This window comes from Lactococcus sp. LG1267 (genome assembly GCF_017309545.1).
Classification (GTDB): Bacteria; Bacillota; Bacilli; order Lactobacillales; family Streptococcaceae; genus Lactococcus; species Lactococcus petauri.
This window is the reverse complement of record NZ_CP071295.1, coordinates 922,744-1,153,429: the sequence shown is the minus strand read 5'-3', so window position 1 is coordinate 1,153,429 and position 230,686 is coordinate 922,744. Positions and strand designations below refer to the sequence as shown.

The 230,686-nt window shown below is 37.8% G+C and carries 221 protein-coding genes, 2 tRNA genes, 1 other RNA gene, 1 pseudogene and 2 riboswitches (2 of these 227 running past the window's edge); of the genes and pseudogenes, 35 read left to right on the top strand and 190 right to left on the bottom strand.

Translation table 11 applies throughout. The features are described from left to right. Nucleotides 1-762: the 3' portion of a YgcG family protein gene (locus J0J33_RS05710; RefSeq protein ID WP_206888497.1), read on the top strand. Its footprint begins 36 nt before the window's first position; only the last 762 of its 798 coding nucleotides appear in the window; its start codon lies beyond the left edge, outside the window; its stop codon occupies nt 760-762. 28 nt (nt 763-790) lie between these two features. Here J0J33_RS05710 and J0J33_RS05705 read toward each other — a convergent pair whose 3' ends face one another. Together J0J33_RS05705 and carB are read right to left on the bottom strand one after the other, a co-directional pair. After that, nucleotides 791-1,324 carry an rRNA large subunit pseudouridine synthase E gene (locus J0J33_RS05705; protein WP_019291653.1) on the bottom strand — a complete coding sequence of 178 codons (534 nt, stop codon included), beginning with the start codon at nt 1,322-1,324 and terminating at the stop codon, nt 791-793. Between the two features lie 90 nt (nt 1,325-1,414). Continuing rightward, on the bottom strand, nt 1,415-4,600 hold the full coding sequence (gene carB / locus J0J33_RS05700) for a carbamoyl-phosphate synthase large subunit (RefSeq protein ID WP_019335315.1): 3,186 nt from the start codon (nt 4,598-4,600) through the stop codon (nt 1,415-1,417). Nucleotides 4,601-5,184: 584 nt separating this feature from the next. Between carB and J0J33_RS05695 the strand changes: the two genes are divergently transcribed. Beyond that, on the top strand, nt 5,185-5,619 hold the full coding sequence (locus J0J33_RS05695; protein WP_019291655.1) for a Spx/MgsR family RNA polymerase-binding regulatory protein: 435 nt from the start codon (nt 5,185-5,187) through the stop codon (nt 5,617-5,619). A gap of 42 nt (nt 5,620-5,661) precedes the next feature. On the opposite strand, the gene J0J33_RS05690 is transcribed toward J0J33_RS05695, so the two are convergent. The 12 genes from J0J33_RS05690 to liaF all read right to left on the bottom strand — a co-directional run bounded on the left by J0J33_RS05690 (nt 5,662) and on the right by liaF (nt 16,161). Continuing rightward, a complete protein-coding gene (locus J0J33_RS05690) occupies nt 5,662-6,930 on the bottom strand; it encodes an ABC transporter permease (protein ID WP_019293731.1) in 1,269 nt (422 codons plus the stop codon). Continuing rightward, a complete protein-coding gene (locus J0J33_RS05685; RefSeq protein WP_019293732.1) occupies nt 6,923-7,822 on the bottom strand; it encodes an ABC transporter ATP-binding protein in 900 nt (299 codons plus the stop codon). The genes J0J33_RS05690 and J0J33_RS05685 overlap by 8 nt, the downstream gene beginning before the upstream one ends. A 150-nt stretch (nt 7,823-7,972) precedes the next feature. Continuing rightward, on the bottom strand, nt 7,973-9,151 hold the full coding sequence (locus tag J0J33_RS05680) for a CHAP domain-containing protein (protein ID WP_206921608.1): 1,179 nt from the start codon (nt 9,149-9,151) through the stop codon (nt 7,973-7,975). Between the two features lie 213 nt (nt 9,152-9,364). Next, nucleotides 9,365-9,796 (bottom strand): flavodoxin family protein, encoded by a 432-nt coding sequence (locus J0J33_RS05675; protein ID WP_004258465.1) that lies wholly within the window; start codon nt 9,794-9,796, stop codon nt 9,365-9,367. Nucleotides 9,797-9,939: 143 nt separating this feature from the next. Then, the gene (locus J0J33_RS05670) at nt 9,940-11,253 is read right to left on the bottom strand and encodes an FtsW/RodA/SpoVE family cell cycle protein (RefSeq protein WP_206888493.1); all 1,314 of its coding nucleotides are present in this window, start codon (nt 11,251-11,253) and stop codon (nt 9,940-9,942) included. 104 nt (nt 11,254-11,357) lie between these two features. After that, on the bottom strand, nt 11,358-11,963 hold the full coding sequence (locus J0J33_RS05665; RefSeq protein ID WP_019291660.1) for a TVP38/TMEM64 family protein: 606 nt from the start codon (nt 11,961-11,963) through the stop codon (nt 11,358-11,360). Nucleotides 11,964-11,980: 17 nt separating this feature from the next. Then, nucleotides 11,981-12,376, bottom strand: coding sequence for a CvfD/Ygs/GSP13 family RNA-binding post-transcriptional regulator (locus J0J33_RS05660; RefSeq protein WP_019291661.1), 396 nt, complete (start codon nt 12,374-12,376; stop codon nt 11,981-11,983). Nucleotide 12,377: 1 nt separating this feature from the next. Beyond that, nucleotides 12,378-12,968 carry a peptidylprolyl isomerase gene (locus tag J0J33_RS05655; RefSeq protein WP_206888491.1) on the bottom strand — a complete coding sequence of 197 codons (591 nt, stop codon included), beginning with the start codon at nt 12,966-12,968 and terminating at the stop codon, nt 12,378-12,380. Nucleotides 12,969-13,029: 61 nt separating this feature from the next. Next, a complete protein-coding gene (locus J0J33_RS05650) occupies nt 13,030-13,833 on the bottom strand; it encodes a Cof-type HAD-IIB family hydrolase (RefSeq protein WP_019291663.1) in 804 nt (267 codons plus the stop codon). 80 nt (nt 13,834-13,913) lie between these two features. Then, the gene (locus J0J33_RS05645) at nt 13,914-14,549 is read right to left on the bottom strand and encodes a response regulator transcription factor (RefSeq protein ID WP_004258491.1); all 636 of its coding nucleotides are present in this window, start codon (nt 14,547-14,549) and stop codon (nt 13,914-13,916) included. A 17-nt stretch (nt 14,550-14,566) separates the two neighbouring features. Further along, nucleotides 14,567-15,547: a sensor histidine kinase gene (locus J0J33_RS05640; protein ID WP_165714407.1), complete on the bottom strand. Its 981-nt coding sequence runs from the start codon at nt 15,545-15,547 to the stop codon at nt 14,567-14,569. Then, nucleotides 15,544-16,161 (bottom strand): cell wall-active antibiotics response protein LiaF, encoded by a 618-nt coding sequence (liaF, locus tag J0J33_RS05635; RefSeq protein ID WP_019291665.1) that lies wholly within the window; start codon nt 16,159-16,161, stop codon nt 15,544-15,546. The genes J0J33_RS05640 and liaF overlap by 4 nt, the downstream gene beginning before the upstream one ends. Nucleotides 16,162-16,317: 156 nt before the next feature. Between liaF and J0J33_RS05630 the strand changes: the two genes are divergently transcribed. Further along, complete coding sequence (locus tag J0J33_RS05630) at nt 16,318-16,551, top strand: hypothetical protein (RefSeq protein ID WP_240265502.1); 234 nt, start codon at nt 16,318-16,320, stop codon at nt 16,549-16,551. Nucleotides 16,552-17,278: 727 nt separating this feature from the next. Here J0J33_RS05630 and J0J33_RS05625 read toward each other — a convergent pair. Then, nucleotides 17,279-18,142: a 3'-5' exonuclease gene (locus J0J33_RS05625; RefSeq protein ID WP_206888488.1), complete on the bottom strand. Its 864-nt coding sequence runs from the start codon at nt 18,140-18,142 to the stop codon at nt 17,279-17,281. Between the two features lie 133 nt (nt 18,143-18,275). Here J0J33_RS05625 and J0J33_RS05620 point away from each other — a divergent pair. Next, nucleotides 18,276-19,420 (top strand): IS3 family transposase gene (locus tag J0J33_RS05620; RefSeq protein ID WP_206889150.1). Its coding sequence is split into 2 segments (ribosomal slippage): nt 18,276-18,507 and nt 18,507-19,420, totalling 1,146 coding nucleotides; the frame shifts between segments, so codons are not numbered across the junction. Here the strand turns inward: J0J33_RS05620 and J0J33_RS05615 are convergent. From J0J33_RS05615 to J0J33_RS05580, 7 genes and pseudogenes are all read right to left on the bottom strand, one after another. Then, nucleotides 19,417-19,632, bottom strand: coding sequence for a hypothetical protein (locus J0J33_RS05615; RefSeq protein ID WP_206888486.1), 216 nt, complete (start codon nt 19,630-19,632; stop codon nt 19,417-19,419). The genes J0J33_RS05620 and J0J33_RS05615 overlap by 4 nt on opposite strands. A gap of 17 nt (nt 19,633-19,649) precedes the next feature. Next, nucleotides 19,650-19,841, bottom strand: coding sequence for a hypothetical protein (locus J0J33_RS05610; RefSeq protein WP_206888483.1), 192 nt, complete (start codon nt 19,839-19,841; stop codon nt 19,650-19,652). A gap of 42 nt (nt 19,842-19,883) precedes the next feature. Continuing rightward, nucleotides 19,884-20,138, bottom strand: coding sequence for a hypothetical protein (locus tag J0J33_RS05605; protein WP_206888481.1), 255 nt, complete (start codon nt 20,136-20,138; stop codon nt 19,884-19,886). Nucleotides 20,139-21,034: 896 nt separating this feature from the next. After that, on the bottom strand, nt 21,035-21,802 hold the full coding sequence (locus tag J0J33_RS05600; RefSeq protein WP_206888477.1) for a hypothetical protein: 768 nt from the start codon (nt 21,800-21,802) through the stop codon (nt 21,035-21,037). 202 nt (nt 21,803-22,004) lie between these two features. Beyond that, the gene (locus J0J33_RS05595; RefSeq protein WP_370629145.1) at nt 22,005-22,250 is read right to left on the bottom strand and encodes a hypothetical protein; all 246 of its coding nucleotides are present in this window, start codon (nt 22,248-22,250) and stop codon (nt 22,005-22,007) included. 100 nt (nt 22,251-22,350) lie between these two features. Beyond that, nucleotides 22,351-23,325: pseudogene (locus tag J0J33_RS10940) on the bottom strand (tyrosine-type recombinase/integrase). A 134-nt stretch (nt 23,326-23,459) separates the two neighbouring features. Next, entirely contained in the window at nt 23,460-23,798 is a 339-nt protein-coding gene (locus J0J33_RS05580; RefSeq protein WP_017369035.1) for a metal-sulfur cluster assembly factor, read from the bottom strand. Nucleotides 23,799-23,986: 188 nt separating this feature from the next. Between J0J33_RS05580 and J0J33_RS05575 the strand changes: the two genes are divergently transcribed. Beyond that, on the top strand, nt 23,987-24,517 hold the full coding sequence (locus tag J0J33_RS05575) for a TetR-like C-terminal domain-containing protein (RefSeq protein WP_019292025.1): 531 nt from the start codon (nt 23,987-23,989) through the stop codon (nt 24,515-24,517). 44 nt (nt 24,518-24,561) lie between these two features. Here the strand turns inward: J0J33_RS05575 and J0J33_RS05570 are convergent, their stop codons facing one another. The 33 genes from J0J33_RS05570 to J0J33_RS05415 all read right to left on the bottom strand — a co-directional run bounded on the left by J0J33_RS05570 (nt 24,562) and on the right by J0J33_RS05415 (nt 56,700). Beyond that, entirely contained in the window at nt 24,562-25,731 is a 1,170-nt protein-coding gene (locus tag J0J33_RS05570) for a MalY/PatB family protein (protein ID WP_019292024.1), read from the bottom strand. Nucleotides 25,732-25,780: 49 nt separating this feature from the next. Continuing rightward, nucleotides 25,781-27,832: a maltose/glucose-specific PTS transporter subunit IIBC gene (gene malX, locus J0J33_RS05565; RefSeq protein ID WP_206921605.1), complete on the bottom strand. Its 2,052-nt coding sequence runs from the start codon at nt 27,830-27,832 to the stop codon at nt 25,781-25,783. A 105-nt stretch (nt 27,833-27,937) separates the two neighbouring features. After that, nucleotides 27,938-28,666, bottom strand: coding sequence for a MurR/RpiR family transcriptional regulator (locus tag J0J33_RS05560; protein WP_019293737.1), 729 nt, complete (start codon nt 28,664-28,666; stop codon nt 27,938-27,940). A gap of 154 nt (nt 28,667-28,820) precedes the next feature. Beyond that, entirely contained in the window at nt 28,821-29,774 is a 954-nt protein-coding gene (locus J0J33_RS05555; protein ID WP_206888471.1) for an alpha/beta hydrolase, read from the bottom strand. A gap of 264 nt (nt 29,775-30,038) precedes the next feature. Then, complete coding sequence (locus tag J0J33_RS05550) at nt 30,039-30,611, bottom strand: hypothetical protein (RefSeq protein WP_064305296.1); 573 nt, start codon at nt 30,609-30,611, stop codon at nt 30,039-30,041. A 214-nt stretch (nt 30,612-30,825) separates the two neighbouring features. Next, nucleotides 30,826-31,062: a hypothetical protein gene (locus tag J0J33_RS05545; RefSeq protein ID WP_019292019.1), complete on the bottom strand. Its 237-nt coding sequence runs from the start codon at nt 31,060-31,062 to the stop codon at nt 30,826-30,828. A gap of 144 nt (nt 31,063-31,206) precedes the next feature. Further along, on the bottom strand, nt 31,207-31,332 hold the full coding sequence (locus J0J33_RS10875) for a hypothetical protein (protein ID WP_016170978.1): 126 nt from the start codon (nt 31,330-31,332) through the stop codon (nt 31,207-31,209). A 192-nt stretch (nt 31,333-31,524) separates the two neighbouring features. Further along, on the bottom strand, nt 31,525-31,875 hold the full coding sequence (gene rplS / locus J0J33_RS05540) for a 50S ribosomal protein L19 (RefSeq protein ID WP_004258564.1): 351 nt from the start codon (nt 31,873-31,875) through the stop codon (nt 31,525-31,527). Nucleotides 31,876-31,968: 93 nt separating this feature from the next. Beyond that, nucleotides 31,969-33,354, bottom strand: coding sequence for a cell wall metabolism sensor histidine kinase WalK (locus J0J33_RS05535; RefSeq protein WP_206889156.1), 1,386 nt, complete (start codon nt 33,352-33,354; stop codon nt 31,969-31,971). Nucleotides 33,355-33,363: 9 nt separating this feature from the next. Next, nucleotides 33,364-33,759 carry a response regulator transcription factor gene (locus J0J33_RS05530; protein ID WP_019292017.1) on the bottom strand — a complete coding sequence of 132 codons (396 nt, stop codon included), beginning with the start codon at nt 33,757-33,759 and terminating at the stop codon, nt 33,364-33,366. Next, the gene (locus J0J33_RS05525) at nt 33,759-34,412 is read right to left on the bottom strand and encodes a GTP pyrophosphokinase family protein (protein WP_017369023.1); all 654 of its coding nucleotides are present in this window, start codon (nt 34,410-34,412) and stop codon (nt 33,759-33,761) included. The genes J0J33_RS05530 and J0J33_RS05525 overlap by 1 nt, the downstream gene beginning before the upstream one ends. Nucleotides 34,413-34,635: 223 nt before the next feature. Further along, the gene (mraY, locus tag J0J33_RS05520) at nt 34,636-35,628 is read right to left on the bottom strand and encodes a phospho-N-acetylmuramoyl-pentapeptide-transferase (protein WP_206888469.1); all 993 of its coding nucleotides are present in this window, start codon (nt 35,626-35,628) and stop codon (nt 34,636-34,638) included. Between the two features lie 87 nt (nt 35,629-35,715). After that, the gene (locus tag J0J33_RS05515; protein WP_206888467.1) at nt 35,716-38,010 is read right to left on the bottom strand and encodes a penicillin-binding transpeptidase domain-containing protein; all 2,295 of its coding nucleotides are present in this window, start codon (nt 38,008-38,010) and stop codon (nt 35,716-35,718) included. Continuing rightward, entirely contained in the window at nt 38,007-38,387 is a 381-nt protein-coding gene (locus J0J33_RS05510; RefSeq protein ID WP_019292013.1) for a cell division protein FtsL, read from the bottom strand. Before J0J33_RS05510 ends, J0J33_RS05515 begins: the two co-directional genes overlap by 4 nt. A gap of 32 nt (nt 38,388-38,419) precedes the next feature. Then, entirely contained in the window at nt 38,420-39,361 is a 942-nt protein-coding gene (gene rsmH / locus J0J33_RS05505; RefSeq protein ID WP_004258590.1) for a 16S rRNA (cytosine(1402)-N(4))-methyltransferase RsmH, read from the bottom strand. Between the two features lie 119 nt (nt 39,362-39,480). Then, the gene (locus tag J0J33_RS05500) at nt 39,481-40,650 is read right to left on the bottom strand and encodes a peptidoglycan bridge formation glycyltransferase FemA/FemB family protein (protein WP_206888464.1); all 1,170 of its coding nucleotides are present in this window, start codon (nt 40,648-40,650) and stop codon (nt 39,481-39,483) included. 60 nt (nt 40,651-40,710) lie between these two features. Further along, a tRNA-Gln gene (locus tag J0J33_RS05495) sits at nt 40,711-40,782 on the bottom strand. A gap of 89 nt (nt 40,783-40,871) precedes the next feature. Beyond that, the gene (locus J0J33_RS05490; RefSeq protein WP_004258597.1) at nt 40,872-41,075 is read right to left on the bottom strand and encodes a DUF2969 domain-containing protein; all 204 of its coding nucleotides are present in this window, start codon (nt 41,073-41,075) and stop codon (nt 40,872-40,874) included. 195 nt (nt 41,076-41,270) lie between these two features. Further along, nucleotides 41,271-41,585 carry a thioredoxin gene (gene trxA, locus J0J33_RS05485; RefSeq protein ID WP_019292011.1) on the bottom strand — a complete coding sequence of 105 codons (315 nt, stop codon included), beginning with the start codon at nt 41,583-41,585 and terminating at the stop codon, nt 41,271-41,273. Nucleotides 41,586-41,671: 86 nt separating this feature from the next. Further along, entirely contained in the window at nt 41,672-44,008 is a 2,337-nt protein-coding gene (locus tag J0J33_RS05480; protein WP_206888461.1) for an endonuclease MutS2, read from the bottom strand. Nucleotides 44,009-44,013: 5 nt separating this feature from the next. After that, nucleotides 44,014-44,568, bottom strand: a complete 555-nt coding sequence (locus J0J33_RS05475) for a CvpA family protein (RefSeq protein ID WP_019293745.1) — start codon at nt 44,566-44,568, stop codon at nt 44,014-44,016. Between the two features lie 60 nt (nt 44,569-44,628). Then, the gene (locus J0J33_RS05470) at nt 44,629-45,609 is read right to left on the bottom strand and encodes an NAD(P)/FAD-dependent oxidoreductase (RefSeq protein WP_019292008.1); all 981 of its coding nucleotides are present in this window, start codon (nt 45,607-45,609) and stop codon (nt 44,629-44,631) included. A gap of 99 nt (nt 45,610-45,708) precedes the next feature. Next, nucleotides 45,709-46,755: a peptidoglycan bridge formation glycyltransferase FemA/FemB family protein gene (locus tag J0J33_RS05465; RefSeq protein WP_206888455.1), complete on the bottom strand. Its 1,047-nt coding sequence runs from the start codon at nt 46,753-46,755 to the stop codon at nt 45,709-45,711. Beyond that, nucleotides 46,755-47,972, bottom strand: coding sequence for an aminoacyltransferase (locus tag J0J33_RS05460; RefSeq protein WP_206888453.1), 1,218 nt, complete (start codon nt 47,970-47,972; stop codon nt 46,755-46,757). The genes J0J33_RS05465 and J0J33_RS05460 overlap by 1 nt, the downstream gene beginning before the upstream one ends. A 57-nt stretch (nt 47,973-48,029) precedes the next feature. After that, complete coding sequence (locus J0J33_RS05455) at nt 48,030-48,989, bottom strand: DUF805 domain-containing protein (protein WP_206888450.1); 960 nt, start codon at nt 48,987-48,989, stop codon at nt 48,030-48,032. Between the two features lie 7 nt (nt 48,990-48,996). Then, a complete protein-coding gene (gene recN / locus J0J33_RS05450; RefSeq protein ID WP_061413393.1) occupies nt 48,997-50,661 on the bottom strand; it encodes a DNA repair protein RecN in 1,665 nt (554 codons plus the stop codon). A gap of 11 nt (nt 50,662-50,672) precedes the next feature. Further along, nucleotides 50,673-51,119: an arginine repressor gene (locus tag J0J33_RS05445; protein WP_019293749.1), complete on the bottom strand. Its 447-nt coding sequence runs from the start codon at nt 51,117-51,119 to the stop codon at nt 50,673-50,675. Continuing rightward, nucleotides 51,116-51,925, bottom strand: a complete 810-nt coding sequence (locus J0J33_RS05440; RefSeq protein WP_019292002.1) for a TlyA family RNA methyltransferase — start codon at nt 51,923-51,925, stop codon at nt 51,116-51,118. The genes J0J33_RS05445 and J0J33_RS05440 overlap by 4 nt, the downstream gene beginning before the upstream one ends. After that, nucleotides 51,922-52,773, bottom strand: coding sequence for a polyprenyl synthetase family protein (locus tag J0J33_RS05435; RefSeq protein WP_206888446.1), 852 nt, complete (start codon nt 52,771-52,773; stop codon nt 51,922-51,924). Before J0J33_RS05435 ends, J0J33_RS05440 begins: the two co-directional genes overlap by 4 nt. Nucleotides 52,774-52,898: 125 nt before the next feature. Then, the gene (locus J0J33_RS05430; protein ID WP_019293751.1) at nt 52,899-53,075 is read right to left on the bottom strand and encodes a hypothetical protein; all 177 of its coding nucleotides are present in this window, start codon (nt 53,073-53,075) and stop codon (nt 52,899-52,901) included. Nucleotides 53,076-53,187: 112 nt separating this feature from the next. Further along, nucleotides 53,188-54,243 carry a glycerate kinase gene (locus tag J0J33_RS05425; RefSeq protein WP_206921604.1) on the bottom strand — a complete coding sequence of 352 codons (1,056 nt, stop codon included), beginning with the start codon at nt 54,241-54,243 and terminating at the stop codon, nt 53,188-53,190. Then, a complete protein-coding gene (locus J0J33_RS05420; RefSeq protein WP_206888441.1) occupies nt 54,191-55,042 on the bottom strand; it encodes a Cof-type HAD-IIB family hydrolase in 852 nt (283 codons plus the stop codon). Before J0J33_RS05420 ends, J0J33_RS05425 begins: the two co-directional genes overlap by 53 nt. Nucleotides 55,043-55,050: 8 nt before the next feature. Beyond that, entirely contained in the window at nt 55,051-56,700 is a 1,650-nt protein-coding gene (locus J0J33_RS05415; protein WP_206888440.1) for a sugar phosphorylase, read from the bottom strand. A 15-nt stretch (nt 56,701-56,715) separates the two neighbouring features. Between J0J33_RS05415 and J0J33_RS05410 the strand changes: the two genes are divergently transcribed. Beyond that, nucleotides 56,716-57,456, top strand: coding sequence for a MurR/RpiR family transcriptional regulator (locus tag J0J33_RS05410; RefSeq protein WP_206888437.1), 741 nt, complete (start codon nt 56,716-56,718; stop codon nt 57,454-57,456). A 10-nt stretch (nt 57,457-57,466) separates the two neighbouring features. Here the strand turns inward: J0J33_RS05410 and J0J33_RS05405 are convergent, their stop codons facing one another. From J0J33_RS05405 to J0J33_RS05395, 3 genes are all read right to left on the bottom strand, one after another. Beyond that, the gene (locus J0J33_RS05405) at nt 57,467-59,572 is read right to left on the bottom strand and encodes a glucose PTS transporter subunit IIA (protein ID WP_206921603.1); all 2,106 of its coding nucleotides are present in this window, start codon (nt 59,570-59,572) and stop codon (nt 57,467-57,469) included. A 241-nt stretch (nt 59,573-59,813) separates the two neighbouring features. Further along, complete coding sequence (locus tag J0J33_RS05400) at nt 59,814-62,363, bottom strand: glycoside hydrolase family 38 C-terminal domain-containing protein (protein ID WP_206921602.1); 2,550 nt, start codon at nt 62,361-62,363, stop codon at nt 59,814-59,816. 45 nt (nt 62,364-62,408) lie between these two features. Next, nucleotides 62,409-64,415 carry a fructose-specific PTS transporter subunit EIIC gene (locus J0J33_RS05395; protein ID WP_206921601.1) on the bottom strand — a complete coding sequence of 669 codons (2,007 nt, stop codon included), beginning with the start codon at nt 64,413-64,415 and terminating at the stop codon, nt 62,409-62,411. A gap of 109 nt (nt 64,416-64,524) precedes the next feature. Here J0J33_RS05395 and J0J33_RS05390 point away from each other — a divergent pair, with 109 nt between their 5' ends. After that, entirely contained in the window at nt 64,525-65,277 is a 753-nt protein-coding gene (locus tag J0J33_RS05390; protein WP_206888429.1) for a MurR/RpiR family transcriptional regulator, read from the top strand. 365 nt (nt 65,278-65,642) lie between these two features. Next, nucleotides 65,643-65,840, top strand: a complete 198-nt coding sequence (locus tag J0J33_RS05385) for a hypothetical protein (protein WP_206888427.1) — start codon at nt 65,643-65,645, stop codon at nt 65,838-65,840. Between the two features lie 472 nt (nt 65,841-66,312). On the opposite strand, the gene J0J33_RS10770 is transcribed toward J0J33_RS05385, so the two are convergent. From J0J33_RS10770 to J0J33_RS05365, 3 genes are read right to left on the bottom strand one after another with little or no spacing between them, the layout of a single operon-like run. Further along, nucleotides 66,313-67,533 carry a restriction endonuclease subunit S gene (locus tag J0J33_RS10770; RefSeq protein WP_240265704.1) on the bottom strand — a complete coding sequence of 407 codons (1,221 nt, stop codon included), beginning with the start codon at nt 67,531-67,533 and terminating at the stop codon, nt 66,313-66,315. 2 nt (nt 67,534-67,535) lie between these two features. After that, on the bottom strand, nt 67,536-69,077 hold the full coding sequence (locus tag J0J33_RS05370; RefSeq protein WP_206888424.1) for a type I restriction-modification system subunit M: 1,542 nt from the start codon (nt 69,075-69,077) through the stop codon (nt 67,536-67,538). 42 nt (nt 69,078-69,119) lie between these two features. Further along, nucleotides 69,120-72,107, bottom strand: a complete 2,988-nt coding sequence (locus J0J33_RS05365) for a DEAD/DEAH box helicase family protein (protein WP_206888421.1) — start codon at nt 72,105-72,107, stop codon at nt 69,120-69,122. A gap of 209 nt (nt 72,108-72,316) precedes the next feature. Here J0J33_RS05365 and J0J33_RS05360 point away from each other — a divergent pair. Beyond that, a protein-coding gene (locus J0J33_RS05360; protein WP_206889150.1) for an IS3 family transposase occupies nt 72,317-73,461 on the top strand; the annotation gives its coding sequence in 2 pieces (ribosomal slippage) (nt 72,317-72,548 and nt 72,548-73,461; 1,146 coding nt in all). Nucleotides 73,462-73,656: 195 nt separating this feature from the next. Here J0J33_RS05360 and J0J33_RS05355 read toward each other — a convergent pair. Continuing rightward, a complete protein-coding gene (locus J0J33_RS05355) occupies nt 73,657-73,857 on the bottom strand; it encodes a hypothetical protein (RefSeq protein WP_165706519.1) in 201 nt (66 codons plus the stop codon). Then, nucleotides 73,829-74,842: a hypothetical protein gene (locus J0J33_RS05350; protein ID WP_242526909.1), complete on the bottom strand. Its 1,014-nt coding sequence runs from the start codon at nt 74,840-74,842 to the stop codon at nt 73,829-73,831. Before J0J33_RS05350 ends, J0J33_RS05355 begins: the two co-directional genes overlap by 29 nt. 604 nt (nt 74,843-75,446) lie before the next feature. Between J0J33_RS05350 and J0J33_RS05345 the strand changes: the two genes are divergently transcribed. Then, complete coding sequence (locus J0J33_RS05345) at nt 75,447-77,099, top strand: SulP family inorganic anion transporter (protein WP_206888418.1); 1,653 nt, start codon at nt 75,447-75,449, stop codon at nt 77,097-77,099. A gap of 505 nt (nt 77,100-77,604) precedes the next feature. On the opposite strand, the gene J0J33_RS05340 is transcribed toward J0J33_RS05345, so the two are convergent. The 4 genes from J0J33_RS05340 to J0J33_RS05325 all read right to left on the bottom strand — a co-directional run bounded on the left by J0J33_RS05340 (nt 77,605) and on the right by J0J33_RS05325 (nt 80,834). Then, entirely contained in the window at nt 77,605-77,829 is a 225-nt protein-coding gene (locus tag J0J33_RS05340) for an exodeoxyribonuclease VII small subunit (RefSeq protein ID WP_014024456.1), read from the bottom strand. Nucleotides 77,830-77,838: 9 nt separating this feature from the next. Beyond that, nucleotides 77,839-79,092: an exodeoxyribonuclease VII large subunit gene (gene xseA, locus J0J33_RS05335; RefSeq protein ID WP_165719470.1), complete on the bottom strand. Its 1,254-nt coding sequence runs from the start codon at nt 79,090-79,092 to the stop codon at nt 77,839-77,841. Between the two features lie 75 nt (nt 79,093-79,167). Continuing rightward, nucleotides 79,168-80,013: a bifunctional methylenetetrahydrofolate dehydrogenase/methenyltetrahydrofolate cyclohydrolase gene (locus J0J33_RS05330; RefSeq protein ID WP_061413403.1), complete on the bottom strand. Its 846-nt coding sequence runs from the start codon at nt 80,011-80,013 to the stop codon at nt 79,168-79,170. Nucleotides 80,014-80,120: 107 nt separating this feature from the next. Continuing rightward, nucleotides 80,121-80,834: a hypothetical protein gene (locus J0J33_RS05325; RefSeq protein WP_206888415.1), complete on the bottom strand. Its 714-nt coding sequence runs from the start codon at nt 80,832-80,834 to the stop codon at nt 80,121-80,123. 489 nt (nt 80,835-81,323) lie between these two features. Here J0J33_RS05325 and J0J33_RS05320 point away from each other — a divergent pair, with 489 nt between their 5' ends. After that, nucleotides 81,324-81,644 (top strand): multidrug efflux SMR transporter, encoded by a 321-nt coding sequence (locus J0J33_RS05320; protein ID WP_019291995.1) that lies wholly within the window; start codon nt 81,324-81,326, stop codon nt 81,642-81,644. Nucleotides 81,645-81,688: 44 nt separating this feature from the next. Here J0J33_RS05320 and pnuC read toward each other — a convergent pair whose 3' ends face one another. The 19 genes from pnuC to ccpA form a co-directional block, all read right to left on the bottom strand. Further along, complete coding sequence (pnuC, locus tag J0J33_RS05315) at nt 81,689-82,396, bottom strand: nicotinamide riboside transporter PnuC (protein ID WP_017369001.1); 708 nt, start codon at nt 82,394-82,396, stop codon at nt 81,689-81,691. A 112-nt stretch (nt 82,397-82,508) separates the two neighbouring features. Next, a complete protein-coding gene (locus J0J33_RS05310) occupies nt 82,509-82,940 on the bottom strand; it encodes a Spx/MgsR family RNA polymerase-binding regulatory protein (RefSeq protein WP_019291994.1) in 432 nt (143 codons plus the stop codon). Between the two features lie 142 nt (nt 82,941-83,082). Continuing rightward, entirely contained in the window at nt 83,083-84,195 is a 1,113-nt protein-coding gene (alr, locus tag J0J33_RS05305) for an alanine racemase (protein WP_019293757.1), read from the bottom strand. A 22-nt stretch (nt 84,196-84,217) separates the two neighbouring features. Then, complete coding sequence (gene acpS / locus J0J33_RS05300) at nt 84,218-84,580, bottom strand: holo-ACP synthase (protein WP_019291992.1); 363 nt, start codon at nt 84,578-84,580, stop codon at nt 84,218-84,220. 103 nt (nt 84,581-84,683) lie between these two features. After that, the gene (locus tag J0J33_RS05295; RefSeq protein WP_206888412.1) at nt 84,684-86,609 is read right to left on the bottom strand and encodes a glucose PTS transporter subunit IIA; all 1,926 of its coding nucleotides are present in this window, start codon (nt 86,607-86,609) and stop codon (nt 84,684-84,686) included. A gap of 23 nt (nt 86,610-86,632) precedes the next feature. Then, complete coding sequence (gene murQ, locus J0J33_RS05290; RefSeq protein ID WP_019291990.1) at nt 86,633-87,523, bottom strand: N-acetylmuramic acid 6-phosphate etherase; 891 nt, start codon at nt 87,521-87,523, stop codon at nt 86,633-86,635. Continuing rightward, entirely contained in the window at nt 87,520-88,581 is a 1,062-nt protein-coding gene (locus tag J0J33_RS05285; RefSeq protein ID WP_019335657.1) for a MupG family TIM beta-alpha barrel fold protein, read from the bottom strand. Before J0J33_RS05285 ends, murQ begins: the two co-directional genes overlap by 4 nt. Before the next feature lie 243 nt (nt 88,582-88,824). Beyond that, nucleotides 88,825-90,231 (bottom strand): dipeptidase PepV, encoded by a 1,407-nt coding sequence (pepV, locus tag J0J33_RS05280; RefSeq protein ID WP_017368994.1) that lies wholly within the window; start codon nt 90,229-90,231, stop codon nt 88,825-88,827. 110 nt (nt 90,232-90,341) lie between these two features. Beyond that, nucleotides 90,342-91,415, bottom strand: coding sequence for an A/G-specific adenine glycosylase (mutY, locus tag J0J33_RS05275; protein ID WP_019293760.1), 1,074 nt, complete (start codon nt 91,413-91,415; stop codon nt 90,342-90,344). 102 nt (nt 91,416-91,517) lie between these two features. Continuing rightward, a complete protein-coding gene (locus tag J0J33_RS05270) occupies nt 91,518-91,865 on the bottom strand; it encodes a YxeA family protein (protein WP_206888409.1) in 348 nt (115 codons plus the stop codon). A 113-nt stretch (nt 91,866-91,978) separates the two neighbouring features. Then, complete coding sequence (uvrC, locus tag J0J33_RS05265; protein WP_019291986.1) at nt 91,979-93,757, bottom strand: excinuclease ABC subunit UvrC; 1,779 nt, start codon at nt 93,755-93,757, stop codon at nt 91,979-91,981. Nucleotides 93,758-93,893: 136 nt separating this feature from the next. Beyond that, on the bottom strand, nt 93,894-94,700 hold the full coding sequence (locus tag J0J33_RS05260) for a DUF817 domain-containing protein (RefSeq protein ID WP_019291985.1): 807 nt from the start codon (nt 94,698-94,700) through the stop codon (nt 93,894-93,896). Nucleotides 94,701-94,769: 69 nt separating this feature from the next. Continuing rightward, on the bottom strand, nt 94,770-96,803 hold the full coding sequence (locus J0J33_RS05255) for a heavy metal translocating P-type ATPase (protein ID WP_206888403.1): 2,034 nt from the start codon (nt 96,801-96,803) through the stop codon (nt 94,770-94,772). Nucleotides 96,804-96,815: 12 nt separating this feature from the next. Then, nucleotides 96,816-97,139 (bottom strand): metalloregulator ArsR/SmtB family transcription factor, encoded by a 324-nt coding sequence (locus tag J0J33_RS05250; protein WP_019291983.1) that lies wholly within the window; start codon nt 97,137-97,139, stop codon nt 96,816-96,818. Between the two features lie 141 nt (nt 97,140-97,280). Then, nucleotides 97,281-98,576 carry an adenylosuccinate lyase gene (purB, locus tag J0J33_RS05245; protein ID WP_206888401.1) on the bottom strand — a complete coding sequence of 432 codons (1,296 nt, stop codon included), beginning with the start codon at nt 98,574-98,576 and terminating at the stop codon, nt 97,281-97,283. Nucleotides 98,577-98,687: 111 nt separating this feature from the next. Then, nucleotides 98,688-99,377, bottom strand: coding sequence for a type I 3-dehydroquinate dehydratase (gene aroD / locus J0J33_RS05240; protein WP_206888398.1), 690 nt, complete (start codon nt 99,375-99,377; stop codon nt 98,688-98,690). 117 nt (nt 99,378-99,494) lie between these two features. Then, nucleotides 99,495-99,568 (bottom strand) — tRNA-Met (locus J0J33_RS05235). Between the two features lie 171 nt (nt 99,569-99,739). Then, the gene (locus J0J33_RS05230; RefSeq protein ID WP_003135419.1) at nt 99,740-99,940 is read right to left on the bottom strand and encodes a cold-shock protein; all 201 of its coding nucleotides are present in this window, start codon (nt 99,938-99,940) and stop codon (nt 99,740-99,742) included. A gap of 204 nt (nt 99,941-100,144) precedes the next feature. Beyond that, on the bottom strand, nt 100,145-101,140 hold the full coding sequence (gene ccpA, locus J0J33_RS05225; protein ID WP_019293765.1) for a catabolite control protein A: 996 nt from the start codon (nt 101,138-101,140) through the stop codon (nt 100,145-100,147). A gap of 202 nt (nt 101,141-101,342) precedes the next feature. On the opposite strand from ccpA, the gene J0J33_RS05220 reads away from it, so the two are divergent. Further along, the gene (locus J0J33_RS05220) at nt 101,343-102,428 is read left to right on the top strand and encodes a Xaa-Pro peptidase family protein (protein WP_017368973.1); all 1,086 of its coding nucleotides are present in this window, start codon (nt 101,343-101,345) and stop codon (nt 102,426-102,428) included. A gap of 42 nt (nt 102,429-102,470) precedes the next feature. On the opposite strand, the gene J0J33_RS05215 is transcribed toward J0J33_RS05220, so the two are convergent. The 5 genes from J0J33_RS05215 to gnd form a co-directional block, all read right to left on the bottom strand. Then, on the bottom strand, nt 102,471-102,863 hold the full coding sequence (locus J0J33_RS05215; RefSeq protein WP_117517086.1) for an arsenate reductase ArsC: 393 nt from the start codon (nt 102,861-102,863) through the stop codon (nt 102,471-102,473). 72 nt (nt 102,864-102,935) lie between these two features. Continuing rightward, nucleotides 102,936-104,435, bottom strand: a complete 1,500-nt coding sequence (gntK, locus tag J0J33_RS05210; protein WP_206921600.1) for a gluconokinase — start codon at nt 104,433-104,435, stop codon at nt 102,936-102,938. Between the two features lie 44 nt (nt 104,436-104,479). Further along, on the bottom strand, nt 104,480-105,916 hold the full coding sequence (ascB, locus tag J0J33_RS05205) for a 6-phospho-beta-glucosidase (protein WP_206888392.1): 1,437 nt from the start codon (nt 105,914-105,916) through the stop codon (nt 104,480-104,482). After that, nucleotides 105,906-107,792 (bottom strand): PTS cellobiose/arbutin/salicin transporter subunit IIBC, encoded by a 1,887-nt coding sequence (gene ascF / locus J0J33_RS05200; protein ID WP_206888389.1) that lies wholly within the window; start codon nt 107,790-107,792, stop codon nt 105,906-105,908. The genes ascB and ascF overlap by 11 nt, the downstream gene beginning before the upstream one ends. A gap of 6 nt (nt 107,793-107,798) precedes the next feature. Further along, nucleotides 107,799-108,713, bottom strand: a complete 915-nt coding sequence (gene gnd / locus J0J33_RS05195; RefSeq protein WP_206921816.1) for a phosphogluconate dehydrogenase (NAD(+)-dependent, decarboxylating) — start codon at nt 108,711-108,713, stop codon at nt 107,799-107,801. A 139-nt stretch (nt 108,714-108,852) separates the two neighbouring features. Here gnd and J0J33_RS05190 point away from each other — a divergent pair, with 139 nt between their 5' ends. Beyond that, nucleotides 108,853-109,596: a MurR/RpiR family transcriptional regulator gene (locus J0J33_RS05190; protein WP_206921815.1), complete on the top strand. Its 744-nt coding sequence runs from the start codon at nt 108,853-108,855 to the stop codon at nt 109,594-109,596. 54 nt (nt 109,597-109,650) lie between these two features. Here the strand turns inward: J0J33_RS05190 and J0J33_RS05185 are convergent, their stop codons facing one another. The 8 genes from J0J33_RS05185 to J0J33_RS05150 all read right to left on the bottom strand — a co-directional run bounded on the left by J0J33_RS05185 (nt 109,651) and on the right by J0J33_RS05150 (nt 118,448). Continuing rightward, nucleotides 109,651-111,495: a cell division site-positioning protein MapZ family protein gene (locus J0J33_RS05185; RefSeq protein WP_206921814.1), complete on the bottom strand. Its 1,845-nt coding sequence runs from the start codon at nt 111,493-111,495 to the stop codon at nt 109,651-109,653. 21 nt (nt 111,496-111,516) lie between these two features. Then, nucleotides 111,517-112,674: a class I SAM-dependent RNA methyltransferase gene (locus J0J33_RS05180; RefSeq protein WP_019293774.1), complete on the bottom strand. Its 1,158-nt coding sequence runs from the start codon at nt 112,672-112,674 to the stop codon at nt 111,517-111,519. 57 nt (nt 112,675-112,731) lie between these two features. Then, an RNA gene (rnpB, locus tag J0J33_RS05175) (RNase P RNA component class B) lies at nt 112,732-113,095 on the bottom strand. Between the two features lie 35 nt (nt 113,096-113,130). After that, complete coding sequence (locus J0J33_RS05170; RefSeq protein WP_206888379.1) at nt 113,131-113,520, bottom strand: DivIVA domain-containing protein; 390 nt, start codon at nt 113,518-113,520, stop codon at nt 113,131-113,133. 112 nt (nt 113,521-113,632) lie between these two features. Next, nucleotides 113,633-114,634, bottom strand: a complete 1,002-nt coding sequence (gene holA, locus J0J33_RS05165) for a DNA polymerase III subunit delta (protein WP_206888376.1) — start codon at nt 114,632-114,634, stop codon at nt 113,633-113,635. Then, nucleotides 114,631-116,994, bottom strand: a complete 2,364-nt coding sequence (locus tag J0J33_RS05160) for a DNA translocase FtsK (protein WP_206888373.1) — start codon at nt 116,992-116,994, stop codon at nt 114,631-114,633. Before J0J33_RS05160 ends, holA begins: the two co-directional genes overlap by 4 nt. A 127-nt stretch (nt 116,995-117,121) precedes the next feature. Further along, nucleotides 117,122-117,547, bottom strand: a complete 426-nt coding sequence (locus J0J33_RS05155) for a universal stress protein (protein ID WP_019293778.1) — start codon at nt 117,545-117,547, stop codon at nt 117,122-117,124. Nucleotides 117,548-117,665: 118 nt separating this feature from the next. Next, nucleotides 117,666-118,448 carry an ankyrin repeat domain-containing protein gene (locus J0J33_RS05150; RefSeq protein ID WP_206888370.1) on the bottom strand — a complete coding sequence of 261 codons (783 nt, stop codon included), beginning with the start codon at nt 118,446-118,448 and terminating at the stop codon, nt 117,666-117,668. Nucleotides 118,449-118,599: 151 nt separating this feature from the next. Between J0J33_RS05150 and J0J33_RS05145 the strand changes: the two genes are divergently transcribed. Beyond that, nucleotides 118,600-119,385, top strand: a complete 786-nt coding sequence (locus tag J0J33_RS05145; RefSeq protein ID WP_019293780.1) for a Cof-type HAD-IIB family hydrolase — start codon at nt 118,600-118,602, stop codon at nt 119,383-119,385. A 54-nt stretch (nt 119,386-119,439) separates the two neighbouring features. Here J0J33_RS05145 and J0J33_RS05140 read toward each other — a convergent pair whose 3' ends face one another. The 3 genes from J0J33_RS05140 to J0J33_RS05130 form a co-directional block, all read right to left on the bottom strand. After that, nucleotides 119,440-119,949 carry a QueT transporter family protein gene (locus J0J33_RS05140; RefSeq protein WP_019293781.1) on the bottom strand — a complete coding sequence of 170 codons (510 nt, stop codon included), beginning with the start codon at nt 119,947-119,949 and terminating at the stop codon, nt 119,440-119,442. Beyond that, a riboswitch (PreQ1 riboswitch) is annotated at nt 119,948-120,051 on the bottom strand. Its footprint overlaps the gene before it by 2 nt. A 63-nt stretch (nt 120,052-120,114) precedes the next feature. Next, complete coding sequence (locus J0J33_RS05135; protein ID WP_019293782.1) at nt 120,115-120,834, bottom strand: 3-oxoacyl-ACP reductase; 720 nt, start codon at nt 120,832-120,834, stop codon at nt 120,115-120,117. Then, nucleotides 120,827-121,066 (bottom strand): DUF2829 domain-containing protein, encoded by a 240-nt coding sequence (locus J0J33_RS05130; protein WP_004258747.1) that lies wholly within the window; start codon nt 121,064-121,066, stop codon nt 120,827-120,829. The genes J0J33_RS05135 and J0J33_RS05130 overlap by 8 nt, the downstream gene beginning before the upstream one ends. 142 nt (nt 121,067-121,208) lie before the next feature. Here J0J33_RS05130 and J0J33_RS05125 point away from each other — a divergent pair, with 142 nt between their 5' ends. Further along, nucleotides 121,209-122,054: an SDR family NAD(P)-dependent oxidoreductase gene (locus J0J33_RS05125; RefSeq protein ID WP_206888367.1), complete on the top strand. Its 846-nt coding sequence runs from the start codon at nt 121,209-121,211 to the stop codon at nt 122,052-122,054. A gap of 32 nt (nt 122,055-122,086) precedes the next feature. On the opposite strand, the gene metG is transcribed toward J0J33_RS05125, so the two are convergent. Beyond that, nucleotides 122,087-124,075 carry a methionine--tRNA ligase gene (gene metG, locus J0J33_RS05120; RefSeq protein ID WP_206888364.1) on the bottom strand — a complete coding sequence of 663 codons (1,989 nt, stop codon included), beginning with the start codon at nt 124,073-124,075 and terminating at the stop codon, nt 122,087-122,089. A gap of 229 nt (nt 124,076-124,304) precedes the next feature. Here metG and J0J33_RS05115 point away from each other — a divergent pair, with 229 nt between their 5' ends. Further along, nucleotides 124,305-125,165 carry an exodeoxyribonuclease III gene (locus tag J0J33_RS05115; protein WP_019335673.1) on the top strand — a complete coding sequence of 287 codons (861 nt, stop codon included), beginning with the start codon at nt 124,305-124,307 and terminating at the stop codon, nt 125,163-125,165. Between the two features lie 30 nt (nt 125,166-125,195). Here J0J33_RS05115 and J0J33_RS05110 read toward each other — a convergent pair whose 3' ends face one another. Continuing rightward, nucleotides 125,196-125,546: an arsenate reductase family protein gene (locus J0J33_RS05110; protein WP_019335674.1), complete on the bottom strand. Its 351-nt coding sequence runs from the start codon at nt 125,544-125,546 to the stop codon at nt 125,196-125,198. A 143-nt stretch (nt 125,547-125,689) separates the two neighbouring features. Here J0J33_RS05110 and J0J33_RS05105 point away from each other — a divergent pair, with 143 nt between their 5' ends. After that, nucleotides 125,690-125,932, top strand: coding sequence for a GlsB/YeaQ/YmgE family stress response membrane protein (locus J0J33_RS05105; RefSeq protein ID WP_017368954.1), 243 nt, complete (start codon nt 125,690-125,692; stop codon nt 125,930-125,932). Nucleotides 125,933-125,996: 64 nt separating this feature from the next. Here J0J33_RS05105 and accA read toward each other — a convergent pair whose 3' ends face one another. Beyond that, a complete protein-coding gene (gene accA / locus J0J33_RS05100) occupies nt 125,997-126,752 on the bottom strand; it encodes an acetyl-CoA carboxylase carboxyl transferase subunit alpha (RefSeq protein WP_019293787.1) in 756 nt (251 codons plus the stop codon). After that, entirely contained in the window at nt 126,745-127,611 is an 867-nt protein-coding gene (gene accD / locus J0J33_RS05095) for an acetyl-CoA carboxylase, carboxyltransferase subunit beta (RefSeq protein ID WP_040086536.1), read from the bottom strand. The genes accA and accD overlap by 8 nt, the downstream gene beginning before the upstream one ends. Nucleotides 127,612-127,924: 313 nt before the next feature. Here accD and J0J33_RS05090 point away from each other — a divergent pair, with 313 nt between their 5' ends. Further along, complete coding sequence (locus tag J0J33_RS05090) at nt 127,925-128,860, top strand: glycosyltransferase family 2 protein (RefSeq protein WP_206888361.1); 936 nt, start codon at nt 127,925-127,927, stop codon at nt 128,858-128,860. Between the two features lie 578 nt (nt 128,861-129,438). Here J0J33_RS05090 and J0J33_RS05085 read toward each other — a convergent pair. The 22 genes from J0J33_RS05085 to J0J33_RS04980 form a co-directional block, all read right to left on the bottom strand. Further along, complete coding sequence (locus J0J33_RS05085) at nt 129,439-130,803, bottom strand: acetyl-CoA carboxylase biotin carboxylase subunit (RefSeq protein WP_019293790.1); 1,365 nt, start codon at nt 130,801-130,803, stop codon at nt 129,439-129,441. A gap of 195 nt (nt 130,804-130,998) precedes the next feature. Then, nucleotides 130,999-131,433, bottom strand: coding sequence for a 3-hydroxyacyl-ACP dehydratase FabZ (gene fabZ, locus J0J33_RS05080; protein WP_004258779.1), 435 nt, complete (start codon nt 131,431-131,433; stop codon nt 130,999-131,001). 13 nt (nt 131,434-131,446) lie between these two features. Beyond that, nucleotides 131,447-131,920: an acetyl-CoA carboxylase biotin carboxyl carrier protein gene (accB, locus tag J0J33_RS05075; protein ID WP_019293791.1), complete on the bottom strand. Its 474-nt coding sequence runs from the start codon at nt 131,918-131,920 to the stop codon at nt 131,447-131,449. 92 nt (nt 131,921-132,012) lie between these two features. Then, nucleotides 132,013-133,230: a beta-ketoacyl-ACP synthase II gene (gene fabF / locus J0J33_RS05070; RefSeq protein ID WP_019293792.1), complete on the bottom strand. Its 1,218-nt coding sequence runs from the start codon at nt 133,228-133,230 to the stop codon at nt 132,013-132,015. Nucleotides 133,231-133,287: 57 nt separating this feature from the next. Continuing rightward, on the bottom strand, nt 133,288-134,019 hold the full coding sequence (gene fabG, locus J0J33_RS05065) for a 3-oxoacyl-[acyl-carrier-protein] reductase (RefSeq protein ID WP_019335678.1): 732 nt from the start codon (nt 134,017-134,019) through the stop codon (nt 133,288-133,290). Nucleotides 134,020-134,097: 78 nt separating this feature from the next. Beyond that, nucleotides 134,098-135,021: an ACP S-malonyltransferase gene (fabD, locus tag J0J33_RS05060; protein WP_019335679.1), complete on the bottom strand. Its 924-nt coding sequence runs from the start codon at nt 135,019-135,021 to the stop codon at nt 134,098-134,100. Between the two features lie 98 nt (nt 135,022-135,119). Beyond that, nucleotides 135,120-135,341, bottom strand: coding sequence for an acyl carrier protein (locus J0J33_RS05055; RefSeq protein WP_003135454.1), 222 nt, complete (start codon nt 135,339-135,341; stop codon nt 135,120-135,122). 87 nt (nt 135,342-135,428) lie between these two features. Continuing rightward, entirely contained in the window at nt 135,429-136,406 is a 978-nt protein-coding gene (locus tag J0J33_RS05050; RefSeq protein WP_019293795.1) for a beta-ketoacyl-ACP synthase III, read from the bottom strand. Next, nucleotides 136,406-136,846 carry a MarR family winged helix-turn-helix transcriptional regulator gene (locus J0J33_RS05045; protein ID WP_004258807.1) on the bottom strand — a complete coding sequence of 147 codons (441 nt, stop codon included), beginning with the start codon at nt 136,844-136,846 and terminating at the stop codon, nt 136,406-136,408. The genes J0J33_RS05050 and J0J33_RS05045 overlap by 1 nt, the downstream gene beginning before the upstream one ends. A 435-nt stretch (nt 136,847-137,281) precedes the next feature. Beyond that, entirely contained in the window at nt 137,282-138,223 is a 942-nt protein-coding gene (locus J0J33_RS05040; RefSeq protein WP_019293797.1) for an iron-hydroxamate ABC transporter substrate-binding protein, read from the bottom strand. 11 nt (nt 138,224-138,234) lie between these two features. Then, nucleotides 138,235-139,173 carry an iron ABC transporter permease gene (locus J0J33_RS05035; protein ID WP_206888358.1) on the bottom strand — a complete coding sequence of 313 codons (939 nt, stop codon included), beginning with the start codon at nt 139,171-139,173 and terminating at the stop codon, nt 138,235-138,237. Beyond that, on the bottom strand, nt 139,170-140,120 hold the full coding sequence (locus tag J0J33_RS05030) for an iron ABC transporter permease (protein ID WP_019293799.1): 951 nt from the start codon (nt 140,118-140,120) through the stop codon (nt 139,170-139,172). The genes J0J33_RS05035 and J0J33_RS05030 overlap by 4 nt, the downstream gene beginning before the upstream one ends. Then, complete coding sequence (locus J0J33_RS05025; protein ID WP_165719660.1) at nt 140,110-140,892, bottom strand: ABC transporter ATP-binding protein; 783 nt, start codon at nt 140,890-140,892, stop codon at nt 140,110-140,112. Before J0J33_RS05025 ends, J0J33_RS05030 begins: the two co-directional genes overlap by 11 nt. Nucleotides 140,893-141,183: 291 nt before the next feature. Beyond that, complete coding sequence (gene yidD / locus J0J33_RS05020; protein WP_195916761.1) at nt 141,184-141,450, bottom strand: membrane protein insertion efficiency factor YidD; 267 nt, start codon at nt 141,448-141,450, stop codon at nt 141,184-141,186. A 9-nt stretch (nt 141,451-141,459) separates the two neighbouring features. Further along, a complete protein-coding gene (locus tag J0J33_RS05015) occupies nt 141,460-143,202 on the bottom strand; it encodes a 1-deoxy-D-xylulose-5-phosphate synthase (protein ID WP_206888356.1) in 1,743 nt (580 codons plus the stop codon). A gap of 63 nt (nt 143,203-143,265) precedes the next feature. Next, the gene (locus J0J33_RS05010) at nt 143,266-144,678 is read right to left on the bottom strand and encodes a cell wall metabolism sensor histidine kinase WalK (RefSeq protein ID WP_019293803.1); all 1,413 of its coding nucleotides are present in this window, start codon (nt 144,676-144,678) and stop codon (nt 143,266-143,268) included. Nucleotides 144,679-144,683: 5 nt separating this feature from the next. After that, complete coding sequence (locus J0J33_RS05005; protein WP_213438991.1) at nt 144,684-145,352, bottom strand: response regulator transcription factor; 669 nt, start codon at nt 145,350-145,352, stop codon at nt 144,684-144,686. Between the two features lie 178 nt (nt 145,353-145,530). Continuing rightward, the gene (locus J0J33_RS05000; RefSeq protein ID WP_206888353.1) at nt 145,531-146,511 is read right to left on the bottom strand and encodes a LacI family DNA-binding transcriptional regulator; all 981 of its coding nucleotides are present in this window, start codon (nt 146,509-146,511) and stop codon (nt 145,531-145,533) included. 26 nt (nt 146,512-146,537) lie between these two features. Then, complete coding sequence (gene pgmB / locus J0J33_RS04995; RefSeq protein WP_086582229.1) at nt 146,538-147,203, bottom strand: beta-phosphoglucomutase; 666 nt, start codon at nt 147,201-147,203, stop codon at nt 146,538-146,540. After that, on the bottom strand, nt 147,196-149,460 hold the full coding sequence (locus J0J33_RS04990; protein WP_206888351.1) for a glycoside hydrolase family 65 protein: 2,265 nt from the start codon (nt 149,458-149,460) through the stop codon (nt 147,196-147,198). Before J0J33_RS04990 ends, pgmB begins: the two co-directional genes overlap by 8 nt. Before the next feature lie 24 nt (nt 149,461-149,484). Next, nucleotides 149,485-151,092: an alpha-glucosidase gene (locus J0J33_RS04985; protein ID WP_206921821.1), complete on the bottom strand. Its 1,608-nt coding sequence runs from the start codon at nt 151,090-151,092 to the stop codon at nt 149,485-149,487. Nucleotides 151,093-151,344: 252 nt separating this feature from the next. Then, on the bottom strand, nt 151,345-153,099 hold the full coding sequence (locus J0J33_RS04980; RefSeq protein WP_206888348.1) for a glycoside hydrolase family 13 protein: 1,755 nt from the start codon (nt 153,097-153,099) through the stop codon (nt 151,345-151,347). A 253-nt stretch (nt 153,100-153,352) separates the two neighbouring features. Between J0J33_RS04980 and J0J33_RS04975 the strand changes: the two genes are divergently transcribed. The 3 genes from J0J33_RS04975 to J0J33_RS04965 all read left to right on the top strand — a co-directional run bounded on the left by J0J33_RS04975 (nt 153,353) and on the right by J0J33_RS04965 (nt 156,865). After that, nucleotides 153,353-154,588, top strand: a complete 1,236-nt coding sequence (locus J0J33_RS04975) for an extracellular solute-binding protein (RefSeq protein ID WP_019293810.1) — start codon at nt 153,353-153,355, stop codon at nt 154,586-154,588. 71 nt (nt 154,589-154,659) lie between these two features. Then, entirely contained in the window at nt 154,660-156,009 is a 1,350-nt protein-coding gene (locus J0J33_RS04970; RefSeq protein ID WP_195916756.1) for a carbohydrate ABC transporter permease, read from the top strand. A 1-nt stretch (nt 156,010) separates the two neighbouring features. Further along, nucleotides 156,011-156,865 carry a sugar ABC transporter permease gene (locus J0J33_RS04965; protein ID WP_004258862.1) on the top strand — a complete coding sequence of 285 codons (855 nt, stop codon included), beginning with the start codon at nt 156,011-156,013 and terminating at the stop codon, nt 156,863-156,865. Between the two features lie 40 nt (nt 156,866-156,905). Here the strand turns inward: J0J33_RS04965 and J0J33_RS04960 are convergent, their stop codons facing one another. Continuing rightward, nucleotides 156,906-158,276 carry an LCP family protein gene (locus J0J33_RS04960; RefSeq protein WP_086582237.1) on the bottom strand — a complete coding sequence of 457 codons (1,371 nt, stop codon included), beginning with the start codon at nt 158,274-158,276 and terminating at the stop codon, nt 156,906-156,908. A gap of 77 nt (nt 158,277-158,353) precedes the next feature. Next, a complete protein-coding gene (msrA, locus tag J0J33_RS04955) occupies nt 158,354-158,884 on the bottom strand; it encodes a peptide-methionine (S)-S-oxide reductase MsrA (RefSeq protein WP_206888346.1) in 531 nt (176 codons plus the stop codon). 59 nt (nt 158,885-158,943) lie between these two features. Between msrA and J0J33_RS04950 the strand changes: the two genes are divergently transcribed. Next, nucleotides 158,944-159,213, top strand: a complete 270-nt coding sequence (locus tag J0J33_RS04950; protein ID WP_019293073.1) for a bacteriocin immunity protein — start codon at nt 158,944-158,946, stop codon at nt 159,211-159,213. A gap of 52 nt (nt 159,214-159,265) precedes the next feature. On the opposite strand, the gene J0J33_RS04945 is transcribed toward J0J33_RS04950, so the two are convergent. The 4 genes from J0J33_RS04945 to J0J33_RS04930 form a co-directional block, all read right to left on the bottom strand. After that, complete coding sequence (locus J0J33_RS04945; protein WP_206888345.1) at nt 159,266-160,312, bottom strand: VanZ family protein; 1,047 nt, start codon at nt 160,310-160,312, stop codon at nt 159,266-159,268. Nucleotides 160,313-160,437: 125 nt separating this feature from the next. Further along, nucleotides 160,438-160,962, bottom strand: a complete 525-nt coding sequence (locus J0J33_RS04940) for a GNAT family N-acetyltransferase (RefSeq protein WP_040086551.1) — start codon at nt 160,960-160,962, stop codon at nt 160,438-160,440. Between the two features lie 73 nt (nt 160,963-161,035). Continuing rightward, entirely contained in the window at nt 161,036-161,698 is a 663-nt protein-coding gene (gene cmk / locus J0J33_RS04935; protein ID WP_019293076.1) for a (d)CMP kinase, read from the bottom strand. Nucleotides 161,699-161,727: 29 nt separating this feature from the next. Then, nucleotides 161,728-162,237: an SAG1386/EF1546 family surface-associated protein gene (locus J0J33_RS04930; protein ID WP_004258888.1), complete on the bottom strand. Its 510-nt coding sequence runs from the start codon at nt 162,235-162,237 to the stop codon at nt 161,728-161,730. Between the two features lie 45 nt (nt 162,238-162,282). Here J0J33_RS04930 and J0J33_RS04925 point away from each other — a divergent pair, with 45 nt between their 5' ends. From J0J33_RS04925 to J0J33_RS04905, 5 genes are all read left to right on the top strand, one after another. Continuing rightward, on the top strand, nt 162,283-162,486 hold the full coding sequence (locus tag J0J33_RS04925; RefSeq protein WP_019293077.1) for a ferredoxin: 204 nt from the start codon (nt 162,283-162,285) through the stop codon (nt 162,484-162,486). Between the two features lie 252 nt (nt 162,487-162,738). Continuing rightward, entirely contained in the window at nt 162,739-163,728 is a 990-nt protein-coding gene (locus J0J33_RS04920) for a mannose/fructose/sorbose PTS transporter subunit IIB (protein ID WP_017368923.1), read from the top strand. 30 nt (nt 163,729-163,758) lie between these two features. After that, on the top strand, nt 163,759-164,562 hold the full coding sequence (locus J0J33_RS04915) for a mannose/fructose/sorbose family PTS transporter subunit IIC (protein WP_003134975.1): 804 nt from the start codon (nt 163,759-163,761) through the stop codon (nt 164,560-164,562). 22 nt (nt 164,563-164,584) lie between these two features. Beyond that, the gene (locus tag J0J33_RS04910; protein ID WP_017368922.1) at nt 164,585-165,682 is read left to right on the top strand and encodes a PTS system mannose/fructose/sorbose family transporter subunit IID; all 1,098 of its coding nucleotides are present in this window, start codon (nt 164,585-164,587) and stop codon (nt 165,680-165,682) included. A gap of 105 nt (nt 165,683-165,787) precedes the next feature. Continuing rightward, on the top strand, nt 165,788-166,168 hold the full coding sequence (locus J0J33_RS04905; protein ID WP_004258908.1) for a DUF956 family protein: 381 nt from the start codon (nt 165,788-165,790) through the stop codon (nt 166,166-166,168). Nucleotides 166,169-166,238: 70 nt separating this feature from the next. Here J0J33_RS04905 and J0J33_RS04900 read toward each other — a convergent pair whose 3' ends face one another. Beyond that, nucleotides 166,239-166,916 carry a YitT family protein gene (locus tag J0J33_RS04900; RefSeq protein WP_206888342.1) on the bottom strand — a complete coding sequence of 226 codons (678 nt, stop codon included), beginning with the start codon at nt 166,914-166,916 and terminating at the stop codon, nt 166,239-166,241. Between the two features lie 341 nt (nt 166,917-167,257). Between J0J33_RS04900 and serS the strand changes: the two genes are divergently transcribed. Next, nucleotides 167,258-168,529: a serine--tRNA ligase gene (gene serS / locus J0J33_RS04895; protein WP_206888339.1), complete on the top strand. Its 1,272-nt coding sequence runs from the start codon at nt 167,258-167,260 to the stop codon at nt 168,527-168,529. Nucleotides 168,530-168,562: 33 nt separating this feature from the next. Here serS and phoU read toward each other — a convergent pair whose 3' ends face one another. The 9 genes from phoU to J0J33_RS04850 form a co-directional block, all read right to left on the bottom strand. Then, a complete protein-coding gene (gene phoU, locus J0J33_RS04890; RefSeq protein ID WP_003134981.1) occupies nt 168,563-169,216 on the bottom strand; it encodes a phosphate signaling complex protein PhoU in 654 nt (217 codons plus the stop codon). Between the two features lie 55 nt (nt 169,217-169,271). After that, complete coding sequence (gene pstB, locus J0J33_RS04885) at nt 169,272-170,033, bottom strand: phosphate ABC transporter ATP-binding protein PstB (protein WP_004258923.1); 762 nt, start codon at nt 170,031-170,033, stop codon at nt 169,272-169,274. A gap of 13 nt (nt 170,034-170,046) precedes the next feature. Beyond that, nucleotides 170,047-170,850 (bottom strand): phosphate ABC transporter ATP-binding protein PstB, encoded by an 804-nt coding sequence (pstB, locus tag J0J33_RS04880; protein WP_014024392.1) that lies wholly within the window; start codon nt 170,848-170,850, stop codon nt 170,047-170,049. A gap of 18 nt (nt 170,851-170,868) precedes the next feature. Next, nucleotides 170,869-171,756, bottom strand: a complete 888-nt coding sequence (gene pstA, locus J0J33_RS04875) for a phosphate ABC transporter permease PstA (RefSeq protein ID WP_014024391.1) — start codon at nt 171,754-171,756, stop codon at nt 170,869-170,871. After that, on the bottom strand, nt 171,756-172,679 hold the full coding sequence (gene pstC / locus J0J33_RS04870; RefSeq protein ID WP_004258934.1) for a phosphate ABC transporter permease subunit PstC: 924 nt from the start codon (nt 172,677-172,679) through the stop codon (nt 171,756-171,758). The genes pstA and pstC overlap by 1 nt, the downstream gene beginning before the upstream one ends. Before the next feature lie 14 nt (nt 172,680-172,693). After that, entirely contained in the window at nt 172,694-173,545 is an 852-nt protein-coding gene (locus J0J33_RS04865; RefSeq protein WP_019293080.1) for a phosphate ABC transporter substrate-binding protein, read from the bottom strand. 229 nt (nt 173,546-173,774) lie between these two features. Then, entirely contained in the window at nt 173,775-174,668 is an 894-nt protein-coding gene (locus J0J33_RS04860; RefSeq protein ID WP_206888336.1) for a PstS family phosphate ABC transporter substrate-binding protein, read from the bottom strand. Between the two features lie 179 nt (nt 174,669-174,847). After that, complete coding sequence (smpB, locus tag J0J33_RS04855) at nt 174,848-175,315, bottom strand: SsrA-binding protein SmpB (RefSeq protein ID WP_019292037.1); 468 nt, start codon at nt 175,313-175,315, stop codon at nt 174,848-174,850. 67 nt (nt 175,316-175,382) lie between these two features. Next, the gene (locus J0J33_RS04850) at nt 175,383-176,816 is read right to left on the bottom strand and encodes a 6-phospho-beta-glucosidase (protein ID WP_206888334.1); all 1,434 of its coding nucleotides are present in this window, start codon (nt 176,814-176,816) and stop codon (nt 175,383-175,385) included. 303 nt (nt 176,817-177,119) lie between these two features. Between J0J33_RS04850 and J0J33_RS04845 the strand changes: the two genes are divergently transcribed. Together J0J33_RS04845 and J0J33_RS04840 are read left to right on the top strand one after the other, a co-directional pair. Next, entirely contained in the window at nt 177,120-177,677 is a 558-nt protein-coding gene (locus tag J0J33_RS04845) for a histidine phosphatase family protein (RefSeq protein ID WP_061413523.1), read from the top strand. A 108-nt stretch (nt 177,678-177,785) separates the two neighbouring features. Beyond that, complete coding sequence (locus tag J0J33_RS04840) at nt 177,786-178,043, top strand: aquaporin (RefSeq protein ID WP_240265610.1); 258 nt, start codon at nt 177,786-177,788, stop codon at nt 178,041-178,043. A gap of 17 nt (nt 178,044-178,060) precedes the next feature. On the opposite strand, the gene J0J33_RS04835 is transcribed toward J0J33_RS04840, so the two are convergent. The 8 genes from J0J33_RS04835 to J0J33_RS04800 form a co-directional block, all read right to left on the bottom strand. Further along, the gene (locus tag J0J33_RS04835; RefSeq protein ID WP_019293083.1) at nt 178,061-178,852 is read right to left on the bottom strand and encodes a MurR/RpiR family transcriptional regulator; all 792 of its coding nucleotides are present in this window, start codon (nt 178,850-178,852) and stop codon (nt 178,061-178,063) included. A 339-nt stretch (nt 178,853-179,191) separates the two neighbouring features. Continuing rightward, the gene (gene alaS, locus J0J33_RS04830) at nt 179,192-181,810 is read right to left on the bottom strand and encodes an alanine--tRNA ligase (RefSeq protein ID WP_206921813.1); all 2,619 of its coding nucleotides are present in this window, start codon (nt 181,808-181,810) and stop codon (nt 179,192-179,194) included. Nucleotides 181,811-182,059: 249 nt separating this feature from the next. Next, on the bottom strand, nt 182,060-182,968 hold the full coding sequence (locus tag J0J33_RS04825; RefSeq protein ID WP_019293085.1) for a peptidyl-prolyl cis-trans isomerase: 909 nt from the start codon (nt 182,966-182,968) through the stop codon (nt 182,060-182,062). A 97-nt stretch (nt 182,969-183,065) separates the two neighbouring features. Continuing rightward, nucleotides 183,066-183,749: an O-methyltransferase gene (locus J0J33_RS04820; RefSeq protein WP_019292044.1), complete on the bottom strand. Its 684-nt coding sequence runs from the start codon at nt 183,747-183,749 to the stop codon at nt 183,066-183,068. After that, nucleotides 183,749-185,554, bottom strand: coding sequence for an oligoendopeptidase F (gene pepF / locus J0J33_RS04815; protein WP_165719444.1), 1,806 nt, complete (start codon nt 185,552-185,554; stop codon nt 183,749-183,751). Before pepF ends, J0J33_RS04820 begins: the two co-directional genes overlap by 1 nt. Beyond that, nucleotides 185,538-186,542: a competence protein CoiA gene (locus J0J33_RS04810; RefSeq protein ID WP_206888327.1), complete on the bottom strand. Its 1,005-nt coding sequence runs from the start codon at nt 186,540-186,542 to the stop codon at nt 185,538-185,540. The genes pepF and J0J33_RS04810 overlap by 17 nt, the downstream gene beginning before the upstream one ends. Before the next feature lie 75 nt (nt 186,543-186,617). Further along, a complete protein-coding gene (locus J0J33_RS04805; protein ID WP_019293088.1) occupies nt 186,618-187,718 on the bottom strand; it encodes a YdcF family protein in 1,101 nt (366 codons plus the stop codon). A 77-nt stretch (nt 187,719-187,795) separates the two neighbouring features. Further along, nucleotides 187,796-189,217: an NCS2 family permease gene (locus J0J33_RS04800; protein ID WP_019292048.1), complete on the bottom strand. Its 1,422-nt coding sequence runs from the start codon at nt 189,215-189,217 to the stop codon at nt 187,796-187,798. Nucleotides 189,218-189,580: 363 nt separating this feature from the next. Between J0J33_RS04800 and J0J33_RS04795 the strand changes: the two genes are divergently transcribed. Continuing rightward, nucleotides 189,581-190,405, top strand: coding sequence for a Cof-type HAD-IIB family hydrolase (locus J0J33_RS04795; RefSeq protein WP_019293090.1), 825 nt, complete (start codon nt 189,581-189,583; stop codon nt 190,403-190,405). 57 nt (nt 190,406-190,462) lie between these two features. Here the strand turns inward: J0J33_RS04795 and J0J33_RS04790 are convergent, their stop codons facing one another. The 4 genes from J0J33_RS04790 to rpsT form a co-directional block, all read right to left on the bottom strand. Then, nucleotides 190,463-191,167 (bottom strand): Bax inhibitor-1/YccA family protein, encoded by a 705-nt coding sequence (locus J0J33_RS04790; protein WP_206921812.1) that lies wholly within the window; start codon nt 191,165-191,167, stop codon nt 190,463-190,465. A gap of 103 nt (nt 191,168-191,270) precedes the next feature. Further along, nucleotides 191,271-191,930 (bottom strand): uracil-DNA glycosylase, encoded by a 660-nt coding sequence (locus J0J33_RS04785; RefSeq protein ID WP_206888321.1) that lies wholly within the window; start codon nt 191,928-191,930, stop codon nt 191,271-191,273. Further along, nucleotides 191,927-192,586 carry a GyrI-like domain-containing protein gene (locus J0J33_RS04780; protein WP_206888319.1) on the bottom strand — a complete coding sequence of 220 codons (660 nt, stop codon included), beginning with the start codon at nt 192,584-192,586 and terminating at the stop codon, nt 191,927-191,929. The genes J0J33_RS04785 and J0J33_RS04780 overlap by 4 nt, the downstream gene beginning before the upstream one ends. Nucleotides 192,587-192,821: 235 nt before the next feature. Then, complete coding sequence (gene rpsT, locus J0J33_RS04775; protein ID WP_206921811.1) at nt 192,822-193,055, bottom strand: 30S ribosomal protein S20; 234 nt, start codon at nt 193,053-193,055, stop codon at nt 192,822-192,824. A gap of 150 nt (nt 193,056-193,205) precedes the next feature. On the opposite strand from rpsT, the gene J0J33_RS04770 reads away from it, so the two are divergent. Both J0J33_RS04770 and J0J33_RS04765 read left to right on the top strand, forming a co-directional pair. Next, a complete protein-coding gene (locus J0J33_RS04770) occupies nt 193,206-193,715 on the top strand; it encodes an HD domain-containing protein (RefSeq protein ID WP_206888316.1) in 510 nt (169 codons plus the stop codon). Nucleotides 193,716-194,143: 428 nt separating this feature from the next. Next, nucleotides 194,144-194,353 carry a hypothetical protein gene (locus tag J0J33_RS04765; RefSeq protein ID WP_019292052.1) on the top strand — a complete coding sequence of 70 codons (210 nt, stop codon included), beginning with the start codon at nt 194,144-194,146 and terminating at the stop codon, nt 194,351-194,353. A 46-nt stretch (nt 194,354-194,399) separates the two neighbouring features. On the opposite strand, the gene J0J33_RS04760 is transcribed toward J0J33_RS04765, so the two are convergent. The 18 genes from J0J33_RS04760 to J0J33_RS04675 form a co-directional block, all read right to left on the bottom strand. Continuing rightward, on the bottom strand, nt 194,400-196,841 hold the full coding sequence (locus J0J33_RS04760) for an ATP-dependent RecD-like DNA helicase (RefSeq protein WP_019292053.1): 2,442 nt from the start codon (nt 196,839-196,841) through the stop codon (nt 194,400-194,402). Next, complete coding sequence (locus J0J33_RS04755; protein ID WP_117517171.1) at nt 196,838-197,434, bottom strand: histidine phosphatase family protein; 597 nt, start codon at nt 197,432-197,434, stop codon at nt 196,838-196,840. Before J0J33_RS04755 ends, J0J33_RS04760 begins: the two co-directional genes overlap by 4 nt. Continuing rightward, nucleotides 197,431-197,916 carry a shikimate kinase gene (locus tag J0J33_RS04750; protein WP_019293096.1) on the bottom strand — a complete coding sequence of 162 codons (486 nt, stop codon included), beginning with the start codon at nt 197,914-197,916 and terminating at the stop codon, nt 197,431-197,433. The genes J0J33_RS04755 and J0J33_RS04750 overlap by 4 nt, the downstream gene beginning before the upstream one ends. Further along, the gene (aroA, locus tag J0J33_RS04745; RefSeq protein WP_165719439.1) at nt 197,907-199,217 is read right to left on the bottom strand and encodes a 3-phosphoshikimate 1-carboxyvinyltransferase; all 1,311 of its coding nucleotides are present in this window, start codon (nt 199,215-199,217) and stop codon (nt 197,907-197,909) included. The genes J0J33_RS04750 and aroA overlap by 10 nt, the downstream gene beginning before the upstream one ends. A gap of 118 nt (nt 199,218-199,335) precedes the next feature. Further along, nucleotides 199,336-199,893: a GNAT family N-acetyltransferase gene (locus J0J33_RS04740; RefSeq protein ID WP_019292057.1), complete on the bottom strand. Its 558-nt coding sequence runs from the start codon at nt 199,891-199,893 to the stop codon at nt 199,336-199,338. Continuing rightward, nucleotides 199,883-200,773, bottom strand: a complete 891-nt coding sequence (locus J0J33_RS04735; protein WP_206888313.1) for a HAMP domain-containing sensor histidine kinase — start codon at nt 200,771-200,773, stop codon at nt 199,883-199,885. Before J0J33_RS04735 ends, J0J33_RS04740 begins: the two co-directional genes overlap by 11 nt. After that, nucleotides 200,760-201,416 (bottom strand): response regulator transcription factor, encoded by a 657-nt coding sequence (locus tag J0J33_RS04730; protein ID WP_029343491.1) that lies wholly within the window; start codon nt 201,414-201,416, stop codon nt 200,760-200,762. Before J0J33_RS04730 ends, J0J33_RS04735 begins: the two co-directional genes overlap by 14 nt. A 109-nt stretch (nt 201,417-201,525) precedes the next feature. Next, a complete protein-coding gene (locus tag J0J33_RS04725; RefSeq protein ID WP_019292060.1) occupies nt 201,526-201,744 on the bottom strand; it encodes a hypothetical protein in 219 nt (72 codons plus the stop codon). Then, complete coding sequence (locus J0J33_RS04720) at nt 201,745-203,718, bottom strand: FtsX-like permease family protein (protein WP_206888310.1); 1,974 nt, start codon at nt 203,716-203,718, stop codon at nt 201,745-201,747. It abuts the gene before it with no gap. Beyond that, nucleotides 203,711-204,499: an ABC transporter ATP-binding protein gene (locus tag J0J33_RS04715; RefSeq protein WP_019292062.1), complete on the bottom strand. Its 789-nt coding sequence runs from the start codon at nt 204,497-204,499 to the stop codon at nt 203,711-203,713. The genes J0J33_RS04720 and J0J33_RS04715 overlap by 8 nt, the downstream gene beginning before the upstream one ends. Before the next feature lie 27 nt (nt 204,500-204,526). Beyond that, on the bottom strand, nt 204,527-204,877 hold the full coding sequence (locus J0J33_RS04710) for a YxeA family protein (RefSeq protein ID WP_206888307.1): 351 nt from the start codon (nt 204,875-204,877) through the stop codon (nt 204,527-204,529). Nucleotides 204,878-205,010: 133 nt separating this feature from the next. Further along, complete coding sequence (gene aroC, locus J0J33_RS04705) at nt 205,011-206,180, bottom strand: chorismate synthase (RefSeq protein WP_206888304.1); 1,170 nt, start codon at nt 206,178-206,180, stop codon at nt 205,011-205,013. A 1-nt stretch (nt 206,181) separates the two neighbouring features. After that, the gene (locus J0J33_RS04700) at nt 206,182-206,772 is read right to left on the bottom strand and encodes a DUF1054 domain-containing protein (RefSeq protein ID WP_061413556.1); all 591 of its coding nucleotides are present in this window, start codon (nt 206,770-206,772) and stop codon (nt 206,182-206,184) included. 6 nt (nt 206,773-206,778) lie between these two features. After that, on the bottom strand, nt 206,779-207,705 hold the full coding sequence (locus J0J33_RS04695; RefSeq protein WP_019292066.1) for a DMT family transporter: 927 nt from the start codon (nt 207,703-207,705) through the stop codon (nt 206,779-206,781). A 318-nt stretch (nt 207,706-208,023) separates the two neighbouring features. Continuing rightward, nucleotides 208,024-208,104 (bottom strand): hypothetical protein, encoded by an 81-nt coding sequence (locus tag J0J33_RS10765; protein WP_305067150.1) that lies wholly within the window; start codon nt 208,102-208,104, stop codon nt 208,024-208,026. A 28-nt stretch (nt 208,105-208,132) separates the two neighbouring features. After that, nucleotides 208,133-209,194 carry a 3-dehydroquinate synthase gene (aroB, locus tag J0J33_RS04685; protein ID WP_206888301.1) on the bottom strand — a complete coding sequence of 354 codons (1,062 nt, stop codon included), beginning with the start codon at nt 209,192-209,194 and terminating at the stop codon, nt 208,133-208,135. Then, complete coding sequence (locus tag J0J33_RS04680) at nt 209,178-210,044, bottom strand: shikimate dehydrogenase (protein WP_206888298.1); 867 nt, start codon at nt 210,042-210,044, stop codon at nt 209,178-209,180. The genes aroB and J0J33_RS04680 overlap by 17 nt, the downstream gene beginning before the upstream one ends. A gap of 72 nt (nt 210,045-210,116) precedes the next feature. After that, the gene (locus J0J33_RS04675) at nt 210,117-210,773 is read right to left on the bottom strand and encodes a VTT domain-containing protein (RefSeq protein ID WP_014024359.1); all 657 of its coding nucleotides are present in this window, start codon (nt 210,771-210,773) and stop codon (nt 210,117-210,119) included. A 238-nt stretch (nt 210,774-211,011) separates the two neighbouring features. Between J0J33_RS04675 and J0J33_RS04670 the strand changes: the two genes are divergently transcribed. Both J0J33_RS04670 and J0J33_RS04665 read left to right on the top strand, forming a co-directional pair. Next, nucleotides 211,012-213,156, top strand: coding sequence for an amino acid ABC transporter substrate-binding protein/permease (locus tag J0J33_RS04670; protein ID WP_061413561.1), 2,145 nt, complete (start codon nt 211,012-211,014; stop codon nt 213,154-213,156). A 13-nt stretch (nt 213,157-213,169) separates the two neighbouring features. After that, entirely contained in the window at nt 213,170-213,907 is a 738-nt protein-coding gene (locus tag J0J33_RS04665; protein ID WP_014024357.1) for an amino acid ABC transporter ATP-binding protein, read from the top strand. 95 nt (nt 213,908-214,002) lie between these two features. Here the strand turns inward: J0J33_RS04665 and J0J33_RS04660 are convergent, their stop codons facing one another. The 16 genes from J0J33_RS04660 to hrcA form a co-directional block, all read right to left on the bottom strand. Further along, nucleotides 214,003-215,040, bottom strand: a complete 1,038-nt coding sequence (locus J0J33_RS04660) for a cell division protein FtsQ/DivIB (protein ID WP_019293242.1) — start codon at nt 215,038-215,040, stop codon at nt 214,003-214,005. Further along, nucleotides 215,040-216,134, bottom strand: coding sequence for an undecaprenyldiphospho-muramoylpentapeptide beta-N-acetylglucosaminyltransferase (gene murG / locus J0J33_RS04655; protein ID WP_019293243.1), 1,095 nt, complete (start codon nt 216,132-216,134; stop codon nt 215,040-215,042). Before murG ends, J0J33_RS04660 begins: the two co-directional genes overlap by 1 nt. A 1-nt stretch (nt 216,135) precedes the next feature. Next, nucleotides 216,136-217,497, bottom strand: a complete 1,362-nt coding sequence (murD, locus tag J0J33_RS04650; RefSeq protein WP_165719432.1) for a UDP-N-acetylmuramoyl-L-alanine--D-glutamate ligase — start codon at nt 217,495-217,497, stop codon at nt 216,136-216,138. 139 nt (nt 217,498-217,636) lie between these two features. Next, the gene (locus tag J0J33_RS04645; protein WP_019292074.1) at nt 217,637-218,374 is read right to left on the bottom strand and encodes an amino acid ABC transporter ATP-binding protein; all 738 of its coding nucleotides are present in this window, start codon (nt 218,372-218,374) and stop codon (nt 217,637-217,639) included. After that, nucleotides 218,375-219,946 (bottom strand): ABC transporter permease subunit, encoded by a 1,572-nt coding sequence (locus J0J33_RS04640; RefSeq protein WP_019293245.1) that lies wholly within the window; start codon nt 219,944-219,946, stop codon nt 218,375-218,377. Between the two features lie 88 nt (nt 219,947-220,034). Then, nucleotides 220,035-220,202: riboswitch (Lysine riboswitch) on the bottom strand. Between the two features lie 139 nt (nt 220,203-220,341). Further along, complete coding sequence (locus tag J0J33_RS04635; RefSeq protein ID WP_019293246.1) at nt 220,342-221,832, bottom strand: HAMP domain-containing histidine kinase; 1,491 nt, start codon at nt 221,830-221,832, stop codon at nt 220,342-220,344. Between the two features lie 87 nt (nt 221,833-221,919). Beyond that, nucleotides 221,920-222,615: a response regulator transcription factor gene (locus J0J33_RS04630; RefSeq protein WP_206921810.1), complete on the bottom strand. Its 696-nt coding sequence runs from the start codon at nt 222,613-222,615 to the stop codon at nt 221,920-221,922. Between the two features lie 101 nt (nt 222,616-222,716). After that, entirely contained in the window at nt 222,717-223,268 is a 552-nt protein-coding gene (locus J0J33_RS04625; RefSeq protein ID WP_206888295.1) for a DUF177 domain-containing protein, read from the bottom strand. Between the two features lie 216 nt (nt 223,269-223,484). Next, a complete protein-coding gene (locus J0J33_RS04620; protein WP_003135050.1) occupies nt 223,485-223,727 on the bottom strand; it encodes a type B 50S ribosomal protein L31 in 243 nt (80 codons plus the stop codon). A gap of 111 nt (nt 223,728-223,838) precedes the next feature. Beyond that, complete coding sequence (locus tag J0J33_RS04615) at nt 223,839-225,743, bottom strand: fructose-specific PTS transporter subunit EIIC (RefSeq protein WP_019293248.1); 1,905 nt, start codon at nt 225,741-225,743, stop codon at nt 223,839-223,841. A 14-nt stretch (nt 225,744-225,757) separates the two neighbouring features. Next, nucleotides 225,758-226,684: a 1-phosphofructokinase gene (gene pfkB, locus J0J33_RS04610; protein WP_165719430.1), complete on the bottom strand. Its 927-nt coding sequence runs from the start codon at nt 226,682-226,684 to the stop codon at nt 225,758-225,760. After that, on the bottom strand, nt 226,681-227,382 hold the full coding sequence (locus tag J0J33_RS04605; RefSeq protein ID WP_019292081.1) for a DeoR/GlpR family DNA-binding transcription regulator: 702 nt from the start codon (nt 227,380-227,382) through the stop codon (nt 226,681-226,683). The genes pfkB and J0J33_RS04605 overlap by 4 nt, the downstream gene beginning before the upstream one ends. A 174-nt stretch (nt 227,383-227,556) precedes the next feature. Further along, nucleotides 227,557-227,955, bottom strand: coding sequence for a Spx/MgsR family RNA polymerase-binding regulatory protein (locus J0J33_RS04600; protein WP_019292082.1), 399 nt, complete (start codon nt 227,953-227,955; stop codon nt 227,557-227,559). Nucleotides 227,956-228,103: 148 nt separating this feature from the next. Then, entirely contained in the window at nt 228,104-229,930 is a 1,827-nt protein-coding gene (dnaK, locus tag J0J33_RS04595) for a molecular chaperone DnaK (RefSeq protein WP_206921809.1), read from the bottom strand. Between the two features lie 77 nt (nt 229,931-230,007). Further along, complete coding sequence (grpE, locus tag J0J33_RS04590) at nt 230,008-230,550, bottom strand: nucleotide exchange factor GrpE (protein WP_019292084.1); 543 nt, start codon at nt 230,548-230,550, stop codon at nt 230,008-230,010. Nucleotides 230,551-230,583: 33 nt separating this feature from the next. After that, on the bottom strand, nt 230,584-230,686 hold the 3' end of the coding sequence (hrcA, locus tag J0J33_RS04585; protein ID WP_017368864.1) for a heat-inducible transcriptional repressor HrcA. It continues 935 nt past the right edge of the window; the window shows 103 of its 1,038 coding nt (coding positions 936-1,038); its start codon lies off the right edge, out of view; the stop codon is at nt 230,584-230,586.

Sequence of the window (230,686 nt, the reverse complement as noted above, 5' to 3'; positions counted from 1 at the left end):
ACAGTAATTACACTCTGTACATTGTTTGCTTTTGCTAAAGATACTTCTGCACAGCAGGTAGGTATTGACGATCAGGCTGCTCTTTTGAGTGGCACAACACAATCCCTTGAGCAAGAAGCTCAACTGCTTGCAAACCAGACCAAAGCTGGAGTTTTTGTAGTTACAACCATGGACGATACTGAATCGCCCAAAGAGTTAGCAGTCAATTATTTAGCACAAAAAGTCGGGCAAGGGAACAACGGTATTGTCTTGGTAATTAATATGTCACAGCGGAAACTTTATATCTGGGCAACAGGAAACTTGAAGTATTACATTACCTCTTCTCGGATTGAGTCGATTTTAGATGTTGTGCAACCTCAATTGTCCGATGGGAATTATCCACAAGCCATAGAGAATTTTTATGCACAAGTGACGCATTATTATGAACAGGGGATACCTGGCGGACGAAAATATACGGTTGACCCGCAAACGGGAGCCGTTACTTTTCATCGTTCCTTCCGTCCTGCTTATATTCTAATTGCAGTTATTCTTGCACTCATCTCCGCTGGTGCCTTTGTTACTGTTCTGGTCTCTCGCTATCAATTAAAGATGGGCGCACACTGGAATTATGGTTATCAAGAGAATGGAAAATTAAACTTATCCAAACAAAGCGATACGTTGGTCAACTCCTTCATTACTACTCGCCGTATTCCTAGAAATAATAACTCTAGTGGAGGCGGCTTCTCTGGTGGCGGAGGTTCTGGCGGTGGACGGAGTTTTTAATAAAACAAAAAGAGCAAATGCTCTTTTTTTATTTTATTATCTTATACTTTCCTGAAGGAAGATTCCCCAATTCATAATTTCCAATCTTTGTACGGATTAAACGTAATGTTGGAAAACCAACATTGGCTGTCATTCGACGCACTTGACGATTTTTTCCTTCTTTGATAGAGATTTCGACCCAGCTTGTGGGTATTGATTTTCGCTCACGAATCGGTGGCGTTCTCTCCCAAAGCCACTCTGGTTCTGAAACTCGTCTAACTTTCGCCGGAAGTGTTTTACCATCTTTAAGCAAAACACCTGCACGGAGTTTTTGAGCTGCTGACTCAGTGAATTCTCCCTCGACCTGTACAAGATAAGTCTTATAAGACTTGGACTTTGGGTCAGTAAGCTTATGATTTAACTTTCCATCATCTGTCAGTAAAAGTAAGCCTTCACTGTCTTTATCTAAGCGTCCTGCAGCATATACATTAGGAACATCAATATAATCTTTCAATGTTTTACGATTTTCAGTATCCGTAAATTTTGTGAGTACGTCAAAGGGTTTATTAAATAGTAATATCATCTCCTCTATTGTACCAAAAGTGGTCCAGCTTCGCACCTGCCATAAAGAAAATGTCACATAAAAAAAGCAGTACCAGTCTGCTTTTTTTGTTTAAATAACATTCATGGTAAATGAGCGGCTCTCCATCACACGGAGGATAGCTTCTGCTGTGTCTAAAGCTGTAAAGAGTGGAATACCACGACTAATTGCTTCCTGACGTATGAGAAAACCATCCGTTTCTTGTGTTGATACGCGTTTGCTGCCCATTGTATTGACAATAGCTTGAACACGCCCCATACGAATGTCATCAATAACTGTATCCTCAGTAGATTCCGTCACTTTACCGACCTCTCGAACATAAAGCCCTGCAGTTTTTAGGTATTGTGCAGTTCCTGAAGTCGCTACTAGTGAATAACCAATATCAGCAAAACGTTTTGCCATCTCTAAGGTTTCTGCTTTATCTTCATCGGCCACTGTAAAGAGAATTGACCCATGGTCAGCCATGTGCAGTTTTGCAGCTTCAAAAGATTTATAAAGCGCCTTTTCTAAGGTTGTATCTGATCCCATCACTTCCCCCGTTGATTTCATCTCTGGACCAAGGAGGCTATCAACTTTTGCCAATTTGCTAAAGCTGAAGACTGGAGCTTTGATGTGGACCAGTTCAGATTCTGGGGCAAGACCTGATGTGTAACCAAGTTCTGCTAGTGTTTTCCCTAAAATCATCTGTGTGGCAAGTTGTGCCATCGGAATTCCTGTAACTTTTGATAGGAAAGGAACCGTACGCGAAGCTCGTGGGTTAACTTCAATAACATAGACTTTTTGCTCGTGGATAACGAACTGAATATTCATCATACCGATGCAGTTTAAGCCTTCTGCCAATCGTTTAGTATAATCCACGATTGTCTCAATAATTTCAGGACTGAAGGTTTGTGGTGGATAAACAGCCATTGAGTCTCCCGAGTGAACCCCCGCACGTTCAATATGCTCCATAATTCCTGGCAACAAAACATCTTTTCCATCACAAATAGCATCTACTTCACACTCTTGTCCAGTCAAATAGCTGTCTACTAATACTGGGTGTTCTGGCGAAGCCTTGACTGCACGGTTCATATAATTACGCAAATCTGCTTCATTATCAATAATTTCCATAGCACGTCCACCTAAGACAAAGGATGGGCGTAGCAGGACAGGATAACCAATTTTTTCAGCATTGGCAACTGCTTCTTCTTCATTTGTGGCTGTTGCTCCCGGTGGTTGTGGAATATCCAAGTCGGACAAAGCCTTTTCAAAGGAATCTCGGTCTTCTGCACGTTCAAGGTCTGCTACTTGTGTTCCTAAGATACTTACGCCAGCTTTTTCCAAAGGTTCCGCTAGATTAATCGCTGTCTGCCCACCAAACTGAACGATTACACCTTTGGGTTCCTCTAAATCGATAATGTTCATGACATCTTCGAAAGTCAAAGGTTCAAAGTAGAGTTTATCCGAAATTGAAAAATCAGTAGAAACCGTCTCAGGATTGCTGTTGACGATAATTGCTTCATAGCCTAAAGCTTGGATTGCTTTAACTGAATGAACAGTCGCATAGTCAAACTCCACGCCTTGACCGATACGGATTGGACCTGAACCTAGAACAAGGATTTTTTCCTTTTCAGATTTGACAGACTCGTTCTCCCATGCGTAAGACGAGTAGAAATATGGCGTACTACTTTCAAACTCAGCAGCACAAGTATCTACCATTTTGTAGACTGGCAGAATTTCACCATCTTTGCGACGCCGACGTACTTCGGACTCTGTCACATTCCAAAGACGAGCAATCTCTTTATCCGAAAAACCATTTTTCTTGGCTGTTTTCAAAATTTCTGGATCAAAAACATTAAGTTCTAACTCTTTTTCAATCTCAACGATATGGAGTAATTTATCTAGGAAGAAAATGTCAATCTTACTTAAAGCCGCAATTTCCTCAATCGGAATACCACGGCGAATCGCTTCTGAAATATAGAAGAGACGGTCATCCTGTGCTTTAATAATTTTTTCGTACAGGAACTCTTCTGTGACTTCTTCAGCACCTTCTAAACGGTTGTGGCTCACACCTATCTCCAATGAACGTACTGCCTTGAGTAAGCTTTCTTCGATGTTGCGTCCGATAGCCATTACCTCTCCAGTCGCTTTCATTTGTGTCCCGAGATTACGATCACCATTTTCAAATTTATCAAAGGGGAAGCGGGCAATTTTAGAGACAACGTAGTCAAGTGCTGGCTCAAACATAGCATAAGTCGTGTTTGTTACCGGATTGATAATTTCATCTAATGTCATTCCGACTGCAATTTTGGCCGACATCTTAGCAATCGGATAACCTGTCGCTTTAGAAGCTAAGGCAGAGGAGCGTGAGACACGGGGATTTACTTCAATCACATAATATTTATAAGAATGTGGATCCAAAGCAAGCTGAACATTACATCCTCCTTCGATTTTCAAAGCACGAATGATTTTTAATGAAGCATCACGAAGCATTTGGTATTCAACATCTGACAAGGTTTGACTAGGCGCGAACACAATCGAATCTCCTGTATGTATACCTACGGGATCAAAGTTTTCCATGTTGCAGACCACAATCGCATTATCTGCCGAGTCACGCATCACTTCGTACTCTATTTCTTTATATCCGGCTATTGATTTTTCAATCAAACATTGTGTCACTGGAGAAAGTTTTAATCCATTGGCAACTACCTCACGAAGTTCTGTTTCGTTGTTGCAAATTCCGCCGCCTGTTCCCCCCATCGTAAAGGCTGGACGGACAATGATTGGGTAGCCAATCTCTTTTGCTTGATTAACTGCCTCCTCAACCGTTGTGGCAATTTCAGATTCGCACAAAGGCTCTCCAATACTTTCACAGAGTTCTTTAAATAATTCACGGTCTTCTGCTCGGTCAATGGCAGTTAATTTTGTACCTAAAAGTTCAACCGAAAGTTCTTTCAAAATACCGCTTTCCGCCAATTCCATCGCCATATTTAGCCCTGTTTGACCACCTAAGGTTGGCAAGAGGGCATCTGGTCTTTCTTTGCGAAGGATTTTGCTGACAAACTCAAGCGTAATCGGCTCAATATAAACTTTATCAGCAATTTCACGGTCAGTCATAATCGTTGCTGGATTTGAATTGACCAAAATAACTTGATAACCTTCTTCTTTGAGCGCTAAGCAGGCTTGAGTACCAGCATAGTCAAATTCAGCAGCCTGACCAATAACAATCGGTCCTGAACCGATAATCATAATCTTCTTAATATCCGTACGTTTTGGCATAGTATCCCCATTTCTAAAATTCCAAAGCAGCTGTGAGATAAACTTTGTACTACTCTCTGACAGACATTTTTCTCATTTCCTAGGAATTTTAAGAAAAAAGCACCTGCCAGAAAAAGCAAGTGCAAAGAAGATAGAGTATTCCCTTTTTATTCAAAAAGATTTAATATTCATGTTCACAACCTTGCTAGCCTCTCTGGACCAGTTTAAAAGTTTTATCTTTAGTAGAATATCATTTTCTAAAGATGCAGTCAAATGAAAACTTTGAGAGATCTCTTACTTGAGAGATTTCAGTGAAAAAAACTTGTATCAAAAAACAGTAATAAGATTTACATTAAATAGAAAGCGCCTTCTATTTAATAAATAAAAAAAGAAAAAAGTTCTTTTCTTTTTGAAAGAGTATTCTATCACCCCTCTATAAACACAGCATAAACCCTTTATTTTAAACAAAACATGCTATTTTTAAAATTAATTATAAATTTACAATTAAATTTTTATAATAATACTCTTGACACTTTCCGTAAAAATGTTATAATTAATTCATAAGTAAATTAGAAATAAATAAGATTTTCGACAAGGGGGATAATATGATAAAAATTTATACAGTTGCTGGTTGCAGCTCAAGCCAAAAAGCAAAAAAATGGCTCGTTGATAACGGTGTAGATTTTCAAGAAATAAATCTTCTTACAGATGATATTAAGAAAGAAGACTTTCTTGAAATTCTTGCTTTGACTGAAAATGGTACGGAGGAAATTATTTCCAAAAGAAGCCGTGCATATCAGAGTTTATCATTAGACCTTGAGCGATTTTCTTTAAATACTCTGGTTACAATCATGAAAGAGAACCGTTCCATTTTACGTCGTCCGCTTATTTTGGATGACAAGCGCCTTCAGATTGGTTACAATGACGATGATATCCGAAAATTTCTCCCACGTCCTGTTCGTGAGGTAAGATTGAGCGATATTAGTCGTAAAGTACGTGATATTGTATTAGAACGTGACTTCCATATTCATGCGAGTTAATAAAAAACCAAGACCTCTGAATTCAGAGACTTGGTTTTTTTATTAAGCTTTATTTTTTAACTTGTCTTCATTTTTGATATTATTAAGTGATTGTTTCAAAACTTTAAGTAAGCCATCGCTGCTATAGATTAAAACATTTGATTTATAAAGTCGAGCAGAGAACAGGAGTATAAACAACATCGTTATAAACATAATTCCCATGGAAATCCAGACTTGTAAATTACTTGCTACACCTGTTGCAATTTGCATCGGTAAGACAAAACTCGAAATAAAAGGGATATAACTTGTCACGGTCATCACGATATTATCAGGTTGAGAAGCAAAAATTACAGAAAGCATGTAACCAAGTAACCCAATCATTGTCATTGGTGTTTGTGCTTTAGGTACATCTTCAACACGAGAAATCAATGAACCGGAAAGAGCTGCTAAAAATGTAAACAGGAGAATTCCTAAGATGACAATCGGAATTACAAGCCAAAATTGTCCAGTAAACACTTCTTGAAGATTTAAACCGTTAAGGAAGCTACGCATCATGTCATTATCTCTGAAGATTAGATAACCTACTCCAATCTGAACAGCATAAGCAAGAACATTGACTGAACAGACTAAGATAATCCCCACTAATTTTCCATAAAAATGAGTTTCGGCTTTAACGCTTGAAAGAATCACTTCCATAATACGCGTTCCTTTTTCGCTGGCAATTTCTTGCGCCACAATACTACCATAAGTTGCAACAAAAATCCAAATCATTACAATCAGGACTGTTGCTATAACCTGCCTCAAACCAGAATAATCTGTACCTTGAATTCTATTGCCATCCGCGTCAAACTCAACATGCACAGGCTCTAATTTCGCGGGAGAAAGAAGGTTCGTTTTTTCTTCTGGTGACAAGCCTAATTGAGTGGCAAAGACACTTTGCTGGATTGCTGTAAGCGTCTGGGAGACAGTCATTTGAGTTGCCGTATCAAGAGAACGTGTGGTTTCTAAGGTTGAGCTTATTTTCCCTTGTTCCATCTCTAAAGCTAAAATCGCGCCTACATCTTCATCTTTAAGTTTACGATTTGCTGCTGTTCTGTCCATTACTTCATACTTAATATTGCCTTTAACTTCAGTCAGCGCACTTCCAATTTCCTTGCTTTTTGTCACTACCGCAATCCGATCAACGTCGCCTGCTCCATCATCTGCTACTCTTGCAATAACATAAATAACTAATCCAATGAGAAGCGGGAGAAAGACCATAACTAAAAAGGCAACTGATTTAACATTTTTACGAAAGACTTCTTTCACGATTGTCCAAAACTTACTATTCATGTGCATCACCTGCCTTCATTTTGAATATTTCTTCCAAGCTTGGCGGTTGTTGTGAAAACATCTGGATATAGCCTGATTGTGTAACATAGTCAAAGACAGCTTTGCCTGCTTCTTCATTTTCTAAAGTTAACTCATAAGTACCATTACGCTCCACCTGTACTTCTTTTACACCTTCCAGCTGTGCGAGATCTTCTTGTGCTACCGGTGCTTCAATAAATACTTTAGTCCGTCCAAAACTTTGACGTACAGCATCAACGGTTCCATCCAGTATTTTCTTACCTTCTTTTACCATTATCATCTTATCCACCATTTTTTCGACATTCAGCATATTATGGTCTGAAAAGACAACACAGACTTTTTGCTCACGTAATTCAGCTACAGCTGTTTTGAGCAACTCTGCATTCACAGGATCTAAACCAGAGAACGGTTCATCTAAAATAACAAGCTTCGGTTCATGAATCAGCGTAGCTATAAGCTGAACCTTCTGCTGATTCCCTTTTGATAATGTTTTAACCTTATCTGTGCGCTTGCCTTTAACCTCAAATTTTTCCATCCAATAATCGATTTTCTCATCGATTTCTTTTCGCGTTTTGCCTCTTAGTTGACCAAAGAAACGCAACTGAGTTTCTATACTATCTTTAGGATAAAGCCCTCTTTCCTCTGGTAAATAACCAATGATGTTATATTCATCACTAGAGAGCGGCTTACCATTCCAGAGCACGCTTCCTGAATCTTGCATCAAAAAATCCAATATTAATCTAAATGTTGTTGTTTTTCCCGATCCATTTTGTCCAATAAAACCTAAAATTTCACCATCTTCAATAGTAAAACTCAGATCATCAACAGCAACAAGTTCTCCGAATGTCTTTCGGAGATTTTTCACTTCGAGCATCCCTTCCTCCTTAAAATTAAATGATAATCTTTTAACTTAGTATACCTTATTAAGTAGATATATTGAAGTAAAAACCTTATCCTTTCCTAGTTAGAGGTGAAAAATTAAAAAAGAAGCAAGTTCTTCTTGCTTCTTGTGTTTACTCTTTTACTAAGGACGGATAAAGCTCACGCCGGCTGTTGAACATTCACGTTCAGTCCCCCAACCACCGTTAAAGTTGCCTTCTTTGACTCTCATCGTAGAGCCAGAAACAGAGATGACTACTGCAACGTGTCCAACACCACCGGCACCCTGGTTTCCTGGTGGAAAGACAGCAATAGTTCCCGCTGCTGGTCCACTGTTTGCGTAACGTACCCAGTCTGCCGCATTACCTACATATGTTGGAATTGCACCACCAAAGTAATCCCAAACATAAGCCGTACATTGTCCAGCTGGATATGGATTCGTCGTTGAAACTGGTGGTTTAGGATCTGTAATTGGCGGCTTAGGTTTCTCAATTTCAGGTTCTACAGTTTGATTGCCTTCATCAACAACTGGTGGTGCCACTGGATCTGGTTTACTTTCCACTACAGTTTCTTTGACCTTTTCCTGTTGGGCTACCACTGACTCTTGTGTAGCTATTTTTTGAGCTTGAACAGCTTCTTGTGCTGCTTGCTCAGCTTCAGCTTTTTGAGTTAACAATTCTTGTTTTTTGCCTTCTTCAGATGTGATTGTGGCTTGGTAATTAAGTTGCGCAACTTTAAGTTGTGCTTCTTGTGTTGCCAATTCATCGGCTTGAGTGCTCAACTCTTGTTGCAAGCGCGTGACTTCCGCGTATTTTTCCATATTATCTTTGAGTTTCGCTTGAACATTCTTTTGATCTTGTTCTTGCTGTTCAATCATTGCCTTATTGGCACCTGCAACAGTCGACATAGCTGTGATTTTTTGAATGGCATTGGTTAGAGATTTAGAATCCAAAATTGCTGAAATATAATTCGTTGCTGAACCATCAGTTTGAGCACTTCGTGCTTGTGCTTCTAATGCGTGACTACGTTCCTCAATATTCTTGTCCAATTCACGAATCTGTGTAGACTGCGCTTTTTGCTGTTCTAATAGCTTTTCTATCTGTTCTTGCATTGAAGTTTGCTTAGCTTTTAGGGCCCCTACTTGGGTCCCAACTGCTTCAACTTTCGCTTGAGCTAGACTGGCCTCATTCTTCAAGTTTGCAATCTTTGAGTCCTGTGCTGCCAACTTATTTTCCGTTGAATCTGCCTTTACAGCAGCTAAGGGAGCACCTGTATTCAGGACAACCGTTGAAAGCATCAGCGTCATAATTAATTTCTTTTTCATAAACTTTAAATTTACTTCCTCATGTTTTCTTGTTTGAACATTACTATTTTATCACAAAACCTTTTGTTTTTGTTACAAAAACTGCTTGTTGCGTTACATTTAAATTACCTATCATTGCACCAACGTAACCTGTTTTTAATACTCTATATAATTTAAAGAAACAAAAAAAGCTCCAAAATAAGGAGCTTTTAAATAAAAGGGCGTTAATTAATATTATAGTTTTGCAAGAACTTTATCAACAAAGGCATCAACTTCATTGATTTGTTCTTTTGTTAAATCACCCCCAGCAGGTGCGAAAAATGTCATACCTTGCATGTTTAAATGCAAATCAAAAGATTCTTCATTAACTTTAATGCCTTTGTCTTTTGCTGCTGCAGTAATTTTTTTAATTGCAGATTCCAAGTGACCCGAAGTAGAAAAGGCAACAATTTGTTTGATTTTACCACTGTCTAAAGCTGCCAAGTATTCCTTCATGTCTTTTGTTACAGAAGCAAACCAAACACCTGCTCCAAGAAACAAGACATCTACTTCCTCTTCTAGGGGTTCAGAGATTCGTTCTGCTTTCACATCAATTTTTTTCGCAATTTCATCAGCAACTGCACGTGTATTTCCACCACGTGAAGCATATCTTACTGCATATTTCATCTTAATAATTCCTCCTTTGTTCCTTCACTTATAGACTATCATATTTTGTGAAGTATGTGAAATTTCTAGCTTATAAATTTCGTGGACTTCTTAATATTGTTGCGGTCATTCCACATAAAAAAGCTTTTCCTTGAAAAGCTTTTTTATTTACTTATTCTACGTCTCCCTTTTGGCTTCACTCTTTTATAGGATGAACGAGACAGACGCGCTCTTTTATGTTCTAATTTCTTTCTACCTGCTTCGCGAACTAATACGAACTCAGGCAATTGATTATATTTCATGGAAAGTACGAGCCCTAAACCAATAATATTACTGATCAATGCCGAACCACCTTGTGAAATGAACGGTAAAGGAATACCCGTCAATGGGACCAAGCCAATCGCCGCTCCAATATTTTCAAAGACATGGAACAGAATCATCATAATAATCCCCGTGGATATAAAGATATAGAACTGATTATTGGATTGAAAAGTCACCCGAATCATACGATAAATCAAGATGAAATAAAGTAAAATGACAAAAGTTGCACCGACAAAACCAAAATCTTCTCCGATAACGGTAAAAATCATATCTGATTCACGGACTGGTACGTTGACATTTGCCACTCCAAATCCATGTCCAAAGAGACCGCCGACACCGATAGCAATCAAAGCACGAGATTGTTGAAGTGAGAATGTCTGTGTGTACTCAAAGGGATGAAGCCAAGCTAAGAAACGATTAACCTGATATTGGCTGAAAACAGTTCCTAAGAGCTCTTGTCCCTTAGGATTCATCACCATAGCTACAACACCCACGGCGACTAGGATAGCTATGAGGAGGACAGGCAAGATAATTTTCCAAGATACCCCTGAAACAAGAATGATTCCCGCTACAATCACAAGGAAAACCATAAAGGTACCAAAGTCTTTTTGTAAAGCTGCGAGAATAGCAATGGGCACAGTAGCCAAGCCAATTTGTCCAATTAAGATAAAATCATCTTTAAGATAACGTTTTTTCAGTTTGTTTTGAAAGGAAACGACAATCCTTGCTAAAAACAATATATAGGCTATTTTCATGAGCTCCGAGGGCTGGAAAAGATTGGTGTTATGAAAGGCAACCCAGTTCTTTGCACCTGTCAGCTCATACATCGAAGGGCTGTAAAAGAATATGGGCAGCACCATCAAAATAAGACCAAAACCATACAGAACCGGCGTAAGGTTCCAAAGCAGCCTCGAGTCCATATGCATGACAATTAAGGCTAAAATAACACCGACAATAATCCAAGTCCCTTGTTGTCCAACCATCTTAACCGCTTGTGTCGGATAATCATGACTTACAGCAACCCAAATGGCATAAAGACCGATAACTGTTAAAAGAAAAGCTGGTAGAATAAGCGCATAGTCAATACGACTGTCAAAAGTTAGCTTATTTTTAGGCTGCTTTTTCTTTTTATTTATTGTATTTGTTTTATTATTCAAAATGAAGCTCCATCACTAGAAAGTCTATAGGCTCTATTATACATTATTTATATAAAAATGGTTGCTTTCGCAAAACCATTATTGTTTGTTATTTAAAGTTCTTCTTAGAACAAATTTCCAAGTAAGTTTCCACCGAAGATTAAAGCATACGAATAGAATAAAATCGGTAGTGGCTTACATAAAATCATCACCCAGTTAAAGAATTTCCAACTCATACGAGTCTGACTCGCAATGAGAACCAAAGCATCATCAGGCGCGATTGGTGAGAGAATTAAAAGTAGAAAAGCGATATTAAATCTCTTTTGCCCTTTTTCGAGCCAAGCCATATACTTGTTGTAGGTTTTCTCTTTGACAAAGACCTGAACTAAGGACTGTCCATACTTTCGACCAAGATGGAAAAGTATCACTGAACCAACAACTATCCCGACATAATTGTAAACAAAACCCCAGAAAGGTCCAAATATTAAGACCCCTGCTGCAATTGTTAATCCTCCCGGAATAATCGGAATAATTACTTGAATAATTTGCATACAGAAGAAAATTATCGGACCAAGCAAAGCATGCGCTGTTACTAGACGTTTCAAAATTTCTTGATCTTGAAAAGCCCCGAGATGCCAGAGGTAAACACTACCAACAATAGTAGCAATAAAACCCAAAATTGTAATCACGTTAAAAACTCGTTTGGTATATTTTAAGACATTGTTGTTCATCTTCACCTCGTGTGGATTTAGTTTGCTCTTTCTTTCAGATATTTTTCGCCTTCTTCAATCCAAAGTTCTCTTTTCTCAGCTAAACTTTTAAAGCCAATCTTATTACGAGAATCTGTGAATCGTTTTTTACGATAAAAGTAATGATTTTGTGGATTTTCTTCGAGACTGCGAATGGAGAGACTGACTTTACCATTGTACTCATCAATATCTATTATCTGAGCTTTTACATGTTGCCCTACTTTGATAACTTCTCGAATATTTTTGACGAAACCTGACTGAACTTCAGAAATATGAATCAAGCCTTTATGTTCAGTATTTTGACGGTCCGCAAACTTTACAAAAGCACCATAATCTTGGAGCCCGATTATCTCAGCAGTGACTTTATCACCAATTTTTACGGATTTATCAATCATTTTATTTCTCGATAATTTCAATATTTTCGATGACTACATCGTCAACTGGACGATCTTGCATTCCGACACGTACAGCGGCAATTTTATCTAAAACTTCAAATGATTTTTCATCTACAAGTTGGCCAAATACTGTGTGACGCCCGTCCAGATGCGGTGTTCCACCTTGAGTGTAGACTTCAGCAACTTCTTCAGGCCATCCACCATCAATCAAGGCTGATTTTGGATAAGGGAGGTTTTGGTTTTGAACAATGAAGAACTGGCTTCCATTTGTATTTGGTCCAGCATTGGCCATTGACAAGGCACCACGAATATTGAACGCATCTTGTGAAAATTCATCTTCAAATTTTTCACCATAGATTGATTCACCACCCATACCTGTTCCTGTTGGGTCGCCACCTTGAATCATAAAGTCTTTGATAATACGGTGGAAAATAATACCATCGTAGTATCCTTTTTTGCTGAGTTCAACAAAGTTTTTAACAGTTTTTGGAGCAAGCTCGTCAAAGAGTTTCACAGTCATATTCCCATGATTAGTATGGATGATTGCTGTTGTTCCATCATATGCTTCAAGATTAAGTTGTGGGTAAGTCATTTGTTTCTCTTTTCTAAATTTTATCAAAAATCTCGTAGATGAGACTTTCATTTTTGTAAGTTTAATCGATGAGTTGAAGTGTACGCAAAGCTTTTAAAATACCATCTTTCTGTACTGTATCCGTGACATAGTCTGCTTTTTCCAAAATGAGAGGATGTGAGATTTTCATAGCCACCGAAAGTCCAGCCAAATCAAAAAGCTCCTTATCATTAAGCTCATCGCCAAAATTCATCATATTTTCTGGTGCAAGACCGAGATATTCTAATACTTTCATACAACCATTGGCTTTGCTCCCTAAAACCGGAACAATATCGGAAGAATTCGGGTGCCATCGTACCATTCTTACTTTTTGAGCCAAACGTTGAGGCAGTCGAAGTCTTTGATCATGCTCAGAGATTGTAAGGAGTTGAAAAACATCATGCTCTTTGTAGTAATCTGGTTTAACTTCGAGTACGCCATAATCAGCTGGAATAACGCTCTCAGTTAATCCTTCCCATTTTGAAGCTTTTAAGTTCTCATTTCCTACAAAAAGATATTCAGCACCTTCACTCTTTAGCCAAGACACTATTTCATCAACAGTTTTTTTATCCAAGGGATTTTTGTAAATAATCTCCTGCGCCTGGTTTTGCACCAAAGCACCATTAATCGTTACAAAAAAATCAGGATTTAAATTGCGGATTTCAGGGAGAACATTATAGTAATTTCGTCCTGTCGCAATACCTGTTTTTATTCCTTTTTGGCGTAAAGTTTCAAAGATAAAGGGTAAGCTTTCGGGTATATAGCCTGTTTTTAGGTCACGTAAAGTATCATCAATATCGAAAAAAATAATTTTGATTTTTGAAGCTTTTTCGATTAAATCTTTCATGACTCTATTATACCAGATATAGGTTATTTTCGCTATTGTACATACAATTAGGGATGATGATTTCTACTTTTTAAAATTTTTTACTGATCGACCAGTTTGTGTTGGATAGCATAAATTGTTGCTTGCGTCCGATCATTCACTTCTAATTTATTAAAGATGTTAGAAACATGTGTTTTAACTGTTTTAAGACTTATAAATAGTTGATCCGCAATCTCCTGATTAGAAAGTCCCTGAGCTAATATTTTCAAAACTTCCATTTCTCTTTTTGAGAGATTGTCATACAATTCAGGTTTTCGATGCTTTTGTTGATTGATTTTTTCTTTAACCGCTCCCGACAAAACATCTTGCCCGCTCGCAACTTTACGGATAGCACTGGCAATTTCGGCAGCCTGAGAAGTTTTGAGAATATAGCCTTTTGCCCCAGCAGCCAAAGCTGGAAAGACTTTTTCATCATCTAAAAAGCTCGTCAAAATCAAAATCTTCTGTTCTGGCATTTCCGCTAATATTTTTTGCGTCGCACCAATGCCATCTAGACGGTCCATAACCAAATCCATCAAAATGACATCTGGTTTTAAATTTTTTGCTTTAAGATAGCCTGATTCGCCATCCGCTGCCTCTCCTACGACTTCAATATCGGGCTGAATATTCATAAAGCTAGAGAGCCCTAAGCGGACCATTTGATGATCATCAACAATTAATAATTTTATTTTATCCATTTTTTCCTTTTAACTTCTTATTGGTTCACTTGTGGAATGCGTATCTCGACACTTGTACCTTGATTTGGCGCACTAATAATTTTAACATCCCCACCGAGCAAAAGCGCGCGCTCTTTTATATTGACCAGACCATAGCTGGCTGATTTACTGTCTCGTGTATCAAAGCCGACACCATCATCTGCTATTCTAAGAATAATATTGTCATACTGCTCTTTCAGAACAACTTCAATATTATCAGCTTGTGAGTGCCGTAGTGCATTGCTCAGAATTTCCTGTGCCATGCGGAAGAGGTTATCTTCAATGTTAGAGGAAGCTTTAATATCACTGAGTTTTACATTGATATTGGCGGATATCTTTGCTTGTAATTCATCCGTTAAGGAATTTAAACCTGCCGAAAGGGACTTGCCGTCCAATTCAATAGGTCTTAAATGCAACAACAAGGCTCGCATCTCATTTTGTGCTTCATGCAAGATTTTTAAAACTAAACGTGTTTGTGTCAAAATTTGATCTTGTGTGAGATTAGAGTTTTCAGCTTCGCTACCCGTTACAGAAGAGAGAATCATCGTTGCGGCAAAAAGTTCTTGACTGACCGAGTCATGAAGCTCTCGTGAAATACGTTTTCTTTCTGTTTCTACAATTTCGGCTTTATTTGCCGATTTTTGACTTGAGAGTTCTTGCAGCTCTATAGACATCTCTTTTAAGCGCAAATGAAGAGCCTTCAATTCTGGATGCTCTGGTTCTTGGTTTTGACTCACACGCTGGATATCTTCATAAAAGTCTCTCTTAATTTTGCTGTTTTCCAAAAAATTGAAAAAAGTAAAAACCAAAGCCAATAATCCCGCTACCGAGAGAAAGATCCATATCCCATAAAAATTATTCGCAATCTCGCCCATAATACTGGCTGTTGAAACACCGCTCGTGATTGAAAACAATAGCACATCAACCAAAACAATAATGATAAAAAGGACGGTAAAGGTTTTAATGATTGATTTCTTCATCCTTTCACCACCTCAACATTTCCTGTTTCAACCTGGAGTTTAATACGCATCCGTTTTTGCGTATCTTCTGTCATATCTGAGAAATAACGAAAATTTACAGGGTTAATTTCGGTCTCTTCATCAAAAATCTTGACAATGCCATTGTGTACCGTAATTTCTAAAGCTACGGCAACATCTTCCGGCACGATAATTTTAGTATTTCCTGCTGATTTTTTGATGCTCAAGCTGTTTCCTTCAGGCCTAAAATTGACATCGTAGAGATCAATTACATCATTTCCATTTGCCCGTGTGATGTCTTCCTGACTCTCCGCATAAGCTTGGCTATAAGAAGAATTTGGCATCGTGTAGGCTTGCCTTTTCCAAAAACTAATCCCAACCAAAAGAGGAAAGAGAAGAGCAAGCCAAAACCATCCAGCTGTCAAGAGCATTACTGCAAAGAAAATCCAGAGCACAGCTGTGACAGGACGGAGAAAGGTTATTTTACGTGACAATATACTGAAAGATATAGCTAAAGCAAGCAATACAAGAAAGTACGGTGATTTTATAATATGCAAAAGCAAAGCAACTATGATACAAAGCTCTATAACAATAAATGTTTTTATCCGTCTATTCATACCTCTATTCTACCAAAAAAAGACCGCTCCATGCTCGGTCTTTGGTCTTATTTTGAAATTTCTACTTAGCGAATACCTAAAGCGATCTTTTGAATAAGCTTGTCTTTGACTCCTCTTTATGAAAGCGTTACAATTATTATATAGAAAGGAAATTTTATGGTTCCACAATTAATCAAAGCAGAATTACTAGCAAATTTTAGAATAAAGTTAACTTTTGACAATAACGAAATTCGTTTTCTTGGAACAAAGAAGTCTAATAATTTTATTGAAGAAAACAATATCTTAAAAAATATGTCTGCCGCTTGGGGAGCTAGTCTGTCACCACTTGCAGGGCCCAGCCAGAAACTAGAAATAAATAAGGATGGAAGTTTATCGGATAAGTGTATCTAACCTGTCTGAACTTACACTTTAATTTGATTACTTTAGATACTTTTCCTCACTCAACTTCTGTCCAATATAGATAGAAGTTTTTTTAGTCATCTTGTTTGTACAATGCTAACAATGAATGATTTAAAAATAAAAATACTTTCCCTTTTTACAAAATAAAAGAGAATCCTAATGAATTCTCCTGTAATGCTTTTTTGAGTAGATTAGCGAATACCTAAAGCAATACGCGCATAGCGGCTCATTTTATCTACTGTCCACGCTGGAATATTTTTGAAATTCTATTTTCAATTGTTGTTATATCATTGATTATAGACCACTATACTTTCAAAGTCAAATGATAAATGGCTTGGACTGTGTACTAAATGTACTATAAAACCTTATAAAATGAATATAAATTTATATTTGAAAACTACTACTCTTTCCGTTAGTCATTAACAACTTCCCTTTAATATTTTGATGTCATTTTTATTTTATATTTCACATATATCTTAAATCTAAATTGAGTATTGCATACTTTTATTAAAAACTTATGCGTATCGCCGTGTATTTTTCCGCTTCCTAATAATAAATTAATTTTTCCCTATAATTGTTACTTCTAAAAAAAGGGATATGCTACTTATAATTTTTTTTAGTTCACTTTTTTATTTATATTCTTGATATAGTATAAAGTAAACTGATATATTGTTCTGCCCAAAGAAATTTCACTATTAAAATATGACAACAACTAAAACTAACTCCATCTTTCATAACTTCTTAATAAAGCGAGATTGTTCATTGATAAGAACACAGACTCTAAGGCATCAATATGATCTTTTTGCCTATTACGAAAACGAGAAGTACCAACTGGAATATAAACAGCTTTTTTAGCCCTTGTTAGCCCCACATAATGTAATCGTTTATCATCTTCAAAAGAATTATATTTTATACCGTGCTCTCTGGGAATTATGTATTTGTAGCAATCTAGCAAAAATACTAGATCAAATTCTAATCCCTTAGATTTATGATAAGTCATGACTTGGACTTCATTATTCTCTACATCCTTAAATGTATTTAATAAGTTCATATTTCGTAGAATATCATATAGCTCCTCTTTATCTTCTGTTGAAACATCTATACTATATAGCACAGAATATAAATAGATTATACTATTCATATGGTTCTTAATCTGAGTACTATCAACTAAAAATACTTCATTAATTTTTGTTTTAATTTGACGCTTTATGTTTTTATCAGTATTTACCTGTATTAACTCCTCAATGCATTCTGTTATCGTTATATCTTGTTTTTTATAACGAAAAAAATTAATTAGTAGTTTAGAACAGAATCTATTAAATTCATTGGTGTATTTAAATGCTTTAAGACTATAGTTTTTATTAGGAATTGATAAGATATCACAAATCCTATTAACTCCAGAGTTATCTCGACAGAAAAATGCAATATCTGAATAGTTTTCAATAGCATATTTCTCCATTAAATAGCTGAGTTTTCTCTCAATTGAATTAACTATATCCTCTTCATTACCATTTATATTAACTTTTACAACTCTATATTCTTCTGGTAGTATTGCTTTATAATCACTATCCTTAAATCTCATAGCATAATTTGTTATAGACTTGTGCGACCTATGATTAATAGTTAACTCAAAAGATGGATGTATACTATAAAAGTAGACAGAACTTTATGTGTTATAATCTGTTTTAAAAGACATGAAAACGAAAGGACATCCTATGTCAAAATCTAAACGCTACGATGAAGAATTCAAACAATCCCTTGTCAATCTTTATCAAACTGGAAAAACTCAGTCTGAACTCTGTAAAGACTATGGTGTATCTCAAACAGCACTTTCTAAATGGATCAAACAGTATTCTCAAGTTAAACTCGAAGATAATTCTGTACTTACTGCCAAACAAATACAAGACCTACAAAAACGTAATGCACAGCTTGAAGAGGAGAACCTCATCTTAAAAAAAGCAAGTGCCATATTCATGCAAAACTTAAAGTAAGACTCCTCGCTGTCTATCGGTTACGCTTTGAACACGCCACAACAACCTTGTGTCGTGTTTTACATGTCAATCGTTCTACTTACTATAAATTTTTAAAACATAAGCCCTCAAAAAGAGAACTGGATAATCAAATTTATAGAAAACAAATACTTCAAATTTATACCAAAGCAAACAAAAGACTTGGTGTGAAGTCTATCAAGGTCATTCTTCAAAGAGACTATGATACAAAAATCTCTGAAGGAAGAATTTACCGTCTCATGAAGAATATGGCGCTCCCTAAAATGGCAACCGTTAAGCCAAAACGCTCACTTAAAGAAGTTCAAAAAACGTACCCTCAGAACTTACTCAAGCAAGAATTTAATCCTGACCAACCAAATCAAGTATGGACAACAGACTTCACCTATATTTCTATCGGATATAAGAAACATGTCTATCTCTGCGCTATACTTGATCTCTACTCTAGAAAATGTATTGCTTGGAAACTCAGTCATCGTATCGATGCAAAGTTAGCATGTGACACTCTAGAATTAGCACTTAATAAAAGAAAGATTGAAGGAACACTTCTCTTCCATTCTGACCAAGGTTCACAATTTAAGGCCATTGAATTTAGAAAAATAATTGATGACAATAATATCATGCATTCTTTTTCTAAGCCTGGATATCCTTATGATAATGCCGTTACTGAAGCATTTTTCAAGTATTTGAAGCATAGACAAATCAACCGAAAAAATTATCAAAATATGAAACAGGTTCAATTAGATTGCTTTGAATATATTGAGAATTTTTATAACAATTACAACCCACATTCGGCTAATCTTGGACTCACTCCTAATCAGAAAGAAGAAAATTACTTTAATTCAATCAATTAACACTTTTTTCTGTCTACAAATTTGACATTAGTCCAAGCCCAGCCAAGTAACATAACAAGTGTAGGAACTGTTGTCATTGTTGTTCTGTTGTCTTTATCAAGATACCCAACCATTTGAGATTGTAATAACTTAACGTATACTAATTTTTCATCATTGTTTGTGTCCGCAAACATCTTGTTTGGGATTTGTACGAAATTTTCAACTGCCATCATGCTTAACCTAATTCTTTCTATTTTATATAACCTGCAAGAGCCTTATCTAATTCTTCTGTTTTAAAGTAAACCCAAAACTCTCTCTTTGTTTTTGGATGTAATGCACTAAACTCTGAATCAATTTCACATTCAAAGTAGAGATATTGTTTAACTCGTTTGTTGTAACAAAAGAACATTTTGTCTCGTAAAGTTGTTGTATTGTTTTCCATTTTGTTTATCTCCTATTAATTTCAACTATTTATTTCTTAAACTTATTTACCAGTGAGTTCTTTATACTCATCTGCTGTAATCTTTTCAAATGTAAATCCTTTATGTGTCTTATGACGACCAGTCAAACACTGACGAATTGCAGTGGATGAGAACCCACTATCTCGTTCAGCTTGAATTGAGTTTCTATAAACACCAATTACCTCACCACGATAATCAATCACTTTGAATGGATTTAAATTTTGTTTGCTACACTGTTCTTTTTGCTCATCTGTCCATGTACGACCTTGTTTTTTCACACGTTTTTATAAACCCAGTCATACCAAGGCTTCTCAGCCTTTCCTGCTTTAAAGTGCTTACATTTCTTTATTTGTGACGCGATTGTAACGTAAAATCAATATGAAAGAAATAAAAAAACATAAAATAAATGAAAATAATACGATATTTTTGAGACTCAGCAACCAAAGTATAGAACTCAGCCACGAATCTCTTATAAAGTATTTAATTTTGTTTATTTTATGTTTTTTATTATGTTTAAGTTTATTATTTTAAAATTGACAATTAGAAGTCAAATTATTTACTATATAACCATTATAACATATTAATATAATTTACGCAAACGAAATTATACTTTGGTAACATATCAATTGTACATTTAACACACATGTGTCTAATAACAATGTAATTAGTGGTTGCCCACGGCTTGATTAATTCCGTATGAAAAAAATGTAAAAAAAATTGACAGATATTTCATGCAGGTTATGAAAAAAGTGTCAAAAAAAAATACAAATATTTCAAACGGACTATGAAAAAAGCGTCATTTTTTTTACAAATATTTCAAAGTATAAAGAGAAGAAAAAGAAAGAAAAGAAAATAGAAAGAGAAGAAAACTATGCGCCTACGGCTTTCTCACCTGCGGTGCTGTTTCGCTAACGCTCGGAAAACCCTCTAAGGGCTAAAGCCCTCTTTCGCTATCGCTCAATTCACCCTCCTATCAACATATAAATTTTGATTGTTTTAATTCATGATAATAAAAAAAGCTCTTACAATTAAGTAAGAACTGTTTGTTTTGTTTATTCAGTGCATAGTGACTATTAATGTTGGAATTGTTATCTTATCTTAAAATTGATAAATCTACTGCTATCCAATTCATTACATTTAACAATAAGTTTTTTAACTTTATAACAGGGAACTCTTAGAATTTCATTCCAACAGCTTGAGAACTAGATAAAGCCTTAGTATCTAACTCACTTAATTTAGATGCACGAGTTGAATATGAACCAGATGGATTTATAGCTTCATCATTGAAATTAAAAACATTCTGAGCAAAATCTTCTAAATCATCCGCTCTATTTGATTTTTCTGGAAAATATTTTCTTATTAATTCCGAAAGGTCATGTGCAGAGTCAATATTATCCTGAAAGAAACTATTCAATTCACTAAACTCATTACTATACTGTGTTTGAAAAGCATTGACAGCATCTTTAAAATCAGTATAGTGTTTTCCATTTACAGTGGCATAATTTTCATAAATAGCATCTCTCCAGACTTTAGTGATTCTATTACCGTAAGACTCTGACTGGGATGCTTTAAGCATTGCTTGTATATATATATTGCTCCATTTGTTATTTACTTCATCTGTTATTGTTTTTTCATTTTTTTTAGCCTCGGACTCATCCTTAGAGAATTTTTTATCATATTCCCTAGTCATTTTTATCATTTGAAATAAGTTAGACTTGTTATTTGCATTTTTAGACAATACAATCCATTGACCATAATCGTTAACATGATTTTCTGGTGCAAATTTGTTTTCAGACAATTTTTCAACATTATCAATCTGTACAGCAATTTTAGAAGAATACCTGTTTACTGATTGACGGTATACTCCTAACAATATAGCGCCTAAGACAACTACTATTGCAATAATTATGGCTATTTTTTTATTTTTAATTATCGTTTTCATTTTTTCCTTTCAACCAATAATTATATTAAATTTCTTACATCTCAGCTATGTATTTGTTCTGATGACAAGCACTCAGTGATATCCCACATAAAGCAACCATTCCAATAATTGCAATCTTCTTCATAAATCTCTCCTTGTTAATAAAATTAAAATGAATACACAACTCCATTCATTCGCTTCAAGTATAGCAAATAATGAATTTTTATTCAAGATTTTTCAGTGGGCTAAATTTTAATGCCTTAGTTATTAATTGTTCATTGGTTAGAGACTGTATGTATGTTTGAGTTATTGATAAATTGCTGTGTCCTAATAACTTACTTATAGTAAATACATCTTGTCCTAGTTGAATATTTTTGACTATATAATAGTGTCTAAATATCTGAGTTAAACACCTCACAGAACCTCTCACATTCGCTTTTAAGCCTGTTTGAGTAATCATTAACTCAATGTTAGCTACTGACTTTATACGGTGTCCTGTCTTGCTTAAAAACAGGTTATCATCTAATTTCTTGCATTACCATTTCTATTTCTTAGTATATCTGTCCTATTTAATCTAAATTTTGCAAAGGACTATATTTAATCATCTTATTAATCTCATTTTCAATATTTAAGCTCCTAAGATAAAGCTCCGTTGTTTTAATGCTAGCGTGACCTAGTAGTTTTTGTATCATGTATATATCAACATTTTCTCTAACTAACTTCTGAGTAAAGTAGTGACGGAAAGTATGAGGTGAGATACGGATACTGTCACGAATGTTCACAGCTTTTCCTATTTTATAAATTTCTTTTTCTGCTAATCTATAATCATATTTTTTACCAAACTTAGTGACAAATACATTTTCGGTGGGAATTATTCCATTACTGGACAAATAATTATCTTTTGCTCTAGTGTATTTAAGATATTGTTTATATACAAGTGGTGAACAATGCACAATTCTATCTTTTTTACCTTTACCATTCTTAATAATAATTTGAGAATCGTTAATGTGTTCTAATTTTAAATTCAAAGCTTCATTTATCCTCAAACCATTATCCGTGAGTACAAGTATTAGCAAGTAATTCCTCTCATTCACAAATTTTGTACAAAATCCAGTTCTTCCTTTTCCCGTTTTCTTGATTTTATTGAAAGTTCTTTTTCTTGTATATCGGAGCATCATTTTAACTTCTTCATCTGTAAATGTATTAACAACAGTTCGTCTCTCTTTAATTCATTTAACACGGTGTATAGGCGCTTCCTCATACCTCATGTATTCTTCATTAACACAGTATGCAAACAATGCCCTGATAGCTCTCAAATGTGCATTAACGGACGTTTCCGAGTAGCCACATTCTAGTCTGTCAACTAAATATTGTTTTATATGAAGTGGTTTGATTTCGTTAATATTTAAAATCTCATTTTGGTACAAAAAAACAGAGAAAACCTTTAGTGTTTTTTCTCTGAATATAATTGTATTTTTCGACAATCCTCTTGCTTTATTATCAAAAAGCATTTCTTGAATTGCTGATTGAATTGAAATTTCCATGTTGTTTTCCTCTGTTTTTATTAGATTTAACAACAATAAATGTTTTTTCAAAAATGGCTTAGATACCGTACTAAATGTACTTTTAAAGGGTTAATATTTTTATCAAGAGCCTCTTAAATCCAGTTATACCAATATTAACGAATCCCTAAAGCGATACGCGCATAGCGGCTCATTTTATCTACTGTCCATGCTGGATACCAGACGAGGTTGACTTTGATTTCAGTTACTTCTTCAACTTCTTTGAGCGCATCATGAATTTGATCAGTCAAAACGTCTGCTAGCGGACAACCCATTGTTGTCAGTGTCATTTTAACTTCAGTAAACCCATTGTCTTCAAAGGAAATTTCATAGACCAAGCCCAAGTTAATGATATCAATACCTAGCTCAGGGTCAATAACAGTCTCCAAGGCTGCTAAAATCTTTGTTTTAATTTCTTCTATTTGTGTATCAGAATATTTGCTTTCTTCACTCATAAATTTCTCCACATTTTCATTGTAAAATCTATTTGACATTGTTATTCTACCATATTTTTAAAAATTTGACGAGAAGAGTAAAAGATAATTTATAAATCATTTTATAGACACAACGTCTAAAAATTGTTATAATTATAGTGATATAAAGTTTTAAGACAGCACTTGCTGTGTAGGGAAAAGGATACACTGTGGAGAATAGAAAAGAACGTACAAAAGCGCGACTTCGCGATGCAATGACTCAACTTTTACATGAAAAGCCATTTGATCAAATTACAACCACTGAGCTTGTCAAAGTTGCAAAGATTAGTCGGAGTGGATTTTATACGCATTATCAAGACAAGTATGAAATGATTGATCAATATCAAAAAACATTGATCAACACAATTCAATATGTCTTTGAAAAAAATGATGGAGACTTGCAAAAAACAATGCTTGAAACCTATGAATTTTTAGATAATAACGAAATCTACGCAGCCCTGCTTTCTGAGAACGGCAGCAAGGAAATCCATCAATTCATGCAAGCGAAGTTAAAAAGTATGATTGAAAACTCAATTATTCCAAGAGATTCAAGAAGAAATAACCTCGGTCGCTTAGGTAAAATTTATGCTGCAACTTATTATGCTAATGCTATGTTTGGTCTTACACAGGCCTGGATTCGTCGTAAGCGTAAAGAAACACCTGAAGAAATTACAAAAATACTCAGTAAGCTTATCAACTAATTAATTATCCCCAAAATATCCAAACCCTATGTTTGGATATTTTTTTATAAAGCTTGAATACTTTTAAGTAGTCTTTCGAGTCCATCTTTTACCTTGGCTCGTGAACAGCCAATGTTTAGTCGGAGAAAGTTCCTTCCTTCCTGACCGTATACTTCTCCATCCATAATAGCTACTTTTCCTATGTTGATTAATGCTTGTTGTAACTTATCCATAGGAACACCCTGTTCTGAAACATCAAGCCACAAAAGGTAAGTTGCTTCTGATTCGATAAGCTTTATTTTTGGCAAATACTCTTTTAAAAAAGTTCGCGTGAAGTCTACCGTATCGTCCAAATAGTTTTTCAATTCTTCCAGCCATATATCAGATGTCTGGTAAGCTGAAATCGTCGCTTCCATTCCTAAAATGCTGCAAGAAGAGAGTCCATCTTTTTCCTTTAAATGTTGACAAAATTCTTCACGAAGATTCTCATTTGGAATTAATAAATAGGAAAAAATCAATCCTGGAAAATTAAAGGTTTTGCTGGCAGATGTTAAAAGAGCAATATTTTCTGTACCGTATTGCAAAATCGGGTGGTGTTGCTTATCCTTGCGTAAAACATCCATGTGAATTTCATCTGAAATTAAGAAGACATCGTACTTTTGACAAAGCAATACCACTTGTTGTAGTTCTTCACTTGTCCACACACGTCCTGTAGGGTTATGGGGCGAACAAAAGAGAAGGATTTTGTTGTTCGGATGTGCGAGTTTTTCTTCTAAATCTATAAAATCAATCGTATACTTTCCTTCGTTAAAAATCAATGGATTTTCTACACACAAACGATTGTTGGCTGTAATGGTTTTAAAGAAAGCATCATAAGCTGGGGTCTGGACAACAACACCTTCTTGTGGCTGAGACTTGATTTCAATCAACTGAGAAAGTGAGTAAATCACACTTGGACTATACAAAATCCAGTCCTCCTCAATCGCAAAATCAAACTGTTTTTGATACCAAGCAGAGACAGCTGATTTGAAATGTTTGTGATTCCAACGTGTATAGCCATAAATCGGATGTTGAATCCTCTTTTGCAAGGCCTGATTAACCGTCTCTGGGATAGCAAAATCAGTATCTGAAATGGTAAAAGGCAATAAATCTTTTTGACCAAAACGATCTTCTACAAAATCCCACTGTGTACAAAACGTTCCTTTTCGCTCAATTATTTTATCAAATTCTGTCATATCAATAAATGGTAAAACAAGACGTTTGTCTTGTTTTACTGTTCTCCTTCTAAATCAAATTATCCAATGCGTTGCGGACAGTCGTTACTTTCGTTCCAATAATAACTTGAACACTTGTATCATCTAAATGTACGACTCCTAAAGCACCTAAATCTTTAAGCTTTTCATCTTCAACAAGGTCACCATCATTTAAAATCAAACGGAGACGTGTAATACAGTTGTCGAGTGTGACAATATTCTCTTTTCCACCCAATGCAGCTAAGATTGCTTCGGCATTATATCCAGATGTATTGCCACCATGTGCTATTTCTTGCTCTGAATATTCCGGTTCGAGTACAGCTTCACGTCCTGGTGTTTTCAAGTTTTTCCATAGGATAACCTTTTTAAATGTGAAGTAGTAAGCCGCAAACCAAAAGGCACCCACGAGAGGAATCAAGAACCATTGTGTATATGAGCCTTGCATTACCCCAAAGATAAGGAAGTCGAGCACGCCACCATCTGTATTACCAATTTTTACGCCTAATAGGCTGACAATCATTGCCCCTAGACCAGTCATAATCACGTGGAAAATCCAAAGGAAAGGACTGATAAACAAGAAGAGAAACTCAATTGGTTCTGTTATCCCTGTTACAAAAGTAGCAATCACACCCGAAATCAGGAGCCCTTTGACTTTTGCTCGATTTTCAGGTTTTGCTGTACGATACATGGCAAGAGCTGCTGCTGGGAGCCCAAACATAAACGTTGGCATTTTTCCTTGAGACAAGAAAGCTGTCGCAGAGCCGGAAATTGGTAAACGATTTGCTAATTCGGCATAGAAAATGTTTAAAGCACCGTAAACTTCATGTCCATCAATGAGTGCTGTTCCACCAGCCTGAGTAAAGCGAATGGTTGCAACAAGAATGTGATGCAAACCAAAGGGTAAAAGCAGACGTTCGCCAGAGAAAAAGAGAAATGGCCCAAAAATACCTGCACGTTGAATCAAGTTGCCGACTTGCTGGATAAGAAGGGCAAACAGTGGCCAAATGACAGGAATCGCGAGACCTACCAAAGCCATAACTAAGGCAGTAATAATTGGTACAAACCTTGATCCGCCAAAGAAAGCAAAACTATCTGAAAGTTGAATGTTGTAAAATTTCTTGTGGAGATTGTAAACAATAATACCAGTAATGATACCTCCAAGAACACCCATTTCGATAGTTTGGACACCCAAAGCCATACCTTGCCCAGCCTTTTGCATGAGTTCAGGATCAGCAAGCTGTCCACGTTCAGTCAAAAAGAAGTTGATAGAAAGATTCATAACCATATAGCCAACGAATCCTGAGAAAGCTGCTACACCTTTTTCTTTCTTAGCTAAACCGAGAGGAATAGCCATAGCAAACATCACGGGTAAATTACTGAATGCAAAACCACCAATGGCTGAAAAGAAACGAAAGACTACTTGCAGTACTTCGTTTCCTAAGAGAGGAAAAGCATCAATAGTAGATTGACTCGAAAACGAACTTCCTAGCCCTAAAAGAAGACCCATAAAAGCCATTAAGGCTACAGGGAGCATAAAAGTTTTACCTAATTCTTGGAAGAAACCACCTAGGGCAAATTTTTTCTTTTTCTTGGCTTGTGGCACTTTAGTTTTTATTTCGGTACCTTTAGCCAAAGCTTTTCCTATTGGTGAACCTCCTTTTACCTTTCCTGAGGCACTGATCGTCATACTCTTTAATTTTTCTGCTGTATTTGTAATAACAACAATGGCTGTTTTTTCAAGTCCCGCATCTTCGACTGCTTTCCAATTCACGCGCCCAATTACTTGGCCCGCTTTAACAGCTTCTTCTTCTTTGATGGTAAACTCAAATACTGCCTTATCCAGACTGACCGTATCAATACCAATATGAAGTAATACTTGCAAATCATCTGCAGTACTAAATCCAGCAGCATGTCCTTGAACCATTCTTACTGTACCAGAAACTGGTGCATAGATTGTTTCACCTGTTGGTTCTACAGCATACCCATCTCCCATTGTTTTTTCAGAGAAAATAGGGTCTTTAACATCCTGCAATGGGATAATTTCTCCCTCAAAAGGAGAATAGAGGTTTTTTTGGTTACTCATCTTTTAACCTACCTTTATATTTTTGTTGTAAGTTAATATTAACACAATGTAAAACGCTTTCACGAAAATTACTAAAAAAACACCTTCTCATTTGAAAGTATTTTTTTAAATGTGTAAAATTCCACGATAAGTGTAGTAAAGTGATTGCAAAACCAAAAGTAAAGGTGTCTTATCGGTCGTGTCATATCCATTTACTTCTTCCTTTTGTGTTAAGCAATAAAGAGGGATATCAGCTATTTGTACCAAACTATTTTCAGTTAAATTGGTAAGGCTAATCAATTTATGATTTCTGGATTTGGCCAGTTCTGCTAATTCCAAAACAGAAGGTGTTTCCCCAGATAAAGAAACAAAAAAGAATACTTCATGAGAAGAGCTTAAAATCTTCTTTTTCATTTCCTGCTGATATTCATAAAATTGAAATTTGTCATCGAGAGCAAAGAGACTTTTTACATACATCTTCGTCAGAAGGCCTGTTTGATCTAGCGCATAAAAATTTACACTCTTGGCTCTTTGCATTAGCTGCACAACCTTCATTTCTCTTTCTTTATCGATTAGATCAAAGTTTTTTAAAAGAATATGCTTATGTGCATTCATACTTTCAGGAGTTGTAAGCTCCTGTTTGAGGTTAATCTTAAATTCAGAGAAATTTTCATAGCCTAATTTTTTACAGAAACGAGTTATTGTATTGGGCACAGTGTAAAATTTCTGTGATAAAATAACAATCTTGGTCTGACTCACCGCTTCTTTATTTTTCAAGATGTAGTCTACCAAGTCTTCTTCCAACTCTGTTAACTTATTCTCTTTATTTTTTACGCGTTCCTGAAAACTCAGCATATTTATCCTCTTCTTTGACTTTTTAAGCCTTTCACTTATCTTTTATTCTACCATAGTTTCTTTTTAAAATAAAAACGCTTAAATATGTCAAATCATGCAGCATAATTTTCCACAAAAAAGAGCCTATCTTATAGACTCCTTTTATCTCATTATCTTATTTACTGTTTTTTTCGTTGATCCACTCAGTGGAGAGTGTCATCGCGGCACGTGTCGCATTAGTATCATTCATTGAATTCACCATAACAAAGTCATGGATAATGGCTTGGAAACGCACTTGAGTTACTTCCACTTCAGCTTCTCGCAATTTACGTGCATAAGCTTCACCTTCATCTCGCAAAACATCAGCTTCACCAGTAATAATCAAAGCAGCAGGTAAATCTGTCAAATCTTCTTTCGTCGAACGAAGCGGTGAAGCTGTGATTTGATTACGTTCTTCTTCGTTTGTCGTATATTGATTCCAGAACCAAATCATTCCTTCTTTAGTCAAAAAGTAGTTTTCCGCAAATTCATTGTAAGAATCCGTATCAAAATTGGCATCTGTTACGGGATAATACAAAACTTGTTGTCCAATCTTTTGACCGCCTCTTTTTTTAGTCAAAAGTGTCATCACAGTGGCCATATTCCCGCCAACAGAATCTCCAGCTACAGTGAGATGATTTACATCAAATTTCATATCGTTAGAAAAATCTTTTAGCTGTTGTAGGACAGCGTAGTTTTGCTCAATAGCTGTTGGGTATTTGGCTTCGGGTGACAGGGAGTATTCAGGAAAAACCACAACGGAGTTGGTCCGTACGGCAAGCTCACGAATTAGTTTATCATGTGTATGTGCATTGCCAAAAACCCAGCCTGCTCCGTGGATATAAAAGATTACAGGTAATTTCTTTTCTTGATTAAGGGGGCGAATAAATCTGACATTTATTTCCCCCCAGTCTCCTATATCAACAGCGATATCTTCAATATCGACGTCTTCCTTTGCGACTGGAGAATCCTGAACTTCATTTAATAAGCTTCTTCCCTCTTCTACTGGAAGTTCATAAATACGAGGATGGGGCGCATTTGCTTCACTAAATTCTAGCGCAGCTGTTTCTAAGGAAATTCTTTCTACCATTTTATACCTCCAAAAATACTTTTTATTATCTTTTCTTAAAAGATAATTTTTTATTGCAAGGACAAAATCCAGTAAAATCAAAAACTTCTTCATAATATTGAAGTAATTCTTCATAGTTCTTGAACTACGTTAATTTTCTGAATATTATTTTAATAACATTTTATAATTTAAAGTTAGAGAAAACAAGAAATTGATATCGGAAAATACTTTCGTTCTTATTCAGACGATTTGCTCGTAAGGTAAATAAAAAGGGGAACCCCCTTTTTATTTAACAGTCGTTTCCCCAGTTACTTTAACTTGTTCTTCGCTAGGAAGTTTGTTATAAGTATCCAACAATTCTTGATTTTTAAAGATAAGATTTCCATCAATCATTGCTTCTCCATCAACACCTTTCCCAGTTTGACCATGGAAGCCTTCAGCATTTACTTCAACATCTCCCTTAACTGTACCATTTGAAATATAGAACTGTGGAGAATTTACTTCAAGTTTTTTTACAGTAAGTGTATAGCGATCTGTAACCTTACGGTCTGCATCTTGCGTATAAAGGGCTAATTTACGTGCTTCTTCGCCCTCTTTATTTTTAAATTCGCCTTCAACATTCAAAGTTTTGTCTGATGCATCTAAGTCTTTATTAATGGCCGCAATCCAAGCGCCATCCTTCGAAAGTCCTTTAGAAAGGGTATCAAAATTATCTGTGCCTGCAGTTGCCCCAGCAAACACTTCAGCTGATTGTTCAGTTTTTGTTTCTTCTGATTTTTTTTCACCAGATCCACAAGCTGTCAAAACTCCCAATGACAAAGTTGATACAGCTAACAATGAGAGAAGTTTCTTATTCATAATATACCTCGCTTTTCTTTTTCTTCATTGTAGTATACACAATTGTTCCATTCAAGAAAACGCTTCCTTTATTTATGAGATTGTTTTGTTCAATTCATTTTTCTAAATAATTTAACTCCTCTTTTTTCCATAAAAATAAGGGCTATTAAGCCCTTAGAAATATATTTGCATGCCTTTATTATTACCAACATCTGCTCCATACTAAAGATGTATATTAAACTGAACGAGGCAAGACAAGTGCTAGGATTAATCCTAGAAACCAGAAACCAAATATCGTAGCCAAAAAAACTCCGAATATTTGTCCCCCAGATAAGCCCCGAGAACTGGCAATTTTGACGGGCAAAAAGAAAATGAGAATTGCGATGACTAACACAAAGAGAGCCAACCAAAAATTTGCTGGTGCACTGTTCCAAATCTCTTGTAGACTTGAGTTAATATTTTCAAAATTCATTTTTTCTCCACAGTTTGTTAACGCTTTTATTTCATTTTTTATACGATTAAGAATACATAAAATTTATGAATCCTTGTAGGCGTATTATAACAGCCGTTTCTATTATTTTCAAGCTTGTTTTACCGTTATTTAGAAAATTAAAAATTAGTGTAAAACTGTATAAACTGCTGTTAAGGCTTGCACAGCAAGTATGACCACTATTGGCGACATAATAACCAGAACAACAAGTCCTGGACCTGATAACCATTCTTTATCTTTATTTTTTCGCATATTCGTCTCCTTTATCATTCTATAAATCATTTGATACTGGATATCGTTAAATAACTTCAAACTTCATAGACATTAAATCCATATACCACTAGAGGCAATGAATATTATAGCATAAAATTTATCGTTTCTACTTTTGCAATAAAATAAAACAAAAAGAAAAACCGCTCAACAGAGCGGTTAGACAAGTCAAAATTATTTACGACGTTCTGGGATACGAGCCGCTTTACCTTGCAATGCACGCAAGTAGTAAAGTTTAGCACGACGCACACGACCGTGACGGATAACTTCGATTTTTTCAACACGTGGAGTGTGAAGTGGGAAGATACGTTCTACACCAACACCGTTTGAGATTTTACGAACAGTGTAAGTTTCTGAGATACCAGAACCTTTACGTGCAATAACAACACCTTCGAACATTTGGATACGTTCGCGAGTTCCTTCGACAACTTTAGCGTGAACACGTACAGTGTCTCCAGCGCGGAATTCAGGGATATCTGAACGAAGTTGACCTGCATTGATAGAATCGATCAATGAAATAGACATTTTTTTCTCCTTTTGCTCATCAATAAAGCCATTGGCCCAGCGGATAAACAGTTTTATTTATGCCAAATTGGCACTTATAACATTCTACCAAATTTATGCTTTCTTTTCAAGAGCTTTCTTTGGGTTTTTAGTAAAAGTCATTGTAAAAGTCGTTTGGTGTTCATCACTTTCAACAGATACCTCCCCTTGGTGTTGTTCGACTATCGTTTGGACAATCGCTAAACCAATTCCATGAACGCCACCAGCACCTTTATAAAAACGCTCGAAGATATGTGGCAAAGTCTCTGGATCAATTCCACTCCCATCATTAGCAACCGAAATCACCACTGCACCATCTTTTTTTGTACAGGTAAGTACAATTTCTGTTTTGACATACCGCATAGCATTGGAAACTAGATTACTTATTGCTCGTCGTAAAGCTTTATAATCACAAGTAAGCATCACCGCTTTTTTATCAAAAACTGTTGTAATTTTAATGCCTTTTTGCTCAGCAAATATCTCTTGCTCTTTCGCAATATCTTTCATGATTAGACGAACATCTTGGTAAACAAGCTCTTGATGCACACTTAGGCTGTCTAAGCGTGAGAGAGTTAGAAGATCTTCTACTAGCTCACTCATACGATCGGTCTCATAAAGTATTGTCTCACTTGCCTTTTTGGGATCCATCACCTCATAGGAAATCCCCTCAGCATAACTTTTTATTGCCATTAAAGGGGTCCGAAGTTCATGCGAGGCATTTTGAAAGAAGAGTTTTTGGTTTTTATCGTTATGATCCAATTGCCGAGCAGCAACATTCATATTATGTGCTAAAGTAGCCAACTCACGGTCCTGAAATGTTCCTTGATATTCAGTAAAATCTCCTTGGCCAATACGTGTCGCAAATTTCGCTAAAATTGATAAAGGCTTAATCAAGCGCTGCGTTACAAAAGTAACGGCTAGACTAAGGATGACAATGACAGCTAGGGCAACAGAGACCAAGAACAGGTTAACTGAGTTTGTAAAATTAATAATCCCGGTGATATCCACATATAGGACTTGATACTCTCCAGAACTTTGACGAATGGTTTCAATATAAAAGGTACTTCCTGACGTATCCAGACGATAATTTTTTACCTTACTCAGTGGAACTTTTTGATTTTTTAAAGCTTGTGCGATATTATTTGCTGTCTCTCTCTCAAAGTTACCAACTTTTTCCAAATCCTGTACTTCATAATTATCATTGATATTAAAAGCAACGGGGTGAGTATTAAAGCTTCCACGAGGTGCATCTTCTAAGTCCGCAGAGGTACTTCCTGAGGGTGGAGTAACTTGTGCTTGATAAATCCTGACTTGAGATAACTGCCGTGAGGCCGAATTGCTAATATAGCTGTTTATCAAGATATTAAAAATGAGGATAATCCACAGAAAAGCAAAGAAGACAAAACCAATATTTGTCAGAAGCAAGCGCGTCTTGATGCTGAGAGGTTTTCTCCTAATCATCATCGCTCCTTACTCTGCTTCTTCATTTTTTTGTTTTTCAAACTCGATTCGACGGAAAATAGCTTTAACACGCATCACCAACTCCATCGGACTGAAAGGCTTAGTGAAGTAATCATCACTGCCCAAATCCAATCCTGTCGCATAGTCTAAGTCACTGTCTCGAGCTGTCAACATAATAATGGGTACGATACTTTGTGCACGTAAAGCTTTCAAGATTGTAAATCCGTTAGAGCCAGGCATCATCACATCTAAAATAACAAAATCACTTGGCTCTTCATTAAAACGCTCTAAGAGATGATCACCAGTTGAGAAGTCCTCTACTTTAAAATCTTCTTTTTCCAAAAAAGCTTTGATTGCTAAGCGAATATTATCATCGTCATCCGCAATATATATTGTTTTACTCATTATATTTCCTCCTCATTAATCATGTCTACCAGTTCATGAATCAAATACATTCGATTATCTAATGCGTGAATCTGCTCAGCACATACTTGCAATTCATTACTTAAGTGATCTGGCATTTCACCGCCATATTTGTAGCGAACCTTATGTTCCAATGTCGCCCAAAAGTCCATTGCCGATGTGCGCAGTTGTATCTCGACACGACGAGCTTCATTATTAAAAAGCGGGCCAAGATTAACTTCTAGTATCATATGATAAGAACGATAACCACTCGGCTTTGGATGATTAAGATAATCTTTTTCACTGATCACATTGAAAGCTTCTTGATTTTTAATGATTTCTACGATTTCATAAATATTTTTGGCATAAGCACATATAATTCTTACACCGGCTATATCTGAAAGATTTTTTTCAGCTGCTTCTGCCGTTACAGGTAAGGCTTTTTTCTTCAACTTGCCTGCAATACTTTCTGGTGATTTAATTCTTTGCTTGATATGTTCTATCGGGTTAACAGGTTCATAAGCATTGTAATAAGCATTAAGATTAGAAAGCTCTGTCATGATGACTGCCAAAGCACATTCATATTTCACCAAATTTCGCTTGAGTTTCTCAAACTCTTCAACTTCAAAGCGGGTCGTTTTTATTTCTTTATTCATATTCATTTCCATTCTTGAAAGAGTTTTCACATATGTCTATTATACCAGAGGCTGCGAAATTTATCAGCTTTAGAAACTACTCTGTTCCCTTCCCACTTACGGTTGCAAATAAAATGAAAGGAGCCCATGCTCCTTTGAAGATAATTAAAATTATACAATTATAATCTTAAAATGCACTCAACTTAAATAGAGGACAAAAAAAGAGGAAATACCTCCCTCTTTTTTATATATTAAAATAAATGACTAAAGCTAAAATAGATAAAAGTGCTGTCACACACCAAAAGACAATATCAATCTTCCATTCACTCCAACCTTTTCCTTTACCAGAGAAGCCACCAAGTTCAAAATGATGGTGAATCGGCGTCATACGGAAAATACGTTTACCATGTGTTACTTTAAAGTACGAAACCTGCATCATAACAGAAACGGTTTCTAAGATATAGATAAAGCCAATCAAAAGGAGCGTCCATTCGACATGTAAAAGAATCGAAACGATGGCAATAAAACCTCCTAAACCAAGGCTTCCCACATCTCCCATAAAGATCTTTGCTGGTTTGTGGTTGAAGAAAAAGAAAGCAATCAAACCACCAATGACAGAAAGAATGATAAGTAGGACATCATATCGTCCTTGAGCAGCTGCAATTACAGCATATGCGCTGAGAGAGATAGCCACTGTGATACTGGCTAAGCCATCAATACCATCTGTAAGATTCACGGCATTTGACCAACCTACAAGCCAGAAGATAATGAAAACTGCAAAGAACCATCCTAAATCAATTTTCCACCCCAAGATATTAAGTACATTTGTACTATCCACCTGCATCAAGATAAGATAAGAAACAATACCTGTGGCTATTTGGGCTAAGAGTTTATGACTGGCTTTAAGCCCGCCATGATTTTTTTGGCTAAAGATTTTCATGAAGTCATCTAAGAAACCAATCAGAGAGTACATCGCTAATACCCACCATGCTGTGATGAACATAGGAGTAAATTGTGCAAAAATCAGAGCAAATACTGCTGAAACTAGGAGGGCTGCAACTACAAATACAAGGCCTCCCATGGTCGGTGTGCCTGACTTACTTGCATGTTGTTTTACTTCTTCAAGAGTGGGTTGTCCCCCAAGTTTTTTCTTATGAAAAAACATAATAAAGCGTGGTATTCCAATTGCGGTCAAAACCAACGCGACTAGAGCTGCTAAAATTGCAGTGATTAACATAGTGCCTCCGACTGTTACTTAGAAACTTTGTTTCCTTTATTTATAGAGCTTACTCAGCTCAAAATTGAAAGAGGCGAAAATTTTCGCCTAATTCATTGTGACTGTGATTGTTTGATTGTCTTTAAGTTTGGTTCCCATTCCCACACTTTGTGTGTTCACATGGTCGCCAGAACCTTGATATTCAATTTTCAGATTGTACCATTTTGCGAGTTGCTCAACTTGTTCTTTAGACCATTTAAACATATCTGGCATGATATGATCGCCATCAGTAAGAAGCATGACAGGTGTATTTGCCCCAACTTCTTGCCCTTTAGCTACAGATTGTTTGGTTACTTTTGTACCTTGACCAATCACAATCGGTGCTAAAAGATTACGACGTAGACTATCTGAAACGTTACCTGGAGATTTCCCTGTGTAATCTTCGAGAGTAACTTTTCCAGCCTTCAGACCTGAAGTATCTTGTGGAGCTGCTTCTTGGTTTTTAATTTGCTCTGCGCGCGTAATCAAAGAATTAGCAACATCTGAGATATAAGTCAATGACCAAGTGCTTGATGGAATTTTGATATTCATATAGAAAATGAAATCTGGATTCTCTGGTGGATACATGGCAACTGCAGAATAAATATTATCTTGCATTCCCTTCATATAGCCACCTGTATCCGATGCAATCTGTGCTGTACCTGTTTTGACAGCCATTGTATTGCCATTAACCATGAAGAGCGGGCCAGGTTCATGCCCTTGCGATTCTACTGTCAGATAAGAAGTTCCCCATGTTGGGTCAGTATTAACACCTACCATCAAATCTTTTGTTTTATTTATCGCATCTTCGGACACCGGACGTCCAACAACTTCTGCCTTACTTTCCAAATAGGTATTTTTATCTTTGTCTACAATTTTATTCACAACATGAGGTTCAAGCATTTCTCCTTTGTTTGCAAAGCTTGTCCACCCACGTAGAAGTTGAATTTGTGTTGTACTGATACCTTGCCCAAATGAAGATTGGATTTGAGATACTGGGTTATCGTCAGGAAGAGCACCAAACTGTTCTCCACCCATCCCAATACGGGTTGGAACACCGAATTTAAAGCGGCGCAAGTAGCTGTCCCAGAGGTCGCTACCCATATTTTGAACAATCCGTGTCATTCCAGCATTACTAGACATCTTGAATCCTTCAGCAAAAGTAACTGTTGATGGAAGTTTAAAAGTTCCATCTTCGCTTTCATTGGCATCCCAGTCATTAATAACGACATCATAGAGATTGACACGACGGTAGTAAGAGGCATTCAGATCCACTTTATTACTATCCAAAGCTGAAGCCATCAAGAAAGTTTTCATAACAGAACCAGGTTCAAATTGTGACTGGTAAAGCATGCTGTTCTCTGTGAAATGTGGCTGTTCCCGCGCTGCTTTATCATTAAAGTTATTGGCGGTAATTGTTGGACGCTGTGTTGTAGCCAAGATGTCACCTGTATGTGCATCCATCAGTGTGGCAGAAAGTTGCTGACCACCTGACTTTTCTACAGCTGTATCCATCAGTGATTCAAGATTACCTTGCAAACGGGCATCTAAGGTTGTATAAAGATCTTGACCATTTTTTACCTGCTTGCTTACTGTTGTTGTTCCTGGTAATGGGCGACCATAACGGTCTTTCTCATAAGTTTCTTCACCATTTGTACCGCTGAGAACATCATTAAACGAGGCTTCTAAGCCGTTGATTCCAACCAAACCAGAGGCAGAATCCCCAGGTGTTTTCAAAGAAGCTATACCTACAAATTGTGAAGCGTAATTTGGTTCTGGATAAGAACGTGTCAAGTTAGGTGTGAAACCAATACCTACTAATCCAGCATTCTCTGCATCTTTTTTTATCTTTTCCATTTTAGCGAGAGGAATCTTTGTTCCTGCCGAACCAAATTGGACTTGAGCTTTTCCAGAATTGAGTTGTTGCTCAATCAAATCCTTGTCAATTCCCAATTCTTTATTAAGAAATTCTGTAACTTTCGGAAAGTCAGCCTCATCAACATAAAGCTTATTATTGTTATTGTCGACTTGTGTCTTATCAAGCACAGCATAAATCGTGTAATCACTCGCATCAACTGCAAGTGGCACACCATTTCGGTCAAAAATTGTGCCTCGCTTAGCATAAACAGTCGTTGTGTTTAAATAGTTCGTCTTAGCCATTTCGGAGATGTTTACACCACCGATTTGATTCACTGTAATAATCCAGACAAAGCGAAATATAAAAATCGCAAACAGAGCAATAGCTACTACAAATAGACTTTTACCTACATGTTTACGATTTTGTTCAGGTCTTTGATGACTTTTTTTCGCTTTTTTCGAAATACGTCTGAAAGGGAGAGTAATTATTCGAAAAATATTTTTCATTTTGTCGCTTTCAATACATTATCAGAATTGTAGGAGATACCATACTTATCCGTAACTTTTTGTAATTTGTCTTGGGATGTTAACTCCTGAATTTTCTGGTCATACTCAGAATTTTTTTGCTCTTTAACAGTAATTTGACTGTTATAGTGCAAGGTACTACTTTCAATTTCTTGTGTTTTTGTTTGAATGAAGAGTTGAGTAACCGCAAGCATCAAGGCTACGACTACCATAGAAAGATAAAATACTTTTTCAACCCCAGAAAATCTTTTGAACTTTTTGGCCAAAACTTCTGGTGCTAATGAGTCTTTTGAAATCGCATAGCTGTCCTTTTTGGCCGCTGTTTCAATGTCAAAATATTCTTTAGGTTGCGCTGCCATATTTTTCTCTCCTCTCTCCTTTTTCATCAGTTTTAATCTTTTTGTTTTTCAGCCACACGAAGCTTAGCACTGTGCGCTCTATTGTTAAAAGCAAGTTCTTCTTCACTCGCAAGAACGGGCTTACGATTGACTAACTTGAGTTTTGCTTCCATATCTTTCGGAATCATAGGAAGTCCTTTCGGCACGTCAACTGTGCTGTATTCTTTAAAAATTGTTTTCGTTAAACGATCCTCTAAAGAATGGAAAGTAATCACACTTATTCGTCCAGAAACGTTAAGCAGATCAATCGCTTCTTCTATTGATTCTTCAGCTGCTCCTAGTTCGTCATTTACTTCGATTCGGATTGCTTGAAAAATACGCTTGGCAGGATGTCCTTTTTTCTTGAGCTCTTTTTGAGGAAGTGCTGACTTGATGATATCCGCCAGCTCTGTTGTCATTTCAATAGGTTGAAGCTTACGTGCTTGTTCAATCTTTCGAGCAATTTGCTTTGAAAACTTCTCTTCGCCATAGCGGTAAAAAATGCGTACCAAATCCTCATAAGGATAATCATTTACAACTTCATATGCAGAAAGTGCTTGAGATTGATCCATTCTCATATCTAATCGTGCTTCCTTCTTATAAGAAAAACCACGTTGGCTGTCATCAAACTGTGGGCTTGAGACACCTAAATCATAAAGAATACCATCAATTTTTGTAACTCCTAAGTCTGCAAGACTTGAACGTAAGTAGCGGAAGTTACTCTTTATCAATGTCACCTTGTTTTCTGCCAAAGCAGCTTTAAGACGAACCTTTGCATTTTCGTGGGCAGTATCATCTTGGTCAAATGCGTAGAGATGACCTGTTGTCAACTTACTCAAAAGATACTCACTGTGACCTGCACCACCAAGAGTTGCATCCACATAGATGCCATCAGGTTTCACCTCAAGCATATCAACAGTTTCGTGTAGCATTACAGTATCATGCTTGAATTCCATGTTTACAAGTTTACAGGCGAAAAACGCCATCCTTCCCTAATAGCTAATATTCATTATAACATTTTTCTCCAAAATGTATAGTGGTTTACAATATATTGTAAACTTTTTTTCTCTTGTTCTTAATGTTTGGTCTTTCGACGCATATACATGGCGTTTGCCATTTTATAAAGAAGTTTACTTACAGGGAGGTCAAACTCGCCTACATATTCCTCAATACGTGGATTGAAGTGCTTTTTAAACTTCAATAATCCATCTTTTTCGGAAAGGGAATTTTCAAGGCCACCCATATTCAAAGTATTTGCTCCATTTTCAAATGCATGTTGAATTGTTTCAAACCATACTAGATAAGAAGGATAATATTTTTGGAATGCTGTATCTGTCCCAGCATAAAGGGTTTCAGCAGCGCCAAAAGCATTGATAGATAAAGTTCCTGCTACCGGAATAATCTCTCCTTTTTCTGCGATAAACTGCGTAATGTCCGCAACGTTTTTCTCAGCAATAGCAAGTTCTTCAGTTAAAGTTTTTAAGCGTTTTTCATTTTTGGCTTTTGCTTGATTATCTTTAATCTTTTCAACATTTGCTTCCATATCTTTTTTTACCTTAGCCATATTAAATTTTACTAAAGTAATAAAAGCATGCGAGCCATAGGTGTCTAAAAGTTTTGTATAATAATCAGCATTACGAAGACTTACGTTTTTACGTGCTTCTGTCTTCTTCATCAATTCAGCAAAAACAGGAACTAACTCCTTTCCACCAAAAGTAACTTCTGGATAAGAATTGCGTGCTTTACGAATAAATTGACGTGTTTTTTTATCTAAATTTTCTTCTGAAAAATCTTCTTTATAAATGACAGCATTGTAGCGAGGCTGAATCGTATCATGCATTTCTGTAGTACGTCCAGTATACTCAACACCTGCACTTGTTAAATTCGTCAGAAGATCATATGCATCGTCAAATTTGTAAGCCGGATCAAACTTGATAAAAAGTGCTTTTTGACTTTTACCAAATTTTTTCAATTCTAACAGAACAAACTTTAATAAAGCTTTATCAGTATAATCCATCAAAATTCCGCGTGGGATATAAAGCATTGTGAATCCCAATGGAAGAGGGCGAATCAAGACCAAGCTACTTGCAACCAGCTTATCATCTTGATAAAATCCAATGATTTCCGATTTCCAACTGCTTTTGATGGTCGCCCATTTTGAGGTTTGTAAAAGGTTTGGCATACCAGAGGCAGCAACAAACTTGTCATGTAGTTGAGGATCGAGTCCAATTTTTACTGTGTACATATCTCTATTCTATCAAAAATTATTAAAAAAAACAGGCTCAGTTTGAACCTGTTTGACCAACTGGGGTAGCTGGATTCGAACCAACGCATGAGGGAGTCAAAGTCCCTTGCCTTACCGCTTGGCTATACCCCACTGTCTATCTTTCGACAACAGTAAATATTTTATCAAAATCATGAGAGGATTTCAAGGATTAACTCTAACCTCTGAGATATAAAATAAAATTAGGCGCCTAAATTATAGGCTTTGATTGCTTCTTCCATGGCATCTGCAAAATTTCGGGTAACCGCCAGTTCTTTACCAGAAGCCACAACAACAAAACTACCATTTTCTTCATTAATATCAGCGATGATTTTTTTACCTGATTTGACTTGAACACCTGTTTTTGTGTCAATAACTTCAATTTCTGTATCTTTTTTCTTCGACATCATCAGTCTCCTTTATCCTTCATATCTAGAGATTTCCATCTCAACTTTTCAATGATACCATTTTGCCGAGTTTTTGTCACGCTGTTTTTGTTCGTGTGAGTCTTCCATTTTAATTGCACTGTACCTTATTGTCAAACATATCCAATAATTTGAAATAAAAAAAGGAATACCCCAAGAGGCATTCTTTTTATTTTCTTATGAAAGTTCTGCTACAACTGCCTTCAATTGAGCTTTTGTTTGAACACCGACAACTTGTTTCACCATTTGACCGTCTTTAAAGAAGATCAAAGTTGGAATGCTCATAACACCAAAAGCTTGAGGTGTTTCAGGATTTTCATCAACGTCTAACTTACAAATTTTAAGTTCAGACTCGTCAAGTTCTTCTCCTAATTGTTCAAGAATTGGAGCTTGCATACGACATGGGCCACACCAAGTTGCCCAAAAATCTACTAGTACAAGTCCTTCTTTAATTTCTTCTTTAAATGTAGCATCAGTAATGTTATATTCCATTTTTCGTTCCTCGTTCTTTATTATGAGTACATTCTAGCGAATTTTTATCTACTTTACAAATATTATGATTGTTTTTATATTTTGAGTCATTTCAAGGTTGCAATTGTTGCGCCACTTCCGCCAGCGTTCACAGGAGCATACTCATAACTCTTAATATGCCGGTGTTTTTGCAGCTTCTTTTGTACCATTTCACGAATCACACCAGTTCCGATACCATGAACAATGGTAATTTGTAATAAGTTAGCAAGCAAGGCCTGATCAATATAATTATCCAATTCTAGCTCTGCTTCCTCATATCTCATACCACGTAAATCAAGCTGTGCTTTCACTTTGTTACTAACTTTACGGGTTATGGCTTTCGTTTTTGCTGGTTGGTTCTTAGCAAGCTCTTCCTCTGTTAACTCAAATTCATCTTCTTGCAGTTTGGTCATTATTGATCCCATTTGCACCTGCCAACGTCCATCTTTTTCAAGACGAATAAGTTTTCCACGTTGCCCATATGCTGTAACCACCACTTCAGCTCCTTGCTTCAACCCACGTTGTGCCTTAGCTTTCTTCAAAACTTTGTTTTTACTGTAATCAACAGATGGAACTAGGTTTTCAAGCTCGCTACGGGCTGCAATGATTTCGTGAGGTTTGAGCTGCGCTTTATCATTCAATGTTTTGAGAATTTCTTGAGCTTCTTGACTGGCCTTTTTCACAACTTCTTGGGCTTCTTGTTTTGCCTTCTCTAGCTCATGCTCACGCTCTCGATTAATCTGATCATAAACCTTGGTTAAATCTTTATGAAGATTTATATTTTCTCGTTCTAACTTCTTAATATTGGCTGCTGCTTCTGTTACTTCACGCGTTTTTTCCTCTAAGCTTGCGATCATATGATTGACATCGTGTTCCTCATCAGAAACCAAGTTACTAGCCTCCTGAATGATTTGGTCTGACAAACCTAAACGTCGTGAAATTTCTAAAGCATTTGAGCGACCTGGTACACCCAGCTGCAGACGAAAAACAGGGCGCATTTTATCGATATCAAACTCCATGCTCGCATTAAGAACTTCAGGTGTTTCAACACCATATGCTTTAAGTTCTGGATAGTGCGTACTCGCCATTGTCTTCACATGTTTACCACGTAAATATTCTAAAATTGCAATGGCCAAAGCGGCACCTTCTTTGGGATCCGTCCCTGCACCAAGTTCGTCAAAGAGCACCAATGCGTTATGATCTGCCTTGTCTAGAATAGCGACAATATTAGTCATGTGACTAGAGAAAGTCGAGAGACTTTGCTCAATTGACTGTTCATCCCCGATATCCGCAAAAATATCCTGGAAGACATGTGCACGACTGCCTGTACTGGTAAGAATAGGCAAACCAGATTGCGCCATAATAGTAAGCAGACCTACAGTTTTTAGGGTAATTGTTTTACCCCCAGTATTTGGTCCCGTAATTACAATTGTGTTTAAACTACTGTCAAATTTGATGTCATTGGCCACAACTACATTTGGATCAATCAAAGGATGACGTGCCTCATAAAAACAGATGTCTTTGTTTTGGGTTAATTCAGGAATACTAGCCTTATGCTTCAATAAGTAGTTGTACTTGGCTTTAATCAAGTCGAGATGACCTTGTAACCATGCATTTTGCCGAATATCCAAGCTGTAGGGTTTAAGTTCTTCACTGACTGCTCGAAAAATTCGAAGCATTTCATTTTTTTCTTCGATTTTCTTTTGGTTTAAATTATTGTTAAGCGAAACGGCAGCATTGGGTTCAATATAGAGTGTTTGTCCTGAGGCAGACATATCATGCACTACACCTGCTATTTTATTTTTACTGTCTGCCCGTACAGGCAACACTTGGCGATCATTACGAACCGTGATTAAATTTTCAGTGAGAGAACCTGCATTTTTAGACAAAAGTTCCTGCATCACTTTTTTAATGTCTGACTGATAGCGCTTAATGGCTGAACGAATGTGCATCAGTTCAGCAGATGCATTGTCGTAAAGTGCCCCAGAGTTATCAAAAATTTCAAGTGTTTTATGCACAGGAGAAAGATCAGAAAATTTTTGGATAAGTTCCTCAAGTGTTGGTATTTCAACATTCTCTGCTTCGTCAAAATAACGCAAAATATTAAGGCCTTGTTGGACAACTTTTTTTATTTCGACAAATTCTCGCCCACTCAATTGAGCATCTAATTCTAAGCGGCGCAAAATTTCACTGATATCGGCCGTTTTTGAAAGATGAAGCTGCCCATTTTCTTGAGCTAACTTTTCAAATTCTGCCAATTCATCAAATAAGTTTTGGATTTTAGTGGCATCAGAGAGGGGTTCTAATTCTTCCAACTCTTTTTTGCCTTGAGCGGTTGTTAAAAAGGCCAAGAATTGCTCTTTGACCTTGTCAAATTCTAAAATTTGGATAATTTTTTTATTCATAAATTCTAAATATTACCTATTATATTTTCAATAAATATATTTTTCAGCATCCCCGAAGAAATCGGAGTGTGGCTAACCATCAAGCGAACCAAAGCGGAAGCATTCAAATGGTTTTGAACAGTGGGCATGGGTACAAGCGCAAGTAAAGTAACAGCCATTTGTAGGCCGAAATAAGTTGCTCCGAGCGCAAGAACACCTGCGATAATTTTTCCAGTTTTTCCGAAGGGTTGCAAACGTGTAATGTGGACAAAAAGTCCGAGTAGACGTATCACCGCATAAGAAATAACGAAAATAATCATAAAAGCAAGACCAGCATAGAAGGCATCATCGATTTGGAAAAGCAAGTTATTATCAAAAAACAGTAATCGTGAATCTGCTGTTGCACTGGAGAAAGGTACCCACATCGTTAATTTTGAAGCAAGTTCCTTATAATTTAAGAAGGCAATAATTGCAGATATAATGATCCCCAAGCTATATAAAGCCTGTAAGACTAGACCTCTTGAATAGCCAACCAGAAAGGCCCATATAAGTAATATTAAGATAAGTAAGTTAATAAGCATAATGTTTTCCTAAATTTCTGTAAATCATTCGTTTACTACCCATTATACCTTATTTTCTCCTCATTTACCAAACAGGCTTGAAGAATGTCCTTTTTGTAAGCTATGGCTAAATTCAAGCTTTTGAGTCATATCATTGATTGCCAGTACAGCTTCTCCAAAACCAACTGACATTAAGGGAGCTTTCCCATCGTAATCACTGGCATCTCCCGCTACATAAAGACCTGCGAGATTTGTCTCTTGTTGGCGGTTAGCCGTTATTCTTCCTCTACGGCTTAGTTCGAGTTCTTCATTTAAATCAACATGGTTTGTCATCATTCCATAGTTTACGAGTATTTTATCTACTGCTAAATGATTGAGCTCATCGGATTTTACACGTTGCAACTTAAGACCTTCAGGTGATAGTTCCTGCGGAAGATAAGGGGTATGTATTTCAACGGTTGATTGTTCCAGCTCTGCCACTGTTAAAGCATGGGCTCGGAAAGAAGGTCGACGATGAATAAGGTGAACTTTGCTGGCAACTTTTTCCAACATCAGTGCCCAATCCAGTGCACTGTCGCCCCCACCAAGAACCGCAACTTCTTTTTCACGATATTCTTCTAAGTTTTGAATAAAGTAATTCAATTTCCCTAATGCATGAAGTTCTTCTTCTTGCTCGAGATTAAGCTTACGCGGACTGAGCAAGCCAGATCCTGTTGTTAACAATACTGCTTTCGAATGATGTGTACTTTTACTTGTTTGCAGTACAAAATGCTTATTTTCCTCTTCTTGGCTAATATTTTCAACTTTTTCATCTAAATATAGTTCATGTGGCACGCGAGCAAGTTGTGCCAAAAGGTTGGCCGTTAGATCTGCTCCTGAAATCTCAGGCAAACCTGCTATATCATATATCATTTTATCTGGATAAAGTGTTTGAGGTTGACCGCCAGCTTCTTCTAGAGCTTCGATTATCTTGACCGTCATCCCCCGCATCCCAGCATAAAACCCGGCATAAAGTCCAACAGGACCAGCACCGATAATTGTTAAATCGTATAAAGTTTCCATGCCTTCATTATAGCAAATTTGTCAAAAGTTTTTTACATTTTAAATTCCATCCATCTTTAACACAAAAAACCGACGAAACGATTTCGTCAGCTTTTTAAGTTAAACACGCCCTAATATTTTTTTCATTCCTTGAATAAGTTTATATTTTACAGGGTTTGGATAGTAGGAGAATTCTCCTACTTTTTGTGTGATATAGCCCCCAAAATTTTGCTTAAATTTCAAAACACCATCACTGCCATCAAAGTTTCCTGAGATACCATAAAAATTATAGGTTTTCATCTGACGCTCAATTGCATGAAGCATGGCTGTATGCTGCATAAGGAAAGGGCCACCTAACTTGCCATAAGCGCCGTCAGATCCACCATAAAGGTAAAGAAATTCTTGATTGACTTCAATAAAGACACCAGCTGCAATTGCGACTCCATCTTTATAAGTAATCAAAAATTCGATTTTATTGCCAAAAGCCTTATAAAGTTCTTGATAATAGGCCAAATCTTTGGTTGCAAAATGACGCTTTTCACCTGTGTTACCAATCAAACGTTCCACTTCAAAGAGTTCTTCATAAGTAGCTATTTTAACTGTTACTTCATTTTTTATCGCTTTTTTAACGTTACGTTTTGCGTTAGTGTTGTAACTCTTGAGAAGTTCTTCTTCACTGTGTATTTCAGAAAGATCTTTGATGTATTGCCATTCGGCAACGGCATCCTGCTCTTCATAACCCACATGTCGCCCATTGTAAGTTAAGCCAAGCTTTTTCATTTCTGAAATGAAAGACTCATTAGCTTCTTGAAGTTCTTGACCTTTGCTGTCATAAACCATATAGTCGACAGCTGGACGTATCTTCACTTCTAGAGCTTGCTGATTTTTCGCATATTTTTTTAATTCTTGAATAAAACAGTTATAGACCATCTGATCAAAATTGCCAATAGGGCCAAAGTTAATTTCCAACTTTGCACCGCCTGAAACAGAAACAGAAGTCATAAGTGCTGCCATTTTAATCTGATCATTGACTTTTACAGCAAGGAAAATCGGTTTATAACCACGTTTTTCTAACATTTCTGCCATTTGTGGGGTTTGTAAAAATGACTCCGTTTTTTCAGCTGCAAAAGCTGTAAATTGTTCTTGTGAGATTTCTAAGAATTCCATTATTTTCTACCTAAAAGTATCTTAACCATACTTAAAACTTTGTGTTTAACTGGTTTTGGATAATAATTGAAATAACCAACTTTACGTACAACATACCCTGCAAAGTTCTGTTTGAAGTGCAGAACGCCATCTGTACCGTCAAAAGTTCCAGCTACTCCAAAGAAATTATAACTTTTCACGCCTTTATCAAGGGTTTTCTTCATTACGTAATGCTGAATAGCAAACGGCGCATATAGCTTTTTAAAAGCTTCATATGATCCACTAAACAGATAGATAGTTTCACTTGCACCATAGATAAAGAGTGATCCCGCTAAGATAATATCCTCGCGCCCATGTTGAACAATAAATTCACGCGCTTCTGCTAAACGAACTTTTTGAGTTTCTAGCTGGCTTTCTAACTCTTTGCGTTTACCTTCTTTTTTCGTTTTTTCAATCTGTCCAGTAAGTTTATCCATTTGAGCTAAAATTGCCGCTTCATAGTCTGCGAAATTAATCTCAGCCACTAAAAACTCTGCCTTATCGCCAAAAGTTTTATAAAGACTTTGGTAGTAAGGCAAATCATGATCATCATAACCACGGCGTTCCGACGTTTCTGAAGTAATCTTTTTGAACTTATCAAGTTCTTCATAAGCTAAAGGACGCACTCGAATCCCAAACTGTTGGGTTTTCTTAACAGAGTATTGTCCATCTTTCGTATAAGATTTTAAAAGTTTTTTATCATCTGCGATATCAGAAAGATCTTTCACATAGTGCCATGTAGACTCGCCACGTTTGTTGTAACCAACTTCTAAGCCCGTATGTTCGTAATTTAACTCCTGCATTGATTGAATAAACTGCTTGTTTTCGGCAGTCAACGCATTACCTGTACTATCAAACTCTTGATAATTTGTATTAGGAATAACTAAAAGTTCCATGCCACCATGGTCTTTAACAAACTGACGTAATTCTTTGTAGAAAAACTTTTCTACGTCTTCTTGGTACTCTTGGTAAATTGGGCCATACTGGATTTCGTAGTGTTTTCCTCCAGTCATATTTTTTGCGCCCAAAAGAGCAGCCATTTCAATTTTATCTGATTGGACAGCCAACAAAGTTACTTCCCAGCCGTTTGCCATCATCAGCTCTGCCATTTCAGGAGTCTGTAAAAAACTCCCTTGGCTTACATTTTCATTGAATTGAGCGAATTCTTCAGCTGAAATTTCTCTTAATTTATAATTCAAAACATATCCTTATTTCTTTAGTGATTTTATTTATTATAGCAAAAAAGACTGAATATTTCAGCCTTTCCTTCTAAATAGAAGTGTTTTTTCCTTTTGTAAAAGTTGATCTTTGTCTTGAAGTAAAACAAAGAGGAGAGTAATAATGAAGACAAAGTCAGCAAGGAAGAGAAGATAATTGAGCAATGAAAAATCATGAATTCCAAAGCTAACAGCATCTACAGCGTGGCTTATATTGCTCAATAAGAACAAAGACAAAGCTACAAAAAAGATTAATCCAATCCCATAATTGGATAAGCCAGCATCGCGTAAGCGACGTGTAAATAATGCAAGTGTGGGTAACAAGAAGCCGACTGCGATAAGAAAGAGTAAGGCAAGCATCATCCAGGTCGCAATAAATGCACCTCCGAAGAGGATGTTTTCAAAGAAATGAATCCCCACAAACATTACTCCTAGCACTGCAAATACCAGAGCAAATATCAGTTGAACAAACCAAAAACTTAGGCGACTTGTTCTTCCTCTGAAGGAAACATAACCGAGAAAATAGTTTTTGATCGCTTGCAAAAAGTTCTCTTTACCATTTTCTTCTATCCGTGCTGGCCCATAAGTTGGTGCTGAAAATTCTGGTAAGTCCGCTGCAGCTTGAGCACCAGGCAGAGCATTCAAAATAAGAATACCGAAGAAACCACCAAAAGGAGCTAGAATTACAAAAATCAATTCCCAAGGAAGACTAACATCGCGTAAGCGACGTACGGCTATAGCCAAGAAAGGGCAGAAAGCCACTAGACCATAACATATCCATAAAGCAATGAAAAAATATGAAAATACAGACCACAAATCTGGTAAAACATCACTTGATAAAAGATGGAACAAAGTGGCAAAGGCAAGTAGGACAACTGTCACTAAAATATGGCCTAACATTGCGAGCCAATAGTCTTTTCGACTGGTTCTTTCTTTAAAAGAAATATAGCCTAACCAAAATTTTTGATAGGATTGTTTGAACTCTTTCAAATTAAACATAATCTCCTCATTTCATTAATAATCGTTTTGCTTGCGCGAGAGCTTCTACTGTTATGTCATCTCCAGCTAACATTTTTGCTACTTCTTCAACTCGCTCTTCCAGTTTCAATTTTCTTACTGTTGAAGTAGTGACATCATCTGTCGACGCCTTTTCAATATAAAATTGTGTATCCGCAATAGCCACCACCTGTGGTAAATGTGAGATAGCTAAAACTTGACCTGCTTGAGCGATTTTATAAATTTTTTGAGCAATAGCTTGGGCTACTCGTCCAGATACACCTGTATCAACCTCATCGAACACAATCGATGTTTTATTTTCACGTCTTGAAAAACTTGATTTAATAGCAAGCATCAAGCGTGAAAGTTCGCCTCCTGAAGCCGTTTTGGCCAAGGGTTTGAACCCCTCACCTGGATTAGTTTGAATATAAAACTCTACTTGTTCATTACCCTTGCTTGAGAATTTCCCACTCTCAAACTGTACAGAAAAATCAGCTTTTTCCATATACAAATCAGCAAGTTCCTTTTTAATATCTGTCTCTAATTCTTTCGCGATTGCATGACGTGCTGTGTTAAGATGTTCACTTGCAATTAGTAATTCTGCTTGCGCTTCTTTCAGTGCTTCTTCAAGGCTCTCACTATTTTCAGTTCCACCCATCAAATCTGAGAGTTCAAGTTGGATTTTTTCCAAGGTTTTCAATACGTCAGAAAGTTCTGGACCATATTTTTTACGTAAGGTATTCAAGGTGAGAATTCTCTCTTCGATTTGTAAAAGTTCTGTGGGATTAAACTCTATACCTTCAATTGCTGTTGATAACTTGGTTGAAACTTCCTCAAGCAAGTAATAAGCATCCATCGTTTTATCAGACAAATCTTGGTAATCTTGATCAAATTCTGCAACATTTTCGAGTTCTGCCATGGCTGTACGTATTCCGCTCAGACTTGAAAAATCACCCTCTTCATCGTCTAAAGCCAAATAGGCTGTATTTAAAGCATCTGCTATATTTTTAGCGTTGTTCAGCTTATCACGGCGAATCTGCAATTGCTCATCTTCTTTTAGATCAATCTCGGCTGCTTCAATTTCTTCAACTTGAAACTGCAAGATTTCGATACGTTGGGCAAATTCTTGTTCGTTCTTTTGACGTGTTTCAAGTGCTTGACGAATTTTTTTATAATGCTCAAACTTAACTTGGTATTCTGCCTTAATTTGTTCAAAATTTTCATCACCAAACTCATCAAGAAGTCGAAGATGATGTTTAGCATTCATCAATTCTTGATTGTCATGTTGCCCGTGAATATCAACTAAAAGCTCGCCGATTTCACGTAAGGTAGTCAGATTTACCATTTGCCCATTCACCCGACAAACAGAGCGCCCATTAGCAAAAATGTCACGTCGTAAAATGAGTTCAGTACTTCTTTCAAGGCCCAAGTTTTCTAACTTTTGATCCAGCTCTGCATTTTTCCCTGCAAAAAATAGACCTTCAATTTCGGCCTTATCCTTACCTGTACGGACAAAATCACTGGAACTCCGTCCACCGAGTAAAAGTCCCATAGCATCAATAATGATTGACTTACCAGCCCCTGTCTCCCCAGTCAAAATGGTCATCCCACTTTCAAAAGAAAGATGAATCTCTTCGATAATCGCAAAGTTCTTGATAGAAATTTCTTGTAGCATACTTTTTCCTTTTATAAACTTAATTCGTCATAAACGGTATTTGCTTGCCGTCTTGTTTCACAAATAATCAAAATACTATCATCGTCCGTCATAATAGAAAAAATCTTCTTATTGTAACGATTGATGAGGCTTTTTTTAATCACACTGGTCGTCCCTGGTTTAGCAGTGATTGAAATCATATTATCGTGCATCTTCAATTCTAAGATGGCCTCATTGGCTAACTCATTATGCAGCAGGTCCTTTTGTTCTTCATCATGTTGTTGGGGCAATGCGTAACGATAACCCCCACGACTTCCAGGAATTTTAATTAGGGCAAGTGACTTAATATCACGAGAGACTGTGGCTTGTGTCACATCAATATCATTAGCCAAAAGCTCTTGGACAAGCTCATCTTGTGTTTGTACTTCTTTAGTTGTGATGAGTCTTGAAATAAAATCAAGGCGTTCTTCTCTTCTCATACTAATGTTTCCTTTTCTGTTTGGAGTACAGCTTCAATATCAACAAGAGGCGCCACTGTAGCTGTCTCTTCTTTTTTTAAGTGTACTAGAAATTCAACATTTCCTGCGCCACCTTTAATTGGTGAAAAGGTGAGATTTTTGACTGAAAATCCAGTACTCAAAGCTTTTTGAATCACTTTGTCAATCGTTTGCTTATGAACCTTTGGATCTTTAATGATACCATTTTTCCCCACTTGCTCACGACCAGCTTCAAACTGTGGCTTGATCAAGGCAGCCACATCACCATCTTGAGCTAAAATATCAAACAAAGGCGGTAAAATCAAGTCAAGTGAGATAAAGCTCACATCAATCGAAGTAAACTCAGGTTGTCCTTGCGTAAAATCATCTAAGACAGCCTTGCGGAAGTTAAACTGTTCCATAACAACCACACGCTCGTCTTTACGAAGTTTCCATGCCAGTTGGTTTGTCCCGACATCGAGGGCATAGACACGTTTGGCGCCGTTTTGTAGCATAACATCTGTAAAACCACCAGTTGAAGCTCCAATATCCAAGCAAGTTTTATTTTCCACAGAAAGTCCAAACTCTAAAAGAGCTTTTTCTAATTTCAAGCCACCGCGACTCACATATTTAAGTTTTTCACCTTTGAGTCTTAGTTCTGTTGCTTCTTCTATCTTTTGTCCTGGTTTGTCAAAGCGTTCCCCTGACTTGGCATCTACTACTAAACCAGCCATAACTCCCCGTTTTGCTTGTTCTCGCGTTTCGAACAAGCCTTGATTTGCTGCTAAAACATCTACTCTTTCTTTCATTTTATTTCTAAACTTTCTATAATTTCGACAATTTCAGCACTTGAAGTTATTTGTGCCAAATCACTTTTCACAGCCGTTAATAATTCTTCTAAAGCTTCTTGAGCTCCTTTTAATCCGAGTAAGGCCACATAGGTTGACTTTTCTTCTGCTTGGTCCTTTCCAGGCGTTTTTCCTATTTCTTCAAATGTTCCCGTAACATCAATAATATCGTCACGTATTTGGAAAGCTAAGCCTAGATTTTGACCAATTTCTCTTAGTTTTGCGATTACTGCTTCAGACTGTTCAGCAATAATTCCAGCAGCAACAAAAGGAAAGGTTAACATTCTTCCTGTTTTCAAATGATGAATTTTCTTTACTTGCTCTAAAGATAATGTTTTTCCTTCGCCATCCATATCTAAAATTTGTCCAGCAACCATGCCCAAAGCACCGCTTGCAAAAGAAAGTTCTTTGACTAAGGAAACAACCATTGCAGCTGGTAAAGAAGCAGTAGCCAATAGATAGTAGGGATCTAAAAAGAGCGCATCTCCCGCCAATATCGCTGTTGCTTCATCAAACTTTTTATGATTGGTGAGCTGACCTCGGCGGTAATCATCATTATCCATAGCGGGTAGATCATCATGAATCAAGCTGCCCGCATGAATCATCTCAACAGTTGTCGCCACTTGATAATGTGCTGTTTCAAGTGTAACTCCTAGTGATTCTAACATCTTCAGAAACAAAAGTGGACGAATTCTTTTACCTCCTGCAGCAAGTGAGTAAGTCACAGCATCTGCAAGATGTTGAGGAACATCAGCTTTTTTATAAAATTTTATCAGCTCTTGATTGAGCCTATTCATATCGGTAATCATTAGTTATATTATCCCATTTCACAGAAATAATGTCCAATAGAAAATAGAGTACCTCACTCTTACATAATTTCTCAATACGAAAAAAACGTTCTTTAAAATAAGGAACGTTTACGTGCACTTCAGAATTATAGACCGAGTTTGCCTTTTAAGCCATCTACGAGCCCTTGAGCTTGTTCTTTCATATTTTCTGGAGTATATTTATCCACTTGCTCATCAATAACTTCTTCTGCTTTTTGCTTCATATCCTCTGGCACGTTTGAAGCCAAATCTTTTGCTTTATCTACAAGGTTATTTAAATCCATAATTTCTCCTTTTTTATAGTGTTATTATAACACAAGTGCTGACATACAAATCAATGATTCGTACTGAAGCGAGTTTTATTCAAACATGACCAAAATTCAGTGCCACAAGTCTTTATTGACAATCATTTTGTCCAGAACACCATGTTTTCAGGACATTTTTCGTTAATACTTCAATGTTTTTTAGCGTTACTTCGTTTTCCATTGCTTTTGCTAAAGGAAGCACCTTTCTCTGAATGCTATAACTTGCCAATAAGACCTGATTCATCTCTCCTAAATCCTCCGATAAACTGCCACAAAAAGCGATTGTAGGGACATGATATTTCGCTCCCAGCTTTGCCATTCCAAACGGAACTTTGCCCTTGGCTGTTTGGAAATCCATCTGCCCTTCGCCTGTAATAATCAAATCTGCCGTTTTGATTGCTTCTTCAATCTTTAAAAGCTCAGCTATTTTATTAAATCCAGGCTCAAGTGTACCCCCTAGTAGGATAAGAGCACCACCTAAACCACCAGCTGCACCTGTCCCTGGAATCTTTTGTAAATCAATCTTTCTCTCTTTTTTTATCTTTTGGACAAAAGCTTGCGCAGATCTATCCTGTTGTTCCAGAATTTCTGCTGTCCCGCCTTTTTGCTTTCCAAAAACTTTGGCATATCCTTCAGCGCCAGCATAAACATTAGTAACATCTGCTAAGCCTGTAATTTTTATCGCCGAAAAATCTTCAGCTTCTAAAGCTTCCAAAAGGCCCAACCCACCATCAGAGGTGCCACTCCCTCCCAGGCTTAGAATAATCTCAGTCGCTCCTCTTTTTTTAGCATCAAGAAATAAGGCACCAAGTCCGAAAGTTGTGGCTTCTTGGATTGTCTTTTCATTTGGTTTTATTTTATCGATACCGACCACCTTAGCTGCCTCAATTACAGCCAGACGCTCATCCATTAGTAAATAGGAGGCTTGCATGGGACGTTGCATTAAATTAACCGTTTTAACATTAATAAGTTTTCCCTCTAAACCAGATTGAAGAGCGGACACACTCCCTTCGCCCCCATCAGCAATTTCAAACCTCGCAACCTTGATTTTGGGAAATGTAGATAAAATCGCAGTTTTTACTGCCTGATTCAACTCAGCACTCGTGGCTGATCCCTTGAAAGAATCTATCGCTACTACTACTTTCATATTTTTTTCCTCCTAGTAACTTCTCTATTTTAAGCAAAACACCTTGTTCTTCACATGACGGAACAACTTCTAAAGCAATATTCTTTATATCTTCAACTGCATTTTTCGTTGCATAAGCTTGACCAACGGCCTTAAGCATCTCCAAATCATTTAGATTATCTCCAAACGCCACAATTTCATCAGCAGATACTTGAAAATATGAACATAAGACATTTATACCACTTTCTTTCGAAATTCCAGAACAAACAACATCAATAGATTGAAAACCGCTTGTAGTTGCGCGGACTTCAGGAAAGGCATTCAGAAAAGTTTCTAATTCTTTCACATCTTCATGCTCAAAATTCATTGTTATTTTGATAATTTCATCGTCAACACTATAGAAATCATTTACAACTTTTATATTTCTATAAAAGTTGTGCATTTTTTCTTTGTAAGACTTTTCGGCAGAGTTTAATACGTAAGCTCCTTTTTTACCCGATAATAATACCTTATCTCCCGACATTTTAGGATGATTTAAAATAGAATAAACAACTTGGCTCACTAGATTTGGAGGTAAACTATGTGAAGCGATTTGTTTACTTCCCACCCAAACTTGTGCTCCGTTTTCTGCAATATAAATGAGTTTATCTGCTATATCTTCAAAATATTCTCGAAGACGTAGATATTGGTTTCCACTTGCAATGACAAAATGTATTTTTTTCTTTTGTAGCTCCTCAAAAATTTTTTTAAAACGAGTGGTATCATAAGTCTTATCTTCCCTTAAAAAGGTGCCGTCCATGTCTGTTGCGATAATTTTCAAACTTTTACCTATACTTTCTTAATCCAAGCTACATCATAAGCTTGGAGATTTGTAATTTCTCGTCCAGAAATCAAATCAAATCCCGAGATTCCTCCCAAACTTTGTACTTCATTTGTTACATTCGTTACTGCATATACTTTATGTCCTTCAAATTCTCTTAGTAAGCCAAATAATCCATTCCCCAAGTCAAGCGTTTCTTGAGTTCCATAGGGGTTAAAAGCAACTTCTTTCTTTCGAACAGCAATCATCTTTTGAATTCCATGATAAATTGTTTGGCGATAGTCATTAGATTCCAACTCTTCAAAAAGTTTGGGCATGTCTAACTTTTCACGATTGATTCGACGATTAATACCTGAATTCTTTAGTCCTACATAATCATTTTTCGAACCAAAGATAGAATGGTAATAAATGGCAGGAACACCGATAATAGAAAGTAAAATATGATGAGCCGCAAGCATTTTTTTCGTTGTAAGTTCTTCTTGCCCTAGCGTTTTCAGAGCCTCGGAATAATTTATATTCATTTCATAAACTGACTTTGAACCATCTGGATTATTTTTATAGGACACACGCCCACCATTTTCCAAGACACGTTCTACCAGATTTTGACGTTCAGCATCACTCAATATACCTTCCGTAGGACGTAAACCAATCCCGTCATGGCTGGCTAAGAAATTAAAATATGTTGCTGTCTCACTTACACGATTGATACCGGCGGCCCAGTTCCTCAATCTTTCACTATTACCTGTGATAAATGTATGTAAGACTAATGGGGGCAATGGAAATTGGTAAACTTGTTGCGCTTCATTATTTCCATTGCCAAAGTAAGAAATATTGTCAGCATGTGGCACATTAGTTTCTGTTATAATTTGTGTATTTGGCGCTAATTCTTCTAATAAAATACGCCAGAGTTGAATAATTGAATGCGTTTGGGGAAGGTGCATACAAGTTGTTCCAGATTCTTTCCATAGAAAACCAATTGCATCCAGGCGTACACTTGTTGCACCTTTAATCGCATAGTCCAATAAGACTTTTGTCAGACGTACAATCATTTTAACATTTCTAGGATTTACATCAACTTGGTCCTCTGAAAACGTGGTCCATACCTTTTTGTTGTTAGAATAGGTATGGAACAAGGGAGAAACACGTGGTCGTGTTACATTTGAAGTATCAAAATCATTTTCAAACTCAACAAACGCCTCGGAAAATTCTGGATCATCAGATAAAAACTTCTTAAACCAATCACTTGATTTTGACATATGATTCGCGACAAAATCAAACATTAAACGATAATTTTCAGATAGTTTTTCAATATCGGACCAATCGCCCAGCTGAGGGTTAATTTTTTCATAGTCAGTTACTGAAAAGCCATCGTCACTGGTGTAAGGAAACATGGGTAACAGGTGGATATCCGTTACGCTTTCTGCCAATTTTTCATCGACAACATCTTTCAGGACAGCCAGCCCTTCACGGTTTCCGTCAGTAAAAGCATCACCATAGGTGATAAGGTAGATATTTTCTTCTGATAGCGTTTTCCGTTGCGCAAAGTTTTTGTTATAATATTCTTTCATGAGACTTTCAAAAGCTATTTGCGCTTCTCCTAAAGTCTCACCAGTGTAAATTTCAGAAAGTTTCTGATTAATTTTTTCTATCTGTTTCATGATTGAGGTCCTTTTATGTATTTTTATGATATCTTAAGAACAAACCGTAGTAAGTTGAATGCTCTTGAAGAAGAAATTTTAAAAGATTTGCTTGAATTACAAGCCAATCTAAAAGATTTAACGGTTAGGGAAATTGCGGCCAAGCATTATACAAGCCCAAACACAATTACACGCCTTGTTAAAAAATTAGGTTTTACAGGTTATACGAATTTTAAAGAGGCACTGAATATTGCTAACCAAGAGGGTGAAACTGTTCTCGAAACAACAAGTTTAGATGAACAAATCATTAAAACCAAGCAACTTCTCAATCAAGAAGTACTTCTCCAAGTGTTAGCACTCATTCATGCTTCAGATAAAATTTTAGTGGATGGTGTTGGTCTTTCACGCTTTCCTGCTGAAGAGTTTCATTATTATTTAAAAATTCTAGGGAAAAATTCTCAACTTTTTTTAGACCCGCATATGGTTCGTTACGCCGCAAAGAAACTTGATAAAAATGATTTACTGATAAGCTTTTCGGTTTCTGGTGAACCCGAAAATATTTTGGTGCCTGCAACTATTGCTAAAACAAATTTAGCAAAAGTCATTTCTATTACAGGTTTTTCACAAAATAGCTTATCTAAAATTTCCGATATACAGCTTTATGCTATGACAGATTCAACACTTGTTAATGGCATTGATATGGCTAGCCGTTTGTCTTTTACCTATTTGGTAAGTCTTATTTTTAGCGAATATTTGAAAACTTACGATGAAGAGTAGTATAAACTCTTTACTCCTCAGCTTTCCCAGAGGCTTCTTTAACTTTGAGTGCGATTCCTTCAACTTGTGGGCCATAAACCACTTGAACATTACTCTTATCAAGTTTAATGACTCCTGCAGCTCCAGTCGTTTTAAGAGCTGCTTCATCAATTTTTTCGCTATCTTTAAGCACCATGCGTAATCGAGTAAAGCAGTTATCAATAGCTTCAATATTTCCACCCCCACCAAGTGCTGCTACAATAGCCTGTCCCAGATTATTTGACTGCGAAACTTTAACTTCACTTACATCTCTTGCATCCAGTTCGAGTTCACGACCTGGTGTTTTTAAATTTTTCCAAAGAATAACTTTTTTGAAAACAAAATAATAAGCTGGAGCATAGATTGCACCGAGTAACACTTCAAAGAACCATCGTGTTTCTACGCCGCGTAAGATACCAAAGACTCCAAGATCGATAAACCCTCCCTGTACATTCCCGATAGAAACGCCAAGTAGATTTGTAAACATGAAAGAAAAGCCGGCCATAAGCGCATGGAAAACGAAAAGAATCGGAGACAAAAAGATAAATGAAAACTCTAATGGTTCAGTAATTCCTGTCATGAATGTTGCAAGAGCTGCAGCAAAGAGAAATCCTTTTACCTTTGTTTTATTCTCTGGTGCTGCAGTATGATACATCGCGAGTGCAGCAGCTGGTAAACCAAAAACCATGAAAGGAATCTTACCTTGTGAAAGCAACTTCGTTGCACTACGCATAATATCCATATCTGGAGTAGCCAAAGCGAGTTGTTCATTGAAAATGTTAAGCGCTCCAACAAACTGTTCCCCATCAATAGTTGCCACTCCTCCAATCGGCGTAAAGCGAACAAGTTGATTTAAGATATGGTGGAGACCTGTGGGTACTAAAAGACGTTCTAATGAGCCAAAAAGGAATGTCCCCAATAGTCCCGCATTCGCGATTACATTTCCTATGTTTTCGATTCCAGCACCAAGAAACGGCCAAATGAAGAATAGGAAAGCTCCTAAAATTGGAGAAAAAATGGTTGTCATGATTGGAACCAAACGCTTGCCACCAAAGAACGAAATGAAAACTGGTAATTCTGTTTTATAAAAGCGATTGTGAACCCAAGCAGTGAGAATCCCTGAAACTACACCTCCAAAAACATTCATCCGATAAGTAAAAATACCGAGAACACTCTCGTAAAGAGAAGCTTGTTTAGTTGCTTGAACGACTGATTTCCCAGCCTCTTGTAAAGCCTCTATGCTTGCTGTAGTAACATTAATACCTCGAAGATTAAGGAAATAACTAATCGTAACATGCATCAAGAGGAAACCAATGACTGCTGAAAAAGCTGCATTGGCTTTTTCTGTTTTTGCCAAACCGATGGTTACTGATATTGCAAATAATATAGGAAGATTCCCAAAAAGTGCTGCGACAATAGCCTTAATAAAACCTATAGAATTTTGAACAGCTAAGAGATTGACGAAGTTTTCTCCCACAATTGCGGGATTCTGAAGGACTGATGCTAATCCAAGAAAGATACCAGCTGCTGCAATGATGGAAATAGGCATCATGAGTGATTTACCTAATTTTTGGAGATAACCTTTTACTGGACTTTCTTTTTGATTTTTTATCTCTTTCTCTTTTATTTCAACTTGCGCAACAGGTTTGCCAGCCTCCGCCTGACCTTTTGTTAAGGCAATTTTTTCTAATTTTTCACTCGTGTTAGTGATAAGGACCATCGTAGTTTTTGGAACATTTGCTGACTCTATCTGTTCCCAGTCAACGGTTCCAAGAATTTGCCCTACCTTAATTTTTTCTCCTTCTTTAACACTTATTGTGAAGGGATGACCTTGAAGTTTGACTGTATCAATACCGATATGAATAAGGATTTCGAGACCGTTATCCGCAAGTATACCAATAGCATGGTTCTGTTGTACTGTAACAACTCCCGTCACTGGACTGACAATTTTTTCGCTGCTCGGTTCAATAGCAAAGCCATCTCCAAGCAACTTTCGAGAGAATGTCTCGTCAGGCACACTTTCTAAATTAACAACTCGTCCTGAAAATGGGGCACATATTGGATGAGAGTTCAGGTGTTTTTTTCTTGCTCCAAACATTATGAATTACTCCTTTATTTTAAAACCAGCTTCTTGGCTTCTTTTTATACTCTATTTTTATCAAAAATGCGCTTACATTTCAATAGAGTTACAGTGTTTTGACTATTAACTACAAGACTTGTTTTTGTACACATTTTTGTGTTAGAAAAAACACTGTTTCCTTAAAGACTAGATCTAATAAATTTAATCTTCCAAAAGAACAGTATTTCGCTGTAAGTTTTAATAAATAAAGTTTCACTTTTTATTTGAAGAAAAGTTTTACATATAAATTTTCGAAACTTTGGGGTTGAATTTCCGAGCATTCCGAAGCAGGTGCTTCTTCCAAAGATATGGTGTGATAAACTTCCCCTAAGCTAACCTTTTGTTTCTGAGGATTAAAAACTCTTATTATTCCATATTCATTCTGCTCCGCTTTCTTCATGCTACTTACAAATACATGTGACGGCAGAGTTAATAGGGTCATATCAGCTGGGAAATTTGTCATACTTTCTGGTTGTGGCAGCTCAAAGCGCTCTAATCGTTCTTCAAAACTATTCAATGTTTGAAGATGGTAAGTCAATTGATAGCTAGCAAATTCTTCTGCGCTTTCGTAATCTTCTAAAACATCCATTTTTTCGGCCCACTTATAGGCATATGAAAATACTAAATCTCCTTGCATTTGTGCATCTGGGGTTTCAACCACTTTATTATTAATACCAGATGCACGACCTGGGCGCCAAGATAAATCATCACGCCCCAAAAGACCAACAGAACGGAATAAAGTAAGATTCAAACTTTCACTCGTTGCTTCATATTCTTTCAAGCCTTTAGTATATAGGCTTACACTTCCGTCAGTTTCAGGAACGGCTACAAAACGCTCTAAAGGATAAATAGCTTGCGGACTTTCCGCAAATTTTTCCTCTCGCCAAGTATCCAGATGTGAATTAATATTTAATCGTTTTTGCAGACTATAACCTTGGTCAGCGTAACTGGCGCCTGCTTGAGTTTCACCATGAAAACGCACGCGTACCCGATGATCTTTCAATTTATTGTTAATGTGGTGTTCTATTTTTATCAGATTTGAGTCTGCTTCTAGGGTTAAAGTTGTCAAAATCTCTTGATCACGGAGGGTATTTTTCAAGAACATTCGGCTGATTAAAGCTGATGTTTCAGTTTTAATGAGTGTGAAGTCATTAGAAAATACTGGCGTGTTACCATCTGGAGAATAATCATAAGAGTCTCCTACATCATTGGTGTCTTCAAAATCAAACCAATTCGTCTTTCTTTGATCATCCGACAAACGAGTCAATATAATTCTTCCAGTATCGTATGTTATTTGGTAGTGATTATTAGTAATACTGCTTATTTGTGAGTTCTCAAGCTGCTGGACTTCATCTTCAACGATATCGAGACGCTTATACCCAAAACCTTCAAAAGTAATAGTTGCTAAGATTTCAGTCCTATAATAACCAGGAATTTCAACTTCTTTTTCACCTTCTGCAGTCACTTTTACTTGACGACCACCTGAAATGTAGTCTTGTTTGATAACAGTTTGTGATAAGCACTGATTATTTTCAACTAAAGCGACCGAAGGTTTTCTTGTGAAGACAACAAAATTTAGATTTTTCTTCACTGCTTTTGGCAAGAGATTAAAGGCGACTACAGCATTATCATTGTCAACTAAGCCACGGGCAATCTGTTTTTTCATAATATTAATGTAACCATCTACAGTACGCTCTATTTTCTTCAAGCGTTGTATGATAGCCAAATTGGTTTCATCAGAGTTGCAACCTCCCAATGAATCATGGGAATGCACATCAAAGAGCTCTTTTAAGAGTGCATTTATCCATGATTGTGGATACTGCCCACCCAATTTTGTAGTCAGTAGTCCCAAGGGTTCAAGTTGCTGATAGATTTTTTCTTCAACTTTTGAGTTCAATAGTTTAATGTCTACACGTTGTGAACGAATTGTATTGTGAATCCGTGATTTCTGGCTGGCTATTAGCTCTCCTTTGACAATATTTTCAGGATTAAAATTTGAAGCTGCCATGAAATTTTCATAATCAGACAATTCAAATTCATAAGCTAAATCCATCTGATTTAGGGCAGCGACTACTTTAGGAAAGTGTGTGCGCACCAAAACTTGATCGCCACCTGCTGGCAATAAAATTGGTCCTTCATTTGGTGTCATATCAGCCAATTTATCTAAAATAGGCAGCAAGGTCTGCTCTAAATACTTTTGATTATTTGCCAAAAATTTACCCGGTCCATAACCAAAGAAAATATTATTGGCTTCAACTGTGTCTCCATTTGGAGACTGCCAAATAAAGTTCATATCTCCTTCAATTTGTTCATTATAAAGTCCTCTTTGCAAAACAGCTTGTTCAATACCAAAGCCTTTAAATATACTTGGTAAATAGGAATTTTGACCAAAAATATCAGGTAGGTAACCTATTTTCATTGAATATCCCAGCTCTTCTGCACCAGATTTCCCCAACAAAATATTTCGGATTATAGATTCTGTTTGATTAAGTAATGTATCGCATTGTGTATACCAAGGACCGATTTGCAGACGTTTTTCAGTAATTAATTGCTGAGCCGATTGCCGTTTTTCAGGATTTTTTTCCAAAAAATCTGACATGATTGAGTATTGACCATCAAAGATATATGTTGGAAATTCTTGATGCTGGGATAGATAGTCCAGCAAAAAGTTCATATTTTGAGATAGAATAACATTTGAATCTTCTAAAGAAAAATACCATTCTCGATCCCAGTGACTGTGTGGAACCACCACTACTTTACGTTTATTCATTTTAGTTTCCTATAATAAAGGGCGATTTAGACTCGCCCCTTTCTTTTATTTTTTATTAAGACTTGTGTCAAAGCCAATTGCTTCGCCACGTGCTTCTTTACGCTTAATCAAGGCATAACGAACAAAAATATTCAAGAAAGCAATGATCAAAACACCCACAGTTAAGCCAACCAGATATGCTGGCAAGTTGGTTACCAGAGGCCAGCCCCAAACTGCTGGTAAAGGCAACCATTGGATAGCGCCCATCGCTGTCGCAATAACTGCTCCCGCAACTGCTCCAATCAAGTTAATTGGAATCGTAATAAGTGGATTACGGAGCATAAATGGTATGCCCCCTTCTGAAATAGCGATAAATCCAAGTAAGAAAGATGTCCCACCAGCGACACGTAAATCTTCAGGGTAAACACGACATTTAACAACAAAACGGTCAATAATCGTTGATAAACCAAGACCAATCGGTGGAATGACAATCGCTAAGACACGCGCAGTAAGTGGGAAAATTTCCTCTGCTGCTAAACCAATAGCGATAGCCCCTGCTGCTTTATTGAGCGGGCCACCCAAGTCAAAGGCAGTTGCTGCAGCGATGATTGATGCTAATACCAACTGACCTGAACCTGACATAGCTGTGATCCATTCTGTCATCAAATTATTCAAACCACCAAACACAGGTTGAACAATTAAATAATTTAGAATGAAAATGGCAAGTACAGAAATACCAGGAACCAAAAACATTGGTTTGATAGCTTGCAAGTTTTTAGAAACCTTTATTTTTGTATTCAAAAATTTAACAATAAAGCCTGCCAAAAGTCCTAAAACCAATGCACCCAAGAAGCCTGATGGAATACCGCCGTCGGTTATATTAAAGAAAGTATAATGTAATCCCCCTACAAAAAGACCACCAGCGAAACCTGCAATCAAGCCTGTACGATCTGCAATAGCATAAGCTGCAAACATACCAAAGATTGGATAAATAAACTTGAGTAACATGCTACCAAACAAGTTCAAATAGTGTGTATAGAGGGTTAAGCCTGTTGCTGTATGATAGTCAGGCGAAGCGATATCAGCTGCTGGAAGCCCCAAAGCATAAGTCCAAATCAATGTCGAAATACCAATCATGAGACCAGCTGCCACAAGCAATGGAATCATGTATGAAATACCTGTCATTGTTGATGCTGATAAAGTCTTCAAGAAGGAAGTTTTTTCTTCTGCTTCTTCGAACACAGCCACATTTTCATCTGCTACAAAGTTTTTTGCTTTTTCAAGAAGTTCATCAACTACAGGACCTGCATTTTTGATGGGTTCTGCTACTGGTACATCCACCTTAGGTAAATTTGCAAAACTCTGCATGTCTTTCAGAGCAATATCATGGGCAAAGATAACACCTACTGCCTGATTCACATCAGCTGTTGTAATACGATCTTCAATGCCATTCGCCCCTTGCTTTTCAATCTTTGCTCTATAACCAAGTTCAGCTGCTTTTTTACTGATGGCTTCTGCCGCCATATAGGTATGGGCAATACCAGCCGCACAGGCTGTAATTCCAAGAATTAAGCCATTATTTTCAGAAGATACGTTTGTTGCTGTTTTTTCTTCATGGTCCAGTAATCTCAAAATTTCAGTCTCTGAAGTCGCAGCTTTGATTTTTGCCAAATAATCTGCGTTGCCAAGCTTACCTGCCAAATCAGCCAAGAGGGTCAAATGCGTACTACCTGCCTCACTTTCAGGTATAGCCAGGACAAACACTGTATCTACCTGATTACTTGGATCCAGTGATGGATAGGCTTCACTGCTCAAGGGCTCTGCCAGACGAATCAAAACAAATCGTGCCTTTTGAACGCTGGATGATTTACCATGAGGAATGGCAAGACCATTTTCAAAACCTGTAACACCGTGGTTTTCACGTTCATAAAGTGCAGCCTTGAACGTCTCGCTACTTGAGACAATCCCCTGTTTCTCAAAAGTATCGGCTACAAATTCAAAGATTTCTGATTTACTTGTAAAGGACTGATTGAGGAAAATTAAATCCTTAGAAGTCGCTTGTGATAAGTTCATTTTCTCACCTCTATTTTTTAATAAATCCATCTTAACATGAATGAAGGCGTTTTCTTATCCATCTTCTGGATAATTATCCAAACTAAAACATTTTTGATACAATAATATCATGGGTATTTTAATTAATCATTACCAAAATCAAATGGACATACTGACTGAAGGTGAGTTATACGCCTTTACTTCCTTAGACAATCGTCCAGAACTACTTACAACTCTATCTTTATCCAAACTTGCTGAACATATCGCTTCTTCCAACTCCACAATTATCCGCTTAGCACAAAAACTAGGATTTGAAGGCTTTAGTGATTTTCGATACGCCATAAAAAATCTATTAAATACAATGGATAAAGCTGAAAACGACGGCTTGGTTCAACAATATCAGCATTTCTTTAATACGATTCTTCCAGCCATTTCACCAGATAAATTTCATTATTTTGCAGAAAAAATCCATCATGCAAAAAATATTTTTATTGTAGGACTAGGACTCACCAAGCCCATTTCAGAATATATGGCAAAGCACATCTATCAACTGGATTGTAATGCAGTCTATGTCTATGAAAGTCATATGCTAGACCTCTTACCCAATTTGTTGCAACGGGGAGATTTAGTTATTTTTATCTCTGAGTCAGGTGAAACTATGAGTTTAATTCATTGTGCTAAAAAAACCGCACATACTGGTGCAACCTTGCTTTCAATTACTAACAGTGCCCACAACACACTGAACCACAGTATGCAAATGAGCTTAACCACCCAAATGCCACGCTCTTTCCATCATAACTATGACACAACCAGTCGCGTTTTTCAGGCTGCAGTAATTGATGTCATCCTTGAAACATACGCTAACAAATATTTGAAACAATAATTGATAACAAGTTTCGCTTTTTAATGATTTAGGGAAAACGTGTTACATCAAAAAGGAGCATCAATTGAATGCTCCTTTCTCACTTTGTGCATCATAACTAATTATCATTTTGACTAATAACTTGTTAAAATCAAACAAAACAATATTTTTTGAAAATAGCTTCAGCCCTTTCCTCAGTAGTCATACCTATGACTAGTTTATCTGAATACTCATTCTCAGATAAACCATTATTCAGTTCAGAAGATACCGATCTCCAGAAATCTAAAGTTTATTCTGAATTAATTTTCATCCTTAGTGATAGCGATTTAATCGCTTTATAGAAACCTTTATCGTTCATGCTAGAAGTTGCCTATTAGTAAAAGGTATTGGAAAAATTTCCCCAAAGATGCTGGGATACATATGAAGCACTTCTTGCTATTAAAACAAATAATAGTCAAAAAGCTGATTTCGAAGATCTAATTGAGCTAAAAAGAATTGAAAATAATAAACTGATTGTAACTTCATTTTGCACTTTTGATGAACTCAAAAAAGAGTTATATGAAAAATACCCAGCTACGTTATGAGTGAAAGGTGAATCACGAATGAATGGTAATCCCGCTGAATTTAAATACATCCAAGCTGAATTGACTCGCTCTCCTCAATTTATGAACCTTGATTTCCTTAATAAAATTGTGAAGCATCACTTATGATCGGCGTGGCTATACCACACCCGAAGGAAAGTATTTGGATGGAACGCTTGGCGTATTAAAACAAAGCAAAGGCAGTTGCTACTTAGGGTACTGAAGAAATCGATTTACTTTCTTTATAACTTCACTTTCAGCGTCTGAATCTTAATCACAAATATGCATAATAAAAGAGTAGATAGTAATCCTGCTCTTTTATTATTATTCTCCATACAACTTGTTTCTTCAGTATAATTTAAAACGAAATAATAATCTCTTGTCAAAGTACAGTTTGGCTTTTTTAATCATTATTTATCCATTGTTTGCTTCATCATTTAATTAAAGAAATATTAGTAAACTTATTATTTCAAAATCAGACAAACATTTTTTGCAAAAATCCTTTTTTCTGCTCTTTCAATAAATCTAACTTACGCTGTTGAATGGTGATGTTATTGTCTAGTTGTTGGAAAAACGAGCCAATTTTGATTTGCTCTTTCACACTTGGCAAACTAAATTTTAAGGTTGAAAAATCAGTATAACTAATACTTCGACCATCACGAATACCATAAGTAACAGTTTCTAATCGCTTAATAAAGGTTGAACTAGTTAATACTTCTTTCCAAAACTTCGACACTTGTTTTTCTGGTTCTTTAAAGTCCAAAATCGTGTACGCTGGCGATGTTATACCCTCCACTTCTGACCAAGCGAAACCTCCTTGGAATGAACGAAGATGAATTACAAACTGACCTGGTTTTACCCGCTTATAGTTTTTCGTACTTTTCTCATCATACTTAATATCAATTCCTATTTCGTTCCGTCTAATCATTCCAAGTTCTTGTGAAGCAGACAAAACTGGTAAGTCTGAATATCCCTTATCTGAAACTGCTGAGAAAATATCAGTTGCCGCACACTGTTCCCAAGCGTCAGTAAATCCCTCAAACCTCAATTCAGGAACTGTCTCACCATTTTTAGGAAACATCTTTTGCAAGAATCCCTTTTTCTGCTCCTTTAACAAATCTAACTTACGCTGATGAAGGGTGATAAGATGGTCTAGATTAGCGAAGAATAAGCCGATTTTCTGTTGTTCCTTATTCTGCATAGGAACTTTAAATTCAAAAGAATCAATATCTCTTGAAGATACATTCGGTTGAGCTCCTGCAACTAAAACAGAATTAAGCTGATTAATGAATAAGTGAGAACGTACAAGTGTCGAAACAAATCCATAATCTGTACTGTCTTTTTTCGTGAAATAACCAACACGTTGATTTTGATAGATCTTTTTGTTTTGGGGATTATCAAGAATTGAAACTTTACCTGTTGTCGCCCCTGACATGGCTAATACTGCAGCCTTATTTGGTAACAAGTAATTTTCGTCCTTTACTTCTTCGTCATAAAAGACATAATCTCCACCAATTTCTCCAGTAGGTAAAATATTAGAAATTCGTACTATAGGAACACCCTTAGCTCGAAACTTCTCACTACTAAATGCAAAACCACCACGCAAACTAGATAGCTCTCCCAACGCACATAGTTTCCACTCATCCGTAAATCCTTTGAACCTCAATTCAGGAACTTTTTTGTGTTTATTTGTCATCACTACACCCCTAACTCATCAAAATAGGCTTGAAGTTGTTTATTCGCTTCTGCTATTTCTTGATCAATTGCTTGTAAGTCTTTTTTAACACGGTCTAAATCTATTTCTGGTTCTTCTTCAAACGTATCCACATAGCGAGGAATATTTAAGTTATAATCGTTCTCGATAATTTCATCAAGAGTTGCTAAGTGACTATATTTTTCAATTTCTTTTCGATGAATTACCGTATCTGTAATCTTCTCAATATCTTCAGGACGTAGTTTCTTTTGATTTTTCAGCTTCTCAAAGTCTTTACTTGCATCCACAAATAGAATATCAGAGTTAGAACGATTCTTCTTAAGGATTAAGACACATACTGGAATTCCAGTATTCAAAAAAAGTTTATCCGGAAAACCAATAACTGCTTCAATTTGATGTTTGTCAATCAAAGCTTTTCGGATACGTCCTTCTGCTGCTCCCCTAAACAAAACACCATGCGGAAGAATTATTGCTACTCGCCCGCTGTCTTTAGTGTGATATAAACAGTGCAATAAGAAAGAATAGTCCGCTTTTGTTTTTGGTGCAATTCCATATTCACGGAATCTAGGATCATCTTCCCGGTCTTTATTATTCCAATGGGCTGAATAAGGTGGATTGGCCATAACTGCATCAAACATTCGAGGAGTATCTTTACCTTCAATCACTCCATCTGGCCAGTCGCTTTCTAGAGTATCCCCATGATTAACCTGAATATCATTGTATTCAATGTTATGCATCATTAAATTCATTCGAGCAAGGCGATAAGGTGTGGCATCTTTTTCTTGACCAAAGTATTTAATTGCCCCCCGCTGATCTGAATGTTTCATATAGCTTGCTGTTGTTAACAAGAGTGAAGCTGAACCTACCGCTGGATCATAAATAGAGAAATTTTCTTCATTTTCTTTGCCAAAGGTTAAAATACGAGCCATGACATCTGAAATTTCTTTGGGCGTATAATACTGCCCCATATCTGAAGCCAACACTGTCGCAAATTTTTCCAACAAATACTCATAGATATCTGAGACTGTGTCTCCCTCTGTAGAAAAATCAAATTCAGGAGCAGAGAGTAATTCAATCATAGAAATCATCACACTAGCTCGAGCTTGCGCATTACTTCCTAAATCAGAACTATCAAAGCGCATCCCATCAAAGATTCCTTCAAAATCTCCTTTAGCTTCAAAAGCAATTTGCTGATTAAAATGGCCGAATGTATCCGAAATCATAGGGATATTAAATCGGTCTTCATGAATTGCGGTTTCCCAATCTTTAAAAAATTCGTTAGGCTGGATAGCATAACCTAACTTCTGCTTCATATACTCTAATGCTTTAGCGGGATCTTGTCTATAAACATTTTCCCAAGTATCTCCTCGTAAAACATCGTCAAGCCATCGTGTAGCCTTTTCTGATAAGTATTTATAAAATAATAAACCAAAAATATAATCTTTATATGCTGTTAACCCAATCTGTCCTCTAGTTTGATTCAAAAGGGCCCACATTTTATTTTTTTGTTCATTCGATAACGCCATGTTATTCGCTCCTTACATCTTGCGAGTTTTAATAATTCTTTTTTATAATGAATTGAAGAAGTCCATTAATGCCGTCTCAAATTCGGAAGCACCGAAAAAGGTTAATTCTTCCTCTTCTTCAATAATTTTAACAATCTCTGATAATTTAGGATTGTCTAACAGACTATGCCCTGGCAAAAATAGTTCAAAAGCTTCTACAATTCGATTGCCATTTACTTTTTGATTTGCCGCCCATCGACGTATTTTTAACTCTTGTCGATCAGATCGGTTTTTCTTTCTTGTTTCTTCCAAGCTTTGTTTCGTAAAATGTTGTTTAATCTCTCCAGATTCAATATCTACAATAATATCCTTAATCTCTTGTTGGCTGGCTTCATCCATAGGCAAGATATGCTTTTCAATTGTAGCTTTATTTTCAGGTGTTTTATTATCTATAAAGAGATTCAAGAGGTCAACCAACCAATCATAGTCAATAATTTCATGGTCATACAAAGCCAAACCAACTTTAATTTCAGTAAGATCTGGGCGCTCTTTTTCTGGTAACTTTTCTCTTGCATCATTAAGTCTAGCCTGCAAAGCTCCAAACTCCTCAAAGCTAGAAATATCGAGGCGAACTTTTTCACCAGTTGATTCTCCTTGAGAATCGAGTAGATCAATTTCAGTCCCTAATTCATAACCTTGTTGAACCAAACGTTGAATTTTGTTTTGTGTTTCTAATCCTAGCATTACAAACTTCTTCAAGTTCTTTTCACCACGAGGAATTTGACTAAAATCATCGCCAGCGAGTACTTTCAGTTCTTGAACAGCAGGCGTTAATTTTTTGATTTGATGACTTTGAGGTTCTGCTAAAATATTGTCGTCTTCTAATGATTCAACACCCTCATTTTTAGAATCTTCATCTGCTTCTTGAAGGGTATCATTCCCCCCACGAGTATAAATACGAAGCGCATTTTCTACAAAAGCCTTCATTTGTTCGCCCTGACGATAGAACCGGACTTTTCCATGAGGTTTACTATTCAAGTTGAAAGTTCGATTTGTCCGAGACATTGCTTGGATTAACATCCCCTCTTTGAGTTGCTTATCCATATAAATCGTATTAATAAATTTTGAGTCAAAACCTGTCAATAGCTGATCAGAAACAATTACCAAATCTAAACGCTCTTCATCCTTACCTTGATTATAAGGTTTTTTACGAGCCAGTCTTTTGGTAATATCAATCATATAAGCTCGTGCAGGGTCTTTTGCATTTAAAATACTAGGAACGTTGAAGAGTTCACTATACTCTTTTATTGCCTTTTTTAAGGCCTCGTTTTGTTCTTTAGTTCCAGGTTTATTGCTCTCATCACGTGAAAAAGTCATTGCGACTTTTAAATGAGGGGCCATTTCTTTGAAAAGATTATAGTAATGGACTACAGCTTGTTTTCCTGAAACAGCTAACATAGCTTGGAAAACATTTTTTTCACGCTTCCCAGCAGTCAAAGCTCCACTTGATGTCTTATCCCAATTATCCAAAATATCTTTTACAACTTGTTCACGATAAACATGACTTTGATAAACTTCTTTTTCATAGTCTTGTTCCGAATAATTTTCTTCAGGATGTTCAATTACAATTGTAGGATTAAAGTAAGTGATATCAAACCCTAAAACATTACCATCTCCAATCGCATCTTTGATGGTATATGTATGAAGCCTCTTGCCAAAAATATCGTGTGTGGAAATATCTCGAGTTGTTTGAACATCGTTGACATCGTCACTATAAAAATTAGGAGTACCCGTAAAACCAAACCAAGTCGTTTTTTGAAAAGCTTTTTTAATAAGCTGAACTGATTCTCCATTAGCACTTCTATGTGCTTCATCCATAATAATGACATTTCGATCAGCATTCTTTAACCCATTTTTTACTGCTTGTGTTAATCCTTGAACAGAAATTAATAAAATTTGTGAAGAACCTTTGCGTTTTAACTCACGTGCTAGTTCTCTACCGTTAACTTTTTTTATTCTATTTTTAAATTGAATATAAGCAAAGTCTTTAAAGTTTTCTAAAGTTTGGTCCACCAAATCAACACGGTCAACGATAAACAGAACATTTCTTACCTTAGGAGCTGATGCAAGTAATTGCGCAACTTTAAAAGAAGTAACAGTTTTCCCAGAACCTGTTGTATGCCAAATATAGCCTCCTTCTTTTTGAATAAGGTCATTACTTTCCATTTCTTTCATTCTTTGCAAAATGGCCCGTGTTGCTTGAATTTGATAGCTTCGCATCACCATTAAATTACTATTAGATGCATCTGGAATCATGTTCACAGTCACTAAGCGATGAAGCGCTGGGATGCCTAATACCTGATGCGTAAAGACAAATGCATCCGTAATATCCTTCTGATTCTCATCTCGCCAACCAAAGACAAAGGTTTTATTATAATTTTCAAGACTATTTGGACGAGCAAAATAATTGGCCGAATGCTGACTCATGATAAATTGAACTTGCACAAAAGCAAATAATCCTTCGTACAAACCATCACCATGATACCCTTTTAATTGTTCAAAAGCTCCCCACTGATTTTGTAAGTGTTCATCTTTTTCTTCAATGTGTGCAACAGGAATGCCATTGATTAGGAGAGCTACATCTATGATTCTTTTAGTTGTTAGACCTTGAGGTAAATCATCAAAAATTACTTGATTTACTACTTCATATCGTGATCGACCACCAGCAACATCATCTTCATAAAAAATTTCTACTTCTAAGTTTGAACCATCATCTCTTGTAATTGGAATAGATCCAACTCCCCCTGCACCAACTAAAAGAAGCTGAGCATCATAAGGTGTTTTTATTCGTTGAACTTCTTGTATCACTAATGAAAATTCAACATCAGACAAAGGTTTACCGTTTAATTTATAAGCATTAATTTCATCGAGTACTTCTCGCCAATGACTTTCTAACGTCTTAATCGGTACATTAGATAAATCTTTACGATATGTCCACCCTTCTGCTTCTAGCTTTTTGATTAGAGCCTCTTCAAACTTTGCTTCTGCCATTCCATACTCTCCCTAAAAATTATACTCAGTATTCATCTTTTTTATTTTACCTAATTATCGGTATTCTATGACAAATTTTGTTAACTTATGTTTTATTCATAACATCTTTTATTGCTAATATTCAAATAATTGGATGTATACTATAAAAGTAGACAGAACTTTATGTGTTATAATCTGTTTTAAAAGACATGAAAACGAAAGGACATCCTATGTCAAAATCTAAACGCTACGATGAAGAATTCAAACAATCCCTTGTCAATCTTTATCAAACTGGAAAAACTCAGTCTGAACTCTGTAAAGACTATGGTGTATCTCAAACAGCACTTTCTAAATGGATCAAACAGTATTCTCAAGTTAAACTCGAAGATAATTCTGTACTTACTGCCAAACAAATACAAGACCTACAAAAACGTAATGCACAGCTTGAAGAGGAGAACCTCATCTTAAAAAAAGCAAGTGCCATATTCATGCAAAACTTAAAGTAAGACTCCTCGCTGTCTATCGGTTACGCTTTGAACACGCCACAACAACCTTGTGTCGTGTTTTACATGTCAATCGTTCTACTTACTATAAATTTTTAAAACATAAGCCCTCAAAAAGAGAACTGGATAATCAAATTTATAGAAAACAAATACTTCAAATTTATACCAAAGCAAACAAAAGACTTGGTGTGAAGTCTATCAAGGTCATTCTTCAAAGAGACTATGATACAAAAATCTCTGAAGGAAGAATTTACCGTCTCATGAAGAATATGGCGCTCCCTAAAATGGCAACCGTTAAGCCAAAACGCTCACTTAAAGAAGTTCAAAAAACGTACCCTCAGAACTTACTCAAGCAAGAATTTAATCCTGACCAACCAAATCAAGTATGGACAACAGACTTCACCTATATTTCTATCGGATATAAGAAACATGTCTATCTCTGCGCTATACTTGATCTCTACTCTAGAAAATGTATTGCTTGGAAACTCAGTCATCGTATCGATGCAAAGTTAGCATGTGACACTCTAGAATTAGCACTTAATAAAAGAAAGATTGAAGGAACACTTCTCTTCCATTCTGACCAAGGTTCACAATTTAAGGCCATTGAATTTAGAAAAATAATTGATGACAATAATATCATGCATTCTTTTTCTAAGCCTGGATATCCTTATGATAATGCCGTTACTGAAGCATTTTTCAAGTATTTGAAGCATAGACAAATCAACCGAAAAAATTATCAAAATATGAAACAGGTTCAATTAGATTGCTTTGAATATATTGAGAATTTTTATAACAATTACAACCCACATTCGGCTAATCTTGGACTCACTCCTAATCAGAAAGAAGAAAATTACTTTAATTCAATCAATTAACACTTTTTTCTGTCTACAAATTTGACATTAGTCCAAATATTGTTCATTTATAAAGTTTATAATAACCTAAAAATATACTCAAAATAAGTATTTCAAAAAGAAAGAATTTTAAACAAGTGTTTTTATTTCTAATTAAAAATTTTTTATAATATTAAACTTTGTAATACATCCTTCTCAACATTCGAAAGTGGTAATTTATTTTTTATTTTTATTAAAAAGAGAAATTATGATTGGTGCAGCAGTTAAAACAGCACTAGCAGCAACAGCCAACGCATCTTTATTGGGAACTTTATCTTTTAATTTCCTTGAATGTTCTAGACAGAATAAAGAAGTTTCTGAATGTGTATTTTTATTACACTTTAGGTATTTACACTTTTTTACTTTTGCTTGTTTCATTATCACCCTCACTTATAGCTATGTTTTTATAATTATCAATCAATGTCTGGATTTTATTCGAAATTCCATTTGTGAACTCACAAATATTGCCGTCTTCTCCTGAATGACCATTATCAATTAACCATGCAATTGAATGACCTTCTTCATTCTTTTTTAACAAAACTTGGTTTAGAAAGGCACAATAGTTAGTCAATGTTGCAAACAAAGAGTCTTCTTCGTGAAGTACTGTATAGGCAATCAAATTTAATTGAACAGATGAATTTAAATATCCAAGAGATGATTGGATAAAATTTTCAATTCTCTTTGCATCTTTACTTTTTGTCTTAGGATCAACTAATGCCAACCCATCTTGATGGATAGAAAATGCAAGTTTAGCAATTGTGTTATTATTGCTTTGAATGGCGCTTAAAAGTAAACTTTTTTGGGTGAAATCATCTTTTGATGATATTGCCTCAATAATCAATTGCCTTGCAGAAAAAAATCCTGAGAATCTATCATTATATTGTCCAAGTTCAACACGCTGAATCATTTGATTTAGATTTTCAATTCCTTCGGATATTGAACTCAATTGACCCTGTATAGCAGACAATTCAGGTAAATTCCCTAAATCTTTTACTGTTCTTTTATCTAAGTTGAGGTAACCTCTATTTTCACCTGTTTTCGTATCTTTTATGACACCATATATTTTACCCGTCTTTTTTCTTATTCCTAATGCCCACTCTCCGCTTTTGATATTTTTCTTAGCCATATCAGATAGGTTCGCAACGTATTCTACTTCATTTTTTTTTGATAGCTTACTAACTAACTTAGCATTTGATACATTCGAAAGTACACTTCTTCGGATAGTATCTGTTATGTTTTTGGAAGCTTTCTGTTGTAGAGGAGCTAGTGAAAATGATGAAAAATCATAACTATATAAATTAATGTCAGTAGCAATCAAAGATAATTTATCATTATCAGGCAAATCAATTTCAAAGTCATTCAAAATTTTATCTCCTATTATTAATATTTCTTCTGTTTCAATTTTATTCCACACATCTATTTTAATATAAAATTAAAGAAAAAGTAGAGTTTAATCGTTGAAAAGCTATTTTTATTTTTCTGTATGATATACTGTATTACTTCGATCAAAAAGATATCCATCAATTAAGTAAATATATAATCAAATCAATCATAGTACTTTCAATTTTTTAAACAAAATTAATGTTTTACACCATGACATTTATAAAGTAAATGATTACTGATAATTAGAAATAAACAGCCTTTATATACATCTTATTTTATTTGCACGGTCAATTTCAAATTTAAATTTCTCAAATACATCTCTAATATAGGAATAGTCTTTAGTATACAGTCTTATTATATTAGAAAACAATTTATTTCCTGGTTACTCTTTGCAATTATAAATTATTCTTTTTTTCATAATAATTCTAGAAAAAATTTAAAAAAATCTACAATTTTCATTGAATTAAAATATATCTATAACCACGGTAATTAAAATATTCTAGGCATTTCAATTTTGAGTATGATAAAATATTAGAGTTGTCCTTTCATTAGTAGATAAAAATATATTAAAATAGGAGGAAAAATTGGACACTTTTAAATATATTAAACCAAAACTGTTTAGTGTTCTTAAAAATTATTCAAGAGAGCAATTTGCCAAAGATCTTATTGCTGGGATTATTGTCGCAATAATTGCTTTACCACTATCTATTGCTTTAGCAATTGCATCAGGAGTGAAGCCAGAACAGGGACTTTATACAGCTGTCGTTGCAGGTTTTTTTATTTCATTTTTAGGAGGAAGCCGTGTTCAAATCGGAGGACCGACTGCTGCATTTGTTGTTATTATTTATGGTATTATTGCTCAATATGGAATGAGTGGGTTAACAATTGCAACCTTTCTAGCAGGTATTATGATGATTCTGATGGGGGTTCTCCGCTTCGGAAACTTGATTAAATTTATTCCCAAAACAATTACCGTAGGATTTACACTGGGTATTGCAATAGGAATTTTTTCAGGACAGCTAAAAGATTTGTTCGGACTTGATATGGGAGCAGTTCCAGCTGAATTTGTTGAAAAATGGGTAAGCTATGTACAGCACTTCCATACAATTCAGTGGCCAACTTTAATGATTGGGATGCTTGCTTTACTTATTCAGATTTTTTGGCCACATGTGTCTCAAAAAATACCCGGTTCACTTGTTGCTATTATAGTGACAACAGCTATTGTCAGTTTCGGCCATTTATCAGTGGCTACGATTGGTGATTTGTATACCATCAAGGCAGGATTACCCACACTCACAATGCCAAACCTATCCTTTTCTTTAATTCGCCAAATGATTTCGCCTGCTTTTACTATTGCGATTTTAGCTTCTATTGAATCACTTCTTTCATGTGTGGTTTCGGATGGTATGATCGGGAGCCGGCATCGCTCAAATGCTGAATTGGTGGGGCAAGGAGTGGGAAATATGATGTCTGCGTTATTTGGCGGTATTCCTGCTACAGGTGCTATTGCACGTACAGCAGCTAATGTAAAAAATGGAGGACGTACACCAATAGCTGGCATAGTCCATGCATTAACTTTACTTTTAATTCTCTTATTCTTAATGCCTTATGCTTCACTTATCCCTATGAGTTGTTTAGCCTCAATTTTGGTTATAGTTGCTTATAATATGAGTGGTTGGTGCACCTTTATTTACATGCTGCGTAAAGCACCAAAGAGTGACATTGCAGTTTTATTAATTACACTTTTCTTAACGGTATTTTTTGATCTGGTTGTTGCCATTGAATTCGGAATGATTTTAGCAGCCTTCTTGTTTTTGAAACGTATGTCAGATGTTACTACAGTTCGTCAATGGGTAGATAAAGACAACCTAGACAACGAAGAAATTTCTGAAGATATTGATTTAAAACGGGTTCCCAAACATACCGTTGTCTATGAAATATTTGGTTCTTTATTTTTTGGCGCTACAACTGAATTTCTTAATTTTACACATGAGGAAGGAAAAAGGGTCTTGATCCTACGGATGCGTAATGTACCTGCGATGGATATTTCAGGACTTGAAGCTCTTGAAGAAACTTTTGAAATTTGTAAAAAGAAGAAAATGACATTGATCCTTTCTCATGTTAATGAACAACCCTATCATGTTATGGAAAAAGCTGGTTTTATTGAAAAAATAGGTCGAGACAACATTTGTAAAAATATTGATGCATCGCTTGAACGTGCAGAAAGCTTTGCTTAATTATTAAAAATAGTATGGGAAAAACAATAATATTTTACTACGATAGTTTGTTTTATGACTTTTTAATACAAATCAGCTTTTATTATAACGCAAATACATGCAGAAAAATCTCTCGAATAGAATTTCGAGGGATTTTTTCATCACCATCAAATTTACAAAGTAAAAGATTGCTGAAATCAAAAATCAGCAATACTTTATTTCTATGCCTTTTTTAGCCATAAATAACCTGAAATAATACAAATATTTAATATATATGACCATATGCAATTTTGTTTTTATCACATTCAGTATTATTGTGGCATTCAGTATGATTGTGGCATAATGTGCCTTTGTCTAACCAACGAAAAGTACTGTTTCTAAATTATTTCGGGAGTAGAACTTTCCCAGTAATAATATCCCCTTGTTTCTTATTCTGTTACTGGAGAAGTTTGTTATAGCACCAAACCTTTGTGTAAAAAATTAATTCAGGAAGCCATAACAAAAAAAGATTGCCTAAGCAATCTTTTTATTCTCCTAAAAATTCACTCTCAGATCCGTCTTTTCCGACGATTTTTACTAGTGTTTTTTCGGCTTCATTTAATGTTGTTTTGAGTTTTTCAGAAAGGAGCATTCCTTTTTGAAATTCAGAGATGGCATCTTCTAAAGCCACATCTCCGCTTTCTAGTTTTTTTACGATTGTTTCGAGTTCTGCTAAATTTTCTTCAAATTTTGCTTCTTTTTTTGTTGCCATATGTATCCTTTACTTTATTTCTGCATGAACGGTGCCATCACTCAAATCGATATTCACTGTCTCACCAGCTCGAACATCGTGAACACTCTTTATAATTTTACCATCATTCGCAGTTACCACTGAAAAACCACGCGCCTTGATCTTACTAATATCCATCAACAGAAGGGCCTGCACCAAGTTATCGACTTGATTTTTCTTTTGCTCATAGCTTTTTACAAAAGTGGGCACTAGTTTTCCTGATATTAGTTCATAGCGGTGTTTCTCACGACTCAGCTTGGTTTCAGTTAGATTTTGTAAACGGCTCGTGAGGTGATCGATTTTCTGAATATGTCCATCGTAGAGACGTTCCGGCTGACGAAAAACAACCGAATTGGATAACTTTTCCACCCGTTCTCTTTGGACCTTGATGAGATGTGTTACACGATTTCTCATACGAAGTTCTTGGTCATTTGACCACGCCAGCAAATCTAGTTTGGTATTAGGAGTTGCAAGTTCGGCAGCGGCTGTTGGTGTAGCTGCTCTGCGGTCTGCAACAAAATCCGCCAAGGTCGTGTCAGTCTCGTGACCAACCGAAGAAATAACGGGAATACGAGACTCAAAGATAGCACGAACGACAATCTCTTCATTAAAACACCAAAGGTCTTCGATCGATCCTCCTCCACGTCCAACGATAAGAATATCGATATCAGATCGATTATTCACTGCTTCAATATTTGCGGCGATTTCTTCCGCAGCGCCAGCGCCTTGAACTTTTGTCGGATAGAGTAATATCTGACTCATCGGAAAGCGGCGATTTACGGTAGTAATAATGTCTCGAATAACAGCTCCAGAAGGACTAGTAATTACTGCAATTTTTTTGGAAAAAAGCGGCAACTCTTGCTTCCATTGTGGATTAAATAATCCCTCCGCTGTTAGCTTTTTCTTCAACTGTTCAAACTTAACTGCCAAAGCGCCGATACCATCAGGTACAATATTTTCAATATTAATAGAATAAGAACCTGATGGAGCATAAAGACTGATACGCCCTGTTACAAGCACCTTCATTCCATCTTCAAGTTTAAAATCGAGCTTTTTAAATTGACCTGCCCACATCGTTGCTTGTATGACAGACTTTTCGTCTTTAATTGCAAAATATTGATGATTAGGTCGTTGGCGAAAGTTAGAAATTTCTCCGGTCAAATAAACGCGTTCCAAATATGGATCGCGGTCAAACTTTGCTTTTAAGTATTTTGTTAGAGTTGATACGGTTAAATACTCTGTCATGCCTTTAATCTTTCTAAATCCACTGCTTATCTACATGTACTGACTTGTAAATAAGTCTGGACGAAATTTTCTTTTTTATTTTACGGAGGCTTCTGCTGCACGTACAGTCTGTTCCATCAACATAGTGATTGTCATCGGACCCACGCCTCCAGGAACTGGCGTGATTAGTCCAGCAATTTCTTTCACCTGTTCAAAGTCAACATCTCCATGAAGTTTTCCATTCTCATCACGGTTCATACCGACATCAATAACTGTTGCCCCTTCTTTTACATCTTCTGCTTTGATAAAACGGTCTTGGCCAATGGCTACGACTAAAATATCTGCAGAACGTGTAAGTTCAGAAAGGTTTTCTGTGCGTGAATGCGCAATAGTGACAGTTGCATTAGCCATCATCATCAGTTGTGCCATCGGTTTTCCAACGATATTAGAGCGTCCCACAACAACAGCTTTTTTCCCTGCAAGTTCAACATTATAAGCACGGAACATTTCCATGATTCCTGCTGGTGTTGAAGGAATCATTAATGGCGCTCCGCTCCACAATTTACCCATGTTTATTGGATGAAAGCCATCTACATCTTTTTCAGGAGAAATCGCGAGTAAGACTTTTTCTTCTGATATATGTGAAGGCAGCGGCAACTGCACAAGAATTCCGTGCCAAGAGCGATCCTCGTTAAAGCTTTCAATAAGCTCTAACAGCTCCGCTTCAGACGTTGTTTCAGGAAGCCGAATCACTTCTGACTTAAATCCAAGCTTTGCAGCTACACGCTCTTTATTTCGCACATAAACTTGACTGGCTGGATTTTCTCCAATCAAAATGACAGCGAGTCCTGGCTGAATGCCTTGTTCTTTCAGTTTGATAACTCTATTTTTGAGTTCTTCTTGCATCTTTTCAGCAAGGGCTTTTCCATCAATTATTTTCATACTATTTATTATATCAGACTCCATAAATATGTGCCAATAGGTGTTTCGTGATTCGAAAAAATTTTTCGGGAACGTTCGTTTTCAGCTAAAGTACCAGAATCTGGCTATTATTTTTTGATAATTTTGATATTAGGATGATTTTTGATAATCCTTTTTAAGTTATAATACTTAAACTTGGTCGGTTTATTGCTAAGCCATTCCAATATTTTTTGACGATTAGTTGAGGGTTTATCAGCAACAAAAATATGCTTGAACCTCAATTCTTTCAAGTTAGGATTTTGATTGTCCGAAGAATCAACAAGCGGCATGAAATCCTTTTTAGCTGATAGTGTAAAGCTAAATGTGGAAACAACATCGGCTAGAAAAATAAGCACTAGTATAAATACAAGTGTATCGCCTGTTACTGTTAGTAATCCCCTCAAAAAATCTTGGATGACTGGATTAATAAGCTTGATCAATACCAAACCACCTATACCCCAAAATATAGAAATAGGAAGAGCTACCCTTCCTTGAAAATTTAAGGGAAGATTTGAATAATCCCATAACTTCATGTTAAATAACTTTTCCAATATCCAGCTGCCGATATATTCAATAAGCGTAACAATTAAGACGATAAATAAATAGAGTAGAAAAAGATGATTGGAATTTTGAATATCTTTTGTTAAAAGAAGAATCGTAGCGATACTGCAGCCATAGACTGGGCAATACGGGCCCAAGAGTACACCGCAGAAAACAAAACGTTTATATTTAACTAAACAATAGACTGTCTCCCAAAGCCAGCCAATAACCGAATAGATTATAAAGGTCATAAAAAGATTCATTTTCATCCTCCATTACATAAACTTTTCAAAATAATAATCAAATTGTCAGCTAAACCTCTGATTTAGTGATAGAATAAAAGTATAAATCAACCCGGAGTCCATAGTATATTTACCATGGACTCCTTTTTTGTTTAAATTTATCTGTTTTTATTATAGCAGTTTTATTATTTGAGTTAAATCTCTCCTCTAACTTTTATCTTACTTATCCCTTTCATGATGGCTGATAAAAATCAGCTTCGATGCTTATCTCTTTGCTGCTCATTTCATATCTCGCAAGTCTAGAACTTGACCTTAGGTAGCAAATGTGAAATAATGATAATATAATAAAGAAGGACTAAAGTATCACTCGCCGGAGCGATGCTTATCAGAGTCATGCCAACTAACCTTAGGCCTTGTGGTTAGTTGACATGACTCTTTTTATTTATCACTTGCTAGCTCTTTTCTGGTCCTTTAACGCTAGCTCAATAATCTTTTCGAAAGAGGTGTAATATGTCGTGGATTTTTTTATTTCTAGCGGGAATCTTTGAAGTTGTTTGGGCTTCAACAATGAAGTTAAGTCAAGGTTTTTCTATCATCAAGTATGATATTTTAACGATTATCGGAATGCTTGTTAGTTTTGGATTTTTGACCTTAGCTATGAAGAAACTTCCTTTAGGAATTGCTTATCCCATCTGGACAGGAATTGGAGCTGTCGGGGCTATCTTAGTGGGTGCCCTTATCTTTAAGGACAAGGTCCCTTCACTGACTTGGGTCTTTGTTCTGATGCTTGTTGTTGGACTAATCGGGATAAAAGTTACAAGTGGTCATTGATTTGTCTCGCTTTTCTAGAGGAAAACAAAAAACCTAGCTTTAAACTAGGCTTTTTTGTTTGCTCTTTTCCATACTGAAAAATATTTCCCATAGAGCGCTGTCGCCAAATAGAAGATGATGGTGAGAAGCATCGGCAATGCACTAGCAGAGTAGCCTTGTGCAAATGCTGTAGCCCATAATACAATGGTTACAATATTAGAAAGTAACCATAAAGAGTAACTGTCACCATACCCTTTGAAAACGAGTAATGAAGCTGTTGCGCCAATAATCAGCGTAATAGAATCCCATAAAGGGTTCGTATCCCCCAAATGTGCATAAACTTGCATCATTGGCCACCAAGCGATTAGCATTAAAGCTATTGCAATAAACCAACCTTTGACCGTCATAAACTTCACGCCATTTTCAATACGATGTCCCCAAGTTTTCCAAGTCAGGATTAAAGGAATATCAATAAAGGCGATAAAGACGATTTGATCTAAAACAGAAGCATAATGTCCTGCAGTCCAATTAATATAAATAAAGCCGAAAGCGCTAATTAATCCGAGTAAACCATTAATCGGCCGCCCAATCATCATATAGACCGTACAAGCCGAGCCTACAAGAGTCGCAAAAAGTGTAATCACAGACAATAAAGTTATTGGCGCCGTAAGAAAAAAAGCAAGCTGTACGCCTATGATAAAAGCCAGCATTACGCTGCCAGCTGTATTGATAGATTTGAGTTCATGTTTCAACCAAATAATATAGTTTTTCATTGTTCCCTCTTTTTAATTTGATTATTAAATTATAACACGGACGGGAATGAAAAAACGAATTTCTTTTACGAAATACACAAAAAAATGAAACAATTTCTGTTCCATTTTTCTCTTATGCTTGTTCTTCTAGTGCTCGTTCTATGTCTAACTGACGAATATTATGAGACGCCTCAAGCATTTCGACACGACGTACTGAACGTGGTAAAAACTTCCTAATGTCATCTTCATTGTAGCCCACTTGCAACCTTTTATCATCAAGGATTAAAGGGCGACGCAATAATGTACGATTTTCCTCGATTATCTTAACCAGCTCATGAAGGGAAAGGCGTTCAAAATCCAAAGATAAGCGTTTGTAAGCACGACTTCTTGTGGAAATAATCTCCTCTGTTCCATTTTCCGTTAAAGAGAAAATCTTAAGAAAGTCTTCGGGATCTATTTTGTCAGTTATCAAGTTGATTTCTTCGAATTCTAGTTCGTGATTCGTTAGCCATTCTTTGGCTTTTTTGCAAGAACTGCAAGCCATGACAGTATATACTTTAATCATATCCCTTCCCTCACTTTTCTTAATTTTATCTCATATGTATTTAATATAATTATATCATTTTTAAAGTCATTGTCAAATTACTCAACTTAGGACTTATTTTTAAATGAAAATGTAATGAAAAAAAGCCGCACAAAAGCAGCTTTTATTCTTCATAGACACGGTAAATTCTATCTGATAAAAGACAGATAACTTCGTAGCCAATCGTATGACGCCAGTTGGCAATATCTTGAACAGTAATCTCTTTATCACCATTTTTACCAATCAGTGTGACCTGTGTACCCATCTCATAGTTTTTCGGCAAACGTATCGTCATCTGGTCCATCGAAATCCGACCAATAATTTCACAGTATTGCCCATCCACAATGACTTTAAAGCCTTGCATATCACGGGTCCAACCATCCGCATAGCCAATAGACACAGTCCCTACATAAGTATCTTCTTCTGCACGGAAAGTTGCCCCATAACCCACAGTGTCTCCCTTGTGGATCTTTTTAACATGCGTCAACTCAGAATGCAAGCTCAAAGCAGGTTCCAACTCATAAGGGAGAGCAAGTTCATCACCACTTGGGTTTAAACCATACATTGCTAAACCAATACGTTCAATATCTTGCACTTCTTGATTTTGCCACAAGCCAGCCGCTGAATTTGTCGAATGGACATATTTTGGACGACGACTCAATTGACTAACTAAGGCATCAAATTTTGCCTTTTGTTCTTTAAACTGTGTCGTATCTTCTTCATCAGCAGTGGCATAGTGTGTAAAAATACCTCGCACACTAATATTATATTGGTCTGCTAGCTCGATAATTTGATTAGCTTCCTCGGCTGTTGTCACACCGATTCGGCCCATACCTGTATCGACAGCGATATGGATACGCAAACGTGAAAAGTGTTTATTTTTATTTGAATCAATGACTTGTTGGAGCCACTTTAAACTTGGTGCTGTTAAGGTAATATGCTGACTGGCTGCAATTTCTGCATGATCAGGTACAATACCGGATAGTACAAGTATAGGTTTAATAATCAATTGTTGACGTAACTCGATGGCTTCATCAAAGTTAGACACACAAAAACCATCTACAAGACCATCAATATGCTGCGCAACAGCAACTGCTCCGTGACCGTAAGCATTCGCTTTTACAACAGCCCAAAGTTCTGGTTTATCACCGATATGTTCGCGCATTTTTTTGACATTATTTTCAATTGCGGATAATTTAATAATCGCTGGTGTATGGCGATGTGGTGCTGCTTTCATATTATTTACCTTCTTTTTATACTCAATCTTTGCTTTCAAGAACAACCATAGCAACTGCTTCTAGATTACTATGTGAAATACTTAAATGTGCTTGTCCAGCAAAGGGATGTTCTAGAAAATAGGGTTTGCCTTTTTCATTTTTAGAAATTTCTATATGATGAAAGGAAAGCTGACTATCAAAGCCTGTTCCTAAAGCTTTTGAAAAGGCTTCTTTTGCTGCCCAACGTCCTGCTAAGAATTCCGCTTGACGTTTTTTTGAAGTAAAACTTGAAAAATGAGCAAACTCATTTATTGTCAAAACGCGCTGTGCAAATTTATCATTGCGTTCCAATGCTTGGACAATGCGCGATATCTCGACATTATCTGTTCCTATACCGTAGATCATTTTTCTATTATACCAAATTTTCAGATACTTTATTTAAAATCATTCTTCTTATTCTCAGCTTAAAGAGTTAAAAATAGGCTGAGCTTACACTCAACCTATTTTTTTATTCTGCAATGATGACTTGCTCACCAGAAACCGCTTCTTCAGGAGCTTCGATATAGATGTGCTTAAATTCATCAGAATTTGTAACAACAACTAAAGTTACTGGTGACAAGTTAGCATCTTCAATCATCTTTAAGTCTGCTTCTAAAAGCAAGTCGCCTTTAGTAACCTTGCTTCCGTCCGTTACTTTAGTGATGAAGGGTTTACCCTCTAATGACACTGTATCTAAGCCCACATGAATAAGCACTTCTACACCGGACTCACTAAGTAACCCAATCGCATGTTTAGTAGGGAAAACTGTCGTCACTGTACCATCAAATGGTGCAAAAACTTTCCCATCACGAGGCTGAATACCAAAACCTTGCCCAAGCATCCCTTTAGAAAAAACTTCATCTTCTACTTTCGCTAAAGGAATAATTTTCCCTGACATCGGTGAAGCAACTGTTTTTTCAAGATTTACAACAGCAGGTTGTGCTACTGTTGCTGCGTCTACATAGTTGTCTGCTTTATCTTTTTCAGATTGAGGAATGCCGAAGAAGTAGGTAGCAACAAAACCACCAACGTAACCACCAATTAAACCAAATACGTAAATCAACCAACGGTTATCTGCAATCAAAGGTATTAAAGCAATCCCACTTGGACCAATAGCAATGGCACCAACATGACCGAGTGACCCGATAATAGCACCGCCAATACCTCCACCAATACAAGCTGTAATAAATGGACGTCCCATCGGAAGTGTAACACCATAAATAAGAGGTTCACCAATGCCTAAGAAACCTACAGGTAAAGCACCTTTAACAATTTCGGCAAATTCTTTATTTTTACGTAAACGTACCCAGAGTGCCAAAGCCGCACCGACTTGACCAGCTCCGGCCATGGCAAGAATTGGAAGCAAGGTAGTTGAACCCGTTTTGTCAATCATTTCAATATGAATCGGTGTAAGAATTTGATGCAAGCCAAACATAACCATTGGCAGGAAGAGAGCACCTAAGAGGAAGCCAGCAAATCCACCACCAACATTAAGTACAGCGTTAATCCCGCCTACTAAAGATGTCGAAATTGTTCCCGCAACAGGCATGATGAAGAAAATCGTCAAAAGTCCGATAGCAAGGAGAGAAAGTGTAGGCGTAACGATAATGTCAATCGAATCCGGAATAACTTTCCGTAAATTCTTTTCCACAAGAGATAAAAGCCATACAGCAAAGATTACGCCAATAATCCCACCTTGTTGTGCAGATAACGGCTGCCCTGTAAAGATATTGTTAATTGGTGCTTCTGGTGTAATCCCAGTCAACATAGTCACAGCACCAATAACACCCCCAAGTGAAGGTGTTGCCCCAAACTCGGTCGCTGCATTAATCCCCACATAGATTACCAAATAAGCGAAGATACCCTTTTGAATCACACCTAAGACAGCAACAATCTGTGCAAAAGTCGCACCATCAATCGTGCCAGCGGTGATTAAGTTTGCAAGGATAGAAGCAATACCACCAATAAGTCCGGCACCTACAAAGGCAGGAATCAACGGTGTAAAAATACGTGAAATCGAGTTCAGTACTTCTTTTATCTTTGAAGGTTTATTGTATTTTTCCTTGGCTGCCTTTTTGGTTTGAGCTGCCCGATCTTCAAGACTGAGTCCTGCTGAGTGTGGAAACTGTTCGCCAAGCTTAACACCCACAGTATCAACCATTTTTTGGGCTACCTTGTTTACTGTCCCTGGTCCAACGATAACTTGTAGAGTTTCACCTTCAACAACTCCCATAACACCATCAATAGCTTTAAGTTTTTCAAGATTTACCTTTGTTTCGTCAATCATTGAAAGTCGAACGCGCGTCATACAATGAACTAAACTTTGAACGTTGTCTGGTCCACCAATTTCTTTGTAAATTTGCCGTGCAATACGTGTTACTTTATCTTCTGCCATCTTCATCTCCTAATTTTTATTTATTAGCTCAATGTATTTTTAATGAATCCTTTTGCCTGTACGAGTTTTTCCTGCGCCTCATCTTTTGCACTATTGGTTAAAATCATGACAATCGCCAGCTTAACATCTTCTCCCGCTTGGATAAAGGTTTTTTCTGCTGTTTCATAATCACAATCTGTTGCCTCCATAATGATACGTTTGCTGCGCTCCACTAATTTCTCATTTGTTGGACGCACATCAACCATTAAGTTGTTGTATACTTTTCCAATACCAATCATCGCTATTGTCGAAATCATATTCAAAATTAATTTTTGTGCTGTACCTGATTTGAGGCGGGTTGATCCTGTCAAAAATTCAGCGCCACAGTCTACTTCAATAGGAAATTCAGCATGTTGGCTAATTTCGGCATTCATATTACATGCTAGAGAACCTGTATGTGCACCAATACTCTTCGCATAATCAAGCGCACCAATCACATAAGGGGTACGTCCACTTGCGGCAATTCCAATCACCATGTCATTTTTGGTTAGCTGAAGGTCAATCAAGTCTTGTTTTCCAAGCTCAAGGTCATCCTCTGCGCCTTCCACAGCAAGAGTCATTGCTTTTTCTCCACCTGCAATGAGTCCCACAACCATGCTTGCTTCAACACCAAAAGTAGGCACACACTCTGCAGCATCAAGCACACCTAGACGTCCACTCGTCCCTGCACCGAGATAAATAAGTCGTCCCCCATGATTGAAACTTTCAATCGTTTTTTCAATAACTGGTTCAATCATCGGAAGTGCTTTTTCTACAGCTTCTGCAACTTTTTTATCCTCCTTATTCATCTTTTCTAGAGCAGTTGAGACCGACATTTCGTCCAATCCAAAAGTTTCTTCATTACGTCGTTCTGTTGTCAAATTTTCTAAATTCATTTTCTTTCCTTTTCTTTTAATTCAAACTTTTGCTTCGAGTAAATTACATCGATTAAATCTCTGTCTTTTTCGATAACATACGCTACAACGTTAATATTAGGGTGAGCTGGTAGTGATTTTTTACACACTTGTGTTTCACCCATGTAGCGTCCATAAAGTTCATTATCCAGTGTTACCGCCCCTTTGTTGCGCTTTTCTGTATGTTCTTTTTGAATTTGTTCAACCTTCTTAAAGCGGGCATTTGCACTTCTTATCAAGTCAGGAGATTGATCATTTCTATTGTCATGTTCTCCTAAAACTGACGTAAAATAAGCTGAATCATGGTTTTCTACATGTAAAACTATTTTATCCCACTGCATATAATTTTCAAACTGATCAATCGTTGTTGCTGCTAAATCTCCATCGCCAATATAAACTTCATCCGTCTCATACTTTAATAAATCAAGAGCCGCAGCCAGCGGATGTCTATCCCGATGCTTTTCGAGTGTCGGAAGTCCAAGTCTTAAAGGTAAACGTTTCTGAGCATCGCCAGCAACAAAACCAACTCGCTTAAGACCATATTTTTGCAACCATTGATTCTGCTTGAGCAAATATTCCGTATCCAGCCCAGTTTCAGGGCGAGGATAATAGTTGTGCCAAGCTTCTAAATTAGAGAAGTTAGCTCCTAATCTTCTTAGTTCCTCTATCTCATCTTCTACCAACGTGCTGGCATTTAAACTAATCTTCATTTTATGGCTGGCTTTGGCAATCTGTTTATTGTCAATATGATAATCCATCCGTAAACCTGCGACACCATGGTGAGTAAGTTCTTCTAAATGATCAAATGAGTAACCTGCACGTTCTAGAGCTTCACCTGAAATATCTACCATCAGCTCCAATTGGTTTGCTTTAGCACAAGCTCCTAATTTTTCTAAGCGCATTTTATACGCTTGAGCATCATCTTCAGGAATATGCATTGAAGTAAATATCCCCTTGAATCCTGCTTGTTTCATACTTTTTATATAATGAATATCTTTTGCAGTAAGATCTTCATTCATAAAAATTGAAAAGCCAAACATAAACACCTCTCTATCTCTGAAACTTTATTTCTTTTGTTAACGCATTCATTTTAACATATCCAAAACTTTATTTCAACAATTTACTTAAATTTTTCCACATTATTTTTAAATAAAAAAGATAAATCCTGTAAAACCGTTGTTTAACTGAATTTATCTTGAATCGTTTTTTAAATAATGGAATGAAATTTCATGTAAAAAATAATAAAAAAAATCCCCGATAAGGGGGATTTTAATTTTCTCATATTATTTAGCCAATTCGTAAATTGCTTCAGCATAGATAACTGCTGATTTGAAGAGAGCATCCAATGGTTTGTATTCATTTGCTTGGTGCATTGTATCTTCTTCACCTTCAAACATTGCGCCATAAGCAACACCACGTTTAAGGAGGCGACCAAATGTACCACCACCGATTACTGTTTCGTAACCTTTAAGGCCAGTGTGTTTTTCATAAACACTGATCAATGTAGAAACGAGTTCATCTTCCATTGGTACGTAGTGAGGTTCCATCACGTGATCGTTCATAGTCACTTCTTTTACGCCTTCAAGAGCTTCAAGAACTGCTTTGATTTTGTGTTGGTCAGTACCTTGTGGGAAACGGAAGTTCAATGCAATTGTACCTTCACCGTTTTCGTCAAAGTTCCAAACACCAGCGTTCATTGAAGTTGCACCCATAAGGTCATCATTGTAGGCTGTACCCAATTTTTCACCTTCATGGTCATCAATCAATGTTTCAGCAGCAAGTTTGATGTATGCAGCTGCACCTGCTTCAAAGTCAAATTGGTTAAGGAATTTAGCAAGGTAAGTTGCACCGTTAATCCCTTTAAATGGCATTGCACCGTGTGCAGATTTACCATAGACCGTTACTGTTGCTTTACCGTCAGATTCTTCAAGGTCAAAGCGTAAGTTTTTGTCTGCATTTTCAGCAACAAATGCTTCCAATTTTGCTTGGAGGTCTGTCGCACCTGAGATTACTGCAGTTGCAGATTCAGGGACCATATTTTCAGCCAAACCAGCTTTGAAAGAGTGGAGTACTACAGCACCAGCATTTTTTCCGTCAAAGTGAAGGTACTCTGTAACGTTACCTTTTTCACCATTGATGATTGGGAACTCAGCATCTGGAGAGAATCCGAAATCTGGCAATGGCAATTCACAGTGTTCAAAGTAGTAATCCATATCTTTCCAACCTGTTTCTTCGTTTGTACCAACGATGAAGCGGATTTTTTTAGATAATGGCACACCAAGGTCTTTCAAGATTTTCAAACCATAGTAACAAGCCATAGTTGGGCCTTTATCGTCTGAAGCTCCACGTGCGTAAAGGTTTCCATTACGGATTTCAGGTTCAAATGGGTTTGAATCCCAACCAGAACCGGCAGGTACAACATCCAAGTGACCGAAGATGCCTAAAACTTCATCACCTTCTCCGTATTCAAAGTGACCAACATAGTTATCATAGTTTTTAGTTTGGTAGCCATCACGTTCAGCCAATTCCAAAAATTTGTCAAGGGCTTTACGAGGTCCAGGGCCAAATGGGTTTTCTTTGTCCGCATTGTCCATGTCCATTGCTGAATCGATACGAAGAAGTTCAAACAAATCTTCGAGCATTGCGTCTTTGCGCTTTTCTACTTCTGCAGTAAAATCAATAGTTGTCATGATTGCCTCCATTATTTTGACTTCTTGATAATATATTCACAAAAAGTCGGTTTTCTAAACTCCTATAATTATACCAAAAAAGTAAAACGTTTGCATTTATAAAGTGAAAACTAGTCTTTAAAAAACTTAAACATTTTGACTTGTGGTGTAGGCAGAGCGACTTTTGAAAGGTCCGTCAATTTTACCCAAAGTTGATTTTCATCCAGTTTTTCTTCTTGAACAATAAAATTTTCCTCAGGGATACATTCAATAATTTGAACAAACCACTTCAAGTGAGAAAAAACATGTGTGATTTCTCCAACTTTTGTCATGCGTGAGATGCTATCTGGCACATTTGTTGGCGGCGCTAACCTATCATTATTGAATTCTTCTTTAGATATCTCCTGCATAGGGAAAGTCCACATATTAGCAAGTAAACCTGTGCTAGGACGTCTTTGTAGATAGTATTCGCCTTGCGAATTTTTTAATGCATAAGCATTGTAGTAAATATGCTGCTGCTTAATCTTTTTACTTTTGACAGGATACTTCAGTTGCGTACCTTTAGGTCTGGCTTGGCAATACGCAGCTAAGGGGCAAATCTCACACTTGGCAATTTTGGGCGTACAAACCATGGAACCTATGTCCATGAGTGCTTGGTTAAAATCTCCGGGATTTTCTTCCGAGATTAGCTCTCTCAGCTTTTCATCAAATATTTTCCGCGAAGCAGCCTTAGAAATATCTGATTCAATCTCAAATAATCGACTGGTCACGCGCATCAAATTTCCATCAATGGCCGGTTCAGGTAAGCCAAAAGAAATCGAAGCGATAGCCGCTGCTGTGTAAGGACCAATCCCCTGCAAACTTTGAATGTCTTTTAGCTGTTTAGGAAATTGCCCATCAAATTCTGTCATGACTTGCTGAGCTGCAATTTTTAAATTACGAGCGCGCGAGTAATAACCCAACCCTTCCCAAAGTTTCAGCAGCTCATCATCATCTGCGGCTGCCAAATCCTCAATCTGAGGATACTTCTCCATGAAGCGCAGATAATAGGGCATTACTGTTTCAACCTGTGTTTGTTGAGACATGATTTCAGAAATCCAAACAGAATAAGCCTCTGTATTTTTACGCCACGGCAAAGGCTTTTTGTGAATATTGTACCATCCTAATAAATCCTGCTGGAACTTTTCTATTTCGGTTTTATTCATAAGCTCTATTATTAAATTTATATAAAACAAAGTCAAATAGTAAGCTCTTAAAGAGGACTTTATCTGGGGAACAAAAAAACCTGTCCTAAACAGGCTTGCTAATTAAATATTATTCAATGCTTTTTGGGGCACATCTTTTCTTTGAACTTCTTCCCATTTAGTCACACCATTCTTATTATTATAAGTAACTTTCAAATAAGCATCATGCTTGAGATTATGAATTGAAGTAAATTCTAGATCCTTTTCTTTGCCAGAATCTGCATAACCTTTTTGTTTATAGTTAAATCCCTGCCAAGTTCCACCATCAGTAGTTTTGCTCGAAATTTTATCCCCATCTGTGCGTATCTGAACATAATATTCTTGACCGCCATATTCGTAATTATACCAAGTATAGCCGCCACCAATAATCAACAATGCTCCAGCAATAAGAGTCACCAATATTTTTTTCATTTATTTATACCTCAATTTTTATTTTCAAAACTATTTTACTCCTAATTTAAAGCAAATTTCTTACACTTTTGTAATAAAAAAATCCCTCGTTGAGAGAATTTTTTCTGAAAGAATTAATAATTTTCTTTTCCCAAAACTTCCTTTACCCTTTCAGCGACCTCATAAGGTACACCTGCTTCAGCGACTTGAGCAACATCAGCCTCAGAAATGGCTTTAAGTGACTTGAAGGTCGTCATTAATTTTTGCTTACGTTTTGGTCCAAGACCTGTAATACCATCCAGTTTTGAAGAAAAGGTATTTTTCCCACGTACTTGCCGATGGAAAGTAATCGCAAATCGGTGAACTTCATCTTGAATGCGTTGAAGGAGAAAGAATTCTTGCGATTGTCGACTCAATGGCACAACTTCCAAAGGATCACCAAAAAGTAACTCACTGGTTTGGTGTTTATCATTTTTAGCCATACCTGCAACAGGAATATCTAACCCTATCTCTTGCAGAATGGCCTTGGCTGCATTGACTTGACCTGCACCACCATCCATTGCAATCAAGTCAGGTAAAGCAGTCCCTTCACGCATGGCTCGACTATAACGTCTTGTAATCACTTCACGCATTGATGCGTAATCATCGGCACCTTCGACAGTTTTGATCTTATATTTCCGATAATCTTTCTTTGAGGGCTTGCCATTAATAAAGACAACCATTGCCGAGACAGGTGAGGTCCCCATTATGTTAGAGTTATCGAACGATTCGATTCTAACTGGTGTAGGAATGTTGAGAATTTTACCGAGATTTTCGATAGCACCTTGAGTTTTAATCAGGTCTTTTTCAAGGAGGTCAAATTTTAATTGTAATTGTGTGCGTGCATTCTTAGTCGCCATTGCTACAAGTTGCTTCTTCTCTCCACGACTTGGTTTGAGAACTTTTGTTTGAGTTACCGCTTCAACAGCCTCTACATCAATTCCTGAGGGTACTAAAATTTCTTTAGGTACCATGTGTTCAGCTTCTTGATAAAACTGTCCGATATAAGTTAAGAAATCATCTTCTGCATCATTGTAATAAGGGAACATATTGACATCACGTTGAATCATTTTACCTTGTCGTACAAAGAAAACCTGCACACACATCCAACCTTTATCTACATAGTAACCAAAAACATCACGATCTTTTAAATCGTGGTTCATGACACGTTGTTTTGTTCTCAAAGTACCGATAGAATTAATCACATCACGGTATTCTGCAGCTTGCTCGAATTCCATTTTTTCCGAAGCTGCAAACATTCTTGCTTTAAGTTCATTGATGATTTTTTTATCATCACCCGTTAAAAAATGCTTCACTTCCTGAGCCATATCTTTATAAACTTGAGGGTCTACATGATTAACGACTGGACAAAGACACTGATGGATATGATAGTAGAAACAAACTTTCTTTTCATGCAAACCACATTTTCTAAAAGGAAAGATGCGGTCTAAGAGGCGCTTAACTTCATTGGCTGCTTTAACATCGGGATAAGGTCCAAAATACATTGCCCCATCTTTTTTGACACGACGTGTAATCATCAAACGTGGATATTTTTCATTTGTAATCATGAGAAAAGGATAATATTTATCATCCTTAAGCATGATATTATATTTGGGCTTGTAACGTTGAATTAAGTTAATTTCAAGAACCAAAGACTCAATGTTTGATTCAACAACAATCCATTCTAAATCTTCTATCTCACTGACTAAAAGCTCAGTTTTTGTATTGTGGGAGCCATGAAAATAGGAGCGTACGCGGTTTTTCAGATTTTTCGCCTTCCCTACATAGATAACTGTCCCATTTTTATCTTTATGTAAGTAGCATCCTGGACTATCCGGTAAGAGCTCCAGCTTTGCTTTAATCGTGTTATTCATGGTCTTATTATAGCATATTCTGGAGGGGCTAATCATGAATTGGAACTGTCTGTCGTGAAGGGAATTGTTTCTTTTTATGATTGCGGCATTGTGCAATGTTTTATAAACCTTCCTACTTAAACAAAAAAGACAAGTTTTACCTTGTCTTTTTTATTAACTTATTTTCTCTCGATGACTGCTTTAATTTGAGATTAACGACTAAAACAATACTGACAATGACCAGTAAAAACCATGAAGACATTTTCCCAAATCCTACGAGATGCCAGGTTTCTGCTTGATTAGGATACCGGTAAGCATTAAAAAATGAAGCAATATTTTCAGCTATGTAGATAAAGAAGCCAATCAAAGCAAAAGAGAAGAGTGCCTTCATTTTATATCTTTTTCTTCCATTAATACAAAAAGTGAACTGAGTGCGCCAAAAGATTAAGACAATAGCCAGAATAATAAAATACCGTAAATCATGGAAGAAATAATTGGTAAAAAAGTTCAGATACAAAACTGTGGATAAGCCAAAACTAAGCCCTAATGGCGGCCAATATTCCACATTTAGCTGCAACTTTTTCCACGATTGAACAACATAACTCCCGACACTGGCATACATAAACCCCGAGTAAAAAGGGACATTCCAAATTTTTAAGTAAGCCGGCTCAGGGTAGGTCCAACTATGGCTGATATTGACTTTAAAAATCTCTAAAATTAACCCTAAGATATGAAACAAGCAAATAATTTTTAACTCTTCAAGTGTTTCAAATTTTAATTTAACCATCAAAACTTGAAACACAAGTAAAATCACAAAGATTAAATCATAACGTGGGATATTGGGAAAAGTCAATCCACGTGTTATTGCTAAGGTAGCAAAAACGGCAAGTGGAAAGAGACAACAAGCGGCTTGGATTTTTGCAAAGTTGAAAAGCAAGATCACACCGTTTTTTAAACCATTCATGTCCTTATTTTAGCATATTTTCATCTGATAAAAGCAAGCGCAAAAAACTCCCATCTTGGGAGTTTCATCTTATTTTAAGAGTCTTAAAACATTCAATATAGCGATGAGTGTTACTCCAACATCTGCGATAACTGCTTCCCACATCGTGGCAATACCAAAGACCGCAAGGACGAGGAAAACGGCTTTTACACCAAGAGCTAAAACGATATTTTGGACCACAAGTCGTTTAGTTTTCTTGGCGATTTTAACAGACTTCGCGATACTTGATGGTTTATCTGTCATTAAAACCACGTCAGCTGTTTCAATCGCAGCATCAGAGCCTAATCCCCCCATCGCAAAACCGATATCAGCACGCGCAATAACTGGTGCATCGTTAATTCCATCACCAACAAAAGCGGTAAGACCATCACCTTTATCAAGTACTTTCTCTAATAAAGTAACTTTATCCTCCGGTAAAAGATTGGCATGATAATCCGTGATGTTCAGTTTCCCAGCAACCTGAGCGGCAACTTTTTCACTATCGCCTGTCAGCATCGTTTGGGAAATGTGAAGCTGGTTCAAAGCCGCAATTGCTTCTTCACCATCTTCTTTAAGGACATCCGCTACAAGGATAACGCCTTGATATATACCATTTTTAGCAACATAAATCAAAGAACCTAAGGCGTCGCTTTCGGTAAAGTTAACGTTGTACATTTTCATCAGTTTTGCATTTCCGACAAGAATCTCATCACTCTCATAGATTGTACGTGTACCATGACCTGAAATTTCTTCCGACTCTGTTACATTTACTGTATCTAAGTTTTGATTTTCTTTAAGCGCAAGTCCCAAGGGATGGGTGGAGTTAAGTTCACCGATAGCTCCCAGATAGAGTAAATCTTCTCGTGCAACATCTTCTGCTGGAAAAACTTGAGTAACTTTAAAGTTCCCTTGTGTCAACGTACCTGTTTTATCAAAGAGCACGTGTTTTATCTTGGTCATAGCTTCAAGGTGATTACCCCCTTTAACTAAAATACCGTTTTTGGATGCGGCGCCAATCCCAGCAAAGAATCCAAGGGGAATGGAAACGACCATCGCACAAGGACACGAAATAATTAAAAACGTAAAGGCGCGTGTTAACCAGTCTGACCAATCTTGCCGGAAGAAAAGTGGGGGTACTAGAGCGATTATTGCTGCTGCAAATACCACAACTGGAGTATAGTAACGTGCAAATTTTGAAATGAATTGTTCAGTCGGTGCTTTATTTTCTTGAGCATTCTCAACGAGATTTAAAATTTTAGATACTGATGATTCCCCAAACGTTTTTTCAACTTTGATCTCCAGCAGACTATTAATATTCAAAAAACCTGAAAGAACTTCTTCTCCCTTGCTCACCTCACGTGGCAGTGATTCACCAGTCAAAGCTGCTGTATTAACGCTTGATTTTCCCGATAATACAAGACCATCAAGTGGTACTTTTTCTCCAGGCTTCACTTGTATAACTTCACCGATATTGACTTCTTCTGGAGACATATCAATAAGTTTTCCTTGTCGCTTAACAGTCGCAACTTCTGGTCGAAGGTCCATCAAAGCTGTGATTGACTTTTTACTGTTCCCAATCGCACGATCTTGGAAATATTCTCCGACTTGATAAAAAAGCATAACAGCGACTGCTTCAGCATATTCTCCTAAAGCAAATGCCCCGACAGTTGCAATACTCATGAGGAAGAATTCGTTAAAAATATCTCCTTTAAGCAATTGTTTGATTGCTTTGAGCAAAACACTGTGCCCAATCAACAAGTACGTTAAAATGAAAAGTGGGGTTTTAAACTGTGGTGTAAAGTCTAAAAAGCTTAAGGCCGCCAATAATAAAGCGGTGATAATAATGATCAACAGCTCATATTTGCCTTCTTCTTCACTTTCATCTAAACTCGTATTTAGATGTATTGTTGTGTTGCAACAGGCAGGGTCTGAATCGTCAGAACTCCCTGTGACTTCTGAGCTACTTGAGCCCTCACTCTCTTCAGCAGTAGTAAGAGCTGCTTTGGCTTTGTGATTGAGGCAATTACATGTACCTTTTACACAGCGTGCATCATGTGTTGCCTTGTTTTGAGTAGATTTAAACATATGAAACTCCTTTTATTTTATATATGTATCACAATGGATATCTTCTGTTGGGGACCAGTGCATTGACTCAACTGTAGCATCAATGACTTCTAGTAAATGGTTAAGCTCAGGGGTTGTCAAGGAATAATAAATATATTTTCCTTCTTTGCGACTTGTGATTAACCCACAATCACGCAAACATGATAAATGTTGCGAGAGATTAGATTGTCCTGATTTAGTTTTATTAAGTAGTTCTGTGACTGTCATTTCCTTTTCACGTAATGCTTCAAGGACATTAAGCCTTGTCGTATTAGATAAGGCATGAATCACTTTTTGACGTTTTTCGGTTAAATTCATTATTCATCTCTTTATATTAGTTTGTACTAATATATTATCAAACTTACTCATATTAGTCAATACTGAATTGTTTAAATCTATTCAAATCTAAATTTTTTGTACAAAAAAATCCTAAACGAAAGTGTTAGGATCTTATTATTTTTACAAACCAAGACGTTCAAAGATGACATCTACACGTGACAAATGATAATTATAATCAAAAGCTGCATCAATATCTTCATCTGTCAGTTTTTCACGGATTTTTTCATTGCTTTCTACCAGTGGGCGGAACATGATTTGTTCATCCCAAGCTTTTGCTGTCAATGGTTGAACCAAATCGTAAGCTTCTTCACGTGTCATGCCTTTTTCAATAAGCATAAGCATAACATGTTGACTATAGATCAATCCAAAAGTTGCATCCATATTACGCTTCATATTTTCTGGGAATACAGTCAGATTTTTAACAATATTACCAAAACGATTTAACATATAGTTGATTAATTCAGTTGTATCTGGGGTAATGATACGCTCTGCCGAGCTGTGTGAAATGTCACGTTCATGCCACAAAACAACATCTTCCATGGCTGTCACAACATGTCCACGAATAACACGCGCCAAGCCAGTCATATTTTCAGAACCAATTGGATTACGTTTGTGTGGCATTGCTGAGCTACCTTTTTGACCTTTAGCGAAGAACTCTTCTACTTCACGTTGTTCTGATTTTTGAAGACCACGAATCTCTGTCGCCATACGCTCAATCGAAGTCGCAATCAGTGCCAGTGTACTAAAGTATTCTGCATGTAAATCACGGGGTAATACTTGTGTCGAAATCTCTTGTGGACGAATTCCAAGTTTGCCACATACATATTCTTCAACAAAAGGCGGGATATTGGCAAATGTACCTACAGCACCAGAAATTTTACCCGCTTCAACTCCTTTAGCTACATGTTCGAAACGCTCGATATTACGCTTCATTTCAGAATACCAAGTTGCTAATTTAAGGCCAAAAGTTGTTGGTTCTGCATGGACACCGTGCGTACGTCCCATACATACAGTATACTTGTGCTCACGCGCTTTATCAGCAATAATTTCCAAAAAGTTAGCCAAATCACGGCGGATAATATCATTAGCCTGCTTGTAGAGATAGCCATAAGCTGTATCTACAACATCGGTTGAAGTAAGTCCATAGTGTACCCACTTACTTTCCTCGCCAAGTGTTTCAGAAACAGCACGCGTAAAGGCAACCACATCGTGGCGCGTTTCTTTTTCAATCTCCAAGATACGCTCAACATCAAAACTTGCTTTTTCACGAATTTTTTTTACATCTTCTGCTGGAATTTCTCCGAGTTCAGCCCAAGCTTCATCCGCAAGAATTTCGACTTCAAGCCACGCTTTATATTTGTTTTCATCCGACCAGATTGCCGCCATTTCTGGGCGACTGTAACGATTGATAACCATAGTTCCTCCAAATTTCTAACTTACTATAAATTATACCATTTTGGAGAAATTTTTTCGGGAATTTCTCTAATATTCTCAATTTATTGACGGAATATGTGGAAAAGACGAATGTTAACCTTCTAAGGCATCAAGAACATCCAGCGTCTGAGGTAATGTCAATTGCCCGGGAGCACTTCCTTCTTCCTTATCGAGTGCCACAAAAGTCCATACAGATCCGGTCAAACCTCCGGCAACGCGGGAAATTTTACCCAGTTCTCCCATTGCAATACCGATAAATTTTGGTCCATATTCCATCGTAAAATCACGTGTAATCTGTAGCAAATCCAAAACATCACACTCGCGTTGTGCCATAATCGCCACTTTTACAAAGCCTGTTTCTTCTCTTTGCATTTTCATCATTCGAGCAGTTAAATCTGTAGGTGACTCGAAAAAGTTATGATAAGACAAGACAATTTTTTCTTTAAATTCAAGTAGCTGTGGTAAGGCTTTTCGATAGGAAAAATATTCGATATCAATATAATCTGGGCCCAATTTGGCTACTTTTTTTAAAAGAGTGACATAATCTTTTTTAGAAATGGAGATATTGCCGCCTTCATTGGCTGTGCGTACAGTAAAAAGAAGGGAAAAATCTTTAAATTTCTCAAAGATAAAAGGCGCAGCCTGAAGAATGCTTTCTATATCTCCCAAAAAATCCGCCCGCCATTCAATAATGTCAGCCTTTCTGTACTTTTCTACGTTTAATTCCTGTACTTCCGCCACTGTTGTCGGAAGAACGGGTACTACAATTTTCGTTTTCCTCATATTTTAAGTTTAGCACACATTTGCATGCGTACCAAACATAATCCTGAACGTCACTGAAGATATTTTTTCAATTGAAATAAATAAAAAATCCCTGAAAAACAGGAATCTATATCTCAATTGCGGGAGCAGGATTTGAACCTACGACCTTCGGGTTATGAGCCCGACGAGCTACCTAGCTGCTCCATCCCGCGCTAATAAAAATGGAAGAAATTTGAACTATCCCAAAGTCACGCTATAACTGAGTGGACGAGATCTTCCATTATGGATGTATCCAAATGGTACACCTATTGTAACACACTTTTAGCTAAAGTCCTAATCTTGCACTTTAAAATAAAAAAAGCACTCCCAAGAGTGCCTTATCATTATGCTTTAGTAATGTTTGATGCTTGAGGGCCACGTTGACCTTGTTCAATATCAAATGTAACTTTTTCGCCTTCTTCAAGTTTACGGAAGCCATCGCTTTGAATTTGAGTGAAGTGTGCAAACACATCAGTACCATCTTCAGCAGTGATGAAACCAAAACCTTTAGAGTCGTTAAACCATTTTACAGTTCCTTTTGTCATAGTATATATTTTCCTTTCGTCATATTTGTAAATCATTATGTGAAAGAAAACATTAAAAATATATAACTTAGACTAAATTTACCTCTTAATAGTATCATGCTTTGTCCAGAAAGTCAAATCGCTTCTCCTCTTCATGGTTAAAACCAAGCTATAACTTACTCTTAGAGACCATAAAAAAAGATACATCACTGTATCTTTTGTTTTTTATTTTGTCGAACCACGATTAATGATTTGATGAGCGAGGATCAATTGGTTTTCCTCAACTTCTTCCTTGTGCATAAGTTTTGTCAACAAACGCATTGAAACTGCACCCAAGTCATAAAGCGGTTGATTGACAGAAGTCAAGCCTGGGTAAGTGTATGCTGTAATCGGGCTGTTTGAACCTGCGATAATTTCGAAATCTTCAGGTACTTTGATACCTTTTGAGAGCAAAGCATTGAGTAAGCCAACTGCTACAGTATCATAAGACACGATGGCAGCATTAATTTTCTTGGCAAGCATTTGTTCTGCTAAAGCTTGTCCATTTTCAAAAGTGTAATTACCTTCAAACACAAGTGATTCGTCAAAATCAATGCCAGCTTCATTCAAAGCTTCTTGATAACCAACCATACGTTCTGTATTTTCAACTTCTTCTAAAGAACCTGACACAAAAGCAATACGTTTATTGTTTTTTGCCAGTTCAGCAGTTGTTTGGTGTGCTGCAAGATGATAATCGATATTTACAGATGACATTTGTTTGTCAACATCAATCATTCCAGCAAGAACAATCGGTGTACGGGTTGATTTAAGCTGTTTACGAACTTTTTCTGTCATGAAGCTGCCCATATAAACAATACCATCAACTTGCTTAGAAAAGAGACTTTCAATAACTTTAAGTTCTTTTTCTTCATCACCATCACTATTTGCGAGAATGACATTATACTTGTACATTGAAGCAATATCATCAATGCCTCGAGCGATTTCAGCAAAATATGGCGACGTGATTGTTGGGAGAACAACCCCAACTGTCGTTGTACGTTTGCTTGCCAATCCACGTGCAACCGCATTTGGACGGTAGTCCAATTCTTCAATTGCATCAAGGACTTTTTGACGTGTTTTCTCTTTGACGTTGGCGTTACCATTGACTACACGACTTACGGTAGCCATTGACACGCCCGCAACTCGAGCAACGTCATAAATTGTTGTTGTTGATTCTTCCATTCTTTTTAAACCTCAATTATAATAATCTTTGTCTGTTTTTTATATCTTTTAATATTTATGAAAAGTTTTTCCAAATTTAATTATATCACTTTTTGAAAACCGTTTCAATAATTTTTGGTAGTATATTGTAGATATTGTCGCACATGATTTTTTTCAGAATTTAGCGTACAATAGAGATAATAATTATAGAAAGGTGGATACTATGAGCAAACTCGAACGTATCTCTAATTTTCTGAACGAAAATGAAGTCGACATGACTTTCATCACCAATCCTACGACCTTGAATTATTTAACAGGTCTTGCCATTGACCCGCATGAACGTATTGCTGGTTTGATGGTTTTCCCGGATAAAGCGCCATCTCTCTTCACTCCAGCTTTGGAGGTAGAAAAAGCCAAAGAAAACACTACTGGCTTTGATATTTTTGGCTATGAAGATTCACAAAATCCGTGGGCTGTTGTAAAAGAACATTTGGGATCAAAAAATATCCAAAAAATTGCAGTCGAATTTTCTGACATCCCTTTGTCAAAAACTGAAGGGCTCAAATCTCAATTTTCTGGTGTTGAATTTGTCAACTTGACACCATTGGTAGAACGTATGCGTTTGATCAAATCTGCCGATGAAATCGAAAAAATGAAAATTTCTGGGGATTACGCAGATAAATGTTTCGAAATTGGTTTTGAATATGCAAATTCAGATCGTACAGAAACAGATGTTGTTGCAAAAATCGAATACGAAATGAAGCGTATGGGCGTACCTCAGATGAGTTTTGAAACAATCGTACTCTCAGGCGCTCGTGCAGCTAATCCTCACGGTATGCCAGAAGATGTCAAAATTCAAGATAATAAACTCTTGCTCTTTGACCTCGGTGTGATGAAAAATGGCTACGCTTCTGATGCTACACGTACTATCTCAATCGGTAAACCTTCTGATTTTGATGCCGATATCCACAAAATCGTACTTGAAGCACAAATGGCTGCTATGGACTTCGTAAAACCTGGTGTATCTGCACTTGAAATTGATAAAGTAGCCCGCGATGTAATTACTAAAGCTGGTTATGGCGAATACTTTGTCCACCGCCTTGGACACGGTATCGGTATGGATGTCCATGAATTCCCATCTATTGGTGGTTCTGAGGACATCATCATCGAAGAAGGCATGTGCTTCTCTGATGAACCAGGAATTTATATCCCAGGTAAAGTTGGCGTACGTATCGAGGACTGTCTCTATGTTACTGAAACAGGATGTGAGCCTTTAACTAAAACAAATAAAGAATTGATGATTTTCTAAAATCATCAGAAATGAAAAAGCACTGAATCAGTGCTTTTTTTATTAACCAAAGTCTCGTTTTCTTAAAGCAAGTACTTTCGTTTCAATTTGCTGGATGATATCCTTAAAGACTGCATCACTTTGACCTGTTGGATCTTCTAAGCCCCAGTCTTCCCTATATTGACAAGGAAGATAAGGACAGCCAACGTTACATCCCATCGTAATCACAATATCCACAGGTGGAATATCCTGTAAGAGCTTTGAACTTTGTGTTTTTTCCATGTCTATGTCATAGATTTCTTTCATCAAACGGACAGCATCTTGATTAATTTGTGGCTTTATCTCAGTACCCGCAGAGTAAAACTCAAACTTATCCCCAGCTAATTTTTTCCCCAAAGCTTCTGCAATTTGTGAACGGCAAGAATTATGCACACAGATAAATGCGATTTTGAGCATAGTAACTCTCCTCAACTATTTTTACATATTATACATTATTTTTCTCAGGTCCTCGCTCAAACTGTACGGAGCTTATGAAAATTCTTGCTGGTATTTAGCTATTTCGGCATAGCTTTTCGCAAACTCTTGTGTTAAATTTTTGAAGAGAGGGTATAAAGCGCGGTAGTATTTAAAATTTTCTGGCTGAGGCTTATAAACTATTTCCATCGTTCCACTAGCAACATCTTCAATACTATCAATCATCCCCAAAGCTTTTTGAGCCATGATCTGTGCTGCAAAGCATCCCGCCTCATGGTCTTTTTGAACCGTTATTGGTAACTCAAAAATGTCCGCAAGAATTTGCAACCAAAGCTCCGACTGAGAAAAACCTCCCGTAACTTTTATTATTTTAGGGCATGCTGAATTTTCTGTGAGTGTCTCTTCTAACATACGTAAGTTAAAGGAAATGCCCTCAAGAACTGCACGCGCCATGTGGCTTGTTGTATGACGATAGCTAAGTCCAAAAAAAGAAGCCCTAGCTGCTGCATTCCACAATGGTGCTCGTTCTCCACCTAGATAAGGATGAAAGATTAATCCATCCGAACCTGGAGACACACCTCTTGCTAAGTCAGTAATCGCTGCAAAGTCATAAGACTTCTCAAGTACGTTGTCTTTTAACCACCGAAAAACATTGCCTCCAGAATTTACCGCTCCACCATTTACCCAATGGTCTTCATCAAGTGCGTAACTAAAAATTCTCGCTGCTTCATCTAGCTGAGGTACATCACTTACCATGCGAAGGGCGCCTGAAGTACCTACTGTAATTGCCAATTCACCTTTTTTAATTGCCCCAACACCTAAGTTTGACATAGGACCATCGCCAGCGCCATATACAAAAACGGTATCTGGTGAAAGCCCCATCTTTCGTATCCATTTTTCTGGTAAACCTTTCTCTATTGCATAAGGTGATACGATTTTAGGAAGTTGTGTTTTTGAAATACCTAACAGATTTAAAATATCATCGTCCCAGGTCATTTTCTGATTGTTAAAAAAACCTGTACCTGTAGCAATTGATAGATCCATCGTATTACTTTGGAAAATGCGTTGAAAGATTGCGCCTTTGAGATCCATAAAATGCGCTGCATTTTTGAAAATCTCTTTTCTTTCATTCTTGAGCCATAATAGTTTAGCAAGAGGCGACATCGGATGTAAAGGTGTTCCTGTTTTATGATATATAGCATTTGAAGTATCTTCACTTTTTAAATCGTTACTGTATTTTTCAGCTCTAGTATCTGCCCAAGTTAAGACACGCGTTAAAGGCTGCCATTCCTGATCAAAGGCAATCAAGGCATGCATTTGGGTGCTGAAAGAACATGCTAAAATAGAATCTCCTGTTTTTATTTGGCGTGTTATTTTTTCAACAACACTTATCATCGCAGTAAATATCTCCTCTAAATCTTCTTCTGCCATTCCTTGGGCATCACGATAAAGTGGGTAAGACTGAGAACTTGTGGCGATCTGAATCCCTGATTGATCAAAGAGAACTGCTTTTGTCGCAGTGGTACCTAAATCTATACCTATTAAATAATCCATGTGTTTCCTTTCAAAAAAAGGCAAGTCTCCATTGCCTTTTTATTTTATAAATCATTTCCATTTAATGCAATAACAGACTTATACCAATCAAACGACTTTTTCTTCATCCGTGCAAGCGAGCCTGATCCATCATTTTTTCTATCCACATAAATCATACCATATCTTTTACTCATCTCGCCTGTGGAAGCTGCAACTAAGTCAATGACTCCCCAAACGATATAACCCATCAAGGGGATTCCATCGGAAATACCGTCTGCCATCGCTTTGATATGCTCTTTTAAATACGCAATACGGTAATCATCATTGATTTTTCCATCAACAATCTTATCCGACGCTCCCAATCCATTTTCAACTATAAAAATAGGTTTTTGATAGCGATCATAAATTTGATTCATGGTAATCCTTAACCCAAGTGGATCAACAGCCCACCCCCACTGACTTGTTTTTAGATATGGATTTTTCACCGACTTGACCACATTTCCTACATTAACTTCTAAATCATCAAAACTTGCAACTGAACAACGCGAAGCGTAGTAACTAAAAGAAACGAAGTCCACAGTGTGCTTCAAGATGTCTTCGTCACCAACTTCCATCTTTAACTCGATATTTTTTTCGCGGAAAATCCTCTGTGTGTAAGAAGGATAATACCCTCGAGCTTGAATATCCGTAAAAAATGTATTCATCTGTTCATCTTGCAAGGCTTGCCAGACATCCTCAGGTTTACAGGAATAGGGATAAAAAGCACCTCCAGCAATCATACACCCGATTTGTAAATCCTTATCCAATTTATGTGCAGCTTTCACAGCCAAACTACTTGCAAGGAGCATATGATGGGCAGCCTGATAGATTACTTGCGCTTTATTTTCACCTGTTTGAAAGGCCAATCCTGCTCCTGAAAAGGGGCTATGTAGAATGATATTTATTTCATTAAAAGTAATCCAGTACTTTACATCGTCTCCAAACTCATCAAAACATGTCCGAGCATATCTTTCGAAAAAGCTAATCATTTTACGGTCGCGCCAAGAGCCATATTTTTCAACTAATCTCATCGGAACGTCAAAATGTCCTAAGGTTACCAAAAGTTCCATGTCATACTTTTTACACTCTGCAAACATTTGACGATAGTAGGCTATCCCCTCTTTGTTAGGCTCACTTTCATCACCATTGGGAAAAAGACGAGACCAAGAGATTGATGTGCGGAATATTTTTAATCCCATTTCTGCGAGCAGTGCAATATCTTGTTTATAGCGGTGATAAAAATCAATGCCTTGATGACTGGGGTAAAATTCTGATTCCTCTAAGATTGGATGAGAAATTTCACCTAATTTAACGGGCAAGCGTTTTTCACCTAAAGGCAGCATATCAATATTACTGGCTCCTCTCCCCCCTTCTAACCATGCTCCTTCAGCTTGGTTGGCCGCAATGGCTCCGCCCCAAAGAAAATCTTTAGGAAATTTTCCTGCTTCTTTTTTATTTTTCAACGTCTAAAATTACCTCTCCCTCACTGACTTCATCCTTTTCTAAAAGCGTAAAATTCGAATATTCCGCAGAATTTGTCACAACAACTATCGTATCTGTGGCAAGTCCTGCTGCTTCAATCAGTGCTAAATCAACTTCTACTATTGGAGTTCCTTGGTAAATTTTATCGCCCATTTTGATGTTTGAAGTAAAACCTTTGCCTTCTAAAGTTACTGTATCGATACCAATATGGACCAAAACTTCTAATCCTTTATCACTGGTAATTCCAATGGCATGTTTTGTTGGAAAAACAGCTGTAACCGTCCCTGTGATTGGTGAAACAATTTGTCCATTATTTGGTACAACCGCAAAGCCTTTACCCAATACTTCTTTTGAAAAGACCTCATCTGCAACTTCTGAAAGTTTTTTAACTTTTCCAGAAACTGGAGATTTAATACTTATAGTCTGAGCAACTTGATCACGATGGATTTCTTCTAAGTTTTCTTCTTCCACAGGCAAATCCTCAAACCCGATAACCAAGGTTAAGACAAATGACAATACAATGGAGAGAATCATCACGATAGCTACCCAAGCAATGGTCATTGGATTATCACGGTCAATAAATTGAACACTCGTAAACAAACCAGGAGCGGCCATTGAGTGGCTGGCAAGTCCTGCCATTCCAGCTACAGCTCCGGCAACAAAACCTGTAATCACTGAGGCAATCATCGGTCGTTTCAAACGTACAGCTACACCATAAAGTGCGGGCTCAGTAATCCCTGCAATGATAGCTGAAGATGCTGCAGCTAAAGCTGTTTGCCGTAATTCTCTATTTTTTGTTTTCAAAGCAACTGCTAGAGAAACACCGCCTAATGAGAGGTTGGCACCAATTTCTGATGGCATAACCATTCCCTCAACACCTGTATCCGCAATAGTCTGTACAATTGTCGGAGTGAAGACGCGGTGCATTCCTGTCATGACAAGCAACGGCCACAGTGCGCCAACAATTGCTACTGCTAACCACCCTAGTTTATCATGAATAAAGAACACACCATTAGAAATAGCTGTCCCTAACCAAACTCCTGCTGGACCTACTAAAAGTATAGCGATTGGTGCTGCTACAAGTAGGATAAGCATTGGCTTCAAAAAGTTTTTCGTTACCACAGGCGTGATTTTATCAACATAATTTTCAATATATTTAAGGAGCCATGTCATCACGATAGCGGGAATAATAGTATAAGTATACTTTACAGATGTCATAGGGATCATCGCAAAAGTTACAGTAGTACCCTCAGCAGCCTTTGCCATCCATTCCATAAAGACCGGATGTACCATTAGACCAGCGATAGCCATCGCTAAGTAAGTGTTTGAGCCAAATTTTTTAGAAGCAGAAACAGCGACTAATAGTGGTAAAAAGAAAAATGAAGCATCCCCAATGGTATTCAAGATGTTATAGGTTGAACCATCAATACTTAGAAGCCCCGTCATTTCCAAAAGCATCGCGAGCAACTTAATCATTGAACCGCCAATAATAGCTGGTATCAAAGGAGACATAGTTCCAATAATGGCATCAAGGATGTTTGTTCCTATTTTTTTCAAGGTTAATTTTTCTTTCGGTTTACCTGACTCGTTCGTCACAGCACCGCCAGCAACACCCTTTTTTAAGATAGCTGCGTAAGCTGCGGCTACATTGTTCCCAACAATAATTTGGTATTGCCCACCTTGCTTGACAAGCCCCATTACCCCAATGATGTTTTTTACTTTATCATCATCTGCTTTGCTTTCATCTTTTAAGATAAAACGTAGTCGTGTCATACAATGTGTTAAATTTTCAACATTTTCGACTCCACCTATTGCTTGCAGGATAGTCTCCGCCATTATATTAAAATCTTGCGCCATTTTCTCTTACTCCTTAGTTTTATTTTCCACAGCATGTCCACCAAAGCCATTTCTGAGGGCTGCGACTACTTTTCCACTCATGCTATCTTCCTGTAAGGAACGATTACGCATCATTAAAGACATGGCAATTACAGGTGCAGGAACTTCTAAGTCTAGACTCTCTTCGACTGTCCACTTTCCTTCTCCCGAGGCTTGGACTCGCCCTATAATTTGATCTAATTTTGCATCCTTTGCAAATTGTTCTTCCGCAAGCTCCATAAGCCACGAACGGATAACTGACCCATGATTCCATAATTTGGCTACTGCTTCATAGTCGTATTCAAAGGCAGAAGCTTCTAAAATCTCAAAGCCTTCTGCAATAGCTTGCATCATGCCATACTCAATGCCATTATGAATCATTTTAAGATAATGGCCACTTCCAAGCGGACCTGTATAAAGATAGCCATCTTTTTGGGCCAATTTTTGAAAGAGGGGTTCCAATTTTTCCCAAGATTTTTTGCTATCACCACCAATCATAAAGTTCCCCCCCGAACGTGCACCAGCCATTCCTCCTGAAGTACCAACATCAAAGAAATCAATTTTCTTAGCTTTTAGCTTTTCATTTTGTTGAAGATTATCTTTATAATATGAATTTCCTCCCTCAATAAGGATGTCTCCAGCGGATAACTTTTGGGTCAACTCCTCAACGATACTATTTGTTATACTTCCTGCAGGTAACATAAGCCAAACAATCCGTGGCTGTGGTATGACTTCAATGAATTCTTCTAAAGTAGAGCAGCTCATCACTTGCTCAGAATATAGTTCTGCTTTTCTGATTTGTGTTTCGTCGTTGTCTAAGACAGTCACTTTCATACCCTTATCAACTGCATTTTTTACAAGGTTAAGTCCCATTTTACCAATCCCGATAAGTCCAAAATTCATATTCTCTCCTATTTGATATGGCTATTATAAGAAAAACATTATATTTATCTTCCTTACTTCTTAAATATTATAACACGGAAAAAGTAACCGCTTTCTCCAAAAAACGGAGAATTCTCCACAATCATGTTATAATAATTTTATGGGAATATTTATTGACAATTATCAGAGTACACAGCTCTCCAACACAGAACAATCCATATTGTTAAAGCTGGATAGCCAGCCAGAGCTTTTAGATAATAATCTAACACAACTTGCAGTAGAGCTCCATTCTTCAGGAACTTCAATCATACGACTTTGCCAAAAATTAGGATTTTCAGGATTTTCGGAGTTTAAATTTGAAACAAAGAAACTGCTCAGTTTGACAAGTAATAAACATGAGATTTCCTTTTTAGAGGAGCTTACAAACTTTTGCAATTTTTTATCCACAGATATTACCACAGACAAAGTGCGGTTATTTGCGCAAGAAATATCTAAATCGAAAACCATTTATATCGCCGGGGTTGAAGCTTCTAAATCTCTTGCTGCTTACTTCAGCCATAAGTTAAATCAATTTGACTATGCTGCCGTTCATGTTTCGGATGATATCCTCCTAGATTTATTGCCTAATATTCTTAATCGCCATAGTCTGGTTATTTACGTCTCCATATCAGGACAGACGAAACGGCTGACGAATTCTGCTCAAAAAGCCAATCATACTGGTGCCACAGTTCTTTCTCTAACAAATGCTAAAAGTAGTCCCCTAGGGCGTTTAAGCAAAATAAATATCTCTACTAATACTTCGACTGCTAGCTACCACAACTATGATGTTACCCCTCGAACTTTTCAGGTCGCAGTTATTGATTTAATTCTATCCAGAATTGTGCAAAATCTTGAAAAGCAATAGATATAATTTTAGACATAAAAAAACTTCTTTGTTATCCACAAAGAAGTTTTTATTTTATCCAAAGTCGGTAGGTAAACCTTTACCATTTCCGAAGAAATATCCCGTTTTATTATTTATTGTTAATAGGTAACTGCCGTCTGGACGATACAAGTTGAAATAACCTGCAACTTGACCAGCCATGAAACCGGAAGTCATTGTATGAATAGCGACTGGTAAAAGAATAAAATCATTACCTGAGATATAACCACGCTGACGCGCAATATTCAATACTTTATCTCTGATTCCAGGATTCCAAGTGAAAGCTGGATCTTGTGGATTAAGATTAGCTTGGGGTTGAACACGCGCATTGGAATTATCTGGCGTAGCACCTGTCGGATTTTGGGCACCATCAGCCGCTACGGCTGTGGCAGATGAAGCTACACCTTGTGCTGCATTTTTATCTGTTTGTTGTTGTGTTGTGGCTCCTGTTGTTCCATTTGATGTATCAGTAGAAGCTGATGTTCCTGCAGTTTGATCTGAGGTTTGATTGCCAGGTTGAGTAGCTGCATTATTTTGCGTAGCCGTCGCTGCTTGCTCTTCTTTAGCTTTAGCCTCTGATTGCTGTGTTTTTGCTAAGTTAATTGCTTGAGCCAATACTTTATTCAGTTTCTCATTTTCAGTATTTGGAACCGCTGGTATACTTACTGCCTCTTTTACTTGAGCTTCCTTATTAAGTTCACCATCTACAATAGCTGATTTATTAAAGAGAGCGTTAACTTTTTCAACTGCTTTTATTTGTGCTTCAAGCGCATTTACCTTTGTTTCTGCGGTATCAAAATCGCTTCCTTTTAAAGTTTTGAGCTTATTTTTCAAAGCTGACAATTGATCAAAATTAGAATTCTTCAGTACTTGATGATCTGAGTCAGTAAAAAATTCGTCGTAAGCTTTATTAAAAGCATTTAAGTTAGCTTTGTTTTCCACAGCTGCTTGATTGACTGCTTTTTCATTATTATTATGATTATAGAGTGCATAACCAGCGCCTCCTGCAGCCAAAAGGACCAATGCACAAAGTCCAATAATCAAAGGTTTCTTATTTTTCTTTTTCTCTGATTGCTCTTCTTGCGCAGAAGCTTCCGACTCAACTACGGGTGTAACAGGTAAGGGTGTTGGCACAGTTTCACCGGCAACCGGTGCTTTTTCTAGAGGCACAACAACTTCTTCTTGTGGAAGCTGTGCCTCTTCGATAGGTGCACTTTCTTTTTCCTCATCTTGTACATTTTCATTTGCTTCTATTGAGTTTTCCAGCTCCTTGTCTACAGTCGAAACTGGCTCTTCTGTAGGGCTTGTTTCCGCAACTTCTTCTTTTGAGTCAGGAATTTGATTGGAAAGCTCTGGGAAATCTTGTGCTGTACTTTCTGTTTCTTCCGCTTGTTCAGCTGCACTTTCCTTATCGACAAGTTCTACCGGTACAGGAACAACAGGAGGTACATCATCAGCAATTTCTACTTCATCAAACTCTGACTTATTTTTTTCTTTGAAGTTTGGTTCCTTAGATGGAGTAACTGCTTCTGCTTCTTGAGTGCCAGTTTCTGAATCTTGTGTCTCTGACGCCTCAGCTAACTTTTCTTCAGCTTCTTCTTTAGCCACAATCACTTCTTCATTAGGATCAACAGTTTCTTCTTGATCCATTTTCTTACGCTCAGTTTGGATATATTTTTCTAAGGCTTGATTTTTAACAGCTTCAATCTCTCCACGATGTTGACGAATGTATTTGTCAAGTACGCTTTCGCTTTCACTATTTTCTTTATCTACCCTTTGTGCTTTTTTTACAATTTCGCCTACAGTGAAATCTGAGACATCGCCCAGTTTTAAGACTTTTTCGCCAGAATTTTTGATATCTTTATCTTTTTCTTCTGTCATTTAGATCTCCATAGCATTTGCTTATTTTTTTATTCTTTTTCCAAAATATTGATACAAGTCTGTACGCAATGTTCCGTTATAGAGCTTACGCTTCTTCGTTGCTTTAGCTCCGTAATGTGTTTCAAAAGCAATATCACTTGTCAGAATATATTTGCTCCAAGTTTCGAGGGGCGCAAAAGTTGCACCCATCTCTTTATAGAGCCCTGCAACTGAATCTTCATCTCCCAAACGTTCTCCGTATGGCGGGTTCGATACAATAACCCCATCAAGGGCATCTGTATGAAAATCTTGCAGACGCATCTGTTTATATTTTATCACATGGTCAAGTCCAGCTGCAAGTGCATTTCCTTTTGCAATTTCAATCATTCGACCATCGATATCGAAGCCTTGAATATCAAGCTCTAAATCTTTACGTATAGCTTGTTTTGCGGCTTGGCGTACTTCTTCAAAAACATCTGGCTTCATCCATGACCATGCTTCACAGGCAAACTTGCGATTAAGACCGGGTGCCATATTAAGTGCCAACATCGCAGCTTCAATCGTAAATGTTCCTGAACCACATGTCGGGTCAACAAACATACGTTTTGGATTTGCCAGCCAGTTTGTCAACATAATAATCGCTGCTGCCATGTTTTCCTTTAATGGAGCATCACCTTTTTCAACACGATAGCCACGTTTGAAGAGTGAATCGCCGGTGGTATCAATCATTACCGTCGCATTATCTTTATGAATCGCAATCTCGATGGAAAAGCCCGCACCATTTTCTGGGATAGGTACGCCCTCTGGACGATGATAGGCTTTTTGCAATTTCTTCACAATAGCTTTTTTAGTAATCCCTTGAACACTTGGCTCATTATGTAAAGTTGATTTCACAGACTTTGCTTTACTTACAGGAAAGGCTGAACCAAAAGGAATATAATCTTCCCAATCAAGCGCATATACATTTTCAAAGAGTTCATCAAAAGTACGTGCCTTAAATTCACCCACAACAATCTTTACACGATCTGCTGTACGAAGCCAAGTATTTGCTTGAGCGATTGTTCTTGTATCTCCTGTAAAAAAAACACGAGAACGATCGTCAATCGTAACATTTTCGACTTCCATATTGCGTAATTCACGAGCCACTAAACTCTCAAGACCTGCTGCAGCAGTCGCTATCAGCTTAAAATTATTTTTCATTTGTTCCTTTGTTTCTTTCTAAAAAAAGCTGGGACTAGCCCAGCGTGTCATACAGTTTTCTATAAGCCATGTTTTGTTCAGGTCTTGCGACCGTCGATAACCATCTGTCTGGGGAAGATAGTCTTCCCCCTCGACCACGCCTTCAATTCGGCTAGTCAAGTGCCCCGACCATAAGTTTGGGTTGCTCGCTTGAGGGGTTTACCACGTTCCAATCTTACCGTTTCCAGCAAGCCTCGTCTCTTTGGCACTTTTACAGAATACTCATGCATATCAAAAGACTTAGCACTTTCTTCAGCCGTTAGGCATGACACTCCTACCTTGGTTTATTGTTTCACCAAGCACAAACACTACGGGCATCGCAGCCCGTGCGAGCATGGACTTTCCTCATGATACCAAAGGTATCACGCAGTTATCCAAAAACTGTTTTTTCTTTTTCATTAAATTATGAAGTCAGCTTTATGCTTCTTCACTTGAAGCACTTCCTGGACCAAAAACAGCTTGTTCCAAACGGTTAATACGTTTAAGAAGCTCAAAGTTACTTGGTTGACCAATTTCTGTTTTTGGTTTATTGATTCGGCTTGAAACCACGCGGCTCATGTTATCCAAACGTTGTGTTTCTTCCAAATTTGCTTGGTTAGGACGACTTGCTTGAGATTCAAGTTCTACGATTTTTTTCTTCAAAAACTCGTTTTCTTCTTGCAAGCGCAATACTTCTGCTTGAAAAGCTTCGTAATCTTGAATGACGTCATCGAGGAGCTCGTCAACTTCTTCTTTATCATAACCACGCATTTTTGTTCTAAAGTCAGCTTCATAGATATCTTTAGGTGTAAATTTAAATGTTGCCATATCGTCCTCTTTTATCATTTCATATCAAAGTTTTATCATCTTTAATCATAGCAGAATTTTTTTAATTTTTCAAGTCAATTATCCACTGGAAAATATCCGGATAAATGGCTTGTTATAAGTCTTTCAAAGCTAACTTAATCAAGGCTAAATCAAACAAATAATTTGCATCTACTCCTGAGCTTTTTATTTTATAATCAAGTTCAATGAGGGACAATGTAGCTTGTGCCAGAAAGTTTTCCTGCATATTACGTACTTGCTGGTTTGCTAACTTGACACGATAGGGGTGAATTTTAAGATAAGAAGTTTGTTTCTGTTCATTCCAACCTTTATTTTGCATCAGTTTTACCTGATAATAAAGCCGGAAGGAATTTGTCAAAATAACCAATATTTTGATTAACTCCTCACCTTGCAAAGTCAAATCATGAACTAAATCACGTGCTTGATTCACATCACCCTTCAAAATCAAGTCGGTCAACAAAAAAATATTATCTTGGAGAGATTTAGGAACAACTTTTTCGACATCCGCAAGAGTAATTGTTCGTTCTCCCACATATGTTTTTAACAAGGAGATGTTTTGTTTGATTACTGGAAAAGAAAAATTTGATTTTTCAAATATCCTTTGGAGAATAGTTCCAGAAAGGCCTGTATCGGCAAAAACTCGACTTAACTCTTGAGGTTTTAGTTCTTGTGCTTCGAGCAGAGTGGCTTGTGTTTTTAGCTTTTTCGTGAGTTTCAGTCGACTGTCTAACTTACCATGTAAAATAAGAATCAGCTGTGTAGTTTCGACTGGATCATTCAAAAAATTTTCAAAACGCACTGTCTGTTTTTCATCAAAAACCGCTTTTTTTACTGTTGTAAGATTTGTGAGATTTTCTAAAATAACCAGCTTTTGCTCAACAAAGAAAGGCAAACTCTCTAGCTCTTCTAAGGCAAGATTTGCATTGGCATTATTCAGGTCAAAATATGCTTGCCCTAAGTCCGTACTGTCAAAATGGACATACTCTAAAAGTCGACTTTTTAGTTCTTGAACAAGATCTTCTTCCTCTCCGTAAAGTACCAATATTTGAGGCAGACCTGCTTTTTTTATTTTTTCTAATTCTTCAAAAGCGCTCATGCTTCGTCAAACTCCTGTCCTTCTAAAAATTCTCCATCTTTTGTAACGAGAACTTTTCGTGGTGTTGTACCTTTGGCTGGGCCGACAATACCTGCTGCCTCCAGTTCATTCATCAGATCGGAAGCGCGGTTGAAACCGACTTTAAGCGCACGTTGCAACTGGGCCGTCGAGGCTTTTTGAGCAGAAATAACCATATTGCGCGCTTCTTCAAACAAGGGATCAGCTGAATTTGATGGTGCTGCTGTGCCACGGCTGCTGTCTTCTTCAGCTTCACCAGGATCAAAGCTTTCATCATAGTCAGCTTGGGATTGATTTTTAATAAAGTTCACGACTGACTCAACATCAGAATCTGATAAGAAGGCGCCTTGTAAACGTACAGGATGATTTTCATCAATGGGTTTAAAAAGCATATCCCCCCGTCCTAAAAGTTTCTCTGCACCATTTGTATCAATGATTGTGCGAGAATCTGTCCCGCTGGATACAGCAAAAGCGACACGTGAAGGAACATTTGCCTTAATCAAGCCAGAGATGACATCAACGGATGGACGTTGCGTTGCTAAAATCATATGGATACCAGCTGCACGCGCTTTTTGTCCAAGACGGATAATCGCGTCTTCAACTTCCTTACTAGCTACCATCATCAAGTCAGAGAGCTCATCGACAATAACGACGATTAATGGTAAGGTTTGATATTTTTCATTCGACTGTGCATTGTATTTTTCTATTTTTTCATTATAACCTGCAATATTACGTACCCCTGCTTGACTAAAGAGTTCATAGCGGTTTTCCATTTCATCTACCACCTTTTGTAAGGCACGTGATGCTTTACGAGGGTTCGTTACCACAGGAATAAGAAGATGAGGAATATCGTTATAAACAGAAAGTTCAACCATTTTAGGATCGACCATCAAGAATTTCACCTCACTAGGCAAGGCTTTCATCAGGATAGACGTGATAATACCGTTCACAGCAACAGACTTACCTGAACCTGTAGAACCTGCTACAAGTAAGTGAGGCATCCGTGTCATATCAAAGGTGCGAATCGTACCGTCTAAAGCTTTTCCTAAAGGCAACTCGAGCAAACTGTTCGTTTTGGGTTGAGCATTTTCCCAAAGTTCTCGGAAACCAACGGTTGCAACTTCACTGTTAGGAATTTCGATACCGATAAGGGATTTCCCAGGTATTGGTGCCTCAATCCGTACATCCTTTGCTGCCAGCGCTAAAGCTAGATCATCTGATAAGTTGACAACACGCGAAACTTTCACCCCGGTAGCTAATTTAATTTCGTACTTGGTAACGGATGGGCCTACAACAGCAGATTCAACTGATGCCGAAATCTTGAAGGATTCTAATGTTCGCTCTAGGATTTGAATATTTTTGCGGACATTTTCTCGTTCTCCCGCTTGATTTTTTGTTGGAATTTCTTCCAATAAATCAATCGTCGGAAGTTGATAAAACTCGTTGTCAACAGAACGTTCAAAACTGATTGGCTCTTGGTCATCCTCTACTTCCTCTTGCGGTTGTATAGCCCCCATTTCTTTTGTAGGTGATACTGGCGTATCAGGAATAGCTATAGGAATTTCGGAAAAGTCGGAAGTTGTATTTTCTTCAAACATGGGCTCGCTTGGGAGAGGAACTTCTTCTGCTTCCATCGCCCGTAAGTTTCTTTCAGCTTCTTCTTGAGCTTTGGCTTTTTCTTCTAAGAGTGCTGCTGCACGTTTTGCTTCAGCACGATCTGCCATACGCGTACGTGTTTCGCTTATATTTCTTTTAAGAAAAATACGTAGCCGTGCAATCAAAGCGGGTGCCATAAGACACAATGCGACAAGCCACAGAATTCCCACAATAATATAAACACCTATTACGGAAAAGAGGGCTTTAGCTGGACCAAAAAACAAGTCTCCTAAAAAACCACCGCCAAGAAAATGCGTCACCTGTCCTTTTTTCAGATCAGACATTGCTAAAACTAAAGCATTTTTATTGGGCGACAGGACATCATATTTTGCATGAAAAACAAGAAGAAGTCCAAAGAAAAAGAGAGCTAACCCTGGTAAAAAGCGTTTGTTTTCACGAAAGAAATCCTTTTTGAAAACCGTCATAAACATGACGAATAAAACGATTAATAAGAAAGTGATTGCTAATGATCCTACAGCCAGTCGGGTGACATTATATAAAAAGACACCAAATAAGCCCAAACGTGCTAAAGCAAATAAAATGATAATAAAGCTCCCAAAAAAAGCCGCCATTTTTTTATTAGCCGTCCAAAATTTAGTATTTGACTTTTTAGTCGATGGTTTCTTTGCTGTTGAACGCTTCGCTTTTGGTTTTGATTTACTTTTTGTTGTTCTTTTTGCGGGCATATTATTTCTCTGTTCTAAAACTTAATATTACTCTTTATTGTAACATTTTACAGGCTTATCTTTCAATACTGACTTTTAAGACATTAAAAAGCCGAAAGCTTGTGCTTTCGACTTTTATCTTGCTTCATTATTTTACAACCATAACATTACATGGTGCATGGTTAACAACATAACTTGCAGTTGATCCCACAAGTACACGGTCAATAGCACCTTTACCTGTTGAACCCATAACAATCAAGTCAATATCATTTTCCTCAGCAAAATCAACGATTTCTTTTTTAGGAGAACCACTCACTTGAAAAGCTTTGTACTCAACTTTGTCACCAATAAGTTTTCCTGCTTCATCAAGAATTTCTGTTGATTGTTTTTCCGCTTCTTCCAAAACAGCTGGCATGATGTAAGCTGTGCCATACAGCTGCGCAACGTCTTTAGCATGTACTACAAATAAAGATGCTTGGTTTCTTTTAGAAATCTCAATAGCTTCTTGGATAGCTTGATTTGCTTGATCAGATCCATCTACTGCGACTAAAATATTTTTGTAATTTTCTCTCATTGTAAACGCCTCCTTTTTCTTTATTATAAGATATTTTCATATCAAAGTCCAATAAAAAGTTTAAAATTTTTATTTTTTATCACTTTTTTCTCATTGAATTGGTTTATATCCATGTTATTTAACTTAATAAGTTAATCATACCTGAATATCCGAGGTGTTTGGCATAATCTAAGGCCGTTAAATTATTGTTATCACGTAATTCAGTGTTTGCTTTATATTGCAAGAGGGTCTTCACGATTTCTTGATAGTGTGCTGAACCATCTCTCAATGCCACTGCTTCAATCAATGCTGTATATCCATAATTATTTTGATGATCAATATCCACTTGACCGTCTTCCAGTAACATTTTTACATTTTCCAAATGTCCTTTTTCAGCTGCTGGAATCAAAGCATTTCCTCCAAAGCGGTTATAAACTTTTTGGTTAGGTTTACTGTGTTGCAAAATATATCGCAGGATTTCGGTTTTACCTTGAGCCGCTGCGTAAAGGTAAGGCGAATCTTGAATGTGATCTTGTGAATTAACATCTGCCCCATTATCTATCAATAGCTGAGCTAGGGCAATATTATTTTCATGAGTCACGATAAGTAAAGGTGATTCTCCTTGTGCATTTCTCTCATTAATATCTGACTGATTAGCTTTGATACTTTTTTCAATTTCAGATAAGCTCTTCTTTTCTGTTACAGCCTCTAAAACTTTCATCGGTTTGACCTCCTCTTTTTTCGAAGTTGCCTTTTCGTTGGTGGATGCTGCCTTTTGTGAAGTCGAAATCGTAGTGCTTTGTTTAACTTCGCCTTCATGAGAACTTTGATTATCTTGTTTGGAACAGCCTACTAAAAGAACAAAGGCTAGTCCAGAGAGAATCAAATATTTCCTCAAAACAACCACATCCTCTCGTTTCATTCTATGCTATAAGTTCATCTTAACATTTATCGTATATTATTTAAAAAATTCTGACTTATAACTTTTAGAGTGGTTTTGAAATAATCCAGGATAGATAATACTAAAAGAAGATTATTAACAATAAAATAAACTATTGTGATACAATGAACTTATGGAAAATATAAACGCTTACAAGGCTTTAGCCTTTTTTGACCTTGACGGAACTTTACTTAACGGACAGAGTCAGCTAGACCCTGATGTCATCGATGCTATCCATGAAATTCGCCGTAATGGTGTCCTTCCCTTTATTGCCACAGGACGTGGACATTTTGAGCTTGACAATATTATGGCAGCCACTGGCATCACCGGTGCTGTTGCTATGAATGGACAATATATCGTTTTAGATGGCCAAACGATATATAAAGATCCTATTTCAATTGAAAACATCGAAAAATTACACACGTTAGCTATCGAGCAAGACGAAGCACTTGCCTTTTATGGCAAAGAGGGCTATTGGGTAGATCGTCATACGGATTTTGTCCGTCAAGCTTATGCTTATACACATATGCCACTTCCCGAGATTGACCCCGAAGGTTACAAATCAGAAGAAGTCAATATGCTCTTATTATTGACTGATAAACTGTCACAAGTGGATTATTACAAAGCACAGATGCCCGAACTTAATTTCTTTATGAATGCTCCTACTTCTATCGATATTACAAACATCTCGACCAATAAAGGTACTGGGATTACACATGTGAAGGACGTCCTCAACTTTAAGGGGGAAACCTATGCTTTCGGTGATGGACGAAATGATCTCCATCTTTTAGCTGCTGCAGACCATGGTACAGCTATGGGTAACGCGGTACCTGAACTCAAAGAAATCGCTGATTTTATAAGCAGTAAAAATACAGAAAAAGGTATTGTGAATGCCTTTAAACATTGGAACTTTATTTAGACACCCAAAAAGCAGAGCGTCCTCTAGACACACTGCTTTTTTTATTCTCTTATTTTATCTGGTCAAATCAATCCGCTTGCCCAGTTTATCCATAATAATTGCACCAATAAGCAAACTTGCAAATTCACCCACAGCTAATGTAAACCAGGTCCAGAAGAAAGGCATTCCGAAAAGAAAATGCATTTCCAAAGCGATAGTTACCATACTGATTGAGAAAAATATTGCAAAGTAGAAAAAGGCTTTATTGAGCTGACCATTGAAAAAGTACTGTTTCATATAGCGTTCAAAAAGTAGCACTCCTAAAGTCAAGAAGATAAGCGTTGACAGACCACCCACGATAACATCAACCCAAGTAAAGCTGAGGAAATTTGAAATCATACATCCAATAGTCACAGCAATAATATATTTTTTATTAAAGAAAGCTGTAAAGTTGAGCATTTCTGAAATCCTAAATTGCATAGGACCATAAGAAATAGCATTGAGTGGTGGTGTCATCGTAAGGACAACGTAAAGAGCAGCAACAATGGCAATCGTCACCATGTCGTAAACAGTAGATTTTTTCAATTTTTTCTCCTTTAGCGGCTGAATACCGCCTATAATATGCTCAGGCAAAGGTTAAAAGTCCTGAGGATTGCTGATAATTTGCAACTTTTATATTATATCAATTTTCTTGAAAAATGAAAAGACTTCTCTGAGGTATAAAAAAGCTCAGCCTTAAAGACTGAGTTTTTATTTGATTGTCCAGCCGCCATCGATAGGAACCACTGCCCCCGTCAAATAGGAACTTTCTGGACTGGCTAGAAATAGGGTCAAATCTGCAACTTCTTGAGGTTTTGCCCAGCGTTTTGCAGGAGTTTCTTTTGCTACCCATTTTGCCATTTCTCCATTGTTTTCAGTAAAGTCCTTAGCGTTCATCGGTGTATCGATGGCGCCAGGAGCAATACCGGCAACTTGGATACCATGCTGCGCTTCATCTAAGGCAAGTTGCTTTGTAAAACCAACAATAGCATGCTTACTTGCAGTATAGGCAATACCTCCACCACCGGCAACTAGACCAGCAACTGAAGCCATATTGATGATTACACCAGACTTTTGCTTTTTCATTTGAGGCAAAAAGGCAGAGGTCACGAGAAACATACTGTCAAGATTAGTTGCTAGGATTTTTTTCCAAAGTGAAAAGTCCGTATCTTCCATCGTCCGATAGTCATCGAGCTGACCTGCTGTATTGAGCAAGATATCAATTTCACCTACCTGTGCGGCTAATTGTGCTACCTTTTCAGGAGAGGAAACATCACAGACGATAGTCCTAAAATCTGCAGTGAATTCTTGTAAGTCCACGCCAATAACTTCTGCACCTGCTTGTATAAAAGCCTGCGCTTGGGCTTGACCAATTCCGCTGGCTGCTCCTGTTACTAGAACCTTTTTCCCTTTAAATTTTTGATTAGTCATTCACTAAAATCCAGTCTGTCGCCAATACGTCACAAGGTGTAGGCGCCCACATGCTAAAACCTTCACCTTCTCCTGTGACATTAATCAGAAAGTAAGGTGTAACTTGCAGTTTTTCACCGTTATCAAGTGTAATACTGTCATATAAGGCAACATAGTTTTCTGCGCCTCCCCAGCCTGTGCGTACTATTTTTTTCCCAGCTTTAAGTTCTGGAAGAATTTCTTCAAATGTCATCTTTAATTCCTTTCTGAAACTGCATCACTCTTCTTATATTAGTAGTGTTTTAATTAGTGTTTTAATTTTAACATTTTGTGCTTTATTTTGTCATTTTTTGTTTCAGCTTGACAAGATGATTTGCTTCAACTAGAATGAAGCTATGAAAAATACAGAAAATAATCAAAAAATTGTTATCATCACCGGTGCATCAAACGGCATGGGTTATGAAGCTGCCAAAACTTTTGCTCAACGCGGTTGGCAGGTTTATGCTGGCGCACGTCGTGTTGAAAAAATCCCCACTGATGAGGGAATTATCCCACTAAAACTTGATGTTACAGACAGCAAAAGTAACCAAAACTTTATCCAACATATCATTAATCATGCAGGACGAATTGATGTGTTAATCAATAATGCCGGCTACGGTGAGTATGGTCCCGCTGAAGAAATTCCCATGGAAAATGTTCGCAAACAATTTGAGACAAATTTCTTTGGAGCTGTAGAATTGACACAACTGGTCCTTCCCATCATGCGTCAACAACACTTTGGACGAATCGTTAACATTTCAAGTATCGGTGGTGATGTCTACATGCCGCTAGGTGCTTTTTATCATGCGACAAAAGCTGCAATGCAACAATGGTCTGATGTTCTTGATACGGAAGTTAAAGCTTTTGGCATTCGATCAATCGTTGTACAACCAGGCGGTACTGCTTCCAACTGGAGTACCATCGCTATGGAAAATGCCGAAAAAAATCTTCATCCAGATAGTCCTTACCAGCCTTTAGTTCAAACTGTACGCGCAGCACTCAGTGGTAACTTTGGGAGTTCAGCGACTTCTGCGGATTTGGCACAAGTTTTTTATAAAGCATCAACAGATAAGAAAGCTCAAGCTCGTTATTACAACTCCTTTTTGGACCGTATGATGGTACATACAGCGCGTGCGCATCCTAAACTTTATATTAAATTTTTTAATCTCGGATTGAAACAAATGGGCAAGCGTAAAAAATAAAAATAGAGAGCACTTCTTGCTCTCTATTTTTATTACCCGATTAATGATCCGGCAGGTACGTCAGCAGGCGCTTCAAGCACACGCAACTTACCATCAAATTCAGCAGAGAGAATCATCCCTTGACTGACATATTTCTTCATCATTTTACGTGGTTTTAAATTCGCCACGATTTGTAATTTTTTACCGACAAAGTCTTGTTCGTTAGGATAAAATTCGGCAATTCCTGACAAGATTTGACGTGGTTCTTCATCACCTGCATCTAACTTAAAGCGAAGCAAACGATCTGAACCTTCAACACGGCTGACTTCCAGAACTTCAGCGACTTTCAACTCAATCTTTTCAAAATCATCAAACTTAATTTCTGGTAAAGTAAGATTGAGTTTAACATCCTCTGGCACCCATTCTTTTTCAGGAAGTTTTCCACCAGCCATTTGTAACTTGATGTATTCTACTTCTTCTTCCTTATCCAAACGAGGGAAGACAGGTTCACCTTTTTCTACAACTTTATGCGTAAATTCGTAACCAAAAGCTAAATCTTCTAAAGAGAACTCTTCTTCAGTTAAACCTAATTGACCAAAAATCTTCTTGCTTGTTGCACGCATGAAAGGTTGCAAGAGTGCCGCAACAATACGAAGATTTTCTGCTAAATGATAAAGCACATTATTAAGTTTATCTTTGTCATCTTCAGATTTCGCAAGGACCCAAGGCGCTGTTTCATCGATATATTTGTTTGTACGTGAGATAAGAACCCAAACTTCATTTAAAGCAACATTGAATTCAAACTTATCCATAGCTGTGTGGAATTTTTCCAAAGTTTCAGCAAGGACTGTTTCCAAGGCAGCATCAAATTCTGTTGTTGCGTCATTCTTAACCAAAACACCACCATTATATTTGTTGACCATAGCAACTGTACGATTGAGTAAGTTTCCAAGATCATTTGCCAAATCATAGTTGATACGGTCAATAAAGTCTTCTGGTGAAAAGACACCATCAGAACCAAAAGGTAATGCGCGCATGAGATAATAACGCACTGTGTCTAAACCATAGCGATTCACCAACATATCAGGATAAACGACATTTCCTTTAGATTTTGACATTTTACCGTCTTTCATCACCAACCATCCATGACCAAAGACTTGTTTTGGTGGTTGCATACCTAAAGCATGAAGCATGATTGGCCAGTAAATAGTGTGGAAACGTACGATTTCTTTTCCGACCATATTCACACCGGGCCAGAATTTATCCAGTTTGCTGGTATCATCTGAACCATAACCTAAAGCAGTTACATAGTTAAGCAAGGCATCAAGCCAAACATAAACCACGTGTTTCGGATTGGATTTTACAGGAATCCCCCAAGTGAAGGTCGTACGACTCACAGCCAAGTCTTCCAAGCCCGGTTTAATGAAATTGTTGATCATCTCATTTTTGCGAATCTCAGGTTGGATAAAATCTGGATGTGATTCATAATAACTTAAGAGCCAGTCCGCATACTTGCTCATACGGAAGAAATATGACTCTTCTTCGATCCATTCTACTTCGTGCCCTGATGGTGCTTTACCACCAATGACTTTACCATCTGCATCATGGTAAACTTCTTCCAACTGTGTCTCCGTAAAGAACTCTTCATCAGAAACAGAATACCAACCCGAATATTTATCCAAGTAGATATCGTCTTGTGCTAGAAGTTGTTCAAATGCCTTTTGAACGGCTTCTTCATGATATTTATCTGTAGTACGGATAAATTTGTCATAAGAAATATCCAGCATTTTCCACAGTTCTTTAACATCTTCCGCCATTGGGTCCAAATATTCTTTAGGTGTCATTCCCAACTCTTCAGCCTTACGTTGAATTTTCATGCCGTGTTCATCAAGGCCTGTTAAATAAAACGTATCAAAGCCCATCAAACGTTTGTAACGTGCGAGAACATCACAAGCAATCGTTGTGTAGCTTGAACCGAGATGTAATTTCCCTGAGGGATAATAAATCGGCGTTGTGATATAAAAGTTTTTGTTTTCAGTCATTTTTTTCTCCTAATTCGTGCCCTAATGAAAGCCACTTGATTAGTATTTTTCCAATTGTAGATTGAAAAAAGCCTTGTTTCTATTATAGCATATCCTTTTCAAGTAAATCTTATTCTAAATAAGTTTTACTGATTTTTCGCTAAAATAAATTTACTCTCAGTTTCCCGTGTTATTTGCCAACCGATAAGGTATGTTATAATTAACCTAATAAAGACAAAAGGATTTTATTATGACTTACAAATTTATCTCATGGAATATTGATTCGTTAAACGCAGCATTGACCGGTACGAGTGATCGTGCAGCTCTATCAATGGCTGTGGTTGACCAACTTGCCACATCTGAAGCCGATGTTATCGCTATTCAAGAAACAAAGCTCAATGGTGACCTCAAAAAAACAAACAAAGTATTTGATGTTTTAGCCAGCCATTTCCCAGAATATGAAATTGTTCACCGTATCAGTACACCACCTGCACGTAAAGGTTACTCGGGAACGATGTTTCTTTATAAGAAAAGTTTGCCTGAACCAATCATCACCATGCCTGAGATTGGAGCGCCAGAGCCCATGGATAGCGAAGGTCGTATCATCACCTTAGAATTCCCCGAGTTTTTCATCACAACAGTTTACACACCAAATGCGGGTGATGGTCTTAACCGTTTGGACTTACGTGGACAATGGGATGATCAATATCGCGCCTACTTACAAATGCTTGACCTCCAAAAACCTGTCTTAGCATGTGGTGATTTTAATGCTGCTTACACAGAAATCGACCTTGCCAATCCTAAAGGAAACCGTAATTCTGCCGGATTTACTGATCAAGAACGTGAAAAGTTTGGACTTTTATTAGATGCTGGATTTACAGACAGCTTCCGTAAAATTCATGGCAATGTAGAAAGTTACTATGCGCCAGAACGTAGTATCTACACATGGTTTGCTCAACGCTCTCGTACAGCTAAAATCAATAATTCTGGCTGGAGAATCGATTATTGGCTGGTTTCTGACCGCATTGCCGAGCAGATTACACGCGCAGAACCTTTAGATTCAGGTGCTCGTCAAGATCATGTTCCCATCGTTTTAGAAATCAATATCTAAAAAGCACGACTTTTGTCGTGCTTTTCTTTCTTAATGTGCAAGCTCTTGATACGCTTCTTCTTTAAAACCTATCAAAATAATTTTATCATCTTTAACAATCAGTGGGCGCTTAACCAACATCCCATTGGAAGCTAAGAGTTCCGCTGCTTCGTGCTCGCTCAAGTCTGCTAACTTGTCTTTTAAGCCCATCTCACGATAAACCAAGCCACTGGTGTTGAAAAACTTTTTAACAGGAACCTCTGCAAACCATTTTTCAAATTGCTCAGCTGTTGGTGGGGTTAGCTTAATATCGATAGCATTATAATCAATATCTAGATTATCCAAAGTCGCCTTTGCCTTACGGCAAGTTGAACATTTAGGATATTCATAAAAGTCGTACATTTGTCATCCTCCCTTGTTCTCTATTTTAACAAAAACTAGGGCAAAGCTGCTCGTTTTTATTACTTTTACAGGGGGATGCAATTTTAAAGAAAATAAAGATTATGTTAAAATAAGATAAGAATATAAATTAAGGAGATTATTTTATGATTTGGTCACTTATAGTTGGTGCTCTCATTGGTATGGCTGCTGGAGCAATCACATCAAAAGGCTCAAGTATGGGCTGTATTGCAAATATTGTGGCGGGTCTTTTAGGCTCATTTGTTGGACAAAAGCTTTTAGGAAACTGGGGACCACAATTGGCTGGAATGTCACTCATCCCTTCAATCGTTGGTGCAATTATTGTCGTACTTGTAGCTTCCGCTTTATTTGGTAAAAAGGATAATTAAAACGTTCATAGAGCGTTTTTTTTTTTAACAAAAAAACAAGCAATTATCTCTTGCTTGTATAAAATTAATATTTTCTAAAACGTTGGTAGCGGCTTTCTTGAAGTTCTTCTTCTGAAAGTTGTACCAAGCTGTTGAGATCTTTTTCAATAATCGTTTTCAAGTTTTCCATAAGGTTTTCTTCTTGAACAACACCCTCAACGATCCCCATTTCAAGCTGATCTTCAGCTTTTATTTTCATCAAATCGGCTGCTTCATCACGACGTGAGCCATCTTTCCACAAGATTGTTGCAAAACCTTCTGGAGAAAGAACCGAATACATGGCATTTTCCAACATATAAACCTTGTTTGCGACTGCTAAAGCTAAGGCTCCACCAGAACCACCCTCACCAGTGATAAAAGTTAAAACAGGAACTTTCAAATCGGACATCTCAAAAAGGTTGCGCGCAATCGCTTCACCCTGCCCACGTTCTTCTGCTTCAATCCCTGGATAAGCCCCGGCAGTGTTGACAAAAGTAATGATTGGACGCTTAAACTTCTCTGCTTGCTTCATTAATCGCAAGGCTTTTCGGTAACCATTAGGACTAGGTTGACCAAAATTTGTTGCTAAATTTTCTTCGAGATTTTTTCCTTTTTGAATACCAATGACGGTGACAGCTCTGTCTTGAAAAGTTGCAATCCCTCCAACAATGGCTTCGTCATCTGTAAACTGACGATCGCCATGAAGTTCAAAAAAGTCCGTAAAAATTTCTGAAATAATTTCCCGTACTGAAACGCGATCGTTAGCACGTGCTTTGTTAATAATTTCTGCTATATCAGACATTTTTTACACCTCCGTGAAATTTCAAGAGTAAGGCTAATTTCTCACGCATTTCTTGACGTTTAACAATCGCATCGACAAAGCCATGTTTCAACAGAAATTCTGCTTTTTGGAAGTCATCAGGTAGCGTTTGACGCACTGTCTGTTCAATCACACGACGTCCCGCAAAACCAATCAAAGATTGTGGCTCAGCCAAGATAATATCGCCAAGCATGGCAAAAGAAGCTGTTACCCCGCCTGTTGTCGGATCTGTTAAGACTGTAATGTAGAGCAAACCTGCATTAGAATGTTTCTTGACAGCTGCTGAGATTTTCGCCATCTGCATCAAAGACATAATTCCTTCTTGCATCCGTGCACCACCAGAAGCCGTAAAAATAACCACTGGAAGTTTTTCAGCAGTTGCCATTTCAAAAAGTCGTGTGATTTTTTCACCGACAACAGTCCCCATAGAAGCCATAATAAAAGTTGAATCCATGATTGCTAAAGCCACTTTTTGGCCTTTAATCATCGCTGTACCAGTCATTACAGCTTCATCCAGTCCGGTCTTCTCCTTAGTCGCCGTAAGCTTTTCAGCATAGTTCGGAAAGTTTAACGGATTTTTGCTTTCAATTCCAGTGAACATTTCTGTAAATGAGTCTGAATCAACTAAAAGTTTCAAACGTTCTGGCGCAGTAATTCTGAAGTTATAGCTACAATGTGGACAGATTTTACTTGCGCCAAGGTCTTGGCTGTAAATACTGTGTTTGCAGGCCGGGCATTTAGCAAAAAGCTCGTCAGGCACTTCAGGCTTCGTCATTTCTCCCTGAACAGTTGAACGATTAGGGTTAATTTTAATATATTTTTTCTTTTGAAAGAGAGCCAATTATTTCTCCTTTGTATCAAAAATTTTTACATCTTGATAACGAACGTCTTTAAGCAGATTTTTATCTGCTTACGTTCTTTTTATTTTAATTGTCTAATTATATAATTATACACGCAAAAATTAAATTCGTCAAGAACTAGATAAGTGTCCAAAAATGGCGGAATTATATAAGAACACACACGTATTTATTTCGCCGAAACTTCGTCATAACTTCCTTTACCTCTTTCAAACTATGTTATAATATGAAGAGTTTAATTCTATTAAAATACAAGGTTTATGTATATATTTCTCATCAAGAAGAAGGGAGTTTTTCATGAAAAATAAAACTTTATCGATTATCGTTCCTGCTTATAACGAGGAAGAAACGATTGAACTCTTTTTTGATGAAGTTAATGCCCAAACTTTAGACTTACCACTTGATAAAACCTTTTATTTTATTAATGATGGTTCTTCTGATCGTACACTTGATGTGATAAAAACGCTGAGTCAAAAGCATTCCAATGTTAAATATATTAGCTTTTCGAGAAATTTCGGTAAAGAGGCAGCACTTTTGGCTGGTCTTCGTGCCGCTTCAGGTGATTTTGTAACTGTTATGGACGCTGACCTTCAAGATCCACCAAATATGCTCAACGAGATGTATGATAAGCTTCAAGAAGGTTACGATATTGTGGGAACACGAAGAGTTTCACGGAAAGATGAGCCCTTTATTCGTTCAATTTTTGCTCGAGCTTTTTATAAGATTATGAACACAATCTCAAGCACTCAAATGGTGGATGGAGCGCGAGACTATCGCTTGATGACACGGCAAGTCGTTGATAGTATCCTCGAGCTCCCTGAACACAATCGTTTTTCTAAGGGTCTCTTTTCTTGGGTGGGTTACGATGTTTTCTATTTGGAATACAATAATGTCGAGCGGGTAGCTGGCAAAACCTCTTGGAGCTTTTGGGGCTTGTTGCACTACTCGATTGACGGTATCATTAACTTTTCAGATGCCCCACTTAGCCTAGCTACCTTTATCGGTTTTATTAGCTTCCTTATCTCACTTTGTATGAGCCTTTTTTATGCTTTGAAAACCATCATCTGGGGCGAAATTGTACAAGGTTTTCCTACTCTGATTATTCTTATTCTTATGCTTGGTGGATTACAACTTTTATCTCTCGGTATCATTGGAAAATATCTTTCTAAGGTCTTCCTCGAAACCAAACAACGTCCAAATTACTTTGTGAAAGAGGATAATATTGATAAATAAAAAAACAGAAAGTGGGAACTTTCTGTTTTTTGTATTTTCACGATGAAAAATGGAATTAGGGTTGCTGATGAAGGATAGGAGTTTGCTCTCAAATTTTACTAATTCTTTGTGAGTATTGTAAGCCATTTATGGCCTATTTTAGTTGGTTTTCGTGTGATATAATAATGAAAGCAGAAGTTTATGGACGGTAGCCCAACTGGGAGGTGATACTTATGAAAAATTGTAGGTGATAACCTCACAATGCAGAAAGGCGACAATTTTTCTTGTCAACTTATGAAACCTTGACACTCATGATTGCATTTGCATTATTAGTGCTCAAAGTTTATGATAAAGACAATAAAAAATAACGTCCAACTTTAGCCCGTTGACGTTATTTATAACAAAAAATCGGCTACCGTTCTTAATACGGCTACTTGGGACTTGTTAGCGCAAGTCCTTTTTATTTACTCTTATTATAACATCGCACCAAGGTAATAGCAAGAGCCTTAAAACTGCGAGACATGTATTCCCTAGCAGTCAACATAACCTTACAAGGATAAAAAAACTTGATGATTTACTCATCAAGTTACTTCATGCTTTTATTTTTCCAAATACTCCGGCAAAAATGTATTGGCTAAAAAGCTAGTATCATAATCCCCGGCAATAACATTATCATCTGAAATTAATTCCAGCTGGAAGTCAATATTGGTTGTTAAACCTTCCACATCGAATTCCATCAAAGCACGCTGCATTTTCATCAAGGCTTCAAAACGATTTTCGCCATGAACGATGACTTTTGCAATCATTGAATCATAATAAGGTGGAATAGTATATCCCGTATACATAGCGGAATCCACACGTAGGCCTACACCACCACTTGGTAGAAACAGATTGGTGATTTTACCTGGGCTTGGGGCAAAGTTAAATTTTGGATTTTCTGCATTGATACGGCACTCAATAGCATGTCCTTTGAACTCAATATCTTCTTGTTTCACAGACAGTTCTTGACCATCTGCAATTCGAATTTGTTCCTTAACAATATCCACACCTGAAACAAACTCGGTTACGGGATGTTCAACTTGTACACGTGTATTCATTTCCATGAAGAAGAAATCGCCTGAAGCTTCGTCCAAGAGAAACTCAATTGTTCCTGCGTTTTCATAGTTCACATGCGCTGCTGCTTTGACAGCTGCTTGGCAGATACGTTCGCGTAAAGTATGTCCAATCGCGACAGATGGGCTTTCTTCAAGAACTTTCTGGTTATTACGTTGGAGGGAACAATCACGTTCTCCTAAGTGAATAACATTACCATGTTGGTCTGCTAAGATTTGGACCTCAATATGACGTGCAGGGAAAATCATTCGTTCGATAAACATTGCACCATTGCCAAAAGCTGCTTTGGCTTCAGCGGTAGCTGCTTCGAAAGCGGGGACGAGTTCTTCAGCATTGCTGACTTTACGGATACCTTTTCCGCCACCACCGGCTGATGCTTTCAGCATGACAGGATAACCAATCTTATTGGCTAAATCCAGTGCTTCTTCACTCGTATACACTTCACCTTCAGAACCTGGCGTAACAGGAACGCCTGCTTTGACCATTTCTGCACGCGCGTTAATTTTATCTCCCATCATATCCATGACCTGAGCTGAGGGACCGATAAATTTGATATTCATTTCTTCACAAAGACGTGCAAACTTTGAATTTTCACTCAAAAAACCAAAACCTGGATGAATGGCTTGGGCTCCAGTAGCAACAGCGGCTTCTAGAATATTATTCATATTCAGATAAGACTCTGTTGCACGGGCTGGGCCAATACAAATAGCTTCATCTGCCAGTGCTACATGTAATGCATCACGGTCAGCTTCTGAATATACGGCAACAGTAGCGACACCGAGTTCGCGTGCCGCACGAATAATACGTACAGCAATTTCACCACGATTGGCGATTAAAATTTTATTAAACATAGATTGATAACTCCTACCAATTTCTCTTTTATCCTCTGTTTCTGGTATAAAAGAGTGTCACCAGGCCTTGAGCTCGGTGCATTATTTGGGATTATAGTGGCAAAAGCCACGATCAGTAAACTCAAAGCTTTTAAACTTCAAAGTATACTTACTTTTAAAAGTTGCCACAGACTAACTGTGGCATTGATTATTTTTTTATTTTCCTAAAGCAAAAGTTAGTGTGCCTTTTGCAGCTAATTTACCATCAACCTTAGCTTCCGCTTCAACAACAGCAATTGGACCACGACGCTTGATAAACTTTGCATGCAAGATCAATTGATCGCCAGGTACAACTTGTTTTTTATACTTTACATTGTCCATTCCTGCATAAAATACGAGTTTTCCTTTGTTTTCAGGTTTTGAAAGTTCCAAAACACCTGCAGCTTGCGCCAAGGCTTCCATAATCAAAACACCCGGCATTACTGGATATTGGGGAAAATGCCCTTGGAAAAATTCCTCGTTAATCGTCACATTCTTAATGGCGGTAATTTCATCATCCGCGATATCAATAACACGATCCACTAAAAGGAAAGGATAACGGTGAGGCAATGCCTCCATAATTTTTGTGACGTCAATATTTACTTCTGCCATTTTTACCGCTCCTTTACTTAATGCGTACTAATTCTTGACCGAATTCAACTACATCTTCAGCATTAACCATGATTTCAGTGATAACACCGTCTTTAGGTGCTGGAATTTCGTTCATAACTTTCATTGCTTCAATGATGAGTAAGGTTTGACCTTTTTTAACTGAATCTCCTACACTAACGAACTCAGGTTTACCTGGAGCTGGTTGCAAGTAAGCTACACCAACTAAAGGACTTGTTACTGCTTCACCTTCTACTGTAGCAACTTCTTCTACAAGTTCTGTTTCTACTGCAAGTTCTGTAGAGCTTTCGCTTACAGGCATTGGTGCACTTACTTTTGTTTCTGGAAGTGCTGTTCCTGTGGGCGCTGCAAGAATTTTATTTTCGTTTTTTGAGAAAGACAGTTCTCCTTCTGCTGTGCGCCAAGAAAATTCACGCAAGCTCGAACCGTCAAACTGTGTCATCAAATCTTTTACTTCATTAATATTCATTTTTATATCCCGCTCGCTTTCTTTTCCACAATCTAAGTTAAAGTGCACTTAGACTCTGAGAAAGAAAGCAGAGTGCTTATCTTTCTTTTAAACTAATCTGTGAATTTTTTAAAGGCCAATACGGCATTGTGTCCACCAAACCCAAAGTCTTGTGACAATGCATAATTGATTTCAGCATCTTGACCTTGGCCAAGAACGACATTAATTGTCATGCCTTCGTCCAATTCTTTTGTTCCAGCGTTAACTGGTGCAAACTGATTTAAAATGGCTTGTACAGTTGCTACTGCTTCAATAGCTCCTGTCGCTCCGAGAGCATGCCCGTGCAAAGCTTTTGTTGATGAAACCAAAGCTTTATCCCCAATAACATTGTGGATAGCTTTTGCTTCCGTCTCTTCATTAGCATGTGTTGATGTACCATGTGCATTGATATAATCAACATCTGCTCCAGAAATCCCTGCTTCTTCTAAAGCAAGCTTCATCGCATTTTCAGCACCAACACCTGATGGAGTTGTCATATGGTAAGCATCGTTTGTGTTACCATAACCAACAATTTCAGCTAAGATATTTGCACCACGTGCTTGAGCATGTTCAAGACTTTCCAAAATCAAGACACCTGCACCTTCACCCATCACAAAGCCCGAACGGTCTTTATCGAATGGACGACAAGCAATTGAAGGATCTGCCTCTTTTGTCAAAGCAGTCAAGTTGGCAAACCCAGCAATACCAAGTTCACAAATTGCAGCTTCAGCACCACCAGCGATAATAGCATCTGCATAACCGTGTTTGATTTCACGGAAAGCTGAACCAATAGAATTTGCACCTGCTGCACATGCTGTTACTTCAGCACGCGATACACCACGAGCACCTGTGCGCAAGGCAACATTACCTGTCGCCATGTTGGCAATTGCCAGTGGTACATAAAGTGGTGTTACTTTACGTGGACCTTTAAGAAGTGCTTGTGAGTTCTTTTGTGTTTGCTCCAAGCCACCGATACCTGAAGCCATGATACAACCTAAGCGATCGTAATTTGTGTTCTCTGGAGTTATGCCTGACATTTCCATAGCTTCAAGAGCCGCATAAACAGCATAAAGTGAGAAAGTATCCATACGACGGGCATCTTTTTTCTCGAAATGCTTCTCAAATGGAAAATCTTTAACTTCAGCTGCTACACTGATTCCTGTCGCTTCAGCATCAAAGCGCGTAATTGGACCGATACCTGTTTGACCAGATTTTAGGCCATTCCAAAATTCTTCTGGTGTATTACCGATAGCACTGGTTACACCGTAACCTGTAATGACTACACGATTCATATTTTTTCTCCTTTGGAGTTTGTTACAAACTTCTTTTTAGTCTAATCTGATATAAGGCTACATTGCCATACCACCGTCAATAGACAATACTTGCCCTGTCATGTATTCTTGCTCTGCAAGGAATTTCACAACTGTGGCAACTTCTTCTGGTTGACCAAATCGTTTCATTGGGATTTGACCCTTCATTGTATCCTTGACTTTATCCGAAAGAACTTCAGTCATGTCAGAATCAATAAAGCCAGGAGCAACAGCGTTGACGCGGACATTGCGCCCAGCAACTTCACGTGCAATTGATTTTGTCAAACCAATCAATCCCGCTTTGGAAGCTGCATAATTAGCTTGGCCGGCATTCCCAATTAAACCGACAACAGAAGTAATATTAATAATTGCCCCTTCTCTCGCACGCGTCATTGGTTTTAGAACTGCCTGTGTCATATTGAAGGCACCTGTGAGATTTATTTTTAAAACAGCTTCGAAATCTTCTTCGCTCATTTTCAATGATAAACCATCACGAGTTATTCCCGCATTATTAACCAAAACATCAACCGACCCCAAAGCATCTACTGCCTCAGCAACCATACGTTTAGCATCTTCCGACTGGGAAATATCACCAGATACGCCAACAGCCTTAACACCAAAAGAAGTGAACTCTGACAAAAGTTCTTCAGAAATGGCAGAACGTCCATTGATAACTACGTTTGCCCCAGCTTGAGCAAACTGTAAAGCAATCGCCTTACCAATACCACGTGTTGAGCCCGTCACAAAGACATTTTTATTTTTAATTTCCATTATTTTTTCCTGTTCTTATGATTTTTAATTGCTCTCAAACCAAGTTCTACAGTGACAACTTTTACTCATTGAATAAGTTTAAGCTTCTTCTGTCACCAAAGCCTTGAATGAAGTAAGATCTTCAACATTCGTAAAGCTTGCTTCTTTGTCGATTTTTTTTATAAAACCAGAAAGAACTTTACCAGGTCCAACTTCAATAAAGCGCTGTACACCAAGTGCTTTCATTGTTTCAATGGATTCGTAGAAACGTACTGGCTCCATAACTTGACGCGTGAGGAGTTCTTTTACTTCTGAGTCTTTCATAACTTTCGCTGTCGTATTTGAAATCAGCTCCAACTTAAAGCTATTAAAATTAACCTGTTCAAGTTCTTTGGCTAACTTTTCGCTCGCGGGTTTTAAGATGGCTGTATGGAAAGGACCAGATACTTTCAGCTCAATCAGACGTTTTACGCCAGCTTCTTTTAGAAGTTCAACGGCGTAATCAACGGCTTCAGCTTGACCACCAATAACAATTTGAGCCGGAGTATTATAGTTTGCTGGGCTTACAATTCCACGTTCCGCTGCTTGTTCACAAATTTCTTCGATCAAAGCAGCTTCTGTATTCATCACAGCAACCATTTTACCTGATCCTGTTGGTGCAGCTTCAGTCATGTATTGACCACGTTTTGCTACTAAAGCAACAGCTTCCGCAAAATCAAGTGCACCACTGGCTACCAATGCAGAGTACTCGCCTAAAGAAAGTCCAGCCACAAGATCTGGCTTAATACCTTGTTCTGAAAGCAAACGAAGGATTGCTACAGATGTTGTTAAAATAGCTGGTTGTGTATATTGTGTCTCGTTGAGTTTTGTTTCATCATTATCGATTAACTCCCGAAGATTATAACCCAAGACTTGACTTGCTTGATCAAAAGTTTCTCTGACAATGTCAAATTCATCATAAAGGTCTTTAGCCATACCCAATTTTTGAGCGCCTTGACCAGAAAAAAGAAATGCTGTTTTCATATTTTTAAGATTTCACAAAATTTAGATTTTTGTGACACTTTCCTAATTTTCAAAATTTATTATAAGTGAAAAACGGGGCTTTCACCCCATTAATTCTCTTATTGTTGAGCTTCAACATATTTAACGAGATCAGAAACAGTTTTCATGTCCGCTTCTGTATCTACTTCAACATCGAATTCGTCTTCGATATCGTTAATGATTTGGAAAAGGTCAAGTGAGTCAGCATCGAGTTCTTCAAATGAAGTTTCGAGTGTTACTTCTTCTTTTTCTTTGCCGAGTTCGTCAGCGATGATGTCTTGTACTTTTTCAAATACTGCCATGTTATTTCTCCTTTAATGTGTAGAAAGTATATATATTATAGCGTGATAAATCACTCATATAACCAAATTTAAATGTTATCAATCTTATCAAAGATTAATAATGAGCGTACCCCATGTGAGGCCGCCACCGAAACCTGTCTGGACAATTTTATAATTTTCGTCCAAAGAAAGTTTACCATTTTTTATCGATTCTGACAAGAGAATAGGTATCGAAGCTGCACTTGTATTGCCATATTCTTGCATATTTTGCAGGAATTTACTGCGTACAGCACCTAATTTCTTGGCCATTTTATCAAGTATTCGAGAATTTGCTTGATGCAATAAAAAATAGTCAATATCTTCAGGTTTCAGATTTGCTTTTTCCAAGGTTTCTTGGATATTTTTTGGAACGTCACGTGTCGCAAAGTCAAAGACCGCCCGTCCGTCCATTTTTATGAACTCTGTAACATGGTTAACTTGACCACTAAGTTCAGGATTAAGTGCCAAATAATTTGAGGTAAGGGAATCGCCTCGAGAGCCATCTGTTCTTAGATTTTCTGCGATAATCAAAGGTTGTGTACCTGTGTCTTCCAAAAGAACACCACCTGCACCATCTCCAAAAAGAACAGCGGTAGAACGATCCGACCAATCCAAAGATTTAGACAAAACTTCTGCACCAATAACCATACCACGTTTGTAGCCACCGGCAATCAGCTTCTCAGCCGTTGATAAAGCGAAAACAAAACCAGAACAAGCAGCTGTTAAATCATAAGCAAAGGCACGATGTGCGCCAATTTTTGCTTGGACCAAGGCTGCCGTACTTGGCATACTGCTATCAGGTGAGATAGTCGCCACGATAATAAAATCAATCTGGTCTGCTGACAAATCAGCTTGAGCTAAGAGTTGTTCACCAACCTTAGCAGCCAGATCACTGGTATTTTCGTCAACTGTAATGTGTCGCTGCTTAATACCCGTCCGTGAATAAATCCACTCGTCACTCGTGTCCATGATTTTTGCCAAATCATCGTTTGACACAATATTTTCGGGCACATAGTGTGCCACCTGGGTAATTTTAGCGAAAGGCATTATTTCATATTCTCCAATGACTTATGTAATTCTTCAAGTTCGCCTGCAAGTTTGTTTTCGGTAGTCCCGTAAACACTTAACATAAGTTTTTCTGAAATGCTACGGAAAAATTCGCTGTGCGATGCACAGAGAGCCATACCTTTTTCAGTCAATACGATATAAGCCACACGACGGTCACGATCTGATCGTTCGCGCTTGATATATCCCTTAGTTTCCAAGCGATTGAGTGTAATGGTGATTGTTGAAAGGGCTAATTTTTGATTCCTTGCAATGTCTGTAGCGCGGCAAGTTCCCAAAGTATGGATAAGTGTCATTTGTTGAAGTTCTTTCACAGTTACATCTGGGTAATCAGAATCCTTCAAGAACTGTTCTTCTAAGTTCATGCAGTCGTGGAAAAGTTGAATCAACCATTCATTAATTTTGTCAAAATCTGTTTTCATTTGTACTTCCTGATATTTTGATGATACAAACCATTTACAATACAAAATTGTACCATAATAAAAATAATTTGCAAGTGCTAAGTAGATTTGAAAAATGCCTCTGATGGCTTGGATAACCTCTTTATCCTGCTTCATAAAGAAAATTTCCAAATGTAGTCGACAGCAAAAAGATGAAATCATGGTATTTCATCTTTTTTTTATGAAAAAATTCCTTTTTAAAAAGGATCGCAAAATCCTTTTTATTTTTAACATTTGAGACTTTAACACATCTACTATATGCTTATTTTCATTATAGCAAAATAAAAGTCTAAAATTTTCTGTTTTTCTTGTTTTCTTGTGAATTTGGCTCAAAAAAGGAGTTTTAAATAACACTATCCCCCTTTTTGTCTAAAAAAACTCTCGAAAAAGCTTCCAAGAGTTTATGTATCCAAATTTTTATTTCGTTTGTTTTAATAGTGCATCTGTATAATCAGTCAACTGCGCCATTGAAGCTGTGGGACCGCCAAAGAAATAGACCTTCTCATAATCCATTGTGATGACATGCCCTTCTTTAACTGCCTTGAGATTTTTCCACACGGGATTTTTTTGAAGTGCCTCATATTGTGCTTTATCTGCATTTTTAAAATCGATAAAAATATAGTCTGCATCAAAATCTTTGAGGCTTTCAGCGTTGACTTCTGCATATCCTGTTCCTTCGGATAATTCCGACATTTTTGGCGATTCTTGGAATCCGAGACCACGCGTAAGTGCTTGACCACCACGCGCAAAGTTATCGCCATAAGCGTAAATTTTATCGCCTTGGAGCTCTAGCAAGGAAATGCTTGATTGTGCAGTATCTATGCCTTGAGCTTTTAGCTTTGTTTTTTGCTCTTCAGCTTTTTTGTCAAAAGTTTTGAGAAACTCTTTCTTTTCATCTTCACGGTTCAACAATTTGGCAAAGAAATCCAAAGATTTATCCATATCATTCAAATCTTGATAGTTAACAAGTACAGTAGGTGCTACTTTTTCATAATCAGAAACTTGAGTTTTATCCACTGTCACAATCAAATCAGGCTTTTGACCAATAAGTTTTTCAATATTAAAGCTTGGCGAACCAAGATCAACCATATTTTCCTTTTGTTTATCTGACAAATAAGGATTAGGAAAAGCCCAAGAATCCGTCCCAATTACATTTCCACCTAAGGTTGCAACATCATCCGGATAATTCTGTACTGCAATACGTTCCGGATGCGCAGGAACTTCTACTTCACCATTCAAGGCAGTGAAGGTTACTTTTTCCTCTTTTTGGGATTGTGATACATCTGAGTTTGAACATGCAGAAAGGCCCAAAAGGCCAACTGCTGCTAAAGCTATAGAATATAATTTAAGGTGTTTCATGAAATCCTCTTTCAAATTTTTTGTATTAAGTATATATAGTAGGGCGCACCTATAAGAGCAACCACAAAACCAAGCGGTAAGCTTGACGGTGCAATAATAATTTGCGATAAACTATCTGCTAAAAGTAAAATAATCATTGAGACCAAAGCTGTCATCAAAGCACGCTTTTTACTTTCAAATCCCACCAGTTCGCGGGCTATGTGTGGTGCAATCAAGCCAATAAAGGCAAGACCGCCAACTAATAAAACGCCAATTGATGCAAAAAGTAGTGCCAATATATAAAATTGCATTTTACTCTGTTTCACATTTAAGCCAAGGTTTGTTGCCATTTCTTGACCCAAACTTAGTAAGTCTAGCTCTTTTCGGAAAAAAATGAAAATAACCAGACCAATTATCAACAGGACAAGATTCACACTAATAAAGATTTTATCTGTTTGCCAGATGTCTCCGGATAACCAAACTGCTACTTGCTGAAAATCAAACCGATTAATGGAAAGTTGAGCTAAGGTAATCAAGGCCTGAAATAGAGCGGTAATTCCTAACCCAATCAGAAGGACTTGGATATTACTTACATTTTTCTTTAGCGCAAGATGATAGAGCAAGGTAAAGGAAAAAAGTCCTCCCAACAAGGCAAATAAAGGATACATAAAGATCCAAGAGCCCGAAAGTTTCAACCACTGACTAAGAAAAAGGAACAGTACTGCACCTGCACTGGCCCCACTTGTAATTCCAAGTGTACCCGCATCTGCTAAAGGATTATCCACTACTGTCTGAATAATATAGCCAGCCATAGCCAAAGCAGTTCCTGCAATAAGTACCACAAGTGTCCTTGGCATTCTAAACTGAGGAATCAATATGGATAGTAAATCCCAATCTGTCGAAAAGTGCGTCAAGTCGATAATAATAAAGGCAACCAAGAGGAATATTAAAAATAAAAATTTCTTTTTCATTTTTCCTCCTTACTCATCATATAAATGAAGAAAATTGCGCCAAATAAAAGAGTTAAGCTGCCTGCTGGGAATTCATAAGGCTTGAACAAATTACGGGCCAACACATCTGCTACAAGTAATAGCATCACGCCTAATAAATTGCTCATAAAGAACCTTTTTAAAAAATGTCCTCCTACCAGTCGCCTTGCCAAATGTGGCGCCATGAGTCCGACAAAACTAATCACACCGACACTCGAAACTGTCACCCCACTTGCCAGAGCCACCATAGCCATAATCAACAATCTGAGACGATTTACAGAAATACCTAGACTGGTTGCCATCTCTTCACCAAAGGATAACACTTTTATCTGATTTGCAAATAAGAGAACCATTGATACAAACAGTACAGTCACAACCATTAAAATTTCCAATTTTAGTGGAGTGATTCCAGAAAAGGAACCCACAATCCATAAAAAATAAGACTGCATATTTTTACTATAAAAGGTCAAAATACTTGCAAGACTTGTCGCAAAAAGGCCAACAGAAGTTCCCACAAGAACAACTTTCATCGGTTGAAATTTACTTTTCACGGTAAGGACAGCTACAGTAACAAGAGCAATAAATGCTCCTAAGCTTGCTACAGCAGTGCCCAACCAACCACCTGTGGAAAGATTGAACACTAAAAGCAAAGCAAGTGCAAAACTTGCACCACCTGATATCCCCAATGTGGATATCTCGGCAATAGGATTACCTGTCATACTTTGAACCAGAAGTCCGCTACTGGAGAGGAGAATTCCTACAAACATTAAGGCCAATAAGCGCGGTAAACGCAAGTGCAAGACGACACTCTCGTGCCAAATCTGGCTGAAACTATAGTTTTGATCACCGAGCATGAGATATAGGAAAGACAAGACCATAATCGTCACCAAAGCCAGTGCAACTTGATAAGAAAACTTCCTAATCTTCATTTTTAACCCCTGTAATCATAAGAGTTTGGCAGAAAAGATCACGACCTAATCGAACATGTAATCCAAAGCTCTCATGAATAATTTCCTCTGTAAATAATTCTTCCACCGGGCCTGAAGTAAAGATTTCACCCTCTTTTACAATAACTAAATTATCCGCAAAACGCGCAGCGTGGTTTAAATCGTGGATGACATAAACTACTGTTTTGTTCATCTTTTTCGCAAAAGTTTTTAACAGTTTTAAAATATCAAGTTGGTGCAAAAGATCGAGATACGTTGTCGGCTCATCCAAAAGAATAATTTCACTGTCTTGCGCTAAAATCATCGTGATAAAAGCACGCTGACGCTGTCCACCAGAAAGTTGGGAAACTTTTTGGTTACGTAACTCCCAAATCTCAGTTTCCTTCATGACTTGCTCCACAAAGTGCTTGTCTGCTTCAGATAAGTTCTGTTGAGTGAGCTTTTGATGTGGAAAGCGGCCAAGACTAACCAGCTCATACACAGTTATATCACTCGGGGCTTGCATGGCTTGTGGGAGCAAGGTCAATATTTTAGCGATTTCTAGATTTTTACGATTAGAAAGACGTTCATCTTTATAGATAACTTCCCCTTCATACTTGATTAAACGTCCCAGGGCTTTGAGTAATGTCGACTTCCCTGAGCCATTTATTCCGATAATCGCTGTCGTTTTTCCCTGCTCAATTTCCAAAGATACGTCTCTTAGAACCTGCTTTTTACCGTAATATACATTTAAATTTTTTGCCCCAAAATACATGAGTTCTTCCTTTTTAGCTCTAGTCACTCGAAGATGCCAATAATGTCAAATACTTTTTACATATTTAATTAAAGCATACTTTATAAAAGTTAACAAGTACTTTCTAAATTATTTTAAGTCAGATATTTTCCCTATCTTGATCTTTTATCGTTTTACTTATAATGTAAGAATTACAAGAGTAAAACCCCCAAGCCCAATGACTTGAAGGTTGTCCTGTTTACTTATTTTAATTATGGATTTATTTAAATCTGTCTTGGAAATTCATCCTCACCTATGATTATAACAAATTTTTCAAGATTTCTTCTTTTTGTCCTCAGGTGTCTCGTAATTTCTTCGCAAGGAAAACTTATCAGGTACCAAGTCATAACCTGGTTTACAAAATGGATGACATCGTAAAAGCCTTGAGGTTCCCATTGCAATTCCCTTGGCCGCTCCGTGCTTCTCAATAGCTTGAATCATATAATTCGAACAAGTTGGATAATAACGACAAGCCGGCGGTAACAGAGGGGAAATAAATCTCTGATAACCATGTACAGTTTTGACTAAAACTTTTTTCATTTTTTCCTTTTATTTTAGGGCTTCTAGAATATCTGCAATCATCAGTTCTGGCGTCAAATGATAACGATCATAAAGTTCATCCACAGCAACGGAGTCATTAAACTCTTTATCTGCACCATAATTCAATGTTTTCACACCAAATTGTCCAAGATAACCAGCAACTTTTTGACCAAAACCGCCATCAAGAATACCATCCTCGATGGTCACAAAGACTTTATGGTCCCCAGTCAATTCTTTCAAGGTTTTCTTATCAAGTTCTGCAACGAACATTGGATTAACTAGCGTAGCATTGATCTGTAATTTCTCCAGTTCTTCTGCTACTTTTTGACCGTGACTAAAAAGACCGCCCAAGGCCAGAATGGCAACTTCTTCACCTTTACGCACAATTCCATACTGTGCTTTACTGAAATCAGTCAACACGGTTGAACGATTTTCAACACCATGCTCAGGAATTTGTAGTACCACTGGATGGTCTTTTTGTGTCAGTGCCCAATCCAACATCGCTACAAGCTCTTCTTCACTCGTTGGCGCCAAGTAGACCAAATCCGGAATGTTAGAGAGCATACCTATTGCAAAGTTCCCTTGGTGAGTTTTATCCGAACCCGAGATAGAGGCTGATTTTACAATAACGACCGCTGGTTCCTTGTTGATTGCCAAGTCATGTAAAAATTGATCATAAGCACGTTGCATGAAGGTCGAATTGTGAAAAATCATTGCACGTGCTCCACCTGCTGCAACCGCTCCGCCAAAGGTCGTCACATATTGTTCAGCAATCCCAGCATCAACATAGTTTTCTGGATGCTTTTCAGCAAATTCCTTTAGGTTATTCACCATTGGAATTCCACCATTGACTGCGACTAAAGGCATACCCTCAGCAACTTTTTCTTCCATATAATCAAGAATAATACGGGAATAATTTTTCGCTGAACTTATATTTTTCAAAGAACCGTCTGCTAAATTGAAGGGAGAGCGCCAGTGGAAGGCTTCCTTCATGTCAACAGCAGGTTGATAACCATGTCCTTTTTCGGTATTGACATGTAAAACAATCGGATGGTCAATATCCTTTACTTCTTCAAAAAGAGAAATGAGCGCCTCAAGATTATTACCATCTGCTAAATACTTATAATCTAATCCAAATGCTTTAAACAGATTATTGGGTGATTGACCATCTGTTGCGCGTAATTCAGCTAATCCTTTATAAATCCCACCATGATTTTCAGCGATTGACATTTGGTTATCATTGAGAATCAGGATGAAATTTTTATCATAAGCACCAGCATTGCTGATTGCCTCCAATGCTAAGCCACCAGAAAGTGAACCATCACCTAAAATAGCAATAATATTACCTTTTTGCGCTGTTAAATCACGTGCTTTAGCCAGTCCCATCGCATTTGCAACAGACGTTGAGGTGTGTCCAACAGTGAAAAAATCATGTTCTGATTCATGTTGACTTGTATAACCCGTGATGTCATGAAAATGCCCATCTTGAAAACCGTGTTTACGTCCTGTTAGAATTTTATGTGGATAAGTTTGGTGGCTAACATCCCAAACGAATTTATCCACAGGCGATTGAAAGACTTTGTGCAAGGCAATGGTTAATTCTACGACACCCAGATTTGGTCCTGTATGTCCCCCAATCTGACTGACTTTATTGAGCACTGCTCCTCGAACATCTTGAGCAAGTTCGGTTAATTCAGCAGCGCTTAGCTTTTTTAAATCTGCTGGCGCATTTACTTTATCTAAAATAGTCATCTTTGCCTCTTTCCACTCATTTTTCACTTTTATTCATAGTGCATAAGTTTACAATCTATTCTATTACTTTTTGTTCACTTTTGCTGATTTGGGAGATGGACTTGTCCGTAAACGGACAGTAAATTTTGTACCACGCGGTTGATTATCTTCAACCGTGATTCGGCCATTATGTGCCTCAGCTATTTGCTGTGCAAGGGATAAGCCAAGACCTAAGCCACCTTTTTGTCGTGTTCTTGCTTTATCCACACGGTAAAATCGGTCAAATATTTTTTTCTTATCAGCTGCTGTAATTCCTTCTCCATTATCAGACACACTCAGTAGAAGGGTTGCTCCATTTTTTTGAACATCAACTTGAATTTCACCATCTTCGCCTGTATATTTCATGGCATTATCAAACAAAATCGTTAAAAGTTGCTTCACTAAGCTTTGATCTAAACTTAAAGCTCCTTCAAATTTTAAGGTAGTTTTTAAAGACTTATCAGAACTTTCTGCCAAGAGCTGATAATTGCTAAAGATGGCTTCAAAGAATTCCTTATCTGTTGGCTCAGGATTTGTTTTAATGTTATTGTCCTGTCGCGCCATGTTCAACAGATTAGTCGTCAAAAGTCGCATATTACGTACTTCCGAAAGACTCTCTGAGATATTTTCAGATTCTTCAATTATTGTTGCATTCGGATTTTGGAAAAGTAATTCTAAGCGATTTTGTAAAATAGCGAGAGGCGTTCTTAGCTCATGGCTTGCATTTTCAACAAAAGCTTTCTGCTTTTCATAGGCAACCATAACAGGACGCAGCGTCCAGTTGGCAAGATACAAGCTAATAATCACGGAAATAAACCAGAACATAACCATTGTTGTAATGATAATAAAATTACTCCGGCTCAAGCTATCTTGAAGTTGATCCACGTTACTAAAAACTTGAATATAAGCAATGTTACTTGCACCATAGGTTGTGTCCAGGTTTGATTGTGGCATCGCCAAGGTAACATATCGATAATGCCAATCAGGACCATAAGGATTCCGAATAGAAATCGACTTGATTTGTCCAAGGGCGTCCTTGTCTAACTTGGCTGTCTTCTCAAGTTGATAACGTACGAGGTCGACACGTATGATTTGTTGCTGACTGCTGCTTCCTGGTTTCGTTGTTGCATCAACACTGCCTGTTGGTCCTAAGACATTGCCCTTTTCATCGTACATGACGATACTGTTTGTTGGACTGTAATTGCCTTGATTAATTTCAAATGTCCCTTGATTGACTCCCGCCTGATCAAGTGCCAGCGCTCTTAAAATATCTGGATTAGCTGCTAAATCTCGTAAATTTTGGTCAGTAGACTTATAGACCCCGCTTGTGAGCACTTGCAAAATAATTACTGTGAGTGCAAAGAAGATGATCGTGAAATCTAGAAAAAAATGAAGGAAATTTTTCCCATCATTTTTCACAATTGGCATCGATTTTATTTTTTCAATTATCTTTTTCATAAAACTTACCGTAAAATATAGCCGACATTACGCAATGTAGCTAGATTTTGGGCAAAGTCTGTATCTTTAAGTTTTTTACGGATTTTACTCATATAAACTTCAACTACAGTTACTGTCGTGTCACTGTCAAAGCCCCAAATGCGGTCAAAGATTTGTTCTTTAGGCAAGATGACATTTTGGTTTTGCATCAAATAAACTACAAGATCAAACTCTTTACCGATTAATTCCACTGGTGTGTCATTCACAAATGCTGACTTATTGGTCAAATTCAAGCGCACATTGCCATAAGAAAGACCGTTAGCATCTTCCAGTTTTCCTGTACGTTTTAAGAGCGCCTGAATGCGCGCTTTCAACTCATCAAGATAGAAAGGTTTCGTCAAATAATCATCTGCTCCAACATCAAAACCGTGCATCTTATCATCTAAAGACTCTTTTGCAGTCATAATTAAAACTGGTGTATCAATATTCTGATCACGTAATTCTTTGAGTACTTCGAATCCGTTTTTCTCAGGCAACATTAAGTCTAAGAGGATTAAATCATAAATCCCCATTTCTGCTTCATAAAGCCCTTCTTCGCCATCAAAAACTTGCTTTACCTCAGCAAAAGATTTCAAGAAATCGTAAACTGATTTTGACAAAGAGAGGTCATCTTCAACTAATAATATTTTAATCATCGCATCCATCTTTCTTACACTAACGGGAAAATTTACACGAGAAATTTACCCATCCTTCCCTTTATTTTACACTATTATGACCTTTTTTTCTTATTTAAAGCTAAAAGAAGGTGAAAGCCAATCTTTTTTGAAATTTACTCATTACAAAACAGTGAAGGGGTTTCTTCACTGTTTTTCTTTACTCTTTTTCTTTAGGCGCTGTCGTTTCTCTTAAGATAAGCTCAAAAGGAATAATTGTTTTATCATGGAAGGCTTCCTTATTTTGCGTCAGCCCAAGAAACTTCTCTACGGTTGCTGCTCCAAGACGTACGATATTGATGTCAAAGGTTGTCAGATAAGGGTGAACAAGTGTTGAGAAGGCAGAGTTGTTGTAAGTAATCACGCTAACATCTTCTGGTACTTTTACACCTTGCTCTGACAAGCGAGAGATTACTTTCAAAGCTAAGACTTCATCCATAACAACAAGGCCTGTTTCTTCTTTCAAGGTCATGTTTTCTTCAAAAACGAGTAAATTCGGCTTGCTTTGTTTTTTCAGCATCTCATCTTGATAGCCTTGATAGCGTTCCTCAAAGACTTCACCATCTTTCGTATCGGTCACAAAAGAAATCTCCGAATGCCCCAAATCCATCAAATATCTGGTCGCCTCATGCCCCATCAAAACATTGTCGTTATCCACATGTGTAATTTCATTTTGCTTTTCTGTTGGCGTGCCTAAAAGAACGAAAGGAATCTTGTTATCGAAAAGATAATTGCGAACACTATCTGCTTTCCCCGCATAAAGGACAATAAAACCATCCACGCGCTTCTCGGAATACATCAACTCAACTTGTTGTTTCAGCTCACTCTCTTGATAACCAGTCACAACAGCAATTGAAACATCGTATTTGCGTGCTGTTTCATTAATCGAAGTCAAAACTTTCATATAAAAAGGTTGGTTTGATTTGTCTTCGACAGGAGGAAAGACGACTCCAATCGTATTAGATTTCCCTGATGCTAGAATCTGAGCCGCCACATTGCGCGTGTAGCCGAGTTCTTGCATTGCTTTTCTTACTTTAACTTTTGTCTTCTCACTGATTTCCGAACTATCTTTGAGAACACGGCTAACTGTTGAAGCATTCACACCCGCTTTTTTTGCTACATCTTTTATCGTAACGGCCATATACTATCTCCTGATTCTACTCTCTTCTACTTATTTTCCCAAACTTTTGTTAATAATTCAAGAGACAGACTGTTTGTATTTGAAACTAAAGCAATATCCGTTCCTAAGTCTTCAGCAGAACCCACACCTAAAGGTAATGCGCCTGCTGCTTTTATCGCTGCAATACCAGCCTGGGCGTCTTCAATTCCTATACATGAAGTAATAGGAACATCAACACCGGCTGCAGCAGCCAAAAAGATATCTGGTGCAGGTTTTGAAGCTGCAACTTTTGCCGGATCAGCAATGGCATCAAAATACGTGCTCAACTCCATCGCTTCAAGAAGGAATGGACCATTTTTTGAGGCAGAAGCCAAAGCAATCTTGATATTTTGGGCGCGTAAATCTTTCAGCAAATCTAATATGCCAGGATAAATATCCTCTGGTCCTACCTTTTGAATCATTTGGACATAGTTATCATTTTTTTGCTTAGCAAGCTGAGCAAAACTTTCGGCATCATATGTTTCACTCTTTCCACCAAGCTCCAATATTTTTTTCAAAGAATCTTCGCGGGATACACCTTTGAGCTGTTCATTAAAAGTTCTATCTACTCCAGCTATTCCTAATTCTTCAGCCAAAGCTTTCCAGGCTTGAAAATGATACTCTGCGGTATCGGTAATTACTCCGTCAAGATCAAATAATACTGCTTTAAACATGCTTCACCTCTGCTTCATAAGTACCTTCCAATTGGACTGATTCACCATAAACTTCTAAGGCAATCGGTTCACCTTTGAGCAATTTTATCTGAAGCTTTTCTCCTACACTGACTTTGAGCAGACGCCCACGATAATTAATACGGAAACTATAAGCATCCCAAGCATTTGGAATGAAAGGCGCAAAACTTAACTGACCGTTCCACGTTTTCATTTGGGCAAAACCTTGCACAATCGCCAACCAGGAACCCGTCATTGAGGTAATATGCAAACCGTCTTCTGTATCATTATTGTAGTTGTCAAGGTCCAAACGTGCAGTCCGTTCATACATTTCAACTGCTTTATCTTCCATTCCAAGTTCGGCAGCTAAAATTGCGTGAATGGATGGAGAAAGTGAACTTTCATGAACAGTTAATGGCTCATAAAAGTTAAAGTTACGACGTTTTTCTTCCAAGCTATATTGGTTGCCAAAGAAATAAATCCCTTGCAAAACATCTGCCTGCTTAATATATGGTGAGCGCAAAATACGATCCCATGACCAGTTTTGATTCAAAGGCAAGTGCTTGGGATCTAAATCCGCAACTGGCGTCAAATCCTTGTCTAAAAAGCCATCATGCTGGACAAAAATCCCTAACTCTTCATCTGTCGGATAATACATATGGGTAGTGATATCAGTCCACTGCGATAATTCTTCTGTCGAAACCTGTAAATCTGGCCGAGGGTATTTTTTCAAACCTTCCATTGTATAATTCAAAACCCAAGTTGCCAATGTGTTGGTATACCAGTTATTATTGATATTATTTTCATATTCATTTGGTCCTGTAACCCCATGAATCATGTAAGCTTTTTGTCTCTCCGAATAGTGAACACGGTCTGCCCAGAAGCGTGAAATTTCTACAAGTACTTCAAGACCTTCCTGAGCCAAATAGGTTTCATCGCCAGTATAATTGCTGTAATTATAAATAGCATAAGCTATAGCACCGTTACGATGAATTTCCTCAAAAGTGATTTCCCATTCATTATGGCACTCAATACCTGTAAAAGTCACCATTGGATAAAGCGCTCCAGCCAAACCTTGTTGTCTTGCATTATGTTGTGCTTGGGGCAATTGTTTATGACGGTAGCGTAATAAGTTTTGCGTCACTTGCTGATCTGCTAAAGAAAGATAAAGCGGAACTGCATAGGCTTCAGTATCCCAATAAGTTGCTCCGCCATATTTCTCCCCAGTAAAGCCCTTAGGACCAATATTGAGGCGCTCGTCTTCACCATAATAAGTTGCAAAAAGTTGGAAGAGATTGAAACGAATACCTTGTTGTGCTTGATCAGAACCTTTAATTTCCACATCCGCAAGTTCCCAACGTTCGCCCCAAGCTTCTGTATGCTCTTGTAAAAGTTGTGTATAAGATTTCACTTGAATTACTTCTTCTAGGCTTGCTAAGGCTTCATGCATTGCAGCTAAATTACTATAATCACGGCTCGTCAGAACAAGCACACGTTTTTCAAAATGTAGTGTTTCCTGTTCCACAGTTGCTTCATGGTAATTAATAACTTTTTCTTCTTGAGTTTCTTGCCCTTGAGCTTGAAAATCTCCCTTAAAACTTTGCCCTGCCAGTACGGTAAATTGCTCTACGCCAAAGGGGTTAGCAATCGTTTGATTGGCAATGTAAGTTCCTTCTTTGTCGCCTCCTTTATCTAAAACAGTCCAGAATTTTTCTTCGTAATTGGAATCTTCATTGTGCACATCAGCATCAATAAATGAAACAGTACGTACTTTGTGCGATTGACCATCCACACTAGAGAATTTGAAGGAGAAGACAGCTAATTCTGGATGAACGATCGACATAAAACGCTCAACGGAAACAGCAACGCCAGCTTTTTCATAAGAATAAGAGAGAACTGCTTTTTGCATATCTAAGGAAAGGTGGAAATTAGTGATACTATCAGTATAAAGGTCAACTTCTTCATCATCGATAAAAAGTGAAACTCCCGAGAAGTTCAAAGCATTGATTGCCTTACCAAAATATTCTGGGTAACCATTTTTCCACCACCCCACACGCGTTTTATCTGGAAACCAGACACCTGCAATATATGTACCTTGGTGGTGATCGCCTGAGTACTTTTCTGAAAAATTTCCGCGCATTCCCATGTAACCATTCCCGATTGAGGTTAAAGATTCCTGAAGACGGCGTTCTTCCTTTTCTAATTTACTGGATTGGATATGCCAAGGCTCAATTTCCATAATTCTGCTGATTTTTTTCATCTTTTTTCCTATCTTTTTCTTTTCTTACTTTTTCTTAAACACTTGATATTCCCAAGGAAGGAAAGTCATCTTCTTTTCCAACTTTCTTGGGCGGCTTCCTAAAATATGCTGGTAATCTTCTATTTCTACTTGGTTAAAGTCCAGATGTGCTTTTTTAGTACCTAAATTCGTAATAATCAAAAATGAGTCACGTTCGTAAACAAAGGCTGTCAGATGTTGCTCAAACCAAAACTTTATTGACCCACGCGCAATGTCTTCTTCCTCATGGCGAAGATGAATTAAGACTTTATAAAGCTCTATAAGCTCCTGTGATTTTTCTGTGTTTACTTCCTTATAATCTGGATGAATAGGCATCCAAGGTTTGCCACTGGTAAATCCTGCGTTTGGGCTCGTGTCCCATTGCATTGGTGTACGAGAGTGATCTCTGCTGTTTGCCATCACTGTATCCAAAGCTTCACTTTTAGTCATCCCCTGAAAAATTAACGCTTCATAAGCCTGCTTGATTTCAGTTGCATCTGTCTGGGTGATATCTGTAAAAGGAAAATTACTCATTCCAATTTCTTGTCCCTGATAGATAAATGGAGTCCCTCGAAGAAGCATATAAGATACGGCTAAAGCTTTAGCCGACGCGATGCTGCCATCACCAAAACAACTGATTGCTCGTGGTTGGTCATGATTTTCTAAATAAAGTGCATTCCAACCTCGTGCAAGCATATCCTTTTGCCAACGTATAATTGTCTTTTTGTAACCATACATCCAGCCACGTCCTGCGTAATTCTTCTGACGTACATTGTGTTCCAATTCAAAAATCATCTTAAGGTAGCCAAACCTTGCATCCGTCCAATCAGGCGCCTCAGTTGAAGTCACACCTGAAGCTTCCCCAACTGTTAAAGCATCATATTGGTCAAATATTTCTTTTAAATCAGCCATATAATTTTCAATACCTGACACATTCATAAAAGGCTGCCAAGGGTCATTCCCTCTTAGAGACTTGATATTAAAAGACCAGTCTTCCTTTTGAATATGAGAAATCGCATCCAAACGAAAACCATCTATACCTAATTCCAACCACCATTTAATCATCGTATAGATTTCCTGACGCACTTGGGGATTCTTCCAGTTCAAGTCAGGCTGTTCTTTCGCAAAGACATGAAAATAAGCTTGTTGCGTCTGCTCATCATAAGTCCAAGTAGAGCCACCAAAGAAAGATTGCCAATCATTCGGCATTTTTTCGGGTGTTGCATCTGCCCAGTGATAGTAATCTCGATAGGGATTATCCTTTGATTTTTGACTTTCAATAAACCAAGGATGCTGATCGGAAGTATGATTCACAACCAAATCCATAATCACTTTCAAGCCGTTATCATGCGCTTTTTGCAGAAGTTCTTTTAAGTCTTCCAAGCTACCAAAGCGAGCATCAATACTATAAAAATCAGCTATATCGTAGCCGCCATCGACTTGTGGACTTGTGTAAATGGGGTTAAGCCAAATAAAATCTATCCCCAAATCTTTCAAGTAAGGCAGCTTTTCGATAATTCCCTGTAAATCCCCCATACCATCACCATTACTGTCTTTAAAAGACTTGGGATAAATCTGGTAACCTGTCCAATTCGCAAAATCGTCTTTTTTCATTTTTTTCATTTTGATTATCTCTCTTGAAATTAAAGCCAGTCCTTCGCAAACAATAAATAGAGTCAGAAAGACATTTGTCTATAATTCTGCTTAAATATTTTACTCTAGGTGTCTCTGCAACCACTCACTCGAAACCGAGGGGCTTTTTCTCTATTATGTCAAAATTTTTCCATATAAGAAGCAATATCTGGGCAAAGTTATCTTTTAGAAGAATGAGCTAACGTTTCATCTCTATCTCTTGTTTAATTTCTACTATTTATAGATTATAAATCCGTTTTTCTGAACATGATTGTCTTCAGCCAAATGGGCCAAGACTATTTCTCCCTCTTCAACACTAACTGGCTGTTCACCTTTGTTAAAGACTGCCTTAAGTGCGCCACGTTCCAGTTTCACCACTCCTTGAGTGTCATCAACACTCTGCCATTCTAAATCAGATTGACTAAGTGTCTCTGCGTAGTCTCTACGGAAAGCTACCAAGGCTTTGAAGAAAGCAAACATTTCTAAGTCTTGATGTTCTTCAGTCCAAGGCATGCATTTGCGGCAATCTGGATCAGCGCCACCATCTAGCCCATATTCGTCACCGTAATAGATACATGGAACACCGGGTTGGAGGTACATAAAGGCTTGAACTTGTTTGACTAAGTCTTTACTTCCTTTGGCTTGTGTTAAAAGACGTGGTGTATCATGTGAATCCAAGATGTTAAACATAACTTGATTCGTCTGTTGACGATAAAGCATAAGCTGCGCATTAATTGCCGAAACCATTTGTTCCAAACTTAGATCTTCTTTCACAAAAGTATCAATGATTGCATTGGTATAAGCATAGTTCATAACTGCTGAAAATTCATCGCCAACGAGCCAAGGTTGTGCTGAGTGCCAAACTTCTCCTAAGATATAGAAATCTTCTTTCGCTGCATCACATGTTGTACGGAATTTCTTCCAGAAGGCATGATCGACCTCGTCTGCTACATCTAAACGCCACGCATCAATATCACATTCCTTAATCCAGTATTCTGCAATATTGAGCAAATACTCTTGAACTTCTGGATTAGCAGTATTTAGTTTCGGCATATGTGGTGTAAAAGCAAATGTATCGTAAGTTGCTGTTTCAGAAACTTCAAAATCCTCGGTTGGTGTGTAGGTTGCTGGCCATTCGTTAACATGGAACCAATCTGCATATTTTGAATTTTCTTGATGCTTGAGAACGTCTTGCCACTGCGGGCTAGTATCACCGATATGATTAAAGACAGCATCAAGCATTACTTTAATCCCTCGTTGGTGTGCCTCTTTCACTAATGTTTTGAAAACTTCTAAATCACCAAAATACTGATCAATTTTCAAATAATCTTCCGTATCATACTTATGGTTAGAATAGGCTTGGAAAACAGGAGTAAAGTAAATGCCATTTACGCCTAAGTCTGTCAGATGATCCAAATGATCAATTACTCCTTGGAGATCGCCGCCATACAAGTCTTGACGATTGGGAGATTCAGTTGGATCCCATTCTTTCACTCTAACTGGATTAATGGCTGGATTTCCATTAGCAAAGCGTTCTGGGAATATTTGATACCAAACTGTATTTTTAACCCATTCAGGAGCCTTAAAACGATCTACCTCGTGGAAGAAAGGCATACGAAATGCTGCATATTTTTTTTTGAGTAATTTTGCTTCGTAAGGAAGAATACCAGAGTCGCTATAGACAACCTTTTCCCCATCGTAATCCGTAATCACGAACAAGTAGTCCATACGCTTATGTGGAACGCCGACCTCTGTCACATAGAAATCACTTTCTGCTGTGGATAAACCATGTTTCATTTCTACTTCTTGATAATCCCAAACCATTTCTGATTCATCATCGCGTTTTACAAACATATAAGGGTCACCATAGATCAATGCAACACTTTGAATGTCGTCACGTGCAACACGTAAACGGATATGAATTGTTTCCTCTGTATAGAGATAAGCAAATTCTGATTCTGGACGGTGATAAATGGCTGCTTTATTCATGAATAAATACCTCTTTTTTTCTTGTTTTTTTCATTTTAGCATAAGCTCATCTTTTGCGCAACCGTTTGCAGTATATTTTTTTATCGAAAATAAAAACTATTGTAAAACTTTCTATTATATGCAGCTATAACATGTATATACCAACACATACAGTAATCAAATTGTAATAAGTTTGCACTTGACAAAACGGAAGCGTTTGCATAAAATAGAATTACAAATTAGAATAATTATTTTCATTAGGAGGAAATATTTTATGAACACATGGAAAAAAATCGCTCTGAGTAGCGTTTCTCTGATTGCTCTTGCTAGCCTCGCTGCTTGTGGGAATAGTAAGGGTAGTGAAAGCACAACTTCTTCATCTTCAGATGCTAAAGACCATAAAGGAGCCGTTACTCTCTGGGTCGATCCAGCAAATGTTGCTTCTTATAAAGATTTAATTAAAAACTTCAACAAAGAATATCCAAACATTAAAGTTACAGTCACACAGTCTCCAAATGGTTCTGCAAATGCAAAACAAGATGTGAGTAAAGACCCCGGACAAGCCGCAGATGTCTTTAAAGTGCCCAACGACCAGTTGGGGGCCATGGCTGAAGCGGGCTACATCAATCCTCTTTCACCTTCAGCAACAGATTGGGTGAAATCAAATGATATTTCTATCGCTGTTGATGCTGTCTCTTGGAAAGGTAAACTCTACGCTTATCCACAAGATGAACAGTCAAATATTGTTTACTACAACAAGGCAAAATTTAGTGAAGCTCCAAAAGATTGGGCTGACTTTACAGCAGAAACACCAATTGGAACAGATTTTACAAACTCCTACAACTGGTATCCTGTATTCCTAGCTAATGGAACACAGCTCTTCGGTAAAGATGGTGAAACGGTTGACGGTACAGATGCAAATACTAAAGCTGGCGTTCAAGCTATGACTTGGTTTGCGCAACAAAAAGCAAATCCTGGTGTTAAACAGTCAGGTACAGCCCTTCTGGCCGACCTCAAATCTGGTAAAACACAAGCAATCCTCGATGGCCCATGGGACGGTAGCACAGTGAAGGAAATCCTTGGCGACAACTTTGGTGCAACAACCTTACCAACTGCTGATTTTGGATCAGGATCTAAACAAATGCAAGCCTTCTCCGGTGTCGGTACACTGGCTGTGAATTCACAATCAGAAGATCCTGTTGCTGCTTCTGCTTTAGCTCAGTATCTATCAAATACTGAATCACAATTAGCACTCTATAAAGCTAATAATGCAATTCCAGTTTCAAAAGAAGCCCAAAAAGATTCTGAAGTTGCAAAAGATCCCGTAGCTCTTGCAGTTATCAAACAAGTAGAAAACGATACATTGATGCCTAAGATGCCACAAATGGCAACATTCTGGAACTTGGCTGCCCCACTTATTGAGAATGCCTACACAGGTAAGACTCCGGCTACACAATACCAAGCACAACTTGATAATTTCGTAAAATCAATCTCATCAGCTACTGAATAATTTTTGATTAACTTAAGGGGATTGGGCTCATCCTAATCCTCTTATTTTTTATATACAAAAGGGTAAAATATATGTTTAAAAAGAAAATTAAACCATCTCCTGAAGCAACATACAAAGAGGTGTGGCATGAAGGTGATATTTTCACAAAACTCAGCTTCTTTATCATGGGTTTAGCGCAACTAAAAAATAAACAATGGCTCAAGGGCCTTAGCTTCCTCATTATCGAAATTGTCTTCCTTTTCTGGCTCATCTTCAATGGCATTAGCTCCATCAGTCTTTTGAGTAGCCTTGGACATGTCAAGACTAAGCAAGTCGTTTTTGATGAAGCTCGACAAATTTATGTCACTCAACAACCTGACAACTCCATGCTCATCCTCCTTTTTGGTGTCATGTCCTTAGTGCTCATTGCAATGGTTGCAGTCATCTATATCACAAGCCTTCGTTCCACACGTCATCTCTATGTCTTGAATCGTGACGGAGAACATATCCCTACGACTATGGAGGATTTGGCTACACTCTTAGACAGTCGCCTCCATTACACACTGATGGCGATTCCCTTACTCGGCATTTTAGTTTTCACGATTGCTCCTTTGCTTTTCATGATTACCATTGCTTTTACCAATTTTAATCAAGATCATCCTATTGGATTTTCTTGGACGGGGTTCGCTTCATTTGGTGAGATTCTGACCGGTAACATCGCTGGAACTTTCTTCCCTGTCTTAGGCTGGACTCTCGTTTGGGCTGTAGCTGCAACAGCGACAACTTTCTTCTTTGGTGTTTTACTTGCTCTTTTGATTGAATCATCTGGAATTAAATTTAAAGCTTTCTGGCGGACACTCTTTGTTATCGTTATGGCTGTTCCTTCTTTTGTTTCACTCTTAATGATGAATATGTTCCTAGACAACAATGGGCCGCTCAACAGTTGGCTCCAAAGTATCGGTCTTATTGATCATCCTATTCCATTTTTAATGGATCCTTTGTTAGCGAAGTTTTCTGTTATCGGAGTTAACATGTGGATTGGTATTCCTGTCTCTATGTTAATTTCAACAGCGATTATCCAAAACTTGCCATCAGATCAGATTGAAGCAGCTAAAATTGATGGTGCCAACAGTTTTGATATTTTCCGCTCTATTACCTTCCCTCAAATTTTGTTCGTTATGACCCCTGCCTTGATTCAACAATTTATCGGGAATATTAACAATTTCAACGTTATTTTCCTTTTGACTGGTGGTGGACCACTGAACGCCGAATACTTCCAAGCGGGTTCCACTGACTTATTAATTACCTGGCTTTATAGCTTAACCATGAAGTCGATTCCAAGTTATAACATCGCTTCAGCTATTGGTATCGTTATCTTTATCATCTCAGCTACAGCTTCATTGTTTGCTTACCGCCGTACAAATGCTTTTAAGGAGGGCTAAAATGAAATCATATAAACGCCAACGTCAAGCTTCATTAGTACTCAGATACTTGCTCTTGACCTTACTTGCAATCATCTGGATTTTCCCAATTGTATGGATTATCCTTACCAGCTTTTCTAAAAATAACACTGGTTTTGTTTCGACATTCATTCCCCAGCAGTGGACCCTGGATAATTTTACTGGTATTTTCAATAACCCGGTTTATCCTTACGGACATTGGCTCCTTAATACTTTTGTCATCGCTGTTATCTGTGCAGTTGTTAACACGCTGATTACTACTGTTATGTCTTATGTATTGTCACGTTTACGCTTCAAATTGCGCAAACCATTCTTACAGTTAGCACTTATCATTGGAATGTTCCCAGGTATCATGGCGATGATTGCTCTTTATTACATCCTCAAATCATTCAATATGACCAACTTAGTGGGACTGACTTTGATTTATATAGGTGGCTCTGGTTTAGGCTTCTATATCTTTAAAGGTTTCCTTGATACAATCCCTGCATCAATTGATGAAGCCGCTGTGATTGACGGTGCAACCAAATGGCAAATTTTCACCAAAATTACCTTGCCTTTGTCAAAACCAATGATTGTTTACACATCCCTAACTGCTTTTATTGCACCTTGGCTTGATTTCCTCTTTGCGAGTGTCATCTTAGGTGGTGGCGATCCTAAATCACGGACCATTGCCTATGGCTTGCAAAACATGATGACCAACTCCAGAGGTTCCTCTGCAACAAACTTTACCCAATTTGTTGCAGGATGTGTGATTATCGCCATTCCTATCACTATTCTCTTCATTGTTATGCAAAAATTCTATGTTAAAGGAATCACTGCTGGTGCAGATAAAGGATAACAAACTAAAAAAGCACTCAACCTATAGTTGAATGCTTTTTTTATTGTCCTAAAAGTTCTTGTGCTTTTGCACTATACTTGTCCATATCAATGAGGATACCTGAACCTCCGTACATATCATAGGCAGATTGCCAATCATTGTCGGATGGGATGGTTGTGTTTTCTATACCGCCAAACATTGCCGGTAAAGCTTTTGTGATCAGGAATGTGTTAGAAAGATTAGTCATTGTAACAGCTCGAGCTGTACCCAAGGCACTTGCACCAGTAAAGAGTGTCAACGGATTTTTAACTTTCGATGTGAGAGTTTGCATCACTTGTTGTTGACGTTGCACACGTCCAAAGTCTCCTTGATCATCGTGGCGGAAACGTGCATAGTTCAAAAGTGTACGTCCATCCATTCGTTGTGGGCCTTGCTTAATCATCATAAAGATTCCACCACCATCAGGATAGCCCAAGGCCGCGGCTTCTTCTGCACTCAGTTCCTTATCGTTTTTAGCCATCCCTTCAGTTTCTGCTAAATCATCCGGTACAGGGACTTCATCAAACTTTTGACCATTAATTGTGGCGAATTTGGCATCAATCTTTACTCCACCAGGGAACATTGAGTCAATCACTGTTGCAAAACTTGAGAAATCAACCACAGCGTAATATTTGGCATTTATACCAAAATTTTGTTGCAAAGTTTGACGCACAAGTTCAACACCTTGATTCTCATTTTGCTCACCAATCGTGAAGGCTGCATTAAGCTTCATGTTAGGTCCTTGGCTTGCATCACCAACTCCTGGAATGTTGACCAAAGTATCACGCATAAAGCTCACCAATTGCATTTTGCCGCTTTTGCCAATATTCAAAACCATAATACTGTCTGAATGGGCCACTCCTGAGCTTTGTCCTGGTCGTTGATCAGCACCTAAGAGAAGGATATTGACTGAGCCATCCGCATTGGCAGCACCATTGAATTGTTCGGCTTTGATCGCGCCACCTTCTCGACTAATCCCACGCTGATAACCATAAATGAAGAAACCAATCATAATCAAAATCAAGGCGATTAAGATAAAGAAAATCCGTTTTATCCAACTTTTCTTTTTCCTTGGCTTTTTACTTGCTGCTTCCTCAGGCCTTTCATCATCAATGCTCTCTTCCGCACGACGGTTATCTTTCTTTTTCCCACGTTTGGATAAAAAGGGCGCTGGTGCTGAATCTAAAGAACGGCTGGATCTACTCCGTCTCTCAGAAGAAGAACTTTCAGACTGTGCGCGCTCTTCTTCTATGTCAGCCGCATATTCTTCTTCAAGGGCCTGCCACCCTTCTATTTCTTCTACTAGTTCATAATATTCTTGCTTTTCGCGTTCACTTAAGTAAGCTTTATTTGCTCTTAAGTATTCAAAACGTTTTTGTTTATTATCTTTCATTATCTGTCTATTATATCATGATTTTTTATTTTTGATAAAAGCCTTTCATAATTCTCAGCAAAATACAGATCCTTTTCTTAAGCTTTTTTGCCAAAAAATTTATTTCTGAAGCGTTTAACTTTCAGAAACTGTTCACGTGCCTTGTGCATCTGTTTATATCTTTTAGGGTTCTTTTTATAAAAATCTTGGTGATAATCTTCAGCTGGCCAAAATGTTTGCGCATTTTCTATAGGGACTATGATTGGTTTATCCCAAAGCCCCGACTCCGACAATTCCTGCTTGCTTTTCTCAGCAGTTTGACGTTGCTCATCATTCTCAACGTAGATAACTGGTCTATAATTACTGCCTCGATCGTAAAATTGACCTTCTCCATCCGTCGGATCAATAAGACTCCAGTAAATTCCCAGCAAGGTCTCGTAAGAAATAACGGTATTTTCAAAAATTATCTCCACAGCTTCAGCGTGTCCCGTATATTTACCCGATACCTCATCATATGTCGGGTCATCGACATGCCCCCCGGTAACAGACAGTATACCTGGACGAGTTTCAAAAGGTTCAACCATACACCAAAAACATCCACCCGCAAAAATTGCAATTTCTTTACTCATAGCTCTTCCTCCAAGCACATTATAGCACAATGAAAAGGCTTGCATGCTATAATTTAACTATGAAAAAACCGTTAAATCAGACTGAAATATTGAACGAAATGTATAATTTAATCTTGAGTAAACATATTCGTGAGTGGGAACGTGCTTTAATATTAGAAGCTAAAAATCGCATTGAAAGTCAGGGTAATCTTGAAGAAGCCTTAACCCAATTAGAGGCTCAATTACGTCCACTAGCTCTTCGCTATAATTTAACGCCTATGACAACCGAATTTTATAACAAAATATCCACTTCGGGTTTATTTGGCCGCGGTGTCGGGCATCGTTTATAAATAATCATCTTTTTAGTAAAAAAAACGTTAGACCTACTAACGTTTTTTTATTTCAAATTTCTTTTGCACTTAACTCTGTTTGACTCAAGCGTTCATACCACAACTTTCGTGTACGGGAAAGTGTGGCAAAGAGAATATCTAATAGAGGTAACAGAAGAAGAATGAAAGAAAGGAGTACCATTAAGAAATTTTGTCCCAATTCTTTTTGTGGAATATAGCCTGAACGTTGTAAGAAATAAGACAAGAGACCAATCATCCCAAAATTAACGAAAGATAAGAGTTGTCGACTTAAAATCTTCCAACGACTTCCTTCTATCCTTATCTTAAGAAGTTTTTGGCCAAAAGTGACACCAAAAATGACTGGAATCCCCACAAATGTAATAAGCATTGCTATATAGAAATGAGGTACAATGTTTGCAATAATATTTGCTAAAACAAAATCTACGCCAAAGGCAATACTTCGACGTATCATCCCAATCTGAGCAGGAATGGCTTGTTTGGCATCCAAATCTGGTAAAACCTTAACAAGTAGGCAAGCAATCCCAAAACCAAGCAAACTTCCTAGCGTATTAATCATTAAATCATCAACATCAAAAAGACGATAAGGACGAGGATAAAGACCAAAAAGAGCCGAACGCTGTAAAAGTTCAAACGATAAGGTGAGCATGAAACTCCATATTAAGGTTTGCGAAAAATTACGCTTAAAGAGGTAACGCAAATATATCCCAAATGGCAACGTCAAAAGAAGATTAAAAAAAGGTTGGATGAAACTTGGCGCTTTCAAAGCCATTAGCCATGTAGAAGGCTCGTTAAGTACCAGCGGGTTGTAAGCGATGAACTGACGTACAAATTCAAAGGGAACAAGATTTTGCTTAGGACCTGTCATCTGTGCAACCTGTGCCACATCAGGCAAAGGAAAAATAGTCATCGCATAAGCACAAACTATATAAAGGACAAAAGAAAAATTGACAATAAACCGCCAAGGGTTAACACGTCCATATTTACGATATTGAACAATCATATAAGGAATAAGGCTCAGCAAGAAAAAAACAAAGAAGAGCAATACACCTATTTGAATAGCATGGAGATAAGTAAGCATAGAAATCCTTTTTTAAAATTTTATCTTTATTATAACAAAATTTATAAATGGAGATTGTGAGCCAGTTTAAAGAAATAGCTTAAATCAAGTGGAAGTTGATATTATTACTGCTGCTCACACCCTGTTTATACATCAAAGGCTTGCGCATATTTGATACATCCCGAAATATTTTTTAGTGCATTGGGTTGTAAAGGACGAATCATAAAAGCTTCTGCTGGAACGTCAAATGGTGCCGTAACCTTATATTTTTCAGCAGATACATAACCAAAACGAGAATAATATTGGGGATGCCCCAGAATACTTATAAAAGGGAAATCTTGTTGAACGGCACGCTTTTCCAACTCTTTCAGCAAATTTTCTCCCACTTTTTTACCTTGCCAAGAAGGTAAAACAGCTAATGGCGCAAGAACCAGCCCTGTAAAACTTTCTTTATCGTTGATAATCTCGACTTCACTTAGTAAACCATAACCAATAATTTTTTCTCCTTCAGCGGCGACAACTTCTAAACCATCGACATAGCTACAATCTGTCCGAATCTTTTCCACGAGCTCTGCTTCATTACCATAACCATGTTCGGACCTGCTAAATGATTGACGAATTAACTGCTCAACTTCTCTATAGTCTTTTCGCCCAATACTTCTTATTTCCAAAGTTGACCTCCTTTATTTATAGAAAAACAAACGGAATACCTTTACTCCGTTTGTTCCTTTAAAAATTGATTGATTACAAGAGTTCTCGTGCTTTTTCTTCGATGAAACCTGCCACTTGATCAATCGTTTTTCCTGTACTGTCTAGTAAAATTGCATCCTCTGCTTGTTTTAGAGGGGAAACTGCTCGTGTACTATCCTTACGATCACGTTCGGCGATTTCCACTTTGAGTTTTTCCAAATCAGTAGGAATATTTTTTTGTAAATTTTCTTTATAACGACGCTCTGCTCGTTCATCCACAGAAGCCACGAGGAAAATCTTCAAATCTGCATGAGGTAGGACAACCGTACCAATATCACGTCCATCCATGATAATGCCACCTTCGTCAGCAATGCGCTGTTGCTCAGCAACTAAAAATTCCCGTACTGGAGCTAAAGCAGAGATTTTTGAAACATTCTGTGTTACTTCGTTTGTACGAATAATCTTAGTAATATCCTCTGTTCCTAAAAATACAAGTTGTCCATCAGCCGTATTTTTAAAGAAAATTGGTTTTTTCTTGATCACATCAATAATTTTTTGAGGATCCTCCGTTTTGTTTTGGAGGGCAACCAAAGTTGCAGCACGGTACATCGCACCTGTATCTAAATAGATAATCCCAAGATTTTGTGCAACGATTTTAGCGACAGTTGATTTTCCGCTTGAGGCGGGACCATCAACAGCAATTTGTAACTTTATCATGTTTCTTTCCTATATATGAATACTTTTTATTATTTTAATTTTAATACTTGCCCAGGTGATATTGGTGAACCATCGGCATTGTATCCTGTTGCTGAGATATTATTAAGGCTGGCAATTACAGACCATGCAACGCCTGTCTTCGCTGATATCTTACTTGGATCGTCTCCAGCTACAATAACATAAGTTCCACCCTCTTCAGTGGAAGATTCTTCAGTGGTTGGCGGTGGAGCTACAGTACTTTCTTCTGGTTTCACTTCTTCAGTAGTCTGTTCTGTTTGTTGCTCCGTGGTTTGCTCTACAGTTTTTTCTGGATTTTCCTGAGCAAATCCACCGCTATGTTGCGTTTGATTATTCCAAAGAATAAAGGCAATCATGAAACCAACCAGTAAAAACATCGTCACGACAGTAAAGGTTAAAGCACGTGAAGTTAATGACTTGTTATTGTGTTTTTTTCTTGGCTTGCTGCCCGAACGACTTTTTTCGGAATCTGCTTTCATGGCCTTATAGATTTCTTTATCCCACGGTTCTTTTTCTGCCACATCTTTTTCCTTTCCTTTTTTATTTTTTTATATTATCATCATTGTATGAAAGTAAACATAATACCAGAAAATTGTATTGCATGTGGCCTTTGTTATTTACATGCTCCAGATGTCTTCGATTACCATGATAACGGTATCGTTAAATTTAATAATTCCGATAAACTGGAAAAAGAATATTTTTCTGATGATAAAATAATAAGTGCAGCCAAGGCTTGCCCAACAGCTGCGATAAAGATTACCAAATCTTAAAACCTTAAACTCTGATATTTATTTTACCATAAAATTACTTCTTTATCTAACTATTTCGTGATTTTTAATTAGGTATTTTCATTATATATACAGCTTGTTTTTGATTGACAAGTTGTTTTTATTTTCGTCAGTTAAATTAAAAAATCAGATTTATGAAACCAGTTTCACAAATTTTTGCAAATGTTTTCAATTTGTAGTATACTAGGACAGTAATAATTATATTATATAAAAACTTATAAGGAGGTTACTCAATTGAGTATCGGAATTGTTATTGCGAGCCACGGTGAATTCGCTGCGGGCATCAAGCAATCTGGTTCAATGATCTTCGGTGAGCAAGAGAAAGTACAAGCTGTTACTTTCATGCCTAACGAAGGACCAGACGACTTACGCGCCAAAATCGAAGCCGCTATCGCAACATTTGATGCTGAAGATGAAGTCCTTGTCCTTGCTGACTTGTGGAGCGGTTCTCCATTTAACCAAGCAAGTGCTGTTATGGGTGCCAATCCAGAACGCAAGGTAGCTATCATCACAGGCCTCAACTTGCCAATGCTTATTCAAGCCTACACAGAACGTATGATGGATGCTTCTGCTGGTGTTGAACAAGTTGCTGCAAACATTATTAAGGAAGCTAAAGCTGGTATCAAAGCATTGCCAGAAGAGCTTAATCCTGCTGAAGAAAGCGCTACACCAGCTGAAGCTGGCGTAAACGCTGCCGCTATCCCAGAAGGTACTGTTGTTGGTGATGGTAAGATTAAAATTAATCTTGCACGTATTGACTCACGTCTTCTCCACGGTCAAGTTGCTACTGCTTGGACTCCAGATTCAAAAGCAAACCGTATCATCGTTGTTTCTGACGCTGTTGCCAAAGATGAGATGCGTAAAACACTTATCACACAAGCTGCACCTCCAGGTGTTAAAGCCAACGTTGTCCCTATCAAGAAAATGATTGAAGTTGCTAAAGATCCACGTTTTGGTGAAACTAAAGCCCTTCTCTTGTTTGAAACTCCTCAAGACGCACTTGCTGCTATTGAAGGTGGCGTACCTGTAGAAACACTTAACGTGGGTTCTATGGCACACAGTACAGGTAAAACAATGCTTAACTCAGTATTGTCTGTAAACAAAGATGATGTTGCCGCTTTTGAAAAGTTACGTGATCTCGGCGTTAAATTTGACGTTCGTAAAGTCCCTAACGATTCTAAATCTGACTTGTTTGCTTTGATTAACAAAGCAGACGTTAAGTAAAATTAAATATTATTAGGAGAAATTTATAAAATGAGTATTATTTCAATCATTTTAGTTCTTATCTTCGCGTTCTTAGCTGGACTTGAAGGTATCTTGGACCAATGGCAATTTCACCAACCAATTATCGCCTGCTCATTGATCGGTATCGCTACTGGTCACATGGCTGCAGGGATCATCTTGGGTGGTTCATTGCAAATGATCGCCCTTGGTTGGGCTAACGTTGGTGCCGCTGTCGCACCTGACGCTGCACTTGCTTCTGTCGCTTCTGCTATCTTGATGGTTCAAGGTGGTAACTTTGACTTGACACACATCACTGGTGTTATCGTACCTGCTGCTATCTTGTTGGCAACTGCTGGTCTCGTACTTACTACATTGGTTCGTTTCCTTTCAGTTGGTATCGTTCACTTAGCTGATGCTGCTGCTGAAAAAGGTTCTTACTCAGGTGTTGCTGGTTGGCACATGTTCGCACTCCTTCTTCAAGGTTTGCGTATTGCTATCCCTGCTGCAATCATCCTTGCTATCCCTGCTGAAACAGTAACTGCTGCCTTGAACTCAATTCCTGATTGGGTTTCTAAGGGTCTTGCTGTTGGTGGTGGTATGGTTGTTGTTGTTGGTTACGCAATGGTTATCAACCTCATGGCAACTAAAGAGCTATGGCCATTCTTCTTCCTCGGATTTGTACTCGCACCACTTTCTTCAATCACTTTGATTGGTATGGGTATCCTTGGTGTTGTTATCGCTCTTATCTACCTCAATCTTTCTAATACTGCTGGTAACGGTGGAACTGCTTCTTCAAGTGGTGACCCAATCGGCGATATTCTCAACGATTATTAATTAGGAAGGAGATTTTATAAAAATGGAAAATACAAATAAAAAGTTTAGCCTTTCTAAAAACACACGCTTGAGCGTTATGTTCCGTTCAATGTTCCTTCAAGGTTCTTGGAACTACGAACGTATGCAAAACCTTGGTTTCCTCTATTCAATCATCCCTGCATTGAAACAGTTCTACAAACCAGGTTCTGAAGAAGCTAAAGAAGCTTTGAAACGCCACATGGAGTTCTTCAATACTCACCCATATGTAGCCGCACCTATCGTCGGTGTTACATTGGCCCTTGAAGAAGAAATCGCTAACGGTGTTGAAATCGATGAAGCAGCTATCCAAGGTGTGAAAGTCGGTATGATGGGACCTCTCGCTGGTATCGGTGACCCAGTCTTCTGGTTCACAGTACGTCCTATCGTTGGTGCCATCGCTGCCTCACTTGCAACTGGTGGTTCTATTATCGCTCCAATCTTCTTCTTCGTTGTTTGGAATGCAATCCGTATCGCTTTCTTGTGGTATACACAAGAGTTTGGTTACAAACAAGGTACTGCAATTACAAGCGACCTCGGTGGAGGAATGCTTCAACAAATTACTAAAGGTGCATCTATCCTTGGTATGTTCATCCTTGGTGTATTGATCCAACGTTGGGTTAACATCAGCTTCACTGGTCCTAACGCTATGCTCCCATCTAAACCTTTGGCAGATGGTGCTTACGTTGGTGAATGGATCGACAAAGCAGGTAAAGTCGTTGTTCAAGGTGCCCAAACAGGTACTACTGGCGACGGTGTTGCTAAGTTTGATTGGTTAGACCAAGCAGGTAACGTTGTTGGTAACGGTGTTGCTGGTCAAGACGGTTTCGCACATTACGTAACTGTTGATCAACTTAACACAGTTGACGGTTCTACATTGCACAACATCTTAGGTCAAGTATCATCTGGTCTTGGCTTGAGTCCGGAACAAACACAATCACTTCAAGACGTGTTCAATTCATTAATTCCTGGATTTATCGCATTGCTCTTGACTTTCCTTGTGCTTTGGATCTTGCGCAAATGGAAAAACAAAAACGCACCATTGTTCATCATCATTGGTATGTTCGTTCTTGGTATCGTACTTCACGTTGCAGGTCTTGCTTAATAAGATTTTAAAACAAGAACAAAATCGTCGTGTACTCGCGGCGATTTTTTATTAAGATTATTTTTGCTATAATAAATATATTATAATATCGTTAGGAGCACTAAATTGGCACAATCACTGAATACTAAAGTCGACTTTACCACTGCTGGTATTGCTTATCTTGGCTTTGCTGAATATGGTAAAATTATGATTGGAGACCGAGCTTTCGAGTTTTTCAATGATACTAATGTTGAAAAGAACATGCAATTCCCTTGGGCCTCTATTAAACGTGTGGAAGGTGATGTTTCTGTTTCCAAAAACGGAAAAGTAAAAATTGGACGTCAGTTTATCATCGTCTTTCGTAATGAGCAAAAAGTTCGTTTTGCTGCCAAAGAGTCTGGAACTGTCTTAAAATACATCCGACAATATATTGGAAATGAAAAAGTCGTCCGTCAAAAAGGATTCTTTGATAAATTCTTTAGCCTCTTCCGCCGTAAAAAGAAATAAGAAATAGCCTCCATCGGGGGCTATTTCTTATAAAAAAAAACATACTGCACATGCACCATGATTTTCTTGATTAAGTATCTGTTCCGTTTCGTTCACGTCTAAATAAATTAAAATATAGACGATCTAAAATCTTGTCACGGTAGTCCTTTCGTCCAATAAAGCGTGTGACTTTACTGAAAATATAACATGACAAGAGAGTGACAGCAAAGTTTGGAAAGGCCAGATAAGTCGCTAAAGATAGTGCCATCACGACGATATCAATTCCAAACAAGACACGGTCAATCGTAAATTGCCAGCGATCTTCCATAATTCGACTCAAGAGGATTGAACCGCCAAAAGTCCCGTTGGATACTACAACAAGTCCTGCACCTATTCCTGATAAAATACCGTCAGAAATACCAGCGAAAATAATTTGATTAAATTGAAAACCGTTAATTCCCATCGCCTCATAAGCCAGCATCCATAAACTCATCACAGCTGCACCAGGAACACTCAGCAAAAGCTCTCTTCGGCTCAACAATTTCCACCCAAAGAGAAACAAGGGAATATTAACTACAAAGAAAGTCAGTGCTGGGTTGATTCCAAAAACAAAATCAACAAATACTGAAAAACCTGCAATCCCATTACTTGCTAAGTAATTAGGAATAACAAAAAGTCTTACCGATAAAATATAAAAACCCACTCCTACAATAAGAACAATTAAATCTTTTATAAACTGCTTATCTATCTTTACTCCAATGATCGACATAGGACCCCCTTTATTCTATAATACCATTTAGGAATTTAAAGAACTAATGATTTATGAGGCGCTTGCAAAGTTTTAAATTTTCTGATAGAATGACATTAGAAGTCAGTTTTGAGACTATCTTTTTCAAGAGAGCTTGTGGGTGGTGAAAACAAGTAAAGATTCTTTAAACATTCTGCTTCTTGTTTGATTTTATCCTATGAAAATAGGAACGTGTTTCTCGCGATAAGGGAACTAAAGTCCTATCCTTATGATAGGAAATTTAGGTGGAACCGTGCTTATAGCGCCCTAATTCTTCTTTCAGGAGAATTAGGGCTTTTTATTTTATATTAAAAGGAGATTTTATGCTTGATATCAAAAAAATCCGTGCAGACTTTGACGGAGTAGCCGCAAAATTGGAAACACGTGGTGTTAAAAAAGAAACACTGCAAGAACTCCATGAACTTGATGTACGCCGTCGTGAACTGATCGTACAATCTGAGAACTTAAAAAAAGAACGTAATGCCGTATCTGATGAAATCGCGTTGGTTAAACGTGAAAAAGGCGATGCATCTGAAAAAATCACTGCCATGAAACAAGTTTCTGCTGATATTAAAGTTATTGATGCTGAACTTGCTGATATTGAAGAAAAGTTGACCACTTACACAACAACGCTTCCCAACTTGCCACATGATGATGTGCCTGTAGGTGCTGATGAAGATGATAATGTTGAAATTCGTCGTCATGGTCAAACGCCTGAATTCAGCTTTGAACCTAAACCTCATTGGGACTTAGGAGAGTCTCTTGGTATCCTTGATTGGGAACGTGGCGGTAAAGTTACCGGTTCTCGTTTCCTCTTCTATAAAGGCGCTGGAGCACGTTTAGAGCGCGCCTTGTATAACTTTATGTTGGACGAACATGCTAAAGAAGGTTATACTGAAATGATTACGCCTTATATGGTCAATCAAGATTCTATGTTCGGTACAGGTCAATATCCAAAATTCAAAGAAGATACTTTTGAAGTAAATGATGACCGTGGTTTTGTGCTCATTCCTACTGCTGAAGTACCTTTGACCAACTACTACCGTGGTGAAATCTTGGATAATGCTGAACTCCCAATCTACTTCACAGCAATGTCTCCTTCATTCCGTTCTGAAGCTGGTTCAGCTGGCCGTGATACACGTGGCTTGATTCGTTTGCATCAATTCCATAAAGTTGAGATGGTCAAATTTGCACGCCCTGAGGAATCTTACAATGAACTAGAAAAAATGGTTGTCAATGCCGAAAACATTCTCCAAAAACTCGGTTTAGCTTATCGTGTAATCGCACTTTCTACAGGCGATATGGGCTTCTCTGCCGCTAAAACTTATGACTTGGAAGTTTGGATCCCTGCCCAAAATACTTACCGTGAAATTTCAAGTTGTTCAAACTGTGAAGATTTCCAAGCACGTCGCGCCCAAATTCGCTATCGTGATGAAGACGGCAAAGTTAACCTGCTTCACACTTTAAATGGTTCTGGACTTGCTGTTGGCCGTACAGTTGCTGCAATCCTTGAAAACTATCAAAACGAAGACGGCTCAGTAACTATCCCTGAAGTTCTTCGTCCATACATGGGTGGTTTAGAAGTTATTAAATAAAACAAAAAAACTTGCAAATGCAAGTTTTTTATTTTACAACTCAACGATATTCCCAGATTTCAAGTAAACGATCCATTCACAAAGGTTAACCGCATAGCCGGTAATGCGTTCCAAGAATACAAGAGTCATCAAGTAATCTTTACCTGTCGTGATTGTTTCTGTATTTTCTTTCATTGCTTCCAAGATTTTTTCTTGGATTTCACCGCTCATATTTTTAACCGTTTGGTATTGGTCTGCGATTTCACGCGCACGTTTATCATTGCCTTGAATATAAGCATTCAAGGAAGCATCAACCACTGATTTCACTTTTTCACCTAACAGGGAAATGTCTTCTTCGACTTCATGGATACGCTCTTCACCTTTAAGGTTGATTGCCGCCTTAGCGATTGAAGTTACATGATCGCCCATACGTTCCAAGTCACTTGAGGCTTTAAGCACTGTGATAATCGTACGTAAGTCTCCTGACACTGGTTGTTGTAAAGCAATCATTTCCAGTGATTTTGTTTCTAATTTTGTTTCCAATTGGTTAATCATTTCATCACTTGTAATGACATCTTCTGCCAACTCACGATCATGACTCACAAAGGCACGAACTGCTTTATTCAATTGTGCAGATACTTGTGTTCCCATTGAATAAAATTGGTTGTGAAGTTTATTGAGTTCTTCTTCGAATTGTGTACGTAACATTTTTTCTCCTCTTAACTAAGCTCAGAGCAATAGGTGCTCCTTACATCATACCATATTATCCAAACTTACCAGCAATATAATCTTCTGTTTCCTGTTTTTCAGGGTTAAGGAAGATTTTTTTCGTATTGTCCATTTCAACCAAGTCACCATTAAGCATGAAGGCAGTACGATCAGAGATACGTGAAGCCTGTTGCATGCTGTGCGTAACAATAGCCAAAGTATAATCTTCTTTAAGTTCTAAAAGTGTCTCTTCTACATGCCCTGCCGAAATTGGATCTAGAGCTGACGTTGGTTCATCAAGCAAGATGATTTTAGGATTGACAGCAAGCACACGGGCGATACACACACGTTGTTGTTGTCCGCCAGATAACCCAAGCGCTGAAGTATGAAGAATATCTTTTACTTCATCCCAAATATTTGCAGCCTTAAGTGAATTTTCAACGACCTCATCGAGCAAAGCTTTGTCTTTTACACCTTTGAGACGCAAACCATAAACAACATTTTCATAAATCGAAAATGGAAAAGGATTTGGTTGCTGAAAGACCATGCCGATTTCTTTACGAAGATCTACGGTATCCACTTTTGGACTGTAGATGTTATGTCCTTTGTACATAATTGCGCCCGTAATTGTTACTGTTGGAATTAAATCGTTCATGCGGTTAATTGAACGCAAAAGCGTTGATTTTCCACATCCAGAAGGGCCAATAAGTGCTGTAATCTCATTAGGATAGAATTCCATATTGATTTGATTGAGCGCTTTTTTCTTACTATAATACAGCGAAAGGTCGCTGACTGTTAAAATTGCTTCTTTTGTCATATTGTCCTCTCGATTATCCAAAGTGTCCTGAAACATAATCTTCTGTCGCTTTAAGATTTGGCTGTGTGAAGATTTTGCTTGTCTCATCGTATTCAATTAAGTCGCCTGAATAGAAGAATGCTGTATAGTCAGAAACACGACTGGCTTGTTGCATGTTGTGCGTAACGATAATGATCGTATAGTCTTTCTTAAGTTCGGTCATTGTTTCTTCAATTTGCATTGTAGAGATAGGATCCAAAGCTGAAGCTGGCTCATCCATTAAGATAATTTCCGGTTTAACCGAAAGGGCACGTGCAATACATAAACGCTGTGCTTGACCACCAGAAAGTGCCAAGGCTGACTTGTTCAAGTTGTCCTTGACTTGCTCCCATAAAGCTGCTTGCTTAAGCGATGTTTCCACGATTTCATCTAATTTTTTCTTATCTTTTATGCCTTCACGACGATGGATAAAAGCGATATTTTCATAGATTGATTTTGGGAAAGGATTTGGTCTTTGGAAAACCATACCGATTTGCTTACGGACTTCGTAAACATTGACTTTAGGGTCACTGATATTGACACCTTCATACATGATTTCACCTGTAACTCGTGCACCATCAATCGTATCATTCATACGGTTAAGCGCGCGGAGATAAGTTGATTTACCAGAACCTGAAGGGCCAATTAAAGCCGTCACTTGATTTTTAGGAAATTGCATAGAGACACCATGAATTGCTTCTTTTGTGCCATTATAGAAAACCCGCAAATCGTTTGTTGAAAGAGCGATATTTTTGTCGAAAGTCAAAATGTGACGTTCGTTCCAATCATAAGTTGCCATATTTTTCTATATTCCTTACTAATTTCCAGATGTGAGTTTCTTGTGGAGGCGATTTCCGAGGAAACGTGCCCCAAGGTTGAACAGCAATACAAAGATAATCAGTACTGCAGAAGCTCCTGCAGAAATCTGAGTTGCTGTTGCGATTGTTCCTTCAGTGTTCAAAGCCCAAATATGTACGGCCAATGTTTCAGCAGGACGGAAGAGTGACAATGGGCTTGTCAATGACATAGGATTCCAGTTGGCCCAGTTGATTGGCAAGTTGGTTTGACCCGCAGTATAAATCAAAGCTGCCGCTTCACCGAATACACGTCCTGAAGATAAGATAACCCCTGTTAAAATCCCCGGTACTGCTGCTGGTAAAATGACTTTAGTGGCTGTTTCCCATTTTGATAAACCGAGAGCCAAGCCACCTTCACGTTGCATTGTCGGAATGGCACGGAGTGATTCCTCAACATTACGTGTCATCAAAGGTAGGTTGAAGACTGTAAGAGCAAGGGCACCGGATAAGACAGAGAAACCAAGGCCAAACTGAATAACGAAGAGCAACATACCGAAGAGACCCACAACGATTGAAGGAAGTGATGACAATACCTCAATTGCTGAGCGAACTGCACCAGTCAACCAATGTTTTTGATTGGCGTATTCTGAAAGGTAAATTCCCGCACCCAATGAAAGTGGAATTGAGATAATTAAAGTCACAACTAATAAGTAAACTGAGTTAAAAAGTTGAATAGCGATACCGCCGCCAGTCAATGGATTTGAAGGTGTTGTTAAGAATTCCCAAGATACAAAAGGTAAACCTTTAACTAAAATATAAATCAAGAGAAAAGCGAGTATTGCAACAATGATACCTGAAAGTGCATAGAGCACGCCAGTGGCAATTTTATCTGTGCGTTTTGCATTCATTATTTAAGGCTCCCTTTCTTAGCGATAGCACGCATCGCAATATTAAATACCAATGACATAAGGAGAAGGAGGAGGCCAAGTGACCAAAGGGCATTCAATTGAATACCTGGTGTAGCATTTGGAATACCTGATGTCAAAATTGAAGTTAGAGTTGAAGCCGGAGAAACCAAATCTTGTGGCATTGTTACGGCATTACCAACAACCATTTGGATGGCCAAGGCTTCACCAAAGGCACGCGCCATACCAAAGATTACTGCAGTTAAAATCCCAGGTGCTGCGGCACGCAGTAAGACACGCCAAATGGTTTGCCAACGTGTTGCCCCTAAACCAAGGGAAGCTTCACGATAATGAGGTGGGATGGCTTTAAGCGCATCGACAGTCATTGAAGTAACTGTTGGTAAAATCATAACAAAGAGTACGAACACCCCCGCAAGCAAGCCAAGGCCTGTTCCACCAAATGTATTACGGATAATAGGTACAACAACAGTCAAACCGATAAATCCATAAACAACTGAAGGGATACCTACCAAAAGTTCAATAACCGGTTGCAAAATTTTCGCACCATATTTTGGCGAAATTTCTGTCATATAGATTCCTGCTCCGATGGCAAAAGGAGTTGCCACCAAAGCTGAAAGCACAGTAACGATTAAAGAGCCCGCAAACATTGGTAAAGCACCAACTGCAGGTTTCCCGTCAGGGCCGATTGCTCCAGGCTCCCAATGTGTTCCAAAGAGGAAACGGAACGGATTCACACCATCCACAAAGAAAGTTGAAAGACCTTTTTGAGCGACAAAGACCAGAATAAGTCCAACGACAAAAACGATAATTGCGATACACAAGAATGTCAATGTCCTACCAAATTTTTCCAAGCGTGAATCTTTTGAACTTGAAAGTAATTTTTCTTTAATTTTTGAGTTTTCCATAACTACCTTACTAATTATTTAATTGGTGTAACTTTACCTTTATAATCACGATCAATTTTCATCTCCGTTACAGGGATGTAGCCGAGTTTTCTCAGTGTTACTTTGTCATTTTTAACATAGTTGATAAAGCGATTTTCTACAAAGTTCTCATTTTTATTATTGGTATACATATGTTCGTAAGACCAAATTTTCCACTTGTTAGTTGTTACATTTGTATCTGTAGGTTCAACCCCATCTAAGTTCAGTGGTTTAATCCCTGGCTTGTGGATATAAGGGAACGAAACATAAGAAATTGCACCTGGTGTTTGACCAACCAATTGTACAACCGAACCAGAAGCATCTTGAGTAGGGCCGTCAATTTCCCGCGCACCATTCAAGGCAAGGTTATCAAAATTGACACGTGTTCCTGAACCTGCCGTCCGTCCGATAACCGTAATTTCTTGATCTGGACCGCCAACTTCTTTCCAGTTTTTTACTTTTCCGGTGAAAATATCAATAAGTTGATCTTGAGTGACATTTGATAAATCCAAATTTCGATTCACGATTGGTGCAAAACCGACAACTGCAACCTTATTTCCTGTAATTTTAGAAGCATCAATTCCTGATTTTTCCTCTGCAAAGATATCTGAGTTACCAATTTGGAAAGAGCCTGCGACCACTTGTGCAAGTCCAACACCTGAGCCTCCACCTTGAACCATAATAATATCTTCTGGATATTTCTTCATATAGTCCAAGGAAACTTGTTCAACCAGTGGTTTCATTGCCGTTGAGCCACCTACTGTGACTTGATTTGAGTTGGGCGCACATGCCGCTAAAGTCACAAGACTCATTGCTGCAAATAAAGCCATTAAAATTTTCTTTTTCATATCCTTATTTTAGCATAAATCAACCATAAATAAGCAAAAGCTTACCGCTTACAATGTAAACAGTTTGTAAATGGAACGGCAAAGAGAGCACCTGAGACACGGCCCAAGTACTCTTGCTCTTTGCATCATCATTAAGAACAAGGATTTTCTAAAAGAATAAGTTTTTGTAAAGTAAAACCAAAGGTATGAAAAGAAAATTTTAATGCTTTACTCTGCTCACTCTTATTTCTTATTTATTTGTGATTTTTCCTTGAGCGTCACGTTCAACTTTCATATCAGAAACCGGGATATAGCCAAGTTCCTTGATTGTTTTTGTATCTTCAGTCACGTATTTGATAAAATCTGTTTCGGCTGCTGTTTCTTTTTCTTTATTAGTATACATGTGTTCGTATGACCAAACTTTGTAGCTATTGTCTGCAACATTTTCATCTGTTGGTTTTACATTATCAATACTGACTGCTTTGATATCTTTACTCTTATCAAGGTAAGAAAAGGCAACATAGGAGATTGCACCAGGTGTTTGAGAGACCATAGTTACTGCCGTACCTGAGGCATCTTGCGTCGGACCTTCTACTTCTTTTTCGCCCCCAAGAGCTAAATTATCAAAGTTCACACGTGTACCTGAACCTGCTGCACGCCCAATTACTGTGATTTTTTCATCCGGACCTCCAACTTCCTTCCAGTTCTTCACTTTTCCTGTGAAGACATCTTTAAGTTGTTGTGTTGAGAGATTATCAATGTTAATATCTTTATTTACAATTGGAGCAAAACCAACGACAGCTACTTTATGGTCGTTCAATTTAGAAGCATCAATTCCTGATTTTTCTTCTGCAAAGATGTCAGAGTTGCCGATTTGGAAGGTTCCTGTTGAGACCTGAGTCAAACCTACACCGGATCCACCACCTTGTACAGTGATTTGAACTTCTGGTTTTTTAGCTGTGTACTCAGTTGAAGCTTGTTGTACCATAGGTTGCAAGGCTGTTGAACCTCCAGCGATGATTTTACCTGAAGCTGGCGTTGAGCTTCCTGAGCTGCTATTAGACGATGAATTGCCATTTCCACAAGCTGCAAGCGTCAACAGAGCTGCACCAGCGATAATTCCAGAAAGTAACTTTTTATTCATGAGATTTTCTCCAATAATTTTCTATGTTCTCCGTAAGCTCTTTCGCTTACAATACTATCTTAACACTGTTGGTAACCTCTAATTGTAAATGCTTAGTAAATACTAGGTAAACGCTAAGTAAACGGTTTTACTTTTTATTATTGCTACAAAAAAAGCAAGAAACAATTGTCTCTTACTTTTTAGCGATTGTAGGCCTTGATTTGACGAGCAATATCACGATTTTGCTCTTTACGTTTGAGTGTTTCACGCTTGTCGTACTGTTTTTTTCCTCGTGCGAGTCCCATTAAAACCTTGGCAAAACCATTCTTCAGATAAACTTTTAAAGGAATAAAAGTAATTCCGGTTCCTGTCAACTCCTTCTCAATCTTCACGATTTCTTTTTTCTTAAGTAAAAGTTTACGCGTGCGAAGTTCATCCACATTAAAGATGTTTCCTTGCTCGAAAGGTGCAATATGAACATTTGAAAGCCAAACTTCACCATCTCGTACCCGAGCAAAACCATCTTTAAGTTGAATTTTTGCTTGACGAACCGATTTGATTTCTGTTCCTGTTAGAACAATCCCTGCCTCAAACGTTTCAAAAATTTCATAATCATGCCGGGCCTTTTTATTTTGGGCCAGGGGCTTATCTACTGTATTTTTTACCATAATTTTATTATAGCAAAAAAGTAGGGATGTTGCTTTTCTTTCAAAAGTTTAGCTTCAAATTTTTCGATTAGTTATTGCTTAAATCTTGCCCATTTGAAGTAATCACTTTTTTATACCAGTCAAATGATTTCTTCGGTGTACGTTTTAGGGTTCCATTTCCCTGGTCATCACGATCAACATAGATAAAACCATAACGTTTAGACATCTCGCCTGTTCCAGCCGATACCAAGTCAATACAGCCCCATGAAGTATAGCCCAGAAGCTCGATTCCGTCCAGCTCGACTGCTTTAATCATTTCAGAAATGTGTTCAGCCATATAAGCGATACGATAATCATCTGCTACATAACCCGTTTCATCTGGTTTATCTATAGCTCCTAAACCATTTTCAACAATGAAAAGTGGTTTTTGGTAGCGATCGTAAAGTGTATTCATGGTTGTGCGTAGCCCCACAGGATCAATCTGCCAGACCCATTCAGATGCTTTGAGATAAGGGTTTTTAACTGAGGCGAAGATATTACCTGATGTTTCTTCATCCCCTTCTTCCTGAACTTTCGCAACGCGGCTTGAATAGTAAGAGAAGGATACAAAATCAACAGTATTATGAGCAAGAAGTTCCTCATCACCTTCCAGTATAGGCAAAGTAAGGCCCTCACGTTCCAGCTGTTTCAAGAAATAATTTGGATATTTGCCACGTGCTTGTACATCAATCAAGAATAGGTTTTCACGATTTTTATCGAGCGCTTCACGAACATTTTCTGGTTTAGAATCCCAAGGATAGTAATCTCCAGCAGCTACCATACAGCCAATCTTATTTTCCGGATCTATTTGGTGGCCAATTTTTGTCGCCAAGGCTGAGGCAACAAGTTCATGGTGTGCCGCAGTAAAGAGGACTTGGTCACGATTCTCTCCTTCTTCAATATAAACACCTGCGCCCATAAACGGAGCGTGCAAGAGCACATTGATTTCATTAAAGGTAAGCCAATATTTGACCAGACCTTTGTAGCGTGTAAAGAGGACAGTGACTAAGTTTTCATAAAAACCAACCAGCTTACGATTACGCCAGCCCCCATATTCTGTTACCAAGTGCATTGGAATATCAAAGTGCGTAATGGTCACTAAAGGCTCGATATCATACTTACGTAGCTCTTTAAAGACCTTTTCATAAAACATTAATCCTTCTTCGTTAGGTTGAGTTTCATCACCTTTTGGGAAAATCCGCGACCAAGCAATGGACATACGGAAAGTTTTGAATCCCATTTGAGCAAACAAGGCAATATCTTCTTGCCAGTGATTGTAAAAATCAATAGCTTCATGTCCAGGATAGAAAAGTCCTTCTTCTGGCTGCAAATGCTTTTCAAGTCCTAAAATAATAGCTTCACGGCGTGAGCCATGTGGGGCCAAATCCACATTGGCAAGTCCGCGGCCACCTTGATCCCAGCCGCCTTCATATTGGTTGGCAGCTGTTGCACCGCCCCAGAGAAAATCTTTAGATAATGGCATTATATGCTCCTTTGTATAATTTAGATTATTGTAGATACATCAATGTAATGTATGCGTTATCAATATTTTCATTATAGCAAAAATTATCAGAGCAATCTGTCGGAAATACGGAAAGTCTGTTACTATTTCTCGAAACAAAAGGCTAAAAAACAACCCATATTATTTTGTTAACTTCTCTTAAATATACATATCACGCTGTTCCAACCAATTCCTTAATAATACGAAAGAACTCCTGAGAGCGTTTGCTTCCATTTTTTGAAAAAGGTATAATAAATGCACAAATAAACAACTGGAGAGCTCTTAATGAAAGAATTGTATTTAATGCGCCACGCTCAAACTCTATTTAATGTGCAAGGGCGCACGCAAGGTTGGAGTGATTCGCCACTGACACCAAAAGGAATCGATGATACGCTTAAGGCAGGAGAACGACTTCGAGCAAAACGACTTTGCTTTGATGCCTTCTACTCTTCCACACAAGAGCGGGCTTCTGACACTCTAGAATTGTTATTTCCCAATCAAGAATATAGCCGCCTGAAAGGTCTTAAAGAAATGAATTTTGGAGCCTATGAGGGGCATAGTGATTACTTGGAGCCTATAGATAAAACGACATACTTCAAAAATTTTGGTGGTGAAAGCAGTCATCAGGTCTCTGAGCGGATGTACCAAAGTTTATCAGAATGTTTAAACAAGCACGATAAGGTTTTCGCCCTTTCTCACGGTGCAGCAATGCATTTTTTTACCCAGGAGAAAGTTTTTAACTTTGAGAGTCAACCTCCTGTGCCACTCGGTAACTTGGCTTGTCTTCATTTTACTTATGATGAAGGAATCTTTACCTTTATCGAATCAATCTCATTGTTATAAAAGGTATCTTCCTCATCGAGCATAGCCGATGCCTTTTGAACTTTCTAGAAAATTTTAAGGATATAAAAATGATAGGGGACAGCACTTCTTGTTCTGGCTGTATTAGCTGTGGGACAAAGCGAACTTCCTTCAGGAGTAAGTACTGGTTTTAGCGCCGTTATTATCATTTCTTTAGGCTTATCTTTAGGTTCAACAACAGGTTTTGCAGTTAATCCTGCACGAGATTTAGGTCCTCGTCTTGTGCATACACTCTTACCACTTAAACATAAGGGGACTTCTGATTGGGCATATGCTTGGATTCCGGCAATTGCACCTCTTGTTGGCGCTGTTCTGGCCGCTTTATTATTCAAGCAACTGATTTATTAAACAAATAAAAAGCAACTTTAAACAAAGTTGCTTTTAAATGTGTCATCAATCAGTTTATTTTTCTTATTTTGGCGTATTTCCTGTGTCTTATGCGCTAATTGTTCTAAAATAGCCATCACAGGAAGTTGTGTCGTTAAATTCCCCAATGCGTGTACCTTTGAACCCTCATGTGCCACATTATAGGGGATAGAAATATCGGCCATATTAGCCATTGTGTTATTTACTTCATTAGTGATTGCAATAACCTTAACGCCATCTCTTTTATAGGCAACAATCTGAGCAATAATAAAGTTGGTCTTCCCAGAAATAGAGAGTGCTACAACTGTCATTGTTTTGGCATTATTTGTCATTAGTGGTTGATAAGGATCAATGACTTCAAAAGCAGGTAATCCGGCATTATTAAAATATTTTGTGCCATAATCCGCTAAGGCACCTGAAGTTCCAACACCCATAAAAACCGTATACTCGGTTTCTTCTAGGAGCTTTGCAGCCTCATCAATAAGGGCAGTATATTCAGGACTCAATAAACGTTTAGTAAAGAGCTCGAAGGCAAGAAGATTATCATACTTTGGATCTTCTGCTTTCAGCGAAATTTGGTGTTTTTGTTTTTGCAAATAAGTCTTGAGTTCATTCCAGCCTGAAAAACCTAACTTATGTGTCATACGTACAATTGTCGTAGGCGAAGCATGGACAGTCGAAGCAAATTCACGAATGGTCATGTTCATGATAATTTCTGGTGCTTTAACAACTTCCTCAAAAATTTTACTTTCCAAATCATTGAGCGCATTAAGCTTATTATCTTCAAGCATCTTTTTCTCTCCCTCTACCGTATTCCTTACTCTTGCATCCAGTATAGCACATTTTTTATTACAAAATACAGGAGCAAATAAAAACTATCAACTATAAATACAGCTCGTTTCTCCTTATAATCAGGCATTTAGACGGGATGTTTAAAACATCTCATTCATGTAATAGAACATGATGATAATGAAAAATGGAAACTAAATTTATCAAAAAGTTCCTATACAGATCACTTTTTCACATTACATTTTTTTATTTCTTCGAAATAGTAATATTGAGATGTACCTCTATATAAAAAAACTTCCAGTTAGACTTAATCAGCTACTAAAAGTTTTTTTATTTTATTATTAAGAAAGTTTTGAACCTACATTTTCGATAAGTTCTGGAATTCCAGCGGCTTTCGATCCACCGGCCATGGCCATATCTGGTTTACCACCTCCACGGCCGTCAATGTAAGGTGCAAGCTCTTTAATCAAGTTTCCAGCTTTAACATCAGCTGTTTTACTTGCCACTAACAGGCTCACTTTTTCACCAATCTTTGCAACAAGGACAAGAACATCGGACAACTCTTTTTGTTTCCAGATGTCTGCAAGATTACGTAGACCATTTACATCTGGTACTGCAACTTCACTAGCAATATAACTTGTACCTGCTGCTTTAAGAACATTTTTAAAGACTTCATCAGATTGACTTGCAGCTAATTTACCTGCTAATGCATCATTTTCTTTTTGAGCCGCTTTAAGCTCTTCTTGCATAGCTGTTACTTTCGACACAACTTGAGCAGCTTGTGGTGCTTTCACAACTGCTGCGACTTCATTGAGCGTATTTTCAGCATCTTTAAATGCTTCATAAGCTTTTTGGCCTGTTACGGCAACAATACGGCGAACGCCTGATCCGATACCTTCTTCTTTGATAATCTTGAAGAGACCAATTTCACTTGTTGTTGCTGTATGTGTACCACCACAAAGTTCGACAGAGTAATCACCAATTTTAACGACACGGACATTTTTACCATATTTTTCGCCAAAGAGAGCCATTGCACCCATTTCTTTAGCAGTTTCAATATCAGTTTCTACCGTTTCCACAGCTAATGATTGCCAAATCACTTCGTTAACTTGACGTTCGATATCAGCCAATTCTTCCTTGCTTACAGGAGCAAAGTGTGTAAAGTCAAAGCGAAGGAACTCTACTTCGTTAAGTGATCCTGCTTGAAGTGCATGTTCACCTACAATATTGTGCAATGCTGCATGGAGCAAGTGAGTTGCTGTGTGGTTTTTAATGATACCATGACGGCGTTCTGCATCAATTTCAAGTGTGTAAGTTTCACCGACTACAAGAGTAGAGAGAATGTCAACCATATGAAGATTTTGACCATTTGGTGCATGTTGAACATCCTTAACTTCTGCAACAACTTTGCCTGCAGCATTTTTGATTACACCGTGGTCAGAAACTTGTCCACCCATTTCTGCGTAGAATGGTGTTTTATCGAAAATAAGTTGCGCTTCACCGCTGACGGTATCCACTTTTTCATCATCTTTAACTGCCACAAGAAGTTTGCCATCATATTTTTCAACATCATAAAGGAATTCAGATTCTTCTTTGATGGATTGAAGTGTTTCGTTTTGTGCGCTCATTGAACCACCTTTAACGACAGCAGCACGTGCACGATCTTGTTGTTCTTTCATCGCTGCTTTGAAACCTTCATGGTCAATCTTGAAACCAGCATCTTCAGCTAATTCTTCAGTTAACTCTACTGGGAAACCATAAGTATCGTAAAGACGGAAGATATCTTGCCCTTCAAGCATTGTCTTGCCTTCTTCTTTAAGTTTGGCAAGCAATTCATCTAAGAGTTTGCTTCCGCCATCAATTGTACGGCCAAAAGCTTCTTCTTCACGGTCAATAATTTGTATGATAAAATCTTGTTTTTCAAGGACTTCTGGGTAGTATGACTCCATAATTTTACCTACAACGGGAACAAATTGAGCCAAGAATTTACCTTCAATGCCTAATTTTTTACCGTGCATAACAGCACGACGAAGGAGACGACGAAGAACATAGCCACGTCCTTCATTTCCTGGCAAAGCACCGTCACCGATAGCAAAGCTAAGTGCACGGATATGATCCGCAATAACTTTAAAACTCATGTTGTCGCCATCTGGATCGTAAGTTTTACCAGAAATACGTTCAATTTCACGAATGATAGGGAGGAAAAGATCCGTATCAAAGTTTGTTTTACCACCTTGGATGATACAAACCATACGTTCAAGTCCCATTCCCGTATCAATATTTTTCTGTGGCAACTCTTTATATTCGCTACGTGGAATAGCTGGATCAGCATTAAATTGTGACAAAACGATATTGTAGATTTCGATGTAACGGTCATTCTCGATATCTTCAGCCAAGAGTTTCAAACCAATGTTTTCAGGATCGTAAGCTTCACCACGATCAAAGAAAATTTCTGTATCTGGTCCTGAAGGTCCTGCACCAATTTCCCAGAAGTTGTCCTCGATTGGAACTAAATGACTTGCATCAACACCGAGCTCCACCCAACGGTTAAATGTATCTTTATCATCAGGGTAGTAAGTAATGTAAAGTTTTTCTGCTGGAAAATCAAAATATTCACTACTTGTAAGCATCTCCCACGCATAAGCTAGAGCTTCTTCACGGAAATAATCACCAATTGAGAAATTTCCAAGCATTTCAAACATTGTATGGTGACGCGCTGTTTTACCTACGTTCTCGATATCATTTGTACGAATCGATTTTTGCGCATTTGTAATACGTGGATTTTCTGGCACAACTGAACCGTCAAAATATTGTTTCAATGTCGCAACACCAGAGTTGATCCAGAGTAAAGTTGGGTCGTTCACTGGTACTAAAGATTGTGAAGGTTCGATAGAATGCCCTTTTGATTTGAAGAAATCAAGGAACATTTGACGTACTTCTGTTGAAGTCATTTTTTTCATAGCTATTCTCCTAATAAAATAATTTTCATTTACTTTCGATTTGTGAATAAAAACACAATATAAAAACAAAAAATTCATCGTAAACGAGGGGCGTCACTCACGCGGTACCACCCTCATTCACGATGAATCCATCGTCTCTTTTTGCTTGGTAAAGCAGTTTCCCTGCTATTTGAAAACCTTGAGGTTTTCAGCACGTTGACTTATCGACTTTCACCACATGTCGACTCTCTGTAAAGTCATTTCATTCATTTATTTAGATGATGAACTTGATGTAAATTGTGAGAAGATTGTTGAGAAGGCTTCTTCTTTCACAGTGACATTATGTGCTTTAAGGTATTCACCAATCACACCAGCAACATAAGTTGTATCTGCCATTTTTTCTGCCTTGATTACATCTTTAAGTTTATCTTTATACTTGTTCATGTCTGAACCTTTATCTGAAGTTTTAATCATTTTCACAACATAGTAGCTTGTTGCACCAGTTGAGGCATTTGCTGATTCGATAACATCAGAAACTTCACCATTTTTCAATTTGAAGGCTGCAGTTTGAACTTCTTTTGGAATTGTAGTACTTGTTGAATCAAATTTTTGCTTGTTGCTTGCATTGTCTTTCTCAAACTTAGCTGCATCTGATTTCGCAGATTTTACTGCCTTAGTTGCTGCATCTTTAGTTGTTTCTGGAACAACAATCGCTTCAACTTCTGGATGGAAATCTGCCCAAGCTGCCTTCAAGTTAGCATCTGTAAATTGTGTGTCTGAGATTTTTTTCTCAATGGCATATTCTTGTAAGAGTTGAAGACGAACGTAAGATTTATAACTCTTTTCAGTAAATCCTTGTTGTTGCAAAGCTGCTGCAAACTGTTCGCCCATTTGTTTTTTAGTATCGTCAAACTTCGCTTGAACATCTTTATCTGAAACCTTATCGCCAAAATCTTTTTCAAACATTTTTGACATTGTCAAATTTTGTAAAAGAGATGTGGCAGGCATATTTGGAAAAGTTTTAGCTTCACTGTAGAAATCTCCTACATTGATTGTGTCACCCTTCATTGTGATAATATTAGCTCCAGTAGAGTTATTATTTCCACAAGCTGAAAGTGTGACAAGTCCTAAAGCCGCAACAGCTGTTGCGAGTAAGATGTTCAATTTTTTAAATTTCAAAGTTTTCTCCTTGTTGGGTATATTCCCTTGATACATTTGTTTCTTGTAACAATATTATAACACAAAACATTAAATAAACCTAAACTGATTTACAATGTCAAACTTTCTTAATCATTAATATTCCATCTCCTAAAGGAACCATACTTGCGCGGTATTTAGGGTTGTCTAAAACTTCATCAAAGAGACGACGAAGCCCACGTTCAAGTGCACGCTGCGTCCGTTTAATTTCCATAATTGGAATAAGTATTTCTCCGCCTTGGAAAATATCATCCATGATAATCACACCATTTTCCGAAAGCAACTCCATGGCACGAGGCAGAAATTCTACATATTTTGATTTCGCTGAATCCATGAAGATAAAATCAAATTCCCCTTGCAAATCTGCCAAAAGATCGGCAGCATCACCTTCTAAGAGAGTGATCTGTTTTCTTGAATCATAGGTAGCTAGATTTTCCTTAGCCAAGGCAATCATTTCTGGGTTACGATCGATAGTAATTATTTCAGCATCTGGTGCTGCTTCTGCCATCATAAGTGCAGAAAAACCAATAGCAGTTCCTATCTCCAAAACTCTTTGGGGCTTCATTAAATCCAAAAGCATTTGGAAATACACTACTGTTTCATGAGGTATAATCGGGATATTGTTCTCATGAGCAAAGGTCTCAACATTCTTTAGTGGACCAGTAATTTGCGTTTGACGCTCGCGCATGAAGTCAACAATTTCCTCCTTGACTACGGGACGATTCATCATCGGATTACTTGTTCTCTTGTATGTTAAAACCATTATAAATGGGCTCCTTTTTCGACTAATTTTTCTAGCTCAATTAAACGTTTTTCAAAAACAGCAAATGCTGATTCTAAATATGTTGTTTCTTCCATATCCACACCTGCTTGAGCAATCACAGCCAGCGGATAATCACTTGATCCTGCTTTGAGATAAGTGAGGTATTTTTCACGCGCATCTGGGCCACCATTAACGATAGCCTCAGCAAGATAAGTTGCTGCGGCAAATCCTGTTGCGTATTGGAAGACATAAAAATTATAATAGAAGTGCGGAATGCGAGCCCACTCATATTGAATTTCAGGATTTTCCTGAGCAGCTAAACCGTAGTATTTTTCATTCAGCCCCGCATAAAGCTGGTTCATGAATTCGCTAGTCAGAACTTTTCCTTCTTGATCAGCTTTATGAATCTCATGTTCAAATTCAGCAAATTGGCTTTGACGGAAAACAGTGCCACGGAAACCATCAAGCCAGTGGTTTAAAATAGCAAATCGCACTTTTTCATCTGTCGACTCCGCAAGTAAACTTTCAGTCAAGATATTCTCATTGGTTGTTGAAGCAATTTCTGCAAGAAAGATTGGATAGTCCCCATAAACATAAGGTTGATTTTCTCGTGTAAATGTGGAATGCATACTGTGGCCCATTTCATGTACTAAGGTGAACAAATCATCCAAAGTTTCTTGCCAGTTTAACAGCATAAAAGCATTTGTATCATAGCATCCCCCTGAATAAGCACCCGAACGTTTACCGCTATTTTCAGCTACATCAATCCACCGCTCTTCAAAGGCTTTTTTAACATGGTTAGCATATTCAGGTCCAAAAATTTGAAGAACTTCTTCCGCTTTCTCCACTGCCTCGGAGTAGTTAAACTTATAATCCAAGTCCGATAAGGGTGTATAGACATCATACATCTTTAAATCGTTCTCTAACCCTAAAATTTGCTCACGCAATTTAATATAACGATGTAAAAGATGCAAATATTTATTAACCGACTCCAAAAGCTTATCGTAAACTTCTTCCGGAATAAAATTACTTGATAAAGCTGCTTGACGGGCTGAATGGTAGCCACGCATCTTCGCCTTAAAATTATGGACTTTTACATTTGTTTGTAGCGTTTTAGCATAAGTGTGCTGATACTGTTCATAGTTGCTATAAAGGGCTTGATAAGCTGCCTTTCGCACCTGACGTTCCTTACTTTCCATGAGCGAGATATAATTACCGTGTGTCAGCTGTACTTCCTGCCCTTTTTCATCTTTAATCATCGGAAGCTCAATATCAGCATTGTCAAAAATTTCGAAAGTTTCGGCGGCTGCACCAAAAATCTCACTAGCACTGGCTAAGAGTTTTTCCTCTTTTGGACTTAAGATATGCTCCTTTTTAGCAAAAAGGCGGTCAAACATATGAGAATATTGCTCCAGTTTGGGTTCTTCTCTTCTAAAGCTTGCATAACGTTCTGGCGTTAAAGCTAAGAATTCCGGCTCGTAAAAAGCAAAGGTTTCTCCAAGCTTGGCATATAAATTTGTGGCTTTGGCTTCGTATTCTTGGTAACGACTCACTTGCGTATCTTGGTCATGTTTCATTGAGGCATAGACATAAACCTTCTCCACAGCACGCGAGATTTCCAGCTCAATTTCCGTGATTTCTAATAAGCTTTGAGCGCTATCTAGAAGATGTCCTTCGTAGTGCTTTACCGTCCCTAATCTTTCCGAAACTCTTTTAAGTTCTAGTTCCCAGGCGGCATCGTTTTCAAACACAGTTGACAAATCCCAAGTTAAGTTTTCAGCTATTTCATCACGTTTTTTTGCCATTCCATTCTCCGTTTTTCACTTTATTTTTATCTTTAATTATAGCATAGAAGCTTGGTGTATGCAGTTTTTCGTGTTCTTGTAACTGAAAACTTTCATAGAAGCTGTGATAATATTTTTCCAAGGGAGTATCTACTTGAAAAAAGCTTTCTGGCGTATCATCGGAAAAGTCAAAGGTCAATAAGTTTAAGCCTGGAGGACTCCAGTAGCTCTTATTCCAATTGAGGTCTAGCAAATTTTTTCCTTGTTCATAATATTTTTCTTGCATTTTAAGCCATTTTGGCACTTGATAATACAGTTGTTTCTGAACAAACAACTGTAACTCTTCCTGTTTTGGAGCATCTAAACTAAGATCTTCTCCTTCTCGAAAGGGTTGGCGTAAGAGCTCTAAGAGACTCTCTTGAAAGAAGTCAAACTCTTCAGTAAGATAAATCGGTCGTCCTTTCAAATCTTGATAAACCAATGATTTCAACCGTAGTTTTTTTCTGTTCCAGTCTAATTCCCAAAAATAAAAACCTCTCACTGCTGAATAATAGAGCAAATTTTTCTGCAAAGATGATAGGTTATTCTTAAGCCATAAGTCCCTTCCTTGAAGCCAAAGGACATAATATCCTTTTTCTTTGTAACTTACCGTTCTCTCTTCTAAACGTTGCAAAGAAAGCGGCGAACACTGTATTTCAATAGCAAGTTTATCATTTACTAACAAATCAGCCGTTTGCTTAATTTCTGGCACATACTTTTCCAACTCAACTTTCTCTTTTTTCTTAAACCATTGATACAAACTGAGTTTTAAGCCCAAGTGTTGTGCAGATTCATTTTCGCTCCAAGAGTCACAATTTTTTACGGATATGTGAGCAAAGTGAGGAATTTTTATCTTCCCTTTTTTTAAACGAAGGGGCGACTTACAGGCTGGGCAATAAAAAGGGCCACTAATTGAAGAATTGTCAAGGAGATTAATTGTTTTTCCGTCTTTATCCAAAGCTATTAACATATCAAATAGTACGAAGAATAGCTCTAAAAGTCACAAGGCAAACAAAAAAACTCGGAAAATCCGAGTCTTTATATCTTAACGGTTAAGTACAAAGTGATCCATAAAAAGAATAAAAAGAGCAAATGCTATGAATACACCTGTGATTAAGCCAACCCAAAAAATATGTTTACGTCTTTGACTGTTCATCACTGCGATAAACTCACGAATAAATGCTGGAAGACGGAAGTACAAAGGTGTTTTTCCTCCAATCCCTCCTTGCGCATTTAATCCTTGTTGAGCAGCAAAGAGAGCCGCTCGGAAAACGTGATAGTCTGAAGAGAAAAAGAGAAATTCTTCATTGGCTTTCTGTTCATTTTTTTCAATCAACTGAGATGAAAATTTTAAATTTTCAAAAGTTGTTTTTGATTGATCTTCAACCAAGGTTCGTTCTTTGGGAAATCCCAGTTCTTCGACAGCGTATTTTTGCATCGCTAGTGCTTCCGCAAGTTGTTCATCACTACCTTGTCCCCCAGAGAAAACCATTATAGTTTTATCATTTGCAGCCTTTATTCCTGCACGGATACGGTTAGCTAAAAGGGGGCTAACAAACTGGCCATTAATCAGTCCAGAGCCTAGAACCACGTGATATTTTGAAGACTTTTTACGGAAACGACGTCCATATGTCCAGCTAGCAAAAAAGAAAACCGTGAATTGCCAGACAAGATAAAAGGCCAACACAGGATAAACGTAGCTCAAGAGCTGTAGCCAAAGCCAACCTTCAGATAAAGTAGAAACGCGAATATAGAGCCAATCGACTAGAAAAAAGACAAACATAATGGCCGGCAAAATCAAATTCGCTAAACTATGTGATTCACGGCGCCACATTTTAATCGTTAAAACCACAATCCCCACAGGTACGACAAAACTAATCATAAAAGTAGGAATCAAAAAGAGGGCAAGCTCAATAATAATTATGGCTAAAATGATATTGGAATGTGAATTATAATTAGCCGAAAAAAGAATCCCCATAATACCGTTAAACAGTACAAAAAGACTGGCTAAAAAACCAATAGTAAGTCGTCCTAAACGTAAAGTTCTCATATCCTTCAAACGATGCGACTTTGTGTAAAAAATGACGGTCGGGATTAAAGCTAAAAAACTAATCACCGAAAATGCAATAATAAGTGGTGTCTCCATGTCTTTATTTTAACATAAAAATCCGCTGATAAAAGCGGATTTCTCTCATGATAGTGTACAAATTATAGTGGTGTTTTTTAGAGAATAGCAAGTACTGCAAAGTTTAATGCAAATGCGATTGCCACAACCCAAATAATTGGTTTTACTTCTTTAATCTTACCTGTAAAGAGTTTTGAGAAGATATAAGTGATAAAGCCAGCAGCAATACCATATGAGATGGAGTAGCCAAGACCCATAAATACTGAAGCAAAGAAGGCTGGAATAGCTTCACTCAATTCAGACCAGTTGATTTCCTTGAATGATGACAACATCATCATACCTACAATGATCAAAATTGGAGCCGTTGCTTGCGTTGGAACAATGGCAAGTAATGGTAAGAAAAGACTTGAGATCGCAAACATCACAGCAACGACAATCGAAGTCAATCCTGTACGTCCGCCTGCTCCAATACCAGCTGCTGATTCTACATAAACAGTTGTATTTGAAGTTCCGAAAATCGCACCAATTGGTGTAGCAATCATGTCAGCAAAGAGTGCTTTGTCCATTTTAGATGAGAAACCTTTGCTATTTGCCATATCCACAAAATCTTGATCTGTAAAGATTCCTGTGCTACGACCTGTACCAATGAACGTACCAATCGGATCAAAGATTGAGGTTAACGAGAAGGCCAAAATTGTCATCAAAACTTCAATAATTCGAGATGAATCAGAAAATAAACTACCAAAACCTTTAGGACCAAAAGCAGCACCAAAAGTTGTTCCCATCTCGTTGATTGCTGTCCCGAGATTGTTGTCTGCAAAAAGTGTAGACATATCAACTTTTGTAACACCTGTTAAAAGTGCAAGTACAGTCGTTACTGCGATTGACAAGAGAATCCCTGCTTTCCATTTACGGAGAACAAAGAACATTGTTACTAAAATACCAACTAAAGCAACAAGAACACCAGGATCATCAAATTTAACTAAGCCAGGAACAATTGTTGAATCTGCAGTGATAGTGCCGTGGTTATCCGTATAAGTACCTGGTGATGCAATAAATTCAAGAATACCAGCGTTTTTAATACCAATATAAGCGATGAAAATACCGATACCACCACCAATAGCGTGTTGTAAGCTCTCAGGAATTCCTAAAACAATTGCTTTACGAATTGAAGTAAATGTAATAATAATATTGACAATACCACAAATGAAGACCATTGCTAAAGCTTCTTGCCAAGTGTAGCCTAATGAAAGAACAACAGTATAAGCAAAGAAGGCGTTAATTCCCATACCTGGTGCAAGGGCATAAGGAACATTGGCGATTAAACCAATAGCTACCGAACCCACAATTGAAGCTAAGATAGTAGCTAAGAAAACTGCCTGAACGGGCATCCCTGTTGATCCTAAAACATCAGGATTGACAAACAAGATGTAGCTCATAGCAAAGAAGGTAGTAATACCTGCCATAATTTCACGGCCCACAGTAGTGCCGTTTTCTTCAAGTTTAAAGAACTTGTTCACGAATAAATTCTCCTTTTAATAAAAAGTTGCATGCCACATTCGTTTTTCGTGACACACGTCATAAAATGATACATGTTCAGTATAAATAAATTTTAAGTTTGAAACAAGGAATTTCGAGTCATTTAAAAAAACAAGTCCGTATATGTTCGTAAATACCGAACTAAAGACTTATAAATATTTATAAAAGTTCGTCCATTTTAATAATTGTTGTCAAAAACATAAATTTTATTTTTCATAGTGTCTTGTAGATTACTTAATAATGAACACTCCACATCTTATTTTTTAAAAAGTAACCTAGACCAAAAGCAGCTTTACTGCTTTTCTGGTATAATAAAAAATAAGAAATATTTTAAAGGATTAAATATGGAAAACAAAGATAGAAAATTGATTGCCATTGATCTTGACGGCACAACGCTTCATAGCGACGGGCGTACAATCAGTCGCTATACAAAATATATTTTTAAACGTATTGAGGAGCAAGGCCACATCATCTGCATCTCCACGGGTCGTCCTTTCCGTATGGCTGTTGATATTTATCGCGAACTCGAACTTAAAAGTCCGATGATCAACTTCAATGGTGCTTTGATTTCCAAGCCAGACAATCGTAATTGGGAGTACACCAAAGGTCATTATATTGATCGTTCATTCGTCTTTGACTTTTTACGCCATCAACAAAACTTTGATTTAGAATTTTTTGCGGTTGAATATCGCCGTAAATTTTTCCTTAATAACTTCAGGAACGTAACCCCTAAACTTTTTGGTGTCGAACAGTTCCATCCCTACAATCGTTTACGCGCAGATCGTCTCGATGACAATCCGCATGCAGTACTCCTTTCTACACGAGTAAAAGATAAATTTCGTCTGGCCAAGCAAATCCAAGATCATTATAACGGTAAAATCAGTGTGAGTGGCTGGGGCGGTCCTAATGGCGTTTTAGAAATTGTCCCCAAAGGTGTCAGCAAAGCTTCTGGTCTCAAGCATCTTCTTCGTGTTCTCGAAATTCCAAAAGAAAACCTTATAGCATTTGGTGACGAGCATAACGATATCGAAATGTTTAAATTTGCTGAGGAGGCCTATGCTATGAAAAATGCCTCTACTCGACTCACACCACATGCCACTGAAATTCTTCCGTGGACAAATGATGAGGACGGGGTTGCCCATAAATTAGAAGAACTCTTTTTGAAGTAGTTGCTTATCTCTCCCCCCAAAAAAATAAAAAACTTCATCAATTGATGAAGTTTTTTATTAATCACGACTGTTTCCCATAAATCCGAAGATTCTCAAGAGTGAAAGGAAAAGGTTGATAAAGTCAAGATAGAGTGATAGCGCCATGCTAATCGCCCAGCCATTATTTACTTTACCGTTATTTTGACGGTAAACATGCTCAATCTTTTGATTGTCCCAAGCGATCAGCCCACTAAAAACGAGGACACTAATGATTGAAGAAACAAAGACGACCATTGGGCTTCTTAAGAAGATGTTAATAACCCCTGCGATGATTAAACCAATCAGCATCCCCATCATTGCACGCCCCATACCTGTCAAATCACGTTTAGTTGTACGTCCATAAACTGAAAGCCCAAAGAACATTCCAGCAGTTGACACAAAGGCCAAAGTGACATCAGAAGCCGTATAAGCTGCAATTGTAAAACTCATGATAAAGCCCATTAAAACTGAGAAACCAACAAACATTGGCAAAGCTGTGGGTTTATTTTTCATGGCTGCATTTTGCATAGGGAAGACGAGAACCAGTGGCAAGAATAAGAGGATAATCATTCCAAAACCTGCACGATTAACAAAATTCTGAGTTGCTTCCCAGAAGAAATTTATTGTTAAAAAAGATGTGAGTGCTGAAACAGCAACTCCAATCCCGACAATCCCATAAATGCGAGCAAAAAATTGATTCAGCGATACTTGACTTCTATTATTATTTATAAATGGATTTTCCATAGTATCTCCTTTTCTAATATACCTTTAAGACTATTTTACCAAAAATTTACAATGCTGTCATCAGACTTGAGTCCTAGTTTGGGGTTCTTTCTTCATAATTTTCTTATTTTGACCAATCTATCCCTTTTTGTCCTGTTTTTTCTAAAAAGGTATTAGCTTTCGAAAATGGCTGTGAGCCAAAGAAGCCACGAGAAGCAGAAAGAGGTGAAGGATGTGCAGATTCAAGTATTAAATGCTTAGAAGAATCAATCAGCTTCGCTTTCTTACGTGCATCACCACCCCATAAGAGAAAGACTTTTGGACGATCATCATCCGAAGCAATTTTTATTATCTCATCTGTCAAAGGTTCCCAAATTTTTCCTTTATGAGCATTAGACTTCATCTCAGGGACGGTAAGTACAGCATTGAGCAATAAAACCCCTTGCTCAGCCCAATGTGTTAAATCTGAATCGTCTTTATCAAAGCCCTCGCTTTTAAGTTCTTTCCGAATATTGACAATAGAGTCTGGTCGATTCACCACGAAGGAAGCTGGATAGGAAAAACTTAGTCCCTGAGCTTTACCCGGCTGTGGATAAGGATCCTGTCCAACTAGTACAACTTTGACATCAGCTAAAGCAGTCAATTCAATCGCTCGAAATATCTTATCCTCAGGCGGGTAAACATTACCTTGTGAATAAACGTCATTGATAAAATCAACAAGGGTTGAAAAGTATTCCTGAGGCAATCGTTCTCTTAAAGGTTCACTCCAATCCGTTTTTTTCATTGTCCTTCCTTCTCCTTCGTTTTAATTTGTGCATATTGGCGCAATACGGTTTTTAACTTTTCTGGGGCAGTTTTCCGGAAATCGCTAAGATAAATCTCACGATGATGGAATTCTTTGTGGATAAGTTCATAGCCCTCTGCAGCGGCAAATTCCTCCATCAAAGTAAAAGTTTCAGCTTCATCGTCAAAACTCCCCTTATGCATGGCTTGAATACAAAGTCCGTCTGTAATCTTTTCATATTTTACTTGAGAAAAATCTTGTTTTTTCTTTGAAGCTGTGTCTTTTTTCGCCCACTCAACAATTTCCTCAGTTACAAATTCTGGCATCCGAATCATAACTTTCCAAATCAGTTCTTCTTTACGTAGAGGCTCATTAGCCTTTGGAGCTGTCTTACTTGTCCACAAACCCTCCAAGGGAGGCACAACAAAACGATAAAAATGAGGAATGACTATGTCTTCTCTTTTGTAGGACATTGAAATAGCATATGCTATAGGATAAAGTGAAGCAATCGCTTCTTGGAAAGCTGTACCAGCTGGTGCACCTTGACCAGAAACAGTCAAATAAGACATCTCAGGTACAGTAATTACTTCAATTTTTTTAGGAAAATAAAACTCTTTTTCAGTCTTTTTAAAATCTACTTTTATAGAATCTGTCATTGTTTGGTATCGGAAATAAGCAGAAAATTATTTCTTTTTTCTACTTTCCTCTCCTTTCTTTGTCGCTGGCGACTCCCTGCCCATGCCACCTATAAATTCAACGTTGTTAATAACTTTATTATAACATTTATCTTACATGTTTTATTTCTATCATCAGCTTCATCCAAAGTTCTCCCATTTTTAGAGTAAAAAAAAATCCTATCAGCAGACAGGAATATTTTTTTGCAATTAAGAATTAGCCCAATTTAGCTGCCAAACGTGATTTGTCACGTGAAGCTTTGTTAGCGTGGATAAGACCTTTTGATGCAGCTTTGTCGATTGCAGAGCTTGCAGCTTTGAATGTGTCTTCGCTTGGTGCAGTTTCAAATTTTTTGATTGCAGTACGCATTGCAGATTTTTGTTGTGAGTTGCGTTCGTTATCAACAACGTTCAATTCAGCGCGTTTGATTGCAGATTTGATATTAGCCATTATTTCCTCCAAATTTTTGTAATACCTATAAATTATACAGGATTTTTAGCTTTTTAGCAACTGTTTGTCAAAAGAAAATTGAAATAATTTTCTTTTTTCTTGTGTCAAATTGCATATCGCTATTTACATTTTATAGAATGGTGCTATAATATGAATATGAAATTAGATGAAAATCCATGGTTGACAGATGCCGAGTTTATGAGTTATGTTGGTCACTTTCTTGAAATGCCGGAACTGAAACAGCTTGATGAAATCACACATCACTATACTTCAACACGTTTGATTCATTCAATCAAGGTAAGTTATGTGAGCTATTTAGCTTGTAAAAAGATGGGCTGGAATGCAAAATCTGCTGCCCGTGCAGGTCTCTTACACGACCTTTTCTACTACGATTGGCGCGACACTAAATTTAACAAAAGTCATGCCTATGTTCATCCTCGTATCGCTGCCCGTAATGCAGCAAAAATTACTACCCTTTCTGATCTTGAGTACGACTGCATCGTCAAACATATGTGGGGGGCTACAATAGCACCGCCACGTTATAAAGAAAGCTGGGTTGTTACCTTAGCAGACGATTATGTCGCAATGACTGAGGGCGTAGAAACTGCACGTTTCAAATGGAAAACGCGCAAATACTTTAAACGTCACCTTCCAATTTGAACTATTAGCATAACAATAGTTCATGAGAAACATCTAACCAATGGTTAGATGCTTCTTTTTTTAGTTTTTTAAATGTACAAGAGTTCTAACAGCTTTTTAACCCCAAGTTGGCAGAAATGTGAAATTATAAAGCGTACTATATAAAATTTATAATGTTATTTTATCATTGTAGACTAAAAGAAGGTATAAATTCTACTTCATATTTATACTTTCTAAAATTTTCAGAAGTAAAAAAATGATGAATGTACCACTTTGTACTATTTTTTTCCTTGCTCAAAAATTAATGACTTCAATATCACAAGGGAAAGCTATTAAATCCTTAAAAATCAGAGCAATTTTAACTTTTCTTAACCGCTACCATGTTATAATATTGATAAGCTTATCGTTCGTAATTATTTACTCAACTTTATGGAAAGGGGCTTAATATTATGAGTCTTTCAAAAGAACAACGCGTGCATGATTTGGCCTTGTGCATACTAAATAATGTCAATATGACTGAAGGTTTGTTCTCTGCTTTAGAGAAAGCAAACGAACTATCCGTCAGCGATGCTTACCCTAAAAAATATGCTGTAGCTTATACAGTACTAACACAAAAGCTCCAAGATGAACTCACTGATTTTGATGATTTAACTTTTTGAGGCTAAAAATACAAATAAAAAAAGACTGGTTTTAAACCGTCTTTTTTTATTTAAAAATTGCAAAATCAGCTTCCGTAAGCCCAATCAATGGATCAAAATCACCAGAATTAACCAAATCCGCTGTTAAAAAAGGTTCAGTCGAATATGATGCAGAAGTAAAATTTTCTTCAGGAAAAAGCGAAATTTCCTCTGTTTGAGATTGACTAACTTTCACAGTTGTTTCACTCTTGTCATCATCCAAAGTTTGCTTTATTTCTTCTACAGGCTCTGCTTTGCCAGTAAATCGCTCCTTTAAGAAAGTTTTTCGATTGGCACTTTCTTTTTGAACAGCTTGGGCAAAGGCTTTTTGTTCTCCAATAAGAATTAGACTTTGTTTGGCTCGCGTAATTGCTGTATACAAGAGATTACGTTCCAGCATCCTTGAATAGGACGAAACCATTGGAACAACAACTGTTGAAAACTCACTCCCTTGCGACTTATGAATAGACATTGCGTAAGCTAAGGTAATTTTATACCACTCTGCGCGAGGATAGCTCACTTCCTGACCATCAAAATCCATCACAATTTCGTCTTGCTTGCTTTCTGTATGTTTTGCTGGAATAAGCTCAACAATCCTCCCTAAATCGCCATTAAAAACATTGTTTTCTGCATCATTGACTAAATGGAGAACTTTATCATCCTCTCGAAAATGAATATCCTGATAATTAAACTCTTGTCGCTCATCAAGAGGGTTGAACAATTCTTGCAACAAACCATTTAAGGTGTTTATACCAGCTACACCTTTATACATCGGTGCTAAAATCTGCAATTCAAAAGGATTATTTCCTCTTTTTTTCCACGCAGTCGCCACTTGTTTCACAAGATGAGCAACTTGTCCTGTTCCAGCTTCAAAATAAGAACGATCGGGATGACGGCTAGTAAAATCTTGTGGCAAACGGCCTTCCTTAATCTCATGAGCAAGGTCAATAATCGTCGATTCAGCTCCTTGACGGAAGATTTTATCCAAGCGAACTGAAGGAATCTCTGGAAGCTTCAGCAAGTCTGCAAAGACTTGCCCAGGACCAACTGACGGCAGCTGATCTGCATCGCCTACAAAGAGTACTTTCATGGAAGGAGGAATGGCTTGTAAAAGTTTATTTGCTAACCAGGTATCTACCATTGAAAATTCATCTACAATTAAAAGTGAACCCGCAAGATCATTACTTTCCATATCCATTGCTTCATCAGTGTTTAAACCTAAATGGCGATGAAGCGTTGCTGCTGGTAAGCCAGTAAGTTCATTCATTCGGCGACTCGCTCTTCCTGTTGGTGCTGCCAGGAGAATAGGGAAAACATCATCATGATAATGCCCAGGATCTAAATCAATGTCATGAAGCTGTGCATAAGTTTCGATAAAACCATTGATAATCGTTGTTTTACCTGTTCCTGGGCCACCGGTTAAAATGAAGAACTGACTATTTAAAGCTTGAAAAATAGCTTCTTTCTGCAGTTTATCGTAGCGAATACCGAGCTTAGTTTCCACTTGCTCAATATTTTTCAAGATTTTTTCATCTGAGAAGGTCTGAGTACTACGTCCAATAAGTTTTTTGAGGTATTCACTAATGCCTTGCTCAGCAAAATAAAGGGAATTTTCAAATATTTTAGTTTCTTCTTGTTGCATTTTACCGTCTTCAAGCAGATGGTTGATTTCTTCAGCCACAGTCTCTGGGCTAACTTCTATCTGGCGTGCTTCTTCCAAAACTTGGATCGTTTGTTGCAAAAGATCACGCGCTTCAATATAAGTATCGCCCGTAATTAAAGGGTGTGTTTTAACCACATGCATCAATCCCGCTCTAAAGCGGTCACTACTATCTGCTGCAATTCCCAATTCTTGAGCAATTTGGTCCGCTGTTTTAAAGCCAATTCCTTTGATATCTTCAACCAACTGGTAAGGATTCTTGGCGATAATATCCAAGGTTTGATCTTTGTAAAGCTCATGAATTTGAAATTGGAGCTTACTGGGGATACCATATTCTGCAAGCTTTGATAAAATCTTTTCCACACCATGATTGTCACGAAGTCTTTTAATAAAGGAATTTTTCTTTGCTAAAGGAAGGATATCGTCTAATTCTTCCGGCTTACTTAAGATACTGTCAACTGTATCATCAGGAAAAAGAGCCACGATTCTTTCTGCCGTCTTTTTACCAATCCCAGGAAATTTATCAGAAGAAAAGTATTTAATTAGTCCTGCAGCACTGGTCGGTACAGCTTTTTCATAAGTTTCAACTTGAAGCTGCTCCCCATATTTTGGATGTGTCGTAAGTTTACCATAGAAGGTATAACTGTCCCCTTCGATCAACTCCCCAATTGTTCCGGTTACAACAATTTCATAATCTTCATAATCGCTATTGGTATCATCCACTTCTACTAAAAGTACTTTATAAAAATTACTAGGATTACTAAAGAAAATCGCTTCAATTGTTCCGGTAAAATATATTTTTTCTGTCATAACACTTTATTCCAGTGCAACAGCTCAAAACGTTGACCTTTCGTTTCTAAAACAGTTACACTATTATTGGCTAAGCCACCAGCTGTACGTAACTCTTGTAGCGGAAAGCCCGCTAAATGTCGCATTCCCGCTGTCCCTGAAGCACCATGACCGACCAATAATATATTTTCAGCCTCTTGCTTTTTGAGGTCATTTGCTAAACTATCAAAACGTGCTAAAACATTAGCTACTGTTTCCGCTCCAAAATGGCGCCCATCAAAATTTTGCAATTCATTCCGAGAAGCAAACATTTCATCTGGATACTTCAAGAGTGCATTTGCGACCAACTGGCCTTCCAGCTGACCAAAGTTCCATTCTGAAAGGCGAGTATCTGTATTTACTGGCAAAGCAGTTAACAACTTTGCGGTTGTCACAGCACGCGGCTGCGGACTAGAAATCACTTTATCAAATTGGACAATTTGTCCCAGTCTTTCATTTACTCGGGCTATCGCCTCATAGGATTCCGGCAAAAGAGGCGAGTCCCCTTTTTGACCTTGGAGCCTTTTTTCGAGGTTCCATTGCGTTTTACCATGTCTTACAAAATAGATTTTCATTTTAATTCCTGAATTTCTTTAATTATTTCTTCTGGTTTTTTGTCCTTGGTTTCAATAATAATATCCGCTACTTCTTCGTAGAATTTTTCACGCTGCATAAACAATTGTTCTACGTCTTGTACGGGTTGTGTAGCCAATGGTCGTTTATTCTTTTGATCAGTAAGAATACGTTCATAGAGCGTTTCAAAATCTGCCTTGAGATAAACGACATTTTTCAGCTTTTTCAGACAGTCCCGATTTTCTACAAGTTGAACAATGCCGCCACCTGTGGCAACATTAAATCCTGAGAGCACCGCTGCCTCAAGTGTTTCTCTTTCAATTTGTCGAAATTTAGCTTCGCCATATTCCTGAAAAAATTGTATAATGGGCATTCCAATCTCTTGTTCAATGGCTTGATCAAGGTCAATAAAGTTTTCCTTATTTAGAGCCCTTGCAATCGTTGATTTCCCCGCGCCCATAAACCCAATCAACACTACTGCCATTCTCGTTCCTCCTTGCTTGGCCCAAGTAAACCTTTCAGATCGTCAAAGAAAGTTGGATAACTTGTTTTAATGGCTTGACTTCCTTCTAAAACAACTTCTCCTTCTTGTACAAGAAGTGCCGCAATTGCTGTCATCATACCGATACGATGATCACCGTGAGTATTGATGTCTTTATGAGGCGCATGAAGGTTTGTCTTCCCTCTAATCTTCATCCCATCCGCTGTAGGTGTAACATCAGCTCCCATCGCTTTTAAGATGCCCGATACAACTGAGATACGATCCGTTTCTTTGACACGAAGCTCTTCCGCATCTGCAATAACCGTTTCACCCTCAGCTTGTGTAGCTAAAAGAGCAATAATCGGCAGCTCATCAATCAACCTTGGTATCAAATCGCCCGATATCTGGGTTGCAGTCAATGTGCTATAACGAATTTTGAGTGTAGCAGCTATCGCAGTTTGGTTGGTAATTTCAACTTTTCCTCCCATAGCAGTAACAACATCAATTATTCCTGTTCGCGTGGCATTGATACCAACATTTTGCAGCTCAATACTACTTCCTGGAATAATTAAAGCAGCAACAATCCAAAAAGCTGCTGAGGAAATATCTCCAGGCACTGTAATTTCTTGGCCTTCTAACTTTTGTCCACCTCTTATTCGGATATGCTTTCCCGATACTGTAAGTTCTCCACCAAACTGTTTAAGCATTTCTTCGGTATGATTTCGTGTCACCGCTTTTTCCACAATTTCTGATATTTGATTACTCTTTGTTTGTAGTGCGGCAAAAATCAAAGCTGATTTTACTTGTGCAGAGGCTACAGGCAGTTGATAGTTGATAGACTGCAGTTGTCTCCCTTGAATTTCTAAAGGTGGCAGACAAGCTTCTCCTTGACCAGAGATTTTTGCTCCCATTAATTTTAATGGGTGAGCAATACGATCCATTGGGCGACGCGAGAGCGAAGCATCACCAATTAATTTTGTTTCAAAGTCTAAACCAGCGAGAATCCCTGACATTAATCGCATCGATGTTCCTGAATTTCCCATATCCAAGGGCTTATTCGCTGGCTGTAAGCCTTCAAAGCCCTTACCTTGAATATAGATTATCCCCTCTTTATCTTCAATTTTAACACCCAAGTCTTGGAAAGCTTGCATTGTAGCTGTGACATCCTCAGCTCGCAAAATATGCTTTACCCTTGTTTGACCATGTGAAATCGCCCCAAACATTATGGAGCGGTGAGAAATTGATTTATCCCCAGGAACAGTAAGTTTACCTGTGAGTGATTTTGCCTTTATTTCGAGTTTCATTGCGTTTCAAACTTTCTTCTCTACGATTTATCTTCTATTATAGCACAAGTCAAGAGCTGTAATATTGTATTGTTTTTCTTGACCTTATATCAAAAAAACCACTACGCGCAAGTGGTTTTTAGTTTTTTGTTTTTAAATATTCTTCTTTCGTCAAGATCCAATAGTCACACAGGACAGAACGTCCCTCTTTTGCCATATATGTATAGACTTGACCCGTTTTTCGCATGCCAATCTTTTCCATTACACGTCCTGACTTTGGATTTTCTGCATCATGTTCTGCTACAATAATTTTTACATCAAGCTGGTTAAAAGCCAAATCTCTAAGGGAAGCGGCAGCCTCTGGCATTAGCCCTCTCCCCCAAAAGTTACGATTAAGCACCCAACCAAATACAGCTTGATCTCCGTCGAGCCTTAAATCAATAGTTCCAATCATTTTTTCGCTCTGCTTATCCACAATTGCCCAGCAAAATAAGCGATGTGGTATAAAATACTCCACAATACTTTCTTCGGTCATAGCTAAATCTTTATGTGCGGGAAATGAAACATAACGTACAACTTCTGGATCACTTGCATATTCAAAAAGGTCTTCTTTGTCCGCAAGTTCTACTTTTCTAAAAATTAAACGTTCTGTTTCAAAATTTTGATGTTGTGCAAGTATTACTTGTTTATTGTTCATTTTTTTTCACCTCAACGGTTGTTCCTTCGCCTAGCTCTGAGCTTATCTTAATACAAAAGTCAAGTCGATCCAAAATGAGTTTTGTTAAGTACAAGCCTAAACCCGATGCTTTATAATAGCTGCGACCGTTATAGCCTGTGAAACCATGCTCAAATATGCGTGGCAAATCTTCGGGTAAAATCCCTATTCCTGTATCACTTAAAATAATTTTATTTTCTTCGATACTAATTGTTAAACTGCCTTCATTTGTATATTTTATAGCATTATTGAGCAACTGTTCTATTGCCAAGCTGAACCATTTGCGATCTGTAGTAATTTCCCAGTCACCTGAAATAGTGACGGATAAATTTTTCTGGATGAAAAAACTACTGTATTTTTTGAGCAGTTCTCGCAAAAGGGCAGCGACAGAAAACTTCTCAAAATGAAAATCTGTTGAAATATTGGCTATACGTTGGTATTCCAATAACATTTTTAAGTAATTATCTAAAGCGAAAGTTTGATTTTTTAATTCGATTGGATTAATTTCTGTTTGTGCCATTAAATCGATTGCGGCCAAAGGGATTTTCATTTGATGGGACCAGACTTTGATAATATCTTCTGTTTCTTTAATGTGTTTTTCTTTTGCACGCAGGTTTTCTTCCAAATCCAAAAGCTCATGTTTCAAGTCATATAAGAGTGCTTCTCTATTCGCCCATCGAAAATATGAGGAAACCAAGTAGATCACAAATACAATCAAAGCAAGAATAGTTGCATTGATAAGGGATTCAATCGGAAGATGCCAGAGTAAAAAGTTGCTCACAAAGATAAAGAGCATCACCAGAAACACTCCGATTTGTGCAATTTTTATCTGCAAAAACCGCTTTATTTTACTCCAAGGCATAGCCTACACCTCGTTTCGTTACCAAATGTGCAAATCCAATTTCTGCTAGTTTTTTACGTAAACGTGTCATTTTTACATTTAAAGTATTACTGTCGATAAATTCATCTGTTTGCCAAAGTTCTTGAAGAATAGCTTCTTTGCTTACAACAGCTCCGTTAGCTCTAAAAAGAACACTCAAGATTTTGTTTTCGGAAGGTGTAAGGTCAATCTGACTTTCTCCTGATTTTACCATGTTGTCAGATAAAATAAAGCCGGCAAATTCTAATTTCTCAGGGCCAGAAAAGTTGTAAGAACGACGAAGTAATGCCTTTATTTTGGCCTGCAAGATATCCAAGGAGAAAGGTTTTGTAACAAAATCATCAGCTCCTTGATTCATGGCTGTGACTTGGTTCATATCATCACTCATCGACGAGATAAAAATAATCGGAATTTGTGAGACTTTGCGTAATTCTGTTGTCCAGTAAAAACCGTTATAAAAGGGTAAACCAATATCCATTAAGACTAAGTCCGGATCTGCTTCCAATATTTCCTGCTTGACTGCCCGAAAATTTAAAACAGAATAGACCTGAAAGTCACTTTTCAAGGCATTAGTCAACATTTTAACAATCGTTTTATCGTCTTCAACAATAAAAATTTTGGGCATTTTTTCCTCCCGAACTTGCGGATCTGTTATCACTTGTTCTTTTTTCACTATCAATTTTTTCTTTCTCCTATTATAACATATAAAAAAATCAGATGATTCCATCTGATTTTTAGAAAAATGTTGTAAAGCCATAATAGCCTAAACCAACAATAATGAGAAGTGAAAGGATATGCAAACTAAGCGTTAAAGACTGTAAAAGTTTGATATCCTTGCAGTTCTTAATCTTTCTTTGAACAAATTGAATGATGCCCCAAACATACCAGGCACAGAAAGTAAGAACAGTAAGTGAGCCACCAAGGACCAGTAAGTAATAGGGTATTTTTTCCATTTATTTTTTCTCCACAATATTGTAATACACAAGGCTTGTTCCTTTATAGATTAACCAATAAATAAAGGCTAAAGCAGCAATGGTTCCTAAGCTAATCCAAAGAATTAACTGGCTATCCATGATTCCAAAGATACCAATAAGTTTACTAATCATAATGTAAGCAAAGCTGAAATGTACAATCGTCATTGCGATTGGCAATAAGAAAATCATGCTCACTTGTGACTTGATGGTCTTAGACACTTGCTCTTTTGATAAACCTACTTCTTGTAGAATCTTGAATGAACGTTTGTCTTGCACACCTTCTGACAACTGTTTGTAATAGATAATCAAGGCAGCACCTAAAATGAAGCTAATGCCAAGAACCAAACCGATAAAGACAAAGGCACCGATTCCAGTTCTAACTTCTTTCATCTCAGCTGAACGGAAGCTGAGCATATGATCTCCATCATTATTACCTAACGCATTTGTTAATCTTTCTTGATCTTTTTCTGCAATATCAAAGTTAACTGTCACAGATGGACTCACTTGATAAGCTTGTTCACCATCATTGTTTGCTTTATTATAAACCTCAAGAGCTTGATGTAATGCTGCATCATTTGGGAAGATAAGAAGCATTGGCGTAGTTATATTCATCATGATAGGATACTTGGTCAAATCCTGAGTGGCCATGATGTCTTTCACTTCATATTTTGTGCCAAACCAATTAAACTCCTTAATTTTTGGATAAGCACCAAAGTAATCCAGGATATTAATTTGGTTACCAGAAATATCAGCAACATTTTCATCTAAATTTTTCAACGTTTGTAAAGTTGTCATTGAAAATTGAATGGCTGTTTTTTGGTCCCCTGTCGGAGTAATATTTAGCGTTTTTTCTCCTTCTTTTTGACCGTTACCCATTAAGTAGTCTGCACTTAAAGCTGTTGTGACATTTGATATTTTTACACCCGCTTGGTCTGCTTTTTCTTGTAAATCTTGGGCCAGCTGATTACCTGTTTTTTCTTGTGAATAAACAGTGTATTGTCCTTCTTTTGGAAAAGCACGTTCAACAGTTTGGGTTGAGCCTAAGAAGATACCGATTGTAACTACTAAAGTTACTAAAGTCATCGACAAGAGAATGGTAATATTGGCCAAGCCAACCGCATTTGCTTTCATTCGGTAAAGCATTGAGCTGATCGTAATAAAGTTTTGCGGTTTATAGTAAGAATTACGTTTTTTACGCCATTTCAAATACCAAACGGTAAAACTGATATAGAAAAAGTAAGTTCCCAAAATAACTGCTAGAACTGCAAGGAAGAAAGTTGAGAGTGCTTTAACGGGATTATCAACATTTAGTGCTAAGCCATAGCCAACTACCAGTAAAACAATACCAATCAAGGCCATGAAAATGTTTGACTTAGGCTCTTTTTCACCTTTAGATGCTTCTCTTAACAAATCGAGACTTGAAGATTTCCAAATGATAAATGTTCCAATAATAAGAAGCAAAGCAAAGAAGAGCAAGAATATTGCTGCGACTGTTAGAATAGAAGCTGGTGTAATCGCTAAGTTAAAGTTACTTTCACCAATCATATTGATAAAAATCAGGAAAAGAAACTTAGAAAAAGCAATCCCAACAATTGTACCGATGATGACAGTCGCAATATAACTCATTACGAGTTCAAAGAAAGAAACAAGGGCGATTTTCTTTTTCCCTAGTCCGAGAATGTCATAAAGCCCAAATTCACGTGAGCGTTGCAACTGTAGGAAACGATAACTATAAATGAGAATAATCCCACCAAAGATAGCCAAAATCCACATCGCAAAGGACATCATTTGCCCAACTGCTGCGCCACCCTTCATTTTTTCAAGGGATGGAGATTGTGCAATTGCAGCAGTAACAAAAAGCAAGACAAACATTGTTACACTCGCTACGATGAAAGGCGCAAATGATTTCAACCCTTTTTTCAGATTTTGTACTGCCAGTTTAAAACTAAGCATTATCGGCTACCTCCGTTTCGCTTGAGTCAGCTGAAGCTCCCAAGAATGAAGTCATTGACAAGGTAATTTCTTTTGCAAACTCTGTTGATGACTTATCGCCACGATAAAGTTGATGATAGAGCATTCCGTCTTTAATGAAGAGGACACGTTTTGCGTGACTTGCAGCTAAGCTTGAGTGAGTAACCATGATGATTGTTTGACCAGCATCATTGATATTTTCGAAAAGTTCAAGCAGACTCTCTGAGTTTTTATAGTCCAAAGCTGCTGTTGGCTCATCTGCCAAAACAAGATCCGGTTGAGAAATCAGAGCACGCGCAACAGCCACACGTTGCTTTTGCCCCCCTGATAATTCAAAAGGTTGCTTTTCTAAAAGTGTGTCGATATTCAACTTAGGTGCTAAGTTTTCAAGACGTGCTTTCATTTTCTTTACTGGTGCTTTAGAAAGTACCATGGGAAGATAAATATTGTCCCTTACTGATAAAGTATCCAAGAGGTTGAAATCTTGGAAGACAAAACCGAGATGTTCACGGCGGAATGCTGAGATATCCTTGTCTTTAATGGCTGTAATATCACGTCCTGAAAGTAAAACTTGACCAGCTGTGGGTTTTTCCAAAGTTGATAAGATATTCAAGAGTGTTGTTTTACCTGAACCTGACTCACCCATAATAGCAATGTATTCACCTTCTTCGACAGAAAAATCAATGTCAGCAAGAGCCGTTGTTTCTTCTTTTGAAAAGCGTGTTTTGAAAACTTTTTTGATATGTTTAACTTCTAATAGCATTTTTTCTCCCTTGTCACCTTTAAATGATTAATTTAATTTATCTTTTGCTTTACTTGGCAAGTCATTTTTTTGAACTTCTTCCCAGTTTGTTACACCTTTTGCTTTATTATCTGTCACTTTAAGATAAGCATCTTTACGTAAGTTGTGTGTAGCTGTAAAGGAAATATCTTTTTCTTCGCCATTTTTATCATAAGAAGGTAGATTGTATACATAATCAACATAACGTTCGCCTGAATCACTTTTGCCGGCTTTCTTTGTTCCATCTTGTGTAATTTTTACGTAACGCTCCGTGCCCCCATAGCTTGATTTGTACCAGCCATATCCTAGGCCACCAATCACTACTGCTAGAGCAAGTAAGCCAAATAATACTTTTTTCATATTGTTACCTCTTTCTTACTAGGTTTTGTTTTTCTTAACCCTACACTTTTATTCTAACAAATTATATTTTCTGCAAACTTACACTTTTGTAATAAAAAAACTAGCCTTATTTTTGAGACTAGTTTTTATTTCATCAGAAGTTTTTTAAGCGTTCCTTATAGTTTTGAAAAGCCTCTTGTAGCTCTCTAAAACTATCGCTTGAAAACTTATCACAGATTTCTTGGGCTAGGACTGTAGCAACAACATTTTCCATTACTACTCCAGCCGCTGGAAGAGCGGTTGGATCAGAACGTTCAACGCTCGCTTTATAAGGTTCATGCGTTTCAGTATTGACAGACATGAGAGGCTTATATAGGGTCGGTATCGGTTTCATGACACCGCGAATAATAAGGTCCTCACCATTAGTCATGCCACCTTCAAAACCACCAAGATTATTACTTTTTCGGTTATAGCCTGTTTGCTTTTCCCAAAGGATTTCATCCATAACTTGACTGCCTTGACGTCGCCCGGCCTCAAAACCAAGACCAAACTCCACACCCTTAAAGGCATTGATAGAAACGACAGCTGCTGCGATTTTTGCATCTAATTTACGATCAAAATGTACGTAAGATCCTAAACCAGCCGGAACATTTGTAGCACGTACCTCTACAATTCCACCGATGGTGTCGCCAGCTTTCTTTATTTTATCAATATATGAACGAATTTCCTCAGCTCTTGAAATATCCACAATAGACAAATCATTTGTACCAGCTTTGGCTTTGATTTCCCTAACAGTGAGTTCTGGAAGTTGAGCAACAACATCTTTGCCTCCAAAATTAACCACATGATAAGCCAGCTCCATATCAAGCTGCTTGAGCAAAGCCTTGGCAACTGCTCCTACAGCTACTCTCATCGTTGTTTCACGAGCAGAGGAGCGCTCAAGTGTATTTCGCAAATCCTCAAATTCATACTTCATCCCCCCTACCAAGTCAGCATGTCCTGGTCGAGGTTTTGTCAATTTACGTTGTCTCTTAACGGCATCATCAACTTCTTCTGAAGCCATAATTTCCGTCCAATGTGAGAAGTCACGATTGGTTACATTAAGAGTAAGTGGACTTCCCAAAGTTTTACCATGACGCAAACCACTGGTGATTTCGACCTGATCAGATTCTATCTTCATGCGACCACCTCGTCCGTATCCTCCTTGACGGCGCTTCAATTCAACATTGATGTCAGAAGCTTGAAGTGGAAGTCCTGCTGGCAAACCTTCAATGATTGCTGTCAAACGTGGCCCATGTGATTCACCTGCTGTAAAAAAGCGCATCTTAATCCTCCATTATTTTTTGGTAAATTGGTAGTAAATCATCGATAGTTTCGAGCATTTCCTGTAATATCATATCATCTTGTTGACCATCAAAACGGTCAGCTTTCCAAATTCTACCCATCTCTAACTCTGATTTTTTTATATTTTTCAACCGAGTAACAAATTCTTCAAGATGGCTACTTCCATAAAAATCAGACTTGGTATGATCTTTAGATAGAACAAAATCCTTGGGTAATGAGAGATCCGAACTCAACTTCTGAGCGTAATCTGCTTGTCCTTTGGGTTGATCAATAATTGAAAGGTAGATGAACACGTAATCTTGCCAAATCCCTAATTGGAAATGCGGCTCCATTTTATAACCACGCTTTTGTGTGCCAATAGCAGACCACGTGTTTTCAGGTGCATTGCTTGTCCGCCGACGATGCTGTGCAATATGCAGGTAAAACTCCTGTTCAGGGAACGACTGCTTTATTCTTTCTTTTAGCTGTTCTCCTATTTCCATAAAAATCGGTTGAATTTCAGCACGCACTCCCTGCATACGCATTTCCAATCCTTCTATATCAAAGACTTCAAATGATTCTTTTTTAAACATATTTCCTCACAAAAATTTTATACAAATAATCCCTACCAACATTACTGCAACACCTGCAACTTGGATAAGACGTATCGGATAGCGATCTGAACGCCACCAACCAAACTGTTGCACCAACATTGAACCAATGATTTGTCCAAGTAATGCCATCATTATATTTAAGCCAGCCCCTATTTTTGGCACTGCTAAAACGGCGCCAAGAACAAAGAAGGCTCCCCAGATACCTCCCAATATATTCCATTTTTTTATCTTACCTAATTCAACTTTTGTAATTAAGCGACGTTCAATCACTAAAGTCACACAGACAATGGCAATCAGTCCAATGAAGAAAGACATAAATGAAGCTTGAAACGGCCGATGCAACAAGGTGCCCAAATGTCCATTAATAGCCTGTTGAACCGCAGTGAATGAACCTGATATTATCGCCCAAAGGCGCCAAAGCATCAAATTGGGCTCGGCTTCAACTTGTCCTGCTTTTTCACGTAAGCTAGGTAAAACAACGGCAATGAAAAGTCCAAGTATAGTAACAATAATCCCCAATATACGAATAGGACTCATCGGAATTTGGACCGCGTAAAACCAACCAAAGCTGTCAATAACAACTCCAGTTAAAATTTGTCCCAAAATAGGCAAGATAACAGTCTGCACAGCACCTAGTCGTGGAAAAAGAAAGACATTCGATGTAACATATACTGGACCGAGTAATCCACCAATCCATATCCAAGCAGGATGAGACTGGACAAATTCAGTAGAGGGGAACAAATCACCGGTCAAAAGTAATGAGATTGTACCTAAGAAAACAACCCCAATAATTTGAGAAATTGTTGATGCCCAAAAAGGCGAATTAACATTTTTGCGAAGATCGGCATTAATCGGGTTTTGGTTTGCTAGTAAAAAACCCGCAAAAAGTGCTATTCCAAGATAGACAAACATTATAATTTTTTAATTATTCTCTCCATTGTATTGATATTACGACTTGTAAAAAGGTATTTATAGACTGTTTTACCTAAGACTTTACCAAAAGCTGTTGTTAGAGTCGCGTCCTTTGGCCCCTTCCAATAAAAAGTATTCGCTTGGACAAGCCCTTCTTCCCTACTTGTTTTCAGAGCATTAAACTCGCTTTGAGCAATTTGAGAAAAGGTTTATTTTTAACAAGCTTTCTTATTTCTTGTTCGGTTTTTATAAAACTATGCACAGGTAAAAAAGATAGATCAGGCAAGGTTTCGCTGCTAAAAATGACATTCCCTGTAGCTAAAACAGTGAAACATCTGTAAGACCAGCTGCTTCAAACTCTTTTTTTAAGTCTGTCATTTTGAGTTTACTACCACCCACATTTATTCCACGAAGAATGCATAGTATCTCATTTCAAATATTCCTTCATTTCTTGAAGGCTTATCTCATGAATTTTGGCCTGTCCAATTTCGGGAACAAGTACGGTCTTAATCATCTTGCCTCGCGCTTTTTTATCATGGGTTAGGATTTCAAACAAAGCTGACTCATCCCATGGTTCATAAGTTTGAGGAAGTTGAAACTTTTGGAGTACCGCTTTAATTTGAGCAGTTAGTCCTTTAGGCATCAGCCCCTTACTTTCCGCCACTTTACTTATTTGGATCATTCCAATAGCTACAGCCTCCCCATGCATGACCTGCCCATAGCCAGCATAAGCTTCCATAGCATGACCAATTGTGTGTCCAAAGTTCAAATAAAGTCGCGTTCCCTGATCAAACTCATCTTCCACAACAAGTTTCCGTTTCACATCGCAGGCTGCCCGAATAAAATACTCTGCTTCTTGCAAAAGTTCATCGGCATCCTGTATCTCATTTAAGCGGACCCAGAGTTGTTTATCGGCAATCAAGGCACACTTGACGATTTCACCAATTCCCTCACGAAAATCACGTTTCTCTAAGGTTTTCAATACCTCAGGATCAATCAGAACACCATCTGGCTGAGCAAAAGTTCCAATCATATTTTTAGCATAATCACTATTGATTCCTGTTTTTCCACCGATGGAACTGTCGACCTGAGCTGTTAAACTTGTTGGTATTTGGAGAAAGTGAATGCCCCTCATATATGTACTGGCGGCAAAAGCTGCTAAATCCCCAACAACGCCTCCACCTAAAGCAATCACTCCATCGGAGCGTGTCAAACCATGTAAGGCACAAAATTCCCATAGTTTCTCTACAGTAGACAAGTTTTTACTTGCTTCACCTGCTGGAAAAGTAAAAGTAAAAACTTCAAATCCTTCATTTCTTAACTGTGAAACTGCCTCTCTTCCATAGAGAGGTTCAACATTGTCATCGGTGACAAGCACAACTTTTTGTTGTTGCCAGAGTTGTGCAACCCATAGTCCCACTTGTGACAAGCTTCCCTTCTTAATAATGATATCATAAGGGTGCTCTGGAAGATTAACATTTAACCTCATCTTTTTCCTCCAATTCCTGTCTAATCTGCTCAACAGGCATTTTTTTTCCTGTCCATAATTCAAAAGAAGCGGCAGCTTGATGAATAAGCATACCAACTCCATTCATCGTTGTTCTACCTTGGTTTTTCGCCCATTTCATCATTGGTGTTTCACGGACCTTGTAAATCGTGTCTACCACCAGAATTCCTGGGGGCAAAAGAATTGAAGTAGGGAGCGGCATTGCTTCGCCAGACATCCCTACTGGTGTTGCATTAACGAGTAAGTCTGATGTCATAATTTCTTTTTGCAATCGTGAATGATCAGCTAGGTCATAAAGTTTTATGGTAATTTTTGTCTGATGTGACAATTTGTCCAAACGTTGTTCTAAACGTGCATAGGAGGCTGAATGTCTAGCAAAAACCGTGATTTCGTGCATTTCAAGCAAAGCAGCCTGAACAATTATGGAAATCGCAGCACCACCACCACCAATTAGCGTGATTTTTTTATGACACGGTTTAAACTTTAACGCCCTGAAGAAACCTTGACCATCCGTATTGTAACCTATTAATTTCCCCTTCTGATTGACAATCGTGTTGACTGCTCCAATCAACTGTGCTTCTTCGGATAATTCATCAATAAATTCCACCGCTTTTTTCTTGTAAGGCATCGAAATATTCAAACCATACATGTCCAATGTTCTGACATTGTTAATTGTCTGTTCGAGAATTTTTTCATCTTCCAAATCCCAAGCCAAGTAGATAGCATTTTCATTGGTCAGCTCAAAAGCGCGATTATGAATAAAAGGAGAAAGACTGTGCTTAATGGGATGTGCTAACACAGCAGCCATCCGAGTGTATCCATTTATTTCCATCGTTCACCTGTATTCCCTTTGTTTTTGACATAAAAAAATAGTATTAGTTTCCTAATACTATTATAACTTATTTTAAGCGGCTTTGCGCCCTGCGAAATACCGTTTGGCAACGCCAATCACTGCTGGAAGTAAGGATACAGCAACGATTGCTAGCATGACGAGTTCAAAGTTTTTCTTGATGAAAGGTACTTGTCCAAAGAGGAAACCTGCCCCTAAAGCGACGATAACCCAAGCAAAACCACCTAAAAAATTATAAAGCACGAATTTTTTATGCGGCATGCGGCTTGTTCCTGCTGTAAAAGGAACAACCGTACGAATGATTGGCATAAAGCGCCCGAGGAAGATAGCCCACGAACCCCATTTAGCAAAGAACTGCTCTGCTTCTTCAATGTACTCTGGCTTTAAAAATTTAGATAGCGTTTTATGTTTTGGAATTACATCTCCAAATTTACGCCCAATTTCATAATTCAGAAGATTGGCCAGAAAAGCTAAACTCCCCATAATCAAAATCAGAAGAGGCATTGATAATTTATCTGGATACATGGCGGCCATCGATCCTACAAAAAAGAGAATTGAATCCCCCGGTAAGAACGGAAAAATAACCAGCCCTGTTTCAATAAAGATGATAGCTCCTAAAAGAACATAGACCCAAACGTGTGCGCCTGGTGCATTCAAAAAACCAGAAATCCAGTCATTGAAGAAGCCAAACATCGAAAGTGTTGTAAACATATTTTTATATTTTCCTTTTGTTATGCTGTTACTGCATTTTTTATTTTACACTAAAAGCTTGCCTTTATCAAATTCTCATTCGTCTATTTTTTTAGACAAAATTATTATTTTTATTTATTCGGACTGATTTTCATGTCACATTTTATGACACAATTTATTTTTTTCAGCCTTGTTTTATGGTATACTGACAAGTATATAATTGTTTATATAATTAATGAAACTTAGGAGAAATAATGAAATGAAGAAATTATTCCTTACATTGTCTTTAATATTCGCCACGATTACTGGAATGTCCTTTGCAACTGCTCATAATGTTAGCGCTCAGGAAACCGTACGTATCGCGAGTGATAATGCTTATGCCCCTTTTGAATTCCAAGATTCAGATAAAAATTGGGTAGGTATCGATGTCGATATCATGAAGGAAGTCGCTAAAATCAATGACTGGAAGCTTGAGATGTCTTTCCCTGGATTTGATGCTGCTCTTCAAAACTTAAAAGCTGGAAAAGCTGATGCGGTCATCGCTGGGATGACGATCACAGACGAACGTAAACAAGTTTTTGATGTTTCAGATCCTTATTATACTTCAGCCATTACTTTAGCTACAACAAAGTCTTCTACACTTAAGAGCTATGATGAACTTAAAGGCAAAGCTGTTGGTGCTAAAAAAGGAACAGCTTCATATGACTGGTTGCAAAAAAACCAAGATAAATACGGCTATACAATCAAAACTTACTCTGACGGTGTTCACATGTTTGCCTCACTGGCTGCAGGAAACATCGTAGGTGCGATGGATGAAGCTCCTGTCATCTCTTATGCCATCAATCAAGGGCAAGACTTGGCAATCAATCTTCCTTCCTTCTCACTTCCTGGGGGTTACGGTTTTGCTGTAATGAAAGGTGAAAATTCTAAACTCATCGATGGTTTCAACAAAGCTTTGACTCAAATGAAAGCCAATGGCGAGTATGACAAAATCGTTCAAAAATATACTGGTGGTAAGAAAGCAACTCCTAAAAAAGATGTTTACACTATTGCCTCAGATAATAGCTTCGCCCCATTTGAATTCCAAAACACAGATAAAAAATTCACAGGTATTGATGTAGACTTACTTAATGCTATTGCTAAGCAACAAGGCTTCAAAATCAAATGGAACCACGTTGGTTTCCAACCTGCGGTAGATGCAGTTCAAGCAGGACATGCTGACGCTATGATGGCGGGTATGTCAATCACTGATGCACGTAAAAAAGTCTTTGACTTTGGTGATGCCTATTATGATTCGAATTTGACACTTGCTGTTTCTAAGTCAAATGAAGACATCAAGAAATGGGAAGACCTAAAAGGAAAACAAGTTGGTGCCAAGAACGGGACAGCTTCTTATGACTATTTAACGAAAAACGAAAGCAAATACGGCTATACTTTAAAAACATTTACTGATGCTACTTCAATGTATTCTTCATTGAACAATGGTTCAATTCAAGCCTTTATGGACGATGAGCCTGTAGTAAAATATGCCATTAAACAAGGACAAGAATTTAAAACTCCTTTTGAAGGTATCCCAACTGGTCAGTACGGTTTTGCTGTGAAAAAAGGAACGAACCCAGAGCTTATCGAAATGTTTAACAACGGTCTTTCTTCACTACGTGCTAGCGGTCAATATCAAGAAATTGTTGATAAATATTTAGCTTCAAAAACTGAATCAGCAACAGAGTCAGATACGGAAAGTACAATGCTTGGCATCTTGAAAAACAACTGGAAACAGTTAGGTAAAGGTCTCTGGATCACTATCCAATTGGCTTTAGTTTCCTTTGTTTTAGCAATGATTGTCGGTGTAATCTTCGGCCTTTTCTCAGCAAGTCCATCACCAGCTCTCCGTACAATTTCACGTATTTATGTCGATCTTAACCGTTCAATTCCTCTTTTGGTATTAACAATTTTCATTTTCTATGGTATCCCAAATATGTTGCAACTCCTCACAGGTCATCAAAGTCCTTTGAATGAGTTTACAGCCGGTGTTATTGCCTTAACTCTTAACGAATCAGCCTACATTGCTGAAATCGTTCGAGGCGGTATTGCTGCTGTTCCAACTGGCCAAATGGAGGCCAGCCGCTCTCTTGGTATTCCTTATGTGAAAACAATGCGAAAAGTAATCTTGCCACAAGCTGTTAAGATTACCATTCCTAGCTTGATTAACCAATTTATTATTACGCTGAAAGATACAACCTTGGTATCTGTTATCGGATTGGTTGAACTCTTGCAAGCAGGTCAAATTATCGTTGCACGTAACTTCCAAGCTTTCCGTGTCTACGGTTTGATTGGTTTGATTTACATGGTTGTGCTGCTTCTCTTAATGTGGGCAGGACGTCGCATCGAACAAAAAATGAAATAAGGAGATTAAAGATATGTCTGTACAAATCGAAGTTACTGATCTTCACAAAACATATGGTAAAAACGAGGTTCTCAAAGGAATCTCTGCAAAATTTAACAAAGGAGATGTTGTTTGTATTATTGGTCCTTCAGGTTCTGGTAAATCAACATTCCTTCGTACACTAAATGGTTTAGAAGACGCAACAAGTGGCGATGTTATTATCAATGGGTACAACCTTACAGATAAAAACACTGATATTAACTTGGTTCGCCAACATGTCGGAATGGTTTTCCAACACTTCAACCTCTTTCCTAACATGACCGTTTTAGAAAATATTATGTATGCGCCCGTTGAGCTTAAAAAGCTTACAAAAACTGAAGCAAAAGAAAAAGCTCTGCGCTTGCTTGAAGCTGTTGGTCTAGAAGAGAAAAAAGATACAATGCCTGAGATGCTTTCAGGTGGTCAAAAACAACGTGTAGCCATTGCCCGTGCCTTGGCTATGGACCCTGATGTTATGCTCTTTGATGAGCCAACTTCAGCACTTGACCCTGAGATGGTTGGGGATGTTCTTGACCTGATGCGTCGTATCGCAGACGATGGCATGACAATGCTTATCGTAACACACGAGATGGGCTTTGCACGTAAAGTTGCTAACCGTGTCATGTTTACAGATGCTGGTGTTATCCTTGAAGATGGTAAACCAGAAGACCTCTTTGAAAACCCTCAGCATCCACGTTTACAAGACTTCTTATCTAAAGTATTGAATGCGTAAAGCCAAAAACGTTTGTCTCTTTAAAAGAAACAAACGTTTTTCTTTTTCTGCAAGATAATATAATAAAACTGAAAGGATATCCCCTTTCAGTTTTATTATTGAGTTGCGGTAATTTCAGTTGTATTTTCTGAGTTCTTCTTATTTCCTTCAGGATTTTTTAGGTCAGCCAGATAATCTTCTTTTGGCTTTGCATAAATTCCTGCTTCCATATCAATCACTTGTGGCGCTTGAAGTTGCTTCGCAATACTTGGATAGTAAGGAACCTTCTCGGTAATTTGACTGAGAGAAACACGTACTTGATTACCATCTGACATATCCAAAGCGATAAAGTCTTTAGTTGCTTTAGTCGGTGTTTTCGTAACCGTCGTAATCAAACCACGTATTTCAGGCTTCAATTTCATATAGGCTGTAATAAACTTTTCGACTTCTTCATCGGAAAAGTTTTTTAGTACCGGAAGTTTCGAAAGTTTATCCTTAGCTGTTTCTTGATCCTTGAGGATATGACCACTTTCTAACACTTGGTAAGTTTTACCCTTTTGTTCTACATAAGCAACTTTTTCGAACTCCGTGACTTTAGCCTCGATATTATTGGGAAAACTTACGTGTAAGTTGACAGATTTAACACGTGGAAATTGTTGAACAATACTGTTTTCAATAGCTCTTTTATTTCTGAGCACACCATAAATCCTATCCGTTGGCTTCAAACGTGAAGCCTGTACGATAGATTCAAAAGACTCATTTTTATTACCTGAAACCGTAAACGTCCCAATTTTGCTTATCGGGGACACCGCGTAAATCGAAGTTAAAAACAATAAGATTGCCAAGAATAAGACGGGCCACATCTTTTTGAACACTTCGAAACTTCCTTCAAAAAAAGAATGTTCCGGTTCTTGTTCTTCAAAATCCTCAACAAAATCATCTGAGTATCCTTGCTCAGACTCTTCTGCTTCTACAAAAGATTCTTGTTGCTCGATTTCTTCCTGAACTTCAGGAGAATCTGCTTCAATATCTTCTTTTTTCTTAAAAAACTTCCGTTTTTTGGGTTCTTCAGACTTCTCTTGATTTTCAGCTGCTTTGCGGCGCTGATATTCAAGATGTTTCTTTTGCCAAGGCGTAAGGTTTTCTTCACTCATTATTTTTTAATTTCTTTCACAAGTTGATATAGTCGATCGCTAGCATCAGGTACTCCTGCTTTTTCACTGGCTACAGACATAGCTTGGTAAAGCTCTTCGTCAGAAAAGATTTCAGAAATGCTGGCAAGCATTGTATCTGCTGTAAGATTGACATCTTTAATCATCTTAGCAGCACCGATATCTACAAGAGCTTGAGCATTCTTTGTTTGATGGTCTGCTGTGACATTTGGACTAGGCACAAAAATCGTTGGCAAACCAAGTGCAGTAATTTCAGCAATCGTTGTCGCACCTGCTCGACATAATATTAAATCTGATGACGCAAGAACTTCGAGCATATTTGAAATATATGGACGGATAGCTATATTTGCAGCATCGGCATATTTTGCAAACTCTTCATGATCTTCATCAAAGTAGATTTGTCCTGAGGCATAGACGATTTGGTAATCCGCTTCTGCAAACTTTGGTAGAGCAGCTTTTACCGCCTCGTTAATTGTTTGAGCGCCTCGTGACCCTCCAAAAATAACTACCGTTTTCTTACTTTTTTGAAGTTGATATTCTGTTTCCAGAATATCGGTAGCTTTTAAAGTTGCAACTTCCTGAGCACGTGGATTACCAGCAAAAACTGTTTTGGATTCTGGGAAGAAGGGTTTGGCTGCTTCAAAGGCGACCGCAACTTTGTCCACATATTTACTCAAGAACTTATTTGTAATTCCTGGAATTGAATTTTGTTCATGAACGATAGTCGGCACATTGAGCTTAGCTGCTGCGTAAAGTACCGGTCCAGCCACATAGCCTCCTGTTCCAATAACCACATCAGGTTTAAAATCCTTAACAATTTTCTTCGCATCTGATGTAGATTTCAGGAACTTGTAGATTGTCTTAAAGTTATTTAAAGAAAGGCTACGACGAAAACCTTGTACATCCACAGTTTTAAAGGGCACGCCTGCGGCAGGCACAATCTTACTCTCCAAGCCGCGTTCTGTACCTACATAGAGGATCTCCGAGTCTGGCTCTATAGTTTTCAGATGCTTTATAAAGGCCAGCGCAGGATAGATATGACCTCCCGTTCCGCCTCCAGTTACAATAATTTTCATACTATTTCCATTCACCTTTCAATTCTTCGAAAGCTTTAATAAACATATCCCCACGTTCTTCAAAGGTCTTGTACTGATCCCAGCTGGCACAAGCAGGACTAAGTAAAATAGTGTCCCCCTCTTCCGTCTTATTAAAGATTGCTTTAAGAGCTGTTGCGACATTTTCACTGTGGAGTGTTGGAATCTGCAAGCGATCTGCAAGCTCTTGCAGCTTTGGTGCAGTCTCCCCAAAAAGAACCATACCTTTAATCCCTGTTACAGAATCCGCGAGGTCTTCAAAACCATTACCACGGTCTAGTCCGCCAGCTAAGAGCCATAAGCGACTGTTTTCAAAACCTGACAAAGCTTTTTCTGTTGCCAGTATATTTGTGGCTTTGCTATCATTGTAGACTTTACGTCCTGCAAGTTCACCAAGATACTGCAAGCGATGTTTCACACCTGAAAAGCTTGTCAGCACTTCAATAATTGCATGATTTTTAGCACCCGAAAGCTTGGCAACAGCTATTGCTGCCAGAGCATTCTCTAAATTATGTTCCCCAGGCAAAGCTAGGTCAGCTGCATCCATGATGAATTCATCTCGGAAATAAAGTTTACCTTCCAGCGCATAAGCGCCATCAACTTTATTTTCAGTTGCAAATGGCACAACTTGAGCTGCTGTGTGCTCTGCTAGAGCTCGACATTTTTCCTGATTAAAGTTGAGAATGAGGTATTGCTCGGAAGTTAAGTTTTCTTGAATCCGCCATTTGGCAGCTTCATAAGCTTCTTGAGAGCCATGGTAATCTAAATGCGATGAAAATATATTGGTAATGAGAGCGATTTGAGGCTTGAAATCTACAATTCCCATCAGTTGAAAACTTGAGAGTTCCATCACCAAAGTATCTTGAGCACTCGCATGGGCAGCTACTTCAGAGGCGGGAAAACCAATATTTCCTGCTAATTTTGCAGACTGACCATCCGCATTTAAAATATCTGCTATCAGCGTTGTTGTTGTTGTCTTACCATTGGTTCCAGTAATCCCAATAATTGGAGCTTCCGAAACAAGATAAGCAAGTTCAACTTCTGTAACAATTGGAATCTTTTTATCCAATGCTTTCTTTATCATTGGGTTATCATAACGAATACCTGGATTTTTTACCATAAAATCAAAATCTTCGTCTAAAAGTTCAAGGGGATGGCTGCCACAGATAACTTCAATGCCTTCTTCCAAGAGGGCTTGCGCGGCAGGGTTTTCTTCAAAAGCCTTTCCGTCATTTACAGTTACGTGTGCACCTAGAGTATGAAGCAAGCGTGCTGCAGCTTCTCCTGATTTTGCTAATCCGAGGATGAGTACTTTTTTTTCTTCAAAAGTTTTGATTTTTTTCATTGTTCCTATTCTTTCTACTTCCCTCTATTTTACCGCTATTTACCTATTTTTTCAATATAGAGTTTGTATTTGAAAGTTTTACTGTGAAAATAAGAGGTCTTTTGCAAAGAAAAAAAGAGCATAAGCTTGCTCTTTTTATTTAAGCTTTCAAGAAGCGTGAAAGGAAAGCGCGCGTCCGTTCTTCTTTCGGAGCTCCGAAGATTTCCGCTGGCCGTCCTTCTTCAGCAATAACCCCTTTATCCATGAAAATTACACGATCACTTACATCACGCGCGAATTCCATTTCATGTGTAACGATAACCATTGTTAAGCCTGTTTCAGCCAGTCCTTTCATTGTCTGTAAGACTTCGCCTACCATTTCGGGATCAAGCGCTGAAGTCGGCTCGTCAAATAATATCACATCTGGATTCATAGAAATTGCACGAGCAATCGCCACACGTTGTTTTTGTCCGCCGGAGAGTTGTGCAGGTTTGGCATTAGCAAAGCTTGCCATGCCCACTTTTTCCAGATTCTCGAGCGCAATAGTCCGAGCTTCTTCTTGGCTTTTTTTCAATACTGTAACTTGCCCAGCCATAACATTTTCGATAACATTCATATTGTTAAACAAGTTGAAGCTTTGGAAAACCATGCCCAGATGCGTGCGATATTTAGGAATATCGAAGCCTTTTGCTAAAACATTTTCACCTTTATAAATTATTTCTCCACCAGATGGCTTCTCCAATAAATTGATTGAACGAAGTAATGTCGATTTACCACTTCCAGATGAACCAATAATCGAAATAACTTCGCCTTGATTTACCGTTAAGTGAATGTCTTTTAACACTTCATTACTGCCAAATGATTTTTTTAAATGATTGATTTCTAAGATTGCTGTCATTTAAGCGTCCCCCGGTTCTTGTACTTGCATTTGATTTTGGATTGGGACGTAAGCGTCTGGTCCATCCATTTTTCTTTCTACAAAGCGTAGAATACGTGTTACTGTAAATGTTAAGACAAAGTAAATTGCACAGATGACAGCAAAGGTTTGGAAATACATAAAGTTTTGTTGCGCCACTGTTGTCCCTTGGAAAAAGAGCTCAGTTACTGAAATTACAGATAAGACTGATGTATCTTTGATATTAATGACAAATTCATTTCCTGTTGCTGGAAGAATATTTCGCAAGACTTGTGGTAAAACAACCTTGCGCATAGTTTGCCCATGCGTCATTCCGATAGCTTGCGCGGCTTCAAATTGCCCTTGATCCACAGAGAAAATACCGCCACGTACAATCTCCGACATATAAGCACCTGTATTGATGGACACAATAATTAGCGCAGCTAAGGTCCGATCCAAACTCAAGCCAAAAGCTAGAGCTGTTCCATAGTAAAGCACCATTGCTTGAACAATCATTGGTGTACCACGGAAAATTTCAATATAAGCTGAAATAAGCCAGCCAAATACTTTATGTAAAAAGGCTAAAAATTTATTACTAATTTCTGGAATAGTACGATAAACGCCAATAAGAAGACCTAAAACCGTACCAATAATCGTACCAATCAAAGAGATGAATAAGGTCATCCCTGTACCATTAAGAAACTGTTTGCCGTTATCTCTTACAATACTGATAATTTGATCATACCAAGCGCCTTGTGTTTTAGCTTCTGGTTGAGCAGCAATCATTTCATCCATCAGTTCTTTTTGGTCTTGAGGTGTAAAACCTGTCAAAAAGCTATTAATTACAGGTAAGTTGGGATCATTTTTACGTAAACCTACTGCGACTGTTGTATCATCAGAGTTTGTGACAAAACCTTTTCCTTCGCCAAATTCAATCATTTTGAAGTCTGGATTTGCTTTCTCTGCTGTCACTCCTTCGGGACGTTCAGCTACATAACCATCGATGGCTCCACTTTGTAAAGCCACACGCATGCTTGAAAAATCTTTCATTGCTGTTTGCTTGTTAACACTTTCAATCTGGTCAATCATGTTATAGTGAAAAGTTCCCAGCTGAGCAGTGATTTTTGCACCAGAGAAGTCTGCTAAACTCGATGCTTGAGCAAAGGGACCGCCACTTTTGACCATCATTACAAGGTTAGATGTGTAATACGGTTCTGAAAAGGCAATTTGCTCTCTACGTTCCGCAGTTGGCGACATTCCTGCAATAATGCCATCGATTTTTCCGGATTTTAGAGCTGGCAGCAAGCCATCCCAACTTGATTTGACGATTACTAATTCTTTATTTAACTTATCAGCAAGTTTTTTTGCAACTTGTACATCGTAACCATTAGCCCATTGACCATCTACACCATCAATAGGGACAGCACCGTTGCTATCATCATATTGTGTCCAGTTAAAAGGGGCATATGCAGCTTCCATTCCGACACGGAACTGTTCTGCACTCACTTTTGAACTACCGATAAATAATACCGTAAACAACGTCGCGACAAGTAAGAATAAGTTTGTTCTTCTCATAATACTCTCTCTTTCATTTTTCCAAATAAAAAGCAACCTTTACACAGAGAGGTTGCTAAACGTTGTACGTGATTCATATTATCAGTAAGTAACGAATAGCACTCCGCAAAACTGCGACAGTTCAGCAAGTATCCCTTGCTGCCCCAACAAACTCACTTGGACGAGTGAATTCATTTCGGCAATGTCTCCTCCGTTTTACTTCAACGCTTGTCCAGCTCAGTAAAACTTCCTATTCATTGCGACCTCTATCATTTTATTTGTATATTGTATTTTAAATCTTAACCTTTTTTTAAACGAATGTCAACAATTTTCTCGAATTATCAAAAAACTCAAGAAATAAGATTAAGATTAAAAGCCCAATAAGTACTTTTATATAATCACTAGATTTTTTATGTTTATTTAATCTTAGGAATTTTTAAAGTAAATTTCGATCCTTCGCCTACAATGGAAGTCACACTGACATCCCCGTCATAGTTTTCCACTATGCGTTGGATAATAGACAGACCAAGACCTGTTCCACCTATATCTCGATTTCGTGCTTTATCGGCACGGAAAAAGCGCTCAAAGACATGTTTTAAATCTTCTTGACTAATGCCATAGCCACGATCCTCAACTGTTGTAATAATGTATTTGTCATCTTCTTCTAGATGGATTTTCACTTCTTGGCGATCTTTAGGCGAGTATTTTATCGCATTATCAATCAAAATTTTTAAGCCTTGTTCATAATGGTTGGGATAAATATGAGCCAAACTACCCGGCGTCAAGTAATTCTCAACAGTTAAATTTAAATCAGGATGAATAAGGAGAAAGTTTTTCTTAAGAAAATTAGAAACTTCTGTTGGATCACAGATCAGATCTTCATCTTGAAAATCAATGCTTTCAAGACGGGCCAATGCAAGCATCTCCTCTAACATCGTTCTCATCGTGCTAACTTCTTCTATACTGGCCTGTAAAGACTCCTCAAGCACTTCAGGATCATTTTTCCCCCATCGATTCAAGAGATTCAAATGACCATCTAAAACTGCAAGTGGCGTACGTAGCTCGTGACTGACATCAGAAACAAAACGTTTCTGCTGATCAACGTAATCGTTAAGCTTAATCATCATGTCGTTATAAACAGTCGCCAGTTCTTCAATTTCATCGCCTGTTTGAATCACTACAGGTTTGAAATCCGCCTTCAAATTATTGGCACGTGTAGTAATCGCATCGTGCAAACGCTCTAGAGGCTTGATATAGCGACTTGCCATAAAATAACCGACAAACTGAGCAATAAAGAGAGCAATAATTTCTAAGATAATCAAGGCAATCAGCAGCTTTGTTCGCACGCTGTAATAATAACTCATATCATAGAAAGCCTGCACATAGCCAATCAGTTTCCCTGTTTTCTTAGAATGAACGGGTCGTTCAACCAAATAACCAGAATATTCACCAAATGTACGTACAGCATGAGTAGAATCCCCCACATCTTTCCTTAGCGGGAAACCATACGAATTGGTCGAATAAATCAAATTTTCACCGACATCAAAGACATAAAAAGACTTCCTAGAACCAATCATACTTCCAAGTGTTTCTAGCTCATTTTCTTTTCCCTGACTGGATGCTGTGTAGTCTTTGGCATAAGCCAAATAATTCGCAAGATTGTCCTCCGACAGTTTGCTTTCCGATTGGGACAAACTTTGCTCAACATTGTCCAGAGCTTTCATCATGTCCTCTTTTTCAGAATTGATGAAGGTTGTTATGGTCAGTTGATAAACTAATACTGTAAAAATAGTGAAGGTTATAAAACAAAAAATCGTATTTGCAAAGGCCCAACGTAGCATGATGCTTCGCTTACGCTCGGGCAGATTTTCTGCTTTTTTCTTCTTCGAATCAAAAAATTTTACCATGTCGCATTTTTCTATTTCTTTACATCGCCATAAAAGGAATAAATCTAGTGGCAAAACCACTAGAAATCTTCTTATATATTCCCTATATTATTTGCGGTCACGCATGACATATCCCATACCACGAACCGTTTGAATATAACTTTCGCGGCCTTCCACGTCAATTTTGTTACGCAAATAGCGGATATAAACGTCAACAACGTTTGTTTCTGTACCTTCTTCGTAACCCCATACTTCAGAAACCAAGTATTCGCGTGTTACGACATCACCCACATTTTGCATCAGGGTCAAAAGCAAATCGTATTCACGACGTGTAAGGTCAATAACTTTTTTTCCGCGATGTACAGTGCGGTTTGTTTTATCAATTACCAAATCACGGAATGAAGTATTGTCTGATTTTTCAATCGTATGGATATGGTCTTCACGACGGAAGATTGAACGGACACGCGCTAACAATTCTTCAATTGCGAATGGTTTTGTAATATAGTCATCCGCTCCAATATCAAGACCTGCTACACGGTCCATTGTTGAATCACGTGCAGTCATCATAATAATATGTGTATCTTTTTCACGACGTAAGCGTCGTGCAACTTCAAAGCCATCCAGCTCTGGGAGCATTAAGTCGAGCAAAATCAAATCATAATCTTTTGACATTGCTTCTTCAAGACCTTTACGACCATTGTCTTGAACCGCAGTTTGATATCCTTCGTGTTCAAGCTCAAGTGAAACAAATCTCGCAATGTTTTTATCGTCTTCGATAATCAAAATACGTTTAGATGAATTCATAGTTTAGCCTCATTAATATCTTTTCTTTTTAATTTTATTTCCTCTATAATGAAATTATAATATAATTGTAATTTTGTTGCAAGTGTTTTATGAGATTTTTCTTAATTTTTTTCTTCGGAAAAGAAATCTGCCAATCCTGCAAAAGGTGATTTATTTTCTTTATCTGCTTCTTCTTCTTTTTGTTTCTGATAGTCTGCTTCAGACAAGACAGACCAGTTCTTGCCAGAAGGTAAACTTGTGGCTCCAGCTTTCTCATCTTCTGCTAAAATTTGCAAGGGAATTTCTAAAAGAATATTATCAGCTACCGATTCTGATAGACTAATCCAATCTGCTTCCAATGTAAATATCATGTCACTGTCCAGTAAATCTTCATTCTTTTTAAGAAACTCATCTGTGGTGAAGGCTTCATTCACAGTGATTGACATAAGATACTCTACTGGCTTCAAGCTCCGTGATGATGGTAAAGTCAAATCCACTTCAAGTGCATAATCCAAGTAATAGATGCCATCGTCATAGGCGATTTGTCCTTGAACATTTACAGGTTTTGCATCAAGAATTTCTTCTGAGCGTTGCTTAAGTTCTTGCGTTAAATCAAGCGCTTCTTCGAATTTAATTATTTTCTTTTTTGATACTTCTAAAATAGACCATTTCATATTTTATTTTTCCTTTATCTTTATAGTGAGTTTAAAAGAAGGCATATTCACGCATGCCTTTAATTTTATATGTGTATACTATCTGTTTCTATTATATGATATTTTTTTTAATTTTTATAGCCCAATGAACTAAAAGATGTTCAGAATTTGCTTACAGTTGGACTTGATTTACCATAGCAAATTAGAGCGATAATAAAAAAGCGCCGAAGCACTTTTTTATTTTCCATATTTCTTGTTGAAACGAGCGATACGTCCGTCCGCTGCTTGGAATTTTTGACGGCCAGTGTAGAATGGATGTGAGTCAGAAGAGATTTCCACACGAATCAATGGATAAGTGTTTCCGTCTTCCCATTCAACAGTTTCTTTCGAACCTTTAGTTGAACCGCTCAAGAATTTAAAACCAGTAGTTGTATCCAAGAACACAACAGGTTGGTAATTAGGATGGATGTCTTTTTTCATTTTGCAAAATTTCCTTTCTGCCTTGGACTGTTTGCCAGACCAAAGTTTGTTAGACCTTAATATTCTAACAGATTTGTTGCTGAAATTCAAGCTTTTTTGTTATTTAAAATACTATTTTTCTTTTTTCAAATAACCGAACATCAAACCAGAAACAAGAGCACCAATCAAAACAAAGAGAAGGTATAAAAGTGGGCCATTTGTTAGAGCTAAGACGAAGATACCCCCGTGTGGTGCCATCAATTTAAGACCTGCCGCACCAACGAGTCCACCTGCTAAGGCTGAACCAACAACAAATGAAGGAATAGCACGTGCTGGGTCAGCAGCACCAAATGGGATGGAACCTTCTGTAATAAATGAAAGTCCCATAACAATATTTGTTAAACCTGATTGACGTTCTTCTTTTGTAAATTTATTTTTGAAGAAGAGGACGGCAACTGTAGTTGCAAGAGGTGGAACCATACCACCAGCCATAACTGCTGCCATAACGACTGAGCCACCAGTAGCAACACTTGCGGCCAATGTTCCTGTACCGAAGATATAAGCAGCTTTGTTAATTGGTCCACCAAGGTCAACTGCCATCATACCACCAACGATAATACCAAGAACTAAAGCTGATGCTCCATTAAGGCTGTTCAAGAAGTTTGAAAGGCCTGTATTGATTGCTGCCATCGGAATATTGATGAAAAGCATGAGCAATCCTGTGATGAATGTCCCTAAAAGTGGGAAAATCAAGATTGCTTTAATCCCATCTAACGATTTAGGCAAGACAGTCAAGAGCTTACGCAAGAGGATAATGACACCACCAGCAATGAAACCACCAACTAAAGCGCCAAGGAAACCTGATGGAATCATTGTAGCTGGATCAAGTTTGCCAAAGGCAAGACCAGAGGCAGCCATTGAACCCGCAACGAAACCTGCAACTAAACCAGGTTTATCTGCAATTGAGTTGGCGATAAAACCAGCTAGGACTGGGAGCATAAAGGCAAAGGCTGCGCCCCCGATATTTTTAAAGTAAGCCGCAATCGGATGATAAGAACCAAGGTTGGCCAATTGATCTTTAGGCACACCCATTGATTGGTCTATCAAGAAGGCAAGAGCAATCAAGATACCACCACCAACAACGAATGGTAACATTGCAGATACACCACCCATAAGGTGTTTGTAGAAGGCTTTACCAATACCGCCAGAGCTTTCTTCTTTTGCCTCATCAGCGGCATCAGCTTCAAATTTTGGTGCATTACCAGAAACTGCCTTATTAATGAGTTCTTCGGGTTGACGAATAGCGGCAGCGACAGGAACTTGCACCATCGGTTTCCCTGCAAAGCGATTCATTTCCACTTTCTTATCCGCTGCAACGATGATACCGTCAGCTTTTTGAATATCTTCAGCAGTCAGCTTGTGGTCAATCCCACGCGCCCCATTTGTTTCAACTTTGATGGCGATGCCCATTTCAGCAGCTTGTTTTTTAAGTGCTTCTTCAGCCATATAAGTGTGTGCAATACCTGTCGTACATGCTGTTACGGCTAAAACATAATGCTCGCTATCAGTGACTTGCTCAATTTCTTCTGTATCTTCAGAGAAAAGCTCTAACACTTGACGCGGATATTTTGCTTCTTTTACTTTGTCTGTAAATCCAGCTTGCAAGAGGAACTTAGAAAGTTGTGCTAAAGCTTCCAAGTGTGTGTCATTTGCGCCTTCTGGTGCTGCAATCATGAAGAAAAGATTAACAGGTTGTCCGTCTAGGGCTGCATAATCCACACCTGCATTTGATTTTGCAAACAGGACAACAGCTTCGTCAACCGCTTTATTCTTGCTGTGTGGCATGGCAATACCATCACCCAAACCAGTTGAAGTTTGCGCTTCACGAGCCATAATTCCAGCTTTAAATGTATCAAAATCACTGACGTAACCTTCTGCGACTAACTTGTTTACCATTTCATCCACGGCAGCTTCTTTAGTCGTTGCTTGAAGGTCCAAAATCATGACTTCTGTTTTGAGTAAATCTTTGATTTCCATAATCTTCCTCTTTTCTAATCTTCGTTTATTTTTTCGATTGTTACTTTTTCAAAGCATTCTTTTAAGAAGCTTTCACTCGGCATGTCTTCTGAGAAGACCTTAGCTGTACCACAGGCAACACCTTGTTTAAAGGCTGCTAAAGTATCCTGGCTGCGGCTCCATTCCGCAAGGAAACCTGCAACTGTTGAATCTCCTGCACCGATAGAGTTTTTCAACTCTCCTTTGATTGGAGCGGCAAAATAAGTTTCCTTACCTGTGAAGAGTAAAGCACCATCACCTGCCATAGAAATCATGACATTTTGTGCCCCTTCTGCTAAAAGTTTTTGACCATAAGGGATAATATCTTCTTTGGATTTAAACTTAACAGAATAGATTTCTTCCAATTCTTCACGATTAGGTTTGATGATGAGTGGCTCATGTTTCAATGTTTTCAGCAACTTTTGTCCGTCAACATCAATAGCAAACTGTGCGCCTCTGGCTTTTACTTTCTCAATCAAGACTTCATAGAAGTCTTCTCCTAAAGCTTTAGGGATAGTACCAGCAAAAACAACAATGTCATCACTTTGCAAGGCGTCAAATTTACTTAGGAAGGCCTGAATTTCAGCATCTGTTAAGTCTGGTCCAGCAGCATCAAAGGAGGTTTCCTCTTGCGCATTGACTTTGATTTTTGTATTAATGCGTGTTGTTCCTGCAATTGGAGTGAAATCGGATTGGCTTCCGATATTTTCAAGATAATCTTGAATAAATTTCCCAGGGAAACCACCAAGAAAACCAAGGGCCGTATTTTCTACCTTTAAAAGGGACATCATGCGACTTTCAACAATTCCTTTACCACCAGGAAGCATACGCGTTTCTGTCGCTCGGTTGACTTGTCCAAGTTTAGCCTGATCAAAATCCATGAAATAATCTAATGCTGGATTTAGTGTTACTGTGTATATCATAATTTCTCCGTTATAAGTTTTATTTGGTCACTTTCTGCAAACTTAACAAAGCTTGTTTGACCGATTTTACTACTGTCCAGGAGGAGATAGCTTGTCCGGCTTTGACGAATGGCCTGTGACTTAATCGCTGCTTCTTCACTGTCCGGTGTCATAGCCCCCAGCTCTTCATCAAAAGCATTGGCTCCGATAAAAGCAAGATTAAAACGGTAAGTACTAAGTTGAGCTATGGCCGAACTGCCAATGATGGCATCAGTTTGACGTTTCACTCGACCACCAAGCAAATAAACGATGAGGTTTTCACTGGTTAATTTTGGTAAATGGCTAATCGAATTAGTCACGATAGTGACACGCTTGCCCGACTGATTAAGCAAATGGCAAAGTGGCGCAACTGTAGTTCCAGCATCCAAGTAAATAATGTCGCCTTCTTTTATCTTTTCAAAAGCTATAGTTGCGATTTTTTCTTTTTCTTGAACGTTTTTGGAAGATTTCTCAAAGATAGATAACTCTTCTGAAAGATCTTGTTGGAGTTCTGCGCCTCCATGAACACGACGTAAGGCATTTTCTTCTTCAAGCTCATTGAGATCTCTCCTTAAAGTCGAGACAGAAGCTTGAGTTATTGTTGAAAGTTCTTCTAAAGTCGCTGTTCTTTGCTCTTTGAGCAAGCTCATTATTTTTTCCTTGCGTTCCGTCGCGAGCATATGACCCTCCTCCTGAATTCGTTTACATTTATATTATACACCATTTTCTTTCAAAGTCAATCAAAAACTTCCAAAAACTACAAAAAAAGAAAAAATTTATATAGATTTCCTTCATGTACTATCCTTAAATAAAAAAAGAGCCAGGAATTACGCTTCCTTTGCTCTTTAGAGAACCTAGCCTGTTTGCATTTTTTGCTGTTCTATGTCAGTAACTTTTTTACTTGGCTTTTCTAAAAACCTTTGCATCTTATCTTCATCAAAACCGATTTGAAGTTGTTTTTCATCCAACATAAGTGGAACTTTCAATAGAGTAGCATTTTCTTCTAACAGCTCCATAAAATCTTCTAACTTCAAGTCATTGAAATTAAGGTTCAAACGTGTGTAAGCCCGTGTTTCTGTTGCGATAATCTCTTCAACGCCATGTTCAGTTAAAGAAACAATTCGGAGAATTTCCTCAGTCGAAACCAGTTCTTTGAGAAGATCAACTTCGACAAACTTGACTTTATGGGCATAGAGCCAGCTCTCTACTGCTTTCGTCTCCTGATTAGAGGAGATGGTATAAATCTTAAGCATGCCAACCTCCTTTCTATCACATCCAGGTTCTCTTTCCTATTTTCATTATCCTATTTTATAATATTGAAAACAAATAAAATGGTTTTCACAAAAACAAAAAAAGTCGAGAAACAAAGTCTCGAACTTTTTTATTTTATGAACTCACTTTTTATTTAACTTCTTCAAAGTCGCCATCAACAGTATTGTCATCTTTAGGACCTTCTTCTGATCCAGCTTCTTGACCTTCTGCTGCTGCTTGTTCAGCACTTGCTTGTTCGTAAAGTTTTACTGCAAGGTTTTGAGCGATTTCGCTAAGTGCTTCTGATTTAGCTTTGATATCGGCAATATCTTCACCTTCAAGAGCTTTTTTCAACTCTTCTTTAGCATCTTCTGCTTTTTTAACTTCTGCTTCGTCAACTTTACCTTTAAGTTCTTTGATTGTTTTTTCAGTTTGGAAAACAAGAGCATCCGCTTCGTTACGTGTATCTACTTCTTCTTTACGTTTTGCGTCAGCATCAGCATTTGCTTCAGCATCTTTCATCATTTTATCGATTTCTTCGTCAGAAAGACCTGAGTTAGATTTGATAACGATTGTTTGTTCTTTTTGCGTACCCAAATCTTTTGCTTTAACAGATACGATACCGTTTTTGTCGATGTCGAATGTGACTTCGATTTGTGGTACACCACGTGGTGCGGCAGGAATATCTGTCAATTGGAAGCGACCCAATGATTTGTTATCTGCTGCCATTGGACGTTCACCTTGAAGGACGTGGATATCTACTGCTGGTTGATTATCTGCTGCAGTTGAGAAGACTTGTGATTTAGATGTTGGAATTGTTGTATTACGTTCGATAAGTTTTGTAAATACAGAACCCATTGTTTCAATACCAAGTGAAAGTGGAGTTACGTCAAGAAGGACAACGTCTTTAACGTCACCAGTGATGACACCACCTTGGATTGCTGCACCCATAGCAACAACTTCGTCTGGGTTAACAGATTTGTTTGGTGTTTTACCTGTTTCTTTTTGAACAAGATCAACAACTGCTGGGATACGAGTTGAACCACCAACAAGAAGAACTTCATCGATATCAGAAGTTGAAAGACCAGCATCAGAAAGGGCTTGACGTACAGGTTCGCGTGTTGCTTCAACCAATGAAGCAGTCAATTCGTCAAATTTAGCACGTGTAAGTGTCATTTCCAAGTGAAGTGGACCAGCAGCGCCAGCTGTGATGAACGGCAATGAAATTTGAGTAGAAGTTACACCTGAAAGGTCTTTTTTCGCTTTTTCAGCTGCATCTTTCAAACGTTGAAGGGCCATTTTATCTTGTGAAAGGTCAATGCCGTTTTCTTTCTTGAATTCTGCGACCATGTAATCAATGATAGCTTGGTCAAAGTCATCACCACCAAGTTTGTTGTTACCTGCTGTTGACAATACATCGAAGACACCATCACCTAGTTCAAGGATTGAAACGTCAAATGTACCACCACCAAGGTCAAAGACAAGAATTTTTTCATCTTTGTCTTGTTTGTCCATACCGTAAGCAAGAGCTGCTGCTGTTGGTTCGTTAACGATACGTTCTACTTCAAGACCAGCGATTTTACCAGCATCTTTTGTTGCTTGACGTTGTGCATCGTTGAAGTATGCTGGGACTGTAATAACTGCTTTTTCAACTTTTTCGCCCAAGTATGCTTCAGCTGTTGCTTTCAAGTTTTGAAGAATCATTGCTGAAATTTCTTGAGGTGTGTACTCTTTACCACCGGCAGAAACTTTTTCACTTGTACCCATTTTAGATTTGATTGAGATGATTGTATCTGGGTTTGTTACGGCTTGGCGTTTTGCAGCATCACCAACTTGAATTTCACCATTTTTAAAAGCGACAACAGATGGTGTTGTACGATTTCCTTCTGGATTTGGAATAATTTTTGCTTCAGTTCCTTCGAGAACTGCTACTGCTGAGTTTGTTGTACCAAGGTCAATACCAATAATTTTAGACATATGCTTTACCTCTTTTTTTATTTTATTGTTTTTATCTATTCTTATAGTTTAAGGACATTTCGGTCACTTCTTGTTTCTTATTGTGCAACAACGACCATTGCTGGACGAAGGATACGATCATGGATTTGGTAGCCTTTTTGGAAGACTTGAACGACATGATCTGCAGGATGCTCATCATCAGCTGGGACAGTTTGCACAGCCATATGGAAGTTTGGATCAAAGGCTCCGTCTGCTTTGACTTCTGTAACGCCTTCTTCTTTAAGTGCGTTGATCAAGCTTTCTCGCGTCATTTCTAAACCTTTTTTGACATCTTCTGTTAATCCTTCAACAGCAAGTGCACGCTCCAAGTTATCTAAGCTTGGCAAAATCTTTTTCGCCAAATCTTGTGAGCGATATTTCAAGATACTAGAACGTTCTTCGTTGGCACGGCGTTGAATATTTTGGATTTCTGCGCTAATACGGAGAAATTTATTTTCCCATTCTTCAGCCTTTGCTACAGCTGCATCAAGCTCAGAAACTTCTTCTTCGACGATATCTTCAAGTGCTTCTTCAGTAAGCTCTTCGACAACTTCTTCTTCCTGATCTTTTTTCTTTAATTCTTCTTTATTTTCTTCAGCCATATTGTTTCCTTTTCTTTTAAATAATTTCATATATTAACTTATCTCATAATGGTTACCATCAAGGTAACGATAATAGTCCATGAGTTTCATACTTAAGACTTTCGCAAGTAAGTCCAGTGTACTCAAGGTTTTCTGA

Excerpts from the sequence above, each read along its gene's own strand:
- J0J33_RS05705 (WP_019291653.1), bottom strand. The coding sequence starts at position 1,324 with ATGATATTACTATTTAATAAACCCTTTGACGTACTCACAAAATTTACG.
- carB (WP_019335315.1), bottom strand. The coding sequence starts at position 4,600 with ATGCCAAAACGTACGGATATTAAGAAGATTATGATTATCGGTTCAGGA.
- J0J33_RS05695 (WP_019291655.1), top strand. The coding sequence starts at position 5,185 with ATGATAAAAATTTATACAGTTGCTGGTTGCAGCTCAAGCCAAAAAGCA.
- J0J33_RS05690 (WP_019293731.1), bottom strand. The coding sequence starts at position 6,930 with ATGAATAGTAAGTTTTGGACAATCGTGAAAGAAGTCTTTCGTAAAAAT.
- J0J33_RS05685 (WP_019293732.1), bottom strand. The coding sequence starts at position 7,822 with ATGCTCGAAGTGAAAAATCTCCGAAAGACATTCGGAGAACTTGTTGCT.
- J0J33_RS05680 (WP_206921608.1), bottom strand. The coding sequence starts at position 9,151 with ATGAAAAAGAAATTAATTATGACGCTGATGCTTTCAACGGTTGTCCTG.
- J0J33_RS05675 (WP_004258465.1), bottom strand. The coding sequence starts at position 9,796 with ATGAAATATGCAGTAAGATATGCTTCACGTGGTGGAAATACACGTGCA.
- J0J33_RS05665 (WP_019291660.1), bottom strand. The coding sequence starts at position 11,963 with ATGAACAACAATGTCTTAAAATATACCAAACGAGTTTTTAACGTGATT.
- J0J33_RS05660 (WP_019291661.1), bottom strand. The coding sequence starts at position 12,376 with ATGATTGATAAATCCGTAAAAATTGGTGATAAAGTCACTGCTGAGATA.
- J0J33_RS05655 (WP_206888491.1), bottom strand. The coding sequence starts at position 12,968 with ATGACTTACCCACAACTTAATCTTGAAGCATATGATGGAACAACAGCA.
- J0J33_RS05650 (WP_019291663.1), bottom strand. The coding sequence starts at position 13,833 with ATGAAAGATTTAATCGAAAAAGCTTCAAAAATCAAAATTATTTTTTTC.
- J0J33_RS05645 (WP_004258491.1), bottom strand. The coding sequence starts at position 14,549 with ATGGATAAAATAAAATTATTAATTGTTGATGATCATCAAATGGTCCGC.
- J0J33_RS05640 (WP_165714407.1), bottom strand. The coding sequence starts at position 15,547 with ATGAAGAAATCAATCATTAAAACCTTTACCGTCCTTTTTATCATTATT.
- liaF (WP_019291665.1), bottom strand. The coding sequence starts at position 16,161 with ATGAATAGACGGATAAAAACATTTATTGTTATAGAGCTTTGTATCATA.
- J0J33_RS05630 (WP_240265502.1), top strand. The coding sequence starts at position 16,318 with ATGGTTCCACAATTAATCAAAGCAGAATTACTAGCAAATTTTAGAATA.
- J0J33_RS05625 (WP_206888488.1), bottom strand. The coding sequence starts at position 18,142 with ATGAGATTTAAGGATAGTGATTATAAAGCAATACTACCAGAAGAATAT.
- J0J33_RS05615 (WP_206888486.1), bottom strand. The coding sequence starts at position 19,632 with ATGATGGCAGTTGAAAATTTCGTACAAATCCCAAACAAGATGTTTGCG.
- J0J33_RS05610 (WP_206888483.1), bottom strand. The coding sequence starts at position 19,841 with ATGGAAAACAATACAACAACTTTACGAGACAAAATGTTCTTTTGTTAC.
- J0J33_RS05600 (WP_206888477.1), bottom strand. The coding sequence starts at position 21,802 with ATGAAAACGATAATTAAAAATAAAAAAATAGCCATAATTATTGCAATA.
- J0J33_RS05580 (WP_017369035.1), bottom strand. The coding sequence starts at position 23,798 with ATGAGTGAAGAAAGCAAATATTCTGATACACAAATAGAAGAAATTAAA.
- J0J33_RS05570 (WP_019292024.1), bottom strand. The coding sequence starts at position 25,731 with ATGACAGAATTTGATAAAATAATTGAGCGAAAAGGAACGTTTTGTACA.
- malX (WP_206921605.1), bottom strand. The coding sequence starts at position 27,832 with ATGAGTAACCAAAAAAACCTCTATTCTCCTTTTGAGGGAGAAATTATC.
- J0J33_RS05560 (WP_019293737.1), bottom strand. The coding sequence starts at position 28,666 with ATGCTGAGTTTTCAGGAACGCGTAAAAAATAAAGAGAATAAGTTAACA.
- J0J33_RS05555 (WP_206888471.1), bottom strand. The coding sequence starts at position 29,774 with ATGGTAGAAAGAATTTCCTTAGAAACAGCTGCGCTAGAATTTAGTGAA.
- J0J33_RS05550 (WP_064305296.1), bottom strand. The coding sequence starts at position 30,611 with ATGAATAAGAAACTTCTCTCATTGTTAGCTGTATCAACTTTGTCATTG.
- J0J33_RS05545 (WP_019292019.1), bottom strand. The coding sequence starts at position 31,062 with ATGAATTTTGAAAATATTAACTCAAGTCTACAAGAGATTTGGAACAGT.
- J0J33_RS10875 (WP_016170978.1), bottom strand. The coding sequence starts at position 31,332 with ATGCGAAAAAATAAAGATAAAGAATGGTTATCAGGTCCAGGACTTGTT.
- rplS (WP_004258564.1), bottom strand. The coding sequence starts at position 31,875 with ATGTCTATTTCATTGATCGATTCTATCAATGCAGGTCAACTTCGTTCA.
- J0J33_RS05535 (WP_206889156.1), bottom strand. The coding sequence starts at position 33,354 with ATGATTAGGAGAAAACCTCTCAGCATCAAGACGCGCTTGCTTCTGACA.
- J0J33_RS05530 (WP_019292017.1), bottom strand. The coding sequence starts at position 33,759 with ATGAGTAAAACAATATATATTGCGGATGACGATGATAATATTCGCTTA.
- J0J33_RS05525 (WP_017369023.1), bottom strand. The coding sequence starts at position 34,412 with ATGAATAAAGAAATAAAAACGACCCGCTTTGAAGTTGAAGAGTTTGAG.
- mraY (WP_206888469.1), bottom strand. The coding sequence starts at position 35,628 with ATGTTAATCACTGCAATTTTAGCAGCTCTAGTCGCGTTGGTTTTGACC.
- J0J33_RS05515 (WP_206888467.1), bottom strand. The coding sequence starts at position 38,010 with ATGAAAAATATTTTTCGAATAATTACTCTCCCTTTCAGACGTATTTCG.
- J0J33_RS05510 (WP_019292013.1), bottom strand. The coding sequence starts at position 38,387 with ATGGCAGCGCAACCTAAAGAATATTTTGACATTGAAACAGCGGCCAAA.
- rsmH (WP_004258590.1), bottom strand. The coding sequence starts at position 39,361 with ATGGAATTCAAGCATGATACTGTAATGCTACACGAAACTGTTGATATG.
- J0J33_RS05500 (WP_206888464.1), bottom strand. The coding sequence starts at position 40,650 with ATGTACACAGTAAAAATTGGACTCGATCCTCAACTACATGACAAGTTT.
- J0J33_RS05490 (WP_004258597.1), bottom strand. The coding sequence starts at position 41,075 with ATGTCGAAGAAAAAAGATACAGAAATTGAAGTTATTGACACAAAAACA.
- trxA (WP_019292011.1), bottom strand. The coding sequence starts at position 41,585 with ATGGAATATAACATTACTGATGCTACATTTAAAGAAGAAATTAAAGAA.
- J0J33_RS05480 (WP_206888461.1), bottom strand. The coding sequence starts at position 44,008 with ATGAATAAAAAAATTATCCAAATTTTAGAATTTGACAAGGTCAAAGAG.
- J0J33_RS05475 (WP_019293745.1), bottom strand. The coding sequence starts at position 44,568 with ATGCTTATTAACTTACTTATCTTAATATTACTTATATGGGCCTTTCTG.
- J0J33_RS05470 (WP_019292008.1), bottom strand. The coding sequence starts at position 45,609 with ATGGAAACTTTATACGATTTAACAATTATCGGTGCTGGTCCTGTTGGA.
- J0J33_RS05465 (WP_206888455.1), bottom strand. The coding sequence starts at position 46,755 with ATGGAATTCTTAGAAATCTCACAAGAACAATTTACAGCTTTTGCAGCT.
- J0J33_RS05455 (WP_206888450.1), bottom strand. The coding sequence starts at position 48,989 with ATGTTTAATTTGAAAGAGTTCAAACAATCCTATCAAAAATTTTGGTTA.
- recN (WP_061413393.1), bottom strand. The coding sequence starts at position 50,661 with ATGCTACAAGAAATTTCTATCAAGAACTTTGCGATTATCGAAGAGATT.
- J0J33_RS05445 (WP_019293749.1), bottom strand. The coding sequence starts at position 51,119 with ATGAGAAGAGAAGAACGCCTTGATTTTATTTCAAGACTCATCACAACT.
- J0J33_RS05440 (WP_019292002.1), bottom strand. The coding sequence starts at position 51,925 with ATGAAAGAAAGAGTAGATGTTTTAGCAGCAAATCAAGGCTTGTTCGAA.
- J0J33_RS05435 (WP_206888446.1), bottom strand. The coding sequence starts at position 52,773 with ATGATTACCGATATGAATAGGCTCAATCAAGAGCTGATAAAATTTTAT.
- J0J33_RS05430 (WP_019293751.1), bottom strand. The coding sequence starts at position 53,075 with ATGGATTTAAATAACCTTGTAGATAAAGCAAAAGATTTGGCTTCAAAC.
- J0J33_RS05425 (WP_206921604.1), bottom strand. The coding sequence starts at position 54,243 with ATGAAAGTAGTAGTAGCGATAGATTCTTTCAAGGGATCAGCCACGAGT.
- J0J33_RS05415 (WP_206888440.1), bottom strand. The coding sequence starts at position 56,700 with ATGAAACAGATAGAAAAAATTAATCAGAAACTTTCTGAAATTTACACT.
- J0J33_RS05410 (WP_206888437.1), top strand. The coding sequence starts at position 56,716 with ATGTATTTTTATGATATCTTAAGAACAAACCGTAGTAAGTTGAATGCT.
- J0J33_RS05405 (WP_206921603.1), bottom strand. The coding sequence starts at position 59,572 with ATGTTTGGAGCAAGAAAAAAACACCTGAACTCTCATCCAATATGTGCC.
- J0J33_RS05400 (WP_206921602.1), bottom strand. The coding sequence starts at position 62,363 with ATGAATAAACGTAAAGTAGTGGTGGTTCCACACAGTCACTGGGATCGA.
- J0J33_RS05395 (WP_206921601.1), bottom strand. The coding sequence starts at position 64,415 with ATGAACTTATCACAAGCGACTTCTAAGGATTTAATTTTCCTCAATCAG.
- J0J33_RS05390 (WP_206888429.1), top strand. The coding sequence starts at position 64,525 with ATGGGTATTTTAATTAATCATTACCAAAATCAAATGGACATACTGACT.
- J0J33_RS10770 (WP_240265704.1), bottom strand. The coding sequence starts at position 67,533 with ATGACAAATAAACACAAAAAAGTTCCTGAATTGAGGTTCAAAGGATTT.
- J0J33_RS05370 (WP_206888424.1), bottom strand. The coding sequence starts at position 69,077 with ATGGCGTTATCGAATGAACAAAAAAATAAAATGTGGGCCCTTTTGAAT.
- J0J33_RS05365 (WP_206888421.1), bottom strand. The coding sequence starts at position 72,107 with ATGGCAGAAGCAAAGTTTGAAGAGGCTCTAATCAAAAAGCTAGAAGCA.
- J0J33_RS05355 (WP_165706519.1), bottom strand. The coding sequence starts at position 73,857 with ATGAAACAAGCAAAAGTAAAAAAGTGTAAATACCTAAAGTGTAATAAA.
- J0J33_RS05340 (WP_014024456.1), bottom strand. The coding sequence starts at position 77,829 with ATGGCAACAAAAAAAGAAGCAAAATTTGAAGAAAATTTAGCAGAACTC.
- xseA (WP_165719470.1), bottom strand. The coding sequence starts at position 79,092 with ATGACAGAGTATTTAACCGTATCAACTCTAACAAAATACTTAAAAGCA.
- J0J33_RS05330 (WP_061413403.1), bottom strand. The coding sequence starts at position 80,013 with ATGAAAATAATTGATGGAAAAGCCCTTGCTGAAAAGATGCAAGAAGAA.
- J0J33_RS05325 (WP_206888415.1), bottom strand. The coding sequence starts at position 80,834 with ATGAATCTTTTTATGACCTTTATAATCTATTCGGTTATTGGCTGGCTT.
- J0J33_RS05320 (WP_019291995.1), top strand. The coding sequence starts at position 81,324 with ATGTCGTGGATTTTTTTATTTCTAGCGGGAATCTTTGAAGTTGTTTGG.
- pnuC (WP_017369001.1), bottom strand. The coding sequence starts at position 82,396 with ATGAAAAACTATATTATTTGGTTGAAACATGAACTCAAATCTATCAAT.
- J0J33_RS05310 (WP_019291994.1), bottom strand. The coding sequence starts at position 82,940 with ATGATTAAAGTATATACTGTCATGGCTTGCAGTTCTTGCAAAAAAGCC.
- alr (WP_019293757.1), bottom strand. The coding sequence starts at position 84,195 with ATGAAAGCAGCACCACATCGCCATACACCAGCGATTATTAAATTATCC.
- acpS (WP_019291992.1), bottom strand. The coding sequence starts at position 84,580 with ATGATCTACGGTATAGGAACAGATAATGTCGAGATATCGCGCATTGTC.
- J0J33_RS05295 (WP_206888412.1), bottom strand. The coding sequence starts at position 86,609 with ATGGCAGAAGATAAAGTAACACGTATTGCACGGCAAATTTACAAAGAA.
- murQ (WP_019291990.1), bottom strand. The coding sequence starts at position 87,523 with ATGAATTTAGAAAATTTGACAACAGAACGACGTAATGAAGAAACTTTT.
- J0J33_RS05285 (WP_019335657.1), bottom strand. The coding sequence starts at position 88,581 with ATGTTTGGCTTTTCAATTTTTATGAATGAAGATCTTACTGCAAAAGAT.
- pepV (WP_017368994.1), bottom strand. The coding sequence starts at position 90,231 with ATGACAACTATTGATTTTACTGCAGAAGTAGAAAAGCGCAAAGACGCA.
- mutY (WP_019293760.1), bottom strand. The coding sequence starts at position 91,415 with ATGAATAAAACCGAAATAGAAAAGTTCCAGCAGGATTTATTAGGATGG.
- J0J33_RS05270 (WP_206888409.1), bottom strand. The coding sequence starts at position 91,865 with ATGAAAAAAATATTGGTGACTCTTATTGCTGGAGCATTGTTGATTATT.
- uvrC (WP_019291986.1), bottom strand. The coding sequence starts at position 93,757 with ATGAATAACACGATTAAAGCAAAGCTGGAGCTCTTACCGGATAGTCCA.
- J0J33_RS05260 (WP_019291985.1), bottom strand. The coding sequence starts at position 94,700 with ATGAATGGTTTAAAAAACGGTGTGATCTTGCTTTTCAACTTTGCAAAA.
- J0J33_RS05255 (WP_206888403.1), bottom strand. The coding sequence starts at position 96,803 with ATGTTTAAATCTACTCAAAACAAGGCAACACATGATGCACGCTGTGTA.
- J0J33_RS05250 (WP_019291983.1), bottom strand. The coding sequence starts at position 97,139 with ATGAATTTAACCGAAAAACGTCAAAAAGTGATTCATGCCTTATCTAAT.
- purB (WP_206888401.1), bottom strand. The coding sequence starts at position 98,576 with ATGGTTATCAATCGTTACAGTCGCCCAGAAATGGCGGCAATCTGGTCG.
- aroD (WP_206888398.1), bottom strand. The coding sequence starts at position 99,377 with ATGAGGAAAACGAAAATTGTAGTACCCGTTCTTCCGACAACAGTGGCG.
- J0J33_RS05230 (WP_003135419.1), bottom strand. The coding sequence starts at position 99,940 with ATGACAAAAGGAACTGTAAAATGGTTTAACGACTCTAAAGGTTTTGGT.
- ccpA (WP_019293765.1), bottom strand. The coding sequence starts at position 101,140 with ATGGAAGAATCAACAACAACAATTTATGACGTTGCTCGAGTTGCGGGC.
- J0J33_RS05220 (WP_017368973.1), top strand. The coding sequence starts at position 101,343 with ATGAGCAAACTCGAACGTATCTCTAATTTTCTGAACGAAAATGAAGTC.
- J0J33_RS05215 (WP_117517086.1), bottom strand. The coding sequence starts at position 102,863 with ATGCTCAAAATCGCATTTATCTGTGTGCATAATTCTTGCCGTTCACAA.
- gntK (WP_206921600.1), bottom strand. The coding sequence starts at position 104,435 with ATGGATTATTTAATAGGTATAGATTTAGGTACCACTGCGACAAAAGCA.
- ascF (WP_206888389.1), bottom strand. The coding sequence starts at position 107,792 with ATGGCGCAAGATTTTAATATAATGGCGGAGACTATCCTGCAAGCAATA.
- gnd (WP_206921816.1), bottom strand. The coding sequence starts at position 108,713 with ATGAATTTTGGACTTATCGGGATTGGTAAAATGGGACTTAACCTTGTA.
- J0J33_RS05190 (WP_206921815.1), top strand. The coding sequence starts at position 108,853 with ATGGGAATATTTATTGACAATTATCAGAGTACACAGCTCTCCAACACA.
- J0J33_RS05185 (WP_206921814.1), bottom strand. The coding sequence starts at position 111,495 with ATGACAGAAGAAAAAGATAAAGATATCAAAAATTCTGGCGAAAAAGTC.
- J0J33_RS05180 (WP_019293774.1), bottom strand. The coding sequence starts at position 112,674 with ATGAAAAATAATTTTAAGCTGATAGCGACTGCTGCAGCAGGTCTTGAG.
- J0J33_RS05170 (WP_206888379.1), bottom strand. The coding sequence starts at position 113,520 with ATGGCAACATTTAAATTTACACCTAAAGATATCTATGAAGCTGACTTT.
- holA (WP_206888376.1), bottom strand. The coding sequence starts at position 114,634 with ATGAGCGCTTTTGAAGAATTAGAAAAAATAAAAAAAGCAGGTCTGCCT.
- J0J33_RS05160 (WP_206888373.1), bottom strand. The coding sequence starts at position 116,994 with ATGCCCGCAAAAAGAACAACAAAAAGTAAATCAAAACCAAAAGCGAAG.
- J0J33_RS05155 (WP_019293778.1), bottom strand. The coding sequence starts at position 117,547 with ATGAGAGAAAATTACAAAAATATTTTAGTCGCAGTAGATGGATCTGAT.
- J0J33_RS05150 (WP_206888370.1), bottom strand. The coding sequence starts at position 118,448 with ATGAAACGAGAGGATGTGGTTGTTTTGAGGAAATATTTGATTCTCTCT.
- J0J33_RS05145 (WP_019293780.1), top strand. The coding sequence starts at position 118,600 with ATGGAAAATATAAACGCTTACAAGGCTTTAGCCTTTTTTGACCTTGAC.
- J0J33_RS05135 (WP_019293782.1), bottom strand. The coding sequence starts at position 120,834 with ATGACTAATCAAAAATTTAAAGGGAAAAAGGTTCTAGTAACAGGAGCA.
- J0J33_RS05130 (WP_004258747.1), bottom strand. The coding sequence starts at position 121,066 with ATGACATTTGAAGAAATTCTTCCAGAACTTAAAGCTGGGAAAAAAATA.
- J0J33_RS05125 (WP_206888367.1), top strand. The coding sequence starts at position 121,209 with ATGAAAAATACAGAAAATAATCAAAAAATTGTTATCATCACCGGTGCA.
- metG (WP_206888364.1), bottom strand. The coding sequence starts at position 124,075 with ATGACTGAAAACAAAAACTTTTATATCACAACGCCGATTTATTATCCC.
- J0J33_RS05115 (WP_019335673.1), top strand. The coding sequence starts at position 124,305 with ATGACTTACAAATTTATCTCATGGAATATTGATTCGTTAAACGCAGCA.
- J0J33_RS05110 (WP_019335674.1), bottom strand. The coding sequence starts at position 125,546 with ATGTACGACTTTTATGAATATCCTAAATGTTCAACTTGCCGTAAGGCA.
- J0J33_RS05105 (WP_017368954.1), top strand. The coding sequence starts at position 125,690 with ATGATTTGGTCACTTATAGTTGGTGCTCTCATTGGTATGGCTGCTGGA.
- accA (WP_019293787.1), bottom strand. The coding sequence starts at position 126,752 with ATGTCTGATATAGCAGAAATTATTAACAAAGCACGTGCTAACGATCGC.
- J0J33_RS05090 (WP_206888361.1), top strand. The coding sequence starts at position 127,925 with ATGAAAAATAAAACTTTATCGATTATCGTTCCTGCTTATAACGAGGAA.
- J0J33_RS05085 (WP_019293790.1), bottom strand. The coding sequence starts at position 130,803 with ATGTTTAATAAAATTTTAATCGCCAATCGTGGTGAAATTGCTGTACGT.
- fabZ (WP_004258779.1), bottom strand. The coding sequence starts at position 131,433 with ATGGCAGAAGTAAATATTGACGTCACAAAAATTATGGAGGCATTGCCT.
- accB (WP_019293791.1), bottom strand. The coding sequence starts at position 131,920 with ATGAATATTAATGAAGTAAAAGATTTGATGACACAGTTTGACGGTTCG.
- fabF (WP_019293792.1), bottom strand. The coding sequence starts at position 133,230 with ATGAATCGTGTAGTCATTACAGGTTACGGTGTAACCAGTGCTATCGGT.
- fabG (WP_019335678.1), bottom strand. The coding sequence starts at position 134,019 with ATGGAAATTAAAAATAAAAATGTCTTTGTGACGGGCTCAACACGTGGT.
- fabD (WP_019335679.1), bottom strand. The coding sequence starts at position 135,021 with ATGAAAACAGCATTTCTTTTTTCTGGTCAAGGCGCTCAAAAATTGGGT.
- J0J33_RS05055 (WP_003135454.1), bottom strand. The coding sequence starts at position 135,341 with ATGGCAGTATTTGAAAAAGTACAAGACATCATCGCTGACGAACTCGGC.
- J0J33_RS05050 (WP_019293795.1), bottom strand. The coding sequence starts at position 136,406 with ATGCCTTTCGCTAAAATTACCCAGGTGGCACACTATGTGCCCGAAAAT.
- J0J33_RS05045 (WP_004258807.1), bottom strand. The coding sequence starts at position 136,846 with ATGAAAACAGATTTTGACAAAATTAATGAATGGTTGATTCAACTTTTC.
- J0J33_RS05040 (WP_019293797.1), bottom strand. The coding sequence starts at position 138,223 with ATGAAACACCTTAAATTATATTCTATAGCTTTAGCAGCAGTTGGCCTT.
- J0J33_RS05035 (WP_206888358.1), bottom strand. The coding sequence starts at position 139,173 with ATGAAAAAGAAATTTTTATTTTTAATATTCCTCTTGGTTGCCTTTATT.
- J0J33_RS05030 (WP_019293799.1), bottom strand. The coding sequence starts at position 140,120 with ATGAAGATTAGGAAGTTTTCTTATCAAGTTGCACTGGCTTTGGTGACG.
- J0J33_RS05025 (WP_165719660.1), bottom strand. The coding sequence starts at position 140,892 with ATGTATTTTGGGGCAAAAAATTTAAATGTATATTACGGTAAAAAGCAG.
- yidD (WP_195916761.1), bottom strand. The coding sequence starts at position 141,450 with ATGAAAAAAGTTTTAGTCAAAACTGTACATGGTTATCAGAGATTTATT.
- J0J33_RS05015 (WP_206888356.1), bottom strand. The coding sequence starts at position 143,202 with ATGACTATTTTAGATAAAGTAAATGCGCCAGCAGATTTAAAAAAGCTA.
- J0J33_RS05010 (WP_019293803.1), bottom strand. The coding sequence starts at position 144,678 with ATGAAAAAGATAATTGAAAAAATAAAATCGATGCCAATTGTGAAAAAT.
- J0J33_RS05005 (WP_213438991.1), bottom strand. The coding sequence starts at position 145,352 with ATGATTAAAATATTATTAGTTGAAGATGACCTCTCTTTGTCAAAATCA.
- J0J33_RS05000 (WP_206888353.1), bottom strand. The coding sequence starts at position 146,511 with ATGGCCGTTACGATAAAAGATGTAGCAAAAAAAGCGGGTGTGAATGCT.
- pgmB (WP_086582229.1), bottom strand. The coding sequence starts at position 147,203 with ATGTTTAAAGCAGTATTATTTGATCTTGACGGAGTAATTACCGATACC.
- J0J33_RS04990 (WP_206888351.1), bottom strand. The coding sequence starts at position 149,460 with ATGAAAAAAATCAGCAGAATTATGGAAATTGAGCCTTGGCATATCCAA.
- J0J33_RS04985 (WP_206921821.1), bottom strand. The coding sequence starts at position 151,092 with ATGAAAAAAGACGATTTTGCGAATTGGACAGGTTACCAGATTTATCCC.
- J0J33_RS04980 (WP_206888348.1), bottom strand. The coding sequence starts at position 153,099 with ATGAATAAAGCAGCCATTTATCACCGTCCAGAATCAGAATTTGCTTAT.
- J0J33_RS04975 (WP_019293810.1), top strand. The coding sequence starts at position 153,353 with ATGAACACATGGAAAAAAATCGCTCTGAGTAGCGTTTCTCTGATTGCT.
- J0J33_RS04970 (WP_195916756.1), top strand. The coding sequence starts at position 154,660 with ATGTTTAAAAAGAAAATTAAACCATCTCCTGAAGCAACATACAAAGAG.
- J0J33_RS04965 (WP_004258862.1), top strand. The coding sequence starts at position 156,011 with ATGAAATCATATAAACGCCAACGTCAAGCTTCATTAGTACTCAGATAC.
- J0J33_RS04960 (WP_086582237.1), bottom strand. The coding sequence starts at position 158,276 with ATGAAAGATAATAAACAAAAACGTTTTGAATACTTAAGAGCAAATAAA.
- msrA (WP_206888346.1), bottom strand. The coding sequence starts at position 158,884 with ATGAGTAAAGAAATTGCAATTTTTGCGGGTGGATGTTTTTGGTGTATG.
- J0J33_RS04950 (WP_019293073.1), top strand. The coding sequence starts at position 158,944 with ATGAAAAAACCGTTAAATCAGACTGAAATATTGAACGAAATGTATAAT.
- J0J33_RS04945 (WP_206888345.1), bottom strand. The coding sequence starts at position 160,312 with ATGCTTACTTATCTCCATGCTATTCAAATAGGTGTATTGCTCTTCTTT.
- cmk (WP_019293076.1), bottom strand. The coding sequence starts at position 161,698 with ATGATAAAGTTACAAATTGCTGTTGATGGTCCCGCCTCAAGCGGAAAA.
- J0J33_RS04925 (WP_019293077.1), top strand. The coding sequence starts at position 162,283 with ATGAAAGTAAACATAATACCAGAAAATTGTATTGCATGTGGCCTTTGT.
- J0J33_RS04915 (WP_003134975.1), top strand. The coding sequence starts at position 163,759 with ATGAGTATTATTTCAATCATTTTAGTTCTTATCTTCGCGTTCTTAGCT.
- J0J33_RS04910 (WP_017368922.1), top strand. The coding sequence starts at position 164,585 with ATGGAAAATACAAATAAAAAGTTTAGCCTTTCTAAAAACACACGCTTG.
- J0J33_RS04900 (WP_206888342.1), bottom strand. The coding sequence starts at position 166,916 with ATGTCGATCATTGGAGTAAAGATAGATAAGCAGTTTATAAAAGATTTA.
- serS (WP_206888339.1), top strand. The coding sequence starts at position 167,258 with ATGCTTGATATCAAAAAAATCCGTGCAGACTTTGACGGAGTAGCCGCA.
- phoU (WP_003134981.1), bottom strand. The coding sequence starts at position 169,216 with ATGTTACGTACACAATTCGAAGAAGAACTCAATAAACTTCACAACCAA.
- pstB (WP_004258923.1), bottom strand. The coding sequence starts at position 170,033 with ATGACAAAAGAAGCAATTTTAACAGTCAGCGACCTTTCGCTGTATTAT.
- pstB (WP_014024392.1), bottom strand. The coding sequence starts at position 170,850 with ATGGCAACTTATGATTGGAACGAACGTCACATTTTGACTTTCGACAAA.
- pstA (WP_014024391.1), bottom strand. The coding sequence starts at position 171,756 with ATGAATGCAAAACGCACAGATAAAATTGCCACTGGCGTGCTCTATGCA.
- pstC (WP_004258934.1), bottom strand. The coding sequence starts at position 172,679 with ATGGAAAACTCAAAAATTAAAGAAAAATTACTTTCAAGTTCAAAAGAT.
- J0J33_RS04865 (WP_019293080.1), bottom strand. The coding sequence starts at position 173,545 with ATGAAAAAGAAAATTTTAATGGCTTTATTTGCAGCAATGAGTCTTGTG.
- J0J33_RS04860 (WP_206888336.1), bottom strand. The coding sequence starts at position 174,668 with ATGAATAAAAAGTTACTTTCTGGAATTATCGCTGGTGCAGCTCTGTTG.
- smpB (WP_019292037.1), bottom strand. The coding sequence starts at position 175,315 with ATGGTAAAAAATACAGTAGATAAGCCCCTGGCCCAAAATAAAAAGGCC.
- J0J33_RS04850 (WP_206888334.1), bottom strand. The coding sequence starts at position 176,816 with ATGCCATTATCTAAAGATTTTCTCTGGGGCGGTGCAACAGCTGCCAAC.
- J0J33_RS04845 (WP_061413523.1), top strand. The coding sequence starts at position 177,120 with ATGAAAGAATTGTATTTAATGCGCCACGCTCAAACTCTATTTAATGTG.
- J0J33_RS04835 (WP_019293083.1), bottom strand. The coding sequence starts at position 178,852 with ATGCTTGAAGATAATAAGCTTAATGCGCTCAATGATTTGGAAAGTAAA.
- alaS (WP_206921813.1), bottom strand. The coding sequence starts at position 181,810 with ATGAAAAAAATGACTTCAACAGAAGTACGTCAAATGTTCCTTGATTTC.
- J0J33_RS04820 (WP_019292044.1), bottom strand. The coding sequence starts at position 183,749 with ATGGTTTTAACATACAAGAGAACAAGTAATCCGATGATGAATCGTCCC.
- pepF (WP_165719444.1), bottom strand. The coding sequence starts at position 185,554 with ATGGCAAAAAAACGTGATGAAATAGCTGAAAACTTAACTTGGGATTTG.
- J0J33_RS04810 (WP_206888327.1), bottom strand. The coding sequence starts at position 186,542 with ATGTTAATAGCTTTGGATAAAGACGGAAAAACAATTAATCTCCTTGAC.
- J0J33_RS04805 (WP_019293088.1), bottom strand. The coding sequence starts at position 187,718 with ATGGAGACACCACTTATTATTGCATTTTCGGTGATTAGTTTTTTAGCT.
- J0J33_RS04795 (WP_019293090.1), top strand. The coding sequence starts at position 189,581 with ATGGAAAACAAAGATAGAAAATTGATTGCCATTGATCTTGACGGCACA.
- J0J33_RS04790 (WP_206921812.1), bottom strand. The coding sequence starts at position 191,167 with ATGGAAAATCCATTTATAAATAATAATAGAAGTCAAGTATCGCTGAAT.
- J0J33_RS04785 (WP_206888321.1), bottom strand. The coding sequence starts at position 191,930 with ATGAAAAAAACGGATTGGAGTGAACCTTTAAGAGAACGATTGCCTCAG.
- J0J33_RS04780 (WP_206888319.1), bottom strand. The coding sequence starts at position 192,586 with ATGACAGATTCTATAAAAGTAGATTTTAAAAAGACTGAAAAAGAGTTT.
- rpsT (WP_206921811.1), bottom strand. The coding sequence starts at position 193,055 with ATGGCTAATATCAAATCTGCAATCAAACGCGCTGAATTGAACGTTGTT.
- J0J33_RS04770 (WP_206888316.1), top strand. The coding sequence starts at position 193,206 with ATGAATATGAAATTAGATGAAAATCCATGGTTGACAGATGCCGAGTTT.
- J0J33_RS04765 (WP_019292052.1), top strand. The coding sequence starts at position 194,144 with ATGAGTCTTTCAAAAGAACAACGCGTGCATGATTTGGCCTTGTGCATA.
- J0J33_RS04760 (WP_019292053.1), bottom strand. The coding sequence starts at position 196,841 with ATGACAGAAAAAATATATTTTACCGGAACAATTGAAGCGATTTTCTTT.
- J0J33_RS04755 (WP_117517171.1), bottom strand. The coding sequence starts at position 197,434 with ATGAAAATCTATTTTGTAAGACATGGTAAAACGCAATGGAACCTCGAA.
- J0J33_RS04750 (WP_019293096.1), bottom strand. The coding sequence starts at position 197,916 with ATGGCAGTAGTGTTGATTGGGTTTATGGGCGCGGGGAAATCAACGATT.
- aroA (WP_165719439.1), bottom strand. The coding sequence starts at position 199,217 with ATGAAACTCGAAATAAAGGCAAAATCACTCACAGGTAAACTTACTGTT.
- J0J33_RS04740 (WP_019292057.1), bottom strand. The coding sequence starts at position 199,893 with ATGAACAATAAACAAGTAATACTTGCACAACATCAAAATTTTGAAACA.
- J0J33_RS04735 (WP_206888313.1), bottom strand. The coding sequence starts at position 200,773 with ATGCCTTGGAGTAAAATAAAGCGGTTTTTGCAGATAAAAATTGCACAA.
- J0J33_RS04730 (WP_029343491.1), bottom strand. The coding sequence starts at position 201,416 with ATGCCCAAAATTTTTATTGTTGAAGACGATAAAACGATTGTTAAAATG.
- J0J33_RS04725 (WP_019292060.1), bottom strand. The coding sequence starts at position 201,744 with ATGGAAAAAATACCCTATTACTTACTGGTCCTTGGTGGCTCACTTACT.
- J0J33_RS04720 (WP_206888310.1), bottom strand. The coding sequence starts at position 203,718 with ATGCTTAGTTTTAAACTGGCAGTACAAAATCTGAAAAAAGGGTTGAAA.
- J0J33_RS04715 (WP_019292062.1), bottom strand. The coding sequence starts at position 204,499 with ATGCTATTAGAAGTTAAACATATCAAAAAAGTTTTCAAAACACGCTTT.
- J0J33_RS04710 (WP_206888307.1), bottom strand. The coding sequence starts at position 204,877 with ATGAAAAAAGTATTATTTGGCTTACTTGCTCTAGCAGTAGTGATTGGT.
- aroC (WP_206888304.1), bottom strand. The coding sequence starts at position 206,180 with ATGCGCTTTTTTACAGCAGGTGAATCACATGGGCCACGTTTGACAGCA.
- J0J33_RS04700 (WP_061413556.1), bottom strand. The coding sequence starts at position 206,772 with ATGTTTAAAAAAGAATCATTTGAAGTCTTTGATATAGAAGGATTGGAA.
- J0J33_RS04695 (WP_019292066.1), bottom strand. The coding sequence starts at position 207,705 with ATGTTTGTCTATCTTGGAATAGCACTTTTTGCGGGTTTTTTACTAGCA.
- aroB (WP_206888301.1), bottom strand. The coding sequence starts at position 209,194 with ATGAGGTTAAATGTTAATCTTCCAGAGCACCCTTATGATATCATTATT.
- J0J33_RS04680 (WP_206888298.1), bottom strand. The coding sequence starts at position 210,044 with ATGGAAATAAATGGATACACTCGGATGGCTGCTGTGTTAGCACATCCC.
- J0J33_RS04675 (WP_014024359.1), bottom strand. The coding sequence starts at position 210,773 with ATGTTTACAACACTTTCGATGTTTGGCTTCTTCAATGACTGGATTTCT.
- J0J33_RS04670 (WP_061413561.1), top strand. The coding sequence starts at position 211,012 with ATGAAGAAATTATTCCTTACATTGTCTTTAATATTCGCCACGATTACT.
- J0J33_RS04665 (WP_014024357.1), top strand. The coding sequence starts at position 213,170 with ATGTCTGTACAAATCGAAGTTACTGATCTTCACAAAACATATGGTAAA.
- J0J33_RS04660 (WP_019293242.1), bottom strand. The coding sequence starts at position 215,040 with ATGAGTGAAGAAAACCTTACGCCTTGGCAAAAGAAACATCTTGAATAT.
- murG (WP_019293243.1), bottom strand. The coding sequence starts at position 216,134 with ATGAAAATTATTGTAACTGGAGGCGGAACGGGAGGTCATATCTATCCT.
- murD (WP_165719432.1), bottom strand. The coding sequence starts at position 217,497 with ATGAAAAAAATCAAAACTTTTGAAGAAAAAAAAGTACTCATCCTCGGA.
- J0J33_RS04645 (WP_019292074.1), bottom strand. The coding sequence starts at position 218,374 with ATGACAGCAATCTTAGAAATCAATCATTTAAAAAAATCATTTGGCAGT.
- J0J33_RS04640 (WP_019293245.1), bottom strand. The coding sequence starts at position 219,946 with ATGAGAAGAACAAACTTATTCTTACTTGTCGCGACGTTGTTTACGGTA.
- J0J33_RS04635 (WP_019293246.1), bottom strand. The coding sequence starts at position 221,832 with ATGGTAAAATTTTTTGATTCGAAGAAGAAAAAAGCAGAAAATCTGCCC.
- J0J33_RS04630 (WP_206921810.1), bottom strand. The coding sequence starts at position 222,615 with ATGAATTCATCTAAACGTATTTTGATTATCGAAGACGATAAAAACATT.
- J0J33_RS04625 (WP_206888295.1), bottom strand. The coding sequence starts at position 223,268 with ATGAAATGGTCTATTTTAGAAGTATCAAAAAAGAAAATAATTAAATTC.
- J0J33_RS04620 (WP_003135050.1), bottom strand. The coding sequence starts at position 223,727 with ATGAAAAAAGACATCCATCCTAATTACCAACCTGTTGTGTTCTTGGAT.
- J0J33_RS04615 (WP_019293248.1), bottom strand. The coding sequence starts at position 225,743 with ATGGAAATCAAAGATTTACTCAAAACAGAAGTCATGATTTTGGACCTT.
- pfkB (WP_165719430.1), bottom strand. The coding sequence starts at position 226,684 with ATGATATACACAGTAACACTAAATCCAGCATTAGATTATTTCATGGAT.
- J0J33_RS04605 (WP_019292081.1), bottom strand. The coding sequence starts at position 227,382 with ATGCTCGCGACGGAACGCAAGGAAAAAATAATGAGCTTGCTCAAAGAG.
- J0J33_RS04600 (WP_019292082.1), bottom strand. The coding sequence starts at position 227,955 with ATGCTTAAGATTTATACCATCTCCTCTAATCAGGAGACGAAAGCAGTA.
- dnaK (WP_206921809.1), bottom strand. The coding sequence starts at position 229,930 with ATGTCTAAAATTATTGGTATTGACCTTGGTACAACAAACTCAGCAGTA.
- grpE (WP_019292084.1), bottom strand. The coding sequence starts at position 230,550 with ATGGCTGAAGAAAATAAAGAAGAATTAAAGAAAAAAGATCAGGAAGAA.